The following is a 230,686-nucleotide window of genomic DNA, read 5'->3' on the forward strand; positions in this document are numbered from 1 at the left end:
CACCTCTACAATATTTTCTTAGTCGATTACATTGTACTAAAGTGAGCTATATTTGGCTCTTTTTTTATTACACAATTATATGGACATATTCGCGTATCATATATATTTAGGGTGAAATTACATTGAAATAATGATGGATATTGAGCTAGCGGGCTTGTTTATCATCACTAGCTCGTTAGAGAATGTAACGAGCTTGTCTTATATTTCTTGCACGTTAGAGAATCCATTATTCTCTTATTCATTATAAACAATAAGCTACACGTGCTTATATAATAAAAACAGGCTGGGACATATAAATGTCTCAGCCTGTTGTTTTTACTTATCTTTAACTCTCTTAACATGAATATCTTTTAGTATGTCATTCACTACATAACTTGCACAAATCAATCCTACTGTACTTGGTACAAAAGCATTTGAAGATGGTGGCATTTGTGCTTTTCTAACTTTAGCATTTTTATCTCCGACGACTTCATTAACATCTTCTCTTATTACAATAGGACTTTCATCACTAAATACTACATTTATTCCTTTATGAATTCCCATTTTTCTAAGTTTAAGACGAATAATTTTTGCCATTGGATCAGTATATGTTTTTGAAATATCAGCAATTTCAAATCTAGTAGGGTCTGTTTTATTTGCAGCCCCCATACTTGAAATCACGTTGATGTTTCTTTCTAAACATTCTTTCATAAGATGTATTTTGTACATAATTGTATCACTAGCATCTAAAAAATAATCTATATCGTATTCATTAAATAATGCTTCGTATGTTTCTTCTGTATAAAACATATGTAATGAAGTGACTTTGCAATCTGGGTTGATTAATCTAATGCGTTCTTCCATTAAATCAACTTTAGATTGTCCAATTGTTGTAGTAAGTGCATGTAATTGTCTATTCACATTTGTAATATCTACATCATCTTTATCGATTAAAATTATATGTCCTATATTCGTTCTTGCTAGTGCTTCAGCAGCAAAAGAACCAACGCCGCCTACTCCTAGTACAACAACTGTTTTGCTTTTAAGTAAATCTAATCCTTCTTTACCAATCGCTAACTCATTTCTTGAGAATTGATGTTTAGTCATATTTTTAACTCCTTTACACAAAAATACGCAAGACATAGAGTCTTGCGTACCGATAGAATCCAATTGTGCCGTAATATTGCGTGCTAGATCATTTTGGCCTGCTAAATACAGGTGGGTGCCCTGTTTCTTATTTTGCATGTCCTCCTTAAGAGGCGTATGCGCTATTAAGAAAACCCATTAGGCTCCCTTGATCGAAAGTGTTAGGTCAAAATACATAAAGCGTATCACGAACACTTCAGATGTCTACCTTATAAATTTATTTTATCATAATTCTTTTAAATAACAAGTATTTATACTTTTGTTATTCTTCGTCTAAATCTAATTGTAAATGTAATTCTTGTAATTGGCTATTTGATACTTTGCTTGGTGCGTCAGTTAATAAACAAGATGCGCTTGCTGTTTTAGGGAAAGCAATTGTATCGCGTAAATTAGTTCTACCAGCCAATAACATAACAAGTCTATCCAACCCTAAAGCAATTCCACCATGTGGAGGTGCTCCATATTTAAACGCTTCTATTAAGAAACCGAATTGTTCTTGAGCTTCCTCATCTGTAAACCCTAAAGCTTTAAACATTTTTTCTTGTAAGTCAGATTTGTGGATTCTGATTGAACCCCCACCTAATTCAAATCCATTTAATACAATGTCATAAGCATTTGCTTCAACATTTGTAGGATCTGTTTCTAACATATCTTCGTGTTCTTTTTTAGGAGCAGTAAATGGATGATGGGCAGCAACATAACGGTTAGTATCTTCATCATATTCAAATAATGGCCAATCTGTAACCCATAAGAAGTTATATTGATTAGGATCTATTAAGCCACGTTCTTTACCAAGTTTATTTCTTAATTGAGCTAAACTAGCTGCAACAACATCTTTTTTATCTGCAACAAATAGAATTAAATCACCAGATTTTGCTTCTGTTTCTTTTAATAATTCTTCTGTGTGTGATTCATTAAAGAATTTGCTAATTGGACCGTTTAATCCTTCATCAGTTACTTTAACCCAAGCTAAACCTTTAGCTCCGTATATACTTGCAAATGATTGTAATTGATCAATATCTTTTCTTGAATAGTCGTCTGCTCCATTTTCAACAACTATCGCTTTAACTTCCCCACCGTTTTCAACAGCACCTTTAAATACTTTGAATTCCATTTGTGAAGCTAATTGTGATAAATTGATTAATTCCATACCGAAACGTGTATCTGGTTTATCAATACCATATCTCTCCATTGCTTCAGCGTAAGTCATACGAGGGAATGGTGTCGTAATATCGATTCCTTTAACGTCTTTCATAATACGTTTCATTAAACCTTCGTTCATTGTCATAACATCTTCTTGATCAACGAAACTCATTTCGATATCTATTTGAGTAAACTCAGGCTGTCTATCAGCTCTTAAATCTTCATCTCTGAAACATTTAACGATTTGATAATACTTATCAAAACCGCCTATCATTAATAACTGTTTAAAAATTTGTGGTGATTGAGGTAATGCATAAAATTCACCATCATGGACACGTGATGGAACTAAGTAGTCTCTAGCCCCTTCTGGTGTTGATTTCGTTAAAACAGGTGTTTCAACCTCAAAGAAATCTCCTTCATCTAAGTAGTTTCTAACAGAGCGTGTAATTTGATGTCTCATTTTAAATGTTTGAGCTAAACTTTCTCTACGTAAATCTATATATCTATATTTAAGACGAACATTTTCATCTATATCATTTACATCTGTAATTGAGAACGGTGGTGTTTCAGATTCATTTAATATTTCTATACTTGAAACTTGCACTTCTACTTTACCAGTTTTAATTTTATCATTAACTGATTTTTCATCTCTTTTAGTTACTTGACCTTTAACTTGTATAACATATTCAGAACGAACTTTATCAGCAATTTTTAAAGCTTCATCTGAAAAATCTGGGTTAAAAACAATTTGTACTACGCCTTCACGGTCACGTAAATCTATAAAAATAAGTCCGCCAAGGTCACGTCTTTTTTGTACCCATCCGTTTAAAGTTACTGTCTGTCCAATATATTCTTCTGTTACACTTCCACAATAAGTTGTTCTTTTATTCATTATGATTCCACCTTTAAATAATTCTCTAATTCTGAAAATGCTACTGGTTCACTTTCGCCAGTTTTCATATTTTTAACTTCTACTTGCTCTTTTTGTAATTCATCTTCACCAATAACAATTGTATAAGTTGCATTTAATCTGTCAGCTTGTTTCATTTGGCCTTTTAATTTTCTACTTAAGTAATCTTTGTCACAACTAATACCTGCTAATCTTAGTTTATTAAGTAATTCTACTGAATAATGATCAGCTTGCTCTCCCATAGTAGCAATGAATAAATCTATAGAGTCTTCTTGTTCTATTTCAATGCCTTCCGCCTCTAGAGCGAGCAATAGTCTTTCAATACTTAAAGCAAATCCTATACCTGTTTCTTTTGGACCATCTAATAATTCTAATAATCCATTATAACGTCCACCGCCACATAGAGTTGTAATAGCTCCGAATCCTTCTGCATTGCTCATTACTTCAAATGCAGTGTGCGTATAATAATCTAAACCACGTACTAAATTGCTATCAATTTCATATTCAATACCAATTTCATCTAATAGTGTTTTAACTTCTTCGAAATAACTTTTTGAATAATCATTCAAGTATTCAGTAATTTTCGGCGCATTTTTTACAGCTTCTTTATCTCGATCAACTTTACAATCTAGAATGCGCATTGGATTTGTATAAAGTCTGTTTTGACAATCTTGACAAAATGTATCAATGACTGGCTCAAAATGTTCTTGTAATGCTTTAGAATAATCTGCTCTTGATTCAGCATCACCAATACTGTTAATAACTAGTTTTAAGTTTTTCAAACCGAATGACTGATAAATGTGTACAAGCATTGCAATAATTTCAACATCGATTGCAGGATTTTCTGATCCAATTGCTTCTACTCCAAATTGAACGAATTGACGATAACGTCCTTTTTGTTTTCTTTCGTATCTAAACATAGGACCAGTATAATATAATTTTACAGGCTGATTCGCATTACCTTGCATTTTATTTTCTATGAAACTTCTCACTACACTAGCAGTACCCTCAGGTCTCAATGTGAGACTTCTATCACCTTTATCTTTAAATGTGTACATTTCTTTCTGTACGACATCAGTTGAATCTCCAACACCTCTACTAAATAAATCCGTGCTTTCAAATATAGGTGTTCTAATTTCTTTATAATTATAAATTTTCATCAGTTCGTGTAATTTATTTTCAATATACTGCCATTTATAACTATCTTTCGGCAAAATATCTTGTGTGCCACGTGGTATATTTATCATTTAATTTCCTCCTTAAAATTAAAAAAGTCCCTTGTATGCTTAATAAACATACAAGGGACGAAGATTCCGTGTTGCCACCCTAATTAGTATTCTCTAAAAAAGAATACTCACTTAACAACATTGTAACGGATGTCAATCGATCTTACTTTCATAAGATTCCCTCTTCTTGTGTTCAAAAGTATACGTGGCATCTTTATAACTTTCAGCACATGTTATAATCTCTGTGTTCAGCCTAAAGTGTATACTATTCAAGAATAAACGGTAAGTTTATATTTAGTAATTTATATTAATAGTAACCCCATAATTAATTTCAGTCAACATTTAATTTGAAAAGTAAACTTTCAAACCATCTACAATACCAGTTTCAACTATGTGTCTGTATTTGCGATCAACGATTAAGTTTTCATCAGTTGGGTTGCTTATATATCCAAGTTCTAATAATACAGCAGGTGACTTAGCTTGTCTAATAACTTGGAAGTTTTCATTTCTTACCCCTCTATCAGACAAGATAGACTTTTGATTGATTGAAGTGTGTAAAGTTTTTGCGAAATCTTTATGACTTTCATGATGATAATAAACTGTTAAACCATGTGGATTAGAAGATTCAAGTGCGTCATTATGTATGCTTATGAATACATCTCCATCAGCTTGTCTATCTTTTAATTTAACGTACTCATCTTTTGAACGTGTTAATTTTACTTTAGCACCTTCATCTTTTAACATTTTTTCCAATTCTTTAGCAGTTTTTAACGTCATTACTTTTTCTGTTACGTCTTTGTGTTTGGAGCTTGCCGCGCCTTGATCACTTCCACCATGCCCTGGATCAAGTACAATGGTTTTACCCTTTAATGGTTTTTGGACTGGATCCACATCTTCTTTAATATCTAAATTTGTATGCCAACCAGCAATCCAACCCTTTTCATTGTCACTATTAATGACTTCAAACCATTTACCTTCTCTATCTATGATTTCAAACTTATCTCCATCTTTAACATCAAATATAATTGGATAAAATGCAGCTGGACCGGTTCTCAGTTCACCATCTTCTATCATAGAAAGTGACTTAGGTTCTTCATCTTCTTGTGTTAAGAGATTAATAATAATAATAATTAATGCTAATAATATTAATCCCACGATAATAATCGGTATTGGCTTTAGTTTCTTTTTTTTAAACCATAAGCTTATTCGGTTCATTGAATAATACCATCCTTGCTTTCGAAAATAATCGTTATTGGACCATCATTAACAAGTGATATATCCATATGTGCACCAAATTCACCACTTTTGACAGGTATACCATAAGAAGCTAATTGTTCATTAAAATATCTATATATATTGTTAGCTTCGGTTGGTTCTTTAGCATTCGTAAACCCAGGTCTATTTCCTTTTTTTACTGAAGCATATATTGTGAATTGTGAAATAGATAGTATTTCCCCATCAACTTGATGTATATCTAAATTCATTTTACCTTGGTCATCTTCAAAAATTCGAGTTTTGGCGATTTTTTTAGCAATGGCGTCAGCATCTTTATACGTTGACTCTTCACCAACTCCTACTAGCAATAAAAAACCTTGTTTAATTTCATTTTGAATATTTTCAGATGTCACTTTAGCTTGACTTACTTTTTGTAAAACAACTTTCAAAATATCACCTCTTAATTCCATACACGGGTAACTGTATAGATATCGCCTAATTGTTTTATTTTATCAACAATTCGATAAACGTCATTAACGTTTTTAACCATAACACTTATGTTTATAACAGCATTTTTATCTATATCAGCTTTACCTGAAACTTTTACTAATTGTACTTTAATTGAATTTACAACTTGCAAGACTTCATTTAACAAGCCATTTCGATCGTATCCTGTAATTTCCAAATCAACTTGGTAACTTTTTTGTTCATTTGTATTTTTAACCCATTCTACATCAATTAATCTCTCGGTTTCATTAATAATATTAGGGCAATCTTTTCTATGTACTTTTACCCCATGTCCTTTTGTAATGTAGCCGATGATATCATCACCAGGGATAGGGTTACAGCACTTCGATAATTTGATTAACATATTGTCCAAGCCCTCTACATAAACACCTGTTTCAGTACGTATATCATTTTTAATCGGCATAGACTTACTGACTTCTTGAACTTGGTTTAATGACTGTTTTTTACGTTCTATTCTAATTTTTTCAGATAATCTATTAACAGCTTGTAACGCGGTGATGCCTCCAAATCCTACTGCTGCATATAAATCATCTTCGTTCGAAAAATTATATTTCTCATTTACATTTTTGATATTCTCAGAAGTTAATACTTCATCTACGTTGAAACCTTGTTCTTTAATTTCAGCTTCAATCATAAACTTGCCTTTTTCAATGTTTGCAGATCTATCTTGTTTCTTAAAGAAACTGCGAATTTTGCTTTTAGCACTTGAAGAACGCACAATTTTCAACCAATCTCGACTCGGTCCATATGAATGTTTACTCGTTCTAATTTCAACTATATCTCCAGTAGATAATTTATAATCAATCGGCACGATTTTACCGTTTACTTTTGCTCCTATCATCTTATTCCCCACTTCACTGTGGACAGAGTAAGCAAAGTCTATTGGTACAGCACCATAAGGAAGTTCTACAACATCACTTTCTGGCGTAAAGACGTAAACTTTATCACTTTGTAAATCATATTTTAATGATTCCATAAATTCTTCAGCGTCTGGAGATGTGTTATCTGTTTCAGCTATCTCTTGTAACCAACTCATTTTTTGTAAATATTCTTCAGATTTATTGCTTAAGTTTTTACCTTCTTTATAAGCCCAATGAGCAGCAACACCATGTTCAGCTATTTCATGCATCTCATATGTTCTGATTTGAATTTCTAAAGGATCGCCATTTGGTCCAACTACCGTTGTATGCAATGATTGATACATATTTTGTTTTGGCATAGCTATATAGTCTTTAAATCTGCCAGGCATAGGTTTCCAAAGTGTGTGCACTAAGCCCAATACAGCATAACAATCTTTAATAGATGGCACTATGACTCTAATAGCTAATAAATCAAATATTTGTTCAAATTGCTTTTTTTGTTTAACCATTTTTCTATAGATGCTATATATATGTTTAGGTCGTCCGCTTATGTCGCCAGAAATATCCATAACTTCCATTTCTGATTCAATATCTTTAACAGCATTAGCAATATATGTTTCACGTTCACTTCTTTTTTTCTTCATAAGATTAACTATTCTGAAATATTGAACGCTATCTATATATCTTAAAGAAATATCCTCCAGTTCCCATTTAATCGTATTAATACCTAATCTATGAGCTAAAGGTGCGTATATTTCCAATGTTTCTTTTGCTATTCTTTTTTGCTTTTCTTTTGGCATGGCTTTTAAAGTTCTGACGTTATGAAGCCTATCTGCTAATTTCACAAGTATAACTCTTACGTCCTTAGCGATTGCTATAAATAGTTTACGATGGTTTTCAGCTTGCTGCGTTTCTTTTGATTTATATTTTACTTTTTTAAGTTTTGTCACACCATCTACTATAATTGCAACTTCTTCATTAAACATTTCAACCAAATCATCGTAAGTATAAGGTGTATCCTCAATTACATCATGTAAAAATCCAGCAACAATTGTTGGGCCATCTAACTTCATTTCAGTCAAAATACCTGCAACTTGTATTGGATGCATAATATAAGGTAAGTTATTTTTTCTAATTTGGCCTTGATGTGCTTTAAAAGCTAAATCGTAACTTTTTTCAACTAATTTGTAAGCTTCTTCGGATAAGTAGCTTTTAGCTTTATATAAAACATCATCAGCACTATAAGGATATTCTTTATTCATAGGGACACCACCTCATCACAAATTTCTCTTTAATATTACTATTATAGCAATTAATATAAGTAATATGCCACATATAATTATTATATTTAATCTAAAAATAAAATAGTCACAAAAGTGACTATTTTATTTGAGCATTTACATACTATTCATCATATGAAATTAAAGATACAACATCGTATCCTTTTAGTTTATCTATTCCGTGTAAATATTTCAATTCTATTAAGAAAGCAATACCTACTACAATACCACCTAGTGATTCCACCAAATGGATAGCAGCTTCTATTGTACCGCCTGTTGCTAATAAATCATCAGTAATAAGCACACGTTGACCAGGTTTAATTGCGTCTCTATGCATTGTTAAAACGTTAGAGCCATATTCTAAATCATATTCATAACGAATAACTTCACGAGGTAATTTACCTTCTTTACGAACAGGTGCAAAACCAATTCCCATAGCATAAGACACAGGGCACCCTATAATGAATCCTCTTGCTTCAGGTCCAACTACTACATCTACTTGTTTGTTTTTAGCATAACTTACAATTTGGTCAGTTGCATATTTATATGCTTCCCCATTGTCCATAATTGTTGTAATATCTTTAAAATTAACCCCTTCTTTTGGCCAATCTTGTACTTCTGAAACATATTGTTTTAAATCCATTAAACTTCCTCCTCAACGTTGCCTATCAATGACTGAATCCATTTGATTAAAGATTGACTGTCATTATATAACAAGGTCTTTTCAATTTCTATTTGTCTTTTCTTCTCTTGATACAACGGCGCACTTTGAATGCTATTCTTTTCCGCTTCTTTATTCACTTTTATTATACCATCATTTATTGTAATAAAGTCTAATTCATAAAAGCAATTTAATATGAATTTTAATTGATCAGGTTTAATTTTCAAAAATTGACAAAGTTGCATACCTTCAGTTTGAATATTTGTTTCTGCTTTACTGAGTAATGCTTTATATGTTTCTTTAAATTTTTGTTCATTAGGTAAACCTTCAAAGTATGAATTAGATTGACCTTTAAAAACTAAATAATATTTATCTGCATTAACTTGATTTAAAGTTGTTTTTAAATCATCTAAATCTTTTGGTAAATCTCTAAGCACACACGCTTCAACATTTCTTTCATATCCTTCTCCATAGAACACATATCTATCATTTAGTTTTTCTTCTGTTGAATTAACTACAAACAAAGCGTCTTTTTGATTAATTTTCAATAAGTCTTGTTTATTTTTACTTCTATAATCGAATACTGTATGTTCATTACCTAACTCTAAATCTTTTACGATTATTTGTGGAGATTGATGTCCATTCCATTCGTTTACATTTAAGCTGCCTGCTATATTAATAGTTGTTTCATTTGTTATGTCGTGTTGAAGATGTCCGAAATTCCAATGAAGTGCTGCAATATTTTTGTCGGTTAATGTAAGTTTTAAATGTTTTTCACTTTGTCCAATACCTTTCACCGAATTAACCTGCACATTTTTCACTGCAAATAATGGTGCAGAAATATCAGTTCCAAAAGGTCGTAATCTCTCTAAGTCAAAAATATTTTCAACTGAAATGTCAGATACTTGAATTTCTGAATCCACAGTTAATTGCGGTAATAGTGGTTTACCTTCTGTTAACTTATACATTTCATCATTTAAAGCTTTTTTTAATGATTCTATAGCATCAATATCTAACGTCATACCTGCTGCCATATGATGACCACCAAACTTTTGTATAAGTTCAGAGTTATTTTGAAGAAATTCAAACATAGATACTTGTTCAATACTTCTAGCTGATCCTTTAGCATGATTTTGCTCTATATCCACATTTAACACGATAGTTGGTAAATGATATTGTTCAACAATTCTTGATGCTACTATTCCGAGAACACCCTCGTTCCAATCTTCTTTTGCTAAAACTAAAAATTGTGCATTGGTGTCAATTTGTTCTTGAGCGAGCACAAGAGCTTCTTCTGTAATAGTTTCAACTATTGCTTTTCTTTCCGTATTAAAATGATCTACTTCTTCAGCAAGAAAAGTCGCTTCATCGCTGTCTTCGCACATCAATAATTCACATGCTAATCTAGCATCATCCAGACGACCAACCGCATTTAATCTTGGGCCAATTATAAATCCTACAGTTTGTTCACTGACTTCATCAGTGTAATCTGCGACTTCTAACAGTGCTTTAATACCTGGGGAAGGTTTTTCATTTAAAATGTTTAAACCTCTCTTAACCATATATCTATTCTCATCAGTTAAACTCACTAAATCTGCAATAGTACCGATTGCTACAAGTCCAAGAAAATAATCGGGCAAGTCCGCCTTAAGTGCTTTACATAATTTATAAGAAACCCCTACACCTGCTAAATATTCAAATGGATAGTCGGAGTCAGGGTGCATAGGATGGACGATAGCATATGCATTGGGTTTTGTAATACCAAATTCGTGATGATCTGTTACGATAACGTCTATCCCTAATTCATTAGCAATATCTATTTCATGATGCCCTTGAACACCATTGTCTACTGTAATGATTAAAGTAACGTCTTCATCATGAGCATTTCGAAATGCCCCTTCACTCGGACCATATCCTTCTGTAAATCTATTCGGAATATACCAACCGACTTGAGCTCCAAGTGATTCTAATGTTTTTACGAGAATTGTTGTTGATGTCACACCATCAGCATCATAATCACCATATACTAATATTTTCTCACTATTTTCTATAGCTTTATGTATTCTTGAAACAGCTTTCTCCATATCACTTAACAACATAGGATCATGAAAAAGTTCTTCTTTAGAAAGTAAATGTTCGATATCAGTTTGTGTTGTATAACCTTTAGAAACTAATGCTTTTTCTAATAGCGGGGAAATATTAAATTTTTTAATTATCTGCTTGTCTATTTCTATAGTTTGTCTAGGTATAGACCATTGATAACGTGCTTTAGTCATAACAAATCTCCTCATTTCTACTCAAAACATTATACATGAAAAATTAATGATTCTCTACTAAACAAATTAAGAATATCAAAATAAATATTTTTTGCATAGAATTGATAAACTTCAACTGCATAAAAAAGCACTTATCAAAGCAGACACATAAAGTGTAGCTTTGATAAGTGCTCATGAATTTTAAACGAGTATTTTTTCGTCGTTTGATTTTTTCTCTTCGTAGACAACTAATTTGCCGTCATCAGAATTTTTAAGTTCTTTCTTTTTCAACATGCCCCATAGCGGAACTGCCACGAACACAGATGAGAACACACCTGAAATCAGTCCTATAAGTAATGCTAATGAGAAGTTGAATATACTTGATGATCCAAAGATTAATAGTCCAATTACAACTATTACAACTGTTAACACTGTATTAATTGATCTCGTCATCGTTTGTCTAATAGATGAATTTACAATCATATCAATTGTTTCTGGGTCTTTTATAACTTTGATTTTACGTAAGTTTTCACGAACCCTATCAAATGTAACGATTGTATCGTTTATGGAATAACCGATTATCGTTAATACAGCAGCAATAAATGTAATATCTACTTCTAATCTAAATAAGCTAAACACTGTTACAATCATGAACACATCGTGTAGAAGTGCTAATACTGCAGTAGTTCCCATTCGCCATTCGAATCTAAATGTAACATAAATGACGATACCAAGCGCTGCAATGCCTAAAGCTTTCAATGCGTTTACTGCGAGCTCTTGGCCAACTACAGGAGATACTGTACTAACATTAGGGTCATGACCTAAAGTATCTTTAAAATCAGATTTAACTTTTTTTATCTCCGATTTATCTAAAGCATCTTTAAACTGTACAGTAGCCATTTTATTACCCGAACCACTTGTCGTAACTTGAGAAGGTTCTAATCCCATATCTTTAAATTGTTTAGATACTTGTTCAGTTTTTATTGCATTATCAGATTGTAAATCAACTCTTGTACCACTTGTGAAGTCGATACCGAGATTTAATTTAAATATAGATATTATAATCGCACCAACAATAATAGTTATGATACTAAATGTTAAGAGCGGTTTTGCAAGTTTAACAAAATTAACTTTATCATAAGGTGTGCTTAAATCATGCACATCTAATTTTTCGCTAATATCATGTCTTGATTTTTTAGATATGCCGAACCAAGTATACTTTTTGTTAAAGTAATTTGAGTTAATCAAGATTGATAACAGTAATCTTGTTAAGAATACTGATGCTACAAAACTCATCAGAATAGATAGTAATAACATTGTTGCGAAACCTTTAACGGAACTTTCACCAAATACAAATAATACTAATGCAGCTAATATTGTCGTTAAGTTAGCATCTAGTATTGTAACAAATGATGAACCCGAACCTTTTTTGAAGGCTTGTTTCAATGTCCTTCCGATTCTTAACTCATCTTTTATCCGTTCATACATAATAATATTCGCGTCTACAGCCATACCTACACCTAACACCAGAGCAGCTAGACCAGGTAAAGTAAGAACACCTGAAATAAAGTTGAATGCTAATAATGTTAAATAAACATAAGCGCTTAATGTAACAACAGCAACAACACCAGGTAATCTATAGTAGATTAACATGAATAAAAATACGATACCTACACCAATTGTAGAGGCAAAAATCGTTTCATCTAAAGCATCTTGACCAAACTGAGCACCTACTGAAGTAGAATAAACTTCATCTAATTTAACTGGTAAAGAACCTGAATTTAATAAGTCAGCGATTTGTTTTGCTTCTTTAACGCCTTCTTCACCTTTAAATCCGCCTGATATTTCTACATTTTCAGAATTGATAGGCTGACTAACTGTCGCTGCAGAAATATACTTAGGCTCTTTGCCTTCTTGTTCTTTCTTAGCTTCTTTTTCGTAGCTATCTCCATTTTCGTAATCCATCCAAATAACCATCAGGTTTGGATTCATTTTAGATACTTTTTCAGTTACTTCTTTAAATTTTTCTGCATCTTTTAATTTAAGTGTAACTGCTACTTCGTTTGTATTATCTTTAAAACCTTGTTTAGCGCCACCTTGTACTAAATCTTTACCTGATAATAGTACATTATCTTTAGCATCTCTAATTGTTAAGTTAGCTTGAGTCGAAAGTACTTCACGAGCCTCGTTTTGATCTTTAATACCCGCTAATTGTACTCTTATTCTATTGCCTTCCTCAACTTGAATCTTCGGTTCAGAAACACCCAATACGTTAACACGTGATTCCAAAGTTTTGGCGGTCGATTTAACAGCGTCTTTATCTATTTTGTCACCTTTATCTAAAGGATTGACTTGATAAAGAACTTCAAATCCACCTTGTAAGTCTAGACCTAAATTTACATTCTTCGTTATATTTTTACCGGTTGATCCTATTAAAGTAAAAATCAACACCGAGAGAAGTAAAAAGGTTATAATTCTACTACGCTTTTTCACGATAACACCTCTTACTTTTTTTAGTTCACTATATATGTTATAGCATACATTACCAGTTTTTGAATAGTCATAACGTACATGTATCAAAAAAAGACATGGATAACCATGTCTTTAACGTTAAATATATTAAACTAATTCCATCAAAATGTAAACTTTTTTATGAAGGGTCTACTTGTTTGATAGCAGGTTTTTCAAAAGTAATTTCTTGGCCTTTGTCATTTACAGTAACAACAACGATTGATTCGTCAACTGCTCTAACTGTACCTTTAATTCCACCAATTGAAGTAACTTTTTGACCTACTTCTAAGCGGTTTAATAATTCACGATGCTCTTTTGCTCTTTTTTGTTGTGGTCTAATCATTAAGAACCAAACAAGTGCAAATATCAAAATAATTGGTAATAATTGTACTAATACTTCCATAATCATACTCCTTTAAAAGTTTTTGGGGTTATCTACATTTAGTCCATATTGTTCGAAAAATTCATCTTTGAAATCAAGTAATCGATCTTCTCTTATTGCTTGGCGAACATTCTCCATCAATTTTAACAAGAAATACAAATTATGATATGTAGTAAGACGAATTCCAAATGTTTCATCTGCTTTAATCAGATGACGCAAATAAGCTTTAGTATAGTTTCTACATGTGTAACAATCACATTCAGGATCTAATGGTGATAAATCTGTTTGATATTTCGCATTTTTTATCACTACTCTACCTTGTGAAGTCATACATGTACCATTTCTAGCTATACGTGTTGGTAAAACACAATCAAACATATCGATACCTCTAATTGAGCATTCGATTAATGCATCAGGTGAGCCAACGCCCATTAAATATCTTGGTTTATTAAATGGCATTAACGGCGTCGTATGTTCAACCATTCTGTACATAACAGGTTTCGGTTCTCCAACTGATAAACCGCCAATCGCATAACCAGGAAAATCAAGTGAAACTAAATCTTTAGCACTCTGCTCTCTAAGATCGTTGTATTCCCCACCTTGGATTATACCAAATAGAGCTTGATCTTCAGGACGTTTATGAGCTTCAAGACATCTCTCAGCCCATCTAGACGTTCTTTCAATTGATTTCTTTACATAATCATACTCAGATGGCATAGGAGGACACTCATCAAACGCCATCATAATGTCTGAACCAAGATCGTTTTGAATATGCGTTGCCTTTTCTGGACTTAAAAACAATTTAGAACCATTTAAATGATGTCTAAAATGCACACCTTCTTCTTCAATCTTTCTCATATCACTTAAACTGAATACTTGAAAGCCTCCTGAATCAGTTAATATTGGTCCATCCCAATTCATAAACTTATGTAATCCACCCACCTTAGAAATGATATCACTTCCAGGTTGTAACCACAAATGATAGGTATTGCTTAAAATGATTTTCGCTTCCATTTGTTTAAGTTCTTCAGGACTCATCGTTTTTACAGTTGCTTTTGTACCAACTGGCATGAACATTGGTGTCTCAAATGAACCATGTGGTGTATGAACGATTCCCAATCTTGCACCAGACTGTTTACAAGTTTTAATATGCTCATATGTTACTGCAGGCATGTCTTTTTCTCCTTCACTATATAATAATCATTGCATCCCCAAAACTAAAGAATCTATATTCAGATTCAACAGCATGACGATAAGCATTTAAAATATTTTCGCGCGATGACAGCGCTGAAACTAACATGATTAAAGTAGATTTTGGTAAATGGAAATTTGTAATTAAGCCATCAATCGCTTTAAATTCATACCCAGGATATATAAAGATATCTGTCCAGCCACTTTCGGCTATGAATTTATCATTCCTACTTCGTATTGTTTCTAACGTTCTTGTTGAAGTAGTACCAACTGAAATAATTTTTTTACCATCGGCTTTAACTTTATTTAATAATTCAGCAGTATCTTCAGACATTTGATAATACTCTGAATGCATTTCATGTTCGTCGATATTATCTACACTTACCGGTCTGAATGTACCTAATCCTACGTGTAAAGTTATAAATGCAACATGTACACCTCTATCTCTAATTTCTTGTAATAGATTTTTAGTGAAATGTAGTCCTGCAGTTGGTGCTGCAGCTGATCCAACAGCTTTAGCATAAACAGTTTGATATCGGTCTTGATCATCTAGTCTTTCTTTAATGTAAGGAGGTAATGGCATTTCACCAAGTTCATCCAAACGTTCTTGTAAAATGCCTTCATACGAAAGTTTCATAATTCTACCACCTTGGTCTAACTCTTTAACACAAGTAGCAATTATTTTACCTTCCCCAAAAGATACACTTTGATTTATCTTTATACGTTTTGCAGGTTTGATAAGTACTTCCCATTCGTCATTCTCTTGTTGTGTTAGCATTAACATTTCAACTTTCGCACCAGTTTCTTCTTTAATTCCAAATAATCTAGCAGGCATGACTTTTGTATCATTTAGTACTAAACAATCTCCCGGTGATAACTGATGTATAACATCTTTAAATGTTAAATCTTCTAATTCACCTGTAACTTTATCGCATTTTAGTAGTCGACTACTTTCTCTATTAAGCAATGGTGTTTGAGCGATCAAAGACTCAGGTAAATCAAAATCAAAATCTTCAATATTCACAGGCTTTGCCTCTTTCCTCATTCTAATATTATTTCTTTATCTCAAAATGGTCATAACTCACTGCAGTTGCTTTTCTACCACGAGGCGTTCGTTCTATAAAGCCTTTTTGAATGAGATATGGTTCGTACACATCTTCTAATGTAATACGTTCTTCCCCAATGGTAGCAGCAATTGCATCTAGGCCAACTGGTCCACCTTTATAATTATTCAATATACAGTGCATAATTTTATAGTCAATATGGTCTAACCCTTCTTTATCAACTTGTAATAAATCTAATGCATGTTTAGTTGTACCAATTGTTATTGAATCGTCACCTTCAACTTGAGCAAAATCTCTCACTCTTCTTAACAATCGGTTAGCAATTCTTGGTGTCCCTCTGCTTCGTTTTGATAACTCATTTGTACTTTGGTCATCTATTTCAACATTAAAGACTTCAGCAGTACGTTTAATGATTTCTTTTAAACTTCCATCATCATAATATTCTAAACGTAAATGAACGCCAAATCGATCTCTTAAAGGAGCTGATAGACTTCCTACTCTAGTCGTAGCACCCACTAATGTAAATGGCGGTAAATCAATTCTAATACTTCTTGCTTCTTCACCTTTACCAACTACTATGTCTAAGAAAAAGTCTTCCATAGCTGGGTATAAAACTTCTTCTACTACACGACTCAAACGATGTATTTCATCTATAAACAGCACATCACCGGGTTGTAAAGCTGATAAAATCGCAGCTAAATCTCCTGGTCTTTCTATAGAAGGTCCACTAGCTGTACGTAAATTAACGTCCATCTCATTAGAAATGATGTTAGCAAGAGTCGTTTTACCTAAACCTGGAGGACCATATAACAAACAATGATCAAGAGGTTCTTCTCTTAATTTCGCAGCTTTAATAAAAATATCTAAATTAGATTTAATATTATGTTGACCTATATACTGATTCAATGTGTCCGGTCTTAATGATAATTCATTTTGCAAATCTTCTTCAAGTTCATGTTCATCAACTACACGATCATCCAAAAAATCACCTCATTTATTGAATAAGTAGTGCTAAAGCCCTTTTAACACATGCATCTACAGTATCGAATGTTTCTTTTTCTAAAGATTTTTTAACCTTAGTAATTTCACGTTTAGAATAACCTAATGCTTCTAACGCTAATACCGCTTCCTCTAATACATCATTTTTACTTTCGTCAGCTTGAGCAAAGAGCTCTGATTCTTCAGTAATAGTTAATTTACCTTTTAAATCTAATATAATTTGTCTAGCTGTTTTCTTTCCTATACCAGGGAATTTTGTTAAATATGCTTCATTTTCATTCTCAATAGCAATTTTAACTTCATTCGGTGTACTGGCTGCTAATATTGCTAGTGCAGATTTAGGACCAATACCGGTAACTTTAATAAGATTTAAAAACATGTCTTTCTCTTCTAAATCTATAAAACCATATAATAGATGCGCGTCTTCACGTACAATTAGTTGTGTAAAGACTTGCGCCTCTTCTTCTAATTGAGATTGAAAACGATATGAATTTGGTGTTTGTATTTCATAACCTATACCGTTATTTTCAACTACTATATGTGTTGGATATAATTGAGAAATTTTACCTTTTATATATGCATACATTAGATAACTCCCTTTACATGCTCATTCCAATAACTTCAACTTCATCTACGTGTGGACTTTCTTTAATAGCATCCATCAATTCTTCTAGAGATAATTCTATATTAGAGGCATTTAATGAAATCGTTATAGTAGCTCTGTCTTTCATAGGTAAACTTTGATGAATCGTTAAAACAGATCCTTTTAATTCAGCAATTTTATTTAATACAAAAGCAAGCATACCTACTTCATCTTGAACATACAAAATTAAAGTTAAATTTCGTGTTTGTTCCTCTAATCTATCTATAGGGAAAATCGTATCCTTATATTTATAAAATGCACTTCTAGAAAGATTAAACTCTTTCACTGCATCATAAATAGTCAAATTGTTATTTTTCATGAGCGCATTTTTTACTTTTATAGTTTTTTGAACAGATTCTGGCAATACATCTTCCCTAATTAAATAAAACTTCTTTGTTGATTCATTTGATTTTTTCAATTAGAACACGCCCTATTCGACAAATTCAAATTCTCCACCTAATATTCTTACAATATCACCATTAGAAGCGCCTTTTTCTCTCAAGGCATCATCGATACCCATTGATCTCATCTGTCTAGCAAAACGTCTAACAGCTGCATCACGATTGAAGTCAGTCATCATGAATAATCTTTCAATTGAATCACCTGTAACAACATAAGCTCCATCGTCATCACGAGAAATAACAAAATGGTCTCTTGATTTTTCATGTTTATAGACAACTCTATGAATACCTGTTTCTTCTTCTATACTATCGAAATCTACACCTTCAGTTTCATCGAGTAAGTCAGCGATTTGATATAATAATTGATCAACATTTTCGCGTGTAACTGTACTAACAGGAACAATTTTTACATCTTCCTCGAGCTGTTCTTTAAACATCTCTAATTGTGCTTCTGAATCTGGTAAGTCCATCTTATTTGCAACAACTATCTGCGGTCTTCTTGATAAGTTTTCATTGTAAGATTTCAACTCTTGATTAATTGTAACATAATCTTCATAAGGGTCTCTGCCTTCCATTCCACTCATATCAATAATGTGAACTATCACTCTCGTACGTTCAACATGACGTAAAAATTGATGACCTAGACCTACACCTTCTGAGGCTCCTTCAATTAAACCAGGTAAATCTGCCATTACAAATCCTCGGCCATCTTTAGTTTGTACAACACCTAAATTAGGCTTAATAGTTGTGAAATGATAAGCACCTATTTTAGGTTTAGCTTTAGATACAATTGATAGGAGTGTCGATTTTCCTACGCTTGGGTAACCTACTAAACCTACATCAGCCATTAATTTCAATTCTAGAATAACTTCAATTTCTTCTCCAGGCTCACCATTTTCACAAAAGTCTGGTGCTGGGTTACTCGGTGATGCAAACCTTGAATTGCCTCGACCACCACGGCCACCTTTTGCTACTGTAGCACGTTGTCCATGCTCTACTAAATCGGCTAGTACTTCTTCATTTTCTACTTTTTTTATAATTGTGCCAGGTGGAACTTTTAAAACTAAATCACCTGAACCTCTACCATGCATGTTACTGCTTTGTCCATTTTCACCTTTATCAGCTTTAAATTTTCTTTGGAATTTAAAATCTAATAAAGTACGTAATCCTTCATCTACTTCAAATACTACTGAGGCACCTTTGCCTCCATCTCCTCCGGCCGGACCACCAAACGGAACATACTTTTCACGACGAAAAGCAACTAAACCGTTACCGCCATCACCAGCTTTCAAAGATATCTTGACCTGATCTATAAACATGTTTACACCTCTAGTTCATTAATATTAATAAAAAATTCTAATTCACATATTTCTTGATTATACGAAATAATTTCTATATTATAGTTTGAAAAAATTTACTTAATTTCATTTTCGTTTATCGTAATACCTTTAGCTGACATTATTAATGTAACAAATTCCTGTTCAATAATTAATCCGATATGTGTATCTAATTCGTCAATTTCATTGACGATATGATTCATCCATTTGTGATAAATATTTAACAAAATGTTATCTGATAGGAATAAATTCCTTTGATAATCTTCATCGCTATTACATTCAATTTCAAATGTCCATTTAGAGCCTGACAATGAGATTTTGTGTGAAAATACTTCTTGAACAAACTTTCTGCATGGTGCATTTAAAAATAATTGTTCTTGTTTAAGTTCTTGATACAATTCATCTATTAATGAATTAACTTTACTTTCTTTACCCAACTGTTTATAAGTATATAACAGTTGAAATTGATTGACAAAATCGTGTCTCGACTTTAAATACACATCTAAATCATCCATTTTATCACCTATATTGTAAGTATTCATAAATACTATTATACCATTTTAATCATTTGATTAAAAAAAGAAACACCAGAAAAAATTCTGGTGTCTCAATTTAGTGATTATTCAGCAGCTGTATATACAGATACTCTCTTTTTGTCACGACCAAAACGTTCGAATTTAACAACGCCGTCGATTTTAGCGAATAATGTATCGTCTCCACCGCGACCTACGTTTTCACCAGCGAAAACTTTAGTTCCACGTTGACGATAAAGGATAGAACCACCTGTAACGAATTGACCGTCAGCACGTTTAGCTCCTAAACGTTTTGATTCAGAGTCACGACCGTTCTTTGTAGAACCAACCCCTTTTTTCGATGCGAAAAATTGTAAGTTTAATTTTAACATGAGTTACACCTCACTTGTAATTTAGTTTAATATATTGCCCGTATTCTTCTTCAATAGTCTTTAAAGAAATGATTAGGCCTTGTAATAAAGTTTGCGCTCGTTCATTTTCTAAGTTTACACTACGTATATGAAAATATCCACCATCGTCACTGTAATCTATATCAGGTGTTTCATCAGTTAAACCGATGATTGCATTCGTCGTACCAAACACGACTGCAGATGCGCCAGCGCAGACTATATCTTTGCCGTATTCACCTGAATCAGCATGTCCAGACATAATAAAATCTGTAACTTGCCCTTCATCGTTTAAACTAATATCTACTTTAATCATTGCTTACGCGTTAATTTTTTCGATAGTTAATTTAGTGTAAGGTTGACGATGACCTTGTTTACGCTTGTAGTTTTTCTTAGCTTTGTATTTGAAGACAGTGATTTTTTTACCGCGTCCTTGTTTTTCAACTTTAGCAGTAACTGAAGCACCTTCAACAACTGGTGATCCAACTTTAACTGAATCTCCACCTACAAATAATACTTGGTCAAAAGTGAATGAATCACCTTCATTTACGTCTAATTTCTCAACCCAAATTGTTTGACCTTCTTCTACTTTAACTTGCTTTCCGCCAGTTTCAATTATAGCAAACATACTTGCACCTCCTAATTTTTTAAGTCACGCCATTCATAGGTGACGTTCGTACTTAATACCTATGATTGAGCGGTTGTATGTAGCTTGAAACTACTCAACTTCAATAGATTACCATCTACAGTTACTATTGTCAATATTCTTTAATTAATTTGTATTTCTTTCTAATAATTTCAAAACGAAAGGAAAAATAATAACTAAACAAATTAAATTAAATATTATTGTTGGAATTAATCGGAATAATATAAGATTACCAAAATCTATTGAAATAAATCCTAATATGCCATAAAAAGCCATAACCCATATTTCTAATAATACCACCGAAATAATGAGTAAAATAACCATCATTAAAATATCTCTATAAAATACTTTGAATAATTTATCCATCATTACTACAAATAATGCATAACCAAATGTGTAAACACCATATACGCCGCCATAATAAATGTCAGTAAATATTCCAGTAACGATTGCTAAGATAATCGCTACTTTAGGGTTTTTATAAACTGCAATTATTAGTAAGTATAAGAATGTAAGGCGTGGAACGATAACGAATGTTTCATTAAATAGATGAATAGGTGATATTCTAGTTAATAAAGAATCTAGATAAAATAGTAAGACGCCAATCAGAGGAATAACATATAATCTCATTATTCCTCACCACTTTCGTCTGCTGAAGGGATAGTCTCAGGATCTCTATTAGCCACATAGACATGATTAAGGTCTTTAATATTTGTTGAAGTTTTTATGTATGCTACTTTAGACAATCCGTATTCGTCATTTTCGACTTTCTCAACTTCTCCTACCAATAAACCTTTAGGAAGTTGATCGCCTAAACCATTTGTTACTACTTTAGATCCTTTTTTAATTTTGTATTTATTATCGATATCACTAATAACGAGAAGCCCTTTTTCTTCGTCATATCGATTAATCATACCAAAGACATTTTCGCCTTCTTGTTGAATATCTACAGAAAGCTTACTCGTTTTTACACTTGTAGAAATCAGTTCAACTTGAGATGAAAATTGGTTAGCTTTTTTGATTCTTCCTACTAACCCTTCACTAGTGATTACAGCCATATTTTCTTTCATTCCACTTTTTTTACCTTTATCAATAATAATCGTGTTCATCCATTGATCTGGACTTCTTGCAATTACAGTAGCAGATATTGGATTAAATTGTGAAATGTCTTTCATATCAAGTTCTTTTTTTAATTCTTTGTTTTCTTTTTCCAAACGAGCTTTATCAGCTTTAATCTGTTCAGTGCGCTTTGCTTCTTCTTTTATTTTTTTAACATCATCTTCCGAAGTTGTTAAATTAGTGAAAAAGTTCGATACCATCGTCACAGGATAAGAAACAATTCTACCTCCAAATGATGATGTATCACTAGCATATTGTTCACTAAGCGATGCAGATTGTGCCCTCATTGAATACCCTACTATTACTATTAACAAAACCATGGAAATTAGAAAAAATACTAATTTATTATTTTTAAAAAAATTCGACAATCTAAACACCTCTTAATTTTCAAATGTCTAAATAACAATGATATTACTATTTTATCTTACAGTTCCATTTAAATAAAGTACGAGACTGTCGATATAGTAAAAAAGTTAATATGCTTCTTCAGGTAAGAGTTCAATATTTTGATTCATTTCATTTAAATCATCTTTCAAATCTTGCTCTGTGTGATAAACGTACATTTGTGGTTCACCAAATTTATATAGTATATATTCAGTGCCTCTTTGACCAGCTACGTAATTTTCATTATAGCCCATTCTTTCTAAATCTGACACAGCCATAAACTCTCTCTTATTAATCCAGCTAAAAGCTTGTTTCGTTTGTCCTAAAGGTACATTTCTTAACAAAGGTGTATCTTCTATTGTATAAGTAGAATTAGCTCTCCCAGGAACAACTTGTTCACTTTGTGGTGTTTCATCACTATGATCGAAAGGATTTAATTCACTTAAAGCAGGTACATTTCTATATACAATGATAATAATAACAATAATTGCTATTAATGCTAATAAATTTCTAATTAACCTAAATAACCATCTCAATTTTATGGCACCTCTCATTCAAATTTATTATACATAATTGTTTTAAAACTATCATCAGACTTGGGACCTAACTCTTTAATCATGCTGTAGTCTGATGTAAGATATGTTTGAAGCCTTTATAATGATATTAAGAGGTGAGAATTATGGAGTTAATTTATATTTTCATAGCAATATTATTGTTAATTATATTTTTTAGATTTTTCGTTGGAATATTAAGATTCGCTATAAAATTAGCTATTATCGCTTTAGTAATATATTTTGTATATCAAGGCGTTATGTATTTCATGTGAAATTTATATAATTTTTAAAGCCAATTATACGATTAAGGCCGTATAATTGGCTTTTAATTCTGTGAGAATATTCTTTATCACTTATTTAATAATTTACTTAAAATAAACAATGTAATAGAAACTAATAATCCCCACACAATCCCAGCACCAATACCACCTATAAATAAACCGAAATTGATATTAGTACTACTATCATTTATAGCAATTAAAATAGAACCTAGAAAGACACCAACTATACTCAATCCCATTACAACGCCATAATCCTTTTTAACGATAGCTCGTCTATTTTTATTTTGAAAAACAGTAATTATAAATAATACAGGTAAAATAACTAATATAAACGTAATAATTTGCAAAACTAAAACTCCTGACTTCATTTTACATATATTATAACATTGTATGATTATGAACGTTCAATAATTTCTAAATCTTCTTTTGTAATATAGTCATCTTCAAATAAACTTATAAATTCTCCATCTCCTATAATGATATGATCTAGTAAATCAATTCCCATTAAATCACAACAGTATAATAGTCTTTTCGTAGTCTTGATATCTTCTAAAGATGGAGTAGGATCCCCACTAGGATGATTATGTGCTATTACAATAGAAGCAGCTGAATGTTTAACCGCTTCTCTTAATAAATCACGTGGATGTACAATCGACATATTTAAAGAACCTATGAATATAGATTGCTCATGAATAATTTGATTTTTTGTATTTAATAAGAGTGCAACAAAATGCTCTTGCTTTAAATATCTTAATTTTTCCATAAGATAATCTGCAACATCTTGAGGTTCATTTATTTCTATTTTGTCCAATACAGTATTGCTATGCATTCTCTTTGCTAATTCTATCACTGCCAATATTGTCAGAGCTTTCTTCTCACCAATTCCATTTACACTTAATAACTCTGGTAATGTTAGGTGCCTTAAATCACGTAATTGATTTACAAGTTTTAGCACTTGATTTGCACAATCTATACTAGAAAATTGTTTACTACCTGAATTGATTATAATTGCTAATAATTCTCTATTTGTTAATCTATCAGCACCATATGATTTTAATCTCTCTCTTGGCTTGTCTTCTTGTTGTAAGTCTTTGATTTTCAATGACATATTAACCTCCTAAAAAATAAAATAGTAATTGATTATTAAATATACATACACTTATTGATGAAATTGCTATATAAGGTACTAATGGAACTTTTGTTATAATAGATTTTTTAAATAAAATATAACTGATAGCAGAAATACCTGAAATGATAAAAGTAAACATAAATATAAGTAAAAATTGCTTCCAAGTTAAAATGAGACATAATATACAAAACAATTTCACATCCCCATAACCTATTCCACCTTTAGATAAAAAGTATAAAGTATGGATGATAAAAACGATTTCTAATGAAATTAATATATTTTCTAAATCGGGTTTGAATATCAAAATACCAGTTATAAACATGAGAATTAAAATATGATTAGGAACAATGTAGTATTTCATATCATATATAGCTAAAGGAATTAAAAATATAATTAAAAAATAATACAAATGAGGATTATGTATTTGAGGTGAAATTAGTGGCATAATAAATAAAATACTTAATAATATTTCAACAGTGATTAAATCTTTAGGTATGGACGTATTACAATATCTACATTTACCTTTGAGATAAATATAACTAAAAATTGGAATTAAATCTTTATATTCTAGTTTATGATTGCAATATGTACACTTTGAACGACATGTTAATGTTTTAAAATTGATGATTGTTGTACTTGTTAATTGATACATATAACTTGCTAAAATAGATCCTAAAATAAAGTATAAAAGCATTATTTATATCTCCTTAGTTGATATAAAATAATATATCAATTAAGGCCATAATATTCCTAATTTCATAAATTCAAAATTTTTAACTAACAAAATGAATAAGTTTTAAAACAGACAAAAAACTTGAAAAAACCGCTATTATTAAGCAATTTCTTTCAAGTTTTTCATATTATTAATTAACTAGTATTAAAGCGACAAATATTCCGACCATACAAACGATTACCCATAGTAATAATAACTTCCATATAAATTTAACCCACTGTGTATACGGGATACCTGCTACAGCTAGTCCACCCATAAGTGAAGCAGAAGTAGGAAAAATACTATTACTAATTGCATCACCATATTGGAAAGCTAATACAGCCATTTGTCTATTAATATTTAGGATATCAGAAATTGGTACCATTAATGGCATCGTTGTCATGGCTTGTCCTGAACCTGATGGTATAAAGAAATTAAGAAATAATTGAATAATAAACATCGTTCCAACAGTTATACTAGCAGGTAAATCTTGAATTGAATTTGTTAAATAGAAGACTATAGTATCAATTATTTTACCATCTTCCAATACAACTACAATTGCTTTAGCAAATCCTACTATTAACGCTCCAAACAAAATGGATTTCATACCATCGATTAGCGCATCAAATGTTCCATTGAAACCTAAACCACCAATAAATCCTGCCAGCAAACCTGCTACTAAGAAGTTTGCACTCATTTCATTGAATGACCAACCGAACTTGAATATCCCAAAGACATTAAAACAAATTGTACTTACAAGCAAAATTAAACATATAATTTGTCTTTTTGTAAATCGTTCGAGTTTTTGGTTATCTTCACTTTCCTCAACTTCCTTTACTTCTATATCATATACTAAACTTTTAGAAGGGTCTTTTTTCACTTTTCTAGCATAGAACATTACGTAAAGTATGCCTACAATCAGAATAGCAATATAAATCGGTGTTCTTATTTCCCATCCTGAAAATAATGGCAATTCTGCGATCTTCTGTGCAACACCGACTGTAAAAGGATTGAGCATACCTCCTAGAAACCCAGCAGCTGCTCCCATTATAATCATAGCGGCTCCAGTCATTGCATCATAACCTGCTGCTCTTGCTATAGCTATTCCAATTGGTACAAATATAATCGTTTCTTCTGCTAAACCTATTGAAAATCCTAATAACGAGAAGATAAGCATCGTTAAAGGTATCATAAACTTACTATTTTTACCTAGCTTATTCATCGCTGCGTTTACACCGTTTGTGATAGTGCCAGTCTTATGTATTACGCCAAACGCGCCACCAACTAAAAAGATATAAAATATAATATCAGCACCACTTATTAAACCTTCAGGAATAGATCTGAAAATATCTAAAAAGCCAGAAGGTTCACTTTTTACAAAATGGAACGTCCCAGAAATCACTTCTTCTCTATCATTAACAGTTTTTCTATCAAACTTTCCAGCCGGTATAATATAAGTCAAAATAACACTTATCACGATAATGAATAACAAAATAGCATAAGTATGTGGATTTTTAAATGTGATATTTCTTTTCTTTTTTAACCCCATTAAATTCTCTCCTTCTTCGTTTGATTTTCTTTTACCCTATTATTCAGAAAATAATGAAAATATAAAAAAAGTATTGGATTAAAAACCCAATACTTTTTATCCATTATACAAGTAATTTACGAACTTCACTGATGAAATATAAACTACCAGTTATTATAAGCAAATCACCTTGATATGATTCAATGAACTCTCGATAATTTTTAACTTTCTCTATATGCGAATGCTCAACACTTTCATAAATTGTATCAATTGGTAATGCTTTTGGAAAATCAAATGTTGTAACGAAAAATCGATTCGCTATGTCTTCAAGACTATTTAACATTTTCCCAATAGGCTTTCCATCAATAGCAGCAAATAACACGTCAATCTTCTTATCTGAGTAATAATGCTGTAATGTTTTTACTAAAGCATCAATACTTTCTTTATTATGAGCACCGTCTAAAAAGATTAAAGGATTATCATTTACCTTTTCAATTCTTCCATACCACGTTACATTTTCAATTGCGTCAATCATCTTATTGAAGTCTAACTGGATTAATCCTCTTTGATACATTTCAATCAACGTTGTAATTGCTAGCGCAGCGTTTTCATGTTGATGATTACCTATCATTTTTAGTTTGATATTTTCTAATTCATAGTTGTCATAACGATACGTGAATTCTTCGCCTTCTGACACAACATATATATCCCTATCTAATTCCAAACCTTTATTATGATGATGTTCTACAACTTCTCTAATAAAATTCAAAGCATCTTTAGGTTTGATTGAATATACAAGAGGCACACTAGGCTTGATTACACCTGCTTTTTCACGTGCAATATCCATGTAAGTCTCGCCTAATATATTAGTATGGTCTAATCCGATGCTTGTTAATACAGTCATAATAGGTTGGAATACATTTGTTGAGTCGTTTAAAGCACCTAATCCCGCTTCTACTACAACAAAGTTAACTGGTCGAATTGTACCAAAATAAACAAACATAATTAATGTAATAACCTCAAATTCAGTTGCAGGACCTAGGTCTGTTTCTGCTTCAAGTCTTTCAGTTATAGGTTTGACTATTTGAACTAATTCAACTAGTTCCTCATTTGTAATTGGTTTACCATTTAAACTTATTCTTTCATTAAAAGTAATGATATAAGGTGAAGTAAAAGTACCGACTTCATATCCATTTGCTATTAGTGCATCACGAATATAACTAACTGTCGAACCTTTACCATTTGTACCAACTACGTGAATACCTTGTATTTTATCTTCTGGATGATCAAGCTTACTTAACATCCATTTCATTCGTTTTACACCTGGTTTTATCCCGAATTTAGTGCGTTCATGTATCCAATGTAAACTATCTAAATAATTCATAAGCCTTCCTAGCCTCTCAATTGTTCAATTCTTGCTAAAACACCGTCATATTTTTCTTGATAAGTTAATTTCTTTTCTTTTTCTTCGTTGATGATTTTTTCAGGTGCTTTTGCAACGAATTTCTCATTGCTTAATTTTTTGTTCACACGATCAAGTTCTTTTTGCCATTTGTCTAATTCTTGTTGCAATCTTTCAATTTCTTTATCCATATCAATTAAACCTTCAAGCGGTAATATTACTGTAGCACCATACACTACTTCAGTCATCGCTTTTTCAGGAACTTCAATTTTAGTATCAATTATTAACTCACTAGGATTACAGAAACGTTCTAAATAATCCTTATTGTTTATTAATTGTTCTTGTACTTTTTCATCTTTAGCTTCAATATGAATTGGCACTTCTTTAGACATAGGCGTATTAACTTCTCTACGTGCTTGACGAACTGATTTTATAATTTCAACTAATAATTGCATTGAAATTTTACTATTTTCATTAGACAATTCTGGTCTTACTTCTGGCCATGAAGCTTGGATAATCGTTTCGCCCTCATGTGGTAGAGCTTGCCAAATATGTTCAGTAACGAAAGGCATAAATGGATGTAACATACGCATAGTTTGATCAAGTGTATATGATAAAACAGAACGCGTCATTTGTTTTTTAGACTCGTCGTCACTATTCATAGGAATTTTACTCATTTCAATATACCAATCACAGAATTCATCCCAAATAAAGTTATATAATACGCGTCCAACTTCGCCAAACTCATACTTATCACTTAACTCTGTAACATGAGCGATTGTTTCATTTAAACGTGTTAATATCCATTCATCAGCAACTGATTTTTCTCCTGATAAATCAATATCCTTAACTTTAAATGATTCACCTATATTCATTAAGCTAAAGCGGGAAGCGTTCCAAATTTTATTAATAAAGTTCCATACTGATTCAACTTTTTCAGTTGAATAACGTAAATCATGTCCTGGTGAAGAACCTGTAGCTAAGAAGTATCTCAAACTATCTGCACCGTACTCATCAATCACATCCATTGGGTCTACACCATTTCCTAGTGATTTACTCATCTTACGTCCATCTTCAGCTCTAACTAATCCGTGAAGTAAAACATCATTAAATGGTCTTTGATCAGTAAATTCTAAACCTTGGAAAATCATACGACTAACCCAGAAGAAAATAATGTCATAACCAGTAACTAATGTATTAGTTGGATAGTAACGTTTGAAGTCTTCATCTTCTACATTTGGCCAACCTAAAGTTGAGAATGGCCATAAAGCAGAACTAAACCAAGTATCTAATACATCTTCGTCTTGAGTCCAATTTTCGATATCTGAAGGCGCTTCTTCGCCTACATATATTTCACCTGTTTCATTATGATACCACGCAGGAATTTGATGACCCCACCATAATTGACGTGAAATAGTCCAATCACGAATATTTTCCATCCATCTGTTAAATGTGCCTTCAAAACGGTCTGGTACAAAATTAATTCGTCCATCAGTCTCTTGATTATCTAAAGCTCGTTTAGCTAATGGTTCCATTTTTACAAACCATTGAGTTGATAAATATGGTTCTACAACTGCACCACTTCGCTCTGAATGACCAACAGAATGCTCATGCTCTTCAACTTTAATCAATTCACCAGAAGCTTTTAAATCTTCTACTAATTGCTTACGACATTCAAAACGATCTAAACCATTATATTTACCTGCTAATTCATTCATCGTGCCATCTTCGTTCATTACATTGATTTTTTCTAATTGATGACGTTCACCAATTTCAAAGTCATTTGGATCATGAGCAGGTGTAACTTTCATTGCACCACTACCAAATTCCATATCAACATAGTCATCAGCTATAATTGGTAGTTCTCTACCAATTATCGGTAAAATAACAGATTTCCCTATAGAATCTTTGTATCTATCGTCATTTGGGTTAACAACGATTGCAGTGTCACCAAGCATCGTTTCAGGACGTGTAGTTGCAATTTCAATAGAACCTTCTCCATCTTTAAATGGATAATTTATATGATAAAAATGACCAGTGATATCTTCGTGAATTACTTCGATATCTGAGATAGCTGTTTTTGTTTGTGGATCCCAGTTAATGATTCTTTCACCACGATATATAAGATCTTTTTTATACATCTCAACAAATACTTTCTTTACAGCTTGAGATAAACCTTCATCTAAAGTAAATCTTTCGCGACTATAGTCTAATCCAAGACCTAACTTTGCCCATTGAGCACGAATGAAATCTGCATACTCTTCTTTCCAAGACCAAGAATGCTCTAAAAATTTCTCTCTGCCTAAATCATGTCTCGTTAAACCTTGCTCATTTAATTTAGCTTCAACTTTAGCTTGAGTAGCAATACCAGCGTGATCCATACCAGGAAGATAAAGTGTATCGTAGCCTTGCATTCTTTTCATTCTTGTTAAAATATCTTGTAATGTTGTATCCCATGCATGGCCTAAATGTAGTTTCCCAGTAACATTTGGTGGCGGAATTACAATTGTATAAGTTTCTCTATCTTTATTCTCACTTGGTTTAAAATAATCATTTTCTAACCATTGTTCATAACGACCTTCTTCAACCTTTTTAGGGTTGTACTTAGGTTCCATTTCCATATAAATCACTCCTCATTAAAATAAAAAACCCGTCCTATAAACTAGGACGGGCTCAACCGTGGTACCACCTAAATTCAATATAAAATAAATTATATTGCACTCTTACGATTATCGCTCGCTCACGCGTTAACCTACTTAGTTTCAGATAACGTTCCAAACAAGGCTACCTTCAATCACCATTAATATGCATTTTCACCAACCATGCACTCTCTATCATTAATCAATGATTTACTCTTCCTCTTTAAGTATTCGATTACTTTAATAATATAAGTACCGACTATATAAGTCAATATTGATTTATATTAATTCTTATAATTTTTAGATTGTTTTGTTAAAAATACTTTTATTAATGGCGCAACGATTAGCAAAATGAAAAATATTCTAAATATATGGTAACTGGATATCATTGCAACATCACCACCTGTTTCTAAAGCTACAACAATTATTTGTGCCATACCTCCAGGTGCAGCGCTTAAGAATAAATCATTTATATTTTCATTAATAAATAGTTGGAATAAAAAGACGAGTAAAAAAGCACCAATAATAAGCATAATATTTTGAAATGCAATCGCAAAAATTGTTTTATTCGTAATATTATCTATTAAATCAGCGATTTGAACCCCTATTCTAATACCAAATAGTATTTGAGCTATGATAATATATTGATAATCTAAAGTGAAAACTTGGCCAGTTAATAAGTTCCAAGTTAACATGACTAAAATAGGAGATAATAAATAAGGAACTGGAAATCGGAATTTATAAAAAATGAGAAATGTTACCGCGATGCCAATTAAAATAATAAATAACTCTGGTATACTCAATACGTTAAATATAGAAGGTTCTTGTGCTACGTGACCACTTTGTTCACCATTACTACCATATATAGATGAAATAATAGGTACTAAAATAACTACGAACATAATTCTTGATGTTTGAGTTAAAGTAACTACTAATAAGTCGGCTTTTTTATTTTCTTCTGCCATAACAACCATTTGACTTAGCGCCCCAGGAATTGCACTTAACAAAGCAGTTTCAAATGTGACATTAGCAATTTTCTTAAAAACAATAGAAATTAATAATGCAATTAACAAAATGAATACTGACATTAGTACAATTTGTAACCATTCACCTTTAATATCATTTAATACAACAGGTGTAAAGGTTGATCCCATTTGTACACCTAATATTAAAAGACCTAAATTACCTAACCATGTTGGCCAAATAATTTTTCTTTTCATGAATTTGATTACAATTAAACTCGCAAATATTGGGCCAAACATCCATGGTAAAATCATATGGATTTTATCAAGGAAAAAACCTAGTACGATAGCAAGTACACTTACTAATAAAATATTCCATTTATTACTATTCATGAAATAACACCTCGAATAGATTATATCATTTTTACAATTAAAGACCCCGAAAAACGGATTATAATCCAATTTTCCGGGGATATATTAAACTTATTTTACAATTCTTGATAGAGCATTATCAAAGGCTTGGATTGTTTTTTCAATATCTTCTTTCGTATGTGAAGTAGATAAGAATGTACCTTCAAATTGTGAAGGTGGTAAAAATACACCTTCTTTAGCCATTTCTCTATACATATTACTAAATAATTCTAGATCAGATTTATTAGCTTCGTCAAAATTCGTAACTGGGCCTTCGTTTAAGAAGTAACCAATCATTGATCCAGCACGATTAACAGTTATTGGTACATTGTATTTACTGAATACATTTTTCAAACCTTCTTCTAATAAATCTCCCAATTCATTAAAGTATTCATAACTTTCTTCAGTCAATTGAGTTAATGTAGCATAACCACTCGTCATAGCAAGTGGATTACCAGATAATGTGCCCGCTTGATATACTGTACCTACTGGTGCTATTTGTTCCATAATGTCTCTTCTACCACCAAAGGCACCAACTGGTAAACCGCCACCAATCACTTTTCCAAGACAAGTTAAATCTGGTGTTACACCGAAATAGCCTTGTGCACAATTATAACCAACTCTAAATCCAGTCATTACTTCATCAAAAATTAATAAAGTATCATTTGATGTAGTTATTTCACGAAGTCCTTCTAAAAATCCGTCAACAGGTGGTACAACACCCATATTACCTGCAACTGGTTCTACTATTACAGCTGCAATATCATCACCATAATGTTCGAAAGCTACCTTAACTGATTCAATATCGTTATAAGGTACTGTAATTGTATTTTTAGCTGTACCTTCTGGAACACCTGGAGAATCTGGTAGACCTAGAGTGGCAACACCAGAACCTGCTTTAATAAGCAATGAATCACTGTGTCCATGGTAACAACCTTCAAATTTCAATATTTTATTTTTTCCTGTAAAACCTCTAGCTAAACGCAATGCTGCTAGCGTAGCTTCAGTACCTGAAGAAACCATTCTCACCATTTCTATAGATGGTACACGATCAATAACTAATTGAGCCATTTTATTTTCAAGAATCGTTGACGCACCAAAAGAAGTCCCTTTGTCCACCGCTTCATGTAATGAATTTCTCACTTTATCATCAGCATGACCAAGGATTAATGGTCCCCAACTTAATACATAATCTATATACTCATTACCATCAATATCATAAATCTTTGAACCTTTACCATATTCCATGAATATTGGATCAGTGTCTACTGATTTAAATGCACGAACTGGACTGTTAACACCACCAGGCATTAAATTTACGGCTTCGTTGTAAGCTTGTATTGATTTTTCATAACTCATATTAGTATTCTCCTTCATCTAGATATTTACAAATGTCTTTTGCAAAGTAAGTAATAATCATATCTGCACCTGCACGTTTCATAGAAATCATTTGTTCCATAACAATTTTTTCTTCATCTATCCAACCATTTAACGCTGCTGCTTTAGTCATGCTATATTCTCCGCTTACATTATAAGCAACTACAGGTACATCAGTATTATTACGTACATCACGAATAATATCTAAATAACTTAAAGCCGGTTTAACAATCATCATGTCACAACCTTCTTTTAAGTCACTTTCTAATTCTCTAAAAGCCTCTAATCTATTACTTGGATCCATTTGATAAGTCTTACGATCTCCGAATGAAGGCGCACCATCTGCTGCTTCTCTAAATGGACCATAGAAACTTGATGCATATTTTATACCGTAACTCATAATAGGTATGTTTTTGAATCCTGCTTCATCTAAACCTTGTCTAATCTCCGTTACAAAGCCATCCATCATATTACTTGGTGCAATAATGTCTGCTCCTGCTTTTGCTTGTGATACAGCTGTCTTAACGAGTAATTTTAATGATTCATCGTTATCTACATCATGAGTCGTTTCATCTATAACACCACAGTGACCGTGGTCAGTATATTCACATAAACACGTATCTGCTACAACTAATAAATCAGGGAATTTACTTTTTGCTAAACGAGTGGCTTTCTGTATGATGCCGTCATCTACAAAAGCACCAGTACCACATGCGTCTTTTTCATTTGGAATACCGAAGAACATAACACCTCTTACACCTAGGTCATAAGCTTCTTTAAGTTCTTCTTCTAATAAGTTTAAGCTTAATTGATATATACCTGGCATAGACGTTATTTCATTTTTAATGTTATCTTCTTCTATTACAAAAATAGGATAAATTAAATCTGCTTTATGAACATAAGTTTCTTTTACAAGATTTCTCATTGATTGTGAAGATCTTAATCTTCTATGTCTATCAAATTTCATTACTCTACCTCTTCCAATATTTTATTTAACATATCATTCAGTGTTGCACGTGGAGCAACTCTACATTCTTGATGGTATGTTTTTAATTTTTCTTCTGTTATTTCACCAATCGCATACACTTCAATATTATCAATCTTATTATACTTTTCAAAATAACTCGACACAGCAGATGAACTAGAAAATGTCACATGCGTTACTTCGTTATTTTCAATAAGTTCATGAACTTTATCTACATTTTCATAATTCGTTTTTGGTTCGTAAATATGAAGTCGTTGAACTTCATTGTCCCATTCTCTCAAATGGTCTGTTAATTTATTTCTTGCTAGTCTACTACAAGGGATTAATATTGATTGTTTATGCAATCGATTCTCTAAAGAATCCAATAAACCTTCTTGTGTAAATGTACTTGGCATAACTTCAATCGGTATTGAATAATCTTCAGCGAGTGCTTTAGTTTTTGTACCAATTGCTGCTATATGCTTTACATTTATTAAATTTAAATATGGCTGAAATAATTTAATGGCGTTTACAGACGTAAAAATAAGCCAATCATAGTATGGTTTTATACAAGATTCGTCAACTTCGATTGGAACAATATCTATAAAAGGATAATGTTTCAGTTCTATATCTTCGCGTTGAACAGTTCTTGTACTTGTAACCACTACAATTGGCTTCATTTTAACGACTCCTTATTACGCTTCTTCTTCATTTAGCTTTCTAATAATCTCATAAGCACCTTGGGCTTTTAACTCGTCAGATACTTCTTTACCTATTTCTACTGGATCAGTTCCAACTTTAGTAGATTCATATCTTTCTTTACCATCTGGTGACATTATTAAACCTGTGAATGTAATTTCGTTGCCTTCTTTAGTTGCATAACCAGCAATAGGCACTTTACAACTACCATCCATTTCACTTAAGAAAGTTCTTTCACTTGTAACACATGTTTTAACTTCTTCATCATGAACAGCATTTAATATATCTAGTAATTCTTTATCATCACTTCTACATTCAATGCCGAGCGCGCCTTGACCGATTGCTGGCATCATCGTATCTTCACGTAAGTACTCTGTAACTATATCGTCACCCCAGCCCATACGTTTTAATCCAGCTGCTGCTAATATAATTGCATCAAAATCTTCAGTACGTAACTTTTCTAAACGTGTATCAATATTACCTCTTATCCATTTAATTTCTAGATGTGGGTATTTCGCTAAAATTTGAGCGCCTCTTCGTAATGAGCTTGTCCCAACAATACTGCCTGGTTTTAAATCAGCTAGTTTGACGTGATTGTTAGCTACATATGCATCAAAAGGTATTTCACGTGGTGGTATGCAACCTAATGTAAGACCATCAGGTAACACACTTGGCACATCTTTCAATGAATGAATAGCAAAATCAATTTCACGGTCGAATAAAGCTTGTTGAATTTCTTTAACGAACAAACCTTTTCCACCTACTTTAGATAATTGAACATCAATTATTTTATCGCCTTTAGTGACAATTTCTTTAATTTCAATATCTAAATCTGGAAATTTTTCTTTCAATTTATCAATAAATTGCTGACTTTGTGTCATCGCTAATTTACTTCTTCTTGAGCCGACAATAATTTTACGCATATTTTCCTCCATGATCATTTAGTTAAACCATTGATGAAATCCTGAAAATTTCGAAACCACCAAATAATTTATCATACAAACTAAGAATATCATAATATTAGCAACTACTAATGTCTTAGTTTTAACAGTTTTTCTTACTCGTAGGAATAAATATATACCATATAGCAATAAGACAATTAATGATCCAATTACTTTTAAGTCCAACCAAATCTCACTACCAATAATGATTAGACCCCATTGTATTCCTAATATTAAACTTATTAACAAGACTAAGAAGCCTACTAAAGAAAATCTAAATACATTTTGCTCTAGCTGTTCAATGCTTCCCATTCTAAAAAACTTTTGGTTAAATGTCTTTTCTTTTAAATTTTTTCTTTGTAATAAGTATAAAATTGCATGTGATGTACTCAATGCAAAGATAACATAACTCAAAATCGCTAATGAAATATGAATGAGTAATAATTCATTCATCATGTTTGCGGCAGTATTTTCGGCATCATATTGTTCAGGTCTGAAAGTATGAATTGTTAAAAATACAAAACCAATTAAATTAATTATAAATACTGTTAAGTCAGTTGATTTAAAATAGTTTAAAACTAACGAAACTGTAATAATCATCCAGGTGTAAAAATAAAAACCTTCAAATAGGGTTAATATCGGAAATTGTTTAGTCGTAATGATATACATGCATAAAAAGATTGTTTGAAATATCCAAACAATCCCTAATGCATAGTAACCAAGTTTTCGTACTTTATTATTCTTTTGAATAAAATCATAAAAGTAACACCCTAAACATATCATATAGATGATTAAAACAACCTCATGCAAACGTACTGCAATTATATCTTGCATAGCATCACCATTTAATTAAATTAAGATTCAACTGTATTAGGCGTCAATTGAACTTGTTTAGATTCTTTCTTTGTTTCTGTTTTATTTTCATTTATTCTCTCAACTTCATTTGTAATGTTGAAGATTTCTTGGAATAATTCTAATTTTTCATCAGATTTTTTATCTGTTGATAATTCTTTAGCTTGTGTAATAGGATCTTTAAGTAACTGATTGACGATGCTCTTCATATGTTTAGAGATTACTTTACGTTCTCTTTCAGTCATGTCAGGTAATTTTCTCTCAATACTTGTCATTGTATCTTGTTGTATGTGAGAAGCTTTGTCTCTCAAAGCAGTTATTACTGGTACAACACCTAACATATTAACCCACTCTTCATGCTTATCAATTTCTTTAGCAATTAATAGTTCAATTTCACGCGCAGCTTTCTCACGTTCTGCTAAGTTTGCATCTACTAGACCATTTAAGTCGTCTACATCATAATTAAACATTAATTCTAAATCGTTAACTTCTGGATCAATGTCACGTGGAACAGCAATGTCGATAAGAACTAAAGGTTTATGCCTTCTAAATCTTTCAACATCTCTCATCATATCTTTTGTTAATACATATTGCTCAGCACTTGTTGAACTAATTACAATATCAGCTTCCATTAAAGAACATTGCAATTCGTTTATGCTTTTTGCTACACCTTTATATTGCATAGCTAAAGCCTCAGCTTTTGCAACAGTACGGTTTAAAACAGTTATATCTGTCACGCCACTACCGTTCAAATTCGCAACAGCTAATTCTGCCATCTCACCGGCACCTATGATTAACGCTTTTTTATTATCTAATCTGCCTAATACTTTTTTAGATAGTTCTACTGCAGCATAAGAAACTGAAACAGCATTAGATGCGATATCTGTTTCACTGTGAGCACGTTTAGCTAATGTAACTGCTTGTTTAAATAAACGATTAAACATCGTTCCAGTAGTTACTTCTGTTTGTGCAGTTTGGAAAGCGTCTTTCATTTGTCCTAAAATTTGAGTTTCACCTAATACCATAGAATCTAACCCAGATGTCACTCTGAATAGATGTTCTATTGCATCATTCTCAGTTAGAACATTTGTGTGCGTCTTAATTGTATCTAATGATTGATTAAACCAGTCAGCTAAAAATGATTGTATATAGTATCTGCCTGTGTGTATTTGATCTACTACGGCATATACTTCTGTCCTATTACATGTTGATAAGATTACACATTCTAATATAGATTTTTTGTTACTAAGAGTTACAAGCGCGTTTTCAATTTCTTGATCATTAAACGCTAATTTCTCGCGCATCGCAACGTCTGCAGTTTTATAGTTTACACTTACTACAACTACATGCACTTCTAACGCCCCCATTAATTTATGTCCAATGTCTTAATTATAACATTTCTAATCTAGGAATGTGAGGAATTTGTTTAAATAAATTGTGACAATAATGCCCAAATATTGTCCGTCTTGTCTTTATTTAATGAAGAATAACTAATTAATACGTCCTCAGATTCTATTTCCAGTGTTTCTCGAATAATTTTGAGATGTTTTTGAACTTTACCTTTTGGTATTTTGTCTTCCTTAGTAGCAACTATAATCGTAGGTATTTCAAAATGCTTTAAGTAATCGTACATCAATATATCATCTTGTGTAGGTTTGTGGCGTATATCTATAAGTTGTATTACACATTTAAGTTTTTTTCTCGTTGTTAAGTACTGTTCAATCATCTTGCCGAATTGTTCTCTTTGTTTTTTACTTACTTTAGCATAACCATATCCAGGCACATCTACAAATATTAATTGTTCATCAATGTTAAAAAAGTTTAAAGTTTGTGTTTTACCTGGTTTAGATGAAGTTCTCGCTACTTTTTTTCTAGAAATAAGTGTGTTAATAAATGTTGATTTACCTACATTTGATCTTCCACTTAATGCTATTTCAGGTAAGCCCGTTTCCGGATATTGCTTAGACTCTACTGCACTAATTATAATGTCTACATTATTTGGATTTATTTTCATTGTAATCTCCTACATCATTCGTTTCTTTTATTATAGCTTAAATCATTAAATAATTAAACATAGCAATGTAGTGAAACAACAAGCTCTTATTTTTAAAAAGTCTTTGTAATGTCAACACTGCTAAAGAAAGAGTCCGAGACAATTATCATGTCCCGGACTCTAGATTTTATAATTTAAGCTGAAGTTTTTTCATCGTTTAATAAGTTACCTTCGCTATCATATAAGCTTGGGTTCTTATGATCTCTAATTGTCTCTTCAGTTATAACCACTTTCGTTACATCATCGCTTGATGGAATATCAAACATGATATCAATTAGAGCTTCTTCAATGATTGAACGAAGACCACGAGCACCAGTCTTGCGCTCTATAGCTAATTCACTGATAGCACCTAAAGCCTCATCAGAGAATTCAAGTTCTACATCGTCTAGCTCTAACATTTTAGTATATTGTTTAACTAAAGCATTTTTCGGTTTAGTTAAGATATTTTTAAGAGCTTCAACATCTAACGTATCTAAGTTAGCTACAATTGGAATACGACCAATAAATTCAGGAATTAAACCATATGACTGTAAGTCTTCAGGTCTAATTTGTGAAAGTAATGATTCTTCATCGCTGATTTCTTCTCCAGCACTACTAAAACCAATTACCTTTTCACCTAAACGACGTTTAATAACTTCATCGATACCATCAAAGGCACCACCAAGAATAAATAAGATATTTGTTGTATCAATTTGGATAAATTCTTGGTTAGGATGTTTTCTTCCTCCTTGAGGTGGTACGCTTGCTGTTGTACCTTCAAGAATTTTAAGAAGTGCTTGTTGAACACCTTCACCTGATACATCACGAGTTATTGAAGTATTTTCAGATTTACGTGCAATTTTGTCGATTTCATCCACATAGATGATTCCTTTTTCAGCACTTTCAACATCAAAGTCTGCAGCTTGAATTAATCTTAATAATATATTTTCAACGTCTTCACCAACGTAACCTGCTTCAGTTAAACTTGTAGCATCTGCAATTGCAAATGGAACATTTAATGATTTAGCTAATGTCTGAGCTAGTAATGTTTTACCACTACCAGTTGGACCTATTAGTGCTATATTACTTTTTTGTAATTCAATACCATCTTCACTTTCTGAAGGTTGTTGAACACGTTTGTAATGGTTATAAACAGCTACTGCTAATGATTTTTTAGCGCTTTCTTGACCAATTACATAGTCATTTAATTGCTCTAATATTTCTTTAGGTGTAGGAACTTCAGTAAATTGTTCTGGTTCTTGTGATTTTAACTCTTCTTCTACTATTTCTGAACAAAGTTCTATACATTCATTACAAATGTAAACACCACTACCAGCTACAAGTTTCTTAACTTGATCTTGTTCTTTACCACAGAAAGAACATTTTAAGTTTTCTTCACCATCGTTAAATTTAAACATTTTTACACCCCTATTCTTCTTCTAGACTATACTAAAAGTACTTTATTATTTCAAATTAAACGGGTTAAAAAAGAATAGTAGCAGAAATATTCTGCTACTATGATCTATTTTAATACCGAATAACGATTATGCTTCTTTAGATTCATTAACTAATAAGTCGATAACTTTTTGGATTTTTAGGTCATTAACTAAGATATCATTATTACCTAAAGTAGATTTAATATCTTCTACAGATAATCCGAATTGTTCACTCATTTTTGTTAACTCAGCTTCAACATCTTCGTCTGAAATTTCAATGTTCTCAGCATCCGCAATAGCTCTTAAAGTTAAATTAGTTTTAACACGTTTTTCAGCGTCTTCTTTCATTTGAGCTTTAAGTTCTTCTTCTGATTGTCCTGAGAATTGATAATATAAATCAAGGTTTAATCCTTGTTGAGAAATACGTTGTTCAAACTCTTGCATCATACGATCTAATTCAGTGTTAATCATAGCTTCTGGAATATCTACAGTAGCATTATCAGAAGCTTTTGTAATTGCTTCTTCTTTTTCAGTAGCGTCAGCTTGGTTAACTTTAGCTTCTTCTAAGTCTTTACGTAATTTTTCTTTATATTCATCAACTGTTTTTACAGATTCATCAAGTTCTTGAGCTAATTCATCATCTAATTCAGGAACTTCTTTACCTTTAACTTCGTTGATTTCTGTTTTGAAAGTAGCTTCTTTACCAGCTAATTCTTCAGCGTGGTATTCTTCAGGGAATGTGACAACAACATCTTTGCTATCATTAGCTTTAAGACCGATAAGTTGTTCTTCAAATCCTGGAATAAATGAACCTGAACCAATTTCAAGATCATAACCTTCAGCTTGTCCACCTTCAAAAGCTTCTCCATCAACATAGCCATCAAAGTTAATGTTAGCTACATCACCTTCAGCAATTTCACCATCTTTAACTGTTAATTCAGCTTGACGACTTACCGCATCATTTAAAGCTTCTTCGAATTCTTCGTCAGTTACTTCACGGTCTTGCTTTTCAATAGCTAAACCTTTGTATTCACCTAATTCTACTTCAGGTTCTACAGTTACAGTTGCTTCAAAGATAAGTTCTTTACCTTTTTCCATTTGTGTAACATCGATTTCTGGACGATCAACAGGGTTGATTTCTGCTTCCTCTACTGCATTACCATATGCTTCAGGTAAAATAAAATCTAAAGCATCTTGGTATAATGATTCAACACCAAATCTTTGTTCAAATAATGGTCTTGGCATTTTACCTTTACGGAAACCAGGCACATTAATTTGTTTAACAACTTTTTTGAATGCTTTGTCTAATCCTTTATCTACTTCTTCTTTTGGAACCGTAACAGTTAATAAACCTTGGTTGCCTTCTTTCTTTTCCCATGTTGCTGTCATGAATAAAAACCTCCGTGATTATCCTAATTTATTAATTTTCAACTCTTTAATTATAACATAGCTTTTCAATGTTTCAACTATAGTGTTTATATTCATTCAAATTTCTGAATAACGCCAATAAATTGTTCCCAATCATCTTGGCTCACACTTTCATAGTTAGCGTCTATATTAAGGCGTTCTGATAAAAGTTTCAAGTAACATGCTATTAAAACTTCATTTTTAATAGATTTAAATTCGATTGGATAAAGTAAAATGGCATGTTGATTTAATATAGAGTTACTTAATTCTATAGACGCTGGGCTATCTATTTCAAGTTGTTCAATAATTTTAGGTATAATATTTATTTTAAAATCTGTTCTTTCAATGCCACTAAGTTCTGTAGGAACAATGGCTATATTTGTATCTATTTTATTAAATTTAACTTCAGCTGACCATTCTCCCAAACGTAAATACTCTAATATTAAGCTTTGAACATTTGGATGTAACGGTTCATTCTCAATAATTTGAGCTAATGTTAAATTGAAAATACCTAGATGGTTATCTATTAAATCTATTAATAATTGCACTTGTTCCTCAAAGTTTGTATCTTTAAAAGTCTTTAAAATTTCTGAAGCTTTAAGTTTCCTTTGTTCTAGCTTATCTTTTGCTAAATCTTGCATTGGTATTAAAGTCATTCTTGTTGCATGGTCAATAGCTTCATCTTTAATTTGATTTATGATTTCCACTACAGTTTGATACTGTTCTAATTGAAATAGGCTTTCTACAAAATATATTACAACTTGATCATATTGTTCGTGACCTTGGTTTAATAATATACTTGCTTCTTCTCTTAATTCTAGATAATGACCGCAAGACTTTAAAACTTCACATTTCATCAACGATAATTGTTCATCCATTTCAAAATGTTGTTCGTATGTTTCGAATGATTCATATGCTTTATCATATTCACCATCTTGCATTGAAGTTTTAATATTTGTAATTAATTGATTCTTTAATTTAGGAAATGGAATGATATCAGACAAGGTCACTCACCTCTTCTATATAAGCCGTCTATAATTAAGCTACTCCATGTTTCATAATTTTTATTATTCGCTAAATCTGATTGTTTAACCCAATTAATTTTCAAGGTATCAGTTTCTTTAGCTTCAACACTTGATTCATTTACTTTTAATTTGAAAACTAATCCGATGTGTACTTTACCAACTTCGTTTTGGTCGTCATTAATAAAGCCGATTAGTTCCATATTTTTAACATTTTCTTTATCAAGCCCTACTTCTTCTTCTAATTCTCTTTCTGCATTATCTCGAATCACTTCTTCTACATTTGTAGCATTTGGAACATCATTCATATGACCGCCTACACCAATAGAACTTAAGCCATGAAGTCTACCTTCTCCTCCACCTGTTAGTCGCTCATATACAAGTATTTCATCATTTTCATTTTCTAAAATACAATATGAAATAAGTTGTTTATATGAAGGATCTTCTTCCATGTCCCCACGTCTTTTAACTTCGTATTCATTAATTGTTTCATAAATGTATTTCGTTTCTTCATCTTGAATAGATTTAAAGCCATCAAATTGATAAGCTTCATCTTTAAAAATTGTCTTTCTAGGGACAACTGTAATCATTTCATCAAATTTAGACATAGTATTCTCCTTATAAGTTGTTCTTCTTTATTTTATCAAAGCGTATATAAGGCGTAAAGAAGATACCTTTATATTAAATTTAATCTTCTTTATAAAAAAAGAGTCCAGGACATGGTAAATGCCCCCGGACTCTATATATATTTATTATTTTGCTAAAGCATCTTTAGCTTTAGTAGCTAATTCAGCAAAAGCTTTTTCGTCTGAAATAGCGATTTCAGATAACATTTTACGGTTAACTTCGATACCAGCTAATTTAAGACCATTCATTAAACGGCTGTAACTGATGTCGTTTTGACGAGCCGCAGCGTTGATACGAGCAATCCATAATTTACGGAATTCACGTTTTTTCTGACGACGGTCACGGTAAGCATAGTTACCTGATTTCATAACTTGTTGCTTAGCAACTTTGTATAATGTATGTTTTGATCCAAAGTAACCTTTAGATAATTTTAAGACTTTTTTACGACGAGCTCTCGTCACTGTTCCACCTTTAACACGTGGCATGATAATTCCTCCTTGAACTGGACCATTAGTCCAATAAATTTATTATTTTACGTACGTTAACATTTGTTTAACTCGTTTTACATCTGATTTAGATACTAAAGTAGATTTACGTAATTGACGTTTAGCTTTAGTTGATTTGTTTGCGAATAAATGTGAAGTAAACGCTCTAGAACGCTTTAATTGTCCTGAACCAGTTCTTTTAACACGTTTAGCTGCTCCGCGATGAGTTTTCATTTTAGGCATTGAGTTTTCCTCCTAGTATTTCGGTTTATTTTTCGTTTGTGATAGGCGCTAACATTAGGAACATTGAACGCCCTTCCATTTTAGGTCTTTGCTCAACTGTTGCTATATCTTTACAAGATTCTGCAAAGCGTTCAAGCACGCGTTGACCAATTTCTTTATGCGTAATCGCACGACCTCTAAATCTAATAGATACTTTAACTTTATCTTCTTTAGATAAGAATTTTTGAGCATGTTTTAGTTTAGTTTCAAAGTCGTGTTCTTCGATAGTTGGACTCAATCGAATTTCTTTAACATTAACAACTTTTTGCTTTTTACGAATTTCTTTTTCTTTTTTCTGTTGTTCGAATTTATATTTTCCGTAATCCATAATTCTTGCAACAGGTGGTTTAGCACCAGGTGCTACGATAACAACGTCTAAATCTACTCTTTCAGCCATTTCAATAGCTTCTTGTTTAGATTTAACACCTATCTGTTCACCATCTTGGCCAATTAGTCGAAGTTCTTTTGCGCGAATTCTGTCGTTAACTTGAGTCTGATCTTTAGCTATGGTTGACACCTCCTAGATTTTTACGAAGTCGTCCAAGAAAAAAAGAGCGAATGCATAAATGCACCCGCTCTTATCCATAAACATTAAAGGTTTATTTTTACCTGCCAACTGCTTAAAGCGTCACTACAGGTGAGAAGCGGGTATGCTTCTACTTGGTCCGTTTCGTATTCAACATGACCTATCATACCAACTATAAACCTTTATGTCAATATTTATTTAATATTCTTTTCGAATTCTTCCATATCAAGATCTTGACTTAAGTCCACTTTTTCTAATGGAATTAATTTCGTTTTATATTTTAACTTATGGAAAATGTAAAATACTAAGAATACAGGAATACCCATATAAGTAATGAAAAATCTTCTAGGATCAAATTCACCCGTTTGTATAAAGTCTACATCTTGGCCTACTATGACAATCGCACATAATATAAATGCGAACAATGGACCAAATGGGAATAATTTAGCTTTATATTTTAGTTTTGTTTTATCATAATCTTGTAAATCAAAAGCTCTTCTAAATCTATAATGACTGATCGCAATACCTAACCAAGCAATGAAGCCTGTCATACCTGAAGCTGCGATAATATATTCATAAGCGCCACCACTTAAATGTTCTATTATAAATATTAATACAACTACAAATGCAGTAGCTATTAACGCTGTATAAGGTACACCAGCTTTATTTGTTTTTGAAAATACTGGTGAAGCCAATTTATCTTTACTCATTGAAAACAGCATTCTTACAGAAGCATACATACCTGAGTTTCCTGCTGATAATACTGAAGTTAAGATTACTGCGTTCATAAATGAAGCTGCAAATGCTAATCCTGCATTTTCAAATACAAGCGTGAATGGCGATTTAGCAATTTCATCCCCACCCATTAGGTTCGGATTTGTGTACGGAATAATCATTCCTATTACAAATATAGCTAAAATGTAAAATAGTAATATTCTCCAAAACACTTGTTTAATTGCTTTCGGCACTGCTCTTTCAGGATTTTCAGATTCTCCTGCCGTAATACCAATAAGTTCTGTACCTTGGAATGAGAACCCTGCAACTAAGAATACTCCTAATGTTAATAAGAATGTATTCACATTTGAATCTCCTAGGAACGGTGCATCTCCTACAACAAAATTATCAAATCCTAAGTATTGACCACCTATAATACCAAATATCGTTAATAAACCGATACCGATAAAGATAATAACTGTTGCAACTTTAATAAATGCAAACCAGTACTCACTTTCACCATAAACTCTAACAGATAGTGCATTAAGACCAAATATAATCAACATGAATATGATACTCCATAGCCATGAAGGTAATATTTCTAATGGTTCCCAATAGCTAATAACTTGAGAAGCAATTGTAATATCAGCTGCTACTGTAATAACCCAGTTAAACCAATAGTTCCAACCTAAAGCGAAACCTAATGATGGATCAACAAATCTTGTAGCATATGTACTAAATGATCCCGAAACTGGTAAATATGTTGCCATTTCTCCTAACGATGTCATAAGGAAGAAGACCATAATACCAACTACTGCATATGCTAATAATGCACCACCTGGTCCCGCGTCTCTTATAGCACCACCCGAAGTCATAAATAAACCTGTACCGATACAACCACCGATAGCAATCATAGAGATGTGTCTATCTTTTAACTTCCTTTGAATATTATTAGTTGTTTTTTCTTGCGACATTGATCTTTCCCTTTCTACAATTCCACAATAGAGCCACTAAAAAAGTCGCATACCCTATTCGATATGCGACCATATATGAACATTCCATACAAATTGGTAGCACATCACTTAGTGTGACAGTCCAGTATTTATTTAACACTGGCCCAATAAATAGCATTATGGTCACTATTTATTTCGGCAATATCCCCTTTCTACATTTCAACATATGTGCCATAACACTTCTGAATGTATAATCTTGAACATCGCAACCTCTAACTCATTACTGAGGAATATTAAATTAATTTTTACTATTAAACTATAACTGAAGAATCCGAAATTTTCAATAGCCTCTTATTTTTTCAAGCGAATTTCATCAACAAGATTCCAAATAAACTCGTCTTTTTCGACTGTTTTTGAATCTTTTGATCCATACTGTCTAACATTAACTTCTTGATTTTCTACTTCTTTGTCACCTACAACAAGCTGATAAGGTATTTTTTTCATTTGAGCTTCTCTTATTTTGTAGCCCATTTTTTCATTACGATCATCGATATGAACACGAACACCTTGTGATTTCAATTCATCTTGTAATAATCTAGCATAATCATAATGTAAATCTACGTTAACAGGTATAATTTCAACTTGATTTGGTGCTAACCACGTTGGGAATACACCTTTAGTTTCTTCTATTAAGAAAGCAGTGAAACGTTCCATTGTTGAAATAACACCTCTATGGATAACAACTGGACGGTGTTCATCTCCATCTTTACCAATATATGTTAAGTCAAAGCGTTCCGGTAATAGGAAATCAAGTTGCGCAGTTGATAAAGTTTCTTCTTTACCCATTGCAGTTTTCACTTGAACATCTAATTTAGGACCGTAGAATGCCGCTTCACCAATCGCTTCTTCATATGGTAATTCCATTTCATCTATTACTTCTTTCAATACTGCTTGAGCTCTATTCCACATTTCATCATCATCGAAGTATTTCTCTTTATCTTCAGGATCACGATAACTCAATCTGAAAGTATAGTCTTTGAATCCAAAGTCTTCGTAAACATCTAAAATCATGTTTACTACACGCTTAAATTCTTCTTTAATTTGATCTGGTCTAACAAAGATGTGCGCATCGTTTAAAGTCATACCACGAACACGTTGTAAACCTGATACTGCACCACTTGCTTCATATCTATGCATCATGCCTAATTCAGCAATACGTATAGGTAATTCACGATAAGAATGACGACTATTTTTATAAATCATCATGTGGTGTGGACAGTTCATAGGTCGTAAAACTAACGATTCATTACCTACATCCATAGGTGGGAACATGTCTTCTTGATAATGATCCCAGTGACCTGATTTTTTATAGAAATCAACGTTAGCCATGATTGGTGTATAAACATGGTCGTAACCCATACTTACTTCTTTATCTACAATATATCGCTCTAATTCACGTCTAATTACAGCACCATTTGGCAACCATAAAGGTAGTCCAGCGCCAACATCTTGGTTAGTTGTAAATAGTTCTAATTCTTTACCGATTTTCCTATGGTCACGTTCTTTTCTCTCTTCTAAAATTTTCAAGTGAGCTTTCAAATCTTTTTTATCGAAGAATGCAGTACCATATATACGCTGCAACATTTTGTTATTAGAATCGCCTCTCCAATAAGCCCCTGCAGTTGATAAAAGTTTAAATTCTTTAATTTTCGAAGTTGAAGGTACGTGTACACCTCTACATAAATCAGTAAATTCACCTTGTGAATATAGTGTTACATTTTCGTCTTCAGGTATAGCATCAATTAACTCTAATTTATATTCATCGTTTTTGAAAAATTCTTCAGCTTCATCTCTAGATACAACTTTACGTTCAATTTTGAAGTTTTCATTTACGATTTGTTTCATTTCCTTTTCGATCGTTTCGAAGTCGTCACTAGAAATTTTGTGTTCTGTATCTATATCATAGTAGAAGCCACCTTCAATGACTGGACCAACACCAAATTTCACATCTCCATATAATCTTTGCAATGCCTGTGCCATTAAATGTGCAGTTGAGTGTCTTAACACTTCTAAAGCTTCGTCACTACCAGGTGTTACAATTTCAATATCCCCATCTTCCTCTAAAGGTCTAGTTAAATCGACTAGTTGTCCATTGAATTTACCTGCTACTGCTTTTTTTCTTAACCCAGGGCTAATAGATTGAGCAATATCTTCAGTTGTTGTGCCTTGTTCAAATCCTTTCACATTGCCATCTGGAAATTTGATATTTATTTCGCTCATAACGACTTCCTCCTCATTAAAATTATTAAAGAACATAAAAAAGAGACCTCATCCAAAGGGACGAAATCTCTCGCGGTACCACCCTCATTAACGCAAACTTATTGTGTTTACGATAACTCTACATAAGATAACGGTCTTGAGCCGAATGTGGATTAACACATCATGTATGAGGGAGTAACCGAATATATCGCATTATCTCAATTTCAGCTAGATGAGACTCTCTGTGAATGCTAAATAGACGTCATGTCCTCTAAATTTAAATATTCATTTAAGATAATTCAATTATACAACTCTATTATAAAATATCAAGCTAAAATTACGCTCTATAGTTTTTACCTTCAAGTTCATAGTCTTCAGTAATTGTCTTAATTCGTTCCATAATTCTACTTGCTTTCGTTATTTCAGCACCTTGTCTCGTTTTGCTCAAATGAAATTCTAATTCTTCAAAATTAAAGTTCGAGCTAAAGAAAGTCGGTAGTTTATGGACCATTCTATAATGTAATAACGGACCTAATACTTCATCCCTTACCCAAGGGGTTATTTCTTCCGCACCAATATCATCAAGCATTAATACTTTTGCTTCTCGAGCAGATTCAAATCTTTGGCTAAATGAACCATCATTAAAACCATTTTTTAATACTCTAATAAATTCTGGTAAATATATAATTGTAGAAGCTTGGTTTTTCAATTTCAACTGATTAGATATTGCACCAAGTATATAAGACTTACCTGTTCCAAATGGACCGTGTATATAAAGTCCTTTAGTATCTTCACCATTCACTATTTTATTACAAATTTCCATAGCTTTTTTAATAATAGTCATTCTCGCTTCATTATCTACGTATATATCTTTAATTGTTGCCTGTAATGTTTCTTCAGGCATTTGAAAAGATGTTACTAAGTTAGATTGGAAGCGTTGTTCATCATGTTCTATTTTATTCGGGCACGGTAAATATCTAATTTTAATGTGATCATTTTGAATGTATAATTCTGGAACATGCCCTTTAACAAAGTTAATGCATTTATTGTAACAATCACATTTTTCACAACTTTTCGACTGGTCTTTAAATGCTTGCAGTTGATCTAAATCTCTATCTATCATAGCATTTGTCAATTCAGATTGATGTGCTTCTATAAATGCTTTCACTTCTTTATTGGCAAGTGTATCCCTTTTTATTTTATCTAGTCTTTTTTGAAAATCTTTATTTTGTTGCAAATGTTGCCCTAGCGGTTCCATCAATGATCACCTTCTTTCCAAAATGCTTCCATTTCTCTTTGTAGAGCTTTTTTTCTTTTTTCAAATTCTTCATCAGTTTCATCTTGTTGTTTATCATTATTGGCGCCGTCTTCTTTTTCTTCACTCGATTTTTGTTTTAATAGCCAATCCGGTGTTTTTTCAATCGATTTCAATTTATATGAATTATAATTACCTTTTTCTTGACGTTGCTTTTTCTTTTCTTTAGTTTTCTTTTCAAATTCTTTAATGTAATTATAAGCTTCCTCTGCTGAACTTAGCTTTAACTTCTTCCAGTTAGAAGCGATTTCCTCAATATAAGCTTTCGGTAATTGCATGTTGTTTTTGAACATAACATATTGTAATAGTATATTCATAACCCCGTAAGGTAATTTTTCTCTAGTAATGATTTCTTCTACAAGTCTTTTCTGGGCAACGGTTGGCTCAGATTCTGTAAACGAAGATAACATTTCAATAGGGCTTGTAGTATCTAATAATTCATACCAAGATAATAATGAGTTTACTTCTTCACTTGGTTGTTCATTTTGACTTGATGTTATACTACCTTGCTTTACTTCTAATGCTGGTAAAGCACCTTCATGCTCTATTTGATAAATTGACCGAGCATGTTTCCTTAAATCCTCTAAAGAGATTGTTTGGTTCTCTGTTATAGATTTTAAAATGATAGATTTCATATCTACAGGTGTTATACCATATAATGTAGCAATTTGTATAATTACTTCTTTTGTCTTTTTATTTAAAATCTCTTTAGAAATTAAATGATTATTCAGTAATAACTCAAGCATTTCAAAATCGAATTTTACATCGGATAAATCCAAACCTTTGTTTTTAGCATCTTGTTGTATTTCTATTGAATCTGTAGGTGCTACTTGTGACATATTAGGCACTTTAAAAACATCTGTGAAAGTTTTGGTAACATCGTTATAATCTGAAGTAGAAACACTTTTATCTTTATATCTATTTTTCAAGGCAACAAATCTTGCCTTACCTATTTGTTGGTATAAAAAAACTGATAATAAAGGATCATTAAAGAATTGTTCAGTTGTAGCAGGTTGTTGTAACGAGTATATAAATGTTTGCTCTTGTTGGTTTACTTTCATAAAAGTTTTAATTAATCCAATACCTTCTAATAAATCTAACGAATCTCTAAAATTTGATAAATTAATTTTTAAATCATTCATAATTGTATAATGACTATAAGCGTCATGTTCATTATGAAAATTAAATTGTGATAAATATAAATAAACACCTATTGCATCAGTACCAATTAACGGCGTATATAAGCTAGTTAATATGTCTTGATGGACATGTGTGTAATTATAATTTGATTTCACGTAAAAGCCATCTCCAGGCTTTATACCACTAAAATATTCCGCCATTAATAATCACCTTACTTTCGGTCTTTCAAAATACCTTGCATTGATTGTAGCAATTGATCGACATCTTTGAACTCTCTGTATACAGACGCGAACCTTACATATGATACTTGATCAACATCCATTAAATGTTCCATTACTTTTTCTCCAATATCATTAGAAGATACTTCAGTAACTCCTTCAGCTCTTAAGTCTTTTTCAACTTGGTTTGTAATATCTTCTAGTTTTTGAAAAGCAACTGGTCTTTTTTCACATGAACGAACGAGACCATTTAATATTTTATCTCTATTAAAAGTTTGTCGAGCTCCATCTTTTTTAACTACTATTAAAGGTGATAGTTCAACTCTTTCGAATGTCGTGAAACGAAATCCACATGATTCACACTCTCTTCTTCTTCTTATAGCAGTCAGATCATCAGCGTGTCTTGAATCCACTACTTTAGAATTATCATATTTACAATTTGGACATCTCATTCGTTTCACCTCTCAGAACTTATATTTTCATACATAGATTATACAGTAGTTTCGGATATTTTTAAACGCTCACTACTTTACATTTGTAAATCATCAAATAAAAACACAATGCAAATTTCAAAATTCGCATTGTGTTTATTAAGTATATCAATTATGAAATTTTTTGTTCTTGTGTTTCAGTTAAAATGTTTGCCACTTGCTCAGCTAATTCAACAACTCTCATTGAATATCCCCATTCATTGTCATACCAAGCCAATACTTTAACTTTATTATCTCCAATGACCATCGTAGATTGTTCATCAACAATAGCTGAATGTGGATCAGTATTGAAATCAATTGAAACTAATGGTTCATCGCTTACAGCCATAATCCCTGCCAATTCTCCATTACTTGCTTCTCTTAATGCATCATTCACTTTTTCTATCGTTACATCAGTTTTCAAATCAACAACTAAATCAACTAAAGAAACGTTTGAAGTTGGTACTCTTAATGCCATACCATGCATTTTACCTTCTAATTCTGGTAATACGAGTGATAAAGCTTTTGCAGCTCCAGTCGAAGTTGGTATTATGCTGTCAGTACAAGAACGTGCTCTTCTTAAATCTTTATGCGGATTATCTAAGTTCTTTTGATCATTTGTAAAAGCATGAACGGTTGTCATTAAGCCATTTTCAATACCAAACTTATCATTTAAGACTTTAGCTACAGGGCTTAAGCAATTTGTTGTACAAGAAGCATTTGAAATAACATCAAATTCTTTTAAATTAAGTTGATTATCATTTACACCTTTAACAATCGTTTGAACTTTCCCACCTTTAGCAGGACCAGTCAATATTACTTTTTTAGCACCTGCATCTATGTGTGAAACTGCTTTATCTCCATGGTTGAATTTGCCTGTTGCTTCAATAACAATATCAATATTTAATGTTCCCCATGGTAATAATTTAGGGTCTCTCTCTGACACTAATAAAATTTTATGATCATTTATTACAATTCCATCTTCAACTGCTTTTATTTCTTCATCTAATTTCCCATGTGTTGAATCATATTTAATTAAATGTGCAATTGTTTCTGGCGGATAAGACGCATTTATCGCAACAATATTTAAATCATCAGATTTAAGTGCACCTCTTAATACCATTCTACCTATTCTTCCTAATCCGTTAATCGCAATATTTTTTTTCATAATCGAGAACCCCTTTTAATGTGATATACTATTTGTTGCAATTAGTATATCACATTAAAATCGTATTGAAAACGTTTACTATTATGTTTTTGAAAATTTTATTTTTATTAATAAAACTACGTTATTAAGTATTTTTACTCATATATTATATTTAGTATGTAACATTGAATTTTCTAGTAAAACAAAAATGCGCTCTTCAATTTAAACACTTAAAGTGTCTATCTTAAAGAACGCATCAAAATATCAGTAATTCAAACTTGAAATTATTATAAAATCATGTGGTTTTATAGTTTTTAGCAGTTAAAAATTGAATAATAGTCGATTCTAAATCTTCTTTTGTGCCATTGTTTTCAATAGTTTCATCTGCTAAATGTCGTTTTTCTTCAATTGGAATTTGTGAACGTATACGTGATAGTGCTTCGTCATCAGTCAATTGATTTCTTTCTTTCAATCTATTAATTTGGTTTGTTTCATTTGTATATACTAACCATGTTTCATCAACTGTATCTTGTAATTGGTTTTCAAATAATAAAGGGATATCCATTATAACGTTTTTTCCCTCGTTCAATGCTTGTTGTTTCTCATCTTCCATTATTTCACGAACTTTAGGATGTATAATGTTATTTAATTTATTTCTCATATTTTCATCATTGAAAACAATCTGGCCAATATACTGACGATTCATTTCACCATCAATTATTGCTTCGTCACCAAATACTTCTCGCACTTCATCTAATCCTTTACTGCCTTTTTCGACAGCTTTACGACTAGCTATATCAGCGTCCACAATATAAAACCCATGTTCTTTTAACAGGTTTGATACTGTTGATTTCCCCGTAGCTATTCCACCGGTTAAACCTATTACACGACTCATCTTTACACACCTACTTTTGACAGTTTGGACAATAATGAGTATTTCTTGTAGCTATGATTTCTTGTTCAATAGTACCACCACATTGTCCGCAAATATTTTTACCATATACAAGATGTCTTTCTTGCATCGTTCCTTTTTCTCCGTCGGCATTGTAATAATCAGAAATACTTGATCCACCATTATCAATACCTTCTTGAAGAACTTCCACTACTTCACGAAATACTTTTTCTTGTTCTTCTTCACTTAATTCTTTAACGCTACGACTAGGCAAAATTCCTGCACGTAATAAAGCTTCGCATGCATATATATTTCCACACCCTGAAATCACTGTATGGTCGAGTATTGCCACTTTTATAGGTTTATTAATAAACTTTTTTGTCTTAATTTGTTCTTTATAATGATGAAAGGCTTCTTCAAAAAATGGCTCTGGCGCTATTTTTAATACTGAAGGATATTCTGTTAAATCTTTCAAAGCTCTTATTTCACCAAATCTTCGAATATCAGTATAAATAAGTTTAATTCCATTATCTAACTCAAAAATAACGTGCCAATGCTTTTTATGATTTGGTATCGTAATATCTTCTAATTGCGGAACTGTAAAGAAAGCACCTGTCATACCAAAATGACACATCATAATATGGTGATTTTGATCTTTTTCTAATTCTATAAATATATATTTACTTCGTCTGTATACGTTCGTAATCATATAATTTTCAATACGCGCTTTAAATTCTTCTAAAGAGGTACCTTTAACAATCGTTTCTTTACCTGTATCTTTACCTATTTTCACTTTATCTGAAAATTTAATATGTTGAATCGTTCTTCCAATTAATTTAGGTTCGATACCTCTCTTAACATGTTCTACTTCTGGTAATTCTGGCATTTTCAGTCTTCTTTCTCTTCATTATTTTGCATCATACCATGTGTCTCCATAACTTGATTCAACACTTAATGGTACGCTCAGTTCAAGCGCATTATCCATGATTTCCTCTACAAATGGCCTGAATTCATCTATTTCATCATTTGGCACTTCAAATATTAATTCATCGTGTACTTGTAATAATAATTTTGCATTAAAGTTTGTATCTTTAATTTTATGAGCAAACTGAACCATTGCAAGTTTGATGATATCAGCTGCACTACCTTGTATAGGTGTATTCATAGCTGTTCTTTCTGCAAAGCTTCTTAAATTAAAGTTTCTATTTGTAATATCAGGCGTATATCGTCTTCTATGAAGAAGTGTTTCTACGTATCCTTTTTGTTTTGCATCTTGCACTATTGTATCCATATATTCTTTTACTTTAGGGAAACTATCTAAATAGTCATCGATAAATTTCTTAGCTTCTTTTCTCGTAATACCTAAACTTTGACTCAACCCATAATCACTGATTCCATAAACGATACCAAAGTTAACAGCTTTAGCTTGTCTTCTCATATTTCCAGTAATTTCGTCTTTACTATCTATGTTGAAAACACGCATTGCAGTTTTCGTATGAATATCTTCATTAGATGTAAATGCTTCTTTCATATGTTCGTCCCCTGTAATATGTGCCAATACACGTAACTCAATTTGAGAATAGTCAGCTGCAAAAATAACATGGTCTTTCTTACTTGGTCTAAATGCTTTTCTAATTTTACGACCTTCTTCTAATCGAATCGGTATGTTTTGCAAGTTAGGTTCAACAGAACTTAAGCGACCAGTTTGTGCCAATGTTTGGTTAAATCGCGTATGAATCTTCCCTTCAGGTGTAATCATTTTTTGTAGGCCTTCAATGTAAGTAGATTGCAATTTAGATAATTGTCTATAAACTAAAATATCTTCAATTATAGGATGTTCATTTCGTAATTGTTCTAACACATCTACTGCTGTTGAATAGCCAGTCTTAGTCTTTTTAATGATTGGTAATTTTAAATCTTCAAATAATACTACACCAAGTTGCTTAGGTGAATTAATATTGAATTCAGAACCCGCATAATTATGAATTTGTTCAATTAATTTCTCAAGTCTTGAATTTAAATCTTCTTGCATATTTACTAAAGTATCCTTATCAACTGTTATACCTAATCTCTCCATATCAGCTAAAACTGTCGCTAGTGGCAACTCTAAATCATCGTGTAATGAAAGTTGTTCTCTTTCTTTTAATAGGTCAATCATTTTTTCTTTTGATTCTGAAATCGCAGTCACTTTTTTTGCGATACATTCAAATAAAACGTCTCTTTCTGGCACGTGTAACTTTTTGCCTTTTCCATAGATGCTTTCGTCATTAGGCACGTAATAAATTCCAAATTCAGACACGACTGAATATACATCATCTATTGTTCTAGAAGGATCTAATATATAACTCGCTAACATTGTATCAAATGTAACACCTTTAATTTTTACACCTAATCTATGTGATAATACAATAGTCTTTTTAACGTCATAAGCAGACAACGATACCTCTTCTCGTTCTAACCATTCATGTAAATCTTTATTTTGTTTAAATTCTTCTTCTGTTATCACAAATACCTGATTTTCCGTTTGAATAGCGAAACCTAGAACGTCTGCTTTTAGATAATTGTTTTCATTCGTCTCAAAATGTATGGACGCTTCTTTTTTATTTTTAAAATCAAAATCATCCATACTATCTATATATTCAATAACACGATCATCTGAAGCTTCTGTACTTGCATCCATTTGATCTAACAATTGTTTAAATTCTAAAGTTTTGAATAGTTTAATTTTCTCTTCATCGCTATAGTCTGTTAATTTTAAATCATCTATCGTTACTTCTATAGGGCTATCTCTATTAATCGTCGCTAAATCTTTACTTAATTTTGCATTTTCTTCATTTTCAATTAGCTTTTCTTTCATTTTAGATTTTTTTAATTCATCTATATTTTCGTAAACGCCCTCAACTGTTTCAAATTGTTTCAATAACTTGATAGCAGTCTTTTCACCAATACCAGGGACACCTGGTATATTATCTGATTTATCTCCCATAAGACCTTTCATATCAATAATTTGATTTGGTACTATTCCATCATACTTTTCAGCGATGAATTCAGGTGTATAGTGATCAATATCTGTCACACCTTTTTTAGTGTAATAAATTGTTACGTTTTCGCTAGCTAATTGTGTTAAATCACGATCGCCAGTTATAATTATAGTTTTTAAATTTTGATTATCAGCTTGTTTTGATAGCGTACCGATAATATCGTCCGCTTCATAATTTTCAAGTTCATAGTGTTTAATATTATAACTTTCAACTAATTGACGAATATATGGCAATTGGCTACGTAATTCATCCGGCGTTTTTTCACGTCCACCTTTGTATTCACTATACATGTTATTTCTAAATGTTGTTTTTCCAGCATCAAATGCAACCATAAAATGAGTCGGTTGTTCTTCTTTTATTATTTTATCTAAAATCATTGTGAAACCATAAATTGCATTTGTGTATACGCCCGCTTTATTAGTTAAAAGAGGCAATGCAAAAAAAGCTCTAAATGATAAACTATTTCCGTCTATAAGTACCAATTTTTCCAATGTGAGATACCTCCATCATTATATTGATTTCATTTTATCATATATAAGTCCATATTTAGATTGTTTCGCATAAAATAAAAAAGCAAGATACCGAAGTATCTTGCTCAATCATCAAAATGAAGGGGTCTAGATTCATTCTATCTATAAACCATGAAACTAGTGTGAATTTATTGTAAAGATTATATGAAGATTATTCATTAAATAATTTAACTATAAAATTAGAGCCCTCGCCTACTTTAGATTCTACTTTAATTACACCATTATGTGCTTCTATAATATGTTTTGTAATAGACAGTCCTAAGCCAGTACCTCCAGAATCTCTACTTCTTGCTTTATCAACTCTATAAAAGCGTTCAAATATACGAGCATGCTCTTCTTCAGAAATACCTATACCATTGTCTTTAACAGAAATAATTTGTCCGTCTGTTTCATTTTTAATTGTTAAAACAACTTCACTAGATGGCGAAGAGTAACTAATGGCATTCGTTAACAAATTAATAAGAACTTGAGTGATTTTATCTTTATCTCCAAGTGCATATACATCATTATCGATATTACCTATCAATTCAATATCTTTTTTATGTGCTGCATTACTTACAGTTTGTATACAATGCTCTCCTATTTCAGTTAAAGAAATACGTTCTTTTGGAATTTTATTACTTTGTTCAATTTTAGATAAATCTAACAAGTCTTGTACTAATGATTGTATCCTGTTTGATTCTTCAAGAATGATATTTAAAAACATATCTAAAGATTCTGGATCATCTTTAGCACCATCTAATAAAGTTTCAGCAAATCCTTTAATAGAAGTTATAGGTGTCCTCAGTTCGTGAGATACATTTGCAACAAAGTCTTTGCGCATATGTTCTAATTTTTTCAATTTTGTAATATCATGCATTACTACTACGAGACCTAAAAGATTTTTCTTACGTCTTGATAGGACTGGTATAGTAGATACTTCGAAAAATTTATTATGAACATTGTTAATATACAATTCAATTTGCTCAAATAAAGGTTGTTCTAACTTCAAAGCTTCGTTCATCATTTGGCTGATTTCTTGATTAGGCATAACATCTTTAAACAATTGCCCTTCTGCATTCCCAACTCTATCAAATAAATCATGATAAGTTTTATTAGCTATAACAATATAACCATCTCTATCGATCATCAACGTTGCACTTGGAATGTTTTCTAATGTCGTTTCTAATCTATTTCTTTGGAGTTTCTGCTCATTATTTAAATCGTCTAGCGTTCTAGCGAGCTCATTAGTGTTAATGAATAAGTCTTTCGTTTCTTTAACATTACTTTCTGGAACTCTTACTCTATACTTACCAGAAGCTAATAGTTTAGTAGCATATGTTACTTCTTTTATAGGATAGATGTAAGAAGTATTGATGTATCTAACTACGAAATAAATAAGTGGTAAAGTAAATAATAAGACGATTAACAAGTATTGCCAAATATCTTTTTGAATAATTGCTATAGTTTCAGATTCTTTTGCTAAAACAATCGTATATTCACCATATTTTTTAGCAGAAATTAATTCACTTTTTTCTTTATTAAGTTTAAATGATTCATCGAATTTTCTAGCTTCTTTAATGGCATCATCTTTTTCATCATCAAAAATTTTAGTCCCTTGATTTTGAGAACTATATAATTCTTTATTATTCTTCATGACTAAAACATCTTGTACAAATACATTTAATATATTATCCAAATCTTCTGGATGTTGTTTGGCAATATCGTAAATCTTTCTAGAATCGTTTTTCATTTGTTTATCTTCTTGCTTAGATATTAGATCATAACTTGAATTATGTAGGAAAAACCCTAATATAAGAAAACTTACAACGGTAACTGTTGTAAGTATAATTAAAAGCTTATTATAAAACTTAATCATTATTTTTTGGTCTTTCTAACTTATAACCTAAGCCTCTCACCGTTTTTATAAACTGAGGCTGTTTAGGGTTTTCTTCAAGCTTATCTCTTAAATGACTTATATGTACATCTACAATACGTGAATCTCCTGCAAATTCATAATTCCATACTGAATTCAGCATATGTTCTCTAGTAATCACACGGCCTTGTCTTTCGATTAAATATAGTAATAATTCGAATTCTTTCGGTGTTAATTCTAAAAGCTCGTCATTTCGATAAACTTCAAAATAATCTGGACGTATTCGAATTGAACCTAATATAATATCTTCATCTTCATCTAATTGACTAGATTCGATTTGGCTAACTCGTCTTAAAATTGCTTTAACTCTTGCTACCACTTCTCTTGGAGAAAATGGCTTTGTCATGTAATCATCTGCACCTAGTTCTAAACCTAATACTCTATCAAATTCATCATCTTTTGCTGTTAACATTAAAATAGGAACTTGATTTTTATCTGAACGTATTGTTTTACATACTTCAATACCATCCATTTCAGGTAACATGACATCTAAAACCACTAAATCCGGTTTTTCTTCGTTGACTTTCTCTAATGCTTGGACACCATCATAGGCTACAATAACTTGGTAACCCGCTTGTTCTATATTATATTTAAGCAAAGTGACGATTGATTGTTCATCGTCTACTACCAATACTTTTTGTGACATGCAAGAACCTCCTTAAGCGATTTAACATAATTATAACGTAAATTATTAAAAAAATAATACGTATTTAGAGAACTTTACAAAAAGTTAACACTGTATTAACAATTAAGCTAATAAAATAGGGAGTAGGACAAAAATCTCATTTTCAAAAATTTCGTAGTCCCACCCCCATTAAAAATGACTAAGTATGAAAAAGCTTGATTTAAGCACGTTTTAATACCTAATCAGATACTGTCTTGCAATGAATGAAGCTGAGACATTTATTTATGTCCCAGCCAGTACTTTAACTATATTATTCCTATTGTAACACTTCTTTAACTGATTTAACTGCTTCTGCAGATTCATCTAATAATTCTTTTTCTTCATTTGTTAAATCTAATTCAATAATTTTTTCTATACCATTACTACCTAGCACAGTTGGTACACCTAAATAGATATCCTCATACCCATATTCGCCTTCTAAATAAGCAATAGAAGGTAATACGCGTTTTTGATCTTTCAAAATAGATTCCGTCATTTCAATTAATGCAGCTCCAGGAGCGTAATAAGCAGATCCATTTCCTAGAAGGTTAACAATTTCAGCCCCACCTTTTCTTGTACGATCTACAATTGCATTAATTTTTTCTTCTGAAAGCAATTTTTCTAATGGAACTCCACCAGCTGCTGAGTATCTAATTAAGGGAACCATAGTATCCCCATGACCACCAAGTACAAAACCTGTTACATCTTTAACAGACAAGTCTAATTCTTCTGCAACGAATGTTCTGAACCTAGCTGTATCTAATACACCCGATTGACCAATAACTCTCTCTTTAGGAAATCCTGATGTTTTATATACAGTGTACGTCATAGCGTCAACAGGATTTGTTAAAACTAAAATAATTGCATTAGGTGAATATTTAACTATTTGTTCAGTAACTGATTTCATGACTTTTTGGTTTGTTTGTACTAAATCATCTCTCGACATACCAGGTTTTCTAGCTATACCCGCTGTAATAATTACAACGTCAGAGTCTTTTGTATCTTCATAGTTTGATGTCCCAATAACTTTAGAATCAAACCCAAGTACTGGTGCGCTTTCAGCTATGTCTAATGCTTTACCTTTAGTAGGGTCTTCAGATTGAGGTATATCAACTAATACAATATCCCCTAATTCTTTTTGTGCTGCTACAAAAGCTGCTGTAGCACCTGTAAAGCCGGCGCCAATAATTGATACTTTTTTCTTGTCATAAATTACATCTCCTTAAAATAAAAGGGAGGTTATATATAACCCCCCTCAATTAATCACATTATGGTAAATTTTTAACTAATTCATCAGCGAATTCTGAAGATTTAACTTCAGTTGCGCCTTCCATTAAACGAGCAAAGTCATATGTTACTACTTTAGATGCAATAGTCGCTTCTACAGATTGTGTAATTTTATCTGCAGCTTCTTGCCAACCAATATGTTCTAATAATAGAACACCACTTAATAATACTGATGAAGGATTCACTTTATCTAAACCAGCATATTTTGGTGCAGTACCATGTGTAGCTTCAAAGATTGCATGACCAGTTTCATAGTTGATGTTAGCTCCTGGTGCAATACCAATTCCGCCAACTTGTGCTGCTAAAGCATCTGAAACATAGTCACCATTTAAGTTCATTGTAGCTACAACATCAAATTCAGCAGGGCGCGTTAAAATTTGTTGTAAGAAAATATCTGCGATTGAATCTTTAATGATTAATTTACCTTCAGCTTCTGCATCAGATTGTGCTTTGTTCGCAGCATCTTTACCTTCTTCTTCAACGATTTTATCGTATTGTTGCCAAGTGAATACACGGTCACCAAATTCACGTTCAGCTAAATCATATCCCCATTGTTTGAACGCACCTTCAGTAAACTTCATAATGTTACCTTTGTGAACTAATGTAACGTTGCGACGATTGTTATCAAACGCGTAGTTAATCGCTGCTCTAACTAATCTTTCAGTACCTTCTTTAGAAACAGGTTTAATACCAATTCCTGAAGTTTCAGGGAATCTAATATTTTTAGCACCCATTTCATTTTGTAAGAAATCAATAACCTTTTTAGCATCATCAGAACCCTCTTGGAATTCGATACCAGCATAAATGTCTTCTGTATTTTCACGGAAAATAACCATATCTGTATCTTCAGGACGTTTTACCGGTGAAGGAACACCTTTAAACCAACGTACAGGTCTTAGGCAAGTAAATAAATCTAATTCTTGACGTAAAGCAACGTTTAATGAGCGAATACCTCCACCAATTGGTGTAGTTAAAGGACCTTTAATGGCAATTAAATATTCTCTAATTGTATCTAAAGTCTCAGCAGGTAACCACTCGCCTGTTTCATCGTAAGCCTTTTGACCAGCTAATACTTCTTTCCATTCAATTTTCTTTTCGCCATTATAAGCTTTTTCTACAGCTGCATCTAATACTTTACTTGCTGCATTCCAGATATCTGGACCAATACCGTCTCCGATAATATACGGAACAATAGGATTATTCGGAACATTTAAAACGCCTTGATTTGTTGTAATTTTTTCTGCTGTCATTATATGATTCCTCCATTTAAATATGTTTATTTATATTATATTTATAAAACTATCTATTTTCAATTGGTTCATACTTACGATTACGTTCACCTGTATATTCAGCTCTTGGTCTCATAATTCTATTTTCTCTATATTGTTCTAGAATATGAGCGGTCCAACCTGCCATACGGCTTACTGCAAATATCGGTGTGAATAAATCATGGTCTATACCCATGCTATGGTAAACAGTTGCACTAAAGAAATCAACATTAGGTAATAAACCTTTTTCTTCTTTCATTATTTCTGCAATACGTAATGAAATTTCGAATAACTCTTTTTGACCAGTTTCATCAGTGATACGACGACTCATTTCTTTTAAGTACTTAGCTCTTGGGTCACCATTTTTATATACTCTGTGACCGAATCCCATAATTTTTTCTTTATTTTCGATTTTTTCTTTAATATAACTATCTGTCTTATCAACAGTTCCAATTTCAGTCAACATTTTCATAACTTGCTCATTAGCGCCACCATGCAATGGACCTTTTAAAGCTCCAGCTGCTGCTGTTACACCTGAATACATATCTGATAATGTTGAAACTGCTACCCTAGCTGTAAATGTTGATGCATTAAATTCATGATCTGCATGTAAAATTAATGCTTTATTAAATCCTTCAATTTCTACGTCGCTAGGAACTTCCCCTCTTAACATGTACAAGAAGTTACCTGCATAGCTTAATTCCTTTTTAGGTTTAACAACTTCTTTACCATTTCTAACTCTTGAGAAAGAAGTTACTAATGAAGCTACTTTTGCTTGAATTCTTATCGCACGTTCATAATTTGTTTCATCATCAAACACTTCAGCTTGTGGATCAAAATGAGCTAAGTATGATAATGACGTACGTAAACCTGTCATCGGATGTACTTTATCCGTTGCATAATCTTCAAAATGTGAGTACATTCTCGGGTTTAAAGTCATATAATGCAATAATTTTTCTTTTAAGTCTTCTAGTTCTTCTTTATTTGGTAATCTTAGATTCCACAGTAAAAACATTACCTCTTCAAATAATGCATTTTCTGTTAAGTCATCTATATCATAACCAGCATAAGTTAGTTGATTATCTATAATAGAACTAATTTTTGTTTCAGAAGCAATAATACCTTCTAGTCCTTTTGCTACTTGTGCCATATTGTTTATCCCCCTTACTAAATAATTGCCCATGTATGTAATGGTTTTCATATACATTATATATAATTTAAGCCATTTTGTGAATGCGAACACCTTTTAAACTTTTAAAAAGTTAATTAATATCGTTAAATAAATTAGGGTAAGTGTAAAATTATTGAAAATACAATTTTCATATAACTTTTAGACGATAAGCTTTGAACCAAGTGTTATAAAGGTTTTGAACACTTTTAATTCTTATAAAAGTTATCAGATATATACGTTACTCCTCTTTAATCATTCATTTTATTTATTGTTTATGATAAAAATAATAAATCATTTTTAATAGACTTAACTGCATACAATTTATGTATATTTTAATTGCTATTTTAATAGTGTAAGTGCATAATAAAATATATATTAAGACGTATTAAGGAAAGAAGGAATTAATTTTTATGTCAAATAATTTACAAAGGGAATTAAGTAATAGACACGTTCAACTAATTGCTATAGGTGGAGCAATAGGAACTGGTCTATTTTTGGGTGCAGGTGAAACAATACATTCAGCTGGCCCTTCAATTTTATTTACCTATATCATAATAGGTTTCATACTGTTTATGTTTATGAGAGCTTTAGGGGAAATATTATTATCTAATACAGACTTTCATTCATTTGCAGACGTTACACATACATATATTGGTCCATTTGCTGGATACATTACAGGTTGGACTTATTGGTTCTGTTGGATAGTTACCGGCATGGCAGAAGTAACAGCCGTAGCAAAATACATAAGCTTTTGGTTTCCTGAAATACCAACTTGGATTACAGCACTATTCACAATACTCGTACTAATGACAATGAATTTAATGACCGCAAAATTATTTGGAGAATTAGAATTTTGGTTCTCAATCATTAAAATTACAACAATTATTGCCTTAATTGTTGTAGGAATCATCATGCTAGTCATGGCTTATAAAACGCCATATGGTACAGCTTCACTTACTCATATTTGGAGTCATGGTGGATTGTTCCCTAATGGGATGAATGGATTTTTCTTATCATTCCAAATGGCGGCATTTTCATTCGTAGGTATTGAATTGATAGGTGTAACTGCAGGAGAGACTAAAGATCCACACAAAACTATTCCAAGAGCTATAAACAGTGTGCCTATTAGAATTATGTTATTTTACGTAGGGTCACTAATCATTATCATGTCTATAACACCATGGAATCAAATTGATCCTGCTGAAAGCCCATTCGTAAAATTATTTGGTCTAATAGGCATACCTATTGCTGCTAGTATTATTAATTTTGTTGTCTTAACAGCAGCAGCTTCATCTTGTAACAGCGGTATTTTCTCTAATAGTAGAATGCTTTATGGTTTATCCCAAAACAATCAAGCAAATAAAGGTTTCGGTGAAACAAATAGCAGAGGCGTACCATATAAAGCAACTTTATTTAGCTGCTTATTATTAATGATATCTGTACTTTTAAACTATATTATTAAAGACGCAGGCGAAGTTTTTAAATATGTTACATCAGTATCTACTGTACTATTCTTAGTTGTTTGGTCATTGATAACAATAGCATATATTAGATATAGAAAATTAGCACCAGAACTTAACAAAACGTCAAACTTTAAATTACCTGGTGGTGTTCCGATGGCATGGATTACATTAATATTCTTTATTTTTGTATTTATATTGCTTATGACTAACAAAGTAACTTTAATCGCTATTTTAATTACACCAATTTGGTTTGTTATATTGACCATCATGTATTTTATACAAAAAAGAAAATTTAAATAGATTCACTTAAAAACTATCAAAATTCTTATTTATTAAAGAATTTTGATGGTTTTTATTTATATATAAATAAAAAAAGTCCAAGACAAAAAATTGTCTCAGACTCTTTCATTATATTGATTAAAGTACGTTAGCGTATCCTTCATAAATCTTATGTTGTTTTGGATCTAAAGTGATTAATGTGCCGTCAACAATTTTTTGACGAGCATCTTCTACGCCAACTATAGTCGCAATACCTAAGTTTAATCCAACTACTGCAGCGTGTGAAGTTAATCCACCTTCTTCAGTAACTAAACCTTTAGCATTTTCAAGGTAAGGAACCATATCAGCATCACTAGATTGTGTAATAACTATAGCTTCGCTTAAATCTTTACCTTCTAAATCTTCAGCTTTATCAACTACTACAGCTTTACCGACAGCAGATGAATGGCCAATACCTTGTCCTTTAGCTAAATCATCACCTACTAAGTGAATTTTCATTAAGTTAGTTGTACCTGTTTCACCTGTTGGTACACCAGCAGTAATGATGATTAAGTCACCATTATCCACTAAACCAGTATTTACTGCTGTTGAAACAGCATTGTTTAATAATTCGTCTGTAGTTTGTTTACCTTTTCTAACTACTGGTAAAACGCCCCAAACTAATGACATATGACGTGCAGTTGTTTCATTAGGTGTTACTGCAATAATATGAGAATGTGGTCTATATTTAGATATAGTTTGTGCAGTAGCACCACTTTCAGTTGCTGCTACAATTGATTCAACATTTAAGTTTAATGCAGTGTGAGCTACTGATACACCAATTGCATTAACTAAGTTTGTATCAATCATCTTAGAACGATCTGATAATAATTTTTTATAGTCTTGTGCTTTTTCAGCCGCTACTGCAATATTTTGCATTGTGCGAACAGCTTCTTCTGGATATAACCCAGCAGCTGTTTCACCTGATAACATAACAGCGTCTGATCCATCGTAAATAGCGTTAGCTACGTCACTTGCTTCAGCTCTCGTACAACGTGGGTTTCTTTGCATAGAATCCAACATTTGTGTTGCTGTAATAACAGGTTTACCTAGTTTATTACATTTTTGAATTAATTGTTTTTGTACCATTGGAACTTCTTCAGGTAAAATTTCAACACCCATATCTCCACGAGCAACCATTAAACCATCAGAAACTTGAAGGATTTCATCGATGTTTTCAATACCTTCTTCGTTTTCTATTTTTGGAATTATTTTAATGAAATCAGTATTACTTTCTTCTAAAATAGCGCGAATATCTAATACATCCGAAGGTCTTCTTACGAAACTCGCCGCTATGAAATCAATACCTTGTTCAATACCAAAACGAATATCACTAGCATCTTTATCTGTAATACCAGGTAAGCTTACTTTAACGCCTGGTAGGTTTACACCTTTTTTATTTTTAAGTTCTCCAGAGTTATCAACTGAACAATGAACTTCTCCTTTAGATGCATCAATAGATTTAACTGTTAATTCAATTAATCCGTCATCTAAAAGTATTTTAGAACCAACTTCAAGATCTTCAGCTAAATTCTCATAAGTTACTGAGAAAGCTTCTGTTGTCCCTTCTACTTCTGTAGTTTTAACAGTAATATCATCACCTTTAGTCAATTCAATAGAACCATTTTGCATAGTATGCGTTCTAATTTCTGGACCTTTAGTGTCTAATAAAATACCAATGTTTTTGTTTAATTTCTTACTTACTTTACGAATCGTATCGATACGATTTTTATGTTCGTCATAATCACCATGTGAAAAGTTTAATCTTGCAACGTTCATACCTGCAAGCATTAATTTTTCTAACATTTCTTCAGACTCTGAAGCTGGACCTATTGTACATACAATTTTTGTCTTTCTCATTTTAAATGACCTCCGTATTTTTGTTTTATATAGATAGCTGATTTGCTAATTCATACATTTTATTATCAATGCTATGCTCTGATTGGAATATTTCATCAAAGTTTGTACGAGTTAGTATATTTTTTTGGATACCAACTGCTTTTGCACTTTCGCCTTCAATAAGTAATTCTACTGCATATCCGCCCAATCTAGAAGCTAAAACTCTATCCATACCTGTTGGTGTACCACCACGTTGGATGTGTCCTAAACAAGAAACACGTGTATCTATATTTATAAATTTCTTAAGCTCTTCGCCACATTGATTACCTGTCATAACGCCTTCAGCACAAACAATGATTGAATGTTTTTTACCACGTTCCATACCTTGTTGAATCTTTTCAGCAATTTCTTCAATGTCAGATTTAACTTCAGGTATTAATATTGTTTCAGCTCCAGCAGCAAGTCCAGACCATAAAGCTAAGTCTCCTGCATCTCTTCCCATTACTTCTATAATAAAAGTACGTTCATGGCTTGATGCTGTATCACGAATTTTATCGACTGAATCAATAATCGTATTAAGTGCAGTATCAAAACCAATTGTAAAATCTGTACCATTTATGTCATTATCGATTGTTCCTGGTACGCCGATTGTTTTAAGACTTTTAGCTTCTTCACTTAATCTTTGTGCACCTCTGTAGCTACCATCTCCGCCGATAACTACTAACCCTTCAATACCTCTTTTTTCAAGGTTTTCAATTGCTTTAGCGCGGACTTCTTTTTCTTTAAATTCTGGACATCTAGCAGAATATAAGAAAGTTCCACCTCGTTGAATCATATCTCCAACTGATCCTAATTCTAGTTTTTCAATGTTATCATTAATTAAACCTAGATAACCTTGATAGACACCATAAACTTCAATATCATGGTATATTGCTTTACGAACGACAGCACGAATAGCTGCATTCATCCCTGGTGAATCTCCACCACTCGTTAATACTGCAATTTTTTTCATAAATATACAGACCTCTCTTAATATATGATTGTTAATTTAAAAATAACACAAATGTGAACTTGATTCCATTAAAACTAACGTTATTTAGATATGTAAACGTCTTCTTTGATAAAGCTTCACACTTTCGCAACAATCAATTTATTGAAAACGTTTTATAATAATGAATATTATGCATATATACTCATTATAAACAAAAAGAAAAGTCTTTTACTTATGTAAGACTTTTCTTTTTGTTTATAAAATATTAATCAATATAACTTCCAATATTTCGGTACTTATTAAATCTATCTTCTACTAAATTATCAGGTGATAATTTTCTCAGCTCTGATAAATGAAGTTCCAAAGAATTTTTAATTAGTTTAGCTTGGTTTTCGACATCTTTATGTGCACCACCAAATGGTTCTTTAATAACTTCATCTACAACATCCAATTCATTTAAATCAGGTGCAGTAATTTTCATTGTCTCAGCAGCCATTTGAGCTAAATTAGAATCTTTCCATAGTAAAGCAGCTGCCCCTTCTGGTGATATAACAGAATATGTACTATTTTCTAACATCAGTAAGCGGTTTGTAACACCTAATCCAAGCGCGCCACCACTGCCTCCTTCACCTATTACAATTGAAATAACAGGCACACTTAAAGAAGCCATTTCTACTAAATTTTTAGCAATAGATTCACTTTGACCTCTTTCTTCGGCAGCTTTTCCTGGATATGCACCTTTAGTATCGATAAACGTAACAATCGGTCTATTGAATTTCTCCGCTTGTTTCATTAATCTCAATGCTTTCCTATATCCTTCAGGGTGAGCCATACCAAAGTTTCTATATATATTGTCTTTCGTATCTTTACCACGTTGATGACCGATAACAGTTACAGGGACACAGTTAAAATAAGCTAATCCACCAATTAAAGCCGGATCATCTCTGAATGTGCGGTCACCATGTAATTCAATAAATTCATCAAAAATATACGGAATATAATCTAAAGTAGTTGGCCTTTCCTGTAGCCTTGCGAGTTGTACTCTATCCCATGGTTGTAAGTTTTCATATATTTTCTCTGTTTCTTTTATTAATGTTGCTTCTAGCATTTCAATTTCATCTGCTAGATTAACATTATGCTTTTCTTGATAAGCTTTTATTGATTCAATTTTTTCTTTTATTTCCTTTAGTGGCTTTTCAAATTCAAGCATTATCTTTCACCTCATTATAATGCATACTTAGTACTGTACTAAGTGTACGGTACATATCTTTTCTATGCACTACTTTATCTAATTGACCGTGTTCTAACAAGAATTCAGCAGTTTGAAAATCATCCGGTAATTTTTCACTAATTGTTTGTTCTATAATTCTACGACCCGCAAAGCCAATTAAAGCTCTAGGCTCAGCAAAATTCAAATCACCAACTGAAGCAAAACTTGCAGAAACACCACCTGTTGTTGGGTGGGTCATATATGAAATAAATAATAAACCTTTATCACTATGACGCTTAATAGAAACACTAGTCTTGGCCATTTGCATGAGTGAGATAATACCTTCTTGCATTCTTGCTCCACCACTTGCTGTAAATAAAACAAAAGGCAAATTGTTATCAGTGCAGTAATCTACTATTCTACAAATTTTTTCGCCTACAACTGCGCCCATACTACCCATTCTAAATCTAGAATCCATAACACAAACACCATATGGAACGCCATTTATTTTTGAAATACCAGTTACTACTGCATCATTCAAACCTGTTTTCTGTCTGTCTTTTTGTAGTTTTTCTTCATAACCTGGAAATTCTAATGGATTCGCTGCTATCATCCCTGCATCAAATTCCTGGAATGCACCTTCATCGCTTATAGCTTGAATTCTATCATGAGCAGTTAAAGGTATATGATGATCACAATTGAAACAAACATTCAAGTTTTGTACAAGTTCTTTAGTATACATAATTTTTTTACATTTAGGGCATTTCGTCATAATACCTTCAGGAACGTCGTTATCTTTGCTGTTTTGAACTGTCACATATTTTTTCTTTTTCTGGTTACGATTGAACAAGTCTTTAAACATGTCACTACCCCCTGACTTAATTACTATTATCTCTTTCAAATCTATCGCTATATTGAGAGAGTAACTTCCAAATCATATACATAATTTGGTTATTATTTGAAGAAACAAGTTCTTCTTTTGATTGTGCTTCAATGTTAGTATGCTCTTCACAGAAGTTCTCAATCATCCACTTAAGTTCGTTTATTTCATCTAATTGAGAATCATTGTGTATCAAAAATCTACCAATTAAATCAAAAAGTTGGTGTTGGTACATATCACTTAAGAATGTACCTTCACCTCTTCTCGTATGTATCACACCTAGTAACTCTAAAGCTCTAAGTGCTTCTCTTATACTTGAACGTCCAACATTAAGCGTATCGCTGAGAAATCTTTCAGAAGGTAGTTTTTCTCCCACTTGAATATTTTTTTCAACAATAATTGTTTGAATTTGTTCAACAATTTTGATTAAACCTTTTTGTTTATCTTTATCCAATGTGGTGTCTCCTTCCGAAATTATGATAAATCTGCTAGTTCATATGTCTTACGTTCAATTTCATCTATATCTACTTCAATACGTGCAACGCCTGATTCCATTCCTGCTTTAGCTACCGCCTTTGCTACGTAAGGTGCTACTCTAGGATCAAATGGGCCTGGGATGACATAGTCAGCGTTTAATTCTTTATCTGAAACTAAGTTAGCGATTGCTTCAACAGCTGCTTGTTTCATTTCTTCATTAATATGAGTCGCACGAATATCTAATGCACCTCTAAATATACCAGGGAATGCTAGGACATTATTAATTTGGTTTGGAAAGTCAGAACGACCTGTACCGATTACTTTTGCTCCTGCTTCTTTAGCTATATCTGGCATGATTTCTGGAACTGGATTTGCCATTGCGAAGATAATTGAATCTTCAGCCATAGTGTCAACCATATCTTTAGTTAGAGCACCTTCAACAGACACACCAATAAAGACATCAGCATCATTAATGACATCTTCTAATTTACCTTCAATTTTATCTTTGTTAGTCCATTTAGCTACAAATTCTTTAGTAGGGTTCATGCCATATTCACGACCTTCAAAGATTGCACCTCTAGAATCACACATAATCATATTTCTAACACCATAACTGTATAGAAGTTTGATAATTGCGATACCTGCTGCACCTGCTCCGTTTAATACAACTTTGATATCAGCTAAATCTCTATCCGTCAATTTAAGCGCGTTTAATAAGCCTGCAACTGTAACAATTGCAGTTCCGTGTTGATCATCATGAAAAACTGGTATTTTCGTTTCTTTTTTTAGTCTTTCTTCAATTTCAAAACATCTTGGAGCTGAAATATCTTCTAGGTTTACGCCACCATAATTTGGCTCTAGTAACTTCACTGTATTTACGATTTCATCTACATCAACTGTATTTAATGCAATTGGAATACCATCTACTCCAGCAAAACTTTTAAATAATACAGCTTTACCTTCCATTACCGGTATACTTGCTTCTGGACCAATATCCCCTAATCCAAGAACAGCTGTACCATCAGTTATAACAGCTACTGCATTAGATTTCATTGTGTAATCATAAACCTTGCGGACATCTTCATGAATGTCCTTACATGGTTCAGCTACCCCTGGAGAATAAGCTAAACTTAATTCTTCTTTATTTGTGACTTTAACTTTTGCGTAAACGCCTAATTTCCCTTGTTTTTCTTTGTGCATGTATAAAGCATCGTCTCTTAATGACAATATAATCATCCCTTCGTTATTATATGTATCTCCCAATATATTATACATGAAATTTCCTATTTTTAATTAAAAAATTCTCCATAGTGGTCAGACCACCATGGAGAATACTATATCATAATTTAATTGATTAATAAAGCCTATATCAATCGTATATTTTCGTAACCTATCATATCGATAAAATCTTTAATATTTCCTTTATCAGAATTTAAATAACCCATATTATGAGATGTATAATCTTCGTCATTAAAATAAGTTACTTTAATGCCACTTTTATGATTTTGCGTAACCCAATCATTAAGTTCAAACACATTTCGAACAACTAATTCAGAAGTTGTTTTGATTTTGTACTCTTTATAATCTTCTAATAAATCTATTTGGTTGATAATTATTTGCATTTTACCGTTTCTGTTTTCGAATTTGCCTTGAATAATTAAAGGTTTATTTTCTATATTCATTGTTTCAATTTTTTTATACGTATCCGGAAAAATAACGCCTTCAACTTCATTAATACCGTCAATTAAATTAACGAATGCCATGTTTTGTCCTTTTTTAGTTCTTATTTTTCTTAAAGAAGCAATCATAACAAGCATTGGCACTTTATCGTTTTGTACTCTAATTGGATAAATCGTTAAATATTGATGCTGCTTAAATAATGTTAAGATAGGATGTTCTGTAGCATAAAATCCTAAATATTCTTTTTCATATTCACTTTTCATTAAACTAGGCATTTCTTCTACTTCTTTAAATTCTTTTTTAACATTTAAACCTAACTCTGAAAGTAAATTATTCGCATCTCCAACAGATGCGCTACTTTCGAAAACATCATCTAAAGACTGTAGCATTGTTGCTCTAGTTTGCTTAAAATCATCTAACGCCCCAGCATAAATAAGTGCTTGAATTAGTTTTTTATTCTTAACTTTATTTGGTAGCCTATGCACTAAGTCGTACATATCTTTATAAGGTCCTCTATACTTTCTTTCTTCTACTAAACTCTTTACGCTTTGATAACCGACAGTTTTAATTGCACCTAAAGATGTGTATATACCAGTTTTGGTTGCTTTGTAGAACCATTCACTATGATTAATAGATGGCGGATAAATTTTTACACCTATCCTTTTTAATTCTGTAACCATTTGTTCAGTTTTATTTTCATTACCAACTACATTAGATAAAATAGATGCATAAAAGTAAGTAGGATAATGCACTTTTAAATAAGTCATAATGTAAGCTATTTTACTATATGCGACAGCATGAGCTTTAGGGTAACCATAATCAGCGAATTTTAAAATTAAATCAAAAATTTTAATAGCTGTCTGTTCTTCATAACCACGACTTAAACTTCCATTTATAAAATGTTTTCTTTCATTTTCAAGAACAGATCTATTTTTCTTACTCATAGCCCTTCTTAAAATATCAGCTTCACCATAGGAGAAACCAGCAAATTTACTAGCTATTTGCATAATTTGTTCTTGATAAATAATAACACCATATGTAGACTTTAAGATTTCTTCTAAATCAGGATGCAAGTATTCAATTGGTTCAACTTTTCTTCTTCTTTTTATATAAGTAGGTATTTCTTCGATAGGTCCTGGTCTATATAAAGAAGTCACTGCTACTATATCTAAGAAATGGTCAGGTTTTAACCTTTTCAACACACTTCTTACACCTTGAGATTCTAGTTGGAATATTCCAGTAGTTTCTCCACGTGATAATAGTTCAAATACTTTTTGATCATCATAAGGTATATTTTCGATATCAATTTCAGTTTTTTCTTGATACTTAACTTGATTCACAACTTGCTGAATGATTGATAAATTCCTTAATCCTAAAAAGTCGATTTTTAACAGACCTAATTTTTCAGTTTCTGTCATCGTCCATTGTGTTAATACACCTGTATCTCCCATCATTGTCGGTACAAATTCATGTAAAGGTTGATCGTTTATAATGATACCTGCTGCGTGTGTCGAAGTATGTCTTGGTAAACCTTCTAATTGTTTACATAATTGGAACCATTTTTCGTTTAAATGGTTTTTACTGACGAATTGTTTAAATTCATCACTTTCATATGCCTCGTCTAAAGTTATACCTAACTTGTGTGGTATTAACTTAGATATATAATTTAAAGTTGGTTCATCAAATTGTAATATTCTACCTACATCTCTGGCAACTGCTCGTGCTAGCAAATGACCGTAAGTCACTATACCTGCTACTCTATTATCACCGTACTTCTCTTGGACATATTGAATAACTTTATCCCGCTTCGTATCTTGGAAATCAATATCAATATCCGGCATAGTTACACGTTCTGGATTTAGAAAACGCTCAAATAATAGGTCATATTCAATAGGATCCAATGTCGTAATATTTAGTATATAACTTACGAGCGAACCACCTGAAGAGCCACGCCCTGGACCAACTAACACATCATTTGATTTCGCATAATTAATTAAGTCACTCACTATAAGGAAGTAATCTGAATATCCCATGGATACTATAATGTCATACTCATATTTCAACCTTTCAGCATAAGTGTCATTAAATTGTGGAACGTTTGATTTATTGTTCATCAATAATTCCCACAGATAAGTATCACTATCTTTGCCATTTGGGGTAACATACTTCGGCAATAAATCTTGATGGTATTGAATTTGTACATTACATTTTTCAGCTATTTCATCAGTTGTTTTGATAAATTTAGATGAGACGTCAATTTGGCTTAATTCTTCCATAGTTAAAAAATGTTGGTTTAAATGCGTATTAAAATCAGATATTGTTAATTTTTCATTATTTTTAATAGCATTTAATGCAATTAAACTATCGCTATCTTCATCATTTAAATATAAAGCTGATTGCATATACACTTTTTTATAATTTTCTTCAACTGATGAATCATGGGATATGTACTTGTCTTGGTCAGATATTTTTATTGAATGGAATAAATGTTCATTATCAATATTTAAGTTTTTACCTATTATGATTAAACCTTCTGAATAAGTATTTAACCACTCGATTGGCGTTGAATGTCTTTCTTTAAGAGATATCGCTGAAGATAATTTAACTAAATTTTGATAACCAGATTGATTTTTGGCTAACAACACACATTCTAATTCATTTAATTGATCATCTAAATAAATGGTCAAACCAAATATAGGTTTAATACCTTGTTTTAAACATTCATCATAAAATTGCAAAGCTCCATACATGACATTTAAATCTGTTATAGCAAGCGCTTGATAATTTTCATTTTTAGCCTTTTTAATAACATCTGGAATTCTCAAACTAGAATTCAACAAATCAAATGACGAATGAATATTTAAATGACTTACCATGCGCTTTACCTCCTATATTTCAGATTTAATATCTCTAGCTAATTCATCGAACTCTTCCCAACTGTATACAGAAGCACCTGATGCATTAGGGTGTCCTCCACCATTGTATTTTGCCGCAATATGATTTATTTTTATACCTTTAGATCTAATGCGACATCTAATTTCTTTTCCTTCATCGACTGCAAACACCCAAGCTTTCACACCTTTAATATCTGCAACTGCATTGACAAATAATGATGCTTCATTTGGTAAAATATCAAATTTTTCTAATATATCTTTCGTTATTTTTATATAACAAAATCCGTTTCCATCATAGTTGAAGTTTTGAAGGATGTACCCTTGAAAATGTAATAGCTTTGGTTCACGTTCACTAAGTTGATTAAGCATTTCATTGCGGTTAAATTCTTTAGTCATAAGTGAAGCGGCTACTTCCATAGTATGAGGTGTCGTATTATCAAACAAGAAACGACCAGTATCTCCTACTATACCTAAATATAATACACGACTTGCTTTTGTATTAATTTCAGATTGGTTTAAATTCCACTCTTGATTTAAATCATAAATAATTTCACTTGTTGAAGAGGCTTCAGTGTTAACATAATTAATATCGCCATATGAATCAACTGGTGGATGATGATCTATTTTAATGAGCTCTTTACCTATTTTAAATCGATTATCATCGATTCTTGGTTCATTTGCCGTATCACAAATTATTACTAAAGCATTTTGGTATACTTCATCCTCAATATTGTCTAATTCACCAATAAACTCTAATGAAGGTTCTGATTGTCCAACTGCATAAATATTTTTTTCGGGAAAAGCTTCTTCTAAAATATATTTCAGTCCTAGTTGCGAGCCGTAAGCATCAGGGTCTGGTCTTACATGTCTATGTATAATTATTGTTTCGTATTCTTTAATTTTATTTAAAATGTCATTCATATTGGTCCCTCTTTCTATATATTTACTTATATTTTATAAATTGATATAATGCTTCTTGGTAGGAGGATTAAACTATGTCACCTGAAATTATGTCCGTATTGGTTGCGTTATCCGTAACCGTAATGATTCTCGCTTTAATTTTTACTATTTTAAACTTTGCCCGTTCATTCAGAACAAAAAGAGATGTTAGAAAAGCATATCATAAAGAACGTGCGAGATTTTTCTTTGGTATCTTCTTAATAGCATTCTCAGCAGACCAAGTACTTTTGTTTCCAACTTTAGTTACTTACATAATTGTCTTAGTATTGGTGTTCTTTGGTATTGTTAATATTACCTATGGACATAAAGCAAGTAAATACTTTAAAGGTAATTTACCGATTGAGAACAAAGCTTGGGAAGAATTCGAACGAAAAAAACGTAATCAATCATCTTAAAAACGGAGTGGGACAGAAACCTCATTTTACTAAAAAGGTTTCGTTGCCCCACCCCGGCAAGAATGATTAGAATTGAAAAGCTTGATATAAGTGCATTTTCAGTTCAGTCATCTATTGCCAATATTTTTCTTTGGTCTGGAGCATTTATTGTTTTCCAGACTTTTTTATTTATCTAGTAATTGACACATCAACAATGCTTTCGCAACAGTATTATTACCATTCATCATAGATATTTCAAATTTAGCAGACAACCTGCCCATATCTAAAACTGATATATTAACAGTAACTTCTTCATCAATTTGTACCGTTTTAAAATAATAAATGTCTATATGTTCAATCATCAACTCTGATTTCTTCAATTTTCTCACTTCATATCTAAGTGCTTCTTCTATTACTGCTATATAAATTGATTTCGTCATCATACCAAATTGATTTGTAAGTTGTGGAGAAATATTAACTTTTATTTTGCCGTTCTCCATACTAATTTGTTTAGCAATTTGATCATGAATTGTTTCTCCTATCTGAGGCTGTCTACTCATCAGTTGCATTGTCTTTAACACATCTTCTCTTGAGATTATACCAATTAATTCTTTCGTATTTGAGACAACTGGTAACAATTCAATACCTTCCCAAATCATCAAATGAGCACATGTAGCTATCGTTGTATTTAAATGCGCAACGATTGGTGCTTTAGTCATTAAAGCTTTAATCTGTTTATCTGGCTCTTCATTAACAATATCTTTACTCGTTAAAATACCGATGACCTTTAGTTCATTATCGACAACTGGAAATCTAGTATGAGAAGTTTGTTGTGACATTTCGTTCCAATCTCTCACTTTTTGGTTATCAAATAAATAAGAAGTTTCTTCAATTGGTATCATGATATCTTCTACCATAAGAATTTCTTTTTTAATCATTTGGTCATAAATAGCTCGATTGATTGCATTGGCTACTAAAAACGTATCATAATTAGAAGATATTATAGGTAAATCATGCTCATTGGCATATTCGATAATGTCATCATCCGCTTCAAATCCACCCGTTATTAATACGGCTGAACCTCTTTTCAACGCTTCCATTTGAACATCTGCTCTATTACCGACTATAAGCAATGTATTCATCGTTAAGTATTTAACAACATCTTTGATTTCCATAGCACCAATTGCAAATTTAGATAACGTTTTATGTAAGCCTTGTTTACCACCTAAAACTTGTCCATCTACTATTTTCACAATTTCATTAAAAGTTAAGTTTTCAATTTGTTCTCTTGATTTTCTTTCAATTCTAACTGTACCTACTCTATCAATTGATGCTACTAACCCTTTATTATCAGCTTCTTTTATCGCCTTGTATGCAGTACCTTCTGAAACATTTAAATCTTTAGCAATCTGTCTGACAGAGATTTTATGTCCAACAGATAACGATTCAATGTACTTTATTATTTGTTCATGTTTCGTCATGTTTTATACCCTCTATCGATTATAATGAATTAATTATATTATACATTCTTGAGAGATTAAAAGATATGTTTACATAAGAAAGAATCATTAACAAAATATAAGAGACTGGGACATTTATTTCTGTCTCAGCCTCTTATATTAATTATAATTCTACATGTTCACCTGGTTTTAAAATATGAACTTCTGCTTTTGTTACAGCTTTTTCAAATTCTTTTGGATCTTGTTTAATTAAATCAAATGTGTCGTAATGGATTGGAACGACTTTTTTAGGTTTGATAAACTCATTGATGGCATAACTTGCATCATCAATGCCCATTGTAAAGTTGTCGCCGATTGGTACAAAACATAAATCAACAGGATGTCTATCAGCTATTAACTTCATATCGCTGAATAAACCTGTATCACCTGTATGATAAATTGTGCCACCTTCAGTTTCTAGAACAATACCTGCAGGCATTCCTAAATAAATTATTTCGCCATTTTCTTCTGTAAAACTATTACTGTGGAATGCTTGAACAAATTTTACTTTACCAAAATTAAATTCAATGTTCCCACCAATATTCATTGGATGTAGGTTTTCAAGTCCATGTTTATTAGATAAATAATCAATTGCTTCAGGTAATGCAATAACTAGTGCACCTGTTCTTTTAGCAATATTTACTGTATCCCCAATATGGTCGCCATGACTGTGTGTCAATATGATATAATCTGCTTCTACTTCATCTACATTTAAGTCACTCATAGGATTGCCAGATATAAATGGGTCTACAATCACTTTATGATTTTTACTTTCGAAATATATAACTGATTGACCATGAAATGATACTTTCATGAATTTCCCTCCTCACAATATCTTTTCTCTATATTATATACCCTAAATTTGAATTTATTAAGCAGGAAGTCTAGAATAATGATGTACGAAAGATAATTGGGAGGCTGAATTATGAAACACAATGAAATTACAACGTTTTTAAATGAGAAAGATGTAGATGCTGCATGGATAACAACACCTTTAAATATTTTTTATTTAACTGGTTATTTATCTGAACCTCATGAACGTTTATTTAGTTTATTAATTACAAAAGACGGAGAAGAAACACTATTTTGTCCAAAAATGGAAGTTGAAGAAGCTAAAAATGCTGGGTTCAAAGGGGATATCGTTGGATATTTAGATACTGAATCAGCTTTTGACTTAATTGAAGAAAGAACTTATAAAACTTTCGCTATTGAATCCGAACATTTATCTGTTAAACGTTTTCGCGAAGTAGAAAAAGCTTTTAATGTTGAAAAATTCGAAGATATTGATCAAGTGTTGAAAGATGTAAGAAACATTAAAACTCAAAATGAAATTGAATTATTGCATGAAGCGGCTAAATACGCAGATTTAGCAATTAAAGCTGGTGCCGAAAAATTGGCTGAAGGTGTAACTGAAATCGAAGTACTTAATCATATTGAAACAACTATGAAACAACACGGTATTTCAAAAATGAGCTTTGATACGATGGTATTATTCGGAGATCACGCAGCAGCACCACATGGTACCCCGGGAGATAGAAAATTACAAAACAATGAATATGTTTTATTTGATTTAGGTGTTATATACAAAGGTTACTGCTCGGACATTACAAGAACAATAGCATTTGGTACACCGCCTGAAAAAGCTCAAGAAATTTATAACATTGTATTAGAAGCAAATAAAAAAGCAATTGATATTATTAAACCAGGCGTTAAAATCTCTGAATGTGATAAAGTAGCACGAGATATTATAAGTAATGCTGGATATGGTGATTACTTCCCACATAGACTCGGTCACGGTTTAGGATTAAGTGTTCATGAATTCCCTGATATTTCTAGCGTTAACACAGATACATTTAAAGAAGGTATGGTTTTAACTGTTGAACCAGGCATTTATGTTCCTGGAGTAGCTGGTGTTAGAATTGAAGACGATATTGTCGTAACAAAAGACGGCCATGAATTTTTAACAGGTTATGAAAAATGATAAAAGAATCTTGCGTTGAAACAATTGAACAAATTAACCATGCGATTAAAAACGGAGCAAATCGTATAGAATTATGCGATAACTTATCTGTAGGTGGCACTACACCTAGCTATGGTATGGTTAAAATTGCAACTGAGTTATGTCATCAAAATGATGTACAAGTTGCTGTTATGATCAGGCCTAGAGGTGGAGACTTTAATTACGATTATTTTGAATATGAAGTAATGAGACAAGATATTATTCAACTTAAAACTTTAAATGTAGACGCATTTGTTTTTGGTTGTTTAGATGAAAATGAACAACTCGATGAATGGAAAATGGATGCTTTAAAAGAAACATGCGGAGATACACACGCTGTATGTCACATGGCATTTGATTTAATCAATCCATATATTCAATTAAAGTCTCTTGATTGGCTAATTGACCACGGCTTTGAGCGCTTGTTAACACATGGCGGCCCAAGTGACCAATCAGTCTTTGATAACGTATTCCATCTCGGTAAATTGCTAATGCATTCAAAAGGCAACATCACAATTATGCCAGGTGGCGGACTTAATAAAGATAATTTACAAACGTTACTTAACGACATACCGTTTGATGAAGTACATGGAACTAAGATTGTTTGAATAAAGTATTATGCAAATGCTGTGTTTAAGAGAGTTAGCTACTGCTATTATAATGAATTAGGCTGAGACATAAATACATGTCTCAGCCTCTTTTTTTATTGTCTTTTCTTGCTAAACTTGTCAATAACAGTACCCTTATTGTCTTTTCTCACCAAACGTGGCAACAACAGTACCCTTATTGTCTTTTCTCACCAAACGTGACAACAACAGTAGCAATTTCTATGTTTCTGCAATAACAGATATTTTCAGTGGCATCTAATAATGATTTATAATCAAGTTCGTTCATAATTTTCTTCTATCAAAAAAAGCACAAAATGTTTAATATACCAACATTTTGTGCTTTCTCTATTATTTCAAGATGTCTTGATAAGGTGTAAATTCCTTATCAAATGTTTTTGCTACTTCTTCGTAAGTTAATTTACCATGAATTGTGTTTAAACCTTTTGCTAGTGCTTCATTTTCTTGGCATGCTTTTATATAGCCTTTGTTTGCAAGTTGTAATGCGTATGGAGTTGTTGCATTATTTAAAGCTATTGTTGACGTTCTAGGCACTGCGCCAGGCATGTTAGCAACTGAATAATGAAGGACACCGTGCTTAACATATGTAGGATCGTCATGCGTTGTAATTCTATCAGATGTTTCGAATGAACCACCTTGATCAATTGCAATATCCACAAGTACTGAACCAGGTCTCATTTTCTTAACCATATCTTCAGTTACAAGCTTTGGTGCCTTTGCACCAGGGATAAGAACAGAACCTATCACTAAATCACTTTCAACTACAGATTCTTCGATGTTTAATGGTGATGACATCATTGTTTGTACACTAGAACCAAATAAATCATCTAATTGTTGTAATCTAGTAGGATTTAAATCAATAATTGTAACATCAGCACCAAGACCGACTGCCATTTTAGCAGCATTTGTTCCTGCTTGTCCGCCGCCAATTATTGTGACTTTTCCACGTTTAACACCGGGTACACCAGATAATAGAATTCCAATTCCACCATTAGTTTTTTGTAAGAATTGAGCACCAATTTGTGTAGACATTCTTCCTGCAACTTCACTCATAGGTGCTAATAATGGTAGAGAGCGATCTTTTAATTGAACAGTCTCATAAGCAATTGCTGTTACTTCATTTTCTAATAATGCATTAGTTAACGATTCTTCTGCTGCTAAATGAAGATATGTAAAAAGTATTAAATCCTTTTTGAAAAATTGAAATTCTTCTTCAAGAGGTTCTTTAACTTTCATAACCATTTCAACATTCCAAGCTTCTTTTTGATCAACAATTTCAGCACCTAAAGCCTTGTAGTCTTCGTCTGTAAATTGTGAACCTAAACCTGCACCAGTTTCTACTTTAACTGAGTGTTTTTGGTCAATTAAAGTTGCTACTCCACTGGGTGTTAATGCCACCCTATTCTCATTATTTTTTATCTCTTTTGGTACTCCAATTATCATAATAAATTCCCTCCTTGACTCAATCATAACGCCATAATTTTGAAAGCGCAATTATTTTTATTCAAAAATTATACTATTGCTAATGTCTTAAATTTCTAAATATTCAAACGATAATTATACTTTATCATATTATGATTAAAAATGTGACATTATCTCTATTATTAAAAAGTTAATTTGTTATTTTTTCAGAAAATTATGATATAATAAGATAAAAGAACTAGGAGGCGGTTCAGATGTTAAATTATAAAAATATTCTTATAGCAGTAGATGGATCAACTGAGGCAGAATGGGCTTATAACAAGGCAGTAGCTGTAGCAAAACGTAACGATGCTAAATTAACAATTGTTAATATTGTTGATTCTCGCTCATACGCTAGTGTTGAGGCTTATGATACTCAAATAGTAAATAAAGCTACAAGCTTCGCTGAAAGTTTATTATCTGGATATAAAGAAAATGCTGAAAAAAATGGTGTAGCAAATGTTGCAACTAAATTGGAATTTGGCTCACCTAAAACGATTATTCCTAAAAAGTTAGCTGATGATTTTGAAGTCGACTTAATCATGTGTGGTACTTCAGGACTAAATGCAGTAGAACGCTTCATTGTAGGTTCAGTTTCAGAAGCAATTGTTCGAAATTCTCCATGTGACGTTTTAGTTGTTAGAACTGAAACAATGCCTGAAGATTTCGAACCAACAGTTGCAACAAAAGAATTATTCGATCAACATCACGATGGAAAATAATTTTTAAGAACTAAATATTAGTCGAGTTTAGGATATAATTCCACACTTCCAAAAAGCTTGGGAGTTGGGCAGAAATCTCATTTTATTAAACAGATTTCGTAGTCCTACCCCGGCAATGAGGCTGAGACATGTATTTATGTCTCAGCCTCAAATTTTTTATTATTTTTGTTCGTTATTTTGGTCTTGTATATCTTCATTACTTTTTTGCTTTTGTTTTTTCGCTTGTTCTCTACCTACTCTTCTCATTACAATTCTAACTAATCGCAACAGTGCTCTCTCTGGTCTCATGATATTCCTCCTCATTGCTTCTTTAATTATGTATAGCCTTAACGATAAATAGATAAACATAAAGGAATTGGATAACTAACATTAAAATTTTCATATAAATAAAAGAGGTTGAAACAATTAATTTGTTTCAACCTCTTGATTATTAATAATTATTTACCTAAGTTACCAAATTTCATAACATCACGAGCGATTACAACTTCTTCGTCAGTTGGAATAACAATTACTTTAACTGGTGAATGTGGGTAGTTGATAAATGCTTCTTCACCATGTAATCCTGTGTTTAAGCGTGGGTCCCAATATACACCCATGAATTCTAAACCTTCTAATACTTTAGCACGTACAGTATCAGAGTTTTCACCAACACCTGCAGTGAATACAATAGCGTCTAAACCATGCATTCTTGTTGCATAAGAACCCATATATTTATGAATTCTAGAAGCGAATACATCTAATGCCAATTTAGCTCTTTCATTACCTTCGTTTGCATCTTGTTGTATATCTCTTAAATCACTTGAAGAACCTGAAATACCAAGTAATCCTGATTCTTTGTTTAAGATATTTAATACTTCTTCTGCATTTTTGCCCGTTTTTTCCATGATAAATGGAATTAAAGCTGGGTCTAAGTTACCTGAACGTGTTCCCATTGTTACACCAGCTAATGGTGTGAAGCCCATAGATGTATCTACAGATTTACCGCCATCAATAGCTGCGATTGACGCGCCATTCCCGATATGGCATGAAATAATTCTTAATTGATCTATAGGACGATCTAATAATTCAGCTGCTCTTTCTGATACATATTTATGACTTGTACCATGGAAACCATATTTACGAATACCGAAATCTTTATAGAAGTTATAAGGTAAACTATATAAATATGATTCTTCTGGCATAGTTTGATGGAATGAAGTATCAAATACTGCAACGTGAGGAATATTTGGTAATAGCTTTCTGAAAGCCTTAATACCCATAATGTTTGCTGGGTTATGCAAAGGCGCAAGTTCTGTTAATGATTCAATTTTTTCTAACACATCATCTGTTACAAGTGCTGATTCAGGGAATAATTCTCCACCATGTACTACACGGTGACCGGTTCCTTGAATATCATTAATATCATTGATAATGTTATGATTTTTCAGTGCATCTAACATAATGTTAACTGCAATATCATGATTTTCAATATCTAATGTTTCAGTAATTTTTTCTCCGTTTACTACAATTGAGAAAACTGAATTTTTTAAACCAATACGTTCTATCAAGCCTTTTGTTATTACTTTTTCTTCAGGCATTTCAAATAATTGAAATTTTAATGATGAACTACCGGCATTAATTGCTATTATTTTTGTCATTTAGACTTCCTCCTGATAATACTTTTCTATACTATTTAAACACTAATACAGATACTAATCAAGTATTAATACAGTTTATGAAGGATGATTTTCTTTCATCCATTCATCAACTTCATCTAAAAACGTTTTCAGTTGGGCTTGTGCTTTGAAGTCTGGAATATTCGCTAATAATACCTCAACAGAATGAGTTTTCCCTGAGTCTTTCTTTTGTAAGATTAATAATGATTTTTTAGATTGTTCTGTCTTAAACAATGTTTTAGGGAAGTTTAAAAATGCTTGCATTTCTGTTTCTGTTGCAATAAATTTTTGAAGCTGTTTCACTTCTTCACCTTCGAATAATTGACTTGGAACAATTAAAAATACATAACCACCTGGTCTCACTGCATTGACTGCTTGTTCTAATAATAAATAATGGCTATAACTGTGACCATCTTCGAAACCTAATTTCATTTCTTTACTACGTTCATCAACTGGATAATACCCAACTGGTAAATCCCCTACTACAACGTCCGCTTCTTCTAATGGCAGTGGCATAATTGCATCATGTGGATATACATCAAATGGTATTTCCAAGAAGTTAGCAAGATGAATACTTACACGCTGTAATACTGGGTCTACTTCTATTAAATGATGCATTACAGTTTTTTCTTGGTTCTGTTCATTTATTGTCGCACTTAAATGTCCTGTTCCACTTGCTATATCTACAACATTTAATTCCTCTTTATTCTTATTAAATAAGTTAACAAGGTAGCTTAATATAAAGCCTATTGAGTCCGGTGTCATTTGATGATTAGGTTGAATGATTTCTTCTTTTAGCAAACTTAAATATGCAAATTGAAATGCTTTTCTTCTCTCTTGTATTGTCGATTGTTCTAAGAGGTCTCTTTGGTTGGTATAAATATCTTCCATTGCTAAACCTAAGTTTTCAATGTAACTTTGTCCATTTTCATCATGTAATTTTTTACTATTTTCATCCAGTTTCTCATACAATGTTTCCATAATATTTTTTTCTTCAGTCATAATTGCCCTCTTTCGTATAAAAAGCTGCCCATTCATATGGACAGCACTTTATAGTTGTTTATTAGTTTAAGTTTTTGAAAGCTTCTAAAGCTTTATCATAATCTGGGTGATTTGTGCCTTCACTCACAATTTCTGAGTAAACAACTTTATTGTCTTTATCTAATACAAAGACAGAACGTGCTAGTAAACGTAATTCTTTCATTACTACACCATAATTTTCACCAAATGATAAGTCACGGTGATCACTTAATGTAATTACGTTTTCTAAACCTTCAGCTGCACACCATTTCTTTTGAGCAAATGGTAAGTCGTTTGAAATTGTTAGAACAACTCCATCTTGTACATCTGCTGCTTCTTCATTAAATTTGCGAGTTTGTTGACTACAAACACCTGTATCTAAAGAAGGTACGGCACTAATGAGTTTCTTTTTACCTTCATAGTCTTTTAAAGTTCTTTCTGATAAATCATTTGCTAATACAGTAAAGTCTGGTGCTGTTGAACCTACTTCTACTTCTTTACCTACTAATGTAATAGGTTCATTCTTGAATGTAACTTGCGCCATTAAAAAAGCCTCCTTAATCTTGATAGGTATATTCTATCATGATTAAAGAGACTTTGAAATTCATTTGTTTATGAGTTTTGACTCGTTACTCTTTGGAAGTCTTTTCTCATTTCAATGTATTTATTTTTCAAAACAACTGTATCACCAAAGTAATCGTGAATACCTTTATGTTTTTTATTAAATGCTACGACTATATAAGGTAAGCCAAGCAATATGCCCGAAATAATTCTACCTATCCATTCTCTAAATAACACATCAGTAAATTTTAACGGCTTTGCATCTTCTCGATAAACACTCAAGCCAAGTATCATTTTTCCTAATGTTGCCTTAAAATAATAAGTCATTAACACAAAATATAAATAAAATATCAATGCGCTAACAATATTTTCAACACTGAAATATGGTACGAATAGGTACTCACTCTTAATACTTGTTGACGCGAATAGCGGTCCTAATACAATACCTTTAAACCCAGCTAAAGCAAGTAAATCAATGATATAAGCTAAAAATCGAACCCAGAATCCAGCAAATACGATAGATTTTATACTAGACATATACTTATTTACAGTGCGTTCTATGTCACTTTGTTCACGAGAAGAAGCGACTTGTTCGTAATGTACTTCAGTCATTTAAAATCCTCCTTACTCACCATATAGATACATAGGTTGTGGTGAATTATTTGCTTTAATAAGTGCTTCATATTTACTTATATCATCAAAACCTAACATAGATGAAATTTTACTTTTAGCTCCCATTGGGAAGTTCATGAATGAACCAGTTGTATCATAAGTAACTACTTGTGCATTTTTAGATTTTACTGCATTTCTTAAATCTTTAATTGCATCATCTTCATAACCAATTTCATCGATTAATCCGTTTGATTTTGCTTGTTGTGAAGAATATATTCTTCCGTCTGCTAATTTCTTAACTTTATCTTCTGGCATATCTCTGCCATCTTTAATAACTTTAACAAATTGTTTATAGCTATCATCTATGATTGATTGCATAATGTCTTTTTCTTCTTTAGACATATCTTTCATAGGGTTTAATATTTGTTTATGTTTACCTGAAACAACTGATTGATCTTTTACGCCTAAGTTATCTGCTAGTTCAGCATAATTAATACTAGAAATAATAACCCCTAATGAACCAGTTAAAGTTTGTGAACCTGCATAAATTTTATCAGCTGGAGTAGAGATGTAGTATCCCCCAGATGCAGCCATATTTTTCATTTGTACATAAACTTTCTTGTTTTTCGCTTTTATTTCTTCAAGTTTTTTATGTATTTCGTCACTTTCGTATGTACCACCACCTGGTGAATTAACTTCTAATAAGACACCTTTTACGCTATTATCTTTTTTAATTTTATCTAATTTCTTTAAAAATGATTGATGATTATACCCACTGCCACTGAATAATGATTCTTCAGTTCCAGTATCTTGTATAGTTCCATCAACAGATAATTTAACTATTTTACTACTGCTATCACTTCCTGATTGGACTGATTCACTTATGCCGTCAGAACCTGTAACAGTATTTTTCCAAGAATTATCAAGAAATACACCTACTGTACTCATCACAATACCACCAATAACAAGTACTAGTGCAATAATAATTGCAACTAACCTTTTTGACATACTATCTTCCTTTCTATTTTAAGATTTTACATTTATAATGATAACAGACTTTCATATCAACTGTAACAATTTGGGAGGAAGATTTTATGAATTCTAATAAACATATTTATTTTTTCACATCTAAAGATAAAGACATACTTCAAACATGTGACGAAATCAAAGCACAGATGGAACCATATGGCTTTAAATTCGTAAATAATCACGAAGAAGCGGATATTATCGCTTCAATTGGAGGGGATGGTAGCTTCTTACAGGCATGTCGCAAAACTAATTTTAATAAAGACAAAATTTATGTCGGGATTCGTACACGCTTAGATCAAAATTACTTATATGTTGATTTTAGTGTTGATGACATACAAAACTTGATCGATTCTATTAATTCAAATGATGTAATGGTCCGTAAATACCCAGTTTTAGAAGTAAACCTTAACGATCAGATGTCATATATGTGTTTAAATGATTTTTACATTAAATCTAGTGTTATTAAGCCAATGAAGATGGAAATTTATATTGACGATGAATACTTTGAAGCATTTAATGGTGATGGTTTACTAATCTCTACCCCTACAGGTTCAACAGGTTATAATAAATCTTTAGATGGCGCTATAATTGACCCGATGATTCGAAGCATGCAACTAACTGAAATTGCTTCATTAAATAATAATAACTTTAGAACAGTAAGTAGTTCTGTCGTCTTAGGCGAAACGCGTACCCTTAAAATTGTATTAGATAAAGAAGGCAATTATTATCCTATCATGGGATTAGATAATGAAGCATTAAGTATACAAGAAACTGAGTTTGTTAGACTTCAAATAAAAAATAAATATATACGTACACTCAGACTCCCACACAATTCATTTTGGAGCAAAGTACAAAGGAAATTTTTATAATAGAAAAAAAGCCCGAGACACATTTATGTTTCGGGCTTTTATTATATATATGTGAGGTAATGACCTCTAACGTGCAAGAAATTATTAACAAGCTCGTTAGCATTATAGGCCTATATTTTAAAATCGTATATATTAAAAATCCTCCTAATTTGTAAATTAATATCTCAACGGATTAGGAGGATTTTTGAGCTAAGGAATTATCTCCCTGTCTCATGTTATTTTTAATCACATTAACTGTACAGTCACATAATCATAAATATTTTTAATAATCAAAATGATAGTCACAACAATAAATAATACTTTTACATAAGAAACGCCTTTTTTAATAGCAAACGTCACTCCTAAGTATGAACCTGCTACCATTGATGCGGCCATACATAATCCATATACATAATTGACTTGTCCGAGAAACATGAACAATAATAAAGCACCAACGTTTGAAGCAAGGTTTAAAAACTTTGCATTACCTGCTGCATGTAAGTAGTCAAGGCCAATTAATAACAACATGAATAGGAAAAACGAACCTGTTCCACCACCTAAGAAGCCATCATAATAACCAATAACAATTACACCAATAATAAAAAGTATCGCCTTTTTTAATGATAATTTTTTATATTGGTTAATATCTCCCCAATCTTTCTTTACAATGGAATACACTGTAACAAGAGCAAGAATGATAATAGCTAACGGCTTTAAATATTCTGGTGGTAAATAGGTCGCAGTTATTGCTCCGAAGATTGAGCCGATAAAGCTTAAAGGAAATAACTTTCCGACAATATCAAAATCCACTTTTTTTGCTTTAATAAACTTCATTGTACTTGTAAATGTACCAAAAGAACTTGCTAATTTATTTGTACCTAACGCAACCGCTGGATCCATTCCAACCGCTAGTAGCGCCGGTAAAGAAATCAAACCACCGCCACCTACAACAGAATCTATAAATGACGCAATTAAACCAAATACTATAATGATGAGTAGGATATTAATATCAAACTCCATCGTCTCATCTCCTCTACTTTATGAATACGACATCCCAACGTCTATTTTAAAGTAGATCATCCATCCATTCTTCTTTCTCTTTTTGAATATCATCATGTTTAGAAATTGTGATTGTTTCTACATTTTCTACCGCTTCATCAATTAATGGACCAAAATCAAAATTCGATTCAAAATATTCTACTTTTTCTAATTTTGGATTTGTTTTCGGGTTTTTCGGCGTAAAAATTGTACAACAATCTTCAAAAGGTTGAATCGATAAATCGAAAGTGTTAATAGCTTGTGCTTTTTTAACAATTTCATCTTTATCGAATGTTAATAGTGGTCTTAAAATAGGCATAGATGTAACACTATTTATTGCATACATACTGCCAAGAGTTTGACTAGCTACTTGTCCTAAGTTTTCTCCATTAACGATAGCATGTGCTCCAATATTATGAGCAACTTTTTCTGTAATTCGAAGCATCATTCTTCTCGTACTTGTCATTGTATAACTTTCTTCAACAACTTTATGAATTTGTTTTTGTAAATTCGTAAAAGGTACAATATGAAGTTTAATGTCCCCTGTTAAATAAGAAAGCTGTTTCGTTAAGTCGATAACTTTTTGTTTTGCTTGTTCACTAGTATATGGCGGGCTATGAAAATGAATAGCTTCAATTGTTACACCACGTTTCATTACCTCCATGCCAGCTACTGGAGAATCTATTCCACCAGAAAGCATTAATAAAGTTTTACCCCCAGTTCCTACAGGTAAACCTCCTGCACCTTCTAGGACTTTATTATACATATAAATTGCATCTTTTCTTACTTCTACTTTAATTTTATGATCAGGCTGTTTAACATCAACCGTGATGTTGTTAGTGTTTTCGAGTACATGACCACCTAGAGCTTGGTTTAGTTGAAAAGTATCCATTTCAAATGTCTTATCTGCACGTCTAACATCTATTTTAAATGTGTCACCATCATTAAATTCATTCGCGAATTGAAGTGCAATTTCCTTCATAACATCTAACTCTTTTTCAATTCTTACTACTGGGCTAACTGAATGTACACCAAACACCGACGTTATACGTGTCATCATTTCTTCAATATCTGAACCTTCATAGACATCTATATACATTCTATCTCGATTAGCACGTACCTTATATCCTTGTAGTGGCATTAAGCGATCTTTAATGTTTGCTCTTAACTTATTTACAAACATCTTTCTATTGCCTGATTTTAAAGTTAATTCACCGTACCTAACTAATATATGATCATAATTCATTTTTTAATAACTCCTTTACTTCTATATATACTTTATTAAAGGCTTCTTTAAATGTTTCGATTTGTTCTTCTGTTATATCATACGTTATGCTAATTCTTATACTACCTTCTATACGACTATTACTCATACCCATAGCTTTTAGCGTTTCATTATGCGAACTTTTTTTCGAAGAACATGCACTTGTAGTTGAAAGGTAAATATCAAATTTTGAAAAAGCATTAACCAATACTTCACCTTTTACTCCCGGAAATGAAATATTCAAAATATATGGAGCTGCGTCGGTCGGAGAGTTAATTACTATACCTTCATAACTTTCTATAAACGTTCTAATTTCAGATCCCTTCGCATATAATACTTTACGATGTTGTTCACAATTCTCTTGCATAAATCTCATAGCTTTAGCTAAAGAAACATTAACTGGGGCATTTACTGTACCACTTCTAATACCGTATTCTTGTCCCCCACCAAATATGATTGGTTTAATAGATCTGAGTTGGTTCAACACTAAAATTCCAGAACCTTTTAATCCATGGAATTTATGAGCGCTTAAACTATAACTATCCATTAAATTGATATCTAAAGGGATTTTACCAAATCCTTGAACACCATCTACATGAAAATGAACTTTAGGATAAGCTTCAAGCATTTTGCTAATCTCTTCTATAGGTTGAACTTGGCCCATTATATTATTGACATGCATACAAGTTACAAGGATGACATCATCATTAAGTAGCTTTTCTAAAGAATTTAAATCTAATTTACCATCAGCAGTTGTATTAATATATTTCAGGTTAAATCCTTGTTCTTCTAACGCTCGCATCGTTTCAAGTACAGATGGATGTTCCATTTTAGTTGTTAAAATCGTATTCCCAAATCTTTTCTTCGTTTGAGCCATACCTTGCAAGACTATATTATTTGATTCAGTGGCTCCACTAGTAAATATGACATCAAATTTATCATTTAAATTTAAGTATTGTTTTATATTTTTTCTTGCTTTATCAATCAAATGTGCAATTTTTATTCCTGCACCATGAGGGCTATTTGGATTAAAAAAATAATGTTGGTTCATTTGAGTATATGACTTAATAACATCCTCATGAGGCTTCGTAGTTGCAGCATTATCTAGATATATCATACTGTCACCTCTTTTTTTCATTATATAATGATACCACAAGTCAAATGGTATAGATATACTTAAAAATGATAGAGTAGCTAACGTGAAAAAATGAAGTTTGACAATTGATTATCCAAAAATAACAAGCTAGAACAATAATTTGTTCTAGCTTGTTATTATAAATATTTATTAATTTTGCTGATAAACTTCTTCTTCGATTTTATCACTGATTCCAGGTTCAACTTTTTCTAAAGCCGCTTCTGAAATTTCTATTGCACGCTTGTATCTATTATTAGCGAAAAGTCTTTCTGCTTCATTAAGACTTTTGTTTAATTCGTTATTTTCTTTTCTATATCTATTACCATATTGAATTAATGTTTCAGCATGAACTGCATTAATTAAAACGTCTGTTGTTTCATCTTCAAACTTATTCATTTGTAAAACGATATTGCTCACTTTATCTTTCACAAACTGAACATTAATCGGTCTTTGGCTAAAGATTTTATTAACTTCGCGTATTTCATGATCGATTTCATTTTTCATAATGATAAATCTTTCAGGTACGCTAGGTAAATTTGAAGCAAGTAGATTTCTGTATATTTCCTCTTTCTTAGATTGAACTCTAAGTGTGTTTTGTTGAGCTGTTGCTTCATCTTCACGTAATGAAACAAGGTGATTTTGAATTTTTTCTTGATTGTCATTAATAACTTTTACGTGTTCTTCAATATATAGTAAATTATCTTCTACTTCACTGTATCTAACACTTGCTTTTGCCATTTCACTCAAAATTTCATCATATACAGTTATTAAATTTTGAATCTCATTTTCATACTGTCTTACTTTATGAACGTCTTCTTCAGAAATATAATAGTTTTCTTTTACATATTCAATTTCTGTTTGTAGCGTATAGTTCATATCTTTAGCATGGAATAATTCATCTGTAATAATTTCTTTAGATTGTTCAACTGTATTTTTAGATTTAACTTCATGTTCGATTAAATCGTACATATCATCTAATGAATCGTTAATCTCAGTAATAATGTTTTCAGCTTCACTTAGTTCTAATCTACCTATTAATGGTTCAACTAAATTCAATCTGCCTCTTAAAGTTTGTAAAGTACTTTCTACTTTAACATGTTCTAAATTATAACCTTCTACTTTTAAATCGCGACAACCAAATTTTAAATCTTGGAATTGTCCTGGTAATTCTTTTTGAACGTCTTTGATTAATAGAGGAATTTCATTCATGTCTTCTTGCATGCGTTTCATATCTGTATGTAATTGATCAATATGACCTTTTGCTTTAACATAATGTCCCTCATCAATAAGTTCTTCATACTGCTCAATTCTAGGATAAAATGCTTCGATATTTTTTTCGATTAAATCAGCTGCATCACCGAATTGGTGTCTGTTTGCTAACACTTCTCTTTTGGTTTCTCTGTAGATTTGCTTACATTCTTCATACAATTTATCGCTTGATTCTACTGTTGTAATTAATTCTGTAACACTCTGAGTTAAGCGCGTATATTTCTTTTCGATGCCATCCATAATCTTATCTGCATCAGCTATACTTTCTTCCGATTGCGAAAACTTAAATTTATCTAGCTCTGCATCGGCATCATGTATTTTAGCATCCACTACTTTCAAATCTTCTTGTAGCACTGTTTGCCACTCTCGTTTAAATTGATCATACTTATCTTTAGCTTCGCCTCGCACATTTAATTTTTTAAGTTTAGCTAACTCATCTTGAAACGGTAATTGTTTAATTTTTTGTTTACGCTGTTCAGTCTCAGTAATCAAAGTTCGCTTTGATGTACGCAACCATAACATTATACCAATACCAATTAATATAATGATGATAATTGCAAGTGTTATATAAATTGCCATTATGTATTCTCCTCCTAAATCGTTCTCTTTATTATAACGTAAAATATTTATCCAACAAACCTTTTTCTGTGCAATTTGTATCTAAAGTTCTAAAATAGATTTATAATTTAAAAAAATAATGAAAAGAGGAATAAATATGTCTGAACATAATTTGAATTATTCACTATTAAGCAAACAATTAGATGGCCTTTTATCAGGTGAAAAAGACCTAATTGCAAATTTAAGTAATACATCTGCTTTTATTAATCAATTTTTACCCGAAATTAATTGGGTAGGTTTTTATCTTATTAAGAATAATGCATTAAAACTTGGTCCGTTTCAAGGATTACCTGCTTGCGTTGATATAGAAATTGGTAAAGGCGTATGTGGAACAGCTGTAGAAAATAACTCAACTCAGCTTGTAGATGATGTCAATGCCTTCCCTGGGCATATAGCTTGTGATGCAAACAGTAAATCTGAAATAGTTATACCACTATATTATAACAAAGAAGTTATCGGTGTGTTAGATATAGATGCACCAATAAAAGCAAGATTTACAGAAAAAGATAAAGATGGTTTAGAACAACTTGTGCAAGTACTCGAAAAGCATCTCTATATCTAAAAATAGTTTGACATTACCCATCAAGAACAGTATACTATTCTTTGTGTGAATTAACGGAAGTAGCAGTTAAATATTATAGGGCTCTATGTTATTCCCAAAGAAGGCGTGTTGTGTAACCGCGGCTGCAAGGTGAAGGCACACAAATATAACATATCCATATGAGCATTTAACATTCTTTCTTGTTTCTTCATAACAATCAAACAAGAAAAAGGAGGAACTTCAAAATGGCAAGATTTAGAGGTTCAAACTGGAAAAAATCACGTCGTTTAGGTATTTCATTAAGCGGCACAGGTAAAGAATTAGAAAAACGTCCATATGCACCAGGACAACACGGCCCTACTCAACGTAAAAAATTATCTGAGTATGGTATGCAATTACAAGAGAAACAAAAATTACGTTACATGTACGGAATTAACGAACGTCAATTCCGCACTATCTTCGACAAAGCTGGTAACATGCAAGGTGTTCACGGTGACAACTTCATGGCACTATTAGCTTCTCGTTTAGATGCTGTAGTATACCAATTAGGTTTAGCACGTACTCGTCGTCAAGCACGTCAATTAGTTAACCATGGTCACATCACTGTAGATGGTGGTCGCGTAGACATCCCATCTTACACTTTAAAACCAGGTCAAACTATTGGTGTTCGTGAAAAATCACAAAAATTAAACATTGTTGCTGAATCTGTAGAATTAAGTAACCACGTACCTGAGTACTTAACATTTGATGCTGATAAATTAGAAGGATCATTTGTACGCGTTCCAGAACGTAGTGAATTACCTGCTGAAATCAATGAACAATTAATCGTTGAGTACTACTCTCGTTAATAGTTTAAATTTATATCCCCACTCCATTCGGAGCGGGGATTTTTTTATAAGATTTTATTCATTTAACCATTCACTTAAACTTTGAGGATAATCTGTAATAACGCCATCTACTCCAATTTTTATCATTCTTACAAAATTATGATAATCATTTACAGTGTAAGGTAATATTTTTAAACCATGCGCATGTATACTTTTCACAAACCCTTTCGTAAGCAATTTATAATTTGGATTTAAATACTGAGCATATTCACTTATTTTTTGTATTGTATCATTTCTAATAAGACGATGTCTTTTACTTATCAGCACACCAAGTTTTATATTTTTATTTAATTCTCGAACCTTTTTCACGCTGTTTCTATCAAATGATTGGATAATAATACGATTGATATCAAGCCCTGTCTTAATAATTTCATTTATTAATTCTTCTTCTATGCCTGGATATTTATCTGGATGTTTAACTTCTATTAGTAATTTAATATTGGTAGGCTTGATAAGCTGTAATACTTCTTGTAGCAATGGTATACGTTCTCCTATAAATTTCTCTCCTTTCCATTTACCTATATCATATTTTAATAATTCATCATAAGTTAAATCTTTAATGGTACCTTGTTCTAAAGTTGTTCTTTCAGTCGTAGGATCATGCATAACAACTAATTTTCCATCTTTAGTTCTATGTATATCAATTTCTAACATATCGATGTTTAATGTGAGAGCATATTTATAAGATGCTATCGTATTTTCAGGTATCAATGAAGGAACACCTCTATGTGCTACCTTAATTATTGAATTTATACTGTTCAGATTCATTGTCTACTCCTTAATTATCCGTCATAATGTAAAGTATACCTAAAATTATTTATTTAAAGAAAGGAAAAATAATTATGACTACACATATTTTTGACTTAAAAGGAACATGGACTAAAGGTAGAAATACTTCAGGCCATATTACAACTAATAATTTATCAACGAGAGTTTCGATTCCAGAGGTTATGGACGGACCTGAAATTGGCACAAATCCTGACGAAATGTTACTAGGCGCAGCTTCAACTTGTTATATGATTACTTTAGCGGCAATGATTGAGCGTTCTGAAATTGAAATCGAAAGAATTGAAGTTGATTCAAAAGGATATGTTGATGTGGAAAATGGTGTCATTACTTATAAAAAAATAGAACACTATCCTGTAATTTATATTGGGGATGAACCTGATGAAGATTTACAAGGAAAACTTAAAAGACTTGTTCAAAAAGCAGAAGAATCTTGTATGGTGACACGTGCCTTAGCTGGAAATGTTCAAGTTATTGCCAGTGGTGAAGTAAGATATTGATATGAAAGCGTTTTAATCTGAATTTTCTATAAATTCACTATATTTTTATTATTTTCTTTGCTACAATATAGAACATAAATTCAATAAGGAGTGTATATAAATATGTATCAACATGATTCTTTATTACTCGCACCAGGTCCTACGACAGTTCCTAGGCAAATTCTAGAAAGTATGAACTTACCTATGACTGGTCATAGAACAAAGGAATTTAGTCAAATTATTCATCAAGCATCAAGAGATCTACAAACAATTTTTGGGGCTAAAAACCCTGTAGCTATCCTTACTTCTTCTGGAACAAGCGCTTTAGAGGCGGCAATGGTCAATATCGTAAACCCAGACGACCATATCGTGATTATAGTATCAGGCGCTTTTGGAGACAGGTTTAAAAAGATAGCTGCTTCCTATCCATTTAACGCTCATATTTTTGAAGTTGAATGGGGAAATGGTGTAGACATAGAAGAATTCGAAGCATATATTAATGCACTCGACGAAAATATAACTGCTGTATTCACTCAATTTTGTGAAACATCGACTTCAGTGAAACATCCTATCCGTGAATTAGGTAAATTAGTACATGATATTGATCCAAATATTTATTTTGTAGTAGATGGTGTAAGCATCATTGGTGCTGTAGACGTAGATATGGAAAGAGACAATATTGATTTATTAGTTGCGGGTAGTCAAAAAGCTATCATGCTACCTCCAGGTGCTGCTTTTGTAGCGTATAATGATCGATCTATAGAAAGATTTAAAGAAGTTACAACATCACGTTTTTATTTAGACTTAAATAAATACATTACTTCATTAAATGATGATTCTACTCCTTTCACACCAGCAGTTTCACTTATAAGAGGTGTTCAAACTTATTGTGATTTAATTAATGAAGAGCAATTCGAAAATACTATTAAGCGTCACGAAGTGTGTAAAGAAGCTGTTAGAGCTGGTATAAAAGCATTAGATATCGATTTATTAGTAGAAGATCAATTTGCATCCCCTACTGTTACAGCTTTTGTACCTAATAAAGAAGAAGTAAAACCAATTAAAGATGAATTACTAAATCGTTTTAATATAACAATTGCTGGTGGTCAACAACATCTTAAAGGTTCAATTTTAAGAGTTGGACACATGGGTAAAGTGTCGCCTAATGATATGTTGAAATTCATTAGTGCATTAGAAATTGTATTATCAGAACTAAGAGGTACATCCGTACTCGGAAAAGGTATCACAAAATTCCAGGAGGTAATTAATCAATATGTTTAAAGTTATAGTCGTAGACCCAATTTCAGAAGAAGGTCTAAAAAGTTTATTAGAACATGATAATTTTGAAGTTGATATTAACACAGGTCTATCTGAATCAGAACTTACTGAAATTATAGGCAATTACGATGCATTAATAGTAAGAAGTCAGACTCAGATAACTCCTCCTATATTAAGTGCTGCAAAACAATTACGTGTGATTGCACGCGCAGGTGTTGGCGTTGATAATATTGATGTTGATTATGCAACAAAAGAAGGAATATTAGTAATCAACGCACCAGATGGTAATACAATTTCTGCAACTGAACATTCTATGGCTATGATTTTAGCGATGGCTAGAAATATTCCTGAAGCTCATCGTTCATTGCAAGAAGGAAACTGGGATAGAAAAACATTCCGCGGTACGGAGTTATATCAAAAAACACTAGGTGTTATTGGTGCTGGCCGAATTGGTCTTGGTGTTGCAAAAAGAGCACAAAGCTTTGGTATGAATATACTCGCTTTCGATCCTTATTTATCAAGCGATGAAGCAAAGCGTTTAGAGGTTACACGAGCTACAGTTGAAGAAATTGCAGAACAAGCAGACTTTATAACAGTACATACTCCTCTTACACCTAAAACTAAAGGTATAGTAAATGAGGACTTTTTCAATTTAGCGAAACCAAATTTACAAATCATTAACGTTGCTAGAGGTGGTATTATAGACGAAGACGCCTTAATTAAAGCATTAGATGAAGGTAAAATTGCTAAAGCTGCACTCGATGTATTTACAGAAGAACCAGCAAACAACACACCTTTAACGCAACACGATAAAATCATTGTAACTCCTCACCTAGGTGCATCTACAATTGAAGCACAAGAAAAAGTAGCGGTATCTGTGGCAAATGAAATCATTGATATTTTTGAAAATAATAATGTTTTACATGCTGTGAACGCCCCTCAAATTTCTGGTGATGTCGAAGAAGAATTAAGACCGTTTGTACAGTTAAGTAGAACTACTGGCGAAGTAGGTATACAATTATTTGATAAAGGACCACGTGAACTTAAAATTAAATATCATGGTGAAATAGCTTTAGATGATACAAGTTTAATTACACGCCAATTAGTAATGGGTGTGCTAAAACAAGATTTAGGCGATCACGTTAACCTTATAAATGCATTAGTTTTACTAAATGAACAAGGTGTAACTTATCAAATTGAGAAGAATAGTAAAAAATATGGTTTCAGTAACTATATAGAACTTGAGTTAATCAATAAAGAACATTCAGTTAAAATTGGTTCAACCGTTCTTAATGGATATGGTCCTCGCATCGTAAGAATCAACGACTATCCGGTAGATTTCAAGCCTGAAAAACATATGTTAATTATTAATCATAATGACCGTCCAGGTATTGTTGGTAAAATGGGACAATTACTTGGAGAGCATAAAATAAATATCGCTTCAATGCACTTAGGTAGACATTCTATCGGCGGCGAAGCAATGATGGTACTTTCAATTGACCAAGAAGCAACTGATGAAACTATTTCAGACCTTTATGGCATTGATGGTTTCCAAAGAATTAATAAAGTAGAATTAGATAAACCAATAGATTAATCTATAAATATAAAGGGAGTGGGACAGAAATCTCATTTTATTAAAAAGATTTCGTAGTCCCACCCCGGCAAGGATGACTAGGTATGAAAAAAACTTGTTATAAGCGCATTTTCATACCAGTCATCTACTGCCAATACAAAAAGAGAGTCTGGGACAATTATTTATGTTCCAGACTTTTTTTATTATCTTTATCAACTCTATTTAATTAGTATATTTCTAATATCCAATACATTATCTACTATATAATCTGCGTCATTTTCTTCTAATTCTGCTCTAGCTGCTTGCCCTTTCAGTCCTGTTAAAGTGCCTATGAAAGTTGCGCCTGTTTTCTTAGCGCTTAGAAGATCTGCTAACGAATCGCCTACTATATATATTTCTTTATCTTTAAATGCTTCTTCTTGCTTATTAATATAAGTTAAATAATTTTCATCACTATTACCACCGTGTGCTATTAAATAGCTAAATGGGTTTGGTTTACCTAAAGGTTTGTGCTCTGGGTATGTAGTTTCAGCATTTAGCACTTCCGAAGCAGTACCAATATGATATTCATCAAATTGTGTTAACCAACCAATCGTTTCAAAAGGCACTAGTGTTTCTGTTCTTGGTCTCCCAGTTGCTATACCAATTTGAAAACCATTATTTTTTAAATCAGTTAATAATTCATTTACTTTAGTAATGTCTGCTAACACAACTTCTTCTTTTATGTAGCCTTTCTTAAAATCAGTTTTAGCTGATTTCTTTTCAACTTCTTCATATAGTTCGAAACCTAAATACCATTCTTGATAAAGTTCTTGCGCGATATCCCAGAAACGGCTTTTCAATTCAAAAATAGAAGCATCTTCAATATTTAATTGGGATTTTGCAAATTCAATTAAGTCAGAGTAAATATTTTCTTTACCAGAAGTTGCTTGAGATAAAAATTCAAGTGGCGTTTCAAGCTCGATATTATAGTTACTTAATTCTATAGACCACCCTTTTAATGTTTCTATAGAAAAGTTTTGATTACTCAAGTCAAATTTACTTGTATTTGCTTTTTTTAATAAATCAATTAAATGTGTACTAATCACTATAAAAAGCATATCCCAATTGGAATTTAAGCCTAATGATTTAAGTTGATTTAAAATTTTGTCATCCAGAAATACATCTTTTCTAATTTTTCTAATATCATTTTCACTTAAATGAGTTAAATCTATAGTGCTTTGTAAATTTAAAAATTGGTCACTATATAACATTTCATATACAGTTAAAGCCGAAACGTCAAAACACCTTTCTTCACTTAAAAACACACCATCTACATCGAACAATATTTGTTTCATAATATGCCTCCATTTTTAGAACATTCTGATTATAATTTTATCATATCTATATATTTAAAACAGTAGATATTGTGGTCCTTTTAAATGAAAACGTTTTATATTAAAATTCTATAAATATTTAAGAAAGCGAGGCAGAAATTCTTATTAAAAAATAAGATTTCTGCCTCGCTTTCTTAAGATAAATTGTTATTTTTTATTAGCTTTATTAGCAATATAAGTTACTTCTTTTTGAAGTGTATTTGTTCTTTCTTCTAATAATTCCATTACTTTTGCAATTTTTTCACTTTTTTTCATATCACTAGGAAATTCACTTGGATTTATAGGATCGCCATATTTGATAAAAGATTTATGTCTAAATGTAAAAATAGACTTCACTTTTTTAGGTCCTTCAAACGCTGCAGGTATAATAGGTTTATTACTTAAGACAGCTATTGTTGCAGCGCCTCTTTTTAGTGGCGCTTCGCCCGCTTCTGCTCTATGTCCAGATGGAAATATTCCTACGCTTTTTCCTTGGTTTAATAGTTTTACAGGTGTTTTTAAAGTGCTTGGTCCTGGTTTTTCTCTATCTACTGGAAAAGCATTTAACGAATGGAAAAACTTATCTGACCAGTCTTTAGAGAACAATTCTTTTTTAGCCATATAATGAATTTCTGTAGGATATAAACTTAGTGCTAACATAATTACTTCAACATAACCACTGTGTGTACATGTCACAATATATGGTTGTTCTGGTACTTTTTCTTTATTAATAATCACGAGTTGTTTTCCGAATTTTTGAAACACTGAATACAATACACTACTTGCAAATTTATACATATGTTGACCACTCTCTTCTTAATGATATTCATATTTTATCACTCTACAACTTTAGTCTCAAGTTTTCATACAAAATATTGTAACAATTAAAATACATCATATTATTGGCAATTTTTCTTGATTTCTATAATAATTATTTTATGGATAGCATTAAGGAGGCGTTAAGTAAACATGGATCAAAATGATCAAAATCAAAATTCAAATCAACTAAATGGTACTTCAAATGAATATTACTACAAAAAGAAAAATAATATTCCGTGGTACCAAAGTTGTCTTATTCCATTTTTATCAGGTATTCTTGGTGCAGCTTTAATACTTGCACTATTTTTTGGCGGTTCTAAATTATTGGATGTATTTAATTCAACCAATGATGATGCCAATGTTACAAACGCGCCAGCAAGTGAAAAAGGTGGAAACACTAAAGATAAGGAAGCGAAAAACAATTCGGTTTCTAAAATGGTCGAAGATGTCTCCCCTTCTATTGTCGGAGTTATAAACAAACAAAAAGTGAGTGGCTTAGAATCATTTTTTGGAGGTAATAATTCTGAAGGTTCAGATGAATCACAAGAAACTGGTGCCGGAACAGGCGTGATTTATCAAGTCGATAAAAATAGCGCTTATATTGTGACTAATAATCACGTTATTGAAGGTGCTAATGAAATTGAAGTTAGACTTCATAACGATAAAGCTGTAAAAGCTAAATTAGTTGGTAAAGATGTTATGACAGATTTAGCAGTACTTAAAATTGATGGTAAATATGATATTAATCCTGTTAAATTCGCAGATTCTTCAAAAGTTAAAGCTGGTGAAACTGTATTTGCACTAGGTAATCCTCTTGGTGTAGAATTTGCAAATAGTGTTACCCAAGGTATTATATCTTCTGAAGAACGTACTATGAATGTTCAAACATCTGAAGGTGTTACAGAAGCAACTGTTATTCAAACTGATGCTGCAATCAACCCAGGTAATTCTGGTGGTGCTCTTGTCGATTTAAATGGTAATTTAATCGGTATTAACTCTATGAAAATATCACGACAAGATGTTGAAGGTATAGGTTTTGCCATACCAAGTAATGAAGTTAAACATATCATTAAAGATATTATGGACGATGGAAAAGTAACTAGACCATACATTGGTATTAGTATGATTTCAATCGACGATATCCCTGACCAATATAAAAAAGAATTAAAACTTACTGTTGATAGTGGCGTATACATTTCAGAAGTTGACGAGAAAGCAAATAATGGAATTAAAAAGGGCGATGTCATCACTGAAATAGATGGTAAGAAAGTTAAAGATGATTCGGATATTCGAAATTATATTTATAATGATAAAAAACCAGGTGACAAAATCACTCTAAAAGTCGTTAGAGATGGTAAAGAAAAATCAGCAAAAGTCACATTAAAAGAACAGAATTAAAAACTAACTAGGGGCATAAATATTAATTCAAAATAAATAAGCATATCACTTAACTAATATTTTAGTTCATAAGTGATATGCTTATTTTTATAAAAACATGACTATTACACATTTTAATGTCTCAGCCTGGTTCTTTATAAAGGCAGTGTATGTGTTATTAGAATCCTCTGCCAGCACCACCGCCGGAGAAGCCGCCGCCTCCGCCGAAACCGCCGCCAGAAAATCCGCCACCGGAACTACCAGGTGGCCCACCAAACATAAACGGTCCAGCCGAACCTCTTCTCGTTCTTCTTCTTGTACCGCCTCGTGGTGGTTTACCTCCACCATTTAAGAAATAAATAATGAAAAATATAATGATAAAAATAATAAATACTATAAAGGGAATTTTACCTAAACCACTACTTTGTGGTTCATCCTCAGTAAATTTTTTTCCGTCATATCCATAGCTTTTAGCAATTTCGTCCCAAACTGCGTCATACAATTTAGTTAAACCTTTACTATAATATGCTTTAGATTTATTTTTATCGGAAGTTTTTGCTGCTTTTTCTTGATAAGGCATAAAATTATCATCTATTAATTGTCCTACTTTTGAATCATTTAATACGCCTTCAAGTCCATCTCCAACAGCTATATCTATACCTCTATTATTATTTTCATTGCCATTATCTAAATTAAGTAGAATAACTATACCACGGTTATGTTTCTGGTCGCCTACTTTATAATGACGTCCTGCCTCGAGCGCATAGTCTTGTCTAGGTGTTTGACCAATTGATTTCATTGTCATTAACATAATATCTGCGTCGGTACCATCTTGTAGTTTTTGACCTTTTTTATTTATGTTGTTCTTATCTTTATCTAATACTAAATTAGCGTGATCTTGAACAAATACTGGCTTTTCAAGTTTAGGAAATTTATCCGCTGCAAAAGCTGTCGAGCTAAACGTGAGTAAAATTGCGATTATTAATAAATTTACGCGTTTTAAAAATTGATTCATTAAGAATCATCTCCACCAAAGTCAACTTTAGGTGCATCCTTTGCTTCACCTTTTGCTTGGAAGTATTCTTTCTTATCAAAATTGAATAAACCAGCTATGATACTTGATGGGAATTTACGTGTTGCTTGATTATATTCATTAATAGAATCGTTATAATCTTTTCTTGCAACAGCAATTCTGTTTTCTGTTCCAGCAAGTTCATCTCTTAAACCTGTGAATTGTTTATCTGCTTTTAAGTCTGGATAATTTTCACTTATCGCTATTAAACGGCTTAATGCACTATTTACTTCACCATTTGCTTCTGCTTTTTCTTGTGGCGTATTTGCACCGGCTAATTTACTTCTTGCATCTGAAACATCTTTAAACACTTTCTCTTCATGTTTCGTATAACCTTTTACTGTGTCAACTAAGTTAGGTATTAAATCTACACGTCGTTGTAATTGGTTGTCGATATTAGATAGAGATTTGTCCGCTTCTTCTTCTAATCCTACCAACCTGTTATATGGTCCAATCATGATTAAACCAAGAATAACAAATACTGCTACAACAGTAATTATGGGTGCTAAGTATTTTTTCATTATTAAACTTCCTTTCACTGAATTTTACACTATTCATTATACATTATATGGTAGATAAAACTATAATTCTACAATAGAAAAGGAGTGGTAAAGAAATCTAGTATTTATAACAAGATTTCATTGTCCCTCTCCTTTTCTAAATTTTTATGAATATTTAACCATTGTATATTTCTTCTTACCTCTTCTTACAATTGTAAATTCATCTTCAATTTTGTCTTCAGTAGTAATTTCATGATTAACATCTTGAATTCTTTCACCATTTAAATATATTGCACCATTATTAATGTCTTCTCTTGCCTGTCTCTTAGATGGAGATACACCCGCTTCTATAATAAACTCTACTAATTGAGTTGTTTCTTTACTAACTACAGCTGTTGGCACATCTTTGAAACCTGCTTCGATTTCATCTTTTGTTAAAGATTTAATATCTCCTTTGAATAAAGCATTTGTAATTCTTTTTGCTTCTTCTACAGCATCTGGACCATGGATAAACCCAACCATTTCTTCAGCAAGCACTTTCTGTGCTTCTCTTAAATGAGGCGCTTCTTCTACTGTTTTTTCTAATCTTTCAATTTCTTCTCTGTCTAGGAAAGTAAAGTATTTCAAGTATTTAACAACATCTGCGTCTTGTGAATTAATCCAGAATTGGTATAACTCGTATGCAGAAGTTTTACTTCTATCTAACCAAACTGTACCTGATTCTGATTTACCGAATTTTTTGCCATCTGCTTTTGTAACTAATGGAATTGTGAATCCAAACGCCTCAGTTTCACCATACATTCTTCTCATTAAGTCAAGACCCGCTGTAATGTTACCCCATTGATCTGAACCACCGATTTGCATTTTACAGTCGTAATTTTTATTTAAATAACCGAAATCAATAGCTTGTAAAATCATATAAGTAAATTCAGTGTATGATATGCCCATTTCCAAACGTGCTTTTACTGAATCTTTACCTAACATATAATTCACACCAACATGTTTCGCATAATCTCTTAAGAAAGAAATTAAATCTATTTCTTTCAACCAATCTTTATTATTTACTAAAATTGCAGCATCTTCGCCTTCAAATTCAAAAATCTTATGCATTTGATTCATAATGCCACGAACGTTTTCTTCGACTTGTTCATCAGTCTGTAATTTTCTTTCCTCAGTTCTTCCAGAAGGATCACCAATCATACCTGTACCTCCGCCTACTAAAACAATAGGTGTATGACCATGATTTTGGAATCTTCTTAAAGTTAAATAAGGTAATAAATGTCCTATATGTAAACTATCTGCAGTTGGATCTGCACCACAGTATATTTTTACTGACTCTTTATTTAATAATTCTTCAATTCCCTCTTCATCAGTTTGCTGATAAACAAGGCCTCTCCATTTTAAATCTTCTAATAATGCATTTGCCATAATATTTTCCTCCTCCAAAATAAAATAAAATAAAAAAGCACCCTTACAATAAAATGTAAGGGTGCTTGAATACACGGTACCACCATACTTATGACATTATTATGTCATCTCTCATTAATGTTACGTACATTAAAAACGTAGAACTATTTTTTACAAGGTGTATTCACAATTACCTCTTTATCAGTTCCCAGCACCACTGACTCTCTTAAAAAGATAATAATCATTACTTCTCCTTTAGTTCAACACAATCTGCAATTAATTACAAAGTATAAAGCTAACAATTTTAAAAGTCAATATTATTTATATATGTTATAATTATGATGATTAGATTGGAGGTTAAAATTTGAGTTCAAATCAGTCTAAAAATAAATTCAAAGATCAATTTAATCGTTCAAGTAAGAAATATAAAAATACTTTTAAAGAAGCAAAATGGACTCCAAAACTAATATTCTTTACAACTTACCAAGTCATAAGCAATTTGTTTTTTATTATTCTTTTTATTAGTTGTTTATTACTAGCATTAGGTTTAGGTATTGGTGGCGGATACTTTGCAGGCCTCGTCAAAGATGAAAAAGTGATGTCTAAGAAAGAAATGAAAGAACAACTTTATTCTATGACCGAAAGCACGTCTGTATATTTTGGTTCTGGAGAATCTCTTGGCCGATTAAAAAGTGATGTCCAAAGGGATGTTATTAAGGGAAATGAAATAAGTGATAATGTAAAAAATGCACTTATAGCAACAGAAGACGAAGAGTTTTACCAACATAATGGTATTGTACCAAAAGCATTTTTACGTGCCTCAGTACAAGAAGTACTAGGTAGTTCAAATTCTTCTGGTGGTAGTACTTTAACGCAACAATTAGTTAAAAATCAGTTATTAACAAATGAAACATCATTCGAACGTAAAGCAAAAGAAATGCTGCTATCTATGAATGTCGAAAAAAACTTATCAAAAGATGAAATTATAGACAGTTATTTAAATGTAGTATCATTTGGACGTAACTCTAATGGGTCTAATATTGCAGGTATTGAATCAGCTGCACAAGGTGTATTTGGAAAATCTGCTAAAAATTTAAATGTTGCACAATCAGCTTATTTAGCAGGATTACCTCAAAACCCATATACTTACACACCATTTTTACCAAACGGTGATTTAAAAGATGATAAATCATTAGAGTTTGGTATTAATCGTCAGCAATATGTACTTAAAAGAATGTATCAAGAAGAAAAAATCAGTAAAAAAGAATACGATGAAGCTTTAAAATTTGATATTAAAAAATCATTTGTCGATAAAGTTGAAGAACCAAATCAAAAATATCCATTCTTAACTGAAGAAGTGGAAGATCGTACAATCGACATTTTAAAATATCATTTAGCTAAAAAAGATAACATTTCTAAGAAAGAATTAGACCAAACGCCAGTATTAATGACTAAATATACTGAGAAAGCTAATAAAGCAATGCGTACTGAAGGATACAGAGTCGATACAACAATCGAAAAAGATATGTATGACACTCTTCAAGATGTAAAAAATAATTCAAATAGCTATTCTTGGGATAGAGAAGCAAGCTACACTAATGCGGAAGGTAAAAAAGCAACAAAAGATTTCCAACACGAAGTTGGTGCACTACTAAAAGAAAATGGTAGCGGTAAGATCTTAGCATTTGTAGGTGGTCGTGATTATGAAAAATCACAAATCAATCACGCAACAAAAGCAAAAAGATCACCTGGTTCTACAATGAAACCACTCTTAACATATGCACCAGCATTTGAACATGGTTTAATCACACCAAACACTGCTTTACTAGATAAAAAGTTTGATATCAATGGTTATTCACCTGATAACTATGATAGAAGAGAGTTTGGACCCGTAACTGTAGATTATGCATTAAGAAATTCACTTAACTTAAGTACATTAAGATTATACAGTAACGTACAGGATTATAAACCATGGGAAAACCTTAATAAAATGGGTATGAACGTACCAGAAAACGTACAAGATGGATTAGCACTAACATTAGGTACAGCTGACTTCACTTTAGGACAAGATGTTGATGGATTTAGTACTTTAGCTAATAAAGGTGAATATAACGATAGTTATATGATTGAATCCATTAAAACACGTGACGGTGAAGTTGTTTACCAACATAAGAAAGACCCTAAACGTATATTCAGTGAATCTACCACTTATTTAACAACTGATATACTAAAAGGTGTACTAGACGATGGGTCAGGTTATCAAATTAAAGATTCTTATGATGGAACATGGGCAGCTAAAACAGGTACATCAGAAGCTGGTAAAGACAGCTTATTAGTAGGATATACACCGAAAGTAACATTAGGTATTTGGATGGGCTACGATCAACCAATTACATTTGACGAAGATAGTCATTATCAAATCTTTATGTGGAGAGATATGGTTAACGCCCTATCAAATACAGATAGAGAGAAATTAGGATATGACAGCGATTTCGAAAAACCAAGTACAGTTAGTGAGAAGACAATTTGTCAATACACAAACTCTACTGGTAGTTGTAGTAAAGGCGAATCAAAAGCTTCTACATTAATCTCTGATAAAGTAGATACTTCTGAAAAAGACATTTATTCAGAATCAGTATTGAAACGACTTGGTATTGCTGTAGATGGAAATACATCATCTAAAATCAAACCTAAAGAGAAAGTATCTAAAAACTCTAAAGAAGCTTGGTCATACAACTCAAGCGAAAACAAAAAAGCAGATTCAGATAGCGGTAAACCATCCAGTGGTACAAGTACTAAACCACCAAGTGGTGACTAACCTAATTATCATAAAACGAATATAATAAAAACAGGTTGAGACAATTATTTATATCCCAACCTGAAACTTAAAACATCAATCCTTTAGTTTTATAACTTTCGGATTGATGTTTTTTTATTTGATATATGATATTTTTTAGAATAAACCTTTCGCTGTGCCATCTTCATTAACATCCATATTCAAAGCAGCTGGTTGTTTCGGTAATCCAGGCATCGTCATAATATCTCCTGTCAATGCTACTATAAAACCCGCCCCTGTTTTCGGCAATAATTCTCGTATTGTTATATCAAATTCTGTAGGCGCACCTAATTTTGTAGGATCATCGGTAAATGAATATTGTGTTTTAGCGACGCATACTGGATATTTATCCCAACCATTTTCTTTTATTGTTTTCAATTGTTTATAAGCTTTATCTGTAAATTTGACTGTACGACCACCGTAAACTTTTTGAACGATGGTTTCAAGCTTATCTTCTATAGACATTTCTAAATCATATAGTGGTTTAAATTGTTGAGGTTTTTCTAGTACTTTTAAAACTTCTTTTGCTAAATCTATACCTCCTTTACCACCTTTTTCCCAAACTTCAGTTAAAGCAACTTTCACACCTTGCCCTTTACACCAATCTTCAACAAATTTTACTTCTTCATCCGTATCATGAATAAAAGCATTGATTGCTACAACTGGCTCTACACCAAATTGTTTAATATTTTCAATATGTTTATTTAAGTTTACAATACCTTTTTTGACTGCTTCTACATTCTCAGTTTTTAGTTCATTTTTTGAAACGCCGCCGTGCATTTTTAAAGCTCTAATAGTAGCTACAATTACAATAGCACTTGGATCAAATCCTGCTTTACGCGCTTTTATGTCTAAAAATTTTTCTGCCCCTAAATCGGAACCAAACCCACTCTCTGTTACAACAACATCCGCTAGTTTACGCGCAGTATTTGTTGCAATAATTGAATTACAACCGTGAGCAATATTAGCAAATGGCCCACCATGTACTAGTGCTGGTGTACCTTCAATAGTTTGAACAATATTAGGTTTGATAGCATCTTTTAAAATGAGCGTTAAAGCTCCTTCTACTTTTAAGTCTCTTACTGTTATAGGTTTTTTATCGACTGTATAACCGACAGTTATATTGGCAAGGTTTTCTTTCAAATCTTCTATTCCGTTTGAAAGACAGAATATCGCCATTATTTCAGACGCTACAGTTATATCAAATCCATCTTCTCTTGGAACACCTCTACCTGGTCCACCTAGTCCAACTACTACTTGTCTTAGTTCTCTATCGTTCATATCTAATACACGTTTCCATTCAATTCGTCTTGAATCTATATTGAGTTCATTACCATGATATATATGATTGTCTATAAAAGCAGATAATGCATTATTAGCAGTTGTAATAGCATGTAAGTCACCATTAAAATGCAAATTAATTTCTTCCATTGGGAGTACTTGAGCGTAACCTCCCCCAGTCGCTCCACCTTTCATGCCAAAAACAGGTCCTAGTGATGGTTCACGTAGAGCTACCATAACTTTTTCATTCAATTGATTTAAAGCATCAGCTAGACCTACTGTTACAGTAGATTTCCCTTCTCCTGCTGGTGTTGGACTCAATGCTGTAACTAATACAACTTTCCCTTTTTCTGTTTTATCTTTTAATTTTGTAATATCAACTTTCCCGCGAAAATGTCCATAAGGTTCAAGTGCCTCGTTTGTTATACCTACTTTTTCAGCTATTTCATTAATGCGTTTTAACGTACTTTGATTTGCAATTTCTAAATCTGATAAATGACTCAAGCTCATTCACTCCTTAAATTTAAATAACAAATTCATATGTATACCTTTTCAACTTCTATCTTTAGCATATACAAATATGCATAAAAAGTCGATTAATATTATTGTGAAATTCATATGAAATACTGTTGTTAAAAATCAAATTTTTGACATGAAGAAAGCCAAGAAACTCCTTTATATTTAAAGGATTATTCTTGGCTTTTTAACATGATTAATATTAACTTATTCTTCTAAAGTAGATAAATCTCCTGCTGGTAAGTCTAGTTCCCAAGCTTTTAATACACGTCTCATAATTTTACCTGAACGTGTCTTAGGTAATTTATCCTTAAATTCTATCTCACGAGGTGCTGCATGCCCAGCTAAACCTTCTTTAACAAACTTTCTTATTTCTTCTTTTAGTTCATCAGATTCTTCATATCCATCTCTTAAACCAATGAATGCTTTAATAATTTCTCCACGAACTGGATCTGGTTTACCTATTACACCCGCTTCAGCAACTGCTGGATGTTCAACAAGTTTAGATTCAACTTCAAACGGTCCTACTCGTTCACCTGCAGTCATGATGACATCATCAACACGCCCTTGGAACCAGTAATAACCATCTTCATCTTTATAAGCTGAATCTCCAGAAACGTACCATTCGTCGTTAATGAAATATGAATCATATTTAGGCTGGTTATTCCAAATTGTTCTCATCATTGAAGGCCAACCTTTTTTCAGAGCTAAATTACCCATTCTATTTGGTGGTAGTTCATTACCTTGATCATCAACAATTGCTGCTTCAATACCTGGTAATGGTTTACCCATTGAACCAGCTCTAATATCCAATGAAGGATAGTTAACAATCATGTGTCCACCTGTTTCAGTCATCCACCAAGTATCATGTACGCGGTGGTTGAATACATTATAAGCCCATTTAATTACTTCTGGGTTTAGTGGTTCACCAACTGAAAGAACATGTCTTAATGATGAAAGGTCATACTTTTTAACAATGTCATCACCAGCGCCCATTAACATTCTTAGTGCAGTTGGTGCTGTATACCAGATTGTAACGTTGAATGTTTGGATGAATTCATACCATCCTTCAGGTGAGAATCTTCCACCTGCCACACAATTTGTTACGCCATTTAGCCATGGACTAAAGATACCGTATGATGTTCCTGTAACCCAACCCGGATCAGCAGTACACCAGTATACGTCATCTTCTTTAAAATCTAAAACATATTTACCAGATATATAATGAACTAACATTGCTTCTTGTACGTGTAATACACCTTTAGGCTGTCCTGTTGAACCTGAAGTGTAATGTAAAATTAATCCGTCTTCTCTATCTAACCATTCTATTTCAAATTCACTATCAGCTTTTTCGAGTTCTTTATTGAAGTCAACATACTCTTCAGAAACATTTTCATCAACAATTACAATATGTTCTAAATTCGGTAATTCATCTTTAGGTATTCGATCTACTAGATCATTAGTTGTGATGATTACTTTAGCTTCACTATTTTCTAAGCGATCTTTTACCGCTTTTTCCATAAACGCTTCAAACAATGGTCCAACAATACCACCAATTTTTAATGTTCCTAACAAAGCAAAATATAATTCTGGTGTTCTTGGCATAAATATAAATACACGGTCACCTTTTTCAACATTTGCTTTATCTTTTAAAAGATTAGCGGCTTTATTACTAGCAATTTGTAAGTCTTTAAACGTATAACTATCTTGTCTATTTTGATCTTTATAGTGGAGTGCAAATTTGTCCCCTTTACCATTGTCCACATGACGATCTATACATTCATATGCCATGTTTATTTTACCAGTTTCACTCCAACTGAAATTTTTCTCAATATCTTTCCAGTTATGATTATTAACTGCATTCTCATAATTTGATAGATTATAATCTTCGTTTAATGCTTCGTATACTTCGACTTTCATCTAAATCTCCCCTTTTATAAATGTAATCGTTTCCAATAAAGCCTGAGTCTATTATAATATAAGTAGATGATACTTTTCAAAAAAATTTGATTATTCAAAATAAACTTTATATTTACACATTACCATATTAATAGGAAGGAGGTATACTATGGACTATAAAAAGACCTTCATATCAGAAACTATACCCTTTACATCTGATTCTAATATAACAATTGAAGGTCCTGTAGAACCCGAAAAATTAAAAGAAATGACTTTTGATGAAGGGTTAGATAGTTTTCGCGTACCTAAGGAACAATTTGAAGCGCTAATAGAAATTTCTGAATTACCTGAAGGAAGAATTATTGTATGTAGAATAGATCAACATATTATCGGTTATACAACTTACGTTTATCCTGATCCACTTGAGCGTTGGTCAGATGGTGACCTACCCTATATCCTTGAGTTAGGTGCTATTGAACTTTCTTTAGAATACAGAAAATATGGACTTGGAAAGAAAATGCTTAAATTAGCTATGAAGTCACCAGAAATGGAAGATTATATCGTTATCACTACAGAATACTATTGGCATTGGGATTTAAAAAACAGTGGATTAGATGTTTATGAATATCAAAAAATCATGCATAAAATGATGGCAGAAGGTGGTTTAGAAGTATTTGCGACTGATGACCCAGAAATAATCAGCCATCCTGCCAATAGTTTAATGGCAAGAATAGGAGCAAATATTAGCCAAGAGCAAATGGAAGCTTTCGACAGACTAAGATTTATGAATCGTTTTTTCTTTTAAGGAGGTATATTATGTTAGTTGAAAAAATTATGACTTCACCTTGTACAACAATTCAAGGTAACCAATCTATTGAAAATGCTTTAGAACTTATGACACAAAAAGAAATTAGGCATTTGCCAATTGTAAATGAAAAAGACGAATTGTTAGGAATTATTTCAGATAAAGATATAAAAATGGCTTTACCAAGCATTTTATCTGATGAAGATCCAAATAATAGTTTAAGTTTATCTGTTTCTAAAATTATGAGAAGAAATGTTATTAGATGTCATCCTTTAGATTTTGTAGAAGATATAGCTTTAGATTTTTACGAAATGGCAATTGGAGCTATACCAGTTCTCCGTGATAATAAAGTAATTGGTATCGTCACACAAAAAGATATGTTAAATACATTTTTAGAACTAACTGGTGTTACAATTCCTGGTTCTATAATTGAAGTACATATTGACGATAAAATTGGTGCATTACACGATATTACTGCTATATTTAAAGAACAAAATATTGATATATTAAACGTTCTTGCTTATGCTGATCAAGAAAATGTTAAGAAAAGATATCTTATGTTACGAGTAAAATCAATGAATCCTGAAAAAATATATAAATTATTGGAAGAGAAAAATTACCATGTCATATATCCATTTGGTATAAGAAATGACTAATGTTAAATATGTGTATTCAGAGGATTTATTGAAATATCGTTTTTCAGATAGTCACCCTTTCAATCAAATGCGTTTAAAGTTAACGACTGATTTGCTTATTGACCTAGGTGTGCTTAAATCTGAACATTTGATACAACCAAGATTAGCAACTGACGAAGAATTAGAACTCGTTCATGAACCGAGCTACATAGAAGCTATTAAAAAAGCAGGCAATGGAGATTTACCTATAGAAGAATATGATAAATATGGATTAAATAGTGAAGACACCCCTCAATTTGTAAACATGCATGAAAATAGTGCAAGAGTTGTAGGTGGAACTTTGAATGCAGTTGATGCAGTTATGTCTGGTGAAGCAAAGAGAGCATGCCATTTAGGTGGTGGATTACATCATGGATTCAAAGGGAAAGCAAGTGGATTTTGTATTTATAATGACAGTGCTGTTGCAATACAATATTTACAATCCAAATATAAACAAAGGGTTTTGTATATTGATACAGATGCACATCATGGAGATGGCGTTCAATGGTCATTTTACACTAATGAAGATGTTATGAATTATTCTATTCATGAAACAGGTCGATATTTATTCCCTGGAACAGGTGCCATTACTGAGCGTGGAGATGGTAAAGGATTTGGTAGAACTGTAAACATACCATTAGACGCATACACGGAGGATGAATCATATATAGACGTATTTAAAGAAACAGTAGAAGCTGTATGTAAAGCTTACAAGCCAGATATTATACTAAGTGTAAATGGTGTCGATATTCATTATTTAGATCCACTCACGCATTTAAGTTGTACTTTGAATACGTTATATCAAATACCATATATCGTAAAAAATCTAGCAGACGAGTATTGTGATGGTAAAGTCATTATGATCGGCGGAGGCGGATATAATATTTGGAGAGTTGTACCTAGAGCTTGGTCTCATGTTTGGTTTGCTTTAAATGATCTTGATACCCCAAAAGGAAATATACCACAGACTTGGCTTGATAAATATCAAAGCAGCGCTCCGTTTCCTTTACCAAAAACATGGATAGATGAAAAAGATGATTATATGGAAATACCAAGAAAAACCGAAATAACTGAAAAAAATAATAACACGAAATTAAGAATTTTAGAGTGGTATAAATAAAAAAGAGGGAGATTCGTTTATCGAATTCCCTCTTTTATTATTTAGTTGTGCCTCTATATTCTATTCTATACGGCAATATAACATTAGGCTCGTCAATTTGTTCGTCATTCATATATTTAGTTAACAATCTCATTCCAACAGCTCCAATGTCATAAAGCGGTTGAGTAACACTTGATAATTGTGGTCTAACCATATGAACGAGTCTTGTGTTATTAAAGCTGACAACTTGCAATTCTTCAGGTATTTTAACACCTGCATCTTGAGCAGCATGAACAATACCAATTGCTTGTTCATCACTTATACAAAGAATTGCATCAGGATTAGCTTGAGATACTGTCTCATATGCTTTACTGCCATCTTTATATGTTTCATTACCAACATATTTAGCATTGTCATTAATATCTAGACCAGCCTCTTCTAATGCAGACTCAAGACCTTGAATAGCATCGTCTTGTGCTTTCTCTGAGTATCCACCACCAACGAATGCAAACTTCTTAGCACCATTCTCAATAAGTGTATTTGCTATTTCTTTACTAGCTTGTGTGTAATTAATGTTTACAGATGCTAATTTTGATTCTTTATCATTTGTTCCAGATACTACAACTGGTACAGATGATTTCTCAATTAACTCAACAGTTTCGTCAGTTAATGTTCCACCAAGGAAGATAATACCATCAACTTGTTTACTCAATAAGTTGTTAAATATTTCTTGTTCTTTATCACTATCGTTATCAGAGTTAGAAATAATTGTATGATATTTATACATTGTTGCTATATCTTCTAATCCTCTTGCTAATTCAGAATAATAAACATTCGAAATATCTGGTATAATTACGCCAACTGTTGTAGTTTTTTTACTTGCTAAACCACGTGCAACAGCATTTGGTCTATAGTTTAATCTCTTAATAACTTCGTTTACTTTATCTCTAGTTGACGGTTTAACATTTTGGTTACCATTTACAACACGAGATACAGTAGCCATTGAAACTTTTGCTTCTCTTGCTACATCATATATTGTTACAGTCATAATATCCTCCCATTTTTGAAAACGTTTTCTAGTACATTCTATCACGTTTTCATATTGTTTTCAAAGCATATGAAAGCGAACTCACAATTACTCATTATAAGATATTCATAAACTCTTGTCGATAAAAGAAACTTAAGTTTTTAAAAGAAAGTGTAAAATGAAAATTGTTTTTCAGAAAACGGCGATAAATTAAACTATACCACATAAAGCTTATGTTTTTCCATAATAAAATCCCTCTAAAGTGAACACATATTATGTTTACTTAAAGGGATAATATTAATAAATATTTTTTAATTGAGCTTATTTCTCATAAAGTTTTGCAGCTTTTACAATTTCTTTGTAAAACGCATCAAACTCATTTAAATCCATTTGTTGTCCAGCATCACTTAATGCTACTGATGGATCTGGATGTACTTCTGCCATAACACCATCAGCTCCTACTGCTAATGCTGCTTTAGCACATGGTAACATGATATCTTTACGGCCAGTACTATGTGTAACGTCAACCATAACTGGTAAGTGTGTACCTTGTTTTAAGATTGGAACAGCTGAAATATCTAAAGTATTTCTAGTTGCTTTTTCATACGTTCTAATACCACGTTCACATAGGATGATATTGCTATTACCTTGTGAATGTATGTATTCTGCAGCGTAAATAAATTCTTCAATAGTTGCAGATAATCCGCGTTTTAATAATACAGGTTTATTCGTTTTACCTGCTTCTTTTAATAACTCAAAGTTTTGCATGTTACGAGCACCTATTTGGAATACATCTAAGTAGTCGTCTGCTAATTCAAAGTGAGCAGGGTTTACGATTTCACTTACAACATTTAAACCGTATTTATCTTTAGTATTTTTTAAAATTTGTAGACCTTCTTCTCCAAGCCCTTGGAAATCATATGGAGATGTACGTGGTTTGAATGCGCCACCTCTTATGAATTTCTCACCTCTATTAGCTAAATCTTGTGCTACTGTATCTACTTGTTCTTGTGACTCTACAGAACATGGACCAAATACAAATTGCTTTTTATTATTACCTACTATTGCACCATTATCAAACTGTACGATAGTATCTTCTGGTTTTAATTTACGAGAAACATATAAATGTTTTTCATTTTCAGATTTTTGTAAATCAGTTGAAGCTTTAAATATTTCTTTAAATAATTGCTTAATAGTATTATCGTTAAATGGTCCTTTATTAGCGTCAATTAATTTATTTAACATTTCTTTTTCACGCTGTGGATCATAAACTTGAGTACCTTGTTTACTTTTTTCTTCACCGATCTTTTTAGCTAGGTCACCACGTTCTGATAACAATCCTAAAATTTCGTCATTAATTTCTTCTACTCTCTGTCTTAAATTCTCTAATTCATTTGTCATCCTCTTCACCTCATGTAAACAATTTAACTCACATACTTTAAAGCGATAAAATATATAAGTGATTAGATAGTAGTATAACAATTAAAATCGAGCTATTCAACCTTAATTGTTATTTTTCTGAAAATAATTATAATTTATGTTTATGTTATATATAATACCTCATATGTATAAATATTAAAAAGAAAGTGGAACTGAAATCTAATTTTTTTAAAAGAGGTTGTAATCCACCTTTGTTAGCTACTGCCAATATAATAAATCAGGCTGAGACATTAATATGTCTCAGCCTGGCTTTTATCTTTAATGCTTACTTTTTATCAAAAGTCTTTTTTTCTACTACTGTTTTAGGTCCTTTTAAATCTTCATCATTAACTTCAGACTTAATCGCACCTTTTTGTGCTTTTAATTCTTCGTCATCGACATCGTCAGCTGTTACAACATTTTTGTTTGCTTTCTTTTCAGCTTGTTTAGATTTTACTTCGTCAGCTTTTTTCTTTGTTTCTGTTTTTTTCTCTTCAGCTTTAGCTTTAGCTTGTTCTGCTTTATCAGCTGCTTCTTCTTTCTTTTCTTCAGTTTTAGCTTTTACTTCTTCTTTTTTGTCTTCAGCTTTAGCTTTTACTTCTTCTTTTTTGTCTTCAGCTTTAGCTTTTACTTCTTTTGCTTTTTCAGTTGCTTCTTCTTTCTTTTCTTCTGCTTGTGTACGAAGTTCTTCAGCTTTTGTTTGAGCTTGAGCTTTTAAATCGTCTGTTTTAGTTTTAACATCTTCAATAATTTTATTTGACTGTTCGCTTAAATCATCTTGAAGAGCTCTACCTGATTTAGGCGCTAATAATAAACCGGCAATCCCACCTACTACTGTTCCTAAAATCACACCAAATACAAAATCTCTACCACTTGTATTATTTTCATGTTTTGCTTCATATGTTTCTAAACCATGTGTATATAAATCTCTATTATATTGATTTTCCATCAATAAAACCTCCTGTTTAAATTAATTAATGTTAATAGACAATAAAATGTTTGAGGCTGAGGCATTTAATTATGTCTCAGCCTCATTAACTTTATTTTTTCAATCCTGCATTAATTTTATCTTCGTCTAATTTATCACCAGACGTCGTTTGTTCATTATAATCTTTAGGAACTTCCGCTTCATAATCTTTAGAAGTCGTTGTACCATTTTTAAATGAAGCATAACTTCTACGATTCTTTCTCATTTGCCATTTGTCTGCAACTTCCATTGCAACATTTGACCATTGTACTACTTGAGAAATTTTATCTTCATTTTGAGAGATATTATGCGTAATTGAATTTGTAACTCTATCTACTGAAGAGTTAAGTGTTTGTACTGAATCTCCAACACCTTTAACTGCATCTACAACAGAATTTAAACGTAATGATTTATCTTGAATATCTTCAGTTAAGCGGTTTGCCTTGTGAAGTAAGTCAGTTGATTCACGTGTAATTCCTTGTATTTGGCCTTGAATGCCATCTAAAGTTTCATTGATTCCTTTAACTGTTTTTAATAATTGCACTAAGAACATTGCTAATACTACACAAATAACTAAAAATGCAATAGCAGCAATAATACCTGCTAATGGTAATAACCAATCCATACTGAACGCCTCCTAATAATTATAAAACTTAATATGATTTACTAATATTTAATACCCTTAATCATTATGCATAAACATAATATTATGATTCAGTAAGAGTACTCACATAGGCTCTTTGAACTTTTTGTATGTCTCCAGCGCCCATAAATAGTATAACACCATTTGAATGGTTTTTAAGTTGTGAAACTGTTTCTTCACTAATTAATTTTGAATTTTCAATTAACGCTTGTAGATCATTTATTGTTAATTCACCTTGTTGCTCTCTTATAGAACCAAATATATCACATAAATAAACTTGATCCGCTTGATTTAAGCTTTCTGCAAATTCATTTAAAAATGTTTCAGTTCTTGAAAAAGTGTGTGGTTGAAATACTGCTATCACTTCTTTTTCAGGATATTTTTTTCTCGCTGACTCAATTGTAGCATTAATTTCCCTTGGATGATGTGCATAATCATCTATTAAAACTTGATTATCATAAAAACTTTCACTAAATCTTCTTTTTACACCGCCAAATGTTAATAATGCTTCTTTTATATTATTAATATCTAAGTTTTCTAAATAACATACTGCAATAACTGCAAGTGCATTTAATACATGGTGGTCTCCATACATAGGTGTCGTAAATGAACCTATATATTGCTTACCATTTTTAAAGTAAACATCAAAAGTAGTGCCTTTTGAAGAAGTTTGAACGTTTTCAGCATAAACATCATTTTCATTTTCAAATCCATAAAAATAAATCGGAATATCTGCTTTTATTTTTCTTAATTCTGCGTCGTGGCCCCAAGCTATAATAGCTTTCTTTACGTTATTTGCCATTTCTTGAAAGGCATTCGTCACATCTTGTAAATTCTTGAAGTAGTCGGGGTGATCGAAATCAATATTTGTCATAATTGCATAATCAGGATAGTAACTTAAGAAATGCCTTCTATATTCACATGCTTCAAATGCAAAATAAGAACTATCAGGTAAGCCCATACCCGTTCCATCCCCAATTAAAAATGATGTTTTTTGATCACCATTCATTACGTGAGAAAGCAAACCAGTTGTTGAAGTTTTACCGTGAGCACCTGTTACTGCTACAGAAGTATATTGAGACATAAATTCACCTAAGAATATGTGATATCTTTTAACTTCAAGACCTAACTCGTATGCTTTAGCAATTTCGGGATGAGTATCAGGAAAAGCATTTCCAGCTATAACTGTCATACCTTCATGAATATTTTCTACATCAAAAGGTAATATTTTTATTCCTTTATTTTTCAATGCAATTTCAGTAAACACTGTATTTTCTATATCAGAACCTTGTACATTATGGCCCATGTCATGCATAATTTGTGCTAAAGAACTCATTCCAGCCCCTTTTATTCCGACAAAATGAAATAATGTCATTTCATGTCACTCCTTCTATTTCTTATATGTTAGTTTTTCCATTTTCTAATGTATCTTTTGAAATTAAAACCTCTCTCGGTTTCGAGCCATTTGGTCCTGAGATAAAGCCGTTTGCTTCTAAGTTATCAATCATTCTAGCAGCTCTATTATAACCAATTTGGAAATGCCTTTGTATCAATGACGTAGATATATGACCTTCATTAACCATAAATTCACATACATCATCAAATAGTGCATCAGCTGGTTGCTCATTCACTTTTTTCAATAATGTTTCTTGTTTAAATAAATAGTTAGGTTCCATTTGATCGCTTACAAAGGAAACTGTCTCGTCAATTTCATCATCTGACACAAATGCACCTTGTACTCTAATCGGTTTATTCATACCATTTCCTAGATATAACATATCACCGTTACCAAGTAGTTTTTCAGCACCACCAACATCAAGAATTGTTCTAGAATCTATAGAAGATGAAACCATGAATGATATTCTAGTAGGAACATTTGCTTTTATCAATCCTGTAATAACATTTACAGATGGTCTTTGTGTAGCTAAAATCATGTGAATACCACATGCTCTCGCTTTTTGTGCAATCCTAGCTATTGATTGTTCAACTTCTTGTGGAGACATCATCATTAAATCTGCTAATTCGTCTATTACAATTACAATTTTAGGCATGCGTTTTTCATAAGTGGCTTTCTTATTATAAGCCGTAATATTTCGAACATGCAATTCCGCAAACTCTTTATACCTTTTTTCCATTTCTTCTACAGCCCATTTAAGACTTGCTGTAGCAGCTTTAACATCTGTAATAACTGGTGAAACTAGATGTGGTAAATCGTTATATGGCGCTAGTTCTACCATTTTTGGATCAATGAGTAGCAACTTCAATTCATCAGGATGATTTTTGTATAACAAACTCGTCAAAATTGCGTTGATACATACTGACTTTCCTGAACCAGTAGCTCCAGCTATTAATGCGTGCGGTGTTTTTGAAATATCCATTAATAAAGGTTCATTATTAATCTTAAAGCCCATAGCTACTGTTAATTTACTTTCAGCTTGTTGAAAAGCTTTAGATGTAATCATTTGACCTAATGGTATTTTTCTAGGTGTTTGATTTGGCACTTCAATACCTACTAAACTCGTTCCTGGAATTGGCGCTTCGATTCTTATATCTTTTGCTGCTAATGCCATTTTTATATCATCTTGAAGTGCTGTAATTCTTGAAACTTTAACGCCTTTTTCTACAGATAGTTCAAAGCGAGTTACAGTTGGCCCTTGTATCATATTGACAACATGAGCAGGTACATTAAAGTGATAAAACGCTTCGTCTAATTCTTTTTTCTTCTCTTCTAACCATTCTGTATTATCCTCTTGTTCAACTACATCGTCTAAAATTGTCAATGGTGGTAATACAAATGATGGTCCTTTACGTTTTGTCACTGTTTCAAGGCTCTCGTTGTTGAAATCATTATTCGTCTGATTATTTTCAGAAGCATTATTCACTTTAGCTTCTTGCTTTACATTTGTTGAAGTCTGATTTTTAAATGTATGATATTTCTTTTTATCTGAAGGCGTCATAACAACATTAAATGGAGATGATTTTTTATTATTAGGTTTAAGTACTGGTTCTAAAGATTTCTTTTTATTTTTTGGTTCATCTCTCAACTGTGACTTATCTTCAAGTTCTTCGTTTGATTCAGAGATTTCAACTTTAGATTGAGTATCTTCAGTTTCATTTAATTCTTTTTCTGATGTCGTAAACTCATCATCTATAAATGACAGTTCTTCGTCGTCATCTTTTTCTTCAAAGTCTTCATTAGTCGTTTCTGGGACTTCTTCAAATTCAATATCATCTTCTACAAAATTATCTTCTTTGAAATTATCGTTATTTTCATTTCCATTAAAGGCGGACTCTACCCCTTCTATAACTTCTTCTTCAAAAAATTCATTAGTGTTTTCTGGAACTTCCTCAAATTCAATATCATCTTCTACAAAGTTTTCTTCTTCGATACTATTATATTCACTTTCATTAGGAACACGCTTTATTTCTGTATCTTCAACTTCTTCAAATTGTAAATCTGAGGATTTCGCTGTTTCTTCTACTGGTTCTCTGTTTTCAGATTGATTATCTAAAGACTCATTATTTGATTCTTCTGTAGCTAATTCTGTTAATTCTTCAAACTGTACGTCTAAATCTTCTGAGTTTTCTTCTTTAGCTGGTTCTATTCCATCGATTTCTTCAACATCAAGATTTTCTTCTTGTTGTCGTTTTTGTTCTTCTGGTTCTTCATCAATATCCAAATTTATTTCTTTAAATTCATATGTAGTCATGTCGTTTACATCTGGTTGCAATGACTCTTTAGAGCTTTCTTCTTCAAATTTCAACTCATTTTCGTCACTGTTAGGTTGTGTAATATAATCATCTGATGACTTAATGTCTTCAGTTGTAGTTTCTTCAGTGTTATCTTCCGGCTCTTCATCGATTTGATTATTTTTAATAAAAGATGCCTGTTTTTTGAAAAATTCGTCTTGTTGTTTAATTTGAGATTTTTCTTCTTCAGATTGAATATTTTGTAGTTCTTGTTCTCTTTTTTCTCTTAAAGCTTTTTCAAATTGTTTTTTCTTTTGAAGCTTCTTTTCTCGCTCTTTTCTAATTTCAGAAACAATTTGAGAAGCGTATATATTTTCAATATTTATAGTATTGTCCGTCTTTGAATAAGTGGGCGTATCACGTACCACTTCACTATTGCTACTTTGATTATCAGTGCTCTCATATCCGTTACTATCTTTGTTATCTTCTTCTTTGATGTTAGAAGTATCAGGTGTAGAAGGTTCTTTTAAACCACTGTTTGGAACATCTTTTTGTTTTCTCATTCCAAATATAGCAGAAGGCACTTCTGAAGCGTGAAACTTAGGTTGATTTAAAGAAGATAATCTTCGATTGAAAGCATCGTCTTCTTTATCATGAACAGATTTCTTTTTGAAAACTGAAGAATATTGTTCAGTGCTAGAAGGTCTTGTTAAACGTTTGTTCTCATAAACACCCTTGTCTTTTTTAGGTTGTGGTTCAGAGGATGCTTCTTCTCCGTCATGACTTCTTCTGCGACGCCTTCTTCTATTTGTTGGATATGACGCTTCATTTTCATTATAAAATCGCTCATCATAGTAGTTATATTCTTGTTGTGAATCATGCTCTTGATCAGAATTTTGTTCAGTCTCTGTTTCAGTTTCAGCGTCAACATCCATATCTATTGGAAATCTAAATTTACCTCTTGGTCTTTTATAAATTTCTTCGTTTACTTCTTCATCTTCTGAACCATGGTCAAAAGAAATATTTTCATTTTCTTTTTCTTTATTTTTTTGTTTATTTTTAGACTGACCGAATATATCATCAAACCAACTCATAGGTTCACTACCTTTCATCTTCAAAAAATGGTGTTCCTACAGTATAACTATCATCTAATACCATTATACCTTTTTCTTTCGGAGCACCTTCTAAATCTAGCTCTTTCATAGAACAAACCATGCCACTTGAAGGAACGCCACGTAATTCTGCGTCTTTAATAATCATACCACTTGGCATAACTGCTCCTACTTTAGCTACGACTACTTTTTGATCTTGCTCTATATTTGGAGCTCCGCATACAATTTGTAATGTTTCGTTTCCAACATCGATTTTACATACAGATAATTTATCTGCATCCGGATGTTTAGATTTTTCTTTAACAAACCCTACTACAAATTTAGGTGATAAATCAACTTCTAATTTATAGTTGATATTATTCTTTTCTAGTAAATCTTGAATACTACTAACATGTTTTTCTTCAGTTTTGATATTTCCGTTTCCTTCAATTTGAACATATTTAGAAGCATTAAAAATATTAAAACCAACAATGTTGCCATCGCTTTTTATAATTGTAATATCATTTTGATTTTCATATTCCAAATTTTCTGTTGATGGTTCTAATGAAACTAACAATACATCCCCAATACCATTTTTATTATAAAATAAATTCATAATTATAACTCCTTATCATTTCTTTTCATTATTTTTCATATTTTTAAATATTTCTCTATTTTTTTCTAATCTTTCTATTACTTCTTTATTTCTTTTACGTGAATGATTTTTACCTAATATAAATATAGGTTCTAATGGTTCATCCGGTTTGTAAGAGAATGACAGCGAAGTTATAGGCACTAAACCATTTTGGAAGAAATGCATATTCATTTGCGCTACCACATCATAGCCTATTTCATTTTTGATGTCACAAATAACCAACACATCTTGATGAGGTGTTGCAAGAAGCATTTCTCCTTCGATATTTTGATAAACTTCCTTAAGGAATGACTGATTTAAAATTCTAGAAGCATCATATCCATCATTTGTATTCACAAAATAAAATGTATTACCTTGTACTTCATCAGATTTATATGATGTTTTTCTTTTTTTAATGTTAAATAAAGCTTGTTCTTTTATTTGATTATGAGACATATTTAGTTCTTCTAACATAGATTCATCGATTAATCTATAAGTGTTGCCTAAATCCAACGCATAATAAATGTTTGTTTCGGCTGTATGTTCATCTATTATAAATGGAGTACCTTCTTTAGTTTCTTTATGGAAACTTGTAGATCTAATTACAGGTAATATTTCTATTTTACTGATTTCCTTAGTAGATTCATCTTGCATTGCATGAATTGTTTCAGTTACATAATAAACAATTTCATCTACAATTTTATCTCCACTATTTTTATACTTTGCAATAATTGGTGAAATTTTTACTGATAAACCTTTTTGGTTATCTTTACGTTCAATTCTTAAACTTTCATCTTCTCTATCAAACTTGAAATTAGCATCTAATGATTTCAAGCGTTCTTTTAGTAAATCTCTCATTTGAAAGACATTCATACATAACACTCCTATTTTTATACCTTTATCTAGTTTACAACAAATTAGCGCCATGTTACAGTGATAAACTTATTTAAATCAATGAAAAAAGTAGGTTTCGAGAAATAAAATCAACTTTTATTTCAACCTACTTTTTTTCGATTTATTTCTTCAATCCTTCTATAAATTCACTTATTTGTTCTATAGTTTTTCTTTCTTTTCCAACATATCTTCCTAGTTCTTTTTGATTATCAAATGCTACAAAACTCGGAATACCCATCACACCAACTTCTTGGCATAATTCAATAAATTCATCTCTATCTACCGAGACGAACTGATAATCATTGTATTTTTGTTCTAATGCCGGTAAATCTGGGTCAATAAAATGGCAATCAGGACACCATGAAGCCGTGAACATGAAAACGGTTGGGTCATTTGTTAATTGATTAAATTCTTCTATTGATGTTAATTGTTTCATTTTTTTACACTTCCTATCATAATTGTTTGTTGTCCACCTTTAATCATATGATATCTTTTCAGTATATGATAAACAAATAAACTGACTACAGCCGGTAATAAGAAATGGAAGAATAAAATTTGTAACCATACTTCTGTAGATGCGCCCATCGTTTGTATTGTCATAATTTGACCAACAAACCCACTTGAACCCATGCCAGCTCCAGCTGCATTATTTTCCATCGGCCAAAACACTGTCATTATTGGAGCTACTACAATACTGGCTACTACAGGTGGAATTAAAATAAATGGGTGTTTTAAGTAATTTGAAATTTGTAACTTACTTGTTCCAATTCCGTGTGCAATGATACCTGAAATACCATTATCTCTATATCCTGTTACTGCAAATCCTACCATGTGACAACATCCACCAATAGTGGCTGCTGCTGCGGCTGTTCCACTCAAACCTAACATTAAAGATAAAGCTGCACTAGAAATCGGACTAGATAAAGTCATTCCTACTAAGCAACTTACGAATATTCCCATCAATAAAGGCTGTTGTTCCGTGCTTATTTGGATCCAATTTCCTAAGTGTTTCATAAACGCATCGATAAATGGTGCGATAAATTTCGCAATACAAACACCTACTAATAATGTCAAAATTGGAGACAAAATAATATCTATTTTAGTTTTCCCTGAATATACTTTTCCTAATTCACTTGCAAAGACTGAAGATAAATAACTGCCAACCGCCCCTCCTTGTTCGTAACCATACATACCAGTTACTACTGTTGCAAAAATGATGAGCGGCGAGGCGCCTAAACCATAACTAACAGCTACCCCTACCCCAGCTCCAGTTAAATTTTGTGCTAACTTTCCTATTTCAATCATTATTGATGTATCAAAATATGTATTCAATGTACGGCCAAGTGTTTCAATTATAAGCCCTACAATTAAAGTACTAAATAAACCTAAAGCCATATAACTTAATCCATCTATAATCGTTCTACTAAAAAAAGATTTTATTTTGATCATTATTCACACTCCTTAAAAAAGATTATACTATAAAAAAACACATATCATTATTAAATTTAATATTAATAACGACATGTGTCTTATATAATTAACCTTAATAATAGCAAGATATGGAATTTAACTATCTGCTAGTTTATTTAAATTCTAATTATATTTTAAATGTTCGATTTTTTCTTTATTAATGTCTTGAACAATTTCTACTAATAATTGTTTAGCATTTAAATAATCTCTAACATCATATATCGCTTTACTTGTATGAATATAACGTGCACAAACACCAATAACTGCAGTTGGTATACCTGTTAATGCTTTATGAATCTCACCGCCATCTGTACCTCCCGGCGATTGGAAATATTGATGATTAATATCTTTTTCTTCAACTATATTAATTAAATAGTCTCTCATTCTTTCAGATAAAATCATAGTTCTATCTAGAATTCTTATTAACACACCTTCACCTAGTGCTCCAGATAATCCGATATGACCTTTCATATCATTGGCAGGTGAACAGTCTACTACTAAGGCTATGTCAGGTTCTATTAAGTTAACACTTGCTGAAGCACCGCGTAATCCAACCTCTTCTTGTACGTTAGCGCCTACATATAAATCAACATCTAAATCAATATCTTTAACTGCTTCTAATAATTCTAACCCAACTAAACATCCATATCTATTATCCCATGCTTTAGCTAAAATTCTGTTTTCAGTGAGTTGCTCTAGATTTGTTCTAGGTACAATTGTATCTCCAATATTAATTCCCATATCTTTAAGTTGTTGCATATTTTCTGCTCCAACGTCTAACAACATATCTTCAATTGCAACACCAGATTCTTTACCAGTTCTAAAATGTTTCGGAATACTACCTACTACGCCATTGTAATATTGATTATCTCTTGTTTTTAATTGCAACGTTTGTGATAACCATACATCAGATGATACACCACCTAAAGGTGTGAATTTCAACATGCCTTCTTTTGTCATTTCTGTTACCATAAATCCAATTTCATCCATATGGGCTGCAACTAAAACTTTTGGTGCATTTTCTTTTTTAGATTTTTTTACACCATAAATACTCCCCATATTATCTCCGATTATTTCATCAACAAAAGGTTTCATTTGTTCTTTTAAATATTCACGAGCTTCACCTTCAAAGCCAGGTACAGCATGTAATTCAGTCAAAGTTCTCATTCTATTTATTGTTTCTTGTCCAATTTGTGTCATAATGATTCTCCTTGCTAAAATTTTATCTATCATTCTTTCTTTATGGTACACTAGATTTAAGTTAAAGGAGGCATGCTCATGCAAAATAATAAGTTGCGACTAGTCATGTTATTGTTTTCAATTTTTACTGGTATAGGGATTCTTACAGCATTAATTTACTTTAAACAATTTAAACATTACAGCTGCGAAGAAATTTTAAAACAAGTAAAAAGCCAATTTAATGACGTTGAAGGTTCTTACATTTTACATATCCCAAAGACCTACCAAAAGTTTGGTATTGAAACTAAAGTAGTTCATGGTGGAATAACAATTAACAAAAATGGTAGCCCAGTCCATTACGAATTTATTGCCGATGCTTTCAACGGTCAAGTTATAGATATTTATGAAATTTAATTTTCAAAGAAAACATAACGTACATTTTTGTACGTTATGTTTTCTTTATTCTATTTCATCGTTGTCTAAAGCGTTAAATGATTGTTTAATAGCTTCTAATCCACCAATTAATTTATCTTCACTACATGCTACATTAAGTCTAAAGTGATGACTTTCATCAAGCTCATATGAATTTCCAATACCAGTCGCGATTTTACCAACAGACTGTAACGCTTTTTGTACTTTTTCCTCGCTATAACCACTATTTGAGAAATCAATCCATGCTAAATATGTCGATTCAGGCTTAATGAAACTTAATTGATCTGACATTTCATTATCTACGAATTCTTTTAAAATTCTCATATTTCGTTCTATATGATCGTTTAATTGATCAACCCACTCTTCAGCTTGGTTATATGCAACTTTTACCGCCTCTACCGCTAAAGTATTTGCAGCTGCAAGTCCATAATAAGTTCCTAGTTTTCTATTAAATTGCATTGTAAAATAGCGATGTTTTGTAATCATATAGCTACTTGCTAAACTAGCTAAGTTAAATGTCTTTCCTAAGCCTGTTACCACTAAAATTGGAGAATCTAACTGCATAAGATTTGCCATAGAATAAAAGCCGTTTTCACTTCTTACAAAATCCATATGAATTTCATCAGAAACTATAAACACATCATGTCTCTCACATATTTCTTTTATTTGCTCACATTCTTCTTTAGTCCAAACTTTACCTGTTGGATTGTGAGGATTACAAAATACTAAAACTTTCACATCTTCCCTAGAAGCTACTTTTTCAAATTGTTCTACGTCTAATTTATAGCCTTCATCAGTTTGGATAAGAGGAGATTCAACTACCTCTCTTTTATTTCCTTCTATAAGGTTAAGAAAAGCATTATAAGATGGTGTATGAATAAGAACACCTTCGCCTTCTTTCGTAAATTCACGAATCACTTCTGTGACTGTGAATAATATACTTGGCACATAGTATATATCATTTTTTTGAACGTTAACGCTGAATCTTTTTTTATACCAATTTTTAATCGCATTTAAATATTCATCTTGTTTCCACACTAAATAACCAAAATGTGCTTGATCTAATTTATTTTTCAAATGTTCTATAATAAATTCGGGCGTTTTAATATCCATATCAGCTATCCAAAATGGTTCTAAATTCTCGTAATCATATACTTTTTGTTGTCCGTCATAAGCAACTGTAGCTGTACCTCTTCTATCGATAACTTCATCAAAATTATACTTCAATTAGCTCATCCCTTCTGATATCGTTTTTAATTTTTCTCGTTTCATCATCAATCTTAACTGCAAAATGATTAATATCGTGATAAAACAAGAACCAATAATTTTCTTTTATATATTTTTGTATTAATCTTTCTTTAGCATTAATAGAATCCATAGGATAATCGTCATATGCTGTAACCCAAAGTGGATTTAAGTGTGCAAATGTTGGAAATATATCTGCCATATGAACTGCTTTTTCCCCATTGCTTTCAATTTCAATAACTGAATGTCCCGCGCTATGGCCTCCTGTATGTTTCATCGTTATACCAGGTATAACTTCAAATTCATCTTTGAATGTAACAACTTGATGTTCAATATTTTTATGGTTTTCTTCCCAATAAGTAGACTTACTTCTAATATTAGGCGCTCTCATTTCATTCCACTCTATTTGCGAAGTGTATATGACAGCATTTTTAAATACAGATTGACCATCCGGCGTTGTTAGCCCACAAGCATGATCAAAGTGCATATGTGACATAATTACAATATCTATATCATCAACTGTTAAGTTAAATTGTTCTAAAGAACCATGTATATCACTTTCATATGTAGCTCCATAATTACGTTTTTGTTTTTCAGTAAATTTTCCATTACCCACACCAGTATCAATAATCATATTATGATTATTATTTTGTATTAAAATAGGATGACATACTAGTGGTATTTGGTTGCGTTCATTACACGGATACTTCTTCGTCCATAATGGTCTTGGTACAACACCAAACATGGCTCCACCGTCCATATTCGTAATACCACCTTGTAATGGATATAAATTGAATTCTCCAATATTAAACAATATATTCCCCTCCATTCATTATTATTATTTTATCATTTATTATTATAATGAACACCCATCAAGGTTTAGATAAATATGTTTTGTGATGGTAAAAGAGTAGTTGTGAGTGCTATGTTGCACGTCGACCTTCTCTTGCAACATTCGGGAGCGCTATGTTGCTCATGGACATCGTCTTGCTACATTCGGGGGTGGTATGTTGCACGTCGACCTTCTCTTGCAACTTTCGGGGGCGCTATGTTGCACGTCGACCTTCTCTTGCAACATTCGGGAGCGCTATGTTGCACGTCGACCTTCTCTTGCTACATTCGGGGGCGCTATGTTGCACATGGACATCGTCTTGCTACATTCGGGGGTGGTATGTTGCACGTCGACCGCGTCTTGCTACATTCGGGAGCGCTATGTTGCACGTGGACCCCGTCTTGCTACATTCGGGGGTGGTATGTTGCACGTCGACCGCGTCTTGCAACTTTCGGGGGCGCTATGTTGCACATGGACATCGTCTTGCTACATTTCGAAACTGTACTTCGGCTTTTAACACAATTTTAAAGTTTTAAGTAATACTTTCTTGGCTTGCCTTCAATAATTTCAAAATATTTATTACAAATTCTTCTCAGTGTGTGTTTATTATTAGTACTACACCATCTTTCTGCATCTTGTAATGTAAATGGTTCGCCTATACAAATAAACAGTTCTTTTAAGTTATACAAATATATACTTCTTCTACTAAACTTATTTGAGCAGATAGTACAACATACACTTTTCTTCTTCTCGCTTATGTTTAGTTTATCAACGCTTTTACAATTCGGGCACTTCAAGCCATGTTTAATATCATCAAATGGGACTCTCTTATTATTTTGATATATGTCAGAAAAAGTATTTTTTTCCTCTTCAATTATTTTTAAAATTCTATGATTTTCTGCTGTTTTATAATTTTTGAACAATCTTTGGATTTTATGTAATTCAGTTGGTAATAGAACTTCATATTGGGGCGGTATTTGGGATTTTAAAGTAAAAGTGGGATTAGTGAAGATTAGTATAGTCTTTATTTCTCTATTAATTTCACATTTCTTTAAAAGCAGTTTTAATTCATTATTAGCTCGATATAACTGTTGAAATGGTGTATAAAACATACTTCCATAATCATTTATAAATTGGTCGTTTTTTATATAGTAATCACCACTATAATTTTTTATTTCAAAGTGATAAACATAATCATCAGAAACGACTAAAAAATCTATTTGTACTCTATTATTTATATTAAGTTCAATATTGTAGAGAAATGGTAAATGATTAATTAGTTTTAGTTTTTGATAAATAATTGCTTCGCCTTCTAGTCCTTTCAAAAAAGTAGCCATTTGACTATCAAGTGAACTTTTATCAATTCTATTAATTAAAGAAGTGAAATATACTATATTTTGCATCGGCAAACCTCCAATATTTTTTATATAATTATAAACGCTTTTTATTATATAGAAAAGAAAAAAAGGACGAGACATGGCTGTCTCGTCCTTTTTAACTACATTATTTAAAACTTGCTTCCATACGATAGATTCTAAATCCTCTGTTTGAGAATTTGTCTTCATATTCTGTGCGTATGTTCTCTTCTGGTTCATTCTCATGTAAGTTTAAATTGATTAAGTCGAATGTCATTCCGAAGGCTGACATACTTTCTAAACTATATTCGAACAATCCTTGGTTATCTGTTTTAAAGTGGATTTGTCCGTCTTTCTTTAATATATGTCGATAGATTTCTAAAAACGATGAAAATGTTAATCTACGTTTTGTGTGACGTGTTTTCGGCCATGGATCAGAAAAGTTTAAATAAATTCGCGATACTTCATTTTCTACAAAGTACTCTGTAAGTAATTTAGCATCTTGATTAATCAACTTAATATTCTCAAGTTCTAATTCTTTTACTTTTTCTAATACTCGAACCATGACGTTTTTGTCTCTTTCTATTGCAACATAATTAATTTCTGGATGACGTCTTGCCATTTCAGTTATAAACCTACCCATACCTGTACCAACTTCGATGTGTATTGGTTGGTCTTTTTCAAACCATTCAGCCATTTTATACTGCTGATTCAAATCAACATCAACAATTTGGGGATGACTTTTTAAGAAATCATCTGCCCAAGGTTTATTTCTCATTCTCATTCAAAGTAACTCCTTATATAAATACATTTCGATTCATGACTTCACTTAAGAAATTCAACCAATCATTCATATCATTATATCGTTTTTTCTCTTCGTACCACTCAACCATAGCAATAGCCTGTATAAGCGTATACCATTTCATTCTTTTCTTTAAGTCATGTGTATCATTAATACCATACTTACTTAACCAATCAACCCAATCTTTTTCATCAACATAAGTATACAATATCATACCTATATCTATAGCAGGGTCAGCAATCATCGCGCCTTCCCAATCTACTAAGTATAATTCGTCTTGATCAGATAAAAGCCAATTATTATGATTCACATCGCCATGAATAACAGTATAGAAGCGACTATCTAGCATTGGCATATTTTCTTCTAAATATAGCAACGCTTTTCTAACAGTTCTATTCGCTAATACGTGCCTAGATAAAGAACTATTAATTTTATTAAATAATAACTCTGGGTGCATAGGTTTCATTTCCATACGCTTTAACATATTAAGTAATTGTTTTGAAGAATGTATTTTTTTAAGAAGTTTGGCAACGCGGTTAGAATTCATTTCATCTTGGACTAACTCTCGACCATTTTTCCAATGTTGTGCAGTTACAACTTCTCCAGTTTCAATTCTTTTTGTCCAAACTAATTTTGGTACAATCCCTTCAGCTGACAAAGCTGTTAAGAAGGGGCTTGAATTTCTTTTTAGGAAGAGTTTGCGGCCGTCTTGTTCTGCCATATATGCTTCACCAGATGCCCCACCTGCTGAGTCTAATGTCCATCCTAATTGATAAAAATGTTCCAACCTATCCACCTCACTTTCAGAAAAAGAAAAAGACTCATGAACATCAATTTTCAAGAGTCATTACTTAATCTTAAAAAACCCGTTTATTTTTTGTCATTTTAGTGCGCTTGATTTAAATTTTATTATTTTTCTGTGCAGATTTCAACCACATAAATGAAAACTTTGGGGTATTTTGAACCTATTCAGATACAAAATATCTATAAAGTTCAGTATTTACGTGGTTTACACTATATTAATAAATTACACTAAAATATTTTTTCTATGTTTGACTCTATATAATTGTTAAACGATTTTTGTAATTCTTTTGTAATTTTACCTACTGTACCATCAGAAATGAATGTGTCATCCACTTGAATTACCGGCATAACTTCAATTGAAGTACTTGAAACTATAACTTCATCAGCACTTTTCAAAAATTCTACATCAAAAGATTCCTCAACAAATGGTATATTCAATTCGTTAGCTATCTCATTGATAACTCTTCTTGTAATACCATTTAAAATTAAATTATTCGCTGGGTGTGTATATATTTTACTGTCTTTTACAGCAAAAACATTGCTAGAACTTCCTTCTGTTACAATTCCATCTCTATGCATGATAGCTTCTCCAGCATCACTTTGAGTTGCTTTCTCTTTAGCTAAGACATTACCAAGTAAATTCAAGCTTTTAATATCACATCTTAGCCATCTAATATCATCTACAGTAATTGCTTTTATGCCATTTTCTAATTCATCGTATGGTCTTTCATAACTTTTAGAAAATGCTGAGAATACAGGTTTCGTGCTCGCTTCTGGGAAAGGATGATTTCTTGGTGCGACTCCTCGTGTTACTTGGATATATACGCCACCATTTTTGACGTTATTTTTTTCTGCCAATTCTTCAATTAATTCTGTTAAGCTTTTTACAGTATAATCTTCTAAATTTAAGCCGATTTCCTTTGCACTTCTGAATAAGCGTTCAAAGTGTTCTTTAGCTGTGAATGCATTACCGTCATAGATGCGTATATATTCGTATATACCATCGCCGAAATTATAACCTCTATCAGTATAACTAACCTTGCCTTCTGATTCATCTACAAATTCATCATTAATATATACAAATGTCACTCTACATCATCCTTTACACAAATATTATATATAGCTTCTAAATAAATAGCAGTTGCATCAAATAATTGTTTTTTTGTAATATATTCATTTTTTTGATGCATTAAATCTTCTGATTCTTTAAACATTGCTCCAAATGCAACGCCTTTATCTAGATTGCGAGCATAAGTGCCTCCACCAATTGTAAACGGCTCTGATAAGTCTTTAGTTTGGTTGCGGTATGCAGACAATAATTTATCGATAAACGGATCATTCTTATCTACATAATGAGGTTCCTGATGTTTATCCATATCTATTTCAAATCCTCTATCCGCAATTTCTTCAGTAAATCGTGTTAAAGATTGTTCAAAGTTGAAACCTTCTGGATATCTCAAATTAATACCAAATTGTCCACCATCAACATCAGTATAACTCATTATTCCAGTATTAGTAGTTACTTCTCCCATTTCTTCAGTCGCAAATTTCATACCCATTTTTTCACCATTTGGCGAATTTACTAAATAATCATTGGCAAATTTCACATATGAATTTGCATATTTATCTAAATTTAAATTGTTTAAAAATTGTATTAAAAGTAAGCCTGCGTTAATACCTTGTGATGGATCCATACCATGAGCCGATTTACCATGAACAGTTAAATTCAAGAAACCTTCATCTATTGAAGTTTCACCTTCAATTTCATTCTCTTCTAAAAATGTTTCGAAATTTTGAACAACGTTTGTCATTTGTTCTTTAATTAAAAGTTTGGCTTGAGCAGTATCAGGTACCATGTTAAAACGTTCGCCCGAGAAGAATGCTTTTAATTCAACTTCAGGCTCGTTATCGTCTTCTTCATAACCAGATTGTAAAATATTAAAAGTGACGATTCCCTTTTCACCATAAATTAATGGAAACTCTGCATCAGGAGCGAAACCGATTGTAGGCATTTCTTCAGTTTCAAAATACCTATCAGTACACTGCCAATCAGATTCCTCATCTGTTCCTACAATGATATGTATTCGTTTTTTCCAATCTACTTTCATATCTTCTAATATTTTTACAGCGTAGTAAGCTGCAATTGTAGGACCTTTATCATCTAAAGTACCTCTAGCGATAATAGTATCTTCTGTTTCTACTGGGTCAAATGGATCTGTGTCCCAACCCGCACCTGCTGGTACTACGTCTACATGACATAAAACTCCTAATAAGTCATCACCTTTACCCGCTTCGATTCTTCCGACTATGTTTTCAATATCTTTATAACTAAACCCATCTCTTTCTCCGAGTTTATACATGTAATTCAGTGCTTTTTTCGGACCTGGGCCAACTGGTTCATCAACATTACTTTCTGCATCATTTCTTACACTTTCAATGCTTAATAAACCTTTTAAGTCTTCAACAATATCTTTTTCATATTCTTTAACTTTATTTCTCCACATCGGAAATCATCTCTTTCTTACTTGAATAGTTATCTATATGATACATGAAAATTTTAAAAATATGAAATAGAAATACCAAAAATTCTTAAGTTTTTTAACTACGTATTATTTCCTTATACATACGACTATAGTCGTGTGTATTTAACATTTTTATTTCCCAAATTTTTATCGACCTTATAGAGTAAAAAAGACCGACAAAACTGTCGGTCTTAAAATAAATTATTATTTTTTTAAATCTTCTTCAGTCACAATTCTTAAATTACCGTTTGCTGTTCCACCTTCATCATCGAATTTAGCTTCACGTAAATCAGTGTTATCACTATCATCTTTTTTCAAACGTGATTTTGCATCTGAAGCGTAGCCTTTAGGATTTTCTTTAGCTTTTTTCAATTCTGTTTTAGCTTTTTCTTTATAAGACTCTGGATCTTCTTTGTATTTAGAATATTCGTTTTGTGCCTTATCTTTTATTTCAGACGCTTTTTCTTTTGCTGATGCTTTATAATTTTCAGGGTCTTCTTTATATTTATCATATTCATTTTTTAGCTTATCTCTGTTTTCTTTTTTAGATAATACTACTGCTGCTGCAGTTCCCCCTAATACAACTAATGTTCTAAATAATCCTGCTTTTTTAGCCATTTTATATCCACCTCTATTTATTTAATAATACTAGTTTACCCAACACAGTATTTTTCAAACATATAATTATTCTTATAATCCTAATAATTTAAAATCTTCTTCAAGTATATGTCTATATTCACCTAAAGCTAATTCTTCATCCAAGTTCAAATTATTTATTTGAATTCGTTTTAAATACGTAACTTCACAATCAATTGAATGAAACATTCTTTTCACTTGATGAAATTTACCTTCATAAATCGTCACATATGCTTTTGATTGAACATCATCTTCTATAATTTCTAATTCGCTTGGAGATGAAGTGAAGTCACCTAGATCTATTCCATTTTTAAAAATTCCAATCGCTTCTTCTTTTATATGACCATCAACTTCAACATAATATTTTTTTGGCACTTTATGTTTAGGATTCATTAGTTGATGAGAAAATTTCCCGTCATTTGTTAGTAATAATAACCCTTCTGTGTCTTTATCTAATCGTCCAACTGGGAATAAATCCATATGCATATATTCTGGAACGATATCGATAACTGTTTCGTGCTCATCATCTTCAGTCGCTGATATAAATCCTGCTGGCTTGTTCATCATTAAATAAACAACTGGTTCGTATTCTATAGGTATTTCATCAAAAACGACAATATCTTCTTCTGGATTAATATGAATATCTGGTTTTTTAACCAGTTCATCATTAACAGTTACTAAATTTTGTTTTACAAATTTTTTAACTTCTTTTCGAGTTCCAATTCCAGCATTAGCTAAAAATTTATCTAGTCTCATTTCTACACCCACTTAATTTTACGTCTTATTTTAGCAGTTAAATCACCAAAGAATTCATCAGCTAAACGAGAACGCATTGTTAAATAACCATATACAATCATACCAACTAGAGCACCTACTATTAATACTATTAAAGCACCCAATTTCGATGTTGGATCAATAATTAATGAAATAATAAAGTAACTTAATTCTACGAACAACATCATGATAATTGTATAAAATAGAATTCTCAATGTATGTTGAATTGTTACATTAAACTTATAATTAGCATGTTTCCAAAGAACATAACAATTTAATGCTACTGCGATCAATAGTGCAATTGCAGTACCTAATACTGCTCCTAAAGTATTAAAAGCAATAATTAAAGGTAAATTGATGATTGCTTTAACGCCTAATGCGCCAATCACTATCCATACTGTTAATGCTTGTTTATCAATACCTTGAAGCATCGATGCTGTTACTGATAATAACGCTATTAATATACTAACTGGTGCATACCAGAATAGAATTTCTGTACCCATTGGACTATAACTATAAAACACATTGTACAATGGTTGTGCTAATACCATAATACCTAATGAAGCTGGAACAGTTAAATATAGTAGTACTCCTAATGATTTTCTTATTTGTATATGCATTTCATCAATTCTTCCTGAATTGTAAGTGTTAGTAATAAACGGTACTAAACTTACAGCGAAACCTGCCGCTAATGAAGTAGGAATCATTACAATTTTATTAGTAGTCATGCTAAGCATTGTAAAATAAACATCGTGAAGAGAACTATTTACTCCACCTATAGCAAGTCCAGTATTATGTGTAAACTGGTCTATTAAATTTATGATTGGAAAACATAAACTTACAATTACAAATGGAATACTGTATTTAATGATTTCTTTATATATTTTGACATAAGAAACATCTATATCGCTCGTATCTTGTGCAACTTCTGCTTTAATTAAATGTCTACGTTTTATCCAGTAATATAATAACGTTAATAGGGCAACAATCGCACCTATCCCAGCTGCAAAAGTAGCAACTTGGTTCGCTACTAACACTGAACCATCCATTACATATAAAACAATGTAACTTCCACCTAAAATAAATGCAATTCGAGCAATTTGTTCAGTCACTTCAGAAACTGCAGTAGGACCCATTGAGTTGAAGCCTTGGAAAATACCTCTCCAAGTTGCTAATAAAGGAATAAAAAGAACAACAAAACTAATAGTACGAATTACATTAGTAATATCTTCAACTTTCCATCCACCTTCTATACCACCTTTGTTTGCTAATGTTAATTGAGCTATCGTTGGTGATAAGAAGAACAGTAATAAGAATCCAATTAAACCAGTAATAGACATTACTATAAAACTCGACCGGTATAATTTTTGACTTACTTTATAAGCACCTAATGCGTTATATTTAGATACATATTTAGCAGCTGCTAATGGTACACCAGCAGTTGCGATTGTTATCATGATTGTGTATGGTTGATAAGCATATGTAAATGGTGCTAGATTTTTTTCATCGCCGATTATAGCGTAAAAAGGAATTAAGTATAAAATACCTAATATTTTTGTAATTAAAATACTAGCTGTGAGTAAAAATGTCCCTCTCACAAGCGCTTTACTCTCTGACATATTTTCATCCCTATCTCAATTTACTTTTAAATTTAATAATAACAGGTTTATTTCTATTGTACTACTTTTTTTAAAAACCATTATTCGTTAAAATATCATTACATAAATCTTTGGAGGTAACTTATGTATCATACAATTATAATAGGCGCAGGACCAAGTGGTTTAATGGCTGCCTACAGTGCCAGTAAAGATGGTCAAAGCGTTCTATTAATAGAAAAGAAAAAAGGCCTCGGCCGAAAACTTCGTATATCTGGTGGTGGGAGATGTAACGTTACAAATCGACTCCCATACGAAGAGATAATAAAAAACATTCCAGGAAACGGAAAGTTTTTATACAGCCCATTTTCGACTTTTGATAATGAATCTATTATTGATTTCTTCGAATCTCGTGATGTAAACCTTAAAGAAGAAGATCATGGACGCATGTTCCCTGTTTCAAATAGAGCACAAGATGTAGTCGATGCACTCGTAAAAGCCATTAAAGATAACGGCGTTGAAATTCGCCAAGAAACTACAGTATCATCAATCGAAAGTGAAAATCAACAAATAACTGGTGTAACATTACAAAATGGTACTTTCATACCTTCACAAACAGTTATTATAGCATCCGGTGGTTGTAGCGTCCCACATACAGGTTCAACTGGAGATGGCTACAAATTTGCTGAACAACTTGGACATACCATAACTGAATTATTCCCAACTGAAGTACCTATTAAATCAAGTGAGCCATTCATTAAAAATAAAATATTACAAGGTCTCAGTTTACAAGACATAGGGCTTTCCGTTCTAAAGAAAAATGGAAAACCAAGAATTACACATCAAATGGATATGTTGTTTACCCACTTCGGTGTTTCAGGACCAGCCGCATTAAGATGTAGCCAGTTCGTATATAAAGAACAAAAATCACAAAAGAAACAAGAGATTAAAATGGCTATTGATGCCTTTCCAGAAATAAAACAACATGATTTAGAACAACAAATTATAAAAAAATTAAAAGACGAACCAAATAAAGCTATTAAAAATGCGTTAAAAGGTTTAATACAGGAACGTTATCTGCATTTTCTATTAGAACAGTCAGATATAAATTTAGATGTAACTTATCACAATTTATCACAACAATCTATCAAGACTTTCGTAGAAAACTTAAAAGCATTCACTTTTACTGTTAACGGAACTTTACCAATCGATAAAGCATTCGTTACTGGTGGTGGCGTAAATATAAAAGAAATCGAACCAAATAAGATGCATTCAAAAATTTGTTCTGGCTTATTCTTCTCAGGTGAAGTGTTAGACATTCACGGTTATACAGGTGGATATAATATAACAAGTGCACTTGTTACTGGTTATGTTGCAGGGCATAACGCTTCGTTATATAAATCATAAGAAATATATTGCTAACGGACTTGTTTAATATTTCTTGCACGTTAGCGTTATACTCTCTTCATATTAATCATAAATAAATCAAGGGTAAGACATTATTAATGTCTTACCCCAGACTGTGGACAAACTGAACTTAAATTTATAAGTTCAGTTTGTTTTTTTGTATAGATTAATATTTTTCACTGAAATCATGATTAAACTACGTTTAATCTAGGCTATTTGTGGCTCTTTTACGAGCCACATTGCCAACTTTTTAAGATTCATGGCAGCACAAATAAGCGTGGTGTCCATGGAAACTTTTTTAATACCTCTATATCTAGTCCATCTCATACCATGCTGTTCTTTAGCATCACCAAATCGTCTTTCTACTGTTTGACTTCTTAGTTTATATGCTTTTTTAATTGTATCTACAAACCTTAAATCTTCGATTATATCTAAATCATCTTGCCATACATGTCTTCGAATTTCTCTAGTATAACTTCTTTTTTCTGTACATTCATTTAGTAGTGGACATGATTTACATATAATAGGATTAGATTTGTATAATCTATGCCCAGTTGGCATAGTTCTTTTAAAAGTTAGTAATTCATCATTCGGACATATATAACTATCGTAATATTCATCATAAATAAATTCTTTAGATTTAAATATTCCTGGCTTTCCTTTTGGTCTTGTATATGGCATTGCAGGTACAATCGATTTCTCAAGTAAATAATGCGCATTGAATGGAGTTTTGTATCCGGAGTCTACTGCTAGTGTGATTGGCAACATATTTTTTTCTTCTAATCTTTCAACCATAGGTTTTAACTGTGTACTATCATGAACATTTCCAGGTGTGACATGTTGATCAATTTTAAAACCATTTTTATCTACACAACTATGTAAGCTATACGCAAATTGTTTTTCTCTTTCACCTTTAACATAATAGCCAGCTTCTGAATCAGTAGTACTGACTTTCTTATTTTTAAATTCCTCCTTTTTCTTATTTTTTATGGGCTTTTTTCCTTGCGCTAACCTCTGTTGATTAATTTCATTATTAAGTTCTTCTTGGAAATGTAATGTATCCTTTTTTACAATTTGATTAATATATTTATTTTTATTCGCATTAGCTTTGATATGTGTTGAATCAATGAATAACGTTGAGTGGTCAATTAAGTTATTCTTAATCGCAATTTCTAATATTCTTTCGAATATTAGTTCAAACAGGTCAGTATCATGGAAGCGTCTTGTATAATTTTTACTAAATGTACCATAATGAGGGACTTTATCAATAAAGCTAAATCCTAAATACCAACGGTAAGCTACGTTAGTTTCAATTTCTTTAATAGTTTGTCTCATTGATTTTATGCCAAATAATCTTTGAATAAGTAAGATCTTAACTAAGATAACAGGATCAATAGAAGGACGTCCGTTATCTAAACAGTATTTATCTTCAACAAGTTCATAAACGAAGTTTAAATCTAATACTTTATCAACTTTTCTCAATAAATGATTTTTAGGTACTAACTCTGAAACAGAAATCATTTCATATTGGTCCCGTTTATTCTCGGATTTATTTAACATAGAATCAACTCCTAAATAAAATTTCAACTATATTATAAAATATATTGTTAATTTTTGGTATTTTTTAGTGCTGACTCCTGCGGGAACAGCATGATTCGAAGACTACAGGCTGAGAACATGCCCGCGGAAAGCATGCGCATAAAAAAAGTGCCGGCAAAGTCTAAGACTTTGCCGACACTCTGGGGTAAGACATTATTAATATCTTACCCTTGATTTTCATAATAGATAATACTACAGCGTTTATTTAAACTCTTTTATTTTCAAGTCCTTCATCGCCCCATGCATTCATGCCGCCTTCAACGTTCACAGCATCTATATCATGATCATTTAAATATTCTACTACTTTAGCACTTCTAACGCCGCCAGCACATACAATATAATATGTTTCTTTTTCTTTAAAATGATCTAATTCATTTGGTATTTCTCCCATAGGAATATGTTTTGCGCCTGGGATTACACCTAATGCTACTTCTTCGTCTTCCCTAACATCTACTATATTAATAGGGCTACTTGAAGTTATTTTATCAGCTAACTCTTTAATTGTTATTTCTTCCATTTTGATTACACTCCTCTTTTTAATTTGCTACAATATTAACCAATTTTTGAGGTACGGCAATCACTTTACGTACTGTTTTGCCTTCAATTGCCTGTTTCACTTTATCAATTTCCAAAGCAAACTGTTCCATTTCTTCTTTAGATAAATCTTTAGAAACTTTAGTTTTTTCTTTTAATTTACCATTAACTTGAATAACAATTTCTACTTCATTGTCTACAAGTAAAGAAGGATCAAATGTTGGCCATTCTTCATAAGCAATCGTATCGTCATGTCCTAATTTTGCCCATAATTCTTCTGAAATATGAGGCGCTATTGGAGACAGCATTTTCACAAAGCCTTCAATATAAGCTTTACTTAATTTATCTTGCTTATAACAATCGTTGATAAATACCATCATCTGACTGATAGCTGTATTAAAGTTCAATGTATCGAAATCTTCAGTTACTTTTTTAACAGTTTGATTGTAAACTTTATTTAGTTCAGGTGTTTGTTCGTCTACAACTTTATCTGTAATTTGATTTTCTTCTGTTACAAGTAATCTCCAGATTCTATCCAAGAAACGGCGTGAACCATCTAAGCCATTTTCACTCCAAGCGATTGCCGCATCTAAAGGTCCCATAAACATTTCATATAGACGCAATGTATCTGCACCGTGAGATTTAACGATATCATCCGGATTAACAACATTACCTTTAGATTTACTCATTTTCTCATTACCTTCACCAAGTATCATGCCTTGGTTATATAATTTTTGGAATGGTTCTTTCGTTGGAACTACACCGATATCGTAAAGAACTTTGTGCCAAAATCTTGAATATAATAAGTGTAACACTGCATGCTCTACTCCACCAATATATAAATCTACAGGCAACCAATGTTTTAGTTTTTCGGGATCTGCTAACATTTCATCATTGTGAGGGTCTATATATCTTAAATAATACCAACAACTACCAGCCCATTGTGGCATAGTATTCGTTTCGCGACGACCTTTCATACCTGTTTCTGGATCTACTACATTAATAAATTCATCAATATTAGCTAATGGTGATTCTCCTGTACCAGATGGTTTAACTTGGTCAGTTTCTGGTAATAACAACGGTAATTCTTCTTCAGGTACAGTGGTCATTGTGCCATCTTCCCAATGTATTACTGGAATTGGTTCACCCCAATAACGTTGACGACTGAATAACCAATCTCTTAATTTATAGCTAATTTTCTTCTTGCCGATACCTTTTTCTTCTAACATTTCAATTGCTTTAGGTACCGCTTCTTCTTGAGTTAAACCATTTAACTTGTCTGAATCTATCATTTTTCCATCTTCATCATATACAGTAACGATGTCTAAATTGAATTTTTCAGCAAATTCTCCATCTCTTTCATCGTGTGCTGGAACTGCCATAACAGCGCCTGTACCATAACTAATTAATACATAATCAGCAATCCAAATAGGCATTTTTTGACCTGTAAATGGATTAGTTGTAAATGCTCCAGTAAATACACCGCTTTTATCTTTTGCTAAATCTGTTCTTTCTAAGTCAGATTTACGAGAAGCTTCAAGTTTATATTGATCTACTGCCTCTTTTTCATCTTCAGTAGTAATTTTATCTACTAATGGATGTTCTGGTGATAACACTGCAAAAGTAGCACCAAATATTGTGTCTGGACGAGTTGTAAATACGTTAAATGATAAGTCTGTATCATCTATGTTAAAGGTTAATTCTGCACCTTCTGAACGACCAATCCAGTTTCTTTGCATATCTTTAATAGATTCAGGCCAATCTACGTCTTCTAAATCTTCTAGTAATCTATCAGCATACTCAGTTATTTTTAATACCCATTGTCTCATTGGCTTACGTACTACTGGGTGTCCACCACGTTCTGACACACCATCGACAATTTCTTCGTTAGATAATACTGTACCTAAAGCTGGGCACCAGTTAACTGCTACTTCATCTACATATGCTAAACCTTTATTGTATAACTGAATAAAAATCCATTGAGTCCATTTATAATATTCTGGGTCTGTTGTATTGATTTCTCTATCCCAATCATAAGAAAAGCCAAGTTCTTGAATTTGTCTCTTGAACGTAGCTATGTTCTGAGCAGTAAATGCTTTAGGGTCATTACCAGTATCAATAGCGTATTGTTCTGCTGGTAAACCAAACGCATCCCACCCCATTGGATGTAAAACGTTATACCCTTGCATACGTTTATATCTTGAAATAATATCAGTCGCTGTATAACCTTCTGGATGTCCTACGTGTAATCCAGCTCCTGATGGATATGGGAACATATCTAAAGCATAAAATTTCTTTTGACCTAAATTGTCATTTGTTTTAAATGTTTTATTATTTTCCCAATAATTTTGCCATTTTTTCTCGATTTGTTGATGATTATAATTCATTAATTGTTCCTCCTGTAAAATAAAAAAAGCCACCCCAAACCATAGTTACAGTTGGGACGACTAAAATATAATGCCGCGGTACCACCCAGAATTCACTTAAAAAGTGCACTTCATTTATATGGTTTAAGATTGCTTTAATTTAATACTATCATCTGGTAAGTTCACTTAATGGATATCATCAGTTCCCACCACCACTGACTCTCTAAAGATTCACATTAAAGTTACTACTCCTATACATTCTTAATATTATTCAATTTCTAAGGAATTTGCAAGTTTTATTTCATTTTATGCAACATTCCCCTTTTTTATTCCTTTGTCGTAAATTATTAAGAAATAATAACCAACAAGAATTAAGGCAATCATGCTAAAGAACATGACTTTCATATCAAATACATCTACGATAACACCACCCACTACAGGCCCAAAAGCTTTACCTACAGTTGAAGATGCATTTACAATACCTTGATATGCTCCCATACGACCTTTAGGTGCAAGTTTATTCGCAATTGCCGGAACTGCTGGCCAAACAAACATTTCACCGAAAGTTAAAATAACCATACCTACAACGAACATCGTAAATTGTTCCGCCACACTTGTTACTATATAACTAACTATAAAAATACCTAATCCAACACCCATTTGTAATTTTAAACGTTCTTTAAAACGATTAATAAATGGTGCGATTAATGGTTGTCCAGCTAATATTAACACGCCGTTGACAGTCCAAAGAAGACTATATTGCTTCAAGGAGATGCCTACAGATTGTGTATATGTCGCAATTGTCGTTTGCCATTGAACATAACCAATCCAACATAAACTAAACATCACACATAATAAAATCAGTGCTTTGAATTTCTTTTTATCTTTAACTTCTACAGCACTTGAAATACCCTCGTTATTTTTCACATTTACATTTAAATCTACATTATAATAACGTAAAGCTATAATAATGAATACAACATATAATAACAAATTAGCCATAAATATATATTTAAAGCTGAAGTCTGCTACAAAACCACCAGCTGCAGCACCAATAGAAACACCTAAATTTTGAGCTAAATAAATAGCATTAAATGTTGTTCTTCCTCCATTAGGCCAGCTTGCTGCAGCCATCGCATAAATTGCAGGTACGATTATGCCACCACCGAATCCTAGAATAACTAACCAGAAAGGATACCACGGCCAGTCATTTAAGAAATTTAAACCAACTAAACTTCCTATATTTATAATAGAAGCAAATATGATAGATCGAAAACCACCAATTTTATCAAATAAAGAACCGCCCAGTAAATTTCCGATTACGCTCCCAAATGCGTTAATCATTAATACAACACCGGCGGTACTTAAACTTTTATTTAATTCCTCATTCATATATATCGTATTTAAAGGCCACAAAAAACTAGCGCCCGTTATATTAATTGCCATTCCAATAATAAGCCACTTTACGATTTTTGGCATTTTCAAAGGGCATCACTCCCGTCAATTTTTTTCTCAATTTGAATAGTCTAAACCTTTTTCTGCAAAAGTTCAATATTATATGTTAAAATGCTTTAGATAAGTTTGTAGAACAGGATGTGAAATAAATTGACAGAACAATTCCGCTTTGCTTTTGATAACAAAAGATATCATACATGGAATTATCATTTAAAAAATAAATTTGGTGAAAAAATATTTAAAATAGCACTCGATGGTGGATTTGATTGTCCAAACCGAGATGGTACCGTTGCTCATGGTGGTTGTACTTTCTGTTCAGCTGCTGGTAGTGGTGACTTCGCTGGTAATAGAGCTGAACCAATTCATGTACAATTTAAAGAAATTAAAGATAAAATGCATGAAAAATGGTCTGAAGGTAAATATATCGCCTATTTCCAAGCTTTCACAAATACTCATGCCCCAGTCGAAGTGTTACGAGAAAAATACGAAGCAGCATTGTCTGAAAAAAATGTTGTAGGTTTATCTATAGCAACAAGACCAGATTGTCTACCTGATGATGTTGTTGAATATTTAGCTGAATTAAATGAACGTACATATTTATGGGTAGAATTAGGATTACAAACTGTGCATCAAGAAACTTCTGATCTTATAAATCGTGCACATGATATGAAATGCTACTATGAAGGTATAGAAAAATTAAGAAAACATAACATCAACATATGTACACATATTATTAATGGTTTACCTGGTGAAGATTATAATATGATGATGGAAACAGCTAAAGAAGTAGCTCAAATGGATGTACAAGGAATTAAGATTCACCTTCTACATTTATTAAAAGGTACGCCAATGGTTAAACAATATGAAAAAGGTATGCTTGAATTTATGACACAAGAAGATTATACAAATCTCGTTTGTGATCAGTTAGAAATTTTACCAGAAGAAATGATTATTCATAGAATTACTGGAGACGGCCCTATTGATTTAATGGTAGGTCCAATGTGGAGCGTTAATAAATGGGAAGTATTGAATTCTATAGACAATGAATTAAAAGCTCGTGGGACAATGCAAGGTTCAAAATTCATTAAAGCTGAGAGCGTTCAATCATGATTGTAGAAGGAATATTGCCATTTGCTAGGCATTTAATTTCAAGTCATATAGATAAAAATAGTATCGTAGTTGATGCAACTTGCGGTAACGGAAATGATACATTATTTCTTGCCAATCAAGTAACAAATGGTCAAGTTTATGCTTTTGATATTCAAGAAAAAGCTATTAACAGCACAAAAGAAAAAACAAAAGAATATAACAATATTCAATATTACTTAGAAGGACATGAAAAAGCTGCCGATATCATTTCTGCAGAACATAATAGTATCGACGCATCTATCTTTAATTTAGGCTATTTACCTAAAGGAGATAAAAGCATCACAACAAACTCAAATACTACCATATCCGCCATTCAATCATTATTCGAATTAACTAAAAAGAATGGCATCATTGTGCTAGTTGTTTATCCAGGACATCCAGAAGGACAAATCGAATCAAATGATGTATTAAACTTTGTTAAAAATATAGATCAAAATGAAGCACATGTATTAAACTATCAATTTATTAATCAAAAGAATAATCCACCATATATTATAGGTATTGAAAAAAGAAATTAATAAGAGGGAGTGGGACAGAAATCTTATTTTAATAAATAGATTTCGTAGTCCCATCCCGGCAAGGATGACTAGGATTGGAAAAAGCTTGATATAAGCGCATTTTCAATCCAGTCAGCTACTGCCATTATATTAAAAGAGGCTGAGACACGTATTTATGTCCCAGCCTCTTTTTGAATATAACTTATAAAACAAGAGCTATTATTCCTTATTGGATTAACTATAACATTAACTTACGAATGAACTTTTATCCCCTTACTCAACTACAACCAATATAATAGAAGAGCCCGAAACAAATTCATGTCCCGGACTCTTTTTACATTTTATAAATTAAATAAGTGGAAGTATATGTAGTTTCGTTTAGATATTACATGTATCAACTATAGATTTGAATTGCTCTTCAAACAAAGTTTGTCTTTTTTTAATTTCCTCACAAGCATATTTAATTAAGTCATTTTTATGCTCGTCAAACTCTTGATTAACTTCTACGATAACTGTTCTTTCATCATCTTCCGGCCTTGTCTTTTTAATCCAACCTTTTTTAACTAAATTATTATATAACCTAGTTCTTTTATATGGTTTGATATCAATGTGTTCGTCCAATTCTTTTAAACTCATTGAACCTTTGTTCCATAAAACTACTAATGTTAAAAATTCTTCTTTTTCAATTTGAAATTTCTCTTCAATATTATCAAAAATATTATTTATATTTTTTTGAATATCATCTAATAAGATTAAGTCACTTATATCGCCCTCTTTATATCCCATAAGCTCTCCTCCAGTGTGTCATATAAATATAATATACCCACAATGATAGGTTTAAATCTTATTATGTATGATTATTATTTCTTATTCTTCATCTTCTATAAGTAAGCCTACATAATGAATTCGGTTATTCATAAATGATATCAAGTATCTCATGACATTTTCTCGTTCAGGCTCATTGTGTATTTCATGATTTAAACCATGCCAAGATTTATAATAAAGCTCATTTGTATTAATGTGTCTTGCTACTGATTTAATAGAATCTAAGTCAGCAATTTTATCTTCTGTACCTGACATCAATAGTAATGGAATAGATGATATATGTTGAAGGTTTTCCATTGTCGTCTTCATCGTTTCTAAAATTGTCTTATACCAATGATAGCTAACTTTATTAAGCATTAAAGCATCGTTATTTGTATCATCGATTACTTCTTTATTTCTAGTTAAACTTTCAATAGTAATTCCAGCGTCAAATTTTGCATCTTTTGCAACTGTACCGAAGCTAGAAGCTAAAAAGTTTCTTCTTGTCGAAATATTTTGTTGAAAAGCTACTAATGGAGAAATAAGTAAAACACCTTCAACTTTTAAGTCTACTTTCTCTAATAAATTTAAAAGAATCAATCCACCTAATCCAACGCCTAAAGTGAAAACAGGTAAATGGTATTCCTCCGCTATTGATAACCATTCTAAAACTTGCTCATGATATTCTTCAAAATCATCTATGTGCCCTCTATGTACTCTTGAAGTTTGTCCTTGACCTCTTAAGTCACCCATAATAACGTGGTAACCTTCTCTACGTAGCTTTGTAATAACGAACGCGTAACGTCCAGTATGTTCAAGCATATTATGTACGATTACTACAATACCTTTAGCTTCTTTTTCAGTTTCCCATTTCCACATAATATATTACTCCTTTTACCTAAATAGCTACTTTTTTGTTAAACTTAGTATAACAAATTTTTTAAAAAGAATGGAGAATCTTGAATGATAAAATCTTTTAACAACAAAACACCTCAAATTGATTCTAGTAGTTATATTGCAGAAAATGCTACAATTATCGGGGATGTTGAAATAGGTAAAGAAAGTTCAGTTTGGTTCAATGCTGTTATTAGAGGTGATGTAGCACCTACAAAAATAGGCAATGGTGTTAATATTCAAGATTTAAGTTGTCTACACCAAAGTCCTGATCAACCATTAATAATAGAAGATAATGTTACAGTAGGACATAAAGCTACATTGCACTCTAGCATTATTCGAAAAAATGCACTGATAGGAATGGATTCTACTATATTGGATGGAGCTGAAATTGGAGAATATGCATTCATTGGCGCAGGTTCACTAGTACCACCTGGCAAGAAAATACCTCCGCGCACATTGGCATTTGGTAGACCAGCAAAAGTAGTAAGAGAATTAACAGACAAAGACTATGAAGAACTAGACAGAATTAATCAATCATATATTGAAAAAGGAAAATTATATAAAGATAACCAATAGTTTTAACATTACACTGATAAAAGATGAAGACGATAAATTGAAGTTGTTGCTTGCGTTGCACGTGAACCGCGTCTTGCAACATTCACAATAAAAAAAAGAGGCTGTGACATTAATACAAGTCTCAGCCTCTTTTATTATAATGGCAGTAGCTGACTGGATTGAAAATGCGCTTATATCAAGCTTTTTCCAATCCTAGTCATCCTTGCCGGGGTGGGACTACGAAATCTATTTATTAAAATGAGATTTCTGTCCCACTCCCTTTTTAATTTAAGCAATTTTAAATTTACTGTGCATATACGGTAACTTAACAACGATATAAGAAATTATAATTTCATAGAACATTGAGAAGAATTTTTGGAAGAAGAACAATACATTTTGAGATAGGATTATTCCAAGCCCCTGCCCGCTAAATTGATATGTTACTAATAAAAAGTTATCTATTAAATTTAATACAATAACTGTTACAAATACTGTCCATGATTTCTTTGTTATCATAGCTATTAAAATTGCAATAACACTTATTAAAATAGGTTCAAATACGAATAACTGTAAAAAGCTATCTAACGGTTTCCCAAATATATAAAACGCCATATCCCTAAACATAACGATTACTCCTTTGTTAACAATTCTATTCTCATACATTGTAACACGTGACATGGCTGTGTTTTATTAAGTTATTCTAAAGATTTAAACCATATCTTAACATTAAATTAATAATTGTATAAATTGAATCTTAACATTAACTTCGCAACAACTTCATAATCGAATGTTATATTGAAAATGTAAACAACGTCATGATTTAAAGGAGCATTAACCTATGCGTTTCTTTAAAAAATTCTTGTTATCTGTTCTAATACTTACGTTTCTCCCTCATGCCATTAGCATAGCATCTGAACCAATTTCTCCTACAATGGATCAAATTAAAGAATAACACCCTTTTCTAGGTTGTTATTTATGTTATTTTTATGTCTTTTTCTTTTATTAGTGTAAAAATATATTTTATTGGTATGAAAACGCTTAACTAAATTATATTATACATGATAGAATAAAAGAAAGAAGATATTTGATTAAGGAGGACTTGCTATGCCTGTCGTTAAAGATTTTTTTATTGCATTATCTAACAATAAGTTTATGAATGAATCAGCTAAGAGAATGGGTCCTGCACTTGGTGCGAAAAAGGTTGTAGCGGGAGTTGATATTGATTCAACAATCGATACAGTAGAGAAATTAAATGAAAGAGGAATTTCTTGTACTTTAGATAATTTAGGTGAGTTTGTAACTTCACGCCATGAAGCGTTAGAAGCACAACAAAATATCGTCGAAATAATGCGACGATGTTATAACGCTAATATTCAAGCACATGTTTCAATTAAGTTAACACAATTAGGGATTAATATTGATAAAGATTTTACTTATCAAAATACTCGGGAAATTTTATTAAAAGCTCAAGAATTTGATAATTCATTTGTTAACATAGATGCTGAAAAATTTGAAGACTTAGTTGGCATTACTGAAATACTTGATAAATTGAAAAATGAATTCAATAATGTCGGCACAGTAATTCAAGCATACTTACACGACGCAATGAATATTATGGATAAGTATCAAGATTTAAGGCTTCGCTTAGTAAAGGGTGCTTATAAAGAAGGCCCTCACATCGCTTATCAAACTAAAGAAGAAATAGATAGAAATTATATAAAGTTAATTGAACACAGACTGTTAACGGCTAATGCTTTTACATCTATTGCTACACATGATCACAACATTATTAATCATGTTAAACAATTTGTAAAAAACCATAATATCGATAAAAATTCATTTGAATTCCAAATGCTATACGGTTTCAGAACTGACTATGCATATGAATTAGCTGATGAAGGATACAACTTTACTATGTATGTACCATTCGGGGAAGATTGGTTCGGTTATTTCATGCGCCGTTTAGCAGAGAGACCTCAAAATATTAATCTAATGCTATTAGATATATTCAGTGCAAAAAACAAAAAGACATTTATCACGGGAGCGGCAGGAGTTGCAGCTGCATCATTGTTGACAATTGGTAGTATTGCATTGTTTAAGAAAAACAAATAAAACAATAATCATTACACGGTTTTAATTATATTTAATAGAAAAACTCCTAATACATCGGTTTATAACCAACATGTTAGGAGTTTTTTTATGAACTATTTTATATTGTTTTTTCTATATTTTTTAATAAGTTAGCCATTTCAATAGCTGCTAGAGCTGCATCTCCACCTTTATTACCAGCTTTTGTACCTGCTCTTTCTATTGCTTGTTCTATTGTTTCCGTAGTTATAACACCAAAGATAACAGGTATATCTGTTGTATCACTTACTTTAGATACGCCTTTTGCTACTTCATTACATACGTAATCATAATGTGTTGTTGCGCCTCTAATTACACACCCTAATGTAATGACAGCATCATAATTCCCTGAGTTAGCTAATTTTTTAGCTACTAATGGAATTTCAAAAGCACCCGGTACATAAGCTACATGGACATTTTCTTCTTCGACATTATGTCTAATTAAAGTATCTTTTGCACCGTCTAATAGTCTTCCTGTAATAAAATCATTAAATCTACCTACTACAATTGCTATTTTTAATTTTGATCCATTCATTTTACCTTCAAATTTCATTTCAATTCTCTCCATTTCAATTATAATAAATGACCCATTTTTTCTTTTTTTGTATCTATATAAGATTGATTATTAACGTTAGGATTCATCACTACTGGTATTCGTTCTGTTATTGTAATACCTAAGTCGTTTAGCTGTTGAAACTTATCTGGATTATTGCTAATCAGTTTAATATGATTAATATTGAAATATTTCAATATATGAATAGCTTCCGTATAATCTCTTAAATCCGCTTCAAACCCTAAAGCTTTATTAGCTGTGATTGTATCGTAACCTTGTTCAATTAATTCATATGCCTTTAATTTATTAATTAAACCAATACCTCTACCTTCTTGTGGTAAATATAAAATAATACCACCATGCTCTTTGATGTATTTCATCGCATACTCAAGTTGTTCACCACAATCACATCTCGCACTGTGAAAAATATCTCCAGTTAAACAAGCTGAATGAATACGAACGTTCGTATCATTTTTTATGTCACCTGAAGTAATCGCTAAATATTCTTTGTCGTCCAATTGTGATGAAAAACCATACATATCAAATTCTCCAAAAGATGTTGGCAATTTAATTTTCGATTCAAATTGTACGATTTGATCATGTTTTTTTCTATATTTTACTAAGTCTTCTATCGTTATCATTTTCAAATCATGTTCTAATTTAAATGTATATAGCTCTTCACGGTTAGACATAGTTCCATCATCATTCATTATTTCACAAATTGCACCAGCTGGTTTTGCGTCAGTTAATTTTGCTAAATCTATACAAGCTTCCGTATGCCCTATTCTTTCAAGCACACCATTGTCTTTCGCAATTAACGGAAAAACATGTCCTGGTTTAACAAAAGCATCGCCGGAACTTTCACTGATTAACGCTTTAATTGTATCCGTTCTTTCAAATGCACTAATACCAGTAGTTGTAGATATGTGATCAACACTTACAGTAAAAGCTGTTTTGAATTTATCATTAGTATTTGTCATAAGGTGTAAATCAAGTTGAGTTGCAATCTGTTGACTAATAGGCGCACAAATTAATCCTCTAGCAAATTTAGCCATAAAATTAATTGTATCAACAGTTAAATATTCTGATACTGCTATTAAGTCGCCTTCATTTTCTCTATCTTCATCATCCACTACAATAACAGGTTTGCCTAACTTCAAATCTTCTAATGCCGCTTCAATACTATCAAACATAGTTAGCCTCCTAAAATCCAAAATTCAGTAATTTTTCTTGTGATAATTGACTGTTATTTTGATTCGTTATTTTTTGAACATATTTAAACAATAAATCCGTTTCTATGTGTACAGAATCACCTTGTTTTTTATTTACAAAAATCGTACGTAATCTTGTTTCAGGTATGAGATGAATTTCAAATGAATTTTGATTTAACTTGAATATCGTTAAACTTACTCCATCTACAGTTATCGAACCTTTATCAATCATTTGATTTAATAATGATTCATCTACATTAATTTCGATTAACCATTCATCATTTCTTTTAGTGATGCGCTTTATAATACCTTTGCCATCAACATGTCCACTAACGAAATGTCCTCCGAATCTTCCATTCGCTAACATTGCACGTTCCAGATTCACTTGATCATTTACCGTAAGATTTTCTAAATATGTCACAGAAATTGTGCCTGTAATTACTTCAACTTTAAATAATGAATCATTTCGTTCTGTAACAGTTAAACAAACACCATTGACACTTACTGAATCTCCTAGTGACAAATCATCACATATTTCTGGAGCTTGTATTGATAATGACTTTACACCACTTTTTGTGCTCACATTTTTAATCGTACCTACTGTTTCAATTATTCCTGTAAACATACACTCACTACTTTCTTAAAATTAATTTAAGATCTTCGTCAATGATTTCTGTTGATATAAATTTAAACTGTTTAATTTTGGATAAAGGATAAACATCATTTGTTTGATAAAATTGATATTTGCCTTGACCACCAATTACTTTCGGGGCTTGATAAATAATTAATTGGTCAGCTAAATCTTGTTCTATAAATTGACTAACAAGTGTAGGTCCTGCTTCTACTAAAACACTCGCGTAACCTAATTTATATAGAAGTTGAAGCATGTTTTCTAAATTTGATAAATCACTTTTATATAACTCAATATTTTGTGTGTCTTTAATTTCAAAATTTGGGTGGTTTGTTACTACTATTGCAGGATTATCTCGATCTTTGAAAATTTGTAAATCTTCATCGAAAGAAGACTGTTGGGATAAAACAATGCGTTTTGGCTCTTTGAAGTTTGGTTTTCGTGATGTTAGTAGCGGGTTATCTTCTCTCACTGTGCCGCCACCCGTAATAATTGCATCATTTTCACTTCTTAAATGAAGTACATCTTCTTTCACTGTTTTACATGTAATCCATTTACTTTCCTTAAAATCAGTAGCAACTTTCCCATCTAGACTAGTTGATATTTTTAATGTTACAAAAGGTGTCTTCTTCTTTTGTTGAATAAAAAATTCTTTATATAATTCCTCCGCTCTACTTGAAGGCGAATGTATTACTTCTACTCCTGCCTCTTCAAGCATATCGTGTCCACTTTTACTTAGTGATCCATCTTTCACAGCATATTCTACTCTAGAAATACCACTTTCTATTATTGCTTTAGAACACGGCGGTGTTAAACCATAGTGTGAACACGGTTCAAGAGAAACATATATTGTCGCACCTTCTGCTTCTTTACCAGCCATATTAAGTGCTTGAATTTCGGCGTGTGCTTCACCTTTTTTTAAATGAGCACCAAAACCGATAATTCTATTATCTTTTACGATAACAGCACCAACAGAGGGATTCGTACTAGTTTGTCCTTTTAATTGTTCAGCTAATTGAATAGCAAATTCTAAATATTGATTCATTTATATACCTCCTAAAAATGAAAAAAAGACACCGAAAATTAACATTTCGGTGTCTTGGGAGTAAAAAATGTATCAAGAAATAAGCCTTTAATAGATTAAAGACAAAAACATTTTTGTATAACGAAATAAGCGTATTGTATACGCTTCGTCTATTCTTTCTCCCATCCAGACTATACTGTCGGCTTCAGATTTTCACTGAATCAGCCACAAATGCTAAGCAAATGCAGGTCGCGGGCTTGATTTACCGCCGGTTGGGAATTTCACCCTGCCCCGAAAGAATATTATTAAATTATAATCATCAGTAATCACTGATGACCATATTCTATACTAAAATAGTATGGTTTACAAATATATTACTAAATTTAATATATTTATTTATTTTTCTTCTTTTTCGACTTTTTCTTTTTGTTATTATTTTTTAAGTTTCTTTCTTCTAGTTCAATATATAAATCATTAACGGCTCTAACTGTTTCATCCACTAATAATGAAACGCCATTAACATCAAAATTTACACCACTTGTAATTTGTCCTATTGCTTTTAAATTTGGCATTGTTCCATATTTAGGGCTAATTATTTCATTAGAATATGGCACTACTAAAATACCACCAAAAGGATGAGGCGCAATGATTTGTTTATTTTCTAAACCTTTTATAAAATGCTCATCCTCATTTAATTCAGATAAATGCATTTTAGGACCTGTTGCATTAATAACATAGTGATAACTATCTTCATTTTCACTATTTTTATATTTTAGTCTAAATTTCCCATAATATTTACGAACGTTTTCTAATCCTTCTTTTACAACTACATCTCCACTTTCTATCCATTCAATTAATTGTTTAGCTGAAGATTGTGGCATGGGGTTAGCGTTTCTTTTAAAATGCTGACCGTATTTAGATAAAAATGTTTCTTTATCTTTTATAGTCATTGCGTTCCATAGTGGAATCATATTATGTTTTACTTCTTCAACAAAGGATTGGAAGTGCCCAACTTCGTCTTCATGCTTTAAATCATATTTTATATTGATTACATTATCTTTTTTAAATCGATGTAACATTTTCTTTAAATCAATATTTTGATATTCACACTCTTTTTTAAACAATTCTTCTATTTCAAATAATGGTGCTATTCCTTTATGAATTTTTTTGATTTTTTCTACTTCTTCAACACAAATATACTTTAATTTAATATCATGGTTAATACCACGAACTGTCGGAAACTGAGCATGTCTAGAAGTCACTACAATCGGAAATTGTTTATGGTTTTCCATAACATATCGAATAACATCAACTGAACTTAATCCTGTACCAATAATAGCAATATCGTCATTTTCTTTAACGCCTCTCAAAGATTGTACAGTTGGATAAGGTGATTCTATATATCCTTTCACACCTTTTAATTTATAAGGATCTTTGTAAGGTAAAGTTCCAATCGTCATAAAAACATAATCATATTTTTGACATACCGCTTCATTATCTTCTATATAACAAATATCTATTTTATATTGTCCTCGCTCATCTTTAATTTCTTCAACATAGCAACTATCAACTTTGTATTTGTGAACGAAGATATTATCATATTTGTTTAAAATATTATGTAAAATAGATTTCATATAATGACCAAAAACTAATCTTGGTAAATACTTTGCTTTTCCATAATCAAAAATGTCATTGTTTTTATACCATTTTTTAAAATCTTTTTCGTCATCTAGATCTAATGACATTTGATTGGCCGGAAGATTAATAAGTAAACGATCACTATCATTTTGAAATGGCTTCCCCATCCCCATGTCTTCTGAACTATCAAAAATATCCACGGTGATGTTTTTAAAATTTTTATGTTTAGTCAATTGGTTTAAAGTGCTTACGCCAGCAGTTCCCATACCTATAATTGCTACTTTCAAATTTTTCTCCTCCAAAATAACACAGTTTATATTACTTTAATTTTACCATTAGTATTTAAAATAAATGTATGATTTCTCTATTCTTTATATTATATTATTACCTCATTTCAAATTTCTAACCGTAATATGCCTTAAACACTATTGTCCATGCACTATATGCAAGATTTTAGCATACGATTTCTTGTCACTTTTTTATTCTTTACATATATGACAATATTCTTACTTTAATATTTTTCGCGATTTTACGCTTTTTATAAATTTTCTTATTTTTTAGAATATTCGCTTTTCAAAAACCTTAGCACATGTAAATTTTATAAATATGCAAATAATATGCTATAATGATAAACGTTGTTATTTTACATATTAAAATAAAGGAGAAGTGTTATGTTATCAATACAAGACTTAACTAAAGTTTATCGTGGCGGTAAAAAAGCTGTAGATAGTATCAGTATGGAAATTGAATCTGGTGAATTTATAGCATTTATTGGTACGAGTGGTAGCGGTAAAACTACTGCTTTAAGAATGATTAATCGCATGATTGAACCCACTGGTGGAACAATCACTTTAAACGGGAAAGATTTAAGCAAGATGAATGCAGTAAGTTTAAGAAGAAGTGTAGGATATGTCATTCAACAAATTGGTTTAATGCCACATATGACAATTCGCGAAAATATTGTTCTAGTTCCTAAATTATTAAAATGGAATAAAGAAGAAAAAGAAAAGAAAGCAAAAGAGCTTATTAATTTAGTTGATTTACCTGAAAGCTATTTAGATTTATATCCCTCTCAATTATCTGGAGGACAACAACAACGTATAGGTGTCGTTAGAGCGCTAGCAGCAGATCAAGACATTATCCTTATGGATGAGCCGTTTGGTGCCTTGGACCCTATTACGAGAGATACACTCCAAGATCTTGTCAAAACGCTACAACATAAATTAGGAAAAACAATTATCTTCGTAACACACGATATGGATGAAGCTATTAAGTTAGCAGATAGAATTTGTATCATGTCTGAAGGAGAAATTGTTCAATTTGATACACCTAATAACATTCTTAAACACCCAGCTAATGATTTCGTTAGTGAATTTATCGGTCAAAATAGATTGATACAAGATAGACCTAACTTAAAAGTGGTAGATGACGCTATGATTAGTGCTATTACAATTACTTCTGAAAAAACAATAGACGAAGCTGTAACATTAATGCGTGATAGACGTGTCGATGTTCTATTTGTTACGAATCTCAAAGGTAAATTAGTAGGTTGTATTGACATTGAAGACTTAAATGAAGGCTATCGAAAAGGTAGCGATATTATCGATATGATGGACCGAAATGTTTACACTGTTAAAACAGGTACGATGCTTCAAGATTCAGTGCGCACAATACTTAAGAGAAACGTTAGATTAATTCCTGTTGTCGATAACCAAAACTTAATCAAAGGTGTTATAACAAGAGCTAGCCTTGTTGATATAGTTTATGATTCAATTTGGGGATTAAATGAAGAAGAAGCAAAAACAAGTGATATTAAATAAGGAGTGAACAATTGTGATAGAATTTCTTCAAGTTAATGGACAAGAACTATTTCAAAAAACAATAGAACACTTCTATATCTCTTTCGTTGCGCTTTTACTAGCAATGGTTGTGTCAATACCTTTAGGCATCGTGTTAACACGAACGAAAAAACTTGCCAAAATAGTATTGTCAATAGCTAGTGTTCTACAAACCGTACCATCTTTAGCGGTATTAGCAATTATGATACCTTTCTTAGGGGTCGGTAAATTACCTGCAATTATTGCATTATTTATTTATATTTTATTACCTATACTAAACAATACGTACATAGGCATTAATAATGTTGATAAAAACGTTAAAGGTGCCGGCATTAGTATGGGGATGACTAAATTCCAAGAAATGTATATGGTTGAACTCCCTCTAGCCATTTCTGTAATCATGAGTGGTATACGCTTATCTAGTGTATATGCTATCAGTTGGGCAACTTTAGCAAGTTTCATAGGAGCAGGTGGTTTAGGTGACTTTATCTTTAACGGGTTAAACCTATATCAACCAGACCTAATAATCGGTGGTGCAATTGCGGTTACAGCAATCGCGCTAATTATGGATTTTGTACTTTCTAAAGTCGAAGAATGGGTTACACCTAAAGGGTTAAAAGTTTCAAGATAAGGAGGAAACATAAACATGAAAAAATATTTTAAATTGTTTATTCCGATAGTTACGCTAACAGTAATTTTATCCGGATGTTCCCTACCTTTTCTTGGAGGAACTGGTGATAAAAACTCTGTAAAAATCGGAATGCAAAACACAAGTGAATCACAAATAATAGGTCATATAGATAGACTAATGATTGAACATGAAGCAAAAAAAGATAATGTTAACGAAAATAATATTCAAATGATTAATAATTTAGGTTCTTCAACTGTTACATTCAACGCAATGAATACAGGTGACGCTAATATATCCAGTGCACGTTACACAGGTACAGATTTAACTGGCGCTTTAAACATGGACCCTATTACAGATCCTGATAAAGCTTTGAAAGTTGTAAGAAAAGCTTTCGATGAAGATTATAATCAAAAATGGTACGGTTCATACGGATTCGAAAATACATACGCTATGATGGTTACAAAAGAAACAGCTGAGAAATATAACCTTAAAAAAGTATCGGATATGAAAAATGTTGCAGATAAATTAGAGGCAGGCGTAGACTCTTCTTGGATGAAACGACCTGGTGATGGTTATCCTGCTTTCAAAGAAAAATATGGTTTTGACTTCAAACGTACAAGACCTATGCAAATCGGTTTAGTATATGATGCATTAAATACTGGAAAAATGGATGTAGTCCTTGGATATACAACTGATGGTAGAATCGCAAGTTATGACTTAGTTGTATTAGAAGACGACTTACGTTTCTTCCCTCCATATGATGCAAGTCCTCTAGTTACTGAAGAATTAATTAAAGAAAAACCTTATGTAGATAGAGCGATGAAAAAACTTGAAGGAAAAATCTCAACTGAACAAATGCAAAAATTAAACTACGAAGCTGATAATAACTTAAAAGAACCAGCTGTAGTTGCTGAAGAATTCCTTAAGAAACATAATTATTTTGACGACGAAAAGGACGGTGAGTAAATTGACGAATGGAAATGTATTAACACAATTAATTGAATACTATAAGTATAATGGTGGTTATATTTTTCAACTATTCTTAGACCATTTACTCATTTCTGTTTATGGCGTATTATTTGCGGTTATAGTAGGTATACCATTAGGCATTATTATTGCAAGATATTCTAAATTATCAGGTTTCATCATAACTTTAGCAAATATCATACAAACCGTACCTGCTTTAGCACTATTAGCTATTTTAATGCTAGTTATGGGATTGGGTTCAAATACAGTTGTTATGACTGTCTTCCTATATGCCCTACTCCCTATCATCAAAAATACTTATACTGGTATTAAAAACGTAGATAGCGGAATCAAAGACGCGGGTAAAGGTATGGGAATGACTTCTAAACAAGTATTAACGATGGTCGAACTACCATTATCACTTTCCGTAATGATTGGTGGTATAAGAATTGCATTTGTAATCGCAATTGGTGTTACAGCTATAGGATCATTCATTGGCTCTTCATCCCTTGGTGATATAATCATTAGAGGTACAAATGCTACAGACGGTACATCACTTATCCTAGCTGGTGCAATTCCAACAGCTTTACTAGCAGTACTAAGTGATATTGTGTTAGGGTATATAGAAAGAAAATTAGATCCTACTAAGCGTAAGCAAAAGGAACCTCAACCACAAACACTTTCGGAGTGATAAAATGAAATTTATATTAAAAATACTCATTGCATTTGTTGCAATATTAATACTTTCACCCAAGAAAAAACTTAAGTAAATGTAATAAAATGGACATAAATATAATAATTTTTGCAATTAAATTATATTTAATGTTACCATGTTTAAAACAAGGGAGGAAGCCAAATGAAATTCAGAGTATTAGGCAGTTTATTTTTATCTTCATCTCTATTATTAGCAGCTTGTGGAAATAGCGGTGATGATGATTCAGGAAAGAAAACTGAAAAAAAAGAAGTAACTAAAAGTGCTAGTCAAGTAATATCTGATTTACAAGACAATGCTAAAGATGTTAATAGTTATCATACAGATAATGCGATTGCAATGAAACCTAAAGACGGTGAATCACAAAAAGTCAAAGTCGGCATGGATGTTGACGAAAAAGAAACAGCAAAACTAGTAACAAATCAAGCCGGTCAAGAAATGACGATTTACGTACAAGGTAAAAAAATGGTAGCTAAAGCGAACGATCAATGGATAGATTTATCATCTCAAGTAGATAACATGGATATAGATAGTTCATTAGATCAATTAAACTATGAAAAATACGTTAAATCATTAGATGGATTCAAAGATGCTAAAGCTAAAAAAGTCGATGATGGATATGAATTAAAATATAACATCAAAAATAAAGAAGACTTCAAAAAATTAGCTAGTTCATCAGGTAATAAAGACCAACTTGAACAATTTGAAGATCAAATTGATGACGTTTCTGGTGATGCAGTTCTTAAAGTAAATAAAGATAATGAAATTGAATCATATATTTTAGATTCTAAACTTAAAAAAGACAAAGACACAGCTAACATCAAGACAAAAGTTACTTATGATAAAATCAATGATATAGATGAAATTAAAATTCCAGACGAAGCAAAAGATGCTAAGAAAATAGAAGACTTACAAAAAGAACAATCTTCTGATCAGAAATCTTCTGAAAGTTCAAATTCAGAAGAAGCATCATAATATAACGATAGAAAGTCCGAGGCATATATAATATGTCTCGGACTTTTTTAATTATTTTAGCAGTATATAATTGGACTGACAATACGCTTATATCAAGTGTTTCGATATATAGATTTAACAATTTTATTGCTTCTATTTAAAATGTAATCTTTTATAACTTACGATTTTTTTAAATCAATTCAGCTCCTGCTAAAAAGACATCTACTCTACGTTTGTGTCGTTGTCAACACTTACAACATTTATGTATATATAAACACCTCACATTACAATATAATTTCGAATTTTTTACATAATTTGGTATTTATATGATAAAATATTTGTTAAGTAGTTCACTTATAAGGGTGTGTTTAAAATATGAAATTAAAACAAGCATTTTCTAGTATGTTTATAGTTCTTATAATAGGATTCACAATAGTTACTTTATTTAAAATAATTGGCTATGTACCAGCCAAAGTAAACATATTTTTATTTTTCGATAAATTTTCTGTTTTAAATTTTTATGAAGACCCAATTTATAATGGTTGGATTACTATATTTATTATACTTTCGATAATTTTCTTTTTTTATGAACTTTCAGATATACATTAACACATGTAAGGTTATATTAATAACCAAACATAACCATCTATAGAATACTATGACGATTAACTAAATATTATACTTAGATAAGCAACTATTCCTATAATTTAACACAAAACAATCTTCATAATTAAGTTGGACTGACAATATGCTTATATCAAGTGTTTCGATATTAAGCATCTGTGCTATGTAGACATACTCTTATTGGATTAAGCATGATATTAGCTCACATAGACACTATCTTCTATTAAAAGTGATTTATCATATAAAAAAACAGCCAATCCTTTTCCTGGATTGGCTGTTTTTATAGAGTTAGATTTTATTTTCTAGCCTCTTCTTGTTCTAGTTTTTTATCTAATTCTTTTATAGAAAGTGATTTATCAGTATCTTTATATTTATAAACAATATAGTACTTACCTTCTGTTTTTAAATCTGAATAGAATTCTGCAATAATACGTGCGTTACTTTGTGCCCATTTAATATCCGTTGCATATTGATGTACACCTGGTTTCTCAGGATTCCATCTCATACTATATAAAGTATTTTGCTCTGGATTTGATAAATAGTGATCATGAATAAACTTAGCACCGCCTGATATTGCTTTATGTGGGGTATCCCAACCTTTTTTCTTAGCATATCTAGCTCCAGTACCTATTGGATCTTCATCTAATGCGCCTACACCATAGAAATTGTAGTATTTCTTACCATCAGATTCTTCTTTAGAATTTGTCACTTTTCCTTTATCCGTTAATAATACACCATTAGCTAGTTTACTCTTATTATTACCTGTTTCTAAAATAGCATGACTAATTAAGTACACCTCATTAACATGTTCTTGTTTAGCAGCATCTAAAAATTGATTTGAGTATTTCTCAAGTGCTCCTCTTTCTCTTAGCATGTGGTGGAATCTTTTTTCATCAATACCTTGATACTCTGATAAATTTAAAAACTGATAAACTTGTTTTTTATCATTTAGTATCTTTTCAACATCCATTACATCATGTATTTCACTTCTTGACGCATTCTTCCAATTGCCTGACTCTGTTGCTACCTGCATTTTCGTATCATTTTTATATTGTTTTTCAACAGCTTTACTTAAAGTTAGTGGTACCTCTACATTTTCTTCTTGTTTATCTACTTCGTAAAACTTTAAATGATTTGAAATTAAATAATAGAACAGGCCAACAATTATTGCTAAAACTAATAATAATACGACTATATTTTTAATTGTTTCTAGCCTGGCATTCTTCATCGTTTCACCTCTAAATTTGTAAACTTATAACCGATATCATTTTGATTAACTATTTTTAAAAAGTTTACCTCTTATATTTTAAAGGATTACAACGGAATATTCAAAATTTAAATTATTAAGTTTTAATTACTATTATAATTCAATTCAAATAAAAAAGCAGACATACTTTAAAAGCATGTTTGCTTATTTATAAGGTGTATAGTCCATGAAAATAAATGACATTGCAGCTGATCTATTTTTATAGTTGTAATGACTTAGATTAATCGTTCCTTCTTCTTCGCCATTTCTATAATTCATAAATCGGTTTACATTGTTAATCATTACAAAATCAGCATTATCTCTAATATTATTTAGTTCATTGTTTCTCGCAAAAAAATGTTCTAAATTTAAGTGTTCATAATCCATAAGATGAACCTCCTAGTCTTTGCCCCAATAAAACATATGTCCATATATATCCAAATATACACGTTATTATGGCAATTGTAAATCATTTAAACATATAATTTTTAATGTGCTTTTTTATGTTTTATTTCGGCTATATTTTTATATTTTTTACGTAAATTTACGTTTTATTTTGTTTAATCTATATTAGACCTTTATATATGTTGTTTTCAAATTAAACGCTTGTTCCTAAAATATATATAATTAGTACATCCGGAAATACTAGTGTGCATGCCCACAAAAAGAGGCAACCATGTTAGACAAGCAATTCAATTTGAATTATAAAAAATATGAAAAGATGATACATCATCTTTTGCATCAACACCAAATTAAATATCATTACGATGATTACTTTCAACTTATGGTTATAAAACTATGGGATTTATTAAAATCCTATGATGAATCGAAATCTACAAATCAGGAAAAATACATTTATTTAAAGTTAAAGTATTTTTTAATCGATTGTCTAAGAAGAAATATTAAAGAAATAAACCGTTTTTTGCCTACGTCTGATTATACACTACTTGATCAATCGTACAGTGATTTTTATCAATATGAATTATATAGTTTATTGGAGATTTTAAATGAAGAGGAGTTGACTTGGCTCAATTTAACATTACAGGGTTTTTCTACAAACGAAATAAGCATATATATGAATAAGAGTCCTTCATCAATTAAAAGATATAGAAAATCAACTAGAGAAAAATTAAAATCGGAATTCTTATTTTAGATTTTAACAATGAGCTATACACTGTCAGTATTTATATATAAAATATTAAGTGTTAGGAGGTGTAGTTACTGAAGACATTAATTTGTGCAGACATGACCTTTTTAAAACGTTCAGAAAATCCTATATATAAATACCAAATAGAATATATACAGCATCCAATCCAATACACTAACCTTTCTGTTAAAACCCTTATAGACGATGCTTTAAAAATTGAGGGTGCTAATATGCGCACTCGCGAACAATATGCTAAATATATTTTGAAAGTTCATAAACTTATTCCTCTCATGATTTACGCTACACAAGACTTTGTTCTATTCCCTACTACATCAAAATCTCACTTTGATGATATGTTAATCAATGCTAAGCAAATACAACATATTGAACCATTGTCATATCATACAGAAATAAAATTCAAGAATAATAATACTATCAATATAGATCAAGATTATCATCTGATTAGTAAAAAGTTTGGTGAATCCTTAAGACTCATACACTACCAAAAATATCATTTAAGGATTTAAAAAAGAGTGGGCACATGAAATCTTATAATAAAATTAGACTCATTACCCACTCTCTTTATAATGCATTTTATTATTTTGTTAATTTACTACTCACACCAGAAAGTAAAGCTTGATAAGCACTATTAAAGAAAGTTAGTAATACTTCATCTCTTCTCATAATGCTTTCTAAGTCTTCTTCATAAATTAAAAAGCTACCATCTTTACCATTGTATTCAGCATAAGAGGGTTCAACTTGTTTTAAATTTATTTTATCTTTTTTAAATGGATTAATCTTCAGAACATAGTATGGCGACTCTCTATACTTATCTCCAAAATAATAACATAATGAAACTGTATATTCATCATTACCTTCAACATAAAAAATAGAAGTAACATCAAATTTATCCCAGAATAAACCTGTTTTTACATCTTTAATATTTCTTGAATGTAGAAATTGATAATGATCGTATTGTGCTTGTTGCATCAAGCGAAGTGCATGATAAGCTATTTTAGGATTAAAAGTACGTTCTTTATCATCCTTATCTAATGTTGTTTCATAAGGTATATTATAAGGTTTCGTATTAATTTTAATTGTTATACCATGTTCTTCTAATATTTCGAAAATAAATTCATAATATTCCTGAATTGTTTGTCCTGTTTTTATTAGTAATGAGTGCTCTTCTTTGTCTACTTTCACAACCAATGTTTGATCCAATAAATCTAAAGTTATTTCAAATTCATGACCATTACTTTGTAATACACCTGTTGATAAACCAACTTGATTAACTGTCAGCATGACATGTTTATATAGTGGCTCTGGTTCTTTTGTTTCTATACAACACTTACCCATTATTTGTGCTATATATCTTATAGTTGCTCGTGTTTCACGCCACTCGTCAAAATATAATAAACTCATTCATGACACCCCCTACATATGCTACGATAAATCTTTGAGCCATTTGGCTATTAGTATTCTTTTTGTGAAGTAAGCATTTACCCACTTTATGCCTTTATAACCAATGAAAAGTAATACGACACCTAGAATGATGTAGAGTAGCTGAAATAATAGCGCCTCACTTAAAGGTTTTGTAAAGTATAAAGTGAATGTACCTAATATTAACAATGCTGCCGTAATGAGAATACCTACCATGAGGACATTACCAAATAGTAGTCCACCTAACGTCATAGCTTTATCTATTGAACTCGGTGGTTTAGCTTTATCTATAATTTCTTTCTCAAGAAAATTAGAAACAAAATGACTAGGTTTACCATGTTGCTCTAATAGATTTTCATTGCTATTTAGCATTTCTGTAGCAACTTCTTTTTCTTTATTGTTTATAAACCACAATTTTTTATAAACAACTGATTTATATTGTTCGTTATTCATGCAACACCTCTAAATGTCATTAGTAAATTTATTATAACATTAATCAATATACGTTGGGATTAAATTAATCTTAGATTTAAACTATTAAATAAAACCTATTTTATGCTCGTTCAAGATAACGTTCTATAATTTCTTCAGCCTTTACATTCTTATCTAAAATATTTATATGACTAAAGTCCAAGTCTTCTGTAATATCATGTGTTATAACAATAACATCCATTCCAGCATCAACAGCTGCTTGAGCTCCATTAGGTGTATCCTCAATTGCTAAGCACTTATCAGGTTCTACGTTTAATTCATGAGCTGCCTGAATATATAATTCCGGATTAGGTTTTACAAATGCTACATCTTCTCTTCCTTTTATAACATTTATATTTTTATTCAACTCTAAACGTTCAACGTTATGTATTATATCTTTTTTGTAACTACTTGTAGCAATACCCATCTTCAAATTAGTTTCCACACTATAATCGTATAATTTTTTAACTTCTGGTTTTATTGGTAAATTGTATGTGCCTTTATAATGATCTTCAAACATTTCTTTTAATGCGATTTCTGAACCTAGTGCATTAAATATTCTTTCATCTAATTCTTTTGATACTGATCCGATTGAGGCTTTATATTCATCTAAAGATATAGGTGGATTTTTATAATTTTCAATATGCTTATTTAGTGTATTAAATAAATGAATCTCTGTATCTATAATTGTACCGTCAAAATCGAAAATAATTGCTTCGTACATATTTAACACTCCATTCTAAAAAAATAAAAGTCACGAAATCGTGACTTATTTGTATTTTATAAACCTTCTGATTTAAGAGTTAACTCTAAACGATCGATAATATTCTCCAATTGTATAATACTTAACCCTTTTTCTTTAGCAATTGCTTCTTGATTAGATGCTAAATATTGGACAATAAGTTGTAAAGGGACAATTGCTCCACACTTTTTATTATCCTCATTAATAATAAATAACCCGTCTGATTTACTTAAATTTAAATCTTGTTGTTCTTCCGAACTAAGATCGCCTTGAAAGTAAACTTCACCATGCTCAAAATTTTGATATTTTCTTTCTTCTAAACTTATAACGGCTTCGTGAATACTTTCTTGATTTAAGCCTTTATAAAATTTATTTATTATATTTTTTCGACTTTTTTTGTCATTGATTAAAGTTACATTTGTAAGCACAGTAATTCACCTCATCTCATTTATTCAATTTTAACATTTTATTCTGAATTTTTAGAGTGTTTTAATATTACATTTTGGATACATTTATTACATGGCTTTTTCTAAATTCACTAAAGTTTCATAATTTTCCACTTTTTCATATTGTATTTATTTTCTTGAAGTTATACCTTTAACTAGGCGAGAATAAATAAAGAAATCGGGGATGTTATTTTGAAACAAGTTTATAACCCATTAAGACGTTTACATTTTTACGCAGCATTTTTTATTACGCCTTTACTTCTAACTTTATCTTTAACAGGCATTGGTTATTTATTTTTTACCAATGTAGAGAATCATATATATGAGGATGAATTTTTCTCAAATAGCGAAACAAAAGGTCATCAATCATTAGATGGTGCAGTTAAAGAAATACAAGAAGTTTATAAAGGATACGAAATCAAAAAAATAAGTATTATGGATGAACCTTACAATAACCGTGTCACAATCGGTAATGACAAAGGAGACTCTAGATACATATTTTTAGATGAACATAATCAAAGAGTGGCTAATCAAAATGCTAAATTCACTTATTCAAATGTACTTAGAGAATTACACAGCTCTTTATTTGTTGGTGGTACAATCGTAAATTATTTAGTTGAATTAGCAGCATGTTGGACAATCTTTATGATACTATCTGGTGTTTATTTAACTTTCAAATCAAAAGCATTAAAGAATACTAAAAAGAAAAACGCATTCTTATTTAATAGACGACTACATGCAATAGTTGGATTAATCATAGCTATACCTATTTTTATAGTAGTCTTAACAGGCTTACCTTGGTCGGCGTTTATGGGGAAACAAATTAATCAGTTTGCAGAAGATCATCCAAAGTTAGGATATACAGCATTAAAATCTAACCCTCCAAAATCTGAGGATAATGAATTACCTTGGGCAACTAGAACTAAAGAAAAACCGAAATCGGAAGAGGATGCACATGCAGAGCATCATGGTAATTCAACAAGTATGATTGGTACAAATGGTCAACAAAGCTTAGAGAACATTATAACTCAAAGTAAACAAGATGGCATTAAAGAACCCTTCTCAGTAGTATATCCAGGAGATAAAGATGGTGTCTTCACTGTTTCTAAAAGCAGTAACAGTGGTGTAACTGGTCTAGACGTTCCACCTAAAGAAGAAACTACAGCTTATTATGATCAATATTCTAGCAAACAATTAGGTAAAGTTGACTATCAAGATTATGGAATTGTAGGAAAATGGTTTAGCTATGGTATCCCCCTTCACGAAGGTCATCTATTCGGTACAGCAAATAAAGTAATGAATTTACTAGTTTGCATCACATTCATAGGTGGCATAGTATTAGGTTTTATCACTTGGATGAAACGACGAAAAACTGGTACCTTTGGCGCTCCTCCAATTGTTAAAGGAAAGTGGTCACTTGGATTAATAATACCACTAGTGTTGTTAGGCATAATAATGCCGTTGTTTGGAGCTTCATTAGTGATTGTAGCAATAGTTGAATTTATATTATGGAAAAAAACTCAAAAAACCGTTACCTAAATATATCTAATAAAAAATAAGCATATCACTTTCAAACTGAGATAATCAGTTAAGTGATATGCTTATTTATTTTGAGTTAGGATCTAGGTCCCGAACTCAATCTTTATAATAAATATTCTTAATGGCTTTCATCATAATCATTACAAACCGCTTCTAATAAATATCTTAATTCATCATCATCCATATCATCTGGTACTCTCACTTTGATTAAATGGTTTTGATTTGTTATGACATGAAAGTAATGATGATCATTTTCATAGCCTTTTCCTAATATCTGCATGCATAACATCCCCTTTTGTTTTTATCGAACGCTATGACCATAATATACCATATTGATATGATTATTATTATGAATTAGTTTTAATTTATAGTAAATAACACAAGAATCAATCTATACTTTTGATTATCTTAGCTGGATTTCCTCCGACTACTTTATTAGAAGGAACGTCTTTAATCACTACTGCTCCAGAGGCAATTACTACATTATCACCGATAGTGACCCCAGGATTAACAACAACGCTACCGCCAATCCAAACATTATCACCAATTACTATCGGTTTAGCAAATTCTAATCCGGAATTTCTTTCACCTGGATCAATTGGGTGTGTCGCTGTGTATAATCCTACATTAGGACCAAACATACAATTATCACCGATATGTATTGTAGAAACATCTAACATTGTACAGTTGTAGTTAGAATAAAAATTTTCTCCTATAAAAATATTATATCCATAATCAACATTAAATAGTGGATTAATTTCAAAGTTTTCTTTATAACCACCTAATAATATTTGTAGTACTTTTTTTCTTTTGTCTTTTTCTTTAATCGGTAATTGGTTAAACTCATATGTTAATTCGCGTGCTTTTTTCTATCTTCTACTAATTCATTGTCACTCGGTAAATATAAGTCCCCTCTTATCATTTTCTCTTTTTCAGTCATATTATCGTTCCTTTCTATTAATGAAACATCATTTTACATTATACATTTAATATAAACAAATAGAGAGTAAGACTAGAATTGAAAAATATTTTCAATCCAATCAACAATTGCCAATGTAATGAAAGAGCTGGGAACATAATTCCTTAGTTCGTTTTTGGATGGGACTGATCAAAAAGCAAGAGTTGATATTGTTATTGGATTTTCTATCTCATTAATCCAACTACACACCTTCTTATTGGATTTTCTAAGACAATAATCCAACTACACACCTTCTTATTGGATTTTCTACTTCATTAATCCAAATACACATACCTTTATTGGATTTTCTATCTCATTAATCCAACTAACCATACCTTTATGAAGTGCACCACAAAAGTTGAACCACAAATAAAGCACTTTTGTATATCTTAACGAGAAAAGTCTAAAATGAAATATGTTTTAAGGATTGCTATAAAAGCAACAAATATAAGAAAAATAGGAAATTTTAAAATCAGCAAAACGAGTCTGAGACATATTTATGTCCCAGACTCGATAAGTTTTTTATAAATTAGGTTCAGGGTGAACATAAGACGAATATACCCCTGATTTTTGTAATTCTTTTTCAACTAAGTCACATATATCGTGAGCTTCGTCTAAAGAAAGTTTTTTATCTACAACAATTGTAACATCTAAAAACACACTATTCCCGTGGTATCGGCCTTTAATCGATGGAACATCTATTACACCAGGTATTTTAGATATATCCTCACTATAATTGTTTAAATCTTTTTCGTGAAATCCGTCACTAAGTGTAAATATAGATTCTTTAAATATTGAAAAACCAGTAAACACAATAATCACACCTAAAATAACTGCTAAGACAATATCCACTATAGGGAATCCAATTTGTGTGAATATTAGACCTATACCAGTACCAATACTGACTAGTGCATCGGATAAGTTATCTTTAGATGCAGATTTTAAAGATGTACTCTTTGTTTTCTTTGATAACGAATCATTAAATTTATATACGAGAAGCATGACAATACCACTGATGAAACTGACCCATATTGTTAAAGTGCTAGGTTGACCGTACTCTCCAGTGAAAAGTATAGGTATATTAGATGATATAACTTGAATACCTACGAACATGATTATAAATGAAACGATTAAAGTTGTGATATTCTCAGTCTTCATATGTCCATATGGATGATTCTTATCTGCTGGCTTTATAGATATTTTTAATCCTACTAATACAGCCACTGAAACGAAAATATCCGTTAAGTTATTTAAACTATCTGCTCTTAAAGCAGAAGAATGATAACTGGTACCTACTATATATTTTATAATTGAAAGAATGATATACATAACAATACTAATATATGCACCCTTTTGAGCTAGTCTTAAGTTGTTTGCCATATTGTCCACTCCATTTTTGTCATTGAAATATGATTATATAACAAAACAACAGACAAGTTAATGAATTAGCTATCGTAAAATAATATTAATTTAGTGGGTTAATTCTAGTTTAGGTCTACCTATAATTTAATATTTATTTCAGTAAAAAGGAGCTTGGTATATTATGTACCAAACTCCATTTTTATAACTTCACAATATTAATTATAAAATGCTTAAACCACTTGCTTTAATATCTTTAGCGAAACCTTTAACTGTATCTACTGATAATTCATTTACATCTCTTCCAATGTTAGGAACCTTAGCCACTACATCTTTTGGACATGTAATAATATCAACACCAATTTCATCTGCTTGAACGACATTAAATAATTCTCTACAGCTTGCCCATAACAATTTCACGCCTTCTTTGCTATGACAAACTTTTTCTGCTTCTTTCATTAAAGGAAGTGGATCTACACCAGTATCAGCAATACGTCCTGCAAATACAGATACGTATGTTTCAACCCCCGGTTTAATCACTTCAACAATTTCTTTTACTTGTTCTATTGTATATACTGCCGTAACGTTTACTTTCACGTCATTCTCTGACAGTTTTTTAATAAGTGAAATCATAGATTCACCTTTAGTATTAACGACAGGAATTTTTACGAATACATTTTCACCGTATTGTTTTAAAATTTCCGCTTCTTTTTCCATAGTTTCTATATCATCCGCAAATACTTCAAATGAAATTGAAGCGTCTGGGATTGCTTTAACTGCTTCTTCAGCAAATGTTTTATAGTCAGTAACGCCTGCTTTTTTCATTAAACTAGGATTTGTAGTAAAACCATCTACTTCATTATTTTGGTATGCTTGCTTCATTTCTTTGATGTCTGCACCATCAGCAAATACTTGAACTTTTAGATTACTCATGCTATTCATTCCTTTCAATTTATGTAACATTATCGTACCACAATTTGCAATCGCTTACTAAATTATTTGATTTATATAACATTTGTTAAGCTTCCTTAAATGTAATTTCAATAGTTTTATGTCATAATATACATAAATATAAGTTTAATTATAAATATGATTTATATATTTAAAATATGGATTAACTAGGCGGTGAGTTACGATGATTGACAAGCATGAAATAATTAAACACTTCAAGCTATATTCAACGGGCTCCTTTCTAGGAGACGAAGCCATCATAAATAATAGAAAGAAAAGTTTAGTCGAACGCTATTATATCTTTTCTTATTATTTAGAAATTAACGATTTTAAAATTTTAATCAATACTGGTTTTTCAGAACGCGTTAAGCCTAGCACCGATTTAAAAACTTTAAAACTTTTTCATAGACAAGATTATAAAGTTTTTGAAACGTTGCCAAGCCAACTTATGAAAGACCATATTCATCCTGATCAAATTGATTACTGTATTATTACAAATTTCGCTAGTCACCACATTGGATATTTAAATGCTTTTAAAAACGCTACGATTATCACTTCTCATGAAGCTTATCATGATTTCATAACACAACAAGTTTCAAACAATAGCCTACAATTGAGTTTCCATGTTATGCCTGATGACTTTAAAGATCGTATAGAGTTTATAGAAAATTTTTCGAAAGTTGATGATTCTGTTCTTGGTAAAGGATTTAAAATTTTTAATAATGATTCACTAATCAGTTATTATTTACCTGGAGCAATGCCTGGTCAATTTGGCTTAATGATGAAATTTCAAGATTTAAATATATTCATGTGTAGTGACGCTGCATGGTGTCGTTCAAATTTAGACAAAAATGAACTTCCTACAAAACGATTACTTAAACAATCATACAATGGCGAGCGTTTTATAGAAACCCATATGAAATTAATTGATTTTAAGCATAGCAGTAACAAAAAGTTATTTATTCTTCCAAGCCACTGTAAAAAGATGGATGATTTTGAAGAGGTATTAAAGTTATTAGATGCATTGAATTAACATTTATGATAACATAAGCGATTATATGGAAATTTTGGAGGCCATCATGGATAAAGCTAAACGCTATTTTTATATATCAGTTGTACTCATGATTATTAGTTTATTTTTAAGTGCACAGAATCCTCTCATAGAATCATGGTTTGGATCTCTAGTATCACTTGTATTAATCAGCAGTATTTTAAACGGTATTCTATTACTTATTGCTGTTATTACAACTGATAAGTCAATTAAATATCAAACTGAAAAGCATAAAACTATTGCGAAAATCAGTAAATTTTTACCAATTTTATTATTTGTAGTTATTATTTACCACATTGTCGTTATAGTGAAATTCTTTGGTATAATTTAAGGTTAGGGTATTATCAATGTCTCAACCTCTGTCATGATATTGACAGTAACTGACTGGAATGAAAAATGCGGTTATATCAAGCTTTTTTTTACTCCTAGTCACCCTTACCGGGGCGGTACTACGAAATCTTTTTTGAAAAATAAGATTTCTGTCCCGCTCCTTTTTATTTTGGAGGTTTTTATATGATTTATGTCGTAATATTTATAGGTGGTGCAATTGGAGGTGGATTACGCTATCTTTCAAGTTTTATTATTTCAAGTAATACCTTCCCCTTCTCGACTTTATCAGTAAATCTAATTGGTGCTCTTCTTATGGGTATTTGCTCTACTTATTTTATAAAATATTTTAAAAAACACCCTTATATACAGAAAATGATAACAACTGGTTTCTTAGGTGCGCTCACTACGTATTCTAGTCTAAGTTTAGAAACAATACACTTGTTAAAAAGCGGACAATTTATATTAGCTTTTACTTATGTAACTATAAGTATTATCTTAGGATTTATATTTGTTGCTCTCGGATATAAGAAAGGGACAGAGAAAAAATGATATTAATTTTAATAATGATAGGCTCTGGTGTAGGAGCAGTACTTAGACATATGACAAATCAAATTATCAGTAAATTTTTCACGCAAAGTTTCCCCTTTGCTACATTAATCGTTAATGTTGTTGGAAGCTTTATTATTGGTCTTTGTGCACAATATATAGCAGAAAGTTCACATATTTATTCGATATTAGCTATCGGTTTTTGTGGAGGTTACACAACTTTTTCAACACATATACTTGAAGTATATGAACGTTACTTATTAAAATCATATAAACAAATGATATTATATATAGCATTAACGGTTATATTATCATTAACTGCTTGTTATTTAGGTTATATCATTTAACAAATTTCAAAGTTTTTTAAAGTAATAACACCTATACTTAGGCATTCATACACTTAAAAATTCGAAAAAATTCTCCCAATCCTAAATTTTAAAATCTAACGGATTAGGAGAATTTATTTATATTTTACTTATTCACCTTATTTACCAGTAAATTTCTCTGGGTCAGGTCCAATTCTTTCGTCTTTATTTAAATTATTTAATCGTGACAATTGATCTTCATTTAATTCAAAATCAAAAACATTTAAATTCTCTTCAATTCTTGATGGTGTTACTGATTTAGGTATCACAACTATATCTTCGTCAATATTCCATCTAATGATAACTTGAGCCGGTGTTTTACCTATTTCTTTTGCTATCTCTTTAACTGTTTCATCTTCTAAAATTTGTCCATTCATTAATGGAGACCATGATTGAGCTACAATTTTTTGTGCTTTTAAGTATGTTCTTAAGTCTTTTTGAGTTAGATATGGATGGCATTCAATTTGATTAATCACTGGTTTAATAGATGCTTCTTGTAACAAACTTTCTAAATGTGAAACATTAAAATTACTCACACCTATATTTTTAATTTTTCCATCGTTATATAAAGCTTCCATTGCTTTCCACGTTTCAGCAATTAATTCTTTATCGTCTCCAGGCCAATGAATCAGATATAAATCTACATAGTCTAGCCCAAGTCTTTGTAATGAAGCTTCATATGCATTTTGGACATTTTCCATACCGTAATCCGTCATCCATAATTTAGTAGTTATAAATAAATCTTCTCTATTTAAGCCTGCTGATTCTAAACCTTCTTTAATACCTTGGCCTACTTTTTCTTCATTTTTGTAAGTTTGTGCTGTATCTATATGACGGTAACCACTTTCTATAGCATGTTTAACCGCTTCTCTACATTCATCGTTGTTTTCAACTCTAAACGTTCCTAATCCTAGTGCTGGTATTGTATTACCATTGTAAAATTCTACTTGTTTCTGTGTCATGTTATTTCCTCCTGGTTTTATCTTTATAATAGTATTGAAGCTACTTTTGTTTCTAGATATGGCTCAATACCTTCTGAACCGCCTTCTCGGCCAAAACCACTTTCTTTCATACCACCGAACGGGATATGTGCAGCACTTGGACCTCCATCATTCCAACCAATCACACCATAATTTAAGTTTTCATATAATTCTATGCCAGTTGCATAATTTTCTGTAAAGAAATATGCTGCTAAACCAAATGGTGTATCATTCGCCTTCTTGATTACTTCTTCTAATGAGTTATATGTTTGAATTGGTATAACTGGTCCAAATGTTTCTTCAAACATAATTTTCATATCATCAGTAACTTCAGATAGAATAGTTGGCTCTACAAAATAACCACCCTCTTTATAACTATCCCCTCCAGTTACTACACGGGCACCTTTACTAGTTGCATCATCAATATGTGATTTTATTTTCTCAAATCCATCACTATTGATTACAGGACCAATGTCAGTAGATTCATTTTGCCCGTTACCTACTTTCAATTTGTTCACTTCAGATTTTAATGAAGATTCAAATTTATCTTTAATAGATTCATGTACATATATTCTATTAGCACATACGCAAGTTTGACCAGCATTTCTAAACTTAGATGCTATTGTACCTTGTACGGCTTTTTCTATATCAGCATCTTCATGAACAATTAAAGGTGCGTGCCCTCCTAATTCTAACGTAACTTTTTTAAGAGTTGAACTAGATTGCTCCATTAATTGTTTACCTACTGGTGTAGAACCAGTGTAAGTAATTTTAGAAATTAATTCATGGCTTGTAAAGATTTTACCAACGTCTTTACCTGAACCATTAACGTATTGTATAACATCTTTATCAAAACCAGCTTCATGAGCTAAATCTACAAATTTCATTGTTGTTAATGGTGTATCTTGTGCAGGTTTACAAATAAATGTACATCCTGCTGCTAGAGCTGGTGCTGCTTTTCTTGTCATCATTGCTGCTGGGAAATTCCATGGTGTAATACTTGCGACAACACCCACTGGTGCTCTAGTTACGATTAATCTTTTATTATCTACATGCTCTGGTATTGCTCTGCCATAAGTTCTTTTAGCTTCTTCAGCAAACCATAAAATGTAATCTGTAGCATACTTTACTTCACCTTTTGATTCTTTTAATGGTTTACCACTTTCTTTAGTCATAATTAACGCAATTTCTTCTTCTTGTTCTAAAATGAGCTCACGCCATTTATATAGAAGTGCACTTCTTTCGTGAGCTGTTGTTTTTTTAAATTTTTGAAAAGCATGATGAGCATTTTCAATCATTTCGTTAATCTCTTCTTCACTATTATTGTTCAAAGTTTCAATAATTTCTTCCGTAGCAGGATTTCTAACATCAAATTGTTTCTCACTCATTTTCACAACCACCTTTTCATATTATTTATAAAAAAAGAAAACGCTACTATTATTGTAGCGTTTTCTGCTTAAGGATTAAACTTTTCTAACTCGTCCATTATTCTTTCTAGATCTTCAACACTGTATTGGAATCTTCCATGGAATACAAATTTATTGAAGAAATGTTGTAATTGTTGTTCACCAACAAGCACTTTAATATTTGGATCTTGTGAGTAATTACTAATTGTGGCTTCATCCACTTCATCAGGATGGAAATAGATGATTGGTGTTGGCGTATATTTAAGTTCGAGTTGTCTTTGTAATTCTTCAGATGTTTCGTCCACTTCTTTAACTTTATCAGTATAATCATGAAATGCAGCTGATTTTTTACTAGCTTGTTTTTCAAGGAGTAAAGTTTGTTCTTTTTTAGGATTTAAATCCAATGTTTCAAACACTTGCCCAAGTACAGGGAACTCACTAAATTGCTGTTCAGTTATACCATGATATATATGGCCGTTTACCAAATTAGAGTCAATAACATAAATACCAGTTCTCGTTAAAACAATATGATCGATTTGATGTACCTTACCTAAAGGATCTTTAGGTAAAAAGATATTTGCCATTATATGCATATCTTCAGGTCTTATTCTTCGTTCATTAACAAGTTGATCACGGAGATCTAATAAATGTCTATCAGTTATATATTCTCCTTCATTTTTCGAAAATATTTTTAATGAGTCAATTTCTCTTTCTTTTTGAGAAATTTCAACTTGATGCTCTTCTTTTTGTTTAGATAGAACCTTTTTGTTTTCTACTCGTTCATGGTCCAATTTTTCTTTGTGTTCAGATTTAAGTGACTCATTTTGCTTCTTATGTTGTTCCTGAACTTTCGCCAAAGAATTCTTTCTTTGTTTTAATGAAACAAAGAATAATATGATAAATATTATCGCAATAACGACAGCTGCGATTAATCCATAATGAATCGGTTCTAATTGACTCATATTTGCTGATCGCTCCCTTTCTTATGTATTACATCTATTATAGTAAATATTATAAATAAATTCAGTATATATCTTCAATATTCTTCTCTAATTTAAGCATTATTTTTTGATTTTTTAAATACTTCGTACATTTCTATAGTTAATACACACTTTATTAGTAAATTAAAATTCTCAGATATCTAAGAATATATATAAAAAGAATCTCACCACTAGATCATATAACTAATGATGAGACTCTTTTTTAATACTGATTTTACTTTTAGGTTTATTTATTTACTAAATCTTTTAATAATTCTACTTTATCTAATTGTTCCCATGGTAATTCTACATCAGTTCTACCAAAATGACCGTATGCTGCAGTCTTTTTATATATTGGTTGTCTTAAGTTTAGCATTTGAATAATACCTGCTGGTCTTAAATCAAATAATTCTCTTATTTTTTCTACTAGTACATTTTCTTCAACTTTACCAGTACCAGCAGTGTCAACAGCAATTGAAACAGGTTGTGCTACTCCAATTGCGTATGCAAGTTGAACTTCACATTTATCAGCTAGGCCGCTAGCTACGATATTTTTAGCTACATAACGAGCCGCATAAGCACCAGATCTATCAACTTTAGTTGGGTCTTTACCACTGAAGCAACCTCCACCGTGTCTAGCATAACCACCATATGTATCAACGATGATTTTTCTACCTGTTAAACCTGCGTCTCCTTGTGGCCCACCAATAACAAATCTTCCAGTAGGATTAATAAAGAATTTTGTTTGATCATCTAATAATTCCTTAGGAACGATTGGATATATAACATGATCTTTAATATCTTGTTGAATTTTTTCTAATTCTATTTTTTCATGATGTTGTGAAGAAACAACAATAGTATCTACTCTTAAAGGTTTATCATTTTCGTCGTATTCTATTGTTACTTGTGTCTTTCCATCTGGACGTAAATATTCTAAAGTGCCATCTTTACGTACATCAGTTAATCTTTTTGACAACTGATGAGCTAGATATACTGGTAACGGCATATATGTTTCAGTTTCATTTGTAGCATAACCAAACATTAAGCCTTGGTCTCCAGCACCGATAGACTCAATTTCACTATCTGTTAAATCATCTCTATCTTCTAAAGCACAATCAACACCTTGAGCAATATCAGGTGATTGTTCATCGATAGCTGTTAGTATTGCCATTGTTTGGAAATCATAACCATACTTCGCTCTAGTATACCCTATATCTTTTACAGTCTCTCTTACTACTTTCGGAATATCTACGTATGTTGAAGTTGATATTTCTCCTGAAATTAAAGCCATACCTGTAGTTACAGTTGTTTCACAAGCGACTCTCGCTTTTGGATCACCTTTTAGTAATTCATCTAAAATTGCATCAGATATTTGGTCGGCAATTTTATCAGGATGTCCTTCTGTTACTGATTCGGATGTGAAGAGTCTTCTGTTTTTTGACATAAAAAATCTCCTTTAGATTATGTTGTACGGTCTCTTCCTCAGTGCAAATAAAAAGTGCCTTCTCTCTATAAAACAATAGAGAGAAGGCACACTCGTGTCCATTCGCTCTTATCGTTCAGACAATATTGGTCTGCAAACGGTTTGGCACCTTCCTTTCATTTAGAAAGAGGTTGCTGGGTTTCATTGGGTCCATGTCCCTCCACCACTCAGGATAAGAGAATCCGTCAGAAATGATAATACTAAAGTTTTAGAATTATGTCAATGAAACACGAAATAAATATTTTGTCATAAACTTTTAACAATAAATTCGTTTATTAGTATAGACTATTTATCTCAATGTGTTATACTAATTCCATGAAAATGCTTACAAAATAATTTTTAGACATGGGGGTCGTCATTTATGGCAATACAGTCAATTACAGAATCAATCGAATTAACTAATCTTCTTAGCAAAGAAACAACTTTAAAACAACTTTCTAGATCTGAGTTGTACAAACACATTTTAGAATCAGGTGAAGGTGTGTTAACTGAATCCGGAGCTATTAGAATGGAAACTGGTAAATACACAGGTCGCTCACCTAAAGACAAATTTATTGTTAAAGAAGAGGACACGGAACAAGATATAGATTGGGGTTCTATAAACCAGCCTATTTCTGAACACAGTTTTTTAAATTTATATGATCAAGTTATTGACTATTTAAACCAAAAATCACAACTTTATGTCTTCAACGGATATGCGGGTGCCGATGAATCTACTCGTTTAGATTTACGTGTTATAAACGAACTACCTTGGCATAATTTATTTGCACAAAATATGTTTATCCGCCCTGAAACAAAAGAAGAGGCTTTAAATATCAATCCTAATTTCACAATAATAAGTGCCCCTGGTTTCAAAGCAGACCCTGAAAAAGATGGAACAAACTCTGAAACATTTATTATTACTTCTTTTAAACATCGTGTAATTTTAATTGGCGGAACAGAATATGCTGGAGAAATGAAAAAAGGTATTTTTTCAGTTATGAATTACCTTCTTCCTAAAAAAGGTATCATGAGCATGCACTGTTCTGCAAATGTTGGATACAATAATGACGTTGCTTTATTCTTTGGTCTATCTGGAACAGGAAAAACAACTTTATCAGCTGATCCAAACAGAAAATTAATTGGTGATGATGAACATGGTTGGAACGAAAATGGCGTATTTAATATTGAAGGTGGCTGTTATGCTAAAACTGTAAGTTTAAGCCAAGAAAAAGAACCTCAAATATATGATGCTATTCGTTACGGTACAGTCTTAGAGAATGTTGGTGTGCAAAAAGATGGTACGGTTGATTATGACGACACAACATTAACTGAAAACACACGAGCTGCATATCCAATTGACTTCATTGATAATATCGTACAACCGTCAATTGCAGGTCATCCAAATACTATTATTTTCTTAACAGCTGACGCATTTGGTGTGTTACCACCTATTTCAAAACTTGATAAATCTCAAGCTATGTATCATTTCTTAAGTGGTTTCACTTCTAAATTAGCTGGTACAGAAAGAGGCGTAACGAGCCCTCAACCAGTGTTTTCAACATGCTTCGGTTCACCGTTCTTACCATTACATGCAACAGAATATGCTGAGTTACTCGGTAAATTAATTGATGAACATGGCGTAGACGTTTACTTAGTAAATACAGGATGGACTGGCGGAGAATATGGTGTTGGTTCTAGAATGGAATTAAAATATACTCGTTCTATGATAAGACGTGCAATAAGCGGAGAAATTAAAAACTCCGAATTTATTCAAGATGAAATATTCGGTTTGAATATTCCTAAACATGTAGCTGGCGTACCTTCAGAAATTTTATATCCTCGTAATACTTGGGTATCTCAAGAAGCGTATGATGAAAAAGCTAAACAACTTGCAAAGGACTTTAAAGAGAATTTCTCTAAATTCGGTGAAGCCTCTGAACACATTCAAGAAGAAGGCGGATTTAATTATAATCGAATTTAATCTTATATTAGAACAAAAAACTGAGCCCATTTATTTATGGCTCAGTTTTTTGTTCACATAAATTCATCCAATTTTGTAGTTCGATTAAAGTTTCTTTTTCTGTTTGAGGTCTAAAAACGTGACCTTCCCCTTGTTTATAAATCGTTTTGTGAAAGACGGTTTCTTTTATTAAATGTTGTTCTAAGTGGTAAGCCATTTCTATTCCTACTTGAGCATCCTCATCTCCATGAATAATTAATATAGGCGGGCTGTCTTCATGAATCATTTTAAGGGCATCACGCCTTTCATAAGCTTCCGGTTGCTTCTTGGGGTGACCTACCATACGACGCAGCATTCCTCTCAAATCAACACGTTCTTTATACATCATAAGCATATCTGTTACCCCGCCCCATATAATATAACTAGATGCTTTTACTTTTTGATACGTAAGCAGACCTTGTATTCCACCTCTTGAAAAACCTATCATATGAATAGGTGCTTCTGGATATTTTGATTTTAAAATATTAATGCCGGTAATAACATCATTTAAATCATCACCACAAAACTCATCTCTTCCTTCGCTACCGTTACTTCCTCGATAATATGGTGCAAAAACAAGTGTATTTGGATTTTTAAATTGAGCCATTCTACCTGGTCGAACTCTACCTACTTGACCCTTACCACCTCTTAAATAAACAACAATGCGTTTCACTTTGGCATGGGGAGTCATGAGCAAGCCTCTCACTTTTAAGTCATCTACTGAATAAGTAACTTCTTCAGTGCAATGATTGTTAAAAAATATAGGCATTCTTTTTCTATTTAAGAAATCCAAGTTCATACACCCTTTCTAAACATGTTAATATTGCTTTATCTTTAAGTAAAAAACTTTTATCTTCTTCGTTGACTTCATTTATATTATCTACAATTATAGGACCATACGTCTCTAAATAATCATTTTTTTCGAATATTTCTTCAACATTAACAATATATACATCTTTATCAAATGGAATTTTATCATGGACGATATATGAGGCAATAAACATGGCACACTTAGCTTTAGCGCCCGTTTCTTCGTATAATTCTCGAATAACTGCTTCTTTATTCTTTTCATTTTTTTCAACTTTTCCACCAGGTAACTCTATACCTCTTATTTTATGGTGTGTTAGAACAATTTGATTGTTATATATAGGTATCGCTAATACATGCTTTGCATGTTGGGCTTCTATTTGTTCTTTAAATTGTAGATCAACAAACAATCCATTTGGATCTTTATAACGCATGATACACGACCTCTTTCATTGATTATGATAAACTGTATATATATTTTATTAGAAAGGTAGAAACTATTGAAAAAGTTAATTTTTACAACCCTTGTTATGACAATTACTCTTATTCTAGCAAGTTGTAGTCAACAAGGTCAAAATAATTATAAAGATAGCTCAGATGCTATTGAATCTTTCCAGAAAAACATTAAGAAAATTGATACTCATTCAATTCATTCTAAAAATGTAACGACGGTTGATTATCAAGATAAAAAGGTAAAATTGAATCAAGAATCGCACGGTCGTACTAATCACCACGATAAGCTAGCTTTCAATATCGAACAAGAAAGTAATAGTAAAGCATTTAAAACGATGAACAAAAGTATATATGTTGACTCAAACAAACTCAAATCTTCACCTAAATCTAATTACTTAAATTATCATACACAAAATGCAGAAGTTGATTATTATCAAAAACTTGGTCAAGATTGGTTTGATTTAACAACATTTAACCAAAGTTTACTAAAACCTATTGAAGATGATATCAATTTAGAAGATAGAACATTGTCTTACGAAGGTACAGGTAAAGTTATGAAATACTTATATGATTTTGGTTATAGCCAATCACCTTTAATTGACCAAAATTCATTAAGTAATATAAGTGATTTAAAAATTAAAAAAGGTAACTTTAAATTATCATTCCAAAAGAATAAAAGCTTGCCTAAACAGCTTACATTTGACATAGAAGCTACTGGAAAAATTAAAAATGAGAATATTAAAATCCACATGAAACAAACGACAGATTTCTATAAATTTAACAGCACAGATGTGAAGCCATATAAAAATTTAACAAACAATCAATATAAATAGGAGCTTAGCAATGAAAAAATTATTTATTAAGCTAATTCGATTATATCAAAGATATATTTCGCCTCTTACGCCTCCAACATGTCGCTTTCATCCGACATGTTCTAATTACGCTATAGAAGCAATTTCCGAATACGGCGTTCTCAAAGGAACTTGGTTGGCTATTAAAAGAATACTAAAGTGCCATCCATTTCACCCAGGCGGTTTTGATCCAGTACCACCTAAAAAAGACCATAAACATTAATATTTATATATTATAAGTCCAGTTAGCTGCTGTAAAAATACTAATTAAGTCTGAGACCTTTCTACATCTCAGACTTAATTTTTTTTAATTTATTATATATAACAACAGGCGGTGAATATAACAAGCTTTGATTTATTAACTTTGAAGATGTATAGACAAAGTCATCTTCAAAATAATAATCACTTGGCGTTATATCACTTGGTAAATCACTATATTGTGCCAAATATGCTGTGAAATAACTACTTAAACCAAATTCATACATACCACCTATAACGACTTTCAATTGATTTTCTTTACAATATTGTATAATTTCTAAAGCTTTGTCTATTCCACCTACTCTTGATGGTTTAATAACAACACCATCAATTACGTTTGATTCTCGAAACTTTTGTATCATTTCTAAACTTGTAGCAGACTCATCAATAAAAACAGGTATTTCTAATTTATTAGTTACTTCTTTGTATTGTTTAAGTTCTTTAAATGGTTGTTCTATATAAATAAAATTTTCATCATAAAAACTATTTAGCACTTTTATAATATCTGTATTTAAAACACCATTCGCATCGATTGCTCTTTTAACTTCAGGATAATTCATCTTCAAATATTTCATATCCTCTTTTATATTATCATTCCATTTTACTTTGATGCGCGATGGCAATCGACCGTTGTAGCTTTTAAAATATTCTTGAAGGTTCCCACTAATTGTTGCACCATAATCTACTTCTATCTCTTGTAACTTATGAAATTTTTGAAAGAATATCATAGACATGACGCTTCTTGCATTGGGATAGTCGTTTAAAGACTCTAATGATAAACTAGCTTTATCATAACTATCAAGTTGGTTGTATTTATTATTTTCATACCATATGGTTAAAATATTTTGAACAGATTGTATCGTCTCGTAATGGTACCAATTAGTAGAAAAAGCATTACATTCACCGTAAAAAGTATTTCCTTCATAATCTTTCCATTCAACTACTAATACTTCCCTACTATCAAGTTCAATTAAAGGCGTTTTAATGGGAATCTTAAATTCAGCAGTAAACGTATAAAAGTTCATTTCATTTCCTAACATAATCTACCCACGCCTTTACTTTATGTCTAGATAACTTGCCCGTCGAAGTTCTTGGAATTTCTTTAATTTTATAAAAATGTTTAGGATGTTTATACTTGGCTAAATGATTATTTAACAAGTTGATCAATTCCACATCTTTAATTTGTTTAGATGATTCATATACAAGTGCAGGAACTTGCCCCCATTTTTCATCTTCTACCGGAACGGCTACACAATTAATGATGTCTATATGGTTTAACACAACATGTTCAATTTCAAATGGATATATATTTTCGCCACCACTTATGATTAAATCTTTTCTCCGATCATAAATAAAAATAAATCCTTCGTCATTAATAGAACCAATATCCCCCGTTTTAAAATATCCATTTATAAAATCTTCTTCAGGATTATTAGATGTTAAATAACCATTCATTACATTTTCACCCAATACAGCTACTTCCCCGTGGCCTTGATCATTACTATTTATAATTTTCAACTTAACATTTGAAGGTACTTTTCCTACAGTTTCTGGTTCCTCTTTCAACATATCAGGACTTGCTGTAACGAATTGAGAACACGTTTCTGTCATACCAAATGAATTATATATAGGTAACAATCTACTTAAAGACTCTTTAATAAGTGAAGGAGATAATTTTGCCCCTCCTAATAATATTTTTTCTAAATTGTATGGTTGGTCTAAATTTGATTCCATTAACCATTGCAAAGTTTGAGGTACGAGTGATATATGAGTTATATTATTGTTTTTTATAAGATTCATTACACGATTTGTCTCAAATTTCGGTTCAATGATTATCGTAAAACCAAAGATTAAACTTCTAATCAATACACTTAGGCCTGATATATGATAAATAGGTAACACTGAAAGCCACCGAGTTGATTCACCAAAACCTAAGCTTTCTTTACAACCAAGTGCACTATAATAATGATTGTTAAATGTTTGAGGAACAGCTTTAGCAGGTCCTGTTGTGCCAGAAGTGAACATAATTGTGGCAATTTTATTTATATTAAATGGCTTAATTTCATATACTTCGTTTCGCCCTTCAATATCATTTATATTGATTACTTTTTGATTTATTTTTAAATCTTGATAACTTAAAATTGTTTGAACATCTATGCAGTTTAATTGGTTTTCAATTTCTTTAGCAGTTAATTTCGTATTGATCATAACAAGCTCAACATTTTCCAACCATGCACCTATAATAAGTGCAGCATGATGGATATCATTTTTAATATATAAAGCTAATCTTTCAAGATTTAACTCATTCAAAAATTGCGCATATTTTTTTGCATCTTTTAATAATTCTTTATAAGTTAAAATGTTTTCTCCTTGCTGAATCGCTATTTTATGAGGTGTTTTAATTACACGTTCCTCAATCCAATGTCTCATTTGTTATTTGACCTCCTTACAACAATATATATTATACCTATAAATTAGTGGTAACACATAAAAAAAGCTTAAATATGTATGGATAAAAACATGAATGTTGCATGACAAGCCCCACGTGCAACATAGTATCTCTGTCAACTACTGCCAATACAAAAAGAAAGTCTGGGACAATTATTTATGTCCTAGACTCCCAATAAAAAATTATGCAGTTTTTAAAGCTCTTTTTTTAGATAATGCTTGCTCTAATATTAAGAATATTAAACCAATAATTGTTAGGAACGGCGCAACTAATGCTAAATTTTCTGTTCCTAATTGGCTCACAACTACACCACCAATAGCTGCACCTAATGCATTCCCGATATTAAACGCTGATTGGTTTAACGTACTTGCTAGCATCGGAGCATCTTGAGAGACAATTGTACTCTTAAATTGTAATGACGGACTCATACTAAATCCAATCAAACCAAATACAAATATTCCTACTACCATTAGCACGCTATAGTTTTGAATGTAATACATTAAGAATATATAGATAGGAAATATAACGAATATAATTTGTAAGGCTTTGTTTAAGTTCCAATCTGCCAATCTTCCACCAATAATATTACCTAATGTAACCCCTACACCAAAGATAATTAAAACAAATGATATCCAACGTTCTTCAATATTAGAAACATTAATCAATATTTGTGAAATGTAAGTGAAGTAAGCAAATACACTACTAAATCCAAATAGTGTCACACCTAAAGTTAGCCATAATTTTAAATCTTTTAACACATTCAATTCATTCTTAATCGAAATTGGTTGTGTTTCTTCTTGATTTGGAACATATTTGATAATCCCTATAAGTGTAAATAAGCCTAAAACACTTATAACAACAAATGTCATTTTCCAGCCTAATAATTGACCAATAAATGTCCCGAATGGTACACCGATAATATTACTTAATGTTAATCCCATAAACATTAAAGCCATAGCACTTGCTCTTTTATGAGGTGCTACCATATTTGCTGCGAATAATGATCCTATTCCAAAGAATGACCCATGAGCTAAAGCAGCTATAACCCTACTAATCATAAGTGAACCATAGTTAGGGGCGAAACTACCAATACCATTACCTATTATAAATATAGCCATTAATAAAATAAGCAAGTTCTTTCTAGGTAATTTATAAGTTGCTAGTACGATAATTGGTCCACCTATTGCTACACTCAGAGCATACCCTGTAATAAGTTGACCCGCATCAGATACAGAAACATTTAAGTCTCTCGCAATGTTTGGTAAAAGTCCCATAATTACAAACTCTGTCATACCAATTGCAAAAGCTCCTAAACTTAATATCCAAATCGCTAAAGGATATTTTTTCATTTATAGTCACTCCTTAATCATATTATTTTAATCAGATTTATCTATGATAGTACTTTTACAAAATTAAAACAAGAGTATATTTAATATTTCTCAAAATAAAAAAGTTGAGAAAATATTCTCAACTTTTAAAATATTTATTTACTTGTTTGTGTTAATCCATCCAATTGCTATTGTTTCATATCCCGTGTGTACACTTGCCACTGGTACAAGAGGTTCAACTGATACTTGAATATTTCTATTCAATGTAAGTATACGCTCTTTCCAAATATGTGCTTCTTTTTCATTACCAGCATGCAATACACCAATTCTTTCAACACCTTTAGCGATTGCTTCATCAATATGACGCACTAAATAAGCTTCTATCTTCTTCATACCTCGAGACTTAACTTCTAAATCGATTTTCCCATGTTCAAGTTTCAATAAAAGTTTAATATTCAATAAACTACTTAATAAATATTTACTATTTGTTACGCGACCACTATTTTTTAACTGCTGTAAATTTCTAGGCAATAAATATAGTTCACTTGAGTCTTTATAAGATTCTAATTGATTAACAATTTCATCAAATGAACACCCGTCTTCAGCAAGTTTTCTACCCTGTTCTAATAAATCTTTCTGTGGAAAACTTCCCGTGCCGCTATCGATTACATGTATTTCCATCGGGAATGTCTGTGCAGTAGATAACGAAGAATTATAAGTACCAGATAAAGCGCTAGAAGGATGTATTGCTATAACATGCGTATAACCTTCTTCTTGAATATGTTGGTATGTTTCAATAAAATCTTGTGGCGTTGGTTGAGCAGTTTTTGCACCATTCCCATTTTCTTTTAACATTTCAAAAAATACATTTGAACTTTCAAATTCCGTATCTTTATATGGTTTTCCATCGATAATTGTTGATAAAGAAACAACAAACACATCTTTGCTATCAACATTATCATCAATATAAGTTGTAGTATCTATTAACCAAGCTAATTTCATACTTCCTCCAAAAAAACGCATCACTATCACGCTGTTTATTTAAGTTAATGGTATATCCCACTATCTCATCTTCATTTTTACCACAAAACCTATAAATTAACAATTAAAAATGTATGCCATAAATTTTTATGATTATACAATAAAATACATTTTATAATATCAATATATCTTTTATAATTATATTAATCGAATAACACCTATTTTTACAATTTCATTAAAAATTATTAATTATATTAATATATAAAGAGAGAGGTGCATAATTCTTTTTTAAAGATTTCATAGTCCCACCTCGACAAGGATGACTAGAATTATAAAAAGCTTTGTATAAGCACATTTTCAATCCGGTCAGCTACTGCCAATATAACAAACGAGCCTTAGTCATAAATGTCCTAAAAAACCTAAAATACTATTATTAGTTGGATTAATGACGGGGTAAATCCAATAAGAGTGTGTGTAGTTGTATTAATGAAGCAGAAAATCCAATAAAGGTGTGGGTACTTGGATTATTGTAGGAGTAAATCCAATAAAAACGTGTGTAGTTGGATTAATGAGGTAGAAAATCCAATAAAAGTATGGTTAATTGGATTATTGTCATCGTTAATCCAATAAGAATATGTGTACTTGGATTATTGTTGGAGTAAATCCAATAAAGTATGTGTACTTGGATTATTGTAGGAGTAAATCCAATAAAAGTATGTGTAGTTGGATTAATGAAGCAGAAAGTCCAATAAAGGTGTGTGTACTTGGATTACTGTAGGAGTAAATCCAATAAGAGTATGGTTAATTGGATTAATGAGGTACTAAATCTAATAAGGAGCCACTACTTGGATTTATATAACGCTTAATCCAACAACAATATCAACTCTTGCTTTTTGATCAATCCAAAAAAAGAGCTAAGGTTTTATGTCCATAGCTCTTTTTCTTATATTTATTTCTATTAAGTCAAGCCTGCACGAACAAAATGGAAGATTATATAAAAATAACATCTCATTTCTAACTGAATAAACAGTGAAATGAGATGTTATTTTGAGTTAGGATTTATGTCCCAGACTTTTTATTCATTATTTATTTAAAAGTTCTTTCTTAAAGAAATCAGATTGTTTTTCTAAAGAAATAGGATCTGAATACAAGAATTCATTAATTGAGTAATAAATGACATGGTCATTTTTAATTGCGTCAGTATTTTTCCAAACGTTACTCTTAGTAAATGCATTATTAGGAGCTTTGCCATCTTGAGTCGGCACTAATAGGTAATCGCCAGTGTACTTTTGGAAATCTTCTTGTGAAACTTCCATGTATCTTTCCTTAGGAATATCTTTCTTAGCATCTGAATCTTGTTTCAAGCCATAACCATTATATATGACATCACTACCTCTACCAAATCCAGGGCCGAACAAATACATAAGTTTAGGTTGGATATCCATAATCGTATAAGTATTATCTTCCCCTAGTTTCTCTTTAACTTCCTTACCATCATCTTTCATTTTCTTATCTAAATCTTTAATCTGTTGTTTTGCATCATCTTCTTTACCAACTAACTTGCCAATATCTTCATGCATATCTTTATAAGTTAAATCCTTAACTCTAAACGATACAGTTGGTGCTATTTTTTTCAATTTATTTATATTTTTATTCTCAGCATATGCAATAATTAAATCAGGCTTCAATTTAGCAACAGCTTCAGGATCTTCAGGATCTACCTTTTTAATATCATCTTGTTTTAAGAACTTTGAATCAGGATATACATTAGTAATTGCTATAGGTTCAACACCTAATTTTTTAAAATTACCATAACTAGCAGTTAAATCTACAATTCTTTTAGGTTTATTAGGAACCTTAATTTTATTACCATCTTGGTCAGTATATGTAACTTCCTTACTATCACTACTATCTTTGGAATCTTTACTATCATTATTGCCACACGCAGCTAACAAGAATACTAAACATGCCATAAATAAAAATAAATATCTTTTCAATTTTTACACTCCTTTATTGAGAATCTTTATCAATTATACTATTAATTTAGAATTCTACAATATAAAATTGTAAAAAAGATATATTATTCATATTTTGATTAACTAAATAATTTATAAAAGTAAAAAAAGAAACCCTAATGTACAGGGTTTTAAATATTAAAATAAAGTATATTATTTATCTTTGTTTGAATAATCATCAAAATATGGATGTACTACTGTTTTTGTTTTTTCTTCTGCTTGAGTGTATATTTCAATTGTAAATTCTCCTGGTGACTTAAAGTAAAATGTATATGAACCATGTGCTAAAGCTGGTTCCCACACTTCAAAACCGTCTTCTTTGAGTGTCTCATATATTCTGTCTACACTTTCTTCATCTTCCTGTGGAAAGCCTATATGGAACGTATCTGGATAACTTGCATTTTCATCTTTTATTAAATTGAATAATAAACCATCATCGTCATTTAATGCTGCAAACATATTTCCAGCGGAAGCAATACATTTTAAACCAAAATATTTTTCTAAAAATTCCTTTGTCGTCACAACATCTTTAACTGCTATATTTATATGATTAAGTTTCATTTTTTTACCTCTTTCTCTTCTTTTGAATTCTGAATTTGAGTTTCTAATAACTCTGTAAATCCTCCTAAAAAACTTTTAATTGTTTCTAATTCTTGTTCATTATAGTTAGAGCTTAATCCTAGCAAATTCTTATTTAAATCTGAAAAAACCTCTTGAACTTCAACTTTTTGTTCATATTGTGGAACGATAATAACTTTACGGCGATCTTCAGGATGCCTTTCTCTTCTCACGTAGCCTACTTTTTCTAATCTATCTACTAATGAAGTAACACTTCCAGTTGTTAATCCTACTTTATTAGCCAACTCGCCTGCTGTGATAGGCCCAGTCTCTCGTAATAAATCTATCGAAGTAAAGTCATGACTGTAAACTTTCAATAATTCAGAAACACGTTGTTGATATAATACAATGCGTGTTCCTAAACCTCTCACCAGAGAAACTAATTCTTCATCAGAATTAGTTATTTCATCTTTATTATTTTCTTTCAAAAGTGCACCTCCTTTTATCTTGATAATCAAGATACTTTGTTGTCTAACTAACTTAACACGTGTGATTTTATATTGCAATGAATTCTGTTTACACACCACTTTCTAAAATTATTTAAAAAGTAAAAAAGACCTTACCTAGCGTTAACTAAGTAAGATCTTTAAGTATGAAATATCTTAAAAGATAGTTATCAATGAATATTGAATATCCCCTAAAATGTATTAACTATAGTAATTTTAGTTCAGTATATAACAATATGTTGCATTAATTCATATTTGCTTTAATCCAATTATATATTTCATCGTTTATCGATATGTATGTAATTTTTCCTTCTCTTGGCCCACTTAAAACACCTAATGTGTGTCCATCTTTATTAAGCAGCGGACCTCCTGATTGTCCAGGATAAGTTTCTAAATCCGTCTCAACGAAGTATTTTGAAGACCCTATTATTTTACCTACATCTCCCCATTGACTTACACCTTCTTCTTCTTCTTTAAAGCCTGGATATCCTACAGAAGAAACTTGTGTGCCTACTTTTTATTTGAATCTTTCGTCTCCATAGACACTGGAGGAACAACATCACCTATATGTTGATTATTTTTATTAGGTTTTACCTTTATTAACGCAATATCATAACTCCAGCGAGTATTTTGATCTAACCAACCTTCATGTATGATGATGTCTTTTGATTCAAATACACCATACGGTTTTTCATCTTTATTTTGACCAGGCGTTATTTTTACTTTAGTAGCCTTGCCAGCGATGTCATGTTTATAGAGACAATGAGACGCTGTTAAAACTGTATCTTTAGAAATAACAGTCCCTGTACAACCCGTATGCTTAACTTTCTCTATCTCCCCATTATAGTTTCCAAAATCTATATTTAATTTTGTTACAGATTGATTGACTGGTGATACTAAATTAAGTTCTGCTTTTGCTTGTCCAGACATAAAGCCTGAAGCAAGTAGCATTGTAATTATAGTGCTCAAAAATAATGTTTTTTTCATTTTTTCTCCTTCTCTCTCTTTTGATGTATAATTTTTGATATGCAAACATTATTATATACTGAATTTTATCATACTAAATTTTCAATAAATATTCCATATATTTCAAGTTAAAATTCTAATAAATTTTAAAATATACAAAAAACACCACAATGTTACCTTATTAACATTGCAGTGTCTTAAAAATATTGTAAATATATAGTTTATAGAAAAGAACTCCATTAACTTTTTTTAATAAAGTATAAAAAACGTAATAAAACAGTTCATATTATTAAATAAATCTATTCCAGTTAAATTCATCAGTAAAAAATTAAGAGGTTCTAATATTTCAATCCCCTCGATATTCACTATCGTTTATTTCATGAACAAAAAAAGAGCAAGGTCAACGTGTCAGAGAATTATTCTCTTGACACTTTTTTGACACTTGCTCTTTATAAATTTCCTTCAAATAATGAAGAAAGCTAGTAATATCAACGTCTTGGAGTTGTTGATAATTAAGGTACAAACGGAGAGTGAGGGATTCGAACCCTCGAGACGCTTGTGACGCCTACACACTTTCCAGGCGTGCTCCTTCGGCCAACTCGGACAACTCTCCACATAAAAAAATCAGAAGCGATATTTCACCTCTGATTATATGACCCCTACGGGACTCGAACCCGTGTTACCGCCGTGAAAGGGCGGTGTCTTAACCGCTTGACCAAGGGGCCTTATGGCTCCACAGGTAGGATTCGAACCTACGACCGATCGGTTAACAGCCGATAGCTCTACCACTGAGCTACTGTGGAATAATAATGGAGCGGGTGATCGGAATCGAACCGACATCATCAGCTTGGAAGGCTGAGGTTTTACCACTAAACTACACCCGCGTAGTAAAAATTTATATGGGGCGACTGATGGGAATCGAACCCACGAATGTCGGAACCACAATCCGATGCGTTAACCACTTCGCCACAATCGCCATACTTGTAAAAAAGTATGGCTCAGGACGGAATCGAACCGCCGACACAAGGATTTTCAGTCCTTTGCTCTACCGACTGAGCTACTGAGCCAAATTTATAAATGGCGGTCCCGACGGGAATCGAACCCGCGATCTCCTGCGTGACAGGCAGGCATGTTAACCGCTACACCACGGGACCATCATTGAAAAAAAGTAATTGCGGGAGGCGGATTTGAACCACCGACCTTCGGGTTATGAGCCCGACGAGCTACCGAACTGCTCCATCCCGCTTTAATATTAAATAAATCGGCTACCCTTTTAATATAACACAATTATTAATACTATGTCAAGAAAATATTAAAATTATTTTATTTAAAATGGTGACCCCTACGGGACTCGAACCCGTGTTACCGCCGTGAAAGGGCGGTGTCTTAACCGCTTGACCAAGGGGCCTCTCCATGAGAACTACTTTATTATATATAGAAATATAGAAAAGGTCAATGCTATTTCTTTACTTTCTTTAATAAAAAACAAGTACTTTTAACATCTTCGATACAATTTTCACTAAAGGGAAAAATAGACTTGATTTTTAAAGATTTTTTAAAGATTTTTTAAAGATAAAGCTAAAAATTATAATGTGAATTACATAAAAATATAGCCTTATCTTTAAATATAAATCCTTAATTAATTTAAATAATTTATCATTTTATCACTTGCATTTTTCGCCATTTGAACACAATCTGGTAAACCTACCGCATCAAATGATGCTCCTGTAAGAATTAAATTGTTATAATTATCTTCAATATGTTTTTGAATATGACGAATACGATCAATATGCCCTACTTCATATTGCGGCATACTATTAGGTAATTTCGTTACAATGAAGAATTCAGGTTCACCTTTAATCGTCATAATTTTATTTAAATCATTTAGTGCTACTTGTTTAAGTTGTTCTTCATCTTTATGATGAATAATATTTGACCCAGGCTTACCTACATAACCTCTTAGTAATACTTTGCCTTCAGGCGTCGTATGTGGCCATTTTTTATTAGTCCATGTGCACGCAGTTATAGCAGTATCGCTCGTTCTAGCTATTACAAAACCAGTGCCATCTTTATCATTAAGTACTTGTTCTTTATCAAAAGCCATCACAACTGTAGCAACACTTGTAGAAGGCATATAATTGAAATAATCTAATTCTATATCATCTTGGAACCACTTCACAAAATGTTGGTGTGGCGTTGTTACAATGACACCATCATAATGATGATTTTTACCATTAACTGTGACAACTGTTTTTTTGCCTTTTTGTTTAACATTTTGAACTTCTGAATTTAAATTTATTTTTACATTTCTATCTTCAAGGTTATCTTTTAATGTATTAACGAAAGATTCCAAACCATGTTTGAATTGTTTGAACTGCCCTTTAGGTTTTACAGTAACATTTTGATTCGCTTTATTTTTTGCTTTTTGTGCAATCATACCTTTGATGAGACTACCTTCTTGTTCTTCTTGCTCTTTAAAATGTGGGAAAGTAGTTTTCAAACTTAATTTATCAATGTCTGCACCGTAAATTCCAGACATTAACGGTTCAATTAAATTTTCAAGTACTTCATTTCCTAGTCGGTGTCTAAAAAAGTGACCTATTGATATATCAGTATGCATTGGTTTAACTGGCAAGAAATAATCTAACCCAGCTCTAGCTTTAGCGAGTGGAGATATTAATTGGGTTTTTAAAAATGGTTTTATTTCTGTAGGAATACCCATAATAGAACCACCTGGTATAGGATATAGCTTGTTATGACTGTATATATAAGATTGACCTGTTTTGTTTGTTACTAAATCATCAGCAATCCCTATTTCTTCTGCTAGTTCTGTCATAATAGTTTTTCTACCGAGATATGATTCTGGTCCTAATTCTATTGTATATCCATCTTTACGGTAAGTTTTAATTTTACCGCCAACTCTATCTGATTGTTCATAAACATCTATTTTTAAATCTGAATCTTCTTTTCTTAAATAATGGGCAGCAGATAACCCAGTTATCCCTGCCCCAATTATTGCAATTCGTTTTGACATATTTCACACTTCTTTCTTCTTCGAGAATCGAATTAGAATTTTTTATTTATTGCGGAAACCATAGCCTCAATGAATTTTGGATCGATATTCGGCATAGGCGGTCTATGATAATTTACGCCTAATTCATCACATACTACTTTACATTCATAGTCATTATCATATAAAACTTCTAAATGTTCACATACAAATCCTACTGGCGTATATATAAAGTGCTTATAACCTTTTTCATTATATAAATCACGTGTTAAATCTTGAACATCTGGTCCTAACCAAGGTTCACCTGTCTGTCCTTCAGATTGCCAACCTACTGAAACATGTTTAATATCTGATTCTTCAGCTAAAATACGAGCTGTTTCTTCTAGTTGATCTGGATAAGGATCATTAGCTTTTTTAATTTTTTCCGGTAAACTATGCGCTGAAACGATAAGTACAGTTTCATCATGACTTTCTTTAGGAATCATTTGTAACGTATCGTTAATCATTGTAGTCCAATATTCAATAAATGCTGGTTCATTATAAAATTGTTCAACATGATGTAGTTTAATACCATATTTATCCGCTTCTTCTTGAGCACGTTTATTATAGCTACCTACTGAGAAGTTTGAATAATGTGGAGCCAATACGATTGTAACAGCCTCATCAATTCCATCTTTATTCATTTGTTCAACTGCATCTTCAATGAAAGGATTGATATGTTTTAGGCCGATATAAAGTTGGAATTCTACATCTTTATAATTTTCATTTAAAGCTCCTTGTAAACTTTCAGCTTGCTTTTTAGTTGTACCCGCTAAAGGTGAAATACCACCAATTGCTTTGTAACGGCTTTTCAAATCTTCAATTTGTTCATCTGAAGGTTTGCGCCCACGTCTAATATGTGTGTAATAAGGCACGATATCACTTTCTTCATAAGGTGTACCGTATGCCATAACTAATAATCCTATTTTTTTACTCATTTTCCTTACTCCCTCTAATAAAATTAAAGCTATTTAATGTGATTACTGTTTTGATTTATATTCTGCTGAATAATCATGTACAAATTTTGCTACGCGTTGTAATGTAGATGGTTGAACTTCTGGAAATACACCATGACCTAAATTAAAGATATAGTTATCATTCATTAAGCCTTGATCTAATATTTGTTTTAATTTATCTTCTATTATTTCCCATGGAGCCATTAATACAGCTGGGTCTAAATTACCTTGTAGCGCTTTTGTTATACCTTTTGCTCTTGCTTCTTTAATTTGTAAACGCCAATCTAAACCAATTACATCTATAGGTAATTGATTCCACTCTTCAATTAAATGACTAGCTCCTACTCCAAATGTTGTAACCGGTACATTTTTCTCTTTAATTGCGCTGAAAATTTTATTCATAGATGGTCGAATAAAGTAATGATAGTCTTCAGCATTTAAAGCCCCTACCCATGAATCAAACACTTGAATCATCTTACAACCTGCATCTATTTGTGCATGTGTATAGCGTATAGACATATCTGCTAACATATCCATCAATTTAAACCATGCTTCAGGTTGCTGATACATAAACGCTTTTGTTTTATTATAATTTTTTGAAGGTCCACCTTCAATCATATAGCTCGCTAAAGTGAAAGGCGCACCTGTAAATCCTATTAAAGGAACATTTAATTGTTCTTGAGTTAATATCTTGATAGTGTCTAAGACATATTTAACATCTTCTTCAGGATTAATTTCTCCTAATTTGTTTATGTCTGAAATGTCCTTAATAGGATTATGAATAACTGGACCTATTCCAGCCTTGATTTCTACATCTACACCAATACCAGTTAATGGCGTCATTATATCCTTATATAAAATTGCTGCGTCCGTATTGTATTGATCAACAGGCAATTTTGTAACATAAGCACATAACTCAGGTTGATGTGTAATTTCAAATAAAGAATATTTTTCTTTAATCTTTCTATATTCAGGTTGAGATCTCCCTGCTTGTCTCATAAACCATACTGGTGTATGCGTTGTTTTTTCTCCTCTTGTTGCCTTTAAAATTGTATCGTTAAACGGTACACTCATTTATTTCACCTCATTATAATCATTACAATCTATTCTAACATATTCTGTTATAAACACATCATTGTGTGAAAAAAGTCATAAATTATACAAAACATTCAGATATATGTTTTATTTTACCGCTTACATGTTTATAATTTAATTAAAGAGATAGGGGGTAAAAAATTATGAACTTTTATATAACAACAGGAACATATCATTTTCTTCAAAACATAATGAAGAAGCATCCAAACGAAAATATTCATCATTATACTAGACAAGATACTACAGTTCTTATTCACGAAACAAATGGTGAATCTGTATTTGCACAACCAAGAGAATATAGTGTTATCGAATCTCGAGGTGAGTTTTATGACCATGAGTTCATAGCAGCAAGCTACATTCCTGTTTCAGAAGAAATGAGACATCGATTTGAAAATCATTATACTAATATCGATAGTGAGTTCGACAGATTTGAAGGTTTTGAATCCTTTAGATTATTACGTCCTAAAAAAGGTGATACTTACATGATTCTTTTAGGTTACGATTCTAATGAATCTTATGAAGACTTTACGAAGTCAGCATTTTTCGCTGAATATTTCTCAAGAGAAGCAACACGAAAATTCTCTGGTACAGAACAATATTCAACTGCTAACTATACGAAATATTGGTATAGACCTGAAGATGACGAATAAAAATAATAAGAGTCTGTGACATAATCAATGTCACAGACTCTTTTGTTATATTGGCGGTAACTGACTAGATTGAAAATGCAATTATATAAAACTTTTTTCAATCCTAGTCATTCTGTTCCGTTCCTTTTTTAATCTCTTAATAGTTCTTGATGTTTTTTTATTTTTTTAATAGAGGAATCGATAGTTAACCAACCTACAATGAAGAATATTATAAAGAAATATGATGTCGTAACAAATTTCACTATATAAATAATTGATAATATAGCACCTAGTACCCACATCATAGATATTAAAAATTGATGATAACCTTTAATGACTTTACCTTCATTTACTGGCCATACTTGTGGCCATAGTCCATACGCTTGTTGTTTATAAAACTGCGATAATTGTAAAATGAGTAAGTACATAATAAGTGCGCCTAATATTGCCGAAATAATAGCCTGATCAATCCACCATATAAGTATTAGTCCTATAATAAGAAATCTCAATACAATAAAGAATGCATCTTTCCCTCTCGCAAAACTTCTTATAAATAGAAATTTGTACATATAATTTTCATTGAACTTCTTAGAAGATGGTATTCTTAAGAATAAATCTAAATACTTTCTTCGAACTGTTCTTTCATTTAATACTTTCACATCTGTGAACATATTTACAAGCTTATAATAATTCATCTTATGATTATACTCAATTGCTATTAATGTTTCCCATTGATAGAAAGTTCCTCTATTAATACTCTCCATTAAAATGACTAATGAAATTAGTACTAATATTGTCGTAATTCCTGAAAATAGCCCTACTTTTAACGTTATAAAATAACCACTGGCATAAACAATGAATAATAATATGTTTGCCCCCCATACTTCAAGACCATACTTTAACCAAAACCATTTAATAATGAGCCCCATTAAAGGATAAATAAAACTTAATACTATAACCGTAATGTATAAATAAAATTTACTCCCTAATAATTCATAAAATAATGGAAACCCTACAATTAATACGATTATAGGTAGAAACAATCTATTGATATAACTATATATTATTGCTTTTTTGATATAAATACTTAAATGTTTTTCAAATGGTAATAAATATAACTTATCCGCTTCTCTGAAAAGTGTTCTAAGTGGAAATATAGAAACAACTGCTAAAATTACGCTTAATATCAACCTATAATTTATATTTTGTGGTATATCTTGTAGCCAATTACTATAACCTAAAGCAAACGCACCAAGCATAATTGTTAAAAATATAAGAAAGTGACCGTTAAATATAAATTTATTATAATTTAACTTCTCAATTAACTCTTCTTTTTGTCTTGTATTAAATAAACTTTTAGCATCATACATATGTCTCACCTTGTGTTAAATGAATATAAATATCATCCAAAGTAGCATTTGTAAGTCCTGTCTTTTCCCTTAATTCATCTAAGTTTCCCATCGCGATGAGTTTACCTTTATGCAATATAATAAAACGATCACAATATCTTTCAGCAGTTGCTAATATGTGAGTAGACATTAACACTGATGCACCTTGATTTCGTCTTTCAACAATAAGATCTAACATAGTTTGAATACCTAGAGGGTCCAGTCCTAAAAATGGTTCGTCGATAATATATTGTGCTGGTTCAACTAAAAATGCACATACAATCATGACCTTTTGTTTCATACCTTTAGAAAAATGTATTGGGAATACTTTCAATTCATTTTCTAGTCTTAATCTTTTTAATAACGGCATCACTCTATCTAGTGCTGTTTTCTTATCAATTCCATATGCCATAGCAGTCATATAAATATGTTCTTCTAATGTTAATTCATCATATAATACTGGACTTTCCGGTATATATGTAAGATTTCTTCTATATGATTCTATATCAGATTTTATATCAATATTATTAACAGACATCTCACCTTGTTGTGGTGTCAATAATCCTAATAAGTGTTTAATAGTAGTACTTTTCCCTGCTCCATTTAAACCGATAAGCCCTACTACTTCATTAGCTTTACATTCGAATGAGATATCATGGATGACAGCTTTCTTGCCATAGCCGCCTGTTAAATTATTCACTTTAATTGCCATGTGAACACACCTCCAAAATACATTGTAGCATGTTCTTATTGTTTCGTTCATCAAATATTATCTTAATCTAATGAGAAGAAACTTTGAGCATGATATAATAAACATAATATTTACATAGGAGATGATAACATGTCAGAAACAATATTCAGCAAAATAATCGACGGAGAAATTCCTTCATTTAAAATTTATGAAAATGAACACGTGTATGCATTTTTAGATATTTCACAAGTTACTAAAGGTCATACGTTATTAATTCCGAAAAAAGCTTCACCAAATATTTATGAAACAGATGCAGAAACGATGAAACATATTTCTGAGGCGTTACCAATTGTTGCTAATGCCATTAAAAAAGCATTTAATCCTGATGGCTTGAACATTATTCAAAATAACGGTGAGTTTGCTTCACAATCTGTATATCATATACACTTCCACCTTATTCCAAGATATAAAGATGATATCGATGGATTTGGCTACATTTGGGAAACAAATGAAGATAAATTAGACGATGCTAAAAAAGAAGAAATTGCAAAAGCTATCCAATCACAATTTTAATAATTGTGCTTATCTCTTCTTTAAATGGGTAAGTAAATAACTAAGAGTACTAAGGAGGAAAAATTATGAAATTTACAAGATTCGCTTTAGGTGTAGGTGTTGGACTTGCAACTGGTTTTGCAACAGCAATACTTAACACTGATCGTTCAGGTGATGCTTTACGCACAGATTTAAAATCAACTGCTGATGGATCAAAAGTTCAAATAAATGAAATTAAAGATAACGTAGCAGAAATTAAAGAATATGTTTTAAAAACTAAAGATGAAAGTCAAATAGCTATTCAATCATTAAGTGAAGAAATAAAAACGATGATTAGTCAATTTAAGGCTGATATCGATCCGAATATTGATCGCATTCAAAAAAATATTGAAAATATAAGTAATCGTGGTAATGAAATTCAAAAAGAAATTCAAAATACGAAACTACCATTTCTAAAAAAATAGAAAACATGTTAAAATTATTATATTATTAAAGTGTTACATCTTAGCATGATACATAAGTATCATGCTTTTATTTTACAAATAAAGGGGAGATTGTTATGACGAATGAACGGGATATGATAGAGAAAATGTTATTCACTCATAAAGTTTCACAATTATCGAAAGCTTTATGGAAAACAATCGAAAAGGATTGGCAACAATGGATAAAACCTTTTGATTTAAACATCAATGAACATCATATTTTAATTATTATAAGAAGCTTAGATGAAGCAACTATTTCAGAAGTTAGTAAATACGGTGTTATGCACGTTTCTACAGTATTTAATTTTGCTAAAAACTTAGAAAAACGTGGGTATTTAACAATGCCTAAAAGCCAACACGATAAAAGAACTACTTATTTAGAGTTAACTGATAAAGGATTGTCAGTATTACGTAAAACTTATTTTAGTTATTCAAATGACACAAACAGACTATATGATATAGCTACTGATTATGAGAAAGTTATGTTCAATATGCCAGAATTTACCGATGTTAAATATATCGTTGGTCAAATTTATGGTAGTGACTTTATTAAACATATTGAAGATAACCACGAACAACTTAAAAAATATCTACTTGACGAACAATCAGAAGATGATGCATAATATCAAGATAATTATATCTGAGAAGGTGACATACTTATGTTTCTATGTTCTAAATCCATCAATATACAATCTCGGTATGGACTACAGAGAATTGTATTAATTAGTACTTTAGTTTCATTTTTAACATTTATCGTCACTTACGAAATATTCATGTATTTACAAATTCAACCATTAAAGGACGATAAGTTTATTTTATTCTTATTCGTCCTTTGCTTAATTTATCCAATTCATAAATTTTTGCACCTGATTGTACTCATTTATTATCGTAAGTCATTTAAGATGAATAAAACGACTAAAGCAAAACGTGGTCTACCATTATATAATATACGTGTAGATCAACCAGTAAATAAGATTGTATTTTGTTGTGCACTTATATGCCCTATTGTAACCATAACTGCACTTTCTATTTTTCTAATCAATATCATCCCTCAATATGGACATTATATTTTATTTATTATGTCAGTTAATATAGGTATATCTATTATAGATTTACTTTATTTAAAAATTATATTGTTTACTAAAAAAGGGACTTATATAGAAGAAAGAAAGAATGGCATCGAGTTGTTAACAAAACGTTCACTAAATACAGAACATTTATAGGATATTTTTTGTAATCAATTTCCTAAATGTGCTATATTTATCATTGTATTCTTACAAAAGGAGTTCTAATTTATGAAATCAATTAAAAAATTAGTGTTACCCGTAACACTTTCAGCATCAGTTTTAACATTAGGTGCCTGTGGTAATGGTTCAGATAATTCAGGCGAAACTTTAATCGAAACAAAAGCTGGCGATGTATCATCTCAAGACGTATTAGATAAAATGGGTAGCGATGAAGTCGCTCAAAATGCTTTTCAAATTGTTCTTAACAAAGTCTTAAAAGATAAATACGAGGACAAAGTTGACACTAAAAAATTAGATAAACAAGTTGATAAGCAAATTGAACAATATGGTGGCAAGAAGAAATTCGAAGAAGCATTGCAACAAGAGAAACCTGGTGCAACTTTAAAAGACTTCAAGGAATCACAAAAAACTTCTAAATATCAAGAAGAATTTATTAACGATTCTATAAAAGTTTCTGATAAAGAAATTGAAGAAAATGCTAAAAAAGGCTCTCATATATTAATAAAAGTTAAATCTGAAGATTCTAAAGATGGCTTAAGTGATAAAGAAGCTAAGAAAAAAGCAGACGATTTACTTAAAAAAATCAAAGATAACCCAGATGACTTCGATAAAATAGCTAAGGAAGAAACACAAGACGAAGGTACAAAAGATAAAAATGGTTCATTAGGATTTGTACTTAAAGGTCAAATGGATGAAGCATTTGAAAAATCATTATTTAAACTTAAAGACGGAGAAATTTCTGATGTCGTGAAATCTCAATATGGTTACCATATAATTAGAGCTGACAAAGGCGAAGCTAGTAAAAAACAAAAAGAAAGCCTAAAAGAACAATACCGTCAAATGAAAATTCAAAAAGAACCAAAACTTATCATTAATGCATACAAGAAATTATTAGATGAGTACAAAGTAGACTACAAAGATAAAGATATTAAAAAATCAATCGAAGATAATATCTTAAATGCTAAAGCTCTACAACAGCAACAAATGCAAGCTGCACAACAACAAACGGCTCAATAAATAAAACTACTAAATCCGGCTGGGACATAAATACATGTCTCAGCCTTTTTTATTATAATGAGATTTTTATCCCACCCCCATTTTTTATATGAAGTGTCGCTTTATGTTGCACGTGGACCTTCTCTTGCAATATTCCACGTGCTTTACCTCATAAAAAAGAGTCTGAGACATTAATAATTGTCTCAGACTCTTTTTTTTGTATTGGCAGTAGCTGGCTGGTATGAAAATGCGCTTATAACAATCTTTTTTCATACCTAGTCATCCTTGCCGGGGGTGGGACTACGAAATCTTTTTAATAAAATGAGATTTCTGTCCCACTCCCTATTTCTCGTTATATTAATCTAAAGTTTCAGGTTTATAGAACTGTCTATTTTCTAATGCAAAAATACGTTCTGTAAATTGTCCTTTTTCTACTTTTTTAAGATGTTTTTCAAACATCATCATTCTCGCATCTAAATTATCAATGAAGTGAAGAACTTCTGCTTCTTTGACCATTGGCAGTTTAGGCGATCCATATTCTAATTTACCATGATGACTTAAGACAAGATGTCTAAGTAACATAACTTCTTCGCCTTCTATATTATGTTCCTTTGCAACTTGAGATATTTCATCACTAATAATTGAAATATGTCCTAATAAATTACCTTCCACTGTATAAGTTGTAGCTACTGGCCCTGAAAGTTCTTTAACTTTTCCTAAATCATGCAAAATAATGCCACTGTATAATAAACTAAGATTTAAAATAGGATATATATCACATAAGGCTTTTGCCTGTCTCAACATCGTTACAACATGATAACTTAGTCCAGATACAAAGTTATGATGGTGTGAGCTCGCTGCTGGGAAAGTGAAGTAATCTTTTTGGTATTTTTTTAGTAAAATACGTGTGATTCTTTGTAATTTAGCATTTTCAATATCTAATACATATGTCATGATTTCATCTGACATTTCTTCAATTGTTAGAGGTGCTGCTTCTAAAAAGTTTTCTAATTTTACATTGTCTTCTTCAGTAGCTACTCTAAACTTATTTACTTTCATTTGTTTACGTCCACGGTAATCTATAACATCACCTTTAACGCGAATAACTGTTTCTGGAACAAGTTGTTTTATGTCTTCATTAGTGACAGTCCACACTTTTGCTTCGATATCTCCGCTTTTATCTTTTAAATAAAGTGTCATATATGGCTTACCTTGTGCTGTTACGCCTTGAGTTGCACGATGTATTAAGAAGTAATGATCAACCGAATCTCCTGGCTTTAGTGTTTCTATCGTTCTCATTAATTCTTGCCTCCTTCTATTTTTGTCAGAGTTATTGTTTGTTTTTGTGGAACAGAATTATCTTTATTACACGTAAAGTATAACACTTGTATATCTTTAGACATTGACATTAAATATTTAATCATTATTTCTTTACGTTGTTTATCAAAATGAACAAATGCATCGTCAACAATAATTGGAAACGGATAATATTTGTGTAACGACTTAATTAAGCTAAATCTTAAAGCAATATACAATAACTCTTTAGTTGATTGGCTTAATTCAGTTGGATGGAATATTTGACCATTCTCATGCCTTACACTCACCGTTTGTTCATCATATATAACTTGATTATATCTACCTTCTGTTAATGTTTTTAAGATATCCGTGGCATCTTTCACTACAAATGGTAAACGTTTATCTTTAATTTGTTTAATATGAGCTTCAACTAAGCTTTGTAAATAACTTAAAGCTGCCCAATCTTTTGCTGTTTCGTTCACTTTTTCTTTTAATAAATGATATTCATGTCTTAAATTAGATAATGTTTCATCTGCTTCCATCTGGTTAATTTTTGCGGTTAAATCACTAATTTCAGCTTGTACTGATAAATATTTATCATTATATTCATCGACTTGATGTTCTAATTGAGTTCTTTCATTTTCTAAATCTGTTTTCGTCATATAACTAAGTTGCGTATTTTTGTCGTAATCATAGTTTTGATTACTTAAATAGTTTGTTAATTGAGAAAATCTATTTAAATTCTCATGGTACGTTACATGCTCTTTATGATGACGATAATAAGATTCTTCATCTTGTACATTAATATAATCGAACAGAGTCTGTATAACATTATTATTTTCTTCTAATCTTTCGTTTAAAGCGTTAATTTCATTTGTGAGTAAAGCTTGTTGTTCGATATTTCTCGCTTTAATATTAGATTCTTTTTGTTGTTCGTCTAGAGTTTGTTTGACGTCATGGAATAAAGAGATTTCTTGATAATGAATACCAGCATGACTGACAATACTATCAGCTTCTCTGTAAAATGCATTTATTGTTTCTTCTTTTTCATTTCTTATTTTAGATAGCCTATCTATTTCGATTCTGTTTTGTTTAATTTTCTTAATTGTATTTAGAGCATCATTTAATAACTGAGAAGATAATTGATTTGAAACGTGTAGACTTGATTTTGTTTCCTCAATCGCTCGTTCTTTTTTCGCTATGATATCTTCCACTTTTTCTAATTCTTTAGTTAGTTCTGCTTGCTTTGTAGCAAGTATTTCTTGTGATTGATAATAACGATCTAATTCTTGTCTTATTTTTGTTTGTTCTTCTAAATTAAAGTCCAAACTATAAAACTGTTTAAGCTGAGACACCTTCTCCTCAAGTTCATCAATTTCTCTTGAAAATGCTTCATCATGATCTAACTCTTTTGTTTTAATGAAAAATGATAGTACAAGAAGTAATAAACCAACAACGGCAAATATACCACAAAATACAAATTGAGATATAACAAATGCATATATTGCTATCGCAACAAACAGAATTCCACCAATTACTGAGCCTAAACGATATTGTTTTGTTCTTTTCTCATTTTCTTCTTTTTGCTTTTTAAAACTGTCTTCCATCTTTTGATAGAGTGAACGTTTTTCCCCGAGCTCTAAAGCCTTTTGATTATATACTTTCTTTTGTTCATAATTTTCATCTGAAACTAAGTCATTGTGTAATCTTTCGATGCTATGATTATAACGCTCTTGTTCAATATCTTGTTGGTTCATCGCACGTTTAATTTGTTCACGTTCAGCGATATTTTCATCTTTAATTCTATTTAATTCAGCAATATGTGTTTTCATTGCTTCAGATGTGTCTACAGATAAATATTCTTCATCCCAGCCAATATCTTGACGTAGTAACGTATTATCACGTTCTGTATCTTCAATTTGTTTATTTAACTGCTTTAATTCTTGATGTCTTTCTTTAATATCAGTTTCTCTTTGACGAATGCTATTTAATGCCTTTTCATCACGTTCTGACATCACTTTGACTTGATTTAATGTATGATTTACTTGTGTAAGTTTTTCATTTCGTAAAGTTAAATCTCGCTTAATACTTTCTTTAGCTCTAATAGCGGATTCATAACGCTCTATCCCCTGCTCAGGGAATGTATATGGTTCGATGTTTAATTTTGTTTCTAAATCTTTCCATTCAGCTACATCTTTATGTAAAGATATTTCTTTTTCTTTACTAGATAAACGATTTGTAAGATTACCTAAATTATCTTTTAGTTGGTTTAACCTTCTAGATACTTTATCTTTTTCATCTTGTAACCGTTCATATTCCGCCATTTTCTTTTCTTCGTTTTTAATTTTTATTTCTATATCATTTAACTGTTCAAGTTGAACGTTTAAAATTGGGTTTTTCCCATTTTTCTTATATAATGCATCTTTTTCTAACTGCATTAAATTACTCATACCAGTAAATTCTGTAGAACCTAAAGCACCAGCCTGTAATAAATACATTTGCAATTGATCTTCAGTTAAATTTTTATGAATGTCTTGTAATCCTAAAACATTAAATGAAAAAATACCTTGATATGTTTTTTTATTAATGAAATTTAGTTTTTGTTTAAGCCATTCTTCATCTTTAACTTTACCGTTTGGGAGATAAACTTTAACGTCTCCAGTAACACGACCTTTAACGCGTTCAACTTCTACACTTTGACCATCAAAATCTAGTTCTAATTTACCGCCGTATTGATTGCCTAATCGTGGCTCTAGTCTCGGTTCATTTTCTTTCTTTGTTGGAAACCCAAATAGAATAGAATGAATAAATGCTTGTATAGTGGATTTACCGGCTTCATTCTCTCCATAAATCTGCATAAAACTTTGGTCAAATTTAATTTTACGAGACATGAGTTGGCCATAGCCATAAATTTCTAATGATTTTAATTTCATCGCTTTAACCTCTCATTCTTCTTTTTAAAATTTCTTCGCCACGTTCAATGAGTGCTTCTTTATCAATATCACTAAACGGTTCTAGGAAACGATTTGCTTTAGGATTCATATATAAATCGCTCAATGCATCTTCTAATATTTGGTCATCTTCTAAAATATCATCATTAAATTCGTTAGCTAACATCACTTCAGAATCTTGTTCATAAAATACATTTAATTCTTCAATAAAAATAAAATTAGTTTGATTTTCTTCATACTCTTGAATCAATTGAATAACTTGATTAATTTCTTCTTGCTTAAGTACTTCATCATGCTTTACATATACGTCTAATTGGTAGAAGGCTTTCCCTTCAGTTCGCACACTATCTTTGAACTTTTGAATCGCTTCGTACAATGCATGTTTACCTTTAGCTTTTGTTTCAATTATAGCTTTTTCAAAACGTATATATTGTGTCGGTTTAAATCTGGCTTCTAACTTCGCCTCATCACCTTCTACTAATAAATAGCCTTTTTCGCCTTTTTCTTTAAAATGACGTGCTTGAATATTACCTGGATAGTGAATTTGAGATAGTTCACTAATCATTTGGCGCTCGTGTATATGTCCTAAAGCCCAGTAATGATAAAGTTTACTGTTTAAGTCTTCCACATTAAATTCAGTATATCTGTTTTTGACATTCGAAGCTTGAGAATAAGTTCCATGTAGTAATCCAATATGTATACCTTTATTGCCAGTTGATTCAGGGTATTCATCAACTTTATTTTCATAACTTGCATCTTTTTGATAACTAAATCCATGTAAATAAACGACTTGACCATTTTTTGTGATAAGTTGATATGTTGAAACTTTATCACTAAATACCGTAACGTTTTCTGGCCAAACAGTATGAACTGAATCTGATAATGGGTCGTGATTACCATGGATAATATATACAAATATTTGTTCTTGTTCTAGCTTTTTAAATTGTTCTCTCAAGTAAACTTCCGCACGTAAAGTTCTGTTATCTTGATCAAATAAATCACCTGAAATAATAACAAAGTCAACTTGTTCTTTTATTGCATCATCAATAATATTAGTAAAACTATTATAACCACTCTGTTTAACATCGTTTAAAATAGAAGGGCTTAAATAATGTCTAGATTTAAATGGACTATCAAGATGTAAATCTGCACAATGTATAAATTTAATCATTTAACTAACCTCTTTCACTATTAGTTCATTTTCTTAATTATTTTATTCAAGCACAATTCAATAGAATAATCAGATTAATAAGTAGTCTTTTAATGTATTAATTTTACCATATTCAAGGCATATACGATACATGACAAAGCTAATAAACAACGGTTTAAACCTAAAAAAAGTCTTGTTAGATACGACTACGTACCTAACAAGACTTTTGAAATTAAGAATTATTGTTGACCTTCTTGATTATCTTCAAGACTACCATAAATATCTTCTAATGGTTTCATGATAACACGGTTTAAATCTTGAATAAGTTGACTCATAGCTTGTTCAGCTTGCATTAATTCAGAAATTGTTTCGTTTTGCTCAATTTCTTGTGCTGACTTTTGAGCTCTAGCGATATCTACTTCTGAGATTTCTTCGCCTTGCATTTGTTTGTTTTGTAAATCTAGTTGAACTTCACGGAATTCATCGAATAATTTTTTAGTTTCTGGGTCAGCATTTACTTTTTCGTATTGCTCTTTAATTTTGTTATATTCGTTGCTTTCACGTAAAGTTTGTTCTAGTTCATTCGCTTTGTCATAAATATTTACTTCTGCCATAATAAATTCGCTCCTATAATTAAAAAGTGTATTAGAATATCAATTCCAATAATACTGTATCACACTTCGAAAGCTTATACAAAAATAGCGATTATACCTTGGAACAAGCCTATTATGCCACCTAATACAAATCCTAGTAATGTGATTAATTTCAACTCTTTGTTTGAAATTTCTATTACTAACTTTTCAAGATATGACAATTCGAAGCGATCAATTTGTTCTTTAATCAATTCTGCTAATTTCATTCTTTCTAGAATTAAACTAATATTATCTCCAACTTTTTGAATCATATAGTCAATAAATCTTTCTGTACCTTTACCTTCCATATATTCAAATAAACTTGGTACAAGTTCATATAATGGTGTGTTTAAATATTTATGCACATTAACAGATTCAGTTATTTCTTCAGCGATAAGAACTTTTGCCTTATCTTTCCTTCCAAGTGTAACAACTTCATCTAATGATTTTGACATCCACTTTTCATATTGTGTTTGTACTTGTAAATCAATCATATTATGAATTTTTTCTTGCTTAATTACATTTCTCAGTTCTTTTCGAACCTTATATACAATGTCTTCAGTAGTCATAAACATTTGAATCATGCCCACCATTTTTCCTTTTTGTTCGAAAAATTCTTCTACCATTGTATATATATCATTTTTGCCTTTATCAGATGCTAAATAAATATCCATTTTCGATAATATCTCAGGTGTAACACGATTCACTTGTCGACTTAAATCCTCATATATTTCTTCAGGGATTAAACTATGAATTGCATCTTTTTGATGAATTTCATAATATTTATCCACTTTTTGTTCTATTGTATGTTTTAAAGTTTCATTTAATTTTTCTTCCAATGGATAATCAATTCTATTTATAAAATCTTGTGGTGTGTAGTTTTTTTCTTTTAATGTTTTAAATTGAACTTTAATTGTATCTTCAAGAACACTTTTAGTATTAGGGTTAACAAGTTTTTCTTTAAATACTTCCGGAGTCAATAAATGGTTTGTTACCATCTGACCTACTTTTTCCGATAATTCATTTCTTCTTTTTGGAATAAGTCCTGGAGTAAATGGTAGTTTATAACCAAAAATTTTCTTTTCATGGTATGGATGAAATAACATTTTAATAGCGACAAAGTTAGTAAAGCCACCAATAATTGAACCTATTATCATCATTCCTATTATTGTTAATATAATTGTCATATCTGTTCTCCTTTAAAAAAAGCTACTTCTTTAGAATAATCTAAGAAGTAGCTTTTCACAAATATTAAACAAATAATGATTGAGTTTTACGTAAGAAATATGTTTCTGCTTCACGTTTCTTCGCAGTACCAAATATTGGTTGACGTTCGTCATTTAAAACTCTATACAAATCTGTTTTTTTATTAGATTGTAAAATGTAGCCTGATTTTGCATCAATAGTAGTCCAATAAATATCACTCGTATTATCATGGTTTGGATATGCACAATGATGACGAGAAATAATTTGAATTACCTCTAGAGGGTCACAACCAAATGTTGTGTTTAAAACGTCTGAATCTCTGAATAATGCACAGATAGATACACAAGTTGTCCAGTTTGGTAATACACGTTCTTTTTCTATTTGTACTAAAGTTTTTTTAGATAATCCTACTGTATTCGCCATTGTATCTTGAGTATAACCTGCCTCAATACGAACCATTTTAAATTTTGTTTGAATTATCGTTGTAAAAGTTTGTTTATCCATCAATAACTACCTTTCTATTTAAATTCTATTATTAATTTATTATATTATGTTGCAAAAATACACGATTTTTTCGAGCACAAGTATCATCATAATACATTTTGCATAAAAATAAAAGAGATAAATTGATTTTTTATCAATTTATCTCTTTAATACGTTGAAATGTTAATTTTTCGCCAATTTTGACTTTTCTCTCTCAGAAAGAATTAATGCACATGCTGCATCGCCTGTAATATTTACTGATGTACGTGTCATGTCTAATAATCTATCTATACCGATAATCATACCGATTGCGGCTGGGTTTATACCGATTGATGTTAAAATCATAGCTAACATCACTAATCCCACCCCAGGTACACCAGCTGTACCAATAGATGCTATAACAGCTATTATAACTACAGTAACCATTTGCATTACTGTCAAGTCTATTCCAGATACTTGAGCAATGAATATTGTAGCTACACCTTGCATTATGGCTGTCCCATCCATGTTGATTGTTGCACCAAGTGGTTGAACAAATGAACTAACTTCCTTTCTAACTCCCATATCTTTTGTACATTCTAGAGAGATAGGCAACGTTGCATTTGAACTAGATGAACTAAATCCTACAGCAATTGCTGGTAAGAACTTTTTAAAGAACCATAAAGGATTTTTTCCTGCTAAGAATTTGACTGCTCCACCATAAACAACAAAGAAATGGATGAATAAAGCCAACAATACAATGACGAAGTACATACCTAGTTGCTTGATAGCTCCAAAACCGGCATTCGTGAATGCCGTTGCAACTAGGCCAAATGTACCTATTGGAGCAAATACATTCATAATCATTGTAACGATATACATGAGTATATCATTGGTCTGTTCGAGAAAAGTCCTGACGACTTCAATTTTATTACCTAATGCTATCATTCCTATACCAATGAAAATCGCAAATGTGATAATTGGTAACATATCTTGTTCAACCATAGACTGCATTGGATTTTTAGGGAATAAATTAATGAGCGTTTGATCGAATGTTTGATTTTCTGGTGCTTCAGCATCCCCAGATTTAGCTTTCTGTTCAGCTCCATATTTCTTAACTTCGTCACTATTTAATAAGTCTCCTTGGCCAGCACCTGGTTTAAATACAAGTGCTAAAGCCATTGCGATAATTATTGCAATAGCTGTTGTTGTTAAGAAAAAGATAACGGTCTTTAAACCAATACCACCAAGCAGCTTAGGATCACCGACACCTACAACACCTAATACGATAGAAACAAACACTACTGGTACTACTAACATGAATATTAGATTCAGAAATATTTGCCCTAGTACATTAAATACATACTGATTAGTATTTTGAACAAAACTATTACCTTCGAAAATATTAAATATAGATCCCACTGCTATACCTAATATTAACGCTATAACAATCTTTAAAGTTAAATTCTTTTTTACTTTCATATTTATACTACCCCCAATTGTTAGCGTAAAATAATTTCTCCATGTTATCATTATATAGTAAGCGCTTTCTTTTTGTAAGACTTATTTAAAATTTTATACAAAAAAATGAGTTAATATCAAAATTTTGATATTAACTCATTGAAATAATCAAGTATTTAATTGATTAATTGGTGTTCCATAGCGTAAACAGCAGCTTGAGTTCTATCTGAAACTTTAAGCTTATTTAATATATGGCTAACATGGGTTTTTATCGTTTTTTCAGATACAAAAAGTGTTTCTGCTATTTCTTTATTAGTTTTCCCTTTTACCATCTCTTTTAGTACTTCTATTTCCCTCTTTGATAATTTATTAGCTCTGTGTGGTTTTTGTTCACTTTCAGAGATAACAGATTGAACTTTAGGGTGAATTTTTCGTTCACCTTTTAATACGTCTCTTATTGTTTGTATCAGTGCTTCTGGTTCTACATCTTTTATTTCATATCCATCCGCTCCTTTATCAAGCGCGGATATGACATGTTCTTCATCAAGAAAGCTCGTTAAAACTAATACTTTTACGTTTGGATATTTTTTCTTTAGAATACCAGTTATTTCAATACCGTTCATCTCAGGCATTACTAAATCTAGCAATATGATATCTGGTTGTTCATTTTCTTCTAAATAATCTAACAATAATTTTCCAGTTGGAAAATCTGCTACGATATTAAAATCTTTTACTGTATCAATCAAAAATCTTAACCCTTGTCTTACTATATGGTGGTCATCCACTAATATTACTTGATAATTCATTTTTACAACCCCTAATCACATTTAAAGTGGTATTGTTAATTCTATTTTGGTACCTTTATTTGTACTAGAACTGACTTCTATATGTCCTTTCATAACTTGTGCACGCTGTTTCATATTTCTTAAACCATTAGAAACTGTTTTTTCTGTTTTACTACTTTCAAATCCTATGCCTTCATCTATAATAACCACTTTAAATTGTAATTTGTTTTGTTCCATATAAATGTTGGCATGATGTGTTCCAGAGTGTTTCTTAATATTATTTAATGATTCTTGAATAATGCGATAAACATTCTCTTCTATTGTATTCGGTAAGTCAATTAAACCTTCAACTTCAAATTCAGATTCAACGTGAATAAATTGACTGTATTGTTTAATTGCAGAAATAAGACCGTTTTCTAGACCAACAGGTTTTAATTGCCAAATTAAAGCCCTCATTTCATTTACCGCACTTTGACTTGTTTCTTCAATTGTTTGGAATGCTTTTTTAGCCTCTTCGTGATCTGTGATACCTTTAGCAGCATGAGCTGTAATCTTTAAAGAAAATAACATTTGATTTACTGAGTCATGTAAGTCTCTCGCTAATCTGTTTCTTTCATTTATTCTTGCAGCTTCTTTTTCTTGATCTGTTAATATAATCCTTTTGATTGCTGAACCTATTTGAAAAGCTACTGATTCTAATAATTCTAAGTCTTCTTCAGAATATCTTTTTGTTTCTGGCGTAGCAATGTTTAATAAGCCAAATTGTTCATTTCCTGATCTTAAAGGCACTGTAGCGTGATGAGTAATACCATCTGTTTTATCATGATGTTCTCTAGTTGCCTTAACAATTCTAGAACAATTAATAATATTAGAGGCTTTTGTTAATTTTTTATTATGATAAGCTGTGACACACCAACACGTACCTTCAGTCATATATTGACAATCATTATGTGTTAAAGCAGGCGGTAATGCTTCTTCTGCAACTAATTCATGACGTCCTTCTTCATCAATGAAAAAAATCCACCCTGTATGAAAATTACTTCCATTCACTAATTTTTTAAGAGCACCATGCATCATACTATACATTTCTGTTTCTTCATTTAAAAACTCTGCAATTTCTTTCAATAAACTTGTACGTGTCGGTTTCTCCATTTACATCACCTTTATCATCATTGGTTATACACCTATTATACATACCATCTCTTTATCATTTAAATGTTTAAATTAAGCGGTAAAGATACTTCTTATGTAATTTTCTTGTTATACTAATTATAACTTAAATTTAGTTATAACATCATTTTTCCGATTTTAAGCTAAATATTCTTGGAGGATATCATGAAAATAATAATACCATCGAAATACGAAGGACAAACAATAGAAGAAATGTTTAAATCTTTGCAATTACCTAAGAAAGAATTACATTTATTGAGAATGTCTAAAGAAATAACACTTAATAACGAACCAAGCACGTTACGTAGTCATGTGTCAAAAGGAGATAAACTTCATATTCCTGTCTTAAATGAAACAAGTCAGTATGTATCAAGCTATCGTCTTGCTGAAGTTAAATATGAAGATGAATATTTTGCAATCGTTGTAAAACCTAAAGGCGTTAAAACTCATCCTAACGATTTACAAGAAGCAAATACTTTAATGAACCATGCTATTTATACTATAGATTCTGATTATGTAGAGCCCGTGCACAGATTAGATCAGGAAACAGTTGGGTTATTACTAGTAGCAAAACATCCTATTGCTAAAAAAATATTGGATCGTATGCTAGAAGATAGACAAATTACGCGTACTTATAAAGCACAAGTAGATAGTTTATTGCCTTTGAAACCACAAACAATCGATATGCCTATCGGTAAAGATAAGTTTCACCCTAATAAACGTCGCGTATCACCTACTGGTCAGCGCGCTGTAACACATATTCTTGAAAGTCATATGCTTGATGAGCACACAGCAGAAGTCGAACTAAAATTAGACACAGGTAGAACACACCAAATCCGTGTACACTTAGCAGAGATTGGTCATCCAGTAGTTGGAGATCCACTTTATAACAATAGTAAACTGAGACAATTGAAACTGCACAGTTACAAAATTGAATTTGAACATCCATTTAAAGATGAATTCGTTTCAGTTACGCTTGAAGATTAAAATATAAAATGAATTAGGGGGTGGGACAGAAATCTCATTTTATTAAAAAGATTTCGTAGTCCCACCCCGACAAGGATGACTAGATATGAAAAAAGCTTGATATAAGCGCATTTTCATACCAGTCAGCTACTGCCAATACAAAAAGAGAGTCTGGGACAATTATTTTATGTCCCAGACTCTAATTATATGTTTTCAAGGATACATTACTTATAATTATTTATCTTTTAAACCTTCGTTTGAATTTATTAAATAAATTAGATTTTTTACTTCTTATTGGTTTTCCTATTTTAATTTCACTTTGCTGTAATTGTTTAGCCTTAAGAATTGCTTCTTCCATCAATATTTGTTGAGAACTAGCTTGTTTGTTTCCAGCATCATTGTAATGATACTTTCCATTTGAATCTTGGATCCTTCCCTTCAGTCCATCATCAAGTTGTAAATTCAAATAGTCTTTTAATCTTTTAACGATGCTTTCATCTAAAATTGGAAATAAAATTTCAACTCGTTTTATCATATTTCTTGTCATCATATCTGCTGATGATAAGTACATTTTTTCTTCACCGTTATGATAAAAATAATATATTCTAGAATGTTCTAGATATCTCCCCACAATGCTAATTACTTCTATATTTTCACTTACACCTTGTATACCTGGCTTTAAACAACAGATACCACGAATTATCAGTTTAATTTTCACTCCATTTTGAGAAGCTTCAAATAATTTCTTTATGACCTTTTTATCTGTTAAAGAATTCATCTTAGCAATAATAAGTCCATTACCATGTTCTTTATGAGCTTCAATTTCTTGATCTATGTGATCAACAAATACATCTCTTATTTCAAATGGCGCTACAATCAGCTCATTATAATTTGGCTTTAATGAATAACCACTTAAATAATTAAAGAAATTAATCGCATCTTCTCCTATATCTGGATTAGTAGTAATGATGCCCATGTCTGTATATAATTTTGCAGTTTTATCATTATAGTTACCTGTTCCTAAATGTACAAACGGCATAACTTTACCGTTAACACGCTTTATCACGAGAGTAATTTTACTATGTGTCTTTAAAAATGTCATTCCATAAATAACATTACAACCTGCATCTTCTAGCATTTTAGCCCACTGCACATTATTTTCTTCGTCAAACCTTGCTTTTAATTCTACTAATACAGTAACCTGTTTACCATTTTCTGCAGCATTTTTCAACGCTTGAATAATAGGTGAATCACTACTTACACGGTAAAGTGTTTGTTTAATGGCAAGTGTATCAGGGTCTTCAGAAGCTTCTTTAATAAACTCTACAATTGGTTTAAATGATTCGTATGGGTGATGGAAGAATATATCTTTTTCTAATGCTAACTCATATATATTATTTTTATTTAAAGACGCAGGAATTTGAGGCGTATGTGGTTTGAATAATTCATTCGGTAACAAATCCTCCAATTGACTAACTAACGAAAATAAAACAGTTAAATCTACAGGCCCATTTACCCTGTATATATCATGATTATCTATTTCAAACTCATTCATGAGAAATATACTTTTTACTTCAGAATCAATATGTCTACTGTCAATTTCTAATCGGACAGCCACACCACTTTTTCTTTCTTTTAAAAATCTTTCAATTTCAATAAGTAAATCTTCCGCACCATCTTCATGTATCGTTAAATCTGCATTTCTTGTAACTCTAAAAGTATAAGTATTAATGACTTCATAACCATTGAATAATTGTTCGATGAATAAAGAAATCACATCTTCAAGAAATACAATATATTTTTTACCTTCGTGTTCAAGTTTAATAATTCTGTCCAATAGAACTGGAACGGGTACAATTGCTGATCTGATTTCTCCATCATCTAGTTTTATATCCACAAATAAATTAAGCATTTTATTATTTAATTTGGGTAATGGTCTATATGCATCAATGCCTAATGGTGATAAAGTTGGCAGTATTTCTGAGTTGAATTGAGCGTGTAATTGTTTAATTAGAATGTCTGGTAACCTTTCTGGTTGAGTAATATAAATATTATAAGTTTTTAATTTTTCTTTTAATTCATTAAATCTTTTATATTGCAAATCGACATTGATTCTATTTTTTTCTTCAATACAAATAAGTTGTTCTTTAGGTGTTAATTGCGCTTTGTTCTCAGGTTCATTAAAGTTCATTTTAATTTGGTCTTTTAACCCGGCCACTCTCACCATAAAGAACTCATCTAAATTAGAACTGTGAATTGCTATAAATTTTAATTGTTCAAGTAATGGATTATTAGAATCAAATGCTTCTTCAAGAACACGGTAATTAAAGTCTAACCAACTAAGTTCTCTGTTATTATAGTATTTTGAATTATCTAGATTATATTGTTTAGCTTGTTCTCCCATAATTACCACACCCTTTACAAATTTGCATCGTTTAAAAAGTTAGTACTGTTCTATTAAAACGTATAAACATTAATCTTGAGTAAATTTTATATTAAGTTTTTTTGGTAATAATTTTTCTATATGTTTCTTCTGTCTTTCAGATTGATATTGCTCCGCTATTGGATCTGTTACATATTGTACTTCTAGTACATATTCATCTTTAGATTCTGTCAATGTTAATGAATCAACACAGTCTGTATTTGATACATTAAGTGCATGAGCAAATTTAATTAAACCGCCTAGCTTCTGTATTTGATCTATCTCATTAGTTTTGAACCAATTAGTTTCTTTTGCATAAAATTTTAATAAAGTTTTATTTTTAAAACTTGCTAATAAAGCTAATTTCACTCTCTCTTTATGTGACAATCCATTGATACTACTATTTGCGATTATATAATATGTGTGTTGAGAACTGGAATCTGCATCAATAAATGAACCTAAATAGTATAAATAAGCAGCATCTTTAAATAATGATTTATCACTTTCAGAAATAGTAATATCATTTATTTCCATTACTTTATTTAGTAGAGTTTCTGCAAGTTTTACCCGTTGTCGTCCATTAGAAGGATTAATATTGTACTCATTTGCTAAATATTTAAGTGCATCAGTGGCCACATTATCTTTATTAAAAGCTTTGGAAAAATCTTCTTTTAATATGGTCATAACAAGTCCTTCTCTTAAACCTTTTCTAGAGAAACTAAATTCTGTTGCATCTACAACCTCGAATAATGTATTAAATACAATTGAACTTGGCATAATAATATCTACTCTATCTCTACTTAATCCATCTAAATCTTTCAAATCGTTTTTGTCTGATTTTTTCAATACATCAAACACTTCTTCTAAACCTTTTTTATTCATGTCATAACCATGAACACCTGCTATCGGATAATTATGTAAAGATTGATGAATTCTCGCATTATTTCGTGCAGAACCACCGATACCTATAATTGGTAATTCTTTATTTTTAATCCATTTTTCTGATTCAAATTGATCTTTAACATATTTTTCACATTTTTTTATAGCGTTCTTATCGTTATGATTTTTTCCTTCAAAGAACATTTTTTGTAGCGTTACAACTCCAAATGGGAAACTTACTGCATTCATTAGTTTTTTATTTTCAAAATGTGTAATTTCTGTTGAACCACCACCGATATCTACGGTGATTCCATTTTGAATATTAAGCGTATGAGTAGCTGCAAAGAAACCATAAAATGCTTCATCTTCATCAGGAATGACTTCTATATCTAAACCTGTTTTAGTTTTTACTTTTTCTTTAATCTCATTTAAATTATTCGATTGTCTAACAGCTGCAGTGGCTGCAGGAACTAATTCATCTACATTGAACTTCATAGCAACTTTTTTGAAACTATATAATGTTTCACTTAATATTTCGATACCTTCTTCAGTCATAACTTTATCTTCTGTTAAATATTGACTTAATCTAGCTGGGGTTTTAATGTTTTGTAATTCATTTAATCCTGTTTCATCTGAACATTCAAAAATAACGAGTCTAATAGTATTTGAACCGATGTCAATTAAACCTATTCTCTTCATATATACCTCCGAGTGTATCTTTTGATATGCAAAAAGGTGCCTATAGCACCTTTTTGACTTCTTTATATTTCTAATAGCTGCTATTATTCTTTAGAGCTTATCATGTCTTCTGGTTTGATCCATTCGTCAAATTGTTCTTCTGTTAATAGACCAGACTGTACTGCAGATTCTTTCAATGTTAAACCATTTTTATGAGCATTTTTAGCTATTGAAGCTGCATTTTCATATCCAATATGTGGATTTAAAGCAGTAACTAACATTAATGATTGATTTAAATATTTATCAATATTTTCATCAATAGGCTCAATACCTATTGCACAGTTATCATTGAATGTTTCCATACCATCTGCTAATAAATAAATTGATTGTAATGTATTGTATAATATTACAGGTTTGAATACGTTTAATTCAAAATTACCTTGTGATGCTGCTATTCCAACCGTAGTATCGTTACCCATTACCTGAACTGATACCATTGTTAGCATTTCACATTGCGTTGGGTTTACTTTACCCGGCATAATTGAAGATCCAGGTTCGTTTTCAGGGATTGAAATTTCCGCTAGACCTGCTCTAGGACCTGAAGATAACCATCTTACATCATTCGCTATCTTCATTAAATCACTAGCTAATGCTTTAAGTGCACCATGTACATAAACAACTTCATCATGAGCTGTTAAAGCATGGAATTTATTTTCAGAAGAAACAAATGGATAACCTAATTGTTCAGCAATTTGTTTCGCAACTTTATCTCCAAATTCAGGATGAGCATTTATACCAGTACCTACTGCTGTACCGCCTATTGCTAAGTTAAGTAGCTGACCTTTAGATTCATTTAATAAAGATTCACATTTATCCAACATGTATCTCCAACCGCTTACTTCTTGTCCTAAAGTTAATGGTGTTGCATCTTGAAGATGCGTTCTACCTATTTTAATAATGTCTTCGAAAGAAGTTTCTTTCTCTTTAAATGTATCTCTTAACTTACTTAATGCAGGTAATAATTTTGATTCTATTTCATGATATAATGCCACATGCATCGCAGTTGGATATGTATCATTCGAACTTTGAGACATGTTGACGTGGTCATTTGGATGTACATTTTCCTCTGAACCTTTTTCTTCTAAATAGTTGTTTGCAACGTAACTAACAACTTCGTTAACGTTCATATTACTTTGTGTACCACTACCTGTTTGCCATACAACTAATGGAAAATGTTCATCTAAGTTACCTTTTAAAATTTCATCAGTAGCATATACGATAGCATCTTTCTTATCATCTGATAGCTTACCTAGTTCATGATTAGCAATAGCTGCCGCTCTTTTCAAATGAGCGAATCCGTATATTACTTCAATTGGCATTTGTTCCTTACCAACTGGGAAATTTTGTTTACTTCTTTGTGTTTGTGCTTTCCAAAACTTGTCACTCGGTACTTTTATTTCACCAAAAGTATCATGTTCAATTCTGTAATCCATTTACATTACTCCCCTTTATTACATGTTTAAATCAATTTAACTTCACCTTTATTATAGCCTATAAATATAATGAATAAAACTGTTAGTAGTCTGATAATTCAAATTTGTAAACAATATACAATCGTAAAAGTGCATAATTCAATTTTTTACAAATAAAGATTTTGATATTTGATATTTTTAAAATAAAAAAAGAATTTACGCACTAAGTTCTCATGCATAAATCCTTTTTTGAAATGTTTGAAGATATATCAACACTAAATTATTTTTCTTCTTCTTTTTCTTCGTCATTTTGTTCAGAGATTTGTTCCATCTCTTTACCTAGTTCTTTGACGTCTTCTAAATCTTGAACCATTTCATTTTCTTCTTCATTTTCATTATGATCAATGTGTTTATCCAAATTGTTCACCTTCTTACGAAAATTGAATTGAGAAGTAAGATCTTACATCTTCAGGTAGACCTTGCGCCGCTTCATTATCTAGTACAACAGTAACCATTCTATGTTGTTTTAATTTTGCTGAATCAACAGAACCATTAGCAGGTTCTTCATATAATTGTTTTACTGCTTTAGCTTTTTCTTTACCCGTAACAAGTAATACGACTTCGCGAGCAGGATGTATCGAAGAATCATAATCTAAACCGATTCTACTATCGTCAGTTAATGTTAAAACATTTAACATTAATTTATTTTTCTTCTTATCAGTATTTACTTTATCTTTAATCACTGATTCAACATCGCCACCAACATCAGTTTTTATGACTTGCTTACTAGGAACACCTAATTCAGTGTAATAGTCTTCTTTATCGTCAAAATCTAAAACATGAATTTGACTAAAATTAACTGGACTCTTTTTTACATTATCGAATAACTCATCAAAAAATGTTGTGTTTTCGTCATTTAGATGTACGCCTACTACTGATGTACTGTCACCATTAAATTGTTTACGTACAATATCAGCGGCATAACGTGCAGCTATACTTTTTGTTTCGAATACTTTAAAATTTAAAGCCATTTTCTCCACTCCTCATTTCAACTTATCTATTATCATGTCAATAATCATTGTTCATTATCTATAATATACCCTTTTTTAATCGTTGTTAAAACATTTATTTCTGAATCAACTATAACAAGGTCTGCTTGTTTACCTTTTTTGATTGAACCTAGCCTATCTTCTACGTTTAATCGTATAGCTTGATTTAAACTAGTTGTTCTCCAAGCTTCTTCTAACGGGATATTTGCGTAGTTCATCAAATTTTTCAATCCTTTATTCATGAGTAAAATACTTCCAGCTAATGAACCATTTTCTAATCGCGCCTCATGATCTTTCACGTGAACATTTTGTCCACCTAAATCATATTCTCCATCTTTCATACCTTTTGCTCTCATTGCATCAGTAATCACGCAGAAATTTTTGTTGCCTTTCGATAAATAAGCTAATTTAACGGACGCTGGATGTGAATGTACACCGTCTACAATAACTTCTGTCGTTAACCTTTCATCTGTCAATGCAGCTCCAAAAACGCCCGGCTCTCTGTGAGTAAATGTAGTTTGAGCATTATATAAATGAGTAATATGCTGTAAGCCATTATCAACTGCTTCTTCTATACCATCATAATCCGTAATCGTATGACCAGCAGAAAAAATCACTTTATCATTAAGTGCCTGTATTGTTTCTTTAGCACCTTCTACTTCCGGAGCTATTGTTATAATTTTTATTTTATCTTTAGCTACTGATTGAAATGCTTCAAACTTTGCAACTGAAGGTCTTGCTACATATTTAGGATTTTGCGCACCAACTTTATGCTCAGAAATAAATGGACCTTCTAAATGTACTCCTAATATTTCTGCGCGTTTATCATCTAAAGGCTTATACTCTGCTACATTTTTTAACGCTTTATTAATTGCTTCTGATGATTGTGTCATTGTAGTCGCTAAGAAACTTGTTGTTCCTTCTGATAAAAGATTTTCAGATAGTATATTCAATGTTTCCGGTGTTGCATCCATTGCATCCTGACCATATCCCCCGTGTATATGTATGTCAATAAAGCCTGGAATAATATGTTGACCATTTACATCAACAACTTCTAAATTGCCGCTATATGAACCTTCTTGTATATCTTGTATATATCCATCCTGTATTTCAATATAACCATTTTCTATTTTTCCTTGTTCAGTATAAATTACTGCATTATCTAAAATATAATGTCCCATTTTAAAGTCTCCTTAAAAATTATATTTAAATATTCACCTAATTCGTATATAATAAAGATAACATAACATTACTGGGGGGCTAATTAAATGAATACATTACTAATCTGCATGGTTGGTGTAGCGTTTCTTACTTCAATGTTAACAGCTGGTCGTGATTCTAAAGACTATGGACTTAAAGAAGAAGATTTAAACAAAGAGCTTGAATCTTTAAAACAAAATAATCAATAACTGAGACCCCTACGGCCTCAGTTTTTTTTATTTTAAATTTGGATAATCTTGTTGTCTTAATGCTTCATAAATTAATATAGCTGCTGTATTAGATAGATTTAAAGCTCTTACATTATCATTCATAGGTATTCTTAAAGCTGTTTCTTTATATTTTTCTTTAACCCAATCAGGTAAACCACTTGTTTCTCTACCAAACACAAAGTAATGATCTTCATCAGTATTGCTGTAATCAAAATCAGTATGCGGCTGTGTACCGAATTTAGTTAATAAATAATAGTGACCACCTTCTGTTTTTTCAAAAAACTCTTCAATGCTATCGTAATAAGTGATGTTAACGAATTTCCAATAATCTAATCCTGCTCTTCTCAACATCTTATCGTCAGTGCTAAATCCTAATGGTTTAATTAAATGTAAATGTGTGTCTGTAGCAGCACAACTACGTGCAATGTTTCCTGTATTAGCTGGTATTTCTGGTTGATATAAAACTACGTGGTTCGTCATAATTTATTGTCTCCTCATTTCTAATCCTTTAATCATTTCTTCTTGTACTTCTTCAATTTCATGTTCATAATGCGACATAATAAAGGTTCTTGCCTCTTCCCCTTGAATTTGGCCAATCGCCCAATAAGCAGTAGCTCTAATCATTGGTCTAGGGTCTGTTAAAGCAACATCTTTCAATTCAGGTATAGCACTTTCTTCGTTAAAATGTACCAATGCAACAATCGCATTTCTTTGAATAGGCTTCTTACCTCTCCATGCACCAGCTATATGTCCATAAGTATTTTTAAATTCTTTATTAGACATCTTTAATAACGGTACTAATCTCGGCTTCAAAATTTCAGGTTCTAGCACGATATCATCATGTTGAGTGTTTATACCTCTATTTCTTGGGCACACTTGTTGGCATGTATCACAGCCATAAAGACGATTTCCTATCTTATATCGATACTCGTCCTTTAAGTATCCTTTAGTCTGTGTTAAGAAGCTTATACATTTTTGACTGTTTAATTGACCATTACCTACTAGTGCACCTGTAGGACATCTGTCTACACATATATTACAATCTCCGCAACTATCTATCACTGGATCATCGGGCTTAAACGGAATGCTCACAAGCATTTCTCCTAAATAAGTCCAAGTCCCTAAATCCTCATTAATTATGAAACCATTTTTACCTGCAAAACCAAGTCCCGCTCTTTCAGCAACAGCTCTGTCAGATAATACACCTGTATCTACCATTGATTGGATTTCAACATCTGGTACTTTTTCTTTTAAAAATTCTCCAAGTTTATCTAATCGATTTCTCATAATTGTATGATAGTCTTGTCCCCAAGAAGCTCTCGCAAACATACCTCTTCTATCACCACGCACACTTTTTGGAGCGCCTTTTAATTTGTTAGGATAACCTACTGCGATAGCGATAATCGAACGTGCTGAAGGCAGTGATAATTTTGGTTCTGTTCTTAAAGCTATATCACTTTCTTCAAACCCAGAAGCATAACCTTTGTTATGGTAATCTGCTAGTTTCTTTTTTAACTCATCAAAAGGATCTGCAGTTGTAAACCCAATGCTATCTATTCCTATTGAATGCGCATAATCTATCACTTCTTGTTTTAATTGATCTAAATTCAAATTTACTCACCTCACTATCAAACATGCCTATATATTTTAACATATTTAATTCTTAAAAATTGCATATCTTTTATGAAACAAAATTAAAAATAAGTCCGAGACAAATATTTATGTCTTGGACTTATTTTAGCATTTATTTTTAATTTTTTTGTAGTAAATAACTTAAGAAATAATTGTAGTACCAATTGAATTTGAATTAGAACTATTTATTAAAGCGTGTTTAACTGTGCCTGGAATAATTTTAACACTACTACATCCATCTTTAATAGCCGATACAGCACCACTCACCTTTGGTATCATGCCTCCATATATTTCAGTAGTTTCAATATAAGTATTAATTTCTTGTATGCTTAATTCAGATTTAACTTCATCCTCTATTAATACACCAGGAATATCACTTACTAAAAATAAATCTGCATTCATTTCGCTCGCTATTTTATATGCTAAACTATCTGCATTAATATTATATTTTTGACCATTTTCATGATTAATACCAATCGGTGCTATTACAGGTATAGCTAACTTACATATATCTGCTAAAACTGGTTTGTTTACTGAGAGACATTCTGCAACGTATCCATACTTTTCATTTATAGGTTCAATCTCAAATAAGTTAAGATCTATTCCGTTTAATCCTATAGCTAATGTTTCTTTACGGTTCACTTGATGTACAATTTTTGGATTGACTTCACCTATCAATGTATTTACAGTTTGAAGCAAAGTTTGTTCATCAGTAACACGTAAACCATCTAAAAACTTACTTTCAACCCCTAATCTATTGAGCTGTTTTTTAATAAATGGTCCTCCACCATGAACAATAATAGGTGTGTAATTATCTTTTCTTAAAGCATGTATATCTTCTATAATCGTATCGCAAAGGTCACTTAATATGCTACCGCCTATTTTAATTACTGCATACTTCATTTTAAAAACTCCTTATTAGGTGCTATATAAAGCATTAATACGCACATATTCGTATGATAAATCACAACCAAATGCTGTAGATTTAAATAAGCCGTTACCAACTTTAGCTTTAATAACAATAGTGTCCTGTTCCATATTTGCTTTAAGGTCTAATGCATCAAATGGAACTGGCATACCTTGTTTCACAATCAAATGATCACAAAGCCACACGTCCACATTATTTGGTGAAATTGTATTGTCTGCATATCCAATTGCTGTTATAAATCTTCCGAAATTAGGGTCGCCACCATGAATAGCTGTTTTAACTAAACTAGAGCCAACGATTGTTTTGGCTATAGCATTATTTTTTTCTTTTGAAATTGCACCTTCAACTTCAACTTTTATTAGTTTTGTAGCACCTTCACCATCTTGGGCAATGCTTTTTGCAAGATGCTCACAAACATAGCGAACCGCTTCAACAAATTTATGCCATTCAGGATGTTCTTTAGTTAACTGTTGTTTACCTACCATTCCATTAGCTAGAAGTAACACCATATCGTTTGTACTCGTGTCACCATCTACAGTAATCATGTTAAAGGTATCATCTACTGTAGGCTTTAATATGTCCTCTAAATCCTCAGCTTGTACGTTAGCATCTGTCGTCATAAACCCTAACATTGTCGCCATATTAGGATTTATCATCCCTGAACCTTTACTAGATCCACCTACAGTTATAACTTCACCATCTATGGTTACTTGAACAGCGATATGCTTCGTTTCTTTATCAGTTGTTAAAATAGATTCATTAAAATCTTTAGAACAAGTTGCACCTTCAATATCTATATGTTCAACGCCGTATTTAATTTTATCCATAGGTAAAAATTCTCCGATTAAACCTGTAGATGCGACAGCTATTTCATGTTCTGGAAGTTGAAGTTTTTCAGAAATCCATTTTTTTGTTTGTATTGCATCCCTTAAACCACGTTCACCTGTACAAGCATTAGCTATTGCTGAGTTAATAACCACTGCTGATAATTGTTTTGAAACATTTAAACTTGCTTGTGTAACTTGTAAAGGTGCAGCTTTAAACGCATTTTGAGTATATACTGCTGCGCATTGAGCAGGATTTGATGAATATAACCAACCAAAATCTTTCTTTGCTCGACGTAATCCAACATGTATTCCACCTGCTGTGTAACCATTAGGAGATGCGACATCCCCGTCTTGCAAAATCGTTATTTCAGAGTCTATAACTTGCTTAGTTTCTTCAATCATCAAATTCCTCCACTCTATGGGTATATTGGTAATAAATCTAAACCTTCCATCTCATCAAAGTTATATAGTTTATTTAAATTTTGAATTGCTTGTCCACTAGCACCTTTTACAAGGTTATCAATTACTGAAACAATAATAGCTTTATTTCGTTTTTCATCTACATAAATTCCTATATCACAATAGTTACTCCCAAGAACTTCTTTAGTTTTGGGAAAATCTCCTAAATCTCTAATCCTTACAAAAGGCTTATCTTTATACATATCTTTGTATAAAGCATGTAGACTTTCTTCTGTGTAATCTTTTGTTAAATCAATATAAATGGTTGATAATATACCTCTTGTCATTGGCACAAGGTGTGGTGTGAAAGTTACATTAACTTCGGTATTAGAAAGATTCGTGAGATATTGTTCTATCTCTGGTATATGTTTATGTCCACCTAATTTATATGCTGATAAATTTTCATTCATTTCACCATAATGAACATTTTGACTTAAACTTCGACCAGCTCCTGATACACCAGTCTTTGCATCAATAATAATAGAATCAAGTTTAATTAACTCATCAGTTATTAGCGGATGTAATGCTAATAAAATAGATGTAGGAAAACAGCCGGGGTTTGCGATAATTTGGTTATTTTCATTTACCTCTGACCATTCGGGTAAACTGTAAAATGCTTGATTCAATATAGATTGTTTGGCTGGTTGTTCTCCATAAAATGATTTATATACATTTGGATCTTTTAATCTAAAATCACCTGATAAATCAATTACTTTAATGTCTCTTTCGATTAAGTCAGGGATAAAATGTTTACTAACATTTGAGGGAGTTGCAAAAAATATTAAATCACATTCTACATCTTTTACATCTAAGCTTGAGAATTCTGCCTGAATACTGTTTTGTAAATGAGGATACGTGTTTTTTATCGCTTCTCCTGATTTAGAATGTGAAAATATATATTTAATTTCAACTTCTTTATGTTGATTTAATAATCTAATTAATTCCACTGCTCCGTATCCACTTCCGCCGACAATTCCAATTTCAATCATTACGACACCTCTTTTTTATATTTGTATTATAAAACTTTTGACAAAAATTGTTTTGTTCTATCATTTTGAGGATTATCAAATATTTGTTCGGGAGTGCCTTCTTCTTGTACTATTCCTTCGTCCATAAATATAACGTGATCACTTACATTTTTAGCAAATCCCATTTCGTGCGTCACCACTACCATAGTCATACCTTCTTTAGCCAAATCTTTCATAACACTCAATACTTCACCTACAACTTCGGGGTCTAATGCCGAAGTTGGTTCATCAAATAATATAACTTGAGGATTCATTGCAAGCGCAC

214 protein-coding genes, 9 tRNA genes, 1 other RNA gene, 2 pseudogenes, 3 riboswitches and 4 other annotated features (1 of these 233 cut by a window edge) are annotated in these 230,686 nt (G+C 31.5%); of the genes and pseudogenes, 45 read left to right on the forward strand and 181 right to left on the reverse strand.

Annotated elements, in window-relative coordinates; genetic code table 11:
• Window positions 1–315: 315 nt before the first annotated feature.
• The 59 genes from LQ682_RS03635 to LQ682_RS03925 form a co-directional block, all read right to left on the reverse strand.
• Window positions 316–1,086 (reverse strand): tRNA threonylcarbamoyladenosine dehydratase, encoded by a 771-nt coding sequence (locus tag LQ682_RS03635; RefSeq protein WP_239723881.1) that lies wholly within the window; start codon window positions 1,084–1,086, stop codon window positions 316–318.
• A gap of 52 nt (window positions 1,087–1,138) precedes the next feature.
• Window positions 1,139–1,331: non-coding RNA, 6S RNA (gene ssrS, locus LQ682_RS03640), on the reverse strand.
• A 56-nt stretch (window positions 1,332–1,387) separates the two neighbouring features.
• Window positions 1,388–3,160 (reverse strand): aspartate--tRNA ligase, encoded by a 1,773-nt coding sequence (gene aspS, locus LQ682_RS03645; protein WP_103268864.1) that lies wholly within the window; start codon window positions 3,158–3,160, stop codon window positions 1,388–1,390.
• Window positions 3,160–4,425: a histidine--tRNA ligase gene (gene hisS, locus LQ682_RS03650; protein WP_016999261.1), complete on the reverse strand. Its 1,266-nt coding sequence runs from the start codon at window positions 4,423–4,425 to the stop codon at window positions 3,160–3,162. The genes aspS and hisS overlap by 1 nt, the downstream gene beginning before the upstream one ends.
• A 321-nt stretch (window positions 4,426–4,746) precedes the next feature.
• Window positions 4,747–5,619 (reverse strand): N-acetylmuramoyl-L-alanine amidase family protein, encoded by an 873-nt coding sequence (locus LQ682_RS03655; RefSeq protein ID WP_070044715.1) that lies wholly within the window; start codon window positions 5,617–5,619, stop codon window positions 4,747–4,749.
• Entirely contained in the window at window positions 5,616–6,068 is a 453-nt protein-coding gene (gene dtd / locus LQ682_RS03660; protein ID WP_026023630.1) for a D-aminoacyl-tRNA deacylase, read from the reverse strand. Before dtd ends, LQ682_RS03655 begins: the two co-directional genes overlap by 4 nt.
• An 11-nt stretch (window positions 6,069–6,079) precedes the next feature.
• Window positions 6,080–8,269 (reverse strand): RelA/SpoT family protein, encoded by a 2,190-nt coding sequence (locus LQ682_RS03665; RefSeq protein WP_064211066.1) that lies wholly within the window; start codon window positions 8,267–8,269, stop codon window positions 6,080–6,082.
• A gap of 142 nt (window positions 8,270–8,411) precedes the next feature.
• Entirely contained in the window at window positions 8,412–8,930 is a 519-nt protein-coding gene (locus LQ682_RS03670) for an adenine phosphoribosyltransferase (protein WP_064204324.1), read from the reverse strand.
• Complete coding sequence (gene recJ, locus LQ682_RS03675; protein WP_239723883.1) at window positions 8,930–11,224, reverse strand: single-stranded-DNA-specific exonuclease RecJ; 2,295 nt, start codon at window positions 11,222–11,224, stop codon at window positions 8,930–8,932. Before recJ ends, LQ682_RS03670 begins: the two co-directional genes overlap by 1 nt.
• A gap of 180 nt (window positions 11,225–11,404) precedes the next feature.
• On the reverse strand, window positions 11,405–13,696 hold the full coding sequence (gene secDF, locus LQ682_RS03680) for a protein translocase subunit SecDF (RefSeq protein ID WP_239723885.1): 2,292 nt from the start codon (window positions 13,694–13,696) through the stop codon (window positions 11,405–11,407).
• Window positions 13,697–13,853: 157 nt separating this feature from the next.
• The gene (gene yajC / locus LQ682_RS03685) at window positions 13,854–14,117 is read right to left on the reverse strand and encodes a preprotein translocase subunit YajC (RefSeq protein WP_016999267.1); all 264 of its coding nucleotides are present in this window, start codon (window positions 14,115–14,117) and stop codon (window positions 13,854–13,856) included.
• Window positions 14,118–14,129: 12 nt separating this feature from the next.
• Window positions 14,130–15,269 (reverse strand): tRNA guanosine(34) transglycosylase Tgt, encoded by a 1,140-nt coding sequence (gene tgt, locus LQ682_RS03690; protein ID WP_016999268.1) that lies wholly within the window; start codon window positions 15,267–15,269, stop codon window positions 14,130–14,132.
• Between the two features lie 16 nt (window positions 15,270–15,285).
• The gene (queA, locus tag LQ682_RS03695) at window positions 15,286–16,311 is read right to left on the reverse strand and encodes a tRNA preQ1(34) S-adenosylmethionine ribosyltransferase-isomerase QueA (RefSeq protein ID WP_064211068.1); all 1,026 of its coding nucleotides are present in this window, start codon (window positions 16,309–16,311) and stop codon (window positions 15,286–15,288) included.
• 28 nt (window positions 16,312–16,339) lie between these two features.
• Window positions 16,340–17,332, reverse strand: coding sequence for a Holliday junction branch migration DNA helicase RuvB (gene ruvB / locus LQ682_RS03700; protein ID WP_016999270.1), 993 nt, complete (start codon window positions 17,330–17,332; stop codon window positions 16,340–16,342).
• Window positions 17,333–17,345: 13 nt separating this feature from the next.
• On the reverse strand, window positions 17,346–17,936 hold the full coding sequence (gene ruvA / locus LQ682_RS03705) for a Holliday junction branch migration protein RuvA (protein ID WP_064211069.1): 591 nt from the start codon (window positions 17,934–17,936) through the stop codon (window positions 17,346–17,348).
• Between the two features lie 13 nt (window positions 17,937–17,949).
• Window positions 17,950–18,411 (reverse strand): ACT domain-containing protein, encoded by a 462-nt coding sequence (locus LQ682_RS03710; RefSeq protein WP_064211070.1) that lies wholly within the window; start codon window positions 18,409–18,411, stop codon window positions 17,950–17,952.
• A 12-nt stretch (window positions 18,412–18,423) separates the two neighbouring features.
• Window positions 18,424–19,713, reverse strand: a complete 1,290-nt coding sequence (gene obgE / locus LQ682_RS03715) for a GTPase ObgE (RefSeq protein WP_239723887.1) — start codon at window positions 19,711–19,713, stop codon at window positions 18,424–18,426.
• Between the two features lie 95 nt (window positions 19,714–19,808).
• Window positions 19,809–20,273 carry a Spo0B domain-containing protein gene (locus tag LQ682_RS03720; protein ID WP_239723889.1) on the reverse strand — a complete coding sequence of 155 codons (465 nt, stop codon included), beginning with the start codon at window positions 20,271–20,273 and terminating at the stop codon, window positions 19,809–19,811.
• Between the two features lie 77 nt (window positions 20,274–20,350).
• The gene (gene rpmA / locus LQ682_RS03725) at window positions 20,351–20,635 is read right to left on the reverse strand and encodes a 50S ribosomal protein L27 (RefSeq protein ID WP_016999275.1); all 285 of its coding nucleotides are present in this window, start codon (window positions 20,633–20,635) and stop codon (window positions 20,351–20,353) included.
• 10 nt (window positions 20,636–20,645) lie between these two features.
• Entirely contained in the window at window positions 20,646–20,966 is a 321-nt protein-coding gene (locus LQ682_RS03730; RefSeq protein WP_239723891.1) for a ribosomal-processing cysteine protease Prp, read from the reverse strand.
• Window positions 20,967–20,969: 3 nt separating this feature from the next.
• A complete protein-coding gene (rplU, locus tag LQ682_RS03735; RefSeq protein WP_016911517.1) occupies window positions 20,970–21,278 on the reverse strand; it encodes a 50S ribosomal protein L21 in 309 nt (102 codons plus the stop codon).
• A gap of 12 nt (window positions 21,279–21,290) precedes the next feature.
• Window positions 21,291–21,363: a sequence feature (ribosomal protein L21 leader region), on the reverse strand.
• Between the two features lie 59 nt (window positions 21,364–21,422).
• Window positions 21,423–21,926, reverse strand: a complete 504-nt coding sequence (mreD, locus tag LQ682_RS03740; RefSeq protein WP_016999277.1) for a rod shape-determining protein MreD — start codon at window positions 21,924–21,926, stop codon at window positions 21,423–21,425.
• Window positions 21,926–22,783, reverse strand: coding sequence for a rod shape-determining protein MreC (gene mreC, locus LQ682_RS03745; protein WP_239723893.1), 858 nt, complete (start codon window positions 22,781–22,783; stop codon window positions 21,926–21,928). Before mreC ends, mreD begins: the two co-directional genes overlap by 1 nt.
• A 105-nt stretch (window positions 22,784–22,888) precedes the next feature.
• Entirely contained in the window at window positions 22,889–23,335 is a 447-nt protein-coding gene (locus LQ682_RS03750) for a DUF4930 family protein (RefSeq protein WP_016999279.1), read from the reverse strand.
• A 367-nt stretch (window positions 23,336–23,702) separates the two neighbouring features.
• Window positions 23,703–23,981 (reverse strand): hypothetical protein, encoded by a 279-nt coding sequence (locus tag LQ682_RS03755; RefSeq protein ID WP_016999281.1) that lies wholly within the window; start codon window positions 23,979–23,981, stop codon window positions 23,703–23,705.
• 47 nt (window positions 23,982–24,028) lie between these two features.
• The gene (gene radC / locus LQ682_RS03760) at window positions 24,029–24,742 is read right to left on the reverse strand and encodes a RadC family protein (protein ID WP_016999282.1); all 714 of its coding nucleotides are present in this window, start codon (window positions 24,740–24,742) and stop codon (window positions 24,029–24,031) included.
• A 1-nt stretch (window position 24,743) separates the two neighbouring features.
• Complete coding sequence (locus tag LQ682_RS03765; RefSeq protein WP_218729370.1) at window positions 24,744–25,457, reverse strand: prepilin peptidase; 714 nt, start codon at window positions 25,455–25,457, stop codon at window positions 24,744–24,746.
• A gap of 169 nt (window positions 25,458–25,626) precedes the next feature.
• Window positions 25,627–27,024 carry a YfcC family protein gene (locus LQ682_RS03770; protein ID WP_016999284.1) on the reverse strand — a complete coding sequence of 466 codons (1,398 nt, stop codon included), beginning with the start codon at window positions 27,022–27,024 and terminating at the stop codon, window positions 25,627–25,629.
• A 103-nt stretch (window positions 27,025–27,127) separates the two neighbouring features.
• Window positions 27,128–28,387: a bifunctional folylpolyglutamate synthase/dihydrofolate synthase gene (locus tag LQ682_RS03775; protein ID WP_064204333.1), complete on the reverse strand. Its 1,260-nt coding sequence runs from the start codon at window positions 28,385–28,387 to the stop codon at window positions 27,128–27,130.
• Between the two features lie 8 nt (window positions 28,388–28,395).
• Window positions 28,396–31,026, reverse strand: a complete 2,631-nt coding sequence (locus tag LQ682_RS03780; RefSeq protein ID WP_239723895.1) for a valine--tRNA ligase — start codon at window positions 31,024–31,026, stop codon at window positions 28,396–28,398.
• A 39-nt stretch (window positions 31,027–31,065) separates the two neighbouring features.
• Window positions 31,066–31,280, reverse strand: a binding site (T-box leader).
• A gap of 48 nt (window positions 31,281–31,328) precedes the next feature.
• Window positions 31,329–32,399 (reverse strand): AbrB family transcriptional regulator, encoded by a 1,071-nt coding sequence (locus LQ682_RS03785; protein WP_239723897.1) that lies wholly within the window; start codon window positions 32,397–32,399, stop codon window positions 31,329–31,331.
• 90 nt (window positions 32,400–32,489) lie between these two features.
• Window positions 32,490–33,776, reverse strand: coding sequence for a glutamate-1-semialdehyde 2,1-aminomutase (gene hemL, locus LQ682_RS03790; RefSeq protein ID WP_064204336.1), 1,287 nt, complete (start codon window positions 33,774–33,776; stop codon window positions 32,490–32,492).
• A 1-nt stretch (window position 33,777) separates the two neighbouring features.
• The gene (gene hemB, locus LQ682_RS03795) at window positions 33,778–34,761 is read right to left on the reverse strand and encodes a porphobilinogen synthase (RefSeq protein ID WP_064211076.1); all 984 of its coding nucleotides are present in this window, start codon (window positions 34,759–34,761) and stop codon (window positions 33,778–33,780) included.
• Window positions 34,761–35,438: a uroporphyrinogen-III synthase gene (locus tag LQ682_RS03800; RefSeq protein WP_135020674.1), complete on the reverse strand. Its 678-nt coding sequence runs from the start codon at window positions 35,436–35,438 to the stop codon at window positions 34,761–34,763. The genes hemB and LQ682_RS03800 overlap by 1 nt, the downstream gene beginning before the upstream one ends.
• A 15-nt stretch (window positions 35,439–35,453) precedes the next feature.
• Entirely contained in the window at window positions 35,454–36,380 is a 927-nt protein-coding gene (hemC, locus tag LQ682_RS03805; RefSeq protein ID WP_016999291.1) for a hydroxymethylbilane synthase, read from the reverse strand.
• An 18-nt stretch (window positions 36,381–36,398) separates the two neighbouring features.
• The gene (locus LQ682_RS03810; RefSeq protein ID WP_016999292.1) at window positions 36,399–37,232 is read right to left on the reverse strand and encodes a cytochrome C assembly family protein; all 834 of its coding nucleotides are present in this window, start codon (window positions 37,230–37,232) and stop codon (window positions 36,399–36,401) included.
• Between the two features lie 20 nt (window positions 37,233–37,252).
• On the reverse strand, window positions 37,253–38,602 hold the full coding sequence (gene hemA, locus LQ682_RS03815; protein ID WP_103268883.1) for a glutamyl-tRNA reductase: 1,350 nt from the start codon (window positions 38,600–38,602) through the stop codon (window positions 37,253–37,255).
• 74 nt (window positions 38,603–38,676) lie between these two features.
• Window positions 38,677–39,264 (reverse strand): ribosome biogenesis GTP-binding protein YihA/YsxC, encoded by a 588-nt coding sequence (gene yihA, locus LQ682_RS03820; protein WP_239723898.1) that lies wholly within the window; start codon window positions 39,262–39,264, stop codon window positions 38,677–38,679.
• Window positions 39,265–39,437: 173 nt separating this feature from the next.
• Window positions 39,438–40,700 (reverse strand): ATP-dependent Clp protease ATP-binding subunit ClpX, encoded by a 1,263-nt coding sequence (gene clpX / locus LQ682_RS03825; RefSeq protein WP_016999295.1) that lies wholly within the window; start codon window positions 40,698–40,700, stop codon window positions 39,438–39,440.
• Between the two features lie 126 nt (window positions 40,701–40,826).
• Window positions 40,827–42,107: a trigger factor gene (gene tig / locus LQ682_RS03830; RefSeq protein WP_016999296.1), complete on the reverse strand. Its 1,281-nt coding sequence runs from the start codon at window positions 42,105–42,107 to the stop codon at window positions 40,827–40,829.
• Between the two features lie 92 nt (window positions 42,108–42,199).
• Window positions 42,200–43,129 carry a hypothetical protein gene (locus LQ682_RS03835; RefSeq protein ID WP_064204339.1) on the reverse strand — a complete coding sequence of 310 codons (930 nt, stop codon included), beginning with the start codon at window positions 43,127–43,129 and terminating at the stop codon, window positions 42,200–42,202.
• Window positions 43,130–43,131: 2 nt separating this feature from the next.
• The gene (locus LQ682_RS03840) at window positions 43,132–43,755 is read right to left on the reverse strand and encodes an NUDIX domain-containing protein (RefSeq protein WP_016999298.1); all 624 of its coding nucleotides are present in this window, start codon (window positions 43,753–43,755) and stop codon (window positions 43,132–43,134) included.
• Between the two features lie 144 nt (window positions 43,756–43,899).
• On the reverse strand, window positions 43,900–44,259 hold the full coding sequence (gene rplT, locus LQ682_RS03845; RefSeq protein ID WP_016999299.1) for a 50S ribosomal protein L20: 360 nt from the start codon (window positions 44,257–44,259) through the stop codon (window positions 43,900–43,902).
• A 42-nt stretch (window positions 44,260–44,301) separates the two neighbouring features.
• Window positions 44,302–44,502, reverse strand: coding sequence for a 50S ribosomal protein L35 (gene rpmI / locus LQ682_RS03850; protein ID WP_016999300.1), 201 nt, complete (start codon window positions 44,500–44,502; stop codon window positions 44,302–44,304).
• A 25-nt stretch (window positions 44,503–44,527) separates the two neighbouring features.
• Entirely contained in the window at window positions 44,528–45,058 is a 531-nt protein-coding gene (infC, locus tag LQ682_RS03855; RefSeq protein WP_064204340.1) for a translation initiation factor IF-3, read from the reverse strand.
• Window positions 45,059–45,081: 23 nt separating this feature from the next.
• Window positions 45,082–45,209, reverse strand: a sequence feature (ribosomal protein L20 leader region).
• Between the two features lie 52 nt (window positions 45,210–45,261).
• The gene (locus tag LQ682_RS03860) at window positions 45,262–46,755 is read right to left on the reverse strand and encodes an amino acid permease (protein ID WP_239723900.1); all 1,494 of its coding nucleotides are present in this window, start codon (window positions 46,753–46,755) and stop codon (window positions 45,262–45,264) included.
• Window positions 46,756–46,844: 89 nt separating this feature from the next.
• Window positions 46,845–47,017, reverse strand: a riboswitch (Lysine riboswitch).
• 68 nt (window positions 47,018–47,085) lie between these two features.
• The gene (gene thrS / locus LQ682_RS03865) at window positions 47,086–49,014 is read right to left on the reverse strand and encodes a threonine--tRNA ligase (RefSeq protein ID WP_239723902.1); all 1,929 of its coding nucleotides are present in this window, start codon (window positions 49,012–49,014) and stop codon (window positions 47,086–47,088) included.
• Window positions 49,015–49,330: 316 nt separating this feature from the next.
• On the reverse strand, window positions 49,331–50,251 hold the full coding sequence (gene dnaI / locus LQ682_RS03870; RefSeq protein ID WP_016999303.1) for a primosomal protein DnaI: 921 nt from the start codon (window positions 50,249–50,251) through the stop codon (window positions 49,331–49,333).
• Window positions 50,251–51,648: a replicative helicase loading/DNA remodeling protein DnaB gene (locus tag LQ682_RS03875; RefSeq protein WP_016999304.1), complete on the reverse strand. Its 1,398-nt coding sequence runs from the start codon at window positions 51,646–51,648 to the stop codon at window positions 50,251–50,253. The genes dnaI and LQ682_RS03875 overlap by 1 nt, the downstream gene beginning before the upstream one ends.
• An 11-nt stretch (window positions 51,649–51,659) precedes the next feature.
• Window positions 51,660–52,118, reverse strand: a complete 459-nt coding sequence (nrdR, locus tag LQ682_RS03880; protein WP_016999305.1) for a transcriptional regulator NrdR — start codon at window positions 52,116–52,118, stop codon at window positions 51,660–51,662.
• Window positions 52,119–52,269: 151 nt separating this feature from the next.
• Entirely contained in the window at window positions 52,270–53,304 is a 1,035-nt protein-coding gene (locus LQ682_RS03885; RefSeq protein WP_135020682.1) for a glyceraldehyde-3-phosphate dehydrogenase, read from the reverse strand.
• A 274-nt stretch (window positions 53,305–53,578) separates the two neighbouring features.
• The gene (coaE, locus tag LQ682_RS03890; protein ID WP_016999307.1) at window positions 53,579–54,178 is read right to left on the reverse strand and encodes a dephospho-CoA kinase; all 600 of its coding nucleotides are present in this window, start codon (window positions 54,176–54,178) and stop codon (window positions 53,579–53,581) included.
• Between the two features lie 10 nt (window positions 54,179–54,188).
• A complete protein-coding gene (mutM, locus tag LQ682_RS03895) occupies window positions 54,189–55,061 on the reverse strand; it encodes a DNA-formamidopyrimidine glycosylase (protein WP_135020686.1) in 873 nt (290 codons plus the stop codon).
• A gap of 21 nt (window positions 55,062–55,082) precedes the next feature.
• Window positions 55,083–57,707, reverse strand: a complete 2,625-nt coding sequence (gene polA, locus LQ682_RS03900; RefSeq protein WP_239723904.1) for a DNA polymerase I — start codon at window positions 57,705–57,707, stop codon at window positions 55,083–55,085.
• A 190-nt stretch (window positions 57,708–57,897) separates the two neighbouring features.
• Entirely contained in the window at window positions 57,898–59,604 is a 1,707-nt protein-coding gene (gene pnpS, locus LQ682_RS03905) for a two-component system histidine kinase PnpS (RefSeq protein WP_064211082.1), read from the reverse strand.
• The gene (locus LQ682_RS03910) at window positions 59,597–60,307 is read right to left on the reverse strand and encodes a response regulator transcription factor (protein WP_016999311.1); all 711 of its coding nucleotides are present in this window, start codon (window positions 60,305–60,307) and stop codon (window positions 59,597–59,599) included. The genes pnpS and LQ682_RS03910 overlap by 8 nt, the downstream gene beginning before the upstream one ends.
• A gap of 295 nt (window positions 60,308–60,602) precedes the next feature.
• Window positions 60,603–61,538, reverse strand: a complete 936-nt coding sequence (gene mdh / locus LQ682_RS03915) for a malate dehydrogenase (protein ID WP_239723946.1) — start codon at window positions 61,536–61,538, stop codon at window positions 60,603–60,605.
• 55 nt (window positions 61,539–61,593) lie between these two features.
• Window positions 61,594–62,862, reverse strand: coding sequence for an NADP-dependent isocitrate dehydrogenase (icd, locus tag LQ682_RS03920; RefSeq protein WP_016999313.1), 1,269 nt, complete (start codon window positions 62,860–62,862; stop codon window positions 61,594–61,596).
• Between the two features lie 49 nt (window positions 62,863–62,911).
• Window positions 62,912–64,030, reverse strand: coding sequence for a citrate synthase (locus LQ682_RS03925; protein ID WP_016999314.1), 1,119 nt, complete (start codon window positions 64,028–64,030; stop codon window positions 62,912–62,914).
• Window positions 64,031–64,461: 431 nt separating this feature from the next.
• Between LQ682_RS03925 and LQ682_RS03930 the strand changes: the two genes are divergently transcribed.
• Complete coding sequence (locus tag LQ682_RS03930; RefSeq protein WP_103269193.1) at window positions 64,462–65,814, forward strand: amino acid permease; 1,353 nt, start codon at window positions 64,462–64,464, stop codon at window positions 65,812–65,814.
• Between the two features lie 117 nt (window positions 65,815–65,931).
• Here the strand turns inward: LQ682_RS03930 and pyk are convergent, their stop codons facing one another.
• From pyk to LQ682_RS03970, 8 genes are all read right to left on the reverse strand, one after another.
• Window positions 65,932–67,692 carry a pyruvate kinase gene (gene pyk, locus LQ682_RS03935; protein WP_103269192.1) on the reverse strand — a complete coding sequence of 587 codons (1,761 nt, stop codon included), beginning with the start codon at window positions 67,690–67,692 and terminating at the stop codon, window positions 65,932–65,934.
• Window positions 67,693–67,717: 25 nt separating this feature from the next.
• Entirely contained in the window at window positions 67,718–68,683 is a 966-nt protein-coding gene (gene pfkA, locus LQ682_RS03940; protein ID WP_017000651.1) for a 6-phosphofructokinase, read from the reverse strand.
• A 244-nt stretch (window positions 68,684–68,927) separates the two neighbouring features.
• Entirely contained in the window at window positions 68,928–69,872 is a 945-nt protein-coding gene (accA, locus tag LQ682_RS03945) for an acetyl-CoA carboxylase carboxyl transferase subunit alpha (protein ID WP_239723907.1), read from the reverse strand.
• A complete protein-coding gene (gene accD / locus LQ682_RS03950) occupies window positions 69,865–70,734 on the reverse strand; it encodes an acetyl-CoA carboxylase, carboxyltransferase subunit beta (protein ID WP_103269191.1) in 870 nt (289 codons plus the stop codon). The genes accA and accD overlap by 8 nt, the downstream gene beginning before the upstream one ends.
• Before the next feature lie 16 nt (window positions 70,735–70,750).
• Window positions 70,751–71,206, reverse strand: coding sequence for a FadR/GntR family transcriptional regulator (locus LQ682_RS03955; protein ID WP_017000648.1), 456 nt, complete (start codon window positions 71,204–71,206; stop codon window positions 70,751–70,753).
• 20 nt (window positions 71,207–71,226) lie between these two features.
• The gene (ystJ, locus tag LQ682_RS03960) at window positions 71,227–72,456 is read right to left on the reverse strand and encodes an NADP-dependent malic enzyme (RefSeq protein ID WP_070044736.1); all 1,230 of its coding nucleotides are present in this window, start codon (window positions 72,454–72,456) and stop codon (window positions 71,227–71,229) included.
• Between the two features lie 137 nt (window positions 72,457–72,593).
• On the reverse strand, window positions 72,594–75,785 hold the full coding sequence (locus LQ682_RS03965) for a DNA polymerase III subunit alpha (protein ID WP_239723909.1): 3,192 nt from the start codon (window positions 75,783–75,785) through the stop codon (window positions 72,594–72,596).
• A gap of 12 nt (window positions 75,786–75,797) precedes the next feature.
• The gene (locus tag LQ682_RS03970; RefSeq protein ID WP_103269189.1) at window positions 75,798–76,724 is read right to left on the reverse strand and encodes a DHH family phosphoesterase; all 927 of its coding nucleotides are present in this window, start codon (window positions 76,722–76,724) and stop codon (window positions 75,798–75,800) included.
• Window positions 76,725–76,798: 74 nt separating this feature from the next.
• Here LQ682_RS03970 and LQ682_RS03975 point away from each other — a divergent pair, with 74 nt between their 5' ends.
• The gene (locus tag LQ682_RS03975; protein WP_064204351.1) at window positions 76,799–77,158 is read left to right on the forward strand and encodes a YtpI family protein; all 360 of its coding nucleotides are present in this window, start codon (window positions 76,799–76,801) and stop codon (window positions 77,156–77,158) included.
• A gap of 164 nt (window positions 77,159–77,322) precedes the next feature.
• On the opposite strand, the gene LQ682_RS03980 is transcribed toward LQ682_RS03975, so the two are convergent.
• Together LQ682_RS03980 and LQ682_RS03985 are read right to left on the reverse strand one after the other, a co-directional pair.
• The gene (locus LQ682_RS03980; protein ID WP_103269188.1) at window positions 77,323–78,618 is read right to left on the reverse strand and encodes a DRTGG domain-containing protein; all 1,296 of its coding nucleotides are present in this window, start codon (window positions 78,616–78,618) and stop codon (window positions 77,323–77,325) included.
• Window positions 78,619–78,760: 142 nt separating this feature from the next.
• Window positions 78,761–79,450, reverse strand: coding sequence for a metal-dependent hydrolase (locus LQ682_RS03985; protein ID WP_017000642.1), 690 nt, complete (start codon window positions 79,448–79,450; stop codon window positions 78,761–78,763).
• Between the two features lie 111 nt (window positions 79,451–79,561).
• Here LQ682_RS03985 and LQ682_RS03990 point away from each other — a divergent pair, with 111 nt between their 5' ends.
• Together LQ682_RS03990 and LQ682_RS03995 are read left to right on the forward strand one after the other, a co-directional pair.
• Window positions 79,562–80,617 (forward strand): M24 family metallopeptidase, encoded by a 1,056-nt coding sequence (locus tag LQ682_RS03990; RefSeq protein WP_103269187.1) that lies wholly within the window; start codon window positions 79,562–79,564, stop codon window positions 80,615–80,617.
• Window positions 80,614–81,243, forward strand: a complete 630-nt coding sequence (locus LQ682_RS03995; protein ID WP_017000640.1) for a copper homeostasis protein CutC — start codon at window positions 80,614–80,616, stop codon at window positions 81,241–81,243. The genes LQ682_RS03990 and LQ682_RS03995 overlap by 4 nt, the downstream gene beginning before the upstream one ends.
• Window positions 81,244–81,591: 348 nt before the next feature.
• On the opposite strand, the gene ald is transcribed toward LQ682_RS03995, so the two are convergent.
• Window positions 81,592–82,704 carry an alanine dehydrogenase gene (gene ald / locus LQ682_RS04000; protein ID WP_017000639.1) on the reverse strand — a complete coding sequence of 371 codons (1,113 nt, stop codon included), beginning with the start codon at window positions 82,702–82,704 and terminating at the stop codon, window positions 81,592–81,594.
• 233 nt (window positions 82,705–82,937) lie between these two features.
• Between ald and LQ682_RS04005 the strand changes: the two genes are divergently transcribed.
• Window positions 82,938–83,444 (forward strand): universal stress protein, encoded by a 507-nt coding sequence (locus LQ682_RS04005; protein ID WP_017000638.1) that lies wholly within the window; start codon window positions 82,938–82,940, stop codon window positions 83,442–83,444.
• Between the two features lie 159 nt (window positions 83,445–83,603).
• On the opposite strand, the gene LQ682_RS14135 is transcribed toward LQ682_RS04005, so the two are convergent.
• The 6 genes from LQ682_RS14135 to sppA form a co-directional block, all read right to left on the reverse strand.
• The gene (locus tag LQ682_RS14135; protein WP_017000637.1) at window positions 83,604–83,732 is read right to left on the reverse strand and encodes a hypothetical protein; all 129 of its coding nucleotides are present in this window, start codon (window positions 83,730–83,732) and stop codon (window positions 83,604–83,606) included.
• Window positions 83,733–83,881: 149 nt separating this feature from the next.
• Window positions 83,882–85,081: an acetate kinase gene (locus tag LQ682_RS04010; protein ID WP_017000636.1), complete on the reverse strand. Its 1,200-nt coding sequence runs from the start codon at window positions 85,079–85,081 to the stop codon at window positions 83,882–83,884.
• A gap of 75 nt (window positions 85,082–85,156) precedes the next feature.
• Complete coding sequence (locus LQ682_RS04015) at window positions 85,157–86,101, reverse strand: class I SAM-dependent methyltransferase (protein WP_017000635.1); 945 nt, start codon at window positions 86,099–86,101, stop codon at window positions 85,157–85,159.
• Between the two features lie 61 nt (window positions 86,102–86,162).
• Window positions 86,163–86,663 carry a thiol peroxidase gene (gene tpx, locus LQ682_RS04020; protein ID WP_017000634.1) on the reverse strand — a complete coding sequence of 167 codons (501 nt, stop codon included), beginning with the start codon at window positions 86,661–86,663 and terminating at the stop codon, window positions 86,163–86,165.
• Between the two features lie 68 nt (window positions 86,664–86,731).
• The gene (locus LQ682_RS04025) at window positions 86,732–87,292 is read right to left on the reverse strand and encodes an RDD family protein (protein WP_017000633.1); all 561 of its coding nucleotides are present in this window, start codon (window positions 87,290–87,292) and stop codon (window positions 86,732–86,734) included.
• A gap of 12 nt (window positions 87,293–87,304) precedes the next feature.
• A complete protein-coding gene (gene sppA, locus LQ682_RS04030; RefSeq protein WP_064204352.1) occupies window positions 87,305–88,300 on the reverse strand; it encodes a signal peptide peptidase SppA in 996 nt (331 codons plus the stop codon).
• An 86-nt stretch (window positions 88,301–88,386) separates the two neighbouring features.
• On the opposite strand from sppA, the gene LQ682_RS04035 reads away from it, so the two are divergent.
• Complete coding sequence (locus tag LQ682_RS04035) at window positions 88,387–89,190, forward strand: NAD kinase (protein WP_017000632.1); 804 nt, start codon at window positions 88,387–88,389, stop codon at window positions 89,188–89,190.
• Between the two features lie 225 nt (window positions 89,191–89,415).
• Here LQ682_RS04035 and LQ682_RS04040 read toward each other — a convergent pair whose 3' ends face one another.
• The 4 genes from LQ682_RS04040 to ezrA all read right to left on the reverse strand — a co-directional run bounded on the left by LQ682_RS04040 (window position 89,416) and on the right by ezrA (window position 94,454).
• Complete coding sequence (locus tag LQ682_RS04040) at window positions 89,416–90,189, reverse strand: sulfite exporter TauE/SafE family protein (protein ID WP_017000631.1); 774 nt, start codon at window positions 90,187–90,189, stop codon at window positions 89,416–89,418.
• 46 nt (window positions 90,190–90,235) lie between these two features.
• Window positions 90,236–91,453, reverse strand: coding sequence for a tRNA uracil 4-sulfurtransferase ThiI (thiI, locus tag LQ682_RS04045; protein WP_103269450.1), 1,218 nt, complete (start codon window positions 91,451–91,453; stop codon window positions 90,236–90,238).
• Window positions 91,443–92,588 (reverse strand): cysteine desulfurase family protein, encoded by a 1,146-nt coding sequence (locus LQ682_RS04050; RefSeq protein WP_103269449.1) that lies wholly within the window; start codon window positions 92,586–92,588, stop codon window positions 91,443–91,445. The genes thiI and LQ682_RS04050 overlap by 11 nt, the downstream gene beginning before the upstream one ends.
• A 168-nt stretch (window positions 92,589–92,756) precedes the next feature.
• Window positions 92,757–94,454 (reverse strand): septation ring formation regulator EzrA, encoded by a 1,698-nt coding sequence (gene ezrA / locus LQ682_RS04055; protein ID WP_103269448.1) that lies wholly within the window; start codon window positions 94,452–94,454, stop codon window positions 92,757–92,759.
• 136 nt (window positions 94,455–94,590) lie between these two features.
• Here ezrA and LQ682_RS04060 point away from each other — a divergent pair, with 136 nt between their 5' ends.
• Together LQ682_RS04060 and rpsD are read left to right on the forward strand one after the other, a co-directional pair.
• Entirely contained in the window at window positions 94,591–95,055 is a 465-nt protein-coding gene (locus LQ682_RS04060) for a GAF domain-containing protein (protein ID WP_017000628.1), read from the forward strand.
• A 224-nt stretch (window positions 95,056–95,279) separates the two neighbouring features.
• Entirely contained in the window at window positions 95,280–95,882 is a 603-nt protein-coding gene (gene rpsD / locus LQ682_RS04065) for a 30S ribosomal protein S4 (protein ID WP_017000627.1), read from the forward strand.
• Between the two features lie 54 nt (window positions 95,883–95,936).
• On the opposite strand, the gene LQ682_RS04070 is transcribed toward rpsD, so the two are convergent.
• Window positions 95,937–96,689: a glycerophosphodiester phosphodiesterase gene (locus LQ682_RS04070; protein WP_103269447.1), complete on the reverse strand. Its 753-nt coding sequence runs from the start codon at window positions 96,687–96,689 to the stop codon at window positions 95,937–95,939.
• Between the two features lie 74 nt (window positions 96,690–96,763).
• On the opposite strand from LQ682_RS04070, the gene LQ682_RS04075 reads away from it, so the two are divergent.
• The 3 genes from LQ682_RS04075 (at window position 96,764) to serA (ending at window position 100,058) form a co-directional block, all read left to right on the forward strand.
• Complete coding sequence (locus tag LQ682_RS04075) at window positions 96,764–97,207, forward strand: SACOL1771 family peroxiredoxin (protein WP_017000625.1); 444 nt, start codon at window positions 96,764–96,766, stop codon at window positions 97,205–97,207.
• A gap of 102 nt (window positions 97,208–97,309) precedes the next feature.
• The gene (locus LQ682_RS04080) at window positions 97,310–98,467 is read left to right on the forward strand and encodes a pyridoxal-phosphate-dependent aminotransferase family protein (RefSeq protein ID WP_064204357.1); all 1,158 of its coding nucleotides are present in this window, start codon (window positions 97,310–97,312) and stop codon (window positions 98,465–98,467) included.
• The gene (gene serA / locus LQ682_RS04085) at window positions 98,460–100,058 is read left to right on the forward strand and encodes a phosphoglycerate dehydrogenase (protein WP_017000623.1); all 1,599 of its coding nucleotides are present in this window, start codon (window positions 98,460–98,462) and stop codon (window positions 100,056–100,058) included. The genes LQ682_RS04080 and serA overlap by 8 nt, the downstream gene beginning before the upstream one ends.
• Before the next feature lie 197 nt (window positions 100,059–100,255).
• Here the strand turns inward: serA and LQ682_RS04090 are convergent, their stop codons facing one another.
• Window positions 100,256–101,374 carry an HAD family hydrolase gene (locus LQ682_RS04090; RefSeq protein WP_103269445.1) on the reverse strand — a complete coding sequence of 373 codons (1,119 nt, stop codon included), beginning with the start codon at window positions 101,372–101,374 and terminating at the stop codon, window positions 100,256–100,258.
• A 186-nt stretch (window positions 101,375–101,560) separates the two neighbouring features.
• Entirely contained in the window at window positions 101,561–102,190 is a 630-nt protein-coding gene (locus LQ682_RS04095) for a lysophospholipid acyltransferase family protein (protein WP_064204360.1), read from the reverse strand.
• A gap of 171 nt (window positions 102,191–102,361) precedes the next feature.
• Here LQ682_RS04095 and LQ682_RS04100 point away from each other — a divergent pair, with 171 nt between their 5' ends.
• Window positions 102,362–103,609, forward strand: coding sequence for a S1C family serine protease (locus LQ682_RS04100; protein WP_064204361.1), 1,248 nt, complete (start codon window positions 102,362–102,364; stop codon window positions 103,607–103,609).
• A gap of 157 nt (window positions 103,610–103,766) precedes the next feature.
• Here the strand turns inward: LQ682_RS04100 and LQ682_RS04105 are convergent, their stop codons facing one another.
• The 3 genes from LQ682_RS04105 to tyrS all read right to left on the reverse strand — a co-directional run bounded on the left by LQ682_RS04105 (window position 103,767) and on the right by tyrS (window position 106,588).
• A complete protein-coding gene (locus tag LQ682_RS04105) occupies window positions 103,767–104,603 on the reverse strand; it encodes a TPM domain-containing protein (RefSeq protein ID WP_070044694.1) in 837 nt (278 codons plus the stop codon).
• Window positions 104,603–105,181 carry a LemA family protein gene (locus LQ682_RS04110; protein WP_017000619.1) on the reverse strand — a complete coding sequence of 193 codons (579 nt, stop codon included), beginning with the start codon at window positions 105,179–105,181 and terminating at the stop codon, window positions 104,603–104,605. The genes LQ682_RS04105 and LQ682_RS04110 overlap by 1 nt, the downstream gene beginning before the upstream one ends.
• 144 nt (window positions 105,182–105,325) lie before the next feature.
• Window positions 105,326–106,588, reverse strand: coding sequence for a tyrosine--tRNA ligase (gene tyrS, locus LQ682_RS04115; RefSeq protein ID WP_064204362.1), 1,263 nt, complete (start codon window positions 106,586–106,588; stop codon window positions 105,326–105,328).
• Window positions 106,589–106,642: 54 nt separating this feature from the next.
• Window positions 106,643–106,831, reverse strand: a binding site (T-box leader).
• Window positions 106,832–106,931: 100 nt separating this feature from the next.
• On the opposite strand from tyrS, the gene LQ682_RS04120 reads away from it, so the two are divergent.
• On the forward strand, window positions 106,932–109,385 hold the full coding sequence (locus LQ682_RS04120) for a transglycosylase domain-containing protein (protein ID WP_064204363.1): 2,454 nt from the start codon (window positions 106,932–106,934) through the stop codon (window positions 109,383–109,385).
• 135 nt (window positions 109,386–109,520) lie between these two features.
• Here the strand turns inward: LQ682_RS04120 and LQ682_RS04125 are convergent, their stop codons facing one another.
• Window positions 109,521–111,188 (reverse strand): formate--tetrahydrofolate ligase, encoded by a 1,668-nt coding sequence (locus LQ682_RS04125; RefSeq protein WP_064204364.1) that lies wholly within the window; start codon window positions 111,186–111,188, stop codon window positions 109,521–109,523.
• Window positions 111,189–111,407: 219 nt separating this feature from the next.
• Window positions 111,408–113,120, reverse strand: coding sequence for an acetate--CoA ligase (gene acsA / locus LQ682_RS04130; RefSeq protein ID WP_017000615.1), 1,713 nt, complete (start codon window positions 113,118–113,120; stop codon window positions 111,408–111,410).
• Window positions 113,121–113,268: 148 nt separating this feature from the next.
• Here acsA and LQ682_RS04135 point away from each other — a divergent pair, with 148 nt between their 5' ends.
• The 3 genes from LQ682_RS04135 to LQ682_RS04145 are packed head-to-tail and all read left to right on the forward strand — an operon-like array spanning window position 113,269 to window position 115,698.
• On the forward strand, window positions 113,269–113,904 hold the full coding sequence (locus LQ682_RS04135) for a GNAT family N-acetyltransferase (RefSeq protein ID WP_017000614.1): 636 nt from the start codon (window positions 113,269–113,271) through the stop codon (window positions 113,902–113,904).
• Window positions 113,905–113,915: 11 nt separating this feature from the next.
• Window positions 113,916–114,560 (forward strand): CBS and ACT domain-containing protein, encoded by a 645-nt coding sequence (locus tag LQ682_RS04140; protein ID WP_017000613.1) that lies wholly within the window; start codon window positions 113,916–113,918, stop codon window positions 114,558–114,560.
• Window positions 114,553–115,698, forward strand: coding sequence for an acetoin utilization protein AcuC (locus LQ682_RS04145; protein WP_103269442.1), 1,146 nt, complete (start codon window positions 114,553–114,555; stop codon window positions 115,696–115,698). Before LQ682_RS04140 ends, LQ682_RS04145 begins: the two co-directional genes overlap by 8 nt.
• Before the next feature lie 37 nt (window positions 115,699–115,735).
• Here the strand turns inward: LQ682_RS04145 and ccpA are convergent, their stop codons facing one another.
• The 11 genes from ccpA to LQ682_RS04200 all read right to left on the reverse strand — a co-directional run bounded on the left by ccpA (window position 115,736) and on the right by LQ682_RS04200 (window position 128,712).
• Window positions 115,736–116,725: a catabolite control protein A gene (gene ccpA, locus LQ682_RS04150; RefSeq protein WP_017000611.1), complete on the reverse strand. Its 990-nt coding sequence runs from the start codon at window positions 116,723–116,725 to the stop codon at window positions 115,736–115,738.
• A gap of 300 nt (window positions 116,726–117,025) precedes the next feature.
• On the reverse strand, window positions 117,026–118,105 hold the full coding sequence (locus LQ682_RS04155) for a bifunctional 3-deoxy-7-phosphoheptulonate synthase/chorismate mutase (RefSeq protein WP_064204367.1): 1,080 nt from the start codon (window positions 118,103–118,105) through the stop codon (window positions 117,026–117,028).
• 304 nt (window positions 118,106–118,409) lie between these two features.
• Window positions 118,410–119,072 carry a YtxH domain-containing protein gene (locus tag LQ682_RS04160; RefSeq protein ID WP_210618631.1) on the reverse strand — a complete coding sequence of 221 codons (663 nt, stop codon included), beginning with the start codon at window positions 119,070–119,072 and terminating at the stop codon, window positions 118,410–118,412.
• 91 nt (window positions 119,073–119,163) lie between these two features.
• Window positions 119,164–119,715 carry a DUF948 domain-containing protein gene (locus LQ682_RS04165; RefSeq protein ID WP_017000608.1) on the reverse strand — a complete coding sequence of 184 codons (552 nt, stop codon included), beginning with the start codon at window positions 119,713–119,715 and terminating at the stop codon, window positions 119,164–119,166.
• Window positions 119,716–119,797: 82 nt separating this feature from the next.
• Window positions 119,798–121,108 (reverse strand): UDP-N-acetylmuramate--L-alanine ligase, encoded by a 1,311-nt coding sequence (gene murC, locus LQ682_RS04170; RefSeq protein WP_064205241.1) that lies wholly within the window; start codon window positions 121,106–121,108, stop codon window positions 119,798–119,800.
• 22 nt (window positions 121,109–121,130) lie between these two features.
• Window positions 121,131–124,517 carry a DNA translocase FtsK gene (locus LQ682_RS04175; RefSeq protein ID WP_239723911.1) on the reverse strand — a complete coding sequence of 1,129 codons (3,387 nt, stop codon included), beginning with the start codon at window positions 124,515–124,517 and terminating at the stop codon, window positions 121,131–121,133.
• Window positions 124,518–124,524: 7 nt separating this feature from the next.
• On the reverse strand, window positions 124,525–125,130 hold the full coding sequence (ytpR, locus tag LQ682_RS04180; RefSeq protein WP_017000605.1) for a YtpR family tRNA-binding protein: 606 nt from the start codon (window positions 125,128–125,130) through the stop codon (window positions 124,525–124,527).
• A 15-nt stretch (window positions 125,131–125,145) separates the two neighbouring features.
• A complete protein-coding gene (locus LQ682_RS04185; protein ID WP_147640948.1) occupies window positions 125,146–126,021 on the reverse strand; it encodes a DUF1444 domain-containing protein in 876 nt (291 codons plus the stop codon).
• 142 nt (window positions 126,022–126,163) lie between these two features.
• A complete protein-coding gene (locus LQ682_RS04190) occupies window positions 126,164–126,478 on the reverse strand; it encodes a thioredoxin family protein (protein ID WP_017000603.1) in 315 nt (104 codons plus the stop codon).
• Window positions 126,475–127,491: a PTS sugar transporter subunit IIC gene (locus LQ682_RS04195; RefSeq protein WP_017000602.1), complete on the reverse strand. Its 1,017-nt coding sequence runs from the start codon at window positions 127,489–127,491 to the stop codon at window positions 126,475–126,477. The genes LQ682_RS04190 and LQ682_RS04195 overlap by 4 nt, the downstream gene beginning before the upstream one ends.
• Before the next feature lie 144 nt (window positions 127,492–127,635).
• On the reverse strand, window positions 127,636–128,712 hold the full coding sequence (locus tag LQ682_RS04200; RefSeq protein ID WP_147640947.1) for a M42 family metallopeptidase: 1,077 nt from the start codon (window positions 128,710–128,712) through the stop codon (window positions 127,636–127,638).
• 78 nt (window positions 128,713–128,790) lie between these two features.
• On the opposite strand from LQ682_RS04200, the gene LQ682_RS04205 reads away from it, so the two are divergent.
• Window positions 128,791–129,105 carry a hypothetical protein gene (locus LQ682_RS04205; RefSeq protein WP_017000601.1) on the forward strand — a complete coding sequence of 105 codons (315 nt, stop codon included), beginning with the start codon at window positions 128,791–128,793 and terminating at the stop codon, window positions 129,103–129,105.
• 45 nt (window positions 129,106–129,150) lie between these two features.
• On the opposite strand, the gene LQ682_RS04210 is transcribed toward LQ682_RS04205, so the two are convergent.
• From LQ682_RS04210 to LQ682_RS04255, 10 genes are all read right to left on the reverse strand, one after another.
• On the reverse strand, window positions 129,151–130,350 hold the full coding sequence (locus tag LQ682_RS04210; RefSeq protein ID WP_064211699.1) for a MalY/PatB family protein: 1,200 nt from the start codon (window positions 130,348–130,350) through the stop codon (window positions 129,151–129,153).
• The gene (locus LQ682_RS04215) at window positions 130,340–131,182 is read right to left on the reverse strand and encodes a YtnP family quorum-quenching lactonase (RefSeq protein WP_017000599.1); all 843 of its coding nucleotides are present in this window, start codon (window positions 131,180–131,182) and stop codon (window positions 130,340–130,342) included. The genes LQ682_RS04210 and LQ682_RS04215 overlap by 11 nt, the downstream gene beginning before the upstream one ends.
• A 542-nt stretch (window positions 131,183–131,724) precedes the next feature.
• A complete protein-coding gene (locus LQ682_RS04220) occupies window positions 131,725–132,603 on the reverse strand; it encodes a nuclease-related domain-containing protein (protein ID WP_239723913.1) in 879 nt (292 codons plus the stop codon).
• A gap of 100 nt (window positions 132,604–132,703) precedes the next feature.
• Window positions 132,704–133,339 (reverse strand): tRNA (guanosine(46)-N7)-methyltransferase TrmB, encoded by a 636-nt coding sequence (gene trmB, locus LQ682_RS04225; RefSeq protein WP_017000074.1) that lies wholly within the window; start codon window positions 133,337–133,339, stop codon window positions 132,704–132,706.
• 13 nt (window positions 133,340–133,352) lie between these two features.
• Complete coding sequence (locus tag LQ682_RS04230; protein WP_017000073.1) at window positions 133,353–134,144, reverse strand: phosphotransferase family protein; 792 nt, start codon at window positions 134,142–134,144, stop codon at window positions 133,353–133,355.
• Between the two features lie 245 nt (window positions 134,145–134,389).
• Entirely contained in the window at window positions 134,390–135,250 is an 861-nt protein-coding gene (gene dat / locus LQ682_RS04235) for a D-amino-acid transaminase (RefSeq protein WP_147641027.1), read from the reverse strand.
• Window positions 135,247–136,665 (reverse strand): dipeptidase PepV, encoded by a 1,419-nt coding sequence (gene pepV, locus LQ682_RS04240; RefSeq protein WP_239723914.1) that lies wholly within the window; start codon window positions 136,663–136,665, stop codon window positions 135,247–135,249. Before pepV ends, dat begins: the two co-directional genes overlap by 4 nt.
• 222 nt (window positions 136,666–136,887) lie before the next feature.
• Window positions 136,888–137,301 carry a YtxH domain-containing protein gene (locus LQ682_RS04245; protein WP_017000071.1) on the reverse strand — a complete coding sequence of 138 codons (414 nt, stop codon included), beginning with the start codon at window positions 137,299–137,301 and terminating at the stop codon, window positions 136,888–136,890.
• Window positions 137,302–137,373: 72 nt separating this feature from the next.
• Window positions 137,374–138,075 (reverse strand): pseudouridine synthase, encoded by a 702-nt coding sequence (locus LQ682_RS04250; RefSeq protein WP_239723916.1) that lies wholly within the window; start codon window positions 138,073–138,075, stop codon window positions 137,374–137,376.
• Between the two features lie 2 nt (window positions 138,076–138,077).
• Window positions 138,078–139,712 (reverse strand): putative polysaccharide biosynthesis protein, encoded by a 1,635-nt coding sequence (locus LQ682_RS04255; protein WP_064205233.1) that lies wholly within the window; start codon window positions 139,710–139,712, stop codon window positions 138,078–138,080.
• Between the two features lie 123 nt (window positions 139,713–139,835).
• Between LQ682_RS04255 and LQ682_RS04260 the strand changes: the two genes are divergently transcribed.
• A complete protein-coding gene (locus tag LQ682_RS04260) occupies window positions 139,836–141,095 on the forward strand; it encodes a BaiN/RdsA family NAD(P)/FAD-dependent oxidoreductase (protein ID WP_147641029.1) in 1,260 nt (419 codons plus the stop codon).
• Between the two features lie 207 nt (window positions 141,096–141,302).
• On the opposite strand, the gene LQ682_RS04265 is transcribed toward LQ682_RS04260, so the two are convergent.
• The 4 genes from LQ682_RS04265 to LQ682_RS04280 all read right to left on the reverse strand — a co-directional run bounded on the left by LQ682_RS04265 (window position 141,303) and on the right by LQ682_RS04280 (window position 147,079).
• Window positions 141,303–142,655, reverse strand: a complete 1,353-nt coding sequence (locus LQ682_RS04265) for an IS1182 family transposase (RefSeq protein ID WP_239723918.1) — start codon at window positions 142,653–142,655, stop codon at window positions 141,303–141,305.
• A gap of 244 nt (window positions 142,656–142,899) precedes the next feature.
• Window positions 142,900–143,211, reverse strand: coding sequence for a rhodanese-like domain-containing protein (locus tag LQ682_RS04270; RefSeq protein WP_147641031.1), 312 nt, complete (start codon window positions 143,209–143,211; stop codon window positions 142,900–142,902).
• A 19-nt stretch (window positions 143,212–143,230) separates the two neighbouring features.
• Complete coding sequence (gene leuS, locus LQ682_RS04275; protein WP_147641032.1) at window positions 143,231–145,615, reverse strand: leucine--tRNA ligase; 2,385 nt, start codon at window positions 145,613–145,615, stop codon at window positions 143,231–143,233.
• 285 nt (window positions 145,616–145,900) lie between these two features.
• Entirely contained in the window at window positions 145,901–147,079 is a 1,179-nt protein-coding gene (locus LQ682_RS04280; RefSeq protein WP_147641033.1) for an MDR family MFS transporter, read from the reverse strand.
• A 120-nt stretch (window positions 147,080–147,199) separates the two neighbouring features.
• On the opposite strand from LQ682_RS04280, the gene mnmL reads away from it, so the two are divergent.
• Window positions 147,200–148,159 (forward strand): tRNA modification radical SAM protein MnmL/YtqA, encoded by a 960-nt coding sequence (gene mnmL, locus LQ682_RS04285; protein WP_017000066.1) that lies wholly within the window; start codon window positions 147,200–147,202, stop codon window positions 148,157–148,159.
• Window positions 148,156–148,716, forward strand: coding sequence for a tRNA 5-(aminomethyl)-2-thiouridylate-methyltransferase MnmM (mnmM, locus tag LQ682_RS04290; RefSeq protein ID WP_147641034.1), 561 nt, complete (start codon window positions 148,156–148,158; stop codon window positions 148,714–148,716). The genes mnmL and mnmM overlap by 4 nt, the downstream gene beginning before the upstream one ends.
• Before the next feature lie 357 nt (window positions 148,717–149,073).
• Here the strand turns inward: mnmM and LQ682_RS04295 are convergent, their stop codons facing one another.
• Together LQ682_RS04295 and LQ682_RS04300 are read right to left on the reverse strand one after the other, a co-directional pair.
• The gene (locus LQ682_RS04295; RefSeq protein WP_147641035.1) at window positions 149,074–149,481 is read right to left on the reverse strand and encodes a transcriptional regulator, SarA/Rot family; all 408 of its coding nucleotides are present in this window, start codon (window positions 149,479–149,481) and stop codon (window positions 149,074–149,076) included.
• An 81-nt stretch (window positions 149,482–149,562) separates the two neighbouring features.
• Complete coding sequence (locus tag LQ682_RS04300; RefSeq protein WP_064211687.1) at window positions 149,563–150,378, reverse strand: alpha/beta fold hydrolase; 816 nt, start codon at window positions 150,376–150,378, stop codon at window positions 149,563–149,565.
• Window positions 150,379–150,462: 84 nt separating this feature from the next.
• Between LQ682_RS04300 and LQ682_RS04305 the strand changes: the two genes are divergently transcribed.
• Window positions 150,463–150,972: a gamma carbonic anhydrase gene (locus LQ682_RS04305; RefSeq protein ID WP_135032674.1), complete on the forward strand. Its 510-nt coding sequence runs from the start codon at window positions 150,463–150,465 to the stop codon at window positions 150,970–150,972.
• A 267-nt stretch (window positions 150,973–151,239) separates the two neighbouring features.
• Here the strand turns inward: LQ682_RS04305 and LQ682_RS04310 are convergent, their stop codons facing one another.
• On the reverse strand, window positions 151,240–151,575 hold the full coding sequence (locus tag LQ682_RS04310; protein WP_064205370.1) for a hypothetical protein: 336 nt from the start codon (window positions 151,573–151,575) through the stop codon (window positions 151,240–151,242).
• 480 nt (window positions 151,576–152,055) lie between these two features.
• Here LQ682_RS04310 and LQ682_RS04315 point away from each other — a divergent pair, with 480 nt between their 5' ends.
• Window positions 152,056–153,063, forward strand: a complete 1,008-nt coding sequence (locus tag LQ682_RS04315; RefSeq protein WP_064205369.1) for a proline dehydrogenase family protein — start codon at window positions 152,056–152,058, stop codon at window positions 153,061–153,063.
• Window positions 153,064–153,160: 97 nt separating this feature from the next.
• On the opposite strand, the gene ribH is transcribed toward LQ682_RS04315, so the two are convergent.
• From ribH to LQ682_RS04340, 5 genes are all read right to left on the reverse strand, one after another.
• The gene (ribH, locus tag LQ682_RS04320) at window positions 153,161–153,631 is read right to left on the reverse strand and encodes a 6,7-dimethyl-8-ribityllumazine synthase (RefSeq protein WP_239723920.1); all 471 of its coding nucleotides are present in this window, start codon (window positions 153,629–153,631) and stop codon (window positions 153,161–153,163) included.
• A gap of 20 nt (window positions 153,632–153,651) precedes the next feature.
• The gene (gene ribB, locus LQ682_RS04325; protein WP_239723921.1) at window positions 153,652–154,824 is read right to left on the reverse strand and encodes a 3,4-dihydroxy-2-butanone-4-phosphate synthase; all 1,173 of its coding nucleotides are present in this window, start codon (window positions 154,822–154,824) and stop codon (window positions 153,652–153,654) included.
• Between the two features lie 10 nt (window positions 154,825–154,834).
• Window positions 154,835–155,467, reverse strand: a complete 633-nt coding sequence (locus tag LQ682_RS04330) for a riboflavin synthase (protein WP_017000837.1) — start codon at window positions 155,465–155,467, stop codon at window positions 154,835–154,837.
• A gap of 7 nt (window positions 155,468–155,474) precedes the next feature.
• Window positions 155,475–156,518: a bifunctional diaminohydroxyphosphoribosylaminopyrimidine deaminase/5-amino-6-(5-phosphoribosylamino)uracil reductase RibD gene (ribD, locus tag LQ682_RS04335; RefSeq protein WP_239705925.1), complete on the reverse strand. Its 1,044-nt coding sequence runs from the start codon at window positions 156,516–156,518 to the stop codon at window positions 155,475–155,477.
• 149 nt (window positions 156,519–156,667) lie between these two features.
• Window positions 156,668–156,800, reverse strand: a riboswitch (FMN riboswitch).
• 89 nt (window positions 156,801–156,889) lie between these two features.
• Window positions 156,890–158,422: an FAD/NAD(P)-binding protein gene (locus tag LQ682_RS04340; protein WP_239723923.1), complete on the reverse strand. Its 1,533-nt coding sequence runs from the start codon at window positions 158,420–158,422 to the stop codon at window positions 156,890–156,892.
• A gap of 384 nt (window positions 158,423–158,806) precedes the next feature.
• Here LQ682_RS04340 and LQ682_RS04345 point away from each other — a divergent pair, with 384 nt between their 5' ends.
• From LQ682_RS04345 to LQ682_RS04370, 6 genes are all read left to right on the forward strand, one after another.
• The gene (locus tag LQ682_RS04345; protein WP_017000840.1) at window positions 158,807–159,955 is read left to right on the forward strand and encodes a betaine/proline/choline family ABC transporter ATP-binding protein; all 1,149 of its coding nucleotides are present in this window, start codon (window positions 158,807–158,809) and stop codon (window positions 159,953–159,955) included.
• 13 nt (window positions 159,956–159,968) lie between these two features.
• Window positions 159,969–160,604 (forward strand): ABC transporter permease, encoded by a 636-nt coding sequence (locus LQ682_RS04350; protein ID WP_070044677.1) that lies wholly within the window; start codon window positions 159,969–159,971, stop codon window positions 160,602–160,604.
• Window positions 160,605–160,619: 15 nt separating this feature from the next.
• A complete protein-coding gene (locus LQ682_RS04355) occupies window positions 160,620–161,570 on the forward strand; it encodes an osmoprotectant ABC transporter substrate-binding protein (RefSeq protein ID WP_017000842.1) in 951 nt (316 codons plus the stop codon).
• Between the two features lies 1 nt (window position 161,571).
• Window positions 161,572–162,261: an ABC transporter permease gene (locus tag LQ682_RS04360; protein ID WP_135032669.1), complete on the forward strand. Its 690-nt coding sequence runs from the start codon at window positions 161,572–161,574 to the stop codon at window positions 162,259–162,261.
• Between the two features lie 165 nt (window positions 162,262–162,426).
• Window positions 162,427–163,257, forward strand: coding sequence for a DUF6612 family protein (locus tag LQ682_RS04365; RefSeq protein WP_239723925.1), 831 nt, complete (start codon window positions 162,427–162,429; stop codon window positions 163,255–163,257).
• Window positions 163,258–163,611: 354 nt separating this feature from the next.
• A complete protein-coding gene (locus LQ682_RS04370) occupies window positions 163,612–163,845 on the forward strand; it encodes a hypothetical protein (RefSeq protein ID WP_239723927.1) in 234 nt (77 codons plus the stop codon).
• Window positions 163,846–164,155: 310 nt separating this feature from the next.
• Here the strand turns inward: LQ682_RS04370 and sagB are convergent, their stop codons facing one another.
• The gene (gene sagB, locus LQ682_RS04375; protein WP_064211334.1) at window positions 164,156–165,088 is read right to left on the reverse strand and encodes a peptidoglycan release complex glucosaminidase SagB; all 933 of its coding nucleotides are present in this window, start codon (window positions 165,086–165,088) and stop codon (window positions 164,156–164,158) included.
• A 183-nt stretch (window positions 165,089–165,271) separates the two neighbouring features.
• A complete protein-coding gene (locus LQ682_RS04380; RefSeq protein ID WP_017000846.1) occupies window positions 165,272–165,493 on the reverse strand; it encodes a hypothetical protein in 222 nt (73 codons plus the stop codon).
• 858 nt (window positions 165,494–166,351) lie between these two features.
• Here LQ682_RS04380 and LQ682_RS04385 point away from each other — a divergent pair.
• The gene (locus LQ682_RS04385; protein WP_239723928.1) at window positions 166,352–166,780 is read left to right on the forward strand and encodes a competence protein ComK; all 429 of its coding nucleotides are present in this window, start codon (window positions 166,352–166,354) and stop codon (window positions 166,778–166,780) included.
• Window positions 166,781–166,850: 70 nt separating this feature from the next.
• Here the strand turns inward: LQ682_RS04385 and LQ682_RS04390 are convergent, their stop codons facing one another.
• The 4 genes from LQ682_RS04390 to LQ682_RS04405 form a co-directional block, all read right to left on the reverse strand.
• The gene (locus tag LQ682_RS04390) at window positions 166,851–167,675 is read right to left on the reverse strand and encodes a DUF5996 family protein (RefSeq protein WP_239723931.1); all 825 of its coding nucleotides are present in this window, start codon (window positions 167,673–167,675) and stop codon (window positions 166,851–166,853) included.
• A gap of 21 nt (window positions 167,676–167,696) precedes the next feature.
• A complete protein-coding gene (locus LQ682_RS04395; RefSeq protein WP_017000850.1) occupies window positions 167,697–168,146 on the reverse strand; it encodes a hypothetical protein in 450 nt (149 codons plus the stop codon).
• Window positions 168,147–168,246: 100 nt separating this feature from the next.
• Window positions 168,247–168,888: an HAD family hydrolase gene (locus LQ682_RS04400; protein ID WP_070045736.1), complete on the reverse strand. Its 642-nt coding sequence runs from the start codon at window positions 168,886–168,888 to the stop codon at window positions 168,247–168,249.
• A gap of 56 nt (window positions 168,889–168,944) precedes the next feature.
• Window positions 168,945–169,334 carry a hypothetical protein gene (locus LQ682_RS04405; protein ID WP_239723932.1) on the reverse strand — a complete coding sequence of 130 codons (390 nt, stop codon included), beginning with the start codon at window positions 169,332–169,334 and terminating at the stop codon, window positions 168,945–168,947.
• A gap of 210 nt (window positions 169,335–169,544) precedes the next feature.
• On the opposite strand from LQ682_RS04405, the gene LQ682_RS04410 reads away from it, so the two are divergent.
• Window positions 169,545–170,891, forward strand: coding sequence for a PepSY-associated TM helix domain-containing protein (locus tag LQ682_RS04410; protein WP_239723934.1), 1,347 nt, complete (start codon window positions 169,545–169,547; stop codon window positions 170,889–170,891).
• Window positions 170,892–171,009: 118 nt separating this feature from the next.
• Here the strand turns inward: LQ682_RS04410 and LQ682_RS04415 are convergent, their stop codons facing one another.
• The 4 genes and pseudogenes from LQ682_RS04415 to LQ682_RS04430 form a co-directional block, all read right to left on the reverse strand.
• A complete protein-coding gene (locus tag LQ682_RS04415; RefSeq protein ID WP_017001124.1) occupies window positions 171,010–171,171 on the reverse strand; it encodes a hypothetical protein in 162 nt (53 codons plus the stop codon).
• Between the two features lie 106 nt (window positions 171,172–171,277).
• Window positions 171,278–171,831, reverse strand: a pseudogene (locus LQ682_RS04420) (sugar O-acetyltransferase).
• Between the two features lie 540 nt (window positions 171,832–172,371).
• Window positions 172,372–173,229: a cation diffusion facilitator family transporter gene (locus LQ682_RS04425; RefSeq protein ID WP_017001143.1), complete on the reverse strand. Its 858-nt coding sequence runs from the start codon at window positions 173,227–173,229 to the stop codon at window positions 172,372–172,374.
• 201 nt (window positions 173,230–173,430) lie between these two features.
• A complete protein-coding gene (locus tag LQ682_RS04430) occupies window positions 173,431–174,141 on the reverse strand; it encodes a transaldolase (RefSeq protein ID WP_239723935.1) in 711 nt (236 codons plus the stop codon).
• Window positions 174,142–174,343: 202 nt separating this feature from the next.
• Between LQ682_RS04430 and LQ682_RS04435 the strand changes: the two genes are divergently transcribed.
• From LQ682_RS04435 to crcB (LQ682_RS04450), 4 genes are all read left to right on the forward strand, one after another.
• Complete coding sequence (locus tag LQ682_RS04435; protein WP_017001141.1) at window positions 174,344–175,192, forward strand: MBL fold metallo-hydrolase; 849 nt, start codon at window positions 174,344–174,346, stop codon at window positions 175,190–175,192.
• Between the two features lie 46 nt (window positions 175,193–175,238).
• Window positions 175,239–175,541: a hypothetical protein gene (locus LQ682_RS04440; protein WP_017001140.1), complete on the forward strand. Its 303-nt coding sequence runs from the start codon at window positions 175,239–175,241 to the stop codon at window positions 175,539–175,541.
• Window positions 175,542–175,723: 182 nt separating this feature from the next.
• Window positions 175,724–176,089, forward strand: a complete 366-nt coding sequence (crcB, locus tag LQ682_RS04445; protein WP_239723936.1) for a fluoride efflux transporter CrcB — start codon at window positions 175,724–175,726, stop codon at window positions 176,087–176,089.
• Entirely contained in the window at window positions 176,086–176,433 is a 348-nt protein-coding gene (crcB, locus tag LQ682_RS04450; protein ID WP_017001138.1) for a fluoride efflux transporter CrcB, read from the forward strand. Before crcB (LQ682_RS04445) ends, crcB (LQ682_RS04450) begins: the two co-directional genes overlap by 4 nt.
• Before the next feature lie 137 nt (window positions 176,434–176,570).
• On the opposite strand, the gene LQ682_RS04455 is transcribed toward crcB (LQ682_RS04450), so the two are convergent.
• The 4 genes from LQ682_RS04455 to metK form a co-directional block, all read right to left on the reverse strand.
• Window positions 176,571–177,413: an aldo/keto reductase gene (locus LQ682_RS04455; RefSeq protein WP_218688430.1), complete on the reverse strand. Its 843-nt coding sequence runs from the start codon at window positions 177,411–177,413 to the stop codon at window positions 176,571–176,573.
• A 23-nt stretch (window positions 177,414–177,436) separates the two neighbouring features.
• Window positions 177,437–178,819 carry an NAD-dependent succinate-semialdehyde dehydrogenase gene (locus LQ682_RS04460; protein WP_239723938.1) on the reverse strand — a complete coding sequence of 461 codons (1,383 nt, stop codon included), beginning with the start codon at window positions 178,817–178,819 and terminating at the stop codon, window positions 177,437–177,439.
• A 68-nt stretch (window positions 178,820–178,887) separates the two neighbouring features.
• Window positions 178,888–179,799 carry a nuclease-related domain-containing protein gene (locus tag LQ682_RS04465; protein ID WP_064211344.1) on the reverse strand — a complete coding sequence of 304 codons (912 nt, stop codon included), beginning with the start codon at window positions 179,797–179,799 and terminating at the stop codon, window positions 178,888–178,890.
• 265 nt (window positions 179,800–180,064) lie between these two features.
• Entirely contained in the window at window positions 180,065–181,261 is a 1,197-nt protein-coding gene (gene metK, locus LQ682_RS04470) for a methionine adenosyltransferase (protein WP_064205308.1), read from the reverse strand.
• Window positions 181,262–181,366: 105 nt separating this feature from the next.
• Window positions 181,367–181,479: riboswitch (SAM riboswitch) on the reverse strand.
• Window positions 181,480–181,661: 182 nt separating this feature from the next.
• On the opposite strand from metK, the gene pckA reads away from it, so the two are divergent.
• Window positions 181,662–183,263 carry a phosphoenolpyruvate carboxykinase (ATP) gene (gene pckA / locus LQ682_RS04475; protein WP_147641042.1) on the forward strand — a complete coding sequence of 534 codons (1,602 nt, stop codon included), beginning with the start codon at window positions 181,662–181,664 and terminating at the stop codon, window positions 183,261–183,263.
• Window positions 183,264–183,297: 34 nt separating this feature from the next.
• Here pckA and LQ682_RS04480 read toward each other — a convergent pair whose 3' ends face one another.
• On the reverse strand, window positions 183,298–184,074 hold the full coding sequence (locus LQ682_RS04480; protein WP_103269545.1) for an alpha/beta hydrolase family protein: 777 nt from the start codon (window positions 184,072–184,074) through the stop codon (window positions 183,298–183,300).
• Window positions 184,058–184,522, reverse strand: a complete 465-nt coding sequence (gene ytkD, locus LQ682_RS04485) for an RNA deprotection pyrophosphohydrolase (RefSeq protein WP_103269544.1) — start codon at window positions 184,520–184,522, stop codon at window positions 184,058–184,060. Before ytkD ends, LQ682_RS04480 begins: the two co-directional genes overlap by 17 nt.
• 66 nt (window positions 184,523–184,588) lie before the next feature.
• Between ytkD and LQ682_RS04490 the strand changes: the two genes are divergently transcribed.
• Together LQ682_RS04490 and yidD are read left to right on the forward strand one after the other, a co-directional pair.
• Window positions 184,589–185,374, forward strand: coding sequence for a hypothetical protein (locus tag LQ682_RS04490; RefSeq protein WP_103269543.1), 786 nt, complete (start codon window positions 184,589–184,591; stop codon window positions 185,372–185,374).
• 10 nt (window positions 185,375–185,384) lie between these two features.
• Window positions 185,385–185,615, forward strand: coding sequence for a membrane protein insertion efficiency factor YidD (gene yidD, locus LQ682_RS04495; protein WP_064205391.1), 231 nt, complete (start codon window positions 185,385–185,387; stop codon window positions 185,613–185,615).
• Between the two features lie 61 nt (window positions 185,616–185,676).
• Here the strand turns inward: yidD and menC are convergent, their stop codons facing one another.
• The 21 genes and pseudogenes from menC to hemE all read right to left on the reverse strand — a co-directional run bounded on the left by menC (window position 185,677) and on the right by hemE (window position 199,532).
• Window positions 185,677–186,690: an o-succinylbenzoate synthase gene (gene menC / locus LQ682_RS04500; RefSeq protein WP_103269542.1), complete on the reverse strand. Its 1,014-nt coding sequence runs from the start codon at window positions 186,688–186,690 to the stop codon at window positions 185,677–185,679.
• Entirely contained in the window at window positions 186,677–188,080 is a 1,404-nt protein-coding gene (gene menE / locus LQ682_RS04505; RefSeq protein ID WP_103269541.1) for an o-succinylbenzoate--CoA ligase, read from the reverse strand. Before menE ends, menC begins: the two co-directional genes overlap by 14 nt.
• A gap of 201 nt (window positions 188,081–188,281) precedes the next feature.
• Window positions 188,282–189,448: an MFS transporter gene (locus tag LQ682_RS04510; protein WP_064205394.1), complete on the reverse strand. Its 1,167-nt coding sequence runs from the start codon at window positions 189,446–189,448 to the stop codon at window positions 188,282–188,284.
• Between the two features lie 138 nt (window positions 189,449–189,586).
• Entirely contained in the window at window positions 189,587–190,429 is an 843-nt protein-coding gene (locus LQ682_RS04515) for a DegV family protein (RefSeq protein WP_017001057.1), read from the reverse strand.
• A 1,061-nt stretch (window positions 190,430–191,490) separates the two neighbouring features.
• The gene (locus LQ682_RS04520) at window positions 191,491–192,405 is read right to left on the reverse strand and encodes an ABC transporter substrate-binding protein (protein WP_082892529.1); all 915 of its coding nucleotides are present in this window, start codon (window positions 192,403–192,405) and stop codon (window positions 191,491–191,493) included.
• Window positions 192,406–192,576: 171 nt separating this feature from the next.
• The gene (locus LQ682_RS04525; protein ID WP_103269540.1) at window positions 192,577–192,984 is read right to left on the reverse strand and encodes a VOC family protein; all 408 of its coding nucleotides are present in this window, start codon (window positions 192,982–192,984) and stop codon (window positions 192,577–192,579) included.
• Window positions 192,981–193,469: a MarR family winged helix-turn-helix transcriptional regulator gene (locus LQ682_RS04530; RefSeq protein WP_064211352.1), complete on the reverse strand. Its 489-nt coding sequence runs from the start codon at window positions 193,467–193,469 to the stop codon at window positions 192,981–192,983. The genes LQ682_RS04525 and LQ682_RS04530 overlap by 4 nt, the downstream gene beginning before the upstream one ends.
• 262 nt (window positions 193,470–193,731) lie before the next feature.
• Window positions 193,732–193,941 (reverse strand): annotated as a pseudogene (locus LQ682_RS14270) (hypothetical protein); the annotation flags it as partial.
• 56 nt (window positions 193,942–193,997) lie between these two features.
• Entirely contained in the window at window positions 193,998–194,474 is a 477-nt protein-coding gene (locus LQ682_RS04535; protein ID WP_103269539.1) for a trypsin-like serine peptidase, read from the reverse strand.
• A gap of 503 nt (window positions 194,475–194,977) precedes the next feature.
• Window positions 194,978–195,066 (reverse strand) — tRNA-Ser (locus LQ682_RS04540).
• Window positions 195,067–195,106: 40 nt separating this feature from the next.
• Window positions 195,107–195,178 (reverse strand) — tRNA-Glu (locus LQ682_RS04545).
• 3 nt (window positions 195,179–195,181) lie between these two features.
• Window positions 195,182–195,256 (reverse strand) — tRNA-Asn (locus tag LQ682_RS04550).
• Window positions 195,257–195,263: 7 nt separating this feature from the next.
• A tRNA-Gly gene (locus LQ682_RS04555) sits at window positions 195,264–195,337 on the reverse strand.
• A gap of 16 nt (window positions 195,338–195,353) precedes the next feature.
• Window positions 195,354–195,429 (reverse strand) — tRNA-His (locus LQ682_RS04560).
• A gap of 18 nt (window positions 195,430–195,447) precedes the next feature.
• A tRNA-Phe gene (locus LQ682_RS04565) sits at window positions 195,448–195,520 on the reverse strand.
• An 11-nt stretch (window positions 195,521–195,531) separates the two neighbouring features.
• A tRNA-Asp gene (locus LQ682_RS04570) sits at window positions 195,532–195,607 on the reverse strand.
• Between the two features lie 18 nt (window positions 195,608–195,625).
• Window positions 195,626–195,699 (reverse strand) — tRNA-Met (locus LQ682_RS04575).
• Between the two features lie 87 nt (window positions 195,700–195,786).
• Window positions 195,787–195,861, reverse strand: a tRNA-Glu gene (locus LQ682_RS04580).
• A gap of 231 nt (window positions 195,862–196,092) precedes the next feature.
• Window positions 196,093–197,487 carry a protoporphyrinogen oxidase gene (gene hemY, locus LQ682_RS04585; RefSeq protein WP_103269538.1) on the reverse strand — a complete coding sequence of 465 codons (1,395 nt, stop codon included), beginning with the start codon at window positions 197,485–197,487 and terminating at the stop codon, window positions 196,093–196,095.
• Between the two features lie 32 nt (window positions 197,488–197,519).
• A complete protein-coding gene (hemH, locus tag LQ682_RS04590; protein ID WP_017001051.1) occupies window positions 197,520–198,440 on the reverse strand; it encodes a ferrochelatase in 921 nt (306 codons plus the stop codon).
• A 42-nt stretch (window positions 198,441–198,482) separates the two neighbouring features.
• The gene (hemE, locus tag LQ682_RS04595) at window positions 198,483–199,532 is read right to left on the reverse strand and encodes a uroporphyrinogen decarboxylase (RefSeq protein ID WP_103269537.1); all 1,050 of its coding nucleotides are present in this window, start codon (window positions 199,530–199,532) and stop codon (window positions 198,483–198,485) included.
• A gap of 164 nt (window positions 199,533–199,696) precedes the next feature.
• Here hemE and LQ682_RS04600 point away from each other — a divergent pair, with 164 nt between their 5' ends.
• On the forward strand, window positions 199,697–200,203 hold the full coding sequence (locus LQ682_RS04600; RefSeq protein ID WP_103269536.1) for an antibiotic biosynthesis monooxygenase family protein: 507 nt from the start codon (window positions 199,697–199,699) through the stop codon (window positions 200,201–200,203).
• Window positions 200,204–200,331: 128 nt separating this feature from the next.
• Here the strand turns inward: LQ682_RS04600 and ecsB are convergent, their stop codons facing one another.
• Together ecsB and LQ682_RS04610 are read right to left on the reverse strand one after the other, a co-directional pair.
• Window positions 200,332–201,552: an ABC transporter permease EcsB gene (ecsB, locus tag LQ682_RS04605; protein ID WP_070045635.1), complete on the reverse strand. Its 1,221-nt coding sequence runs from the start codon at window positions 201,550–201,552 to the stop codon at window positions 200,332–200,334.
• Complete coding sequence (locus LQ682_RS04610) at window positions 201,545–202,282, reverse strand: ABC transporter ATP-binding protein (protein ID WP_103269535.1); 738 nt, start codon at window positions 202,280–202,282, stop codon at window positions 201,545–201,547. Before LQ682_RS04610 ends, ecsB begins: the two co-directional genes overlap by 8 nt.
• A gap of 129 nt (window positions 202,283–202,411) precedes the next feature.
• Here LQ682_RS04610 and LQ682_RS04615 point away from each other — a divergent pair, with 129 nt between their 5' ends.
• From LQ682_RS04615 to LQ682_RS04635, 5 genes are all read left to right on the forward strand, one after another.
• A complete protein-coding gene (locus LQ682_RS04615; RefSeq protein ID WP_017001046.1) occupies window positions 202,412–202,834 on the forward strand; it encodes an HIT family protein in 423 nt (140 codons plus the stop codon).
• Between the two features lie 65 nt (window positions 202,835–202,899).
• The gene (locus LQ682_RS04620) at window positions 202,900–203,277 is read left to right on the forward strand and encodes a YtxH domain-containing protein (RefSeq protein ID WP_017001045.1); all 378 of its coding nucleotides are present in this window, start codon (window positions 202,900–202,902) and stop codon (window positions 203,275–203,277) included.
• Between the two features lie 95 nt (window positions 203,278–203,372).
• Complete coding sequence (locus LQ682_RS04625) at window positions 203,373–203,918, forward strand: HTH-type transcriptional regulator Hpr (protein WP_017001044.1); 546 nt, start codon at window positions 203,373–203,375, stop codon at window positions 203,916–203,918.
• Window positions 203,919–203,954: 36 nt separating this feature from the next.
• Window positions 203,955–204,518, forward strand: coding sequence for a DUF3267 domain-containing protein (locus LQ682_RS04630; protein WP_017001043.1), 564 nt, complete (start codon window positions 203,955–203,957; stop codon window positions 204,516–204,518).
• Window positions 204,519–204,590: 72 nt separating this feature from the next.
• On the forward strand, window positions 204,591–205,559 hold the full coding sequence (locus LQ682_RS04635; protein ID WP_017001042.1) for a peptidylprolyl isomerase: 969 nt from the start codon (window positions 204,591–204,593) through the stop codon (window positions 205,557–205,559).
• A gap of 336 nt (window positions 205,560–205,895) precedes the next feature.
• On the opposite strand, the gene yhaM is transcribed toward LQ682_RS04635, so the two are convergent.
• The 9 genes from yhaM to LQ682_RS04680 all read right to left on the reverse strand — a co-directional run bounded on the left by yhaM (window position 205,896) and on the right by LQ682_RS04680 (window position 216,633).
• Window positions 205,896–206,837 carry a 3'-5' exoribonuclease YhaM gene (gene yhaM / locus LQ682_RS04640; protein WP_239723940.1) on the reverse strand — a complete coding sequence of 314 codons (942 nt, stop codon included), beginning with the start codon at window positions 206,835–206,837 and terminating at the stop codon, window positions 205,896–205,898.
• Entirely contained in the window at window positions 206,837–209,767 is a 2,931-nt protein-coding gene (locus LQ682_RS04645; RefSeq protein WP_239723942.1) for an ATP-binding protein, read from the reverse strand. The genes yhaM and LQ682_RS04645 overlap by 1 nt, the downstream gene beginning before the upstream one ends.
• A gap of 4 nt (window positions 209,768–209,771) precedes the next feature.
• Entirely contained in the window at window positions 209,772–210,956 is a 1,185-nt protein-coding gene (locus LQ682_RS04650) for a metallophosphoesterase family protein (protein WP_016999943.1), read from the reverse strand.
• Between the two features lie 218 nt (window positions 210,957–211,174).
• Window positions 211,175–211,549, reverse strand: coding sequence for a YlbF/YmcA family competence regulator (locus LQ682_RS04655; protein WP_016999944.1), 375 nt, complete (start codon window positions 211,547–211,549; stop codon window positions 211,175–211,177).
• 74 nt (window positions 211,550–211,623) lie between these two features.
• Window positions 211,624–212,754 (reverse strand): DUF445 domain-containing protein, encoded by a 1,131-nt coding sequence (locus tag LQ682_RS04660; RefSeq protein ID WP_147641106.1) that lies wholly within the window; start codon window positions 212,752–212,754, stop codon window positions 211,624–211,626.
• 64 nt (window positions 212,755–212,818) lie between these two features.
• The gene (xdrA, locus tag LQ682_RS04665; protein ID WP_016999946.1) at window positions 212,819–213,277 is read right to left on the reverse strand and encodes an XRE family transcriptional regulator XdrA; all 459 of its coding nucleotides are present in this window, start codon (window positions 213,275–213,277) and stop codon (window positions 212,819–212,821) included.
• A gap of 162 nt (window positions 213,278–213,439) precedes the next feature.
• Window positions 213,440–214,717, reverse strand: a complete 1,278-nt coding sequence (locus LQ682_RS04670) for a dicarboxylate/amino acid:cation symporter (protein ID WP_064211358.1) — start codon at window positions 214,715–214,717, stop codon at window positions 213,440–213,442.
• Between the two features lie 155 nt (window positions 214,718–214,872).
• Window positions 214,873–215,502 carry a response regulator gene (locus tag LQ682_RS04675; protein WP_016999947.1) on the reverse strand — a complete coding sequence of 210 codons (630 nt, stop codon included), beginning with the start codon at window positions 215,500–215,502 and terminating at the stop codon, window positions 214,873–214,875.
• A gap of 21 nt (window positions 215,503–215,523) precedes the next feature.
• The gene (locus LQ682_RS04680; protein ID WP_016999948.1) at window positions 215,524–216,633 is read right to left on the reverse strand and encodes a GAF domain-containing sensor histidine kinase; all 1,110 of its coding nucleotides are present in this window, start codon (window positions 216,631–216,633) and stop codon (window positions 215,524–215,526) included.
• 183 nt (window positions 216,634–216,816) lie between these two features.
• On the opposite strand from LQ682_RS04680, the gene LQ682_RS04685 reads away from it, so the two are divergent.
• A complete protein-coding gene (locus LQ682_RS04685) occupies window positions 216,817–217,638 on the forward strand; it encodes an RluA family pseudouridine synthase (protein ID WP_016999949.1) in 822 nt (273 codons plus the stop codon).
• A 217-nt stretch (window positions 217,639–217,855) separates the two neighbouring features.
• Here LQ682_RS04685 and LQ682_RS04690 read toward each other — a convergent pair whose 3' ends face one another.
• The 6 genes from LQ682_RS04690 to nagA form a co-directional block, all read right to left on the reverse strand.
• The gene (locus tag LQ682_RS04690) at window positions 217,856–220,021 is read right to left on the reverse strand and encodes an RNA degradosome polyphosphate kinase (RefSeq protein WP_103269530.1); all 2,166 of its coding nucleotides are present in this window, start codon (window positions 220,019–220,021) and stop codon (window positions 217,856–217,858) included.
• A gap of 69 nt (window positions 220,022–220,090) precedes the next feature.
• A complete protein-coding gene (locus LQ682_RS04695; RefSeq protein WP_103269529.1) occupies window positions 220,091–221,617 on the reverse strand; it encodes a Ppx/GppA family phosphatase in 1,527 nt (508 codons plus the stop codon).
• Between the two features lie 83 nt (window positions 221,618–221,700).
• Window positions 221,701–223,089: a class II fumarate hydratase gene (gene fumC, locus LQ682_RS04700; RefSeq protein ID WP_103269528.1), complete on the reverse strand. Its 1,389-nt coding sequence runs from the start codon at window positions 223,087–223,089 to the stop codon at window positions 221,701–221,703.
• A 259-nt stretch (window positions 223,090–223,348) separates the two neighbouring features.
• The gene (locus LQ682_RS04705) at window positions 223,349–223,486 is read right to left on the reverse strand and encodes an SAS053 family DNA gyrase inhibitor (RefSeq protein WP_016999961.1); all 138 of its coding nucleotides are present in this window, start codon (window positions 223,484–223,486) and stop codon (window positions 223,349–223,351) included.
• Between the two features lie 13 nt (window positions 223,487–223,499).
• Window positions 223,500–224,099 carry a 6-phosphogluconolactonase gene (locus tag LQ682_RS04710; protein WP_103269527.1) on the reverse strand — a complete coding sequence of 200 codons (600 nt, stop codon included), beginning with the start codon at window positions 224,097–224,099 and terminating at the stop codon, window positions 223,500–223,502.
• 44 nt (window positions 224,100–224,143) lie between these two features.
• Window positions 224,144–225,298: an N-acetylglucosamine-6-phosphate deacetylase gene (gene nagA, locus LQ682_RS04715; RefSeq protein WP_103269526.1), complete on the reverse strand. Its 1,155-nt coding sequence runs from the start codon at window positions 225,296–225,298 to the stop codon at window positions 224,144–224,146.
• 87 nt (window positions 225,299–225,385) lie between these two features.
• Here nagA and LQ682_RS04720 point away from each other — a divergent pair, with 87 nt between their 5' ends.
• Complete coding sequence (locus LQ682_RS04720) at window positions 225,386–225,526, forward strand: hypothetical protein (RefSeq protein ID WP_016999958.1); 141 nt, start codon at window positions 225,386–225,388, stop codon at window positions 225,524–225,526.
• A 27-nt stretch (window positions 225,527–225,553) separates the two neighbouring features.
• Here the strand turns inward: LQ682_RS04720 and trmL are convergent, their stop codons facing one another.
• The 6 genes from trmL to LQ682_RS04750 form a co-directional block, all read right to left on the reverse strand.
• Entirely contained in the window at window positions 225,554–226,027 is a 474-nt protein-coding gene (gene trmL, locus LQ682_RS04725) for a tRNA (uridine(34)/cytosine(34)/5-carboxymethylaminomethyluridine(34)-2'-O)-methyltransferase TrmL (RefSeq protein ID WP_016999957.1), read from the reverse strand.
• Between the two features lie 3 nt (window positions 226,028–226,030).
• Entirely contained in the window at window positions 226,031–227,158 is a 1,128-nt protein-coding gene (gene queG / locus LQ682_RS04730; RefSeq protein WP_147641105.1) for a tRNA epoxyqueuosine(34) reductase QueG, read from the reverse strand.
• A 162-nt stretch (window positions 227,159–227,320) separates the two neighbouring features.
• Window positions 227,321–228,082, reverse strand: coding sequence for an acetylglutamate kinase (argB, locus tag LQ682_RS04735; protein ID WP_016999955.1), 762 nt, complete (start codon window positions 228,080–228,082; stop codon window positions 227,321–227,323).
• A gap of 15 nt (window positions 228,083–228,097) precedes the next feature.
• Window positions 228,098–229,336 (reverse strand): bifunctional glutamate N-acetyltransferase/amino-acid acetyltransferase ArgJ, encoded by a 1,239-nt coding sequence (gene argJ, locus LQ682_RS04740; protein WP_103269524.1) that lies wholly within the window; start codon window positions 229,334–229,336, stop codon window positions 228,098–228,100.
• Window positions 229,337–229,350: 14 nt separating this feature from the next.
• On the reverse strand, window positions 229,351–230,382 hold the full coding sequence (gene argC / locus LQ682_RS04745; RefSeq protein WP_103269523.1) for an N-acetyl-gamma-glutamyl-phosphate reductase: 1,032 nt from the start codon (window positions 230,380–230,382) through the stop codon (window positions 229,351–229,353).
• 26 nt (window positions 230,383–230,408) lie between these two features.
• Window positions 230,409–230,686: the end of an amino acid ABC transporter ATP-binding protein gene (locus LQ682_RS04750; protein WP_016999953.1), read on the reverse strand. Its footprint extends 448 nt past the window's final position; only the last 278 of its 726 coding nucleotides appear in the window; its start codon lies off the right edge, out of view — the gene reads right to left on this strand; the stop codon is at window positions 230,409–230,411.

This window comes from Mammaliicoccus sp. A-M4, assembly GCF_022386955.1.
GTDB classification, from domain to species: domain Bacteria; phylum Bacillota; class Bacilli; order Staphylococcales; family Staphylococcaceae; genus Mammaliicoccus; species Mammaliicoccus lentus.

What these genes read in the sequence shown, in the direction of transcription:
- LQ682_RS03910 (WP_016999311.1), bottom strand. Translation starts at nt 60,307, where the DNA reads ATGTCACAAAAAGTATTGGTAGTAGACGATGAACAATCAATCGTCACT.
- nrdR (WP_016999305.1), bottom strand. Translation starts at nt 52,118, where the DNA reads ATGAGATGTCCAAATTGTAAATATGATAATTCTAAAGTAGTGGATTCA.
- LQ682_RS03720 (WP_239723889.1), bottom strand. Translation starts at nt 20,273, where the DNA reads ATGAATACTTACAATATAGGTGATAAAATGGATGATTTAGATGTGTAT.
- pckA (WP_147641042.1), top strand. Translation starts at nt 181,662, where the DNA reads ATGGCAATACAGTCAATTACAGAATCAATCGAATTAACTAATCTTCTT.
- mutM (WP_135020686.1), bottom strand. Translation starts at nt 55,061, where the DNA reads ATGCCAGAATTACCAGAAGTAGAACATGTTAAGAGAGGTATCGAACCT.
- LQ682_RS04080 (WP_064204357.1), top strand. Translation starts at nt 97,310, where the DNA reads ATGTATCAACATGATTCTTTATTACTCGCACCAGGTCCTACGACAGTT.
- nagA (WP_103269526.1), bottom strand. Translation starts at nt 225,298, where the DNA reads ATGGGACATTATATTTTAGATAATGCAGTAATTTATACTGAACAAGGA.
- LQ682_RS04645 (WP_239723942.1), bottom strand. Translation starts at nt 209,767, where the DNA reads ATGAAATTAAAATCATTAGAAATTTATGGCTATGGCCAACTCATGTCT.
- ccpA (WP_017000611.1), bottom strand. Translation starts at nt 116,725, where the DNA reads ATGACTGTAACAATATATGATGTAGCAAGAGAAGCAAAAGTTTCAATG.
- LQ682_RS03925 (WP_016999314.1), bottom strand. Translation starts at nt 64,030, where the DNA reads ATGGCACAAGTAGCAAAAGGACTAGAAGGTATTATTGCTTCTGAAACA.
- LQ682_RS04025 (WP_017000633.1), bottom strand. Translation starts at nt 87,292, where the DNA reads ATGACTGAAGTACATTACGAACAAGTCGCTTCTTCTCGTGAACAAAGT.
- LQ682_RS04135 (WP_017000614.1), top strand. Translation starts at nt 113,269, where the DNA reads ATGGACTATAAAAAGACCTTCATATCAGAAACTATACCCTTTACATCT.
- trmB (WP_017000074.1), bottom strand. Translation starts at nt 133,339, where the DNA reads ATGAGAATGAGAAATAAACCTTGGGCAGATGATTTCTTAAAAAGTCAT.
- LQ682_RS04380 (WP_017000846.1), bottom strand. Translation starts at nt 165,493, where the DNA reads ATGGATTATGAACACTTAAATTTAGAACATTTTTTTGCGAGAAACAAT.
- LQ682_RS04075 (WP_017000625.1), top strand. Translation starts at nt 96,764, where the DNA reads ATGACTACACATATTTTTGACTTAAAAGGAACATGGACTAAAGGTAGA.
- LQ682_RS03975 (WP_064204351.1), top strand. Translation starts at nt 76,799, where the DNA reads ATGTCACCTGAAATTATGTCCGTATTGGTTGCGTTATCCGTAACCGTA.
- argB (WP_016999955.1), bottom strand. Translation starts at nt 228,082, where the DNA reads ATGAAGTATGCAGTAATTAAAATAGGCGGTAGCATATTAAGTGACCTT.
- LQ682_RS04660 (WP_147641106.1), bottom strand. Translation starts at nt 212,754, where the DNA reads ATGACAATTATATTAACAATAATAGGAATGATGATAATAGGTTCAATT.
- mnmM (WP_147641034.1), top strand. Translation starts at nt 148,156, where the DNA reads ATGATTGTAGAAGGAATATTGCCATTTGCTAGGCATTTAATTTCAAGT.
- LQ682_RS04090 (WP_103269445.1), bottom strand. Translation starts at nt 101,374, where the DNA reads ATGAAACAAATATTGTTCGATGTAGATGGTGTGTTTTTAAGTGAAGAA.
- LQ682_RS04535 (WP_103269539.1), bottom strand. Translation starts at nt 194,474, where the DNA reads ATGAAAAAAACATTATTTTTGAGCACTATAATTACAATGCTACTTGCT.
- LQ682_RS03885 (WP_135020682.1), bottom strand. Translation starts at nt 53,304, where the DNA reads ATGAAAAAAAATATTGCGATTAACGGATTAGGAAGAATAGGTAGAATG.
- LQ682_RS04140 (WP_017000613.1), top strand. Translation starts at nt 113,916, where the DNA reads ATGTTAGTTGAAAAAATTATGACTTCACCTTGTACAACAATTCAAGGT.
- pnpS (WP_064211082.1), bottom strand. Translation starts at nt 59,604, where the DNA reads ATGATTAAGTTTTATAATAAGCTTTTAATTATACTTACAACAGTTACC.
- LQ682_RS04310 (WP_064205370.1), bottom strand. Translation starts at nt 151,575, where the DNA reads ATGTTTAGGGATATGGCGTTTTATATATTTGGGAAACCGTTAGATAGC.
- LQ682_RS04710 (WP_103269527.1), bottom strand. Translation starts at nt 224,099, where the DNA reads ATGGCTTTAAATTTTAAAGTATTCGAAACAAAAAGTATAGCTGCACGT.
- thrS (WP_239723902.1), bottom strand. Translation starts at nt 49,014, where the DNA reads ATGAGCGAAATAAATATCAAATTTCCAGATGGCAATGTGAAAGGATTT.
- LQ682_RS04460 (WP_239723938.1), bottom strand. Translation starts at nt 178,819, where the DNA reads ATGAGTGAGAAACAATTTGATGTTAGAAATCCTGCTACGGAAGAAATT.
- LQ682_RS04615 (WP_017001046.1), top strand. Translation starts at nt 202,412, where the DNA reads ATGTCAGAAACAATATTCAGCAAAATAATCGACGGAGAAATTCCTTCA.
- rplT (WP_016999299.1), bottom strand. Translation starts at nt 44,259, where the DNA reads ATGCCACGTGTTAAAGGTGGAACAGTGACGAGAGCTCGTCGTAAAAAA.
- LQ682_RS04440 (WP_017001140.1), top strand. Translation starts at nt 175,239, where the DNA reads ATGGATAAAGCTAAACGCTATTTTTATATATCAGTTGTACTCATGATT.
- LQ682_RS04110 (WP_017000619.1), bottom strand. Translation starts at nt 105,181, where the DNA reads ATGAAAAAATACTTAGCACCCATAATTACTGTTGTAGCAGTATTTGTT.
- LQ682_RS03985 (WP_017000642.1), bottom strand. Translation starts at nt 79,450, where the DNA reads ATGAAAGTATCATTTCATGGTCAATCAGTTATATATTTCGAAAGTAAA.
- LQ682_RS03980 (WP_103269188.1), bottom strand. Translation starts at nt 78,618, where the DNA reads ATGACGAAACATGAACAAATAATAAAGTACATTGAATCGTTATCTGTT.
- murC (WP_064205241.1), bottom strand. Translation starts at nt 121,108, where the DNA reads ATGACATTATTTCATTTTGTCGGAATAAAAGGGGCTGGAATGAGTTCT.
- LQ682_RS04430 (WP_239723935.1), bottom strand. Translation starts at nt 174,141, where the DNA reads ATGAGTAATCTAAAAGTTCAAGTATTTGCTGATGGTGCAGACATCAAA.
- ribB (WP_239723921.1), bottom strand. Translation starts at nt 154,824, where the DNA reads ATGTTTGATAGTATTGAAGCGGCATTAGAAGATTTGAAGTTAGGCAAA.
- ruvA (WP_064211069.1), bottom strand. Translation starts at nt 17,936, where the DNA reads ATGTATGCATATATAAAAGGTAAAATTTCTCAATTATATCCAACACAT.
- icd (WP_016999313.1), bottom strand. Translation starts at nt 62,862, where the DNA reads ATGACAGCAGAAAAAATTACAACAAATCAAGGCGTTTTAAATGTTCCG.
- coaE (WP_016999307.1), bottom strand. Translation starts at nt 54,178, where the DNA reads ATGAGTCGTGTAATAGGTTTAACCGGTGGAATAGCTACGGGGAAATCA.
- LQ682_RS03810 (WP_016999292.1), bottom strand. Translation starts at nt 37,232, where the DNA reads ATGCAAGATATAATTGCAGTACGTTTGCATGAGGTTGTTTTAATCATC.
- sagB (WP_064211334.1), bottom strand. Translation starts at nt 165,088, where the DNA reads ATGAAGAATGCCAGGCTAGAAACAATTAAAAATATAGTCGTATTATTA.
- LQ682_RS04315 (WP_064205369.1), top strand. Translation starts at nt 152,056, where the DNA reads ATGCCTGTCGTTAAAGATTTTTTTATTGCATTATCTAACAATAAGTTT.
- LQ682_RS04365 (WP_239723925.1), top strand. Translation starts at nt 162,427, where the DNA reads ATGAAATTCAGAGTATTAGGCAGTTTATTTTTATCTTCATCTCTATTA.
- menE (WP_103269541.1), bottom strand. Translation starts at nt 188,080, where the DNA reads ATGAGACATTGGATTGAGGAACGTGTAATTAAAACACCTCATAAAATA.
- ribH (WP_239723920.1), bottom strand. Translation starts at nt 153,631, where the DNA reads ATGAAATTTGAAGGTAAAATGAATGGATCAAAATTAAAAATAGCAATT.
- hemY (WP_103269538.1), bottom strand. Translation starts at nt 197,487, where the DNA reads ATGTCAAAACGAATTGCAATAATTGGGGCAGGGATAACTGGGTTATCT.
- LQ682_RS04720 (WP_016999958.1), top strand. Translation starts at nt 225,386, where the DNA reads ATGAATACATTACTAATCTGCATGGTTGGTGTAGCGTTTCTTACTTCA.
- ald (WP_017000639.1), bottom strand. Translation starts at nt 82,704, where the DNA reads ATGATAATTGGAGTACCAAAAGAGATAAAAAATAATGAGAATAGGGTG.
- LQ682_RS04220 (WP_239723913.1), bottom strand. Translation starts at nt 132,603, where the DNA reads ATGCAAAATATAGTATATTTCACTTCTTTAATTAATAGAATTGATAAA.
- LQ682_RS04305 (WP_135032674.1), top strand. Translation starts at nt 150,463, where the DNA reads ATGATAAAATCTTTTAACAACAAAACACCTCAAATTGATTCTAGTAGT.
- LQ682_RS04635 (WP_017001042.1), top strand. Translation starts at nt 204,591, where the DNA reads ATGAAATCAATTAAAAAATTAGTGTTACCCGTAACACTTTCAGCATCA.
- LQ682_RS03860 (WP_239723900.1), bottom strand. Translation starts at nt 46,755, where the DNA reads ATGTCGCAAGAAAAAACAACTAATAATATTCAAAGGAAGTTAAAAGAT.
- ezrA (WP_103269448.1), bottom strand. Translation starts at nt 94,454, where the DNA reads ATGGCAATTTATATAACACTTGCAATTATCATCATTATATTAATTGGT.
- LQ682_RS04015 (WP_017000635.1), bottom strand. Translation starts at nt 86,101, where the DNA reads ATGACTGAAGAAAAAAATATTATGGAAACATTGTATGAGAAACTGGAT.
- serA (WP_017000623.1), top strand. Translation starts at nt 98,460, where the DNA reads ATGTTTAAAGTTATAGTCGTAGACCCAATTTCAGAAGAAGGTCTAAAA.
- xdrA (WP_016999946.1), bottom strand. Translation starts at nt 213,277, where the DNA reads ATGGATAAACAAACTTTTACAACGATAATTCAAACAAAATTTAAAATG.
- LQ682_RS03635 (WP_239723881.1), bottom strand. Translation starts at nt 1,086, where the DNA reads ATGACTAAACATCAATTCTCAAGAAATGAGTTAGCGATTGGTAAAGAA.
- recJ (WP_239723883.1), bottom strand. Translation starts at nt 11,224, where the DNA reads ATGACTAAAGCACGTTATCAATGGTCTATACCTAGACAAACTATAGAA.
- crcB (WP_017001138.1), top strand. Translation starts at nt 176,086, where the DNA reads ATGATATTAATTTTAATAATGATAGGCTCTGGTGTAGGAGCAGTACTT.
- hemB (WP_064211076.1), bottom strand. Translation starts at nt 34,761, where the DNA reads ATGAAATTTGATAGACATAGAAGATTAAGATCTTCACAATCAATGAGA.
- pyk (WP_103269192.1), bottom strand. Translation starts at nt 67,692, where the DNA reads ATGAGAAAGACAAAAATTGTATGTACAATAGGTCCAGCTTCAGAGTCT.
- LQ682_RS04345 (WP_017000840.1), top strand. Translation starts at nt 158,807, where the DNA reads ATGTTATCAATACAAGACTTAACTAAAGTTTATCGTGGCGGTAAAAAA.
- LQ682_RS04355 (WP_017000842.1), top strand. Translation starts at nt 160,620, where the DNA reads ATGAAAAAATATTTTAAATTGTTTATTCCGATAGTTACGCTAACAGTA.
- LQ682_RS04685 (WP_016999949.1), top strand. Translation starts at nt 216,817, where the DNA reads ATGAAAATAATAATACCATCGAAATACGAAGGACAAACAATAGAAGAA.
- LQ682_RS03670 (WP_064204324.1), bottom strand. Translation starts at nt 8,930, where the DNA reads ATGGATTTAAAACAATATGTTTCAGAAGTACAAGATTGGCCAAAAGAA.
- LQ682_RS04095 (WP_064204360.1), bottom strand. Translation starts at nt 102,190, where the DNA reads ATGTATAAATTTGCAAGTAGTGTATTGTATTCAGTGTTTCAAAAATTC.
- LQ682_RS04330 (WP_017000837.1), bottom strand. Translation starts at nt 155,467, where the DNA reads ATGTTTACAGGAATAATTGAAACAGTAGGTACGATTAAAAATGTGAGC.
- trmL (WP_016999957.1), bottom strand. Translation starts at nt 226,027, where the DNA reads ATGACGAACCACGTAGTTTTATATCAACCAGAAATACCAGCTAATACA.
- yidD (WP_064205391.1), top strand. Translation starts at nt 185,385, where the DNA reads ATGAAAAAATTATTTATTAAGCTAATTCGATTATATCAAAGATATATT.
- LQ682_RS04395 (WP_017000850.1), bottom strand. Translation starts at nt 168,146, where the DNA reads ATGAATAACGAACAATATAAATCAGTTGTTTATAAAAAATTGTGGTTT.
- LQ682_RS03655 (WP_070044715.1), bottom strand. Translation starts at nt 5,619, where the DNA reads ATGAACCGAATAAGCTTATGGTTTAAAAAAAAGAAACTAAAGCCAATA.
- metK (WP_064205308.1), bottom strand. Translation starts at nt 181,261, where the DNA reads ATGTCAAAAAACAGAAGACTCTTCACATCCGAATCAGTAACAGAAGGA.
- LQ682_RS04675 (WP_016999947.1), bottom strand. Translation starts at nt 215,502, where the DNA reads ATGAATTATCAAGTAATATTAGTGGATGACCACCATATAGTAAGACAA.
- LQ682_RS04385 (WP_239723928.1), top strand. Translation starts at nt 166,352, where the DNA reads ATGACCTTTTTAAAACGTTCAGAAAATCCTATATATAAATACCAAATA.
- sppA (WP_064204352.1), bottom strand. Translation starts at nt 88,300, where the DNA reads ATGTCAAAAAGGTTAGTTGCAATTATTATTGCACTAGTACTTGTTATT.
- LQ682_RS04255 (WP_064205233.1), bottom strand. Translation starts at nt 139,712, where the DNA reads ATGTCAGAGAGTAAAGCGCTTGTGAGAGGGACATTTTTACTCACAGCT.
- acsA (WP_017000615.1), bottom strand. Translation starts at nt 113,120, where the DNA reads ATGAAAGTCGAAGTATACGAAGCATTAAACGAAGATTATAATCTATCA.
- accD (WP_103269191.1), bottom strand. Translation starts at nt 70,734, where the DNA reads ATGTTTAAAGACTTGTTCAATCGTAACCAGAAAAAGAAAAAATATGTG.
- rpmI (WP_016999300.1), bottom strand. Translation starts at nt 44,502, where the DNA reads ATGCCTAAAATGAAAACTCATCGCGGAGCAGCTAAACGTGTTAAAAGA.
- LQ682_RS14135 (WP_017000637.1), bottom strand. Translation starts at nt 83,732, where the DNA reads ATGAGACCAGAGAGAGCACTGTTGCGATTAGTTAGAATTGTAATGAGA.
- LQ682_RS04200 (WP_147640947.1), bottom strand. Translation starts at nt 128,712, where the DNA reads ATGACACAAATTGGACAAGAAACAATAAATAGAATGAGAACTTTGACT.
- obgE (WP_239723887.1), bottom strand. Translation starts at nt 19,713, where the DNA reads ATGTTTATAGATCAGGTCAAGATATCTTTGAAAGCTGGTGATGGCGGT.
- LQ682_RS03930 (WP_103269193.1), top strand. Translation starts at nt 64,462, where the DNA reads ATGTCAAATAATTTACAAAGGGAATTAAGTAATAGACACGTTCAACTA.
- tyrS (WP_064204362.1), bottom strand. Translation starts at nt 106,588, where the DNA reads ATGGCAAATGCATTATTAGAAGATTTAAAATGGAGAGGCCTTGTTTAT.
- dnaI (WP_016999303.1), bottom strand. Translation starts at nt 50,251, where the DNA reads ATGGAACCGCTAGGGCAACATTTGCAACAAAATAAAGATTTTCAAAAA.
- argJ (WP_103269524.1), bottom strand. Translation starts at nt 229,336, where the DNA reads ATGATTGAAGAAACTAAGCAAGTTATAGACTCTGAAATAACGATTTTG.
- LQ682_RS04390 (WP_239723931.1), bottom strand. Translation starts at nt 167,675, where the DNA reads ATGAGTTTATTATATTTTGACGAGTGGCGTGAAACACGAGCAACTATA.
- mreD (WP_016999277.1), bottom strand. Translation starts at nt 21,926, where the DNA reads ATGAGATTATATGTTATTCCTCTGATTGGCGTCTTACTATTTTATCTA.
- LQ682_RS03775 (WP_064204333.1), bottom strand. Translation starts at nt 28,387, where the DNA reads ATGAATTATTTAGATAGTTTACATTGGATACATGAACGCACTAAATTC.
- LQ682_RS04525 (WP_103269540.1), bottom strand. Translation starts at nt 192,984, where the DNA reads ATGAAACTTAATCATATAAATATAGCAGTTAAAGATGTTGTGACGACA.
- thiI (WP_103269450.1), bottom strand. Translation starts at nt 91,453, where the DNA reads ATGAATTATGATCATATATTAGTTAGGTACGGTGAATTAACTTTAAAA.
- LQ682_RS04175 (WP_239723911.1), bottom strand. Translation starts at nt 124,517, where the DNA reads ATGAGTTGGTTTGATGATATATTCGGTCAGTCTAAAAATAAACAAAAA.
- LQ682_RS04035 (WP_017000632.1), top strand. Translation starts at nt 88,387, where the DNA reads ATGAATTCTAATAAACATATTTATTTTTTCACATCTAAAGATAAAGAC.
- tpx (WP_017000634.1), bottom strand. Translation starts at nt 86,663, where the DNA reads ATGGCGCAAGTTACATTCAAGAATGAACCTATTACATTAGTAGGTAAA.
- LQ682_RS04070 (WP_103269447.1), bottom strand. Translation starts at nt 96,689, where the DNA reads ATGAATCTGAACAGTATAAATTCAATAATTAAGGTAGCACATAGAGGT.
- LQ682_RS04465 (WP_064211344.1), bottom strand. Translation starts at nt 179,799, where the DNA reads ATGAGTCAATTAGAACCGATTCATTATGGATTAATCGCAGCTGTCGTT.
- LQ682_RS03780 (WP_239723895.1), bottom strand. Translation starts at nt 31,026, where the DNA reads ATGGAAATGGAACCTAAGTACAACCCTAAAAAGGTTGAAGAAGGTCGT.
- LQ682_RS04515 (WP_017001057.1), bottom strand. Translation starts at nt 190,429, where the DNA reads ATGAAATTAGCTTGGTTAATAGATACTACAACTTATATTGATGATAAT.
- aspS (WP_103268864.1), bottom strand. Translation starts at nt 3,160, where the DNA reads ATGAATAAAAGAACAACTTATTGTGGAAGTGTAACAGAAGAATATATT.
- LQ682_RS04260 (WP_147641029.1), top strand. Translation starts at nt 139,836, where the DNA reads ATGTATCATACAATTATAATAGGCGCAGGACCAAGTGGTTTAATGGCT.
- leuS (WP_147641032.1), bottom strand. Translation starts at nt 145,615, where the DNA reads ATGAATTATAATCATCAACAAATCGAGAAAAAATGGCAAAATTATTGG.
- LQ682_RS04600 (WP_103269536.1), top strand. Translation starts at nt 199,697, where the DNA reads ATGAACTTTTATATAACAACAGGAACATATCATTTTCTTCAAAACATA.
- LQ682_RS03770 (WP_016999284.1), bottom strand. Translation starts at nt 27,024, where the DNA reads ATGGGGTTAAAAAAGAAAAGAAATATCACATTTAAAAATCCACATACT.
- LQ682_RS04160 (WP_210618631.1), bottom strand. Translation starts at nt 119,072, where the DNA reads ATGGAAAATCAATATAATAGAGATTTATATACACATGGTTTAGAAACA.
- pfkA (WP_017000651.1), bottom strand. Translation starts at nt 68,683, where the DNA reads ATGAAAAAAATTGCAGTATTAACGAGTGGTGGAGATTCACCAGGGATG.
- LQ682_RS04655 (WP_016999944.1), bottom strand. Translation starts at nt 211,549, where the DNA reads ATGGCAGAAGTAAATATTTATGACAAAGCGAATGAACTAGAACAAACT.
- LQ682_RS03800 (WP_135020674.1), bottom strand. Translation starts at nt 35,438, where the DNA reads ATGAAGCCAATTGTAGTGGTTACAAGTACAAGAACTGTTCAACGCGAA.
- ytkD (WP_103269544.1), bottom strand. Translation starts at nt 184,522, where the DNA reads ATGCGTTATAAAGATCCAAATGGATTGTTTGTTGATCTACAATTTAAA.
- ecsB (WP_070045635.1), bottom strand. Translation starts at nt 201,552, where the DNA reads ATGTATGATGCTAAAAGTTTATTTAATACAAGACAAAAAGAAGAGTTA.
- LQ682_RS04300 (WP_064211687.1), bottom strand. Translation starts at nt 150,378, where the DNA reads ATGTGGAAATGGGAAACTGAAAAAGAAGCTAAAGGTATTGTAGTAATC.
- LQ682_RS04680 (WP_016999948.1), bottom strand. Translation starts at nt 216,633, where the DNA reads ATGGAGAAACCGACACGTACAAGTTTATTGAAAGAAATTGCAGAGTTT.
- fumC (WP_103269528.1), bottom strand. Translation starts at nt 223,089, where the DNA reads ATGGATTACAGAATTGAACATGATACTTTTGGTGAAATAAAAGTACCG.
- LQ682_RS04415 (WP_017001124.1), bottom strand. Translation starts at nt 171,171, where the DNA reads ATGCAGATATTAGGAAAAGGCTATGAAAATGATCATCATTACTTTCAT.
- rpsD (WP_017000627.1), top strand. Translation starts at nt 95,280, where the DNA reads ATGGCAAGATTTAGAGGTTCAAACTGGAAAAAATCACGTCGTTTAGGT.
- LQ682_RS04695 (WP_103269529.1), bottom strand. Translation starts at nt 221,617, where the DNA reads ATGAAGAGAATAGGTTTAATTGACATCGGTTCAAATACTATTAGACTC.
- hemH (WP_017001051.1), bottom strand. Translation starts at nt 198,440, where the DNA reads ATGAGTAAAAAAATAGGATTATTAGTTATGGCATACGGTACACCTTAT.
- yihA (WP_239723898.1), bottom strand. Translation starts at nt 39,264, where the DNA reads ATGAAAATAAATCCAAATAATGTAGACATTATAATTAGTGCAGTAGAG.
- LQ682_RS03765 (WP_218729370.1), bottom strand. Translation starts at nt 25,457, where the DNA reads ATGCTTTTATACTTTATTTTAGGATCTATTTTAGCAAGTTATATGTAT.
- LQ682_RS04650 (WP_016999943.1), bottom strand. Translation starts at nt 210,956, where the DNA reads ATGATTAAATTTATACATTGTGCAGATTTACATCTTGATAGTCCATTT.
- LQ682_RS04010 (WP_017000636.1), bottom strand. Translation starts at nt 85,081, where the DNA reads ATGACAAAAATAATAGCAATTAATGCCGGTAGTTCATCATTAAAATTT.
- clpX (WP_016999295.1), bottom strand. Translation starts at nt 40,700, where the DNA reads ATGTTTAAATTTAACGATGGTGAAGAAAACTTAAAATGTTCTTTCTGT.
- LQ682_RS04435 (WP_017001141.1), top strand. Translation starts at nt 174,344, where the DNA reads ATGATTGACAAGCATGAAATAATTAAACACTTCAAGCTATATTCAACG.
- rpmA (WP_016999275.1), bottom strand. Translation starts at nt 20,635, where the DNA reads ATGTTAAAATTAAACTTACAATTTTTCGCATCGAAAAAAGGGGTTGGT.
- ribD (WP_239705925.1), bottom strand. Translation starts at nt 156,518, where the DNA reads ATGAATCAATATTTAGAATTTGCTATTCAATTAGCTGAACAATTAAAA.
- LQ682_RS04190 (WP_017000603.1), bottom strand. Translation starts at nt 126,478, where the DNA reads ATGAAACAATTAACATCAATAGAAGAATTTAATCAATTAACAAATGAC.
- LQ682_RS04425 (WP_017001143.1), bottom strand. Translation starts at nt 173,229, where the DNA reads ATGGCAAACAACTTAAGACTAGCTCAAAAGGGTGCATATATTAGTATT.
- LQ682_RS04510 (WP_064205394.1), bottom strand. Translation starts at nt 189,448, where the DNA reads ATGAAAAAATATCCTTTAGCGATTTGGATATTAAGTTTAGGAGCTTTT.
- LQ682_RS04195 (WP_017000602.1), bottom strand. Translation starts at nt 127,491, where the DNA reads ATGATCAAAATAAAATCTTTTTTTAGTAGAACGATTATAGATGGATTA.
- hemC (WP_016999291.1), bottom strand. Translation starts at nt 36,380, where the DNA reads ATGCGTAAAATTATTGTCGGCTCAAGAAGAAGTAAATTAGCGATGACA.
- LQ682_RS03665 (WP_064211066.1), bottom strand. Translation starts at nt 8,269, where the DNA reads ATGAATAAAGAATATCCTTATAGTGCTGATGATGTTTTATATAAAGCT.
- hemL (WP_064204336.1), bottom strand. Translation starts at nt 33,776, where the DNA reads ATGAGTTATGAAAAATCAATACAAGCTTACAACGAAGCCGTAAATTTA.
- yhaM (WP_239723940.1), bottom strand. Translation starts at nt 206,837, where the DNA reads ATGAGAACGATAGAAACACTAAAGCCAGGAGATTCGGTTGATCATTAC.
- tig (WP_016999296.1), bottom strand. Translation starts at nt 42,107, where the DNA reads ATGACAGCAACATGGGAAAAGAAAGAAGGCAACCAAGGTTTATTAACT.
- LQ682_RS04610 (WP_103269535.1), bottom strand. Translation starts at nt 202,282, where the DNA reads ATGGCAATTAAAGTGAATAATTTAACAGGCGGCTATGGCAAGAAAGCT.
- tgt (WP_016999268.1), bottom strand. Translation starts at nt 15,269, where the DNA reads ATGCCTGCAGTAACATATGAGCATATTAAAACTTGTAAACAGTCTGGT.
- LQ682_RS04455 (WP_218688430.1), bottom strand. Translation starts at nt 177,413, where the DNA reads ATGACACAGAAACAAGTAGAATTTTACAATGGTAATACAATACCAGCA.
- LQ682_RS04630 (WP_017001043.1), top strand. Translation starts at nt 203,955, where the DNA reads ATGTTTCTATGTTCTAAATCCATCAATATACAATCTCGGTATGGACTA.
- ytpR (WP_017000605.1), bottom strand. Translation starts at nt 125,130, where the DNA reads ATGAATTTATTTTATAATAAAAATGGTATTGGGGATGTATTGTTAGTT.
- argC (WP_103269523.1), bottom strand. Translation starts at nt 230,382, where the DNA reads ATGATTGAAATTGGAATTGTCGGCGGAAGTGGATACGGAGCAGTGGAA.
- LQ682_RS04050 (WP_103269449.1), bottom strand. Translation starts at nt 92,588, where the DNA reads ATGATATATCTAGATAATGCTGCAACTACGAAGCCTCATGAGGATGTT.
- LQ682_RS04625 (WP_017001044.1), top strand. Translation starts at nt 203,373, where the DNA reads ATGACGAATGAACGGGATATGATAGAGAAAATGTTATTCACTCATAAA.
- LQ682_RS04100 (WP_064204361.1), top strand. Translation starts at nt 102,362, where the DNA reads ATGGATCAAAATGATCAAAATCAAAATTCAAATCAACTAAATGGTACT.
- accA (WP_239723907.1), bottom strand. Translation starts at nt 69,872, where the DNA reads ATGCTTGAATTTGAAAAGCCACTAAAGGAAATAAAAGAAAAAATTGAA.
- LQ682_RS04250 (WP_239723916.1), bottom strand. Translation starts at nt 138,075, where the DNA reads ATGAGACTAGATAAATTTTTAGCTAATGCTGGAATTGGAACTCGAAAA.
- menC (WP_103269542.1), bottom strand. Translation starts at nt 186,690, where the DNA reads ATGTTAGGAAATGAAATGAACTTTTATACGTTTACTGCTGAATTTAAG.
- radC (WP_016999282.1), bottom strand. Translation starts at nt 24,742, where the DNA reads ATGTCATTGAAAATCAAAGACTTACAACAAGAAGACAAGCCAAGAGAG.
- LQ682_RS03970 (WP_103269189.1), bottom strand. Translation starts at nt 76,724, where the DNA reads ATGAATGACATTTTAAATAAAATTAAAGAATACGAAACAATAATTATA.
- hisS (WP_016999261.1), bottom strand. Translation starts at nt 4,425, where the DNA reads ATGATAAATATACCACGTGGCACACAAGATATTTTGCCGAAAGATAGT.
- LQ682_RS04040 (WP_017000631.1), bottom strand. Translation starts at nt 90,189, where the DNA reads ATGGAGTTTGATATTAATATCCTACTCATCATTATAGTATTTGGTTTA.
- LQ682_RS03965 (WP_239723909.1), bottom strand. Translation starts at nt 75,785, where the DNA reads ATGGTAAGTCATTTAAATATTCATTCGTCATTTGATTTGTTGAATTCT.
- LQ682_RS04400 (WP_070045736.1), bottom strand. Translation starts at nt 168,888, where the DNA reads ATGTACGAAGCAATTATTTTCGATTTTGACGGTACAATTATAGATACA.
- LQ682_RS04670 (WP_064211358.1), bottom strand. Translation starts at nt 214,717, where the DNA reads ATGAAAGTAAAAAAGAATTTAACTTTAAAGATTGTTATAGCGTTAATA.
- LQ682_RS04245 (WP_017000071.1), bottom strand. Translation starts at nt 137,301, where the DNA reads ATGGCTAAAAAAGCAGGATTATTTAGAACATTAGTTGTATTAGGGGGA.
- LQ682_RS03730 (WP_239723891.1), bottom strand. Translation starts at nt 20,966, where the DNA reads ATGATTAAAGTAGATATTAGTTTAAACGATGAAGGGCAAGTTACAGAT.
- LQ682_RS04185 (WP_147640948.1), bottom strand. Translation starts at nt 126,021, where the DNA reads ATGAATGTCTTTCAAATGAGAGATTTACTAAAAGAACGCTTGAAATCA.
- LQ682_RS04690 (WP_103269530.1), bottom strand. Translation starts at nt 220,021, where the DNA reads ATGGGAGAACAAGCTAAACAATATAATCTAGATAATTCAAAATACTAT.
- LQ682_RS04105 (WP_070044694.1), bottom strand. Translation starts at nt 104,603, where the DNA reads ATGAATCAATTTTTAAAACGCGTAAATTTATTAATAATCGCAATTTTA.
- LQ682_RS04060 (WP_017000628.1), top strand. Translation starts at nt 94,591, where the DNA reads ATGTCTGAACATAATTTGAATTATTCACTATTAAGCAAACAATTAGAT.
- crcB (WP_239723936.1), top strand. Translation starts at nt 175,724, where the DNA reads ATGATTTATGTCGTAATATTTATAGGTGGTGCAATTGGAGGTGGATTA.
- hemE (WP_103269537.1), bottom strand. Translation starts at nt 199,532, where the DNA reads ATGAGTGTACCGTTTAACGATACAATTTTAAAGGCAACAAGAGGAGAA.
- LQ682_RS04295 (WP_147641035.1), bottom strand. Translation starts at nt 149,481, where the DNA reads ATGGGATATAAAGAGGGCGATATAAGTGACTTAATCTTATTAGATGAT.
- LQ682_RS03840 (WP_016999298.1), bottom strand. Translation starts at nt 43,755, where the DNA reads ATGTCTAAATTTGATGAAATGATTACAGTTGTCCCTAGAAAGACAATT.
- yajC (WP_016999267.1), bottom strand. Translation starts at nt 14,117, where the DNA reads ATGGAAGTATTAGTACAATTATTACCAATTATTTTGATATTTGCACTT.
- pepV (WP_239723914.1), bottom strand. Translation starts at nt 136,665, where the DNA reads ATGTGGAGAAATAAAGTTAAAGAATATGAAAAAGATATTGTTGAAGAC.
- LQ682_RS04005 (WP_017000638.1), top strand. Translation starts at nt 82,938, where the DNA reads ATGTTAAATTATAAAAATATTCTTATAGCAGTAGATGGATCAACTGAG.
- LQ682_RS03995 (WP_017000640.1), top strand. Translation starts at nt 80,614, where the DNA reads ATGATAAAAGAATCTTGCGTTGAAACAATTGAACAAATTAACCATGCG.
- LQ682_RS03785 (WP_239723897.1), bottom strand. Translation starts at nt 32,399, where the DNA reads ATGAATAGTAATAAATGGAATATTTTATTAGTAAGTGTACTTGCTATC.
- LQ682_RS04370 (WP_239723927.1), top strand. Translation starts at nt 163,612, where the DNA reads ATGAAATTAAAACAAGCATTTTCTAGTATGTTTATAGTTCTTATAATA.
- LQ682_RS04165 (WP_017000608.1), bottom strand. Translation starts at nt 119,715, where the DNA reads ATGGATTGGTTATTACCATTAGCAGGTATTATTGCTGCTATTGCATTT.
- rplU (WP_016911517.1), bottom strand. Translation starts at nt 21,278, where the DNA reads ATGTTTGCTATAATTGAAACTGGCGGAAAGCAAGTTAAAGTAGAAGAA.
- LQ682_RS04270 (WP_147641031.1), bottom strand. Translation starts at nt 143,211, where the DNA reads ATGGAAGAAATAACAATTAAAGAGTTAGCTGATAAAATAACTTCAAGT.
- LQ682_RS04265 (WP_239723918.1), bottom strand. Translation starts at nt 142,655, where the DNA reads ATGTTAAATAAATCCGAGAATAAACGGGACCAATATGAAATGATTTCT.
- LQ682_RS04620 (WP_017001045.1), top strand. Translation starts at nt 202,900, where the DNA reads ATGAAATTTACAAGATTCGCTTTAGGTGTAGGTGTTGGACTTGCAACT.
- LQ682_RS03990 (WP_103269187.1), top strand. Translation starts at nt 79,562, where the DNA reads ATGAAACACAATGAAATTACAACGTTTTTAAATGAGAAAGATGTAGAT.
- LQ682_RS04155 (WP_064204367.1), bottom strand. Translation starts at nt 118,105, where the DNA reads ATGACAAATGAATTAGAGAATTTAAGACAGAGAGTAGAAGAAATTAAT.
- LQ682_RS04145 (WP_103269442.1), top strand. Translation starts at nt 114,553, where the DNA reads ATGACTAATGTTAAATATGTGTATTCAGAGGATTTATTGAAATATCGT.
- LQ682_RS03875 (WP_016999304.1), bottom strand. Translation starts at nt 51,648, where the DNA reads ATGGCGGAATATTTTAGTGGTATAAAGCCTGGAGATGGCTTTTACGTG.
- LQ682_RS04205 (WP_017000601.1), top strand. Translation starts at nt 128,791, where the DNA reads ATGCAAAATAATAAGTTGCGACTAGTCATGTTATTGTTTTCAATTTTT.